Below are 230,686 nucleotides of genomic sequence, written 5' to 3' on the forward strand. Positions count from 1 at the left end.
ATAACACTAATACCCCCTTGCACTTTAAAACTATCGCACCTAGAACCTTAACACCATAATGAGATATCTGCTTTTACCATTTTTTATCTGTGTTGTTTCTAATCTTTTTGCTCAAAATCAACGTCCTAATGTTATTTTAATTTATACTGATGATCAGGGTAGCATAGACATGAACTGCTACGGAGCCACAGATCTGACCACTCCCAATATGGATGCTTTGGCAAAACGAGGGGTGAGGTTCACCCAGTTTTATTCAGCAGCACCGGTCTGCTCTCCATCCCGTGCGGGCTTACTGACAGGAAAGGTACCACAAAGAGCAGGCTTGCCCGGAAATGCATCTTCCAGCGAGGGGCATGCAGGAATGCCTACCGAGCAGGTGACTATTGCCGAAATGCTCAGAGAAGCAGGCTACACCACCGGCCATGTAGGCAAATGGCACCTGGGCTATACGCCCGAAACCATGCCCAACGGACAAGGTTTTGACTACTCATTCGGCCATATGGGCGGTTGCATTGACAACTATTCTCACTTCTTTTACTGGAATGGGCCAAATCGCCACGACCTCTGGCAAAACGGAGAAGAGATTTTCAGAGATGGACAGTTTTTTCCTGATCTTATGGTGAAGGAAGCCAGCAGTTTTATGGAGGAGCATCAGGAAGAACCATTCTTTCTGTACTGGGCGATCAATACGCCTCATTACCCTTTGCAGGCAGAAGAAAAGTGGAGGGAGCATTATAAGGATTTACCATTCCCCCGCCGCGAGTATGCAGCTTTTGTGTCTACCACTGACGAGAAAATAGGTGAACTCGTCAGTAAGGTGGAGGAACTTGGTTTACGAGAAAATACCATCATCATCCTGATGTCAGATCATGGGCACTCAGTTGAAGAACGTACTTTTGGCGGGGGAGGCAATGCGGGACCTTACAGGGGAGCCAAATTCAGCCTGTTTGAAGGAGGCATCAGGGTACCCGCGATCGTTAGCTGGCCTGGACAACTTCCTGAAAACGAAGTACGGGAGCAGATAGGAGTAGGCGTAGACTGGTATCCTACCATTGCTGAGCTTTGTAATGTTCCGCTCAATCAAACAGACCTGGATGGAAATAGCATTCTCCCAGTCATTCGTTCAAATGAAGCTTCATCTCCTCATGACACTTTTCATTGGGCAACTGGCAGAGAGCAGTGGGCAGTACGGCAGGGAGACTGGAAGCTGATTGGCAACCCTTACGATCCCACCGACAAAGCACCTATACCCGAAGGACAAAAATACTTTCTGGTAAATCTGGCTAAAGATATTTCTGAAATGAATAACCTGGCAGAACAGCAGCCTGAGAAAGTGAAAGAGATGGAATTGCTTCATAAAGAATGGGCTGAGCAGTTCTCTCAGCACTAGCTAGCATACGGATACCAAATTCTTCTAAAGGTAGGGACAATCCTGCCTTTTTCGTTTTTTTACCAGAGCTGAATCTTTACTTTTGGAAGATTGTTAAAAATGTGAATCTATCATTTTACATGAAAAAACAACCTTTTCCTCTATCAACTCTTCTGCTAAGAGTAGTTAACCCGCCTCTGGAACTGCTGAAATTTTTGTTGTTGCCTAAGCCAGAATTAGCGTATTCATATAGGATAAGTGTGGCCTCAAAATATGATAAAGAAGGCAATTAGCATGAATTTAGAACGTTTACTATCCCGGCGAAGGGTGCTGAAAGAGGTTGTTTCTGCCCTTGATAGACCCATACTGTATATCGTAACAGAGATGAACGACCAAGCTGAAGGTATTTTCAAAAAAGACTGGCATATAAAGTTTCTAAGCCTATTTTTGTCACTTAAAATAATGATAAAACCTCATTAAGTGTTGGGCATGTTAACGTACACGCTCAACGGATTTTGTATTCTAACCTTATTTTGAATTGCAAATGCAAACAACACAATTTAATTATTTGAAACGATGGCTGCTGCGTATAGCTTCAGGAGTTTTTACCCTTGCATTGATTTCGCAGACTGCTTTCGGGCAGGCAGGAAAGATTGACCTCAATGATTTATCTGCCTTTGAAGATCCGGGAAAAACCTGGTCAATTGTAGGGAGTGTCTCGGCAGATTTAGAAGAAAACAATACGCTAGAGACTACGAAAGGGAAAGGCGTACTTGTCAACCAGCCTACGGAACGCAGGCAAGGCAAAGACTTGTATACCAAGTTGGAACATGGAGATATAGACCTTGAGTTGGATTATATGATGGCCAAAGGCTCTAACTCAGGTATCTATCTGCAGGGAATGTACGAAATACAACTTCTGGATAGCTGGGGTAAAAAATACCCTTCATCCGGTGATAATGGCGGAATCTATGAACGATGGGACGAAAGTCAGCCTGAGGGTGAAAAAGGATATCAGGGCTTTCCTCCTCGTCAGAACGTAAGCAAAGCACCCGGCCTGTGGCAGCATCTAAAAATCTCATTTCAGGCTCCACGCTTTGATGCTCAGGGTAACAAAACTGAAAATGCCAGGATACTGTTGGTAGAACTCAATGGTGTAACTATACACGAAGATGTAGAATTACAGGGGCCTACCCGTGGTGCCATGGCTCAGGAAGAAGTGGCCAAAGGCCCACTACGTATCCAGGGTGACCATGGTGCGGTGGCTTTCAAAAATATCAGCTATACCACCTTTGATAGCGAATATCCAACCCTATCAGATCTGAAATTCAGCCTGTACGACGGAGAGTTTGAAGAAAAACCTGACTTTGATGAACTGGAGGCTACCTTGGAAGGAGAATCCGCTGCACTTACCTCAAATCTTCCTTTTGACGCAGACAATATCCTGATCCGTTATCAGGGAAATATGAACGCGGATCAGGCCGGAGAATATACTTTCAATCTGGTAGTTCCTGGTGGTGCAGGCTACCTAAGCGTAGGGGGAAAAGAAGTAATCAGTGAAGCCAGAAACAATGGCAGCGCAATGGTTAATTTAGAGGCCGGAAGTACTCCTTTTGAACTGGTGTATTATAAATATGTAAGCTGGATGGAGCCTGCATTAGGTTTAACCGTTTCAGGACCTGCCCTACGTGAGACCATCATCAGTGATGAAGATGATTTTCAGAGAGGCAACTCAGCCAACCCAATTCTGAAAGAAGCTACGGTCAACACTACTTTGAGAAGCTTTATGAGGCTGCCTGACAATGAAATTGTAGTACATGCCATTTCTGTGGGCAGCCCCGAGCAGATTCATTATACCTATGACCTTGACCATGGTACTATTGTACAGGTATGGAGAGGTAGATTTTTGGATGCTACGCCCATGTGGAACAGCCGTGGTAACGGTACCAGCCGTCCATTGGGTTCTGTACAATATCTGAGTAATCCGGAGATGACCGTATCTTCCTTAAGTTCAGCCAATGCCAGTTGGAATGATGATACTACCCAGTACCGTCCTAAGGGCTACATCATGGATCAGGATAACCGGCCTACCTTCCGCTATCTGATGAACGGAGTGATGGTAAATGATGAGATAAGAGCCACTGAAGGAGGAAAAGGGCTTCGCAGAGAGCTAAGCGTGGAGAAACCTGCCGATAACCTGTATGTACGCTTGGCAGAAGGCAGCACCATCAAAGATATGGAAAACGGTATGTATGCCGTAGATGACAAAGCATACTATCTAAAATTGGAAGGTACAGGTAATGCAAAACCTACAGTTAGAGAAGTAGACGGTAAGCAGCAGCTGATCATGCCCCTGCGTGATAAACTGTCCTACTCCATTCTTTTCTAATCCCAAACGAGATCAAAAAAATGAAATCAATGCATAAAAAATTATCAAAGCTTAGCATTTTCCTTATGGGAATGCTGACTATGAGTTTGAACATATTTGCCCAGGAATCTCCCCAGGAAGAAGATTACTTCAACATCATGCGAGTGCCTGTTCCTGAAGGTGTACTCTTAGAAGTAGGAGGAATGGTAGTGTTGCCCAACGGAGATTTGGGCGTTTCTACCCGTAGAGGAGATATTTATGTCATAGAAAACCCCAGCAGTAATCAACCTTTCTTTCGCTTGTTTGCTTCCGGTTTGCACGAGATTCTGGGATTAAACTACAAAGATGGTTCATTCTACTGCGCGCAGCGCGGTGAACTGACCCGCCTGGAAGATACCGACATGGACGGCAAGGCCGATGTGTACGAAACTGTATATGCCTGGCCCCTTTCCGGTCACTACCATGAGTACAGCTATGGCCCTAAAATCGCGCCTGACGGCTCTTTTTTCGTTTCGGGCAACGTAGCCTTCGGCGATGAGCAGTGGTGGGCTGGTGAGAGTAGAGTGCCCTGGAGAGGATGGATCATGAAAGTAACTCAAGAAGGCGAATTAGTACCCTGGGCAGCTGGCGTGCGTTCTCCTGCTGGCTTGGGAATGATTGATGGCGAACTCTTTTATACTGACAATCAGGGTGACTGGGTAGGCTCAGGTGGAGTGTGGCACGTAGAGAAAGGAGATTGGTTGGGGCATCCTGCCGGCCTACGTTGGACTTCCAAGCCTAATTCTCCAGTAAAACTTAGTGCTGAAGAGGTATATGCTAAGGTAGATCCCCGGGTGGAGAAAGATGAAAACGGAAGATACATTAAGCCGGAAAATGTGCAGAATGAAGACTATGTAACTGCATATGAGCTTCAGGATGAATTTTCAGAGTTAAAGCTTCCTGCTGTTTGGCTACCTCACGGAATTTTGGGAATCTCTAACTCTGAAATTGTACAGATTCCTGATAATCATTTCGGCCCTTTTGAAGGTCAGTTGCTGGTAGGTGATCAGGGACAAAGCAAGATCTCAAGAGTGGTATTGGAAAAAGTTAATGGTGAGTATCAGGGCGTAGCTTTTGACTTCAGAGGCGGATTCCAGTCTGGTGTATTGCGTATGGCCTGGGGACAGGATAAATCCCTTTTTGTAGGAGAAACCAACCGTGGCTGGGGTTCTGCCGGTACTGCCGACGAAGGCTTGCAAAGATTGGTTTGGAACAAGAGAGTGCCTTTTGAAATGAAGACCGTGAAGGCCATGCCCGATGGTTTTGAGATAGAATTCACTCAGCCCGTAGACCGCAAGTCTGCTGAAGATATTGCTTCTTATGATGTGTATAGCTATATCTATAAATATCATCCGGTATACGGTAGCCCTCCTGTAAGAAATGAAAATGCAGTGGTAAAGGGAGTAAAAGTATCTGAAGATGGCATGAAGGCCAGAATTATTGTAGAGGGCCTGCAACGCTATCATGTACATACTATTCGCCTATCGGGAGTCCGTGAGAAAGAACATTTTTATTCTCTGGTACACCCTACTGCTTATTATACTTTAAATAATATCCCTGAAGGACCGAAGCTTCAGCTCAGTGAAGTAAGTACTTTCAATTCTGCCAGCCAGCAGACCAGCGCCACACTTCCCAACAGAAAAGAGGCGCCTAAAAACCTGACTTCACCAGATGGTCCCGGCAACGGAGTTGCAAATGCTACAGCATCTACAGAAAAAGCCGCTGCGCCTACCTTTGCAGAAATTGAACCTTTGCTGACCAGCAATACCTGTACTGCCTGTCATAATACGGACAGTCGCCAGGTAGGGCCTGCATTTAAGGAGATTGCCAAACGCAAGTATTCTAACGAGGAAATCGTAGAGCTGATTTATGTGCCTCAGCCTAAAAACTGGCCTGATTATGCTACTGAGATGCCTCCAATGCCCCAAGTACCCAAGGGTGAAGCATTGAAAATCGCCGATTGGATCAACTCACTGGATGGGAAATAACATCTGATAAAGTTAAATATTCTACGAAGCCTCTCTGCCTGATTAGGGTGGGGAGGCTTTTTCTTTTTGCATACTAATGACTTTCAGTGTTGCACTAAAGTAACTTGTCGTAAGCCACTCTATTATCTTACCCCACTTCATTAGAGTAAGTTGGTATGAGTGATTCTAGTACCTTTAGCATACTCACTAGAGTAAGCTAATGCAAATGATTCTCATCTCTTTTTAGTTTCTGCCAGAATGTGTAAGTCTACGTATTACATATTTTTGACAAAATACATGAAGCACACCGTGAGCTTAAAATAAGTTTCTTGTGCCTGCTTAAATGCTGTGAGAATTGGCTTCAACATAAAATTAGGCCACGAAGACTCTTCAGCTGAGTAGTGGTTTTCCTACACATATTTTGTATAAACCTTTTTTATGCCTTCCTTTGTAAAATAATATTTCGCATTTTGAAATATATTTACACTAAAGGAACTACCTTTAGTGATTAATTGTGTATATATCATTAGCAGGAGCAGCCTGCTCACTAACATTTGCTGTTTTAGATGAATTAAGTTCCCGTCTGTACGACCCTCTTGCATTTAGGCCAGCCTTATTTTTAATAATTACGAATGACATTTAACGAATTGCATCTGATAGAGCCTATCTTAAAGGCGCTCCATCAGGAAGGTTATAGTAAACCTACGCCTATTCAGGCACAGTCTATACCCCCCATATTACAAGGAAAAGATCTTTTGGGTTGCGCACAAACCGGTACCGGAAAAACTGCCGCATTTGCCATCCCCATGCTGCAATTGCTGGAGAAGCAAGCACCGAGAGGTAAATTTCGCAACCCTATACGTGCACTTATCTTAACGCCTACCCGCGAACTGGCTATACAGATAGATGAGAGTTTTGGAGCATATGGTCGCCATTTACCCATCAGGCACACAGTTATCTTTGGCGGAGTGTCGCAGAAGTCGCAAACTGATGCTCTGAGAAAAGGTCCCGACATACTAGTGGCTACGCCCGGACGTTTGCTGGATCTCATGCAACAAGGCTTAATAGATTTAAGAAAGCTGGAGCTTTTCGTCCTGGACGAAGCAGATCGTATGCTGGATATGGGCTTTGTACACGATGTAAAAAAGATCATTGCCAAGATTCCTAAAGAAAGGCAAACCCTTTTCTTCTCAGCTACTATGCCTCCTGACATTGTAAAGCTCGCTGATAGAATTTTGGATAATCCTGTTAAGGTGGAAGTTGCACCAGTATCCTCTACCGCAGAAACTATTCAGCAGTCAGTTTACTATGTTGATAAGGGTAATAAAAAAGCATTGCTTAACCACATATTACAAGATGTTGCTATAGAAAGTGCGCTAGTATTTACCCGTACTAAACATGGAGCAAACAAAGTAACCAAAGATCTGGCAAAAGCAGGGATCACCGCTGAAGCTATTCATGGAAATAAGTCGCAAACTGCCCGTCAGAATGCCTTGAAAAACTTTAAAAACCGTCGCACAAGAGTGTTGGTGGCTACCGATATTGCCGCCAGGGGTATTGATGTAGATGATCTCTCTCATGTGATAAACTTTGAGCTGCCCAATGTACCTGAAACCTATGTACACCGTATTGGGCGTACTGGTAGGGCAGGAGCAAGTGGTATCGCCTTTTCTTTCTGTGATCAGGAGGAGAAAGCTTATTTGCGAGATATTCACAAACTTATTGACAAGCGCATTCCGATTGTGGATAACCACCCTTTCCCAATAGGCTCATCAGTGCCAAGGTCTGCTGAGGAACGTAACCAACAAAGAAGAGATCAGCCCAAGCAGAAGCAGTTTGCTAAACCTAAGCATAAGCGCTTTGAAAGCTCTTCTAACAAAAAATCCCGTAATTGGTAGTAAATATATTGCAAGTTAAAACGCATTATTTTTAATGAACCGGGAAGAGAAACTAGGCCATTCAGAACAGTACTTCGGTAGATATCGTGACCATTGGTGGAATGATAGCTTTCTTGAAGCCCTGGCTTCCCGTCTTTCATTGAAGCTGTGTCAGCGGATGCTGGACGTGGGGAGTGGTGTCGGGCATTGGAGTAAAATCCTCTATCCGTTTTTGGCTGATGGGGCAGTAGTCCATGCCGTGGATAATGATCCAATCTGGTCTGATCTTCAAAATAGCAATACAGCGTATTTTGCGCAAAAGGGTGGGACTTTCTATTTTGAGTGTGCCTCTGCTGACAGATTACCGTATGAAGATAATAGTTTTGACCTGGTAACCTGCCAAACCTTACTGATTCATGTGCGCGATCCGGAAATGGTGATTGCGGAGATGAAAAGAGTGTTGAAGCCAGGAGGTATTATTCTTTGTGCTGAGCCCAATAACCAAGTACAGCACCTGATCAGAAATTCGCTTTCTGCTACTGCTACAGTAGAAGAAACTATGGATCATGTGAAGTATGCCTTGCTTTATGAGAAAGGTAAAAAACAATATGGTCATGGAGATAACTCTTTAGGCGATCTGCTCCCTGGCCTCTTGGTTCAGGCTGAGTTTAAGAAAATTGAGGTTAGAATTTCGGATAAGGCCATTGCCATGTACCCCCCTTATGATAATCAGGAACAGCGGGCAACTTTACATCAGTGGGCGGAAGGTGATCATTCATCGCCCTCCGGCACAGATAATAGAGATTATTTTGCTATTTTGGGTGATGAGTATTTGGAGTTTTATGATTCTTACCATAAAAAATATGTAAATAAGCTAGATCAACTACTTATTGCTTTGGAGCATGAAGAGTTTCATGCGGCTGGTGGAGCGTTAATGTATGTTGTTTCTGGCCGAAAAAATAATAAAATCGCAAACTAATGAGTGACTCAGGTGTTCAAACACTTTAGCACGCTTTTACAAATTAAATTAGAACAATTATCACAAATCAATTTATATCATGAATCACGGAACAGTTAAATTTTTTAATGAATCAAAAGGATACGGATTTATTAAAGATGATGAAACAGGAAAAGAGTACTTTGTACATGTATCTGGTTTGATAGACGAAATCAGAGAAAATGACGAAGTTACTTATGAACTGGAAGAAGGAAGAAAAGGACTAAATGCAGTAAATGTGCAGCTTGCTTAGTTTGCATATATCTAATTTATAATTTTTTTCGGGGGCTACTTTAGTGGGTTACTACCGGCATCAGTTCTGGTAATCTGACCTTTTGAAGTAGCCACTTTCTATTTATATACGACTCTAAAGGATTAGGCTGTAAAAATTTTACTGATGCGTAGCTCTCTAAATGATTTACCCACAGCTCGTTATTATCCTTTTTCTTCAGGTGTTTACAGCACTGCAGCAGGCTTACATAAACTAACAACTGATTTTGGAAATGGAGAGGCTGATCACAGGATTTTTCAGATAGATGCTGCATGGGCGCACTACCGGCAAAACAAAGAACAATGCCGAGCCGAAAATCTTCAGAAATATGTCAGAACAGATTCCCTCCCCGAGGACACTTGTCAAGAGGTATGTGCGTACATGATCCAACAACTGCTTAGCACCTATCCTGCATTGTTTCTTTTGAAGAATCAACAAAGTGAGTCATACCTTAGCTGTAAGCTAAGTAAAGAAACGCTTATTTATGACCATAACTTTCAACTTCTAGGAGATACTGGCTATCAGTCACTGCTGGATGCACTTGCTTTTCAGGTACAGGAAGATATTGCTATCTGGCAGTGGGATGGTAAGCAAGACCAAATGTCTTTGATCCACCTCTGTGCCCCTAACCACTGGGCTCCTGCTGATAAGATTGGTAAACCCTTTTCAGATGTCCACTTACCGGTTGCTGGTATGGAAAAAAGGCGTAAGCGTTACCAACCCATGCTCCAAAGTCTGATCAAAGGTGGAAAGTTTGTACGCTTTGCGTGGGGCTTAAGTACTGATAAACGTCTCAACCATCACCCCGAAGCACCTCCCGGCTGGGAAGAAGAAACCTGGAAAGGCAGACATTTTGATCCAGAAAACCCCTTACTTTTTGTACGTATAGAACGACAGACGCTCAGCGGTTTTCCTAAAGCAAATGCTGTACTTTTTACCATCCGTACTTATTTTGAGGAGGTCAATGCATTGAAAGAAAATCACCGTAAAGCATTATTAAAAGCGCTTTGCAGTATGTCTTCCTCATCTTTGAAATATAAGGGGCTGAATGATGATGTTGAAAATATAAAGGCTTATCTCAGCTGATAAAAGTAAAAATTAGTAAGGAATTGGAAGTACTTTAAATTGACAATAACAGGCAAAAGAAACAACTAATGAGTACAAAAAAGTATTATGGTTAATTATCGTTTCTTATTTCTTTCTGAAAAGAAGATTTTTAACATTTGCAAACTAAAAAATAAAAGTTAAGAGTTCAATCCGACATTATGGTATCAAAGCTTAAAAGAAAATTTCTTAATCATGCTGCCTATCTTATTTCATATCTAAAGCTGTATTCACTGATACAAAAAGACTTAAGTAATACGCTCATTATTGATTGTGGGGCTAATCAGGGTAACATTTCTGCTCTTTTTGCCCGCACAGGAGCAAAGATTTACGCATTTGAACCTGATCCAATTGCATATAATATTTTAAAGAACAAGTTTCTCTTTAATCTAAATGTAGAATGTATACCCAAAGCCGTCTGGATTGATAGTGGGCAAATAGATTTGTACCTGCACAGCGATCAGGAAGGTGATAATATAGACTTTACAGTAAGTTCTTCTATCGTCAAGGGAAAAAAGAATGTTTCAGATAGCAATAAAATACAGGTAGAAGCCATTAATCTTATTGAGCTGATAAGAGATGAGTCAAGTATCATTTCGGTCCTGAAGATGGATGTGGAAGGGGCAGAAGTGGAGCTTTTACAAAAAATTATTGAAGAGGATTTGTACAAAAAGATCGCGCTTATTTTAGTTGAGACGCATGAAAATAAAATCGAAGCTCATGTGGAGCCTATTCAAGAGCTGCAAAAGCTCATAAAGCGTAAAGGAATAACTAATATTAAACTAAACTGGATTTAGTAATCAGATACATAATCATGGTTAATTTGTCTGCACACTCTCTGCAACCTTGTGTAAGCTTTCCAGTTTCACCAAAGCTCCACTCAAAGAAGTAATTGTGGTAATCAGAAAAAAGACCAGACCTAATGTAAGTGCTGTATCTTGTGCCAGTTCAGCGCCAAACAGTTGAGGAACATATACAAGCACAGCTTCTCTCGCACCCACGCCACCAATTGTGAAGGGAAGCATTGCCGCCAGTGAGGCAAGCATAAAAAATACATAGTAATCAGCGAATCCGCTGCTTACATTCAAAGCAAAAAGAATGGAGAGTACACTGCCTAAAGTCAGTACCTGAACGGCTACAGAGTGCAGACAACTCATCCAGTAAATAGATATGAATTTTGGAAACAGGATTTTTAATCCCAGATAGTAAAGAGGAAAAGCCGACACTATACCCAGCCAGATAAGCCAGTGCCACTCTTCAATTGAAACATAAATCTGACTGAAAAGCAGGGCGATGAGCGTAAGAAAACCTAATGCTACCACACCACTTACCCTGTCAAGTAAAGAGGCTGTAATCAGTCCTCGTGTGCTGACACCTTCTACTTTTCTCAGTATCACTATTTTATAACCATCTCCTCCCATGCCCCCTGGCAAGAACAGGTTATAAAACATACCCACCATATACAGTTTAATGTTGAAGAAGGTGTTGAGATAAAGACCGATACAGGAGAAAAAAGCCTGAAGACGAATCGCATTAAATAGCTTTGATAAAATGAAAAGTAAAAGCGCGGGAATCAACCAGAGTATATCGGCAACTTTAAGAATTTGCCAGACTTCTTGAATATTTACTTTTCTAAAGACAAGATAAAGCGCTAATGCTGTTAACCCAAGTTTGAGCAGCAGTTTTAAATATCGCTTATAGGCTCTTTGTGGTACTGGTGGCTTTTCCAATAAATACTTCTTTGACGCGATAAGGCGTTTTATTTTGAGATTCAAAGTAGGTACGCATGATAAGCTCGGCCATAAAACCGAAAGTTATCAACTGTATGCCTCCGATAACAAGCACTACCCCAAGCAAAAGTAAAGGTCTGCCCCAGATATCATTTCCCAGTAACTTTTCAATCAGCATGTAAAAATTGATAAGCGCTCCGATAAAAAAGGAAATGATCCCCATAGTGCCGAAGAGGTGCATTGGCTTCTGTATATACTTCTGGAAGAAGAGCATGAGCATCAGATCGCTAACCACCCTAAATGTGCGTCCCAAGCCATATTTGGATTGACCATAAATACGTGGATGATGCCTCACACTCATTTCCGTTACACTGGCTCCTTGCAGCTTAGCCAATACTGGAATAAAGCGGTGAAGTTCTCCGTATAAGCCCAGATTATGGGCGATATCACTACGAAATATTTTTAAGGAACACCCATAGTCACTGATGTATACTCCTGTAAGCTTGCGGATGATGGCATTGGCTATTTTGCTAGGCAACTTCCTCAGGATAAAGCCATCTTTTCTCTTTTCTCTTTTACCGGCTACTAATCCCCAACCTTCATTTTCTATCTTATCCAGCATGGCCGGAATGTCCAGTGGATCATTCTGCAGATCACCATCCATAGTCACAATGTACTCGCCTTTGGCATAATGTATTCCGGCTGACATTGCCGTAGTCTGGCCGTGATTGCGGTTGAATACAATGAGGCGCACATTTTCACTGGCATATTTTTTTACCATAAAAACTGTACGGTCGGAAGAACCATCATCTACTAACAACACCTCATAATCATGCCCCTGAAGTGCATCCTCAATGCGTTCCAGTAATGGTTGTACGTTATCTTCTTCGTTATATAGTGTGATGACCAGTGATAACTTCATATTATTTAAATTTCACGAGCTGTAGGGTGTCTTCCTCATATTGAAAGCTGTACAAAGTCTCATAATTATATCCTTTTTCAGCTAGGGAATCTTGATAAGCCATGTAATAATGATCAGGAATAATTTCCTCTTCAAAATTTAAAACCTCTCTGCGCTGTCGTTCAATATAAAATACCGTAGTGCGCGAGATCATAGAACCTTCCAAGACGTGAAGGGGTTCATTCTTGCTAATACTTACGATGCTATCTGCATCGCGTTTATCCTGCGCTTCGGAGCCTTCCACTGCCCTGACAGGAATTACGGTAAGGTTAAATATTATTCTGAACCAGACTAACAGTAGTATCAGGCTTAATACCCTTCCCTCAGGGAGTTTTAAGTATAGCCAAAGAATAGCCAGAGCGCCCACGCTCGTAAGTAAACCCACCCACCAAAGTCCGGGTACTCTCGCCTGTAAACTGGGAATAAATGGCAAAATTAGTCCTGAGACTGCTACTATGATAATAAGTACCTGAATGATTCGGTGCAGAAATTTGACTTTAACGGCTTTAGCTTCATCTCCAGAGAGAAGAAAGTAGTATACCAGCACCATTACAGGAAAGGGATACAACATATAAACGTAACGAGCCTTTGCTCCGGGTGATAGCCAGTACAGAATGAAGTTAGCAATGAAAATGAGTGTGATAAAAGTGATTACCGGCTGCATTTTAAGCTGATTGACAAAGTTCTTCCGAAACATAAATATCAATAATAAGCTGGCAGGCATAATGTTGACAAGAGTAGTCAGTGGAAATTCAAAAATATGCGCCATCAACTTAAGAAAGCCATTTCCTTCATCTACTGCGGTACGGCTACTGGACTCTGAATACAGACGTTCAAGGAAACCTGTAGGATCATTGTATAAGCTATATGCCCAGAAGTATCCGCCGACGATCAAGAGGAAAAGAAAGATTCCGGCAAAATGTGCCGGCAAAAAAAGCCTACGAAAATCTTTCTGGTATATGAACCAGGTCAGTAAAGTGATACCAGTAAAGGCGATAGAAGGTAAGCCCTTAGTTAAAGTACCCACTGCCGTCAGCAGATATACCCAAAAAAATAGAGGCCAAAAACGTTTCTGATGGTAGAAATGATAAACAGCTAGAAAGCTGGCTAATGTGATGAGAGAATAAAAGAGGTCTATTTCTCCTGTAAGTGAGAAATAGTACAGAATATCTACCGAGACCAGAAAGAAAAGTGCAGCATATACTCCAAAAGATAGGCTGAGGTATTTTTTGCTAAAAAGAAAGATAAGTAAACCCATTCCCAGAAAAGAGAGCACTGAAAAGAAACGGACTGCAAATTCTGAATAACTTCCGAATAGCTTAAATGAGAGAATGAGTAGCCAATTATATACAGGGGGCTTATTGTAATAAAGATCACCCACTTCGGTTGGTACTATCCAGTTTCCTCTAAAAAGCATCTCCAGTGCTACCAGGGCACGGCGTGGTTCTTCATGCTTAAGCGGATGTACGCCCAATTGAAAAAAAAGCGCAAAAAGAAGCAGAATAAATATACCGGCCGCCAAGTAAGATTCTTCTTTGCTTAAGGTAGGCAAGGCTTGCTTATCATGCGTACTAACAGACTTGCGTGACATTCTATTTTGAAGAGCTTAAATATATCATTCCATTTTCTGTGCAAAACTATGAAAATAATGATTGAGAGCTTAATACAAGGCTGCTTATTTAATTCTCTTCTATGGAAGAGTCACAGCTTCTTTGTCTGTAGACTAAAAAGGTAGTAGCTAATATATTACAAATAGTGAACGTAGTTAAACTAATAAAAGAGTAAAGACATATCCGGAAAAGTGAAACTTAGAAGTAAAAATTAAAATCAGAAAAATTAATCCATTTTGGGGTGTAATTTTTTTCAAAAAAATAAGCTTTTAAAATGATAAAATTTCTATTAAAGAATAGGTGGGCAGTATGTTATTCAGTTTGTGTATTTGGCTAGCACTATTTTGGGCTTAAATCATATGCAGATTTTTGATCTACAGAGTACTTAATTGTAGATATATAAATAATCAGCTGACATCATCAAAACACAAGACGCTTACTTTAACATAGATATAATAAGCTATTAGATATAGCATTTCATAAAAATTTAATAATATTTATTTGAATATTGATTAAATTAGCCATAATTTTATATGTAATATTTACCATAGTAATCAATTGATTTTGCTTGTGGCTCATGAAAAAAGTACTATCACAATTCTTTGACAAACAACTTAGATATAGCCCTTTCTTTTATAAGAGACTTAAAGAAGTGCAAAAGCTTGAAAGCCTAAGTGAAGCAGAACTAAATAGTTTGCAAGAAAAAAAGCTGATGCATTTACTACATAAAGCAAGTCACGACTCTATGTTTTATGCTTTATTATACAAGAAACATAAGGTTAATATTGACAAGATTAAATCTGTGAGTGACTTGAAATATCTCCCTGTCATTACCAAACATGATGTGGTACCCAATAGGGAGGAAATTTTTGTAGGAAATAGATTTAATAAAATAAAAGCCAATACAAGTGGAACCTCAGGTTATACAGTAAGGGTATATAGAGATTATCAATCTGTAGTTGAAGAAGGAGCGTATCAATGGGCCCACCGTATCAAGTTCGGGCACTATCCTGGCATGAAGACAGTAGTAATAAGGGCTAATCTGAATATTCATGAAAAAGATGTCTACGACCCTTTTACCAAGACACTTTATTTGTCCAGTTACCATCTTAAACAGGAAAATGTTGAGTGGTATTATCAGGGAATCAAGAGTTTTGGCCCAAATGCAATATTCGCTTACCCCAGTTCTCTGGAATCTCTGGCTAACTTTTTTATTCAGGCAGGAAAGAAGCTAACCATTCCAGTGATTTTTACTTCTTCTGAGACATTATATAGTTACCAAAGAGAAAAGATTGAGAAAGTTTTTTCTTCCCGAATCATAGACTGGTATGGGAATGCAGAACGTACTATTGCGCTTAAAGAACAGGAAGATGGCATATATGATCAGGTCCCACTATACTCTGTGAATGAGTTTGCGCCAGACCATATCATCACCACCGGTTTGATCAATTCCAGTTTTCCTCTGATCAGGTATAAAGTAGATGACATAGTGCATCTGGATGAAGGGACAAAGACAAACTCAGGTGAGCGGGTTAAGGAGATACAGGGCAGAAGTGATGATGTATTATTACTACCGGACGGTACACGTATAGGATTACTATGCGGTGCTTTTGATGGGGTAGACCACGTATTGCTTAGCCAGATTGTACAAGAAGATGATTATACTTATTATGTCAATGTGGTTGTCACGGATGATTATGGCAGCGAAGATGAAGCTTTACTAAAGAAACAATTGGAAGAGTACATCGGATCAAACTTACACTACACAATCCGCTACGTTAATGAAGATCAGATTATTAAATCTAAGTCTGGCAAATTCAAACTGATTGTAAACAAGACACAATCTGAGAAAATAAATGTACAGGCTTCAGTTATTAATTGAGAAACAAAGACCTTCACTGAAATAGCAATAATAAAATTTTTGCTACACACCTTTTACTAATTCTTAAGAAGAAAACTATTTTTTAACGCTTACCAAGTACAAAATCAATTCATTTGGTCTGAATAAATCCAATTCGGATATCCAGTAGCAATCAAGATTTAGTTTACGATCTACTGTAAATTGGATACGACCAATTTACCAAGACACTTTATTTGTCCAGTTACCATCTTAAACAGGAAAATGTTGAGTGGTACTATCAGGGAATCAAGAGTTTGCTCCTAATGCAATATTCGCTTACCCCCAGTTCTCAGGAATCTCTGGCTGACTATTTTATTCAGGCAGGAAAGAAGCTAACCATTCCAGTGATTTTTACTTCTTCTGAGACATTATATAGTTACCAAAGAGAAAAGATTGAGAAAGTTTTTTCTTCCCGAATCATAGACTGGTATGGGAATGCAAAACGTACTATTGCGATTAAAAAACAGGAAGATAGCTTATATGATCAGGTCCCACTATACTCTGTGAATGAGTTTGCGCCAGACCATATTATTAACACCAGTTTGATCAATTCCAGTTTTGTTCGCTGTATCCAAAATAGTCTAGGATAATTCACTTCAAATTTTTACTTTATATAGGTGTCTGTTGCTATTAAGATTCAGCATAATGTCAGTAATGTTTATCAATATCTTGCGTAGCCTCTTACTTACCGCTTCTATTATTGCGATGCTGTCTATTGTAAGCTTTGCTCAGCAATTGAGCATCAGCGATGATAAATATAAAGTCTGGAGCGCAAATGATTCTCTGCAATGGGCAGATTTCAAAAAACCTCCTGAGGAGAAAGATCTTAAGTATGGTTTGAAGATTAAAACGCTTACCTCACTGGTATATTTTTATACTCCTTCCTTATGGCATATTGATTCCTGTATGAATGTATATGTAGCTGTAAGAAAGCAGCATTCTTTTACCTGGGACAGCACAAACTTACAGTTGCTTAAACATGAAAGTATTCACTTTGATATAGCTGAGTTGTTTGCACGTTACTTAAGAAAAGAATTGATAACATTATCTCAGTCTGACGATAATACGCTTGACCAATATTTGTACACGAGAGACAGTCTGATTCAGGCTGCCCATGTTTTTCAAGATAAGTATGATGAGGAAACTATGTACGGTCTTAATTCCAAAGCCCAAAAGAGATGGGCAGAATACGTCAGAGATCAGCTTAGTGCATGGAAAGATTATACTTTTGATAAAATGCCTCAGCTTTGTCAAGAATACCTCAGCAAAAATGAAACGAACTGAGCTTTAATGGAATTTTTTACTACTATTTAGTTTAGTGAAGTTAGAGTCTTTTCTTAACATCAAAAAAGCTGTAAGTACATATGCGGACTTTCGCAATTAGTGATATACACGGTTGTTACCATACTTTTGAGGCTTTGCTACAGAAAATCGGTTTAGATAAAGCAGATGATTTGTACCTATTAGGTGACTACATTGACCGTGGACCTGCTAGTAAAGAAGTAATTGATTTAATCCTTAAGCTTAAAGAAGAAAAATATAACGTGCATTGTCTGCTTGGTAACCATGAGGTGATGCTGCTGCACGCGCTACGTTACCCGCTCTCTCCGGAAGCGCAAAGCTGGAAGCACTGGAATGGTGGGGAAAACACATTAAGGAGTTTTGGGGCCAAGTCAGCAAGCGATATTGAGGATAAGTATATTGAATTTATATTATCGCTGGAATATTTTCTGGAAAAAGAGAATTTTCTTTTCGTCCATGCAGGAGTAAATTTTGAATTGGATAAGCCGTTGGAAGACAAAGAGAGTCTGTTATGGTCGTTTGATGATCATCCCAAAGTGAATAGAAAATGGTTAGGAGATAGAATTATCGTGCATGGGCACCGTATCCATACCCGGGATAGAATCAGACAAAATATCAACGAATTAGAAGAATTTCCTGTACTGGGAATTGATAACGGTTGCGTATACCCCAAGAGAGAGTATAATAAGTTGTGTGCGGTTGAATTGAACAATATGGAATTAAGCTTTCAAAAGAATATTGAAAAGTAACAACTTGTAGATTACGTATTATTCTTGCTGATTTTCTTTCTTATGAATCTGTGGACTTACCAAATCTTCTACATTCTCATCCTCCATTTCCAGTAGGAGATTTGCAATGAGAGCTGTCCAGCCAGTCTGATGAGAAGCACCTAAGCCTTGTCCGCTATCACCATCAAAAAACTCGTAGAAAAGGTGATGATTTTTGAAGTGCTCCTCATCAGCATACTGTTTGTAAGAATGTTTAGTGTGGTACCTGAACTTACCATCATCATCTCTTTCAAATATCCTGAAGAGTCTTTTGCTCAACTCATTTGCAATTTGCTTTAGATTGAGTTTTACACCTGAGCCAGTAGGAAACTCATACAAATAGTTAGGACCGTAAAATTTATAATATTTACGCAGGGATTGGATGATCAGATAGTTGAGCGGTAGCCAGATAGGACCTCTCCAGTTAGAGTTACCCCCGAACATATTACTGCTACTTTCTCCCGATTCATACTGAATCATATGTTTTCCATGATGCTCAAATATGTAGGGATTTTCTTTATGATATTTTGACAAAGAGCGTATTCCATAATCCGACAAAAACTCATCTTCATCCAAGAGGCGCTTGAGGAGTTGTTCCAATCGGTAGGCACGCAGTATAGAAAAAAGATATTCGTTTTCTTCATTCTTCTCTTCTATCCTGGATATCAGAGATGCCAGGTCTGGGCGGGTACGTACGATATTGATCGCGCGGGTCTTGAATTCATATAGGTGATCAAATACACTTTTATTGAAAATCTCAACTGCAAAAAGGGGAATGATGCCTACGAGTGAACGCACCTTAAGCCGTTTGGTCCCTCCATTTTCCATTTGTATGACATCATAATAAAAAGCGTCTTCTTCATCCCACAGAGAGATATCCTTCTCGCCAATATGATGCATAGCCCAGGCAATATTGAGAAAGTGACGGAAAAATTTTGCAGCTGATTCTTCGTAGGCATTATTGTGCCTGGCCAGTTCAAGTGACATTCTTAGCATATTGAGGGCAAACATGGCCATCCAACTGGTAGCATCTGCCTGCTGCATTTTACTGATACCCGGTGGCATGTGGTTCCGGTCAAAAACGCCAATATTGTCAAGTCCCAAAAAGCCACCCTCAAACAGGTCAATTCCGTTGACATCTTTCTGGTTGACCCACCAGGTAAAATTCATGAGCAGCTTTTGGAAGGCTCTCTCCAAGAAGTCCCAGTCAGGGATACCGTTTTTTTGCTTGTCTTTTTCGTACACTTCCCATACTGCCCACGCATGTACCGGAGGGTTGACATCACTGAAATTCCATTCGTAGGCAGGAATCTGTCCATTGGGGTGCATATAGTATTCCCTCAGCATCAGCTGAAGCTGTTCCTTAGCAAAGTCAGGGTCAATCTGCACAAAGGTGGTAGCATGAAAGGCCAGATCCCAGGCAGCATACCAGGGATACTCCCACTTGTCGGGCATAGAGATGATGTGGCGATTGGTCAGGTGCTGCCAGTTAAAGTTTCTCTTATCCAGGCGGAAAGGAGGATCGTCTCCCGGCTCACCAAAAAGCCATTTGAATACATCCAGGTAGTAGAATTGTTTGGTCCAGAGCAGACCACCCATCGCATTCCTTAACAGTTGCTGGTGTTCTTCTTTCAAATGAGTTGGGGTAAGCTCTTCATAAAATTCGTCTGCTTCAGACTTTCTTTGCTGAAATACTTCGTCAAAATACGCCCAGGGAGCTTTCATGCGTTGTTTGCTGAGGCGTACTCTAAAAACGTGTGAGCCTCCTGCGGGTATGGTTGCTTTAAACCAGATTGCAGCTTTGGTACCTTTCTTTTCCGGATTTATTGACTTACTACCTTTCGTCACATAATCATTTATACCATCCTTTACACAAGCATACTTATTCTCAGTGTTGTAGATGCGAGAGTCATTGCTTTCATTTTCACAAAACAGTTGTTTTCCTCCGTGGTGGTGCAGATAATAGCTGCCATTTCTGCTGGAAGTTGCCTGTATACAAGAAGGCGAAACTGCTTTTAGTTGGGGGCGAGCGTAGCGCTTATTATGCTTCCAGTAGTTCCTGAACCAGAGGTGAGGCAGCATATGTATGGGAGCTGCAACCGGGCCACGGTTGTAAACCGTGATTTTCATGAGTATGTCATCTACTCCGGCTTTTGCGTATTCTATGTAGCAGTCAAAGTAACGATTGTCTTTAAAAGCATCCGTATCCAGCAGTTCATATTCAGCTTGTGTACGGTCCCGTTGGTTGGCCCGCAACAGTTCCTCATAGGGAAATGCTGACTGCGGGTATTTGTAAAGGTATCTGCAATAAGAATGGGTAGGGGAGGAATCCTGGTGAAAGTAAAGCTCTTTTACATCTTCACCATGGTTACCCTGCTGATTAGTAAGGCCAAAAAGTCTTTCTTTAATAATGGAATCTTTACCATTCCAGAAAGCGGGAGCTAGACAAAGAATTTGTTGTAAGTCACAGAAGCCGGCAATTGCTTCTTCTCCCCAGCGATAAGCTATGCTGCGTGCTTGGTCGTGGGCAATACAGTTCCAGGCATTGCCATCTATGCTGTAATCTTCACGTACAGTACCCCACTGTCTTTCAGTCACATAAGGTCCCCACTTCTTCCACTGTCTGTTTTCAGCCGAGTCCAGCAGTCGCTCTTTTTCTATACTATTTCTCTTAAGTTTATCCCGGCTTTCCATAATTTTGTAAATTGTTACAAGTAAAGAATAAAATAATTAACAAAGCCGATTAATTACAAATAATATACTGCTTATTATGGATTATTGGAATCTATATTCTGTATTGATATAAAATATCTTAAATAACATAAAGCACAGAATATTTCCATGCTGATAAGGACAGCCTGCTTATCAACTTTTCTATCTTTAGTGAATCGCTTTTCCTTATAGAATTTTATTGAAAGTTTTTAATGACTGATGAAATAAAAGCTGTTTTGTTATTTTTGCCCCCTCAGAATATTTTCTGATTCACTATTCATGCCTTCAACACGCTTAACCTATATGCTTAAAAGTCTGACAATTGTTTTTGTGCTTTTCATATTTACCAGTACTATGCTGCGGGCACAGTCACACATCCCTACTTTTGATCCCAAACAATACGTTTGCTACCAAAGCCTTGAGGCTTTGACTATTGATGGCAAGCTGGATGAAGAAAGCTGGCAAAAAGCAGCCTGGACAGATGAGTTCATTGACATTCAGGGAGAGCATATGCCTGAGCCAAGATTCAGGACGCGGGCCAAAATGCTGTGGGATGATCAGTATCTGTACATCGCTGCCTATCTGGATGAGCCGCATGTGTGGGGAACCCTGACCGAAAGAGATGCAGTCATCTTTTATGACAATGACTTTGAGGTGTTTATTGATCCTGATGGAGATACCCATTATTACTATGAGTTTGAGATGAACGCTCTCAACACCATCTGGGACCTTATGCTGACCGCACCCTACCGTGATGACAAAAATGTAGTGCTCAACGCCTGGGACATTCGTAGTATCAGGACGGGAGTACATGTAGAAGGTAGCTTGAATGATGCTACTGATACCGATCAGGGCTGGTCGGTGGAGATTGCTATGCCCTGGAAAGTACTGGCTGAGAAAGCAGCAAACGGCAAGATGCCCAACGATGGTGAGTACTGGCGGATCAACTTCTCCCGGGTGGAGTGGCAGATAGACATTAAAGATGATGGATACCAAAAGAAAATCAATCCTGAGACTGGTAAGCCTTTTCCGGAAGATAATTGGGTGTGGACCTCCCAGGAATACATCAATATGCACCGCCCCGAGACCTGGGGTTTTCTTGCTTTTTCAGACACTAAAGTGGGGGAGGGGACAGCAAGCTTCACCATTCCTGAGGAAGAGTACCTGAAATGGGAGTTGAGAAAAGTCTATTACCGCCAAAATGATTATTTTCAGGCCCATAAAAAATATGCGGATCAGCTAAAAGACCTGAATCTGGAGATCCCTGTGGAATATTCGGTTGAAATCAACGCTCAGCCTACTTATTATGTAGCCAGTCTTAAAGCTGCTGATGCGCAAGAAACATGGCTGATCAATGAGAAGGGCAAAGTCTGGAGCATTGAGTAGGGTAGTAAATATTAAGTTGTACATTTATCTCTGACAAATTCATAAAGAATCAACATAACGTAATGGACCAAAAAGCACTAAACCTAATCCTTAGTTTATCAGTCAGTATTTTTTTGATCAGCGCATGCTCTCAGCCTGGTCAGCAAAGCGAAAATGCGGAAACTGACTCCGTAGCCATGTCGGGCAATCCCGTTTTTGAAGGCTGGTACGCTGATCCTGAAGGAATAATTTTTGACGATCAATACTGGATATTTCCCACTTACTCCGCTCCCTATGAAGAGCAGGTATTTATGGATGCTTTTTCTTCACCCGATCTGGTCAACTGGACTAAGCATGAGCGGATCATAGATACTACCCGTGTGAAGTGGGCTGAAAAAGCCATGTGGGCTCCGGCCATCGTGGAGAATAATGGCAGGTATTTTTTGTTTTTTGGTGCTAACGACATTCAAAGCAATGAAGAGACAGGAGGCATAGGCGTAGCCGTGGCCGATCAGCCGGAAGGCCCCTATACCGATCATCTGGGAGAACCCCTTATTCCGGAATTTCACAATGGAGCGCAGCCTATTGACCAGTTTGTGTTCAAAGACCAGGATGGAAAGCATTACCTCATCTACGGAGGCTGGGGGCATTGCAATATCGCGCAGCTTAATGAAGATTATACCGGCTTCGTCCCTTTTGAAGATGGCACTACTTTCAAAGAGATTACGCCTGACAATTATGTGGAAGGACCTTTTATGTTCATTCGCGATGGCAGATACTACTTTATGTGGTCTGAAGGCGGCTGGACCGGCCCCGATTACAGTGTGGCCTATGCCGTAGCCCACTCTCCTTTTGGTCCTTTTGAGCGGGTGGGCAAGGTTTTACAGCAGGATGCTGAGATCGCTACCGGAGCAGGACATCATTCGGTGATACATCCTGAGGGAACTGACGACTGGTACATCGTATACCATCGCCGACCTCTGGACAGAACGGATGCCAATCATAGGGTTACCTGTATTGACCGCATGTATTTTGACGAAAACGGCATGATACAGCCAATTAAGATCACGAATGAAGGGGTAGCCGCTAATCCTTTATGATAAAATTGAGCCAATAAGTTTAGCATAAATGAGTTATATTCATTTATTAGTCTGAGCCACTTGCATCAGTTGGTTAGAATGTTTTCTGTGAAGCAAACTGAAGTCATGTTGTGAAGCATACTGCGTTTTTTTGACGATCATCATCCCTAGAAGAACGAGAAGGAGTTATTAAGTCGCTTCAAAAGTATGGACAGAGAGGCTGTTTCCTACTTGTACGATGCTTACGGCCCCCTCTGTATGCTATGATTGTTAGGATGCTGGGTGATGAAGCAAAGGCAGAGGAATTACTGATGCTCACTTTTGCGAGAAGCATGGAAAAGATTGACAGCTTTGATGTCGGGAAAAGAAGTCTTTACACCTACTATAAGGGGAACATTGCCCTAGATGGGCTAAAGAGCAGCCTGCTAGCATAGAATGCCTTTATCATAAAGACCATCATCTGAATCAAAGTAGTTGTACTGCTGTTAAAAATAAGGAGGACAGCAAGTATTTTACCGAATTACAGGAGCGTTTGACAGCAGGGCGCACAAGCTGTTTCAGCTATTGTGAATAGAAGGTAATGCACAAGAAGCAATAGCCAGAAAAAGAAACGCATCACTCGCTAAAGTCAGAAGCCTGGGGCGTGCTACTATGCTAAAGATTAGAGTATTATTAAGCAAAGAAGCTTGAATATAGAAGATTACATATCGTCTGGTATTTTGGAGCAATATGTTTTGGGAGAACTCTCTTCCGAGGAGGAGGAGGAAGTGCTCCGCTATGCAAAACGTTATCCTGAAGTACAGCGAGAAATCTTCCAGATAGAAGAATCGGTAGAGCATCTGGCCAGGAGTGTGGCCATCAAGCCGCCCCGGCATGTGCTGGATCAAATACAGGAAAAGGTTTCTGCTCAGGAAACAGAAGCTCCGCCGGCCAAAAAGAGTAAAAAAATCAATACTTTACGCTACGGAGTGGCTGCGACATTTACACTTAAGCTGGTAGCCATGGCCATTGCTGCCCATTTCTGGATCAACTGGCAAAACAGTGAAAACCGGTTGGAGCAATTACAAAGTCGCTACGATCAACTGGAGCAGAAAACGCAGCAACTTAGCCAGGCTTTTGCTATCGTCAGTAATCCTGACTTTCAGTCGTTTGTACTAAAAAGCGATGAAGCTGCTCTAGAAGCCCAACCCATTGTGTATTGGAATGAAAATACCGGTGAACTATACCTGAATACGGCCCAACTGCCTGCCAGTGATGCAGCGCATCAGTATCAACTCTGGGCAATAGCGGAAGGCAATGCGCAAAGCCTGGGTGTTTTTGATGTCAGCCCAGGTTCATTTCCTCAGATGATTGCTATGCCGGCGGTAGAAAACGTGAATTCATTTTTACTTACTCTTGAAAAAGAAGGAGGAAGTAGTCAACCTTCCTCAGAAGGCCCCCATTATACCGTAAGCATATGTTAAAGGCTGTAAAATACCATTGTAAATAATGCCATTTTAGAGTAAAAGGGCTTTTTTAAATTCACTGAGGGAAAGTTTGCTGTTTGAGCGCAGCGAGTTTCAAACTTTCCTAGATTTTTTGCATACTTTTTTATCGATGAAAAAAGTATGAGCCTGCCCGGCTTGAGGGCAAATGTTTGTCTATTATGAAGGTGTGGTTTTAGATAATAAAAAATAAAATTGAACTCACCTTGAATAAGTATAGAAACAGCCCAAACATGATAAAAACAGAATTACTCACCTCCAGATTAAGCCTGAAAAAACCGCTTTGGGAAGACATCCTGTCTATTCATCAGCTACACTCACTGGCTGAAACCAATCAGTACAACACTTTGGGTATTCCTAAGAATATAGGAGAAACGGAAAAGATTGTAAAAGAATGGATACAGGCCTACGAGCAGGAGATCGTTAGCTATTATACTTTTGCAATCAGAGAACGGAATGTGCATACTTCTGAATTTGTGGGGCTGATCGCGCTCAAACTGGGTAGTCCTAAATACAAAATTGCGGAAGCATGGTACAAATTACTTCCCCGGCATTGGGGAAAAGGCTATGCTACCGAAGCATTGTTGGCACTCATTGACTTTGGCTTCAAAGAACTTAAGCTGCACCGCATAGAAGCAGGCTGCGCGGTAGACAATCTGGCTTCCCTAAGGGTGCTGGAGAAAGCAGGTATGCAGCGGGAAGGCAGGAAAAGAAAAATACTACCCCTCAAAAGCGGCTGGTCAGACAATTATGAATATGCCATACTGGAAGAAGACTACACTAGATAGATAAGCTGTCTTTGTTAAGCCTTAAAACTTTGAAAGATTGTCATGTTTAAAAATCTGGAAGACCTTACTTCAACTTCTTTTTATTTCTTCTTATGGCTTCAAAGTATTACATAAGCCCTCATATCTCTGCTTAAGCCCTTTTTTCTGAATTTAAGGCCGTTTGCATACTTGATGTTGGACATTTTAACAGTAAAATGAAGCATTCGGACACCCCTGAAGTGACGATTTACTTGTAAAATGACCTATTTGAGGTGTTCAGAAGCGCTGTTTTACCACTAAAATGGAGAATTTTAGGTGCTGAAGTTGTCCATTTTAGACGTAAAACGCTCCTGTTGAGGCAGTGATATACTACATTTTATAGCTAAGAGGCTGCTTTTTAGTGCTGATTTCTTACAAATGAATAGTAAAAAACAATAAGTCAGATAGTAAGTTTGTCATAATTGATGTAAACCCATAACTAAACAAGAAAAAATGGCTGAAATTACGCTAAAAGGAAACCCCATTCATACCCTTGGCAACCTACCTGCTGTAGGAGAACTGGCCCCGGATGCTGTGCTGGTTAAAAATGACCTAAGCAGAGTGCCTCTCAAAGATTTTCATGGTACTAAACTGGTACTGAATATCTTTCCCAGTATCAATACCTCAGTTTGTGCTACTTCAGTAAGGGAGTTTAATAAAAGAGCCGGAGGACTGGAAAATACCAAAGTACTCTGTATCTCTCGTGATTTACCCTTTGCCCAGGCACAATTCTGTGGCGCGGAGGGTATAGAGAATGTAATTACCCTTTCAGACTTTGCCCAGGGAGATTTTGGTAAAAAATATCACCTTGAAATCATTGATGGACCTTTCGCAGCCTTGCATTCCCGCGTCGTAATAGTCGTGGATGAAGAAGGCCGGATCATTTACAAAGAACAGGTGGGAGAGATTGGCGATGAGCCTGATTATGATGCGGCTTTGGAAGCCCTGAAATAAAAGTTAAACAGACAATAAGAAGTCTGCTTACTATATCGGTAGGCAGGCTTTTTCATTTAAGTATGAAGACTTATTTACATTACACTAAAAACGGTTTCAGTCTTCAAGACTGAAATCATGAATGAGGGCAAAGTCTGAGACTTTGCTTTATTTGTCCACTTCAGTTTCTAACTGAAGTAAGTATTTTACTACAAAGCAATGATTTAAACTAATAGTGTTACCTTACTTATTATAGCCGAACATAAAGTATTCGGTATATTTTTACAGACATTCTAGCCCTTTGCCTTACCTCAATCATCAAAACACGCAACAAACACAATAATTAACCAAACCCATGAAACTAGCTGCCATAGACATTGGAACCAACTCTATTCACATGGTGATCGCCCAGGCATCCCATAAAAACAGTTTTCAGATCATCGACCGTGAAAAAGAGATGGTAAAGCTGGGAACAGGCGTTTTTTCCACCAACCGTTTGAGCGAAAGAGCTTTTAAAGAAGGGCTGGAGACCATCAAACGCTATGTGCAGCTTGCCGATCAGCGGGGAGCGGATGAGATCATTACCGCGGCTACCAGTGCTATCCGTGAGGCGCACAATGGAAGTGAGTTCTTAAATGAACTGGTCAGGCAGACGGGTATCTCTCCCGAAGTGATTTCAGGTGGCAAAGAAGCACGGCTTATCTTCCAGGCAGTAAAAAATGAAATTGCGCTGCATGATGATAACGCTATGGTCATTGATATAGGGGGAGGTAGCACCGAAATCGCAGTAGGCAACAAGCAGGAAGTGCTAATGGGAAAGAGTATGAAGCTGGGTGTGCTGCGTTTGCTGGATATGTTTGATGGTGAAAGTAAGGTAGGAGAGGAAGCGCTGGGGGTATTGCAGGCCCACATCCGTTTTGTAGCACAGAATGTCATGGCAGAGGCCAAAAAGATTGGGTTCACCAGAGTCATTGGTACATCCGGTACCATCCGTACCCTGGGAGAAGCTGCCCACATCGCCGCCGGGGGTAAATCCATGAAGTCAGTCAATGCAGAAGTAGTCAAACTGACTGATCTGGACGATCTGACCAAAGAACTGCTGAAGATGAAGCCTAATAAGCGGGCTGCCATGAACGGTATAGGCGACAAAAGAGCAGATGCCATTCATCTGGGAGGTGCCTTGCTGGTACAATTGCTTCAAATGGCAGGCGTAGAGGAGATTACGCTGTGTGATGCCTCTTTGCGGGAAGGATTAATCCTGGACTATCTGGAAAGTCATGCGCAGAACATCGCCAATTTTCCTGAGTCAAAGGACCTGAGGCAGCGTTCGGCTTTCCAACTGGCCCATCAGTTTAAGGTAGACTGGCAGCAAAAGATGCACGTCGCCTCTCTTTCCGTCCAGCTATTTGACCAGACACAAAAAATACATGAACTGGAGCATTTTGAAAGAGATATATTAGAGTACGCTTCCTTACTGCATAGTGTAGGACAGTACATTCGTTTCAAACGATATCATAAACATTCCCGCTACATCATTGGCCATGCCGGACTGAGGGGGTTTAATGACGAGGAAATACTGCTCATCAGCCATGTAGCCCGCTACCATCGTAAGGCGGAACCTAAGAAGAAACACAAGAAGTATAAAAAGCTTAGCAAAGGACAGAGAAAGGTGGTGAAGGTACTATCGGCAATATTAAGAGTAGCCGTCAGCCTTGATCGCACCAAAAATCAGCTGATAAAGGAAGTGGCCTGTAAGCATTCCAAAAAGAAATTAGCGTTACAAATAGCCGGACAACCGGAAAATATGAAGCTGGAGCTGTGGGCTACCCGCAAGCATGTAGATCCACTGGCGAAAGCCCTGGAAAAAGAAGTATCCGTAGAAGCTATTCACGGAGAAAAATAGGAACAGCAAAGTAAAAATTTTCATCGTAAGCATACCCGCTATAGCTGTTCTACACCTTGGAGGTAAGCTTTGATGTTTTCTCTATTTTGTCATGCGTAAGGGGCTGAGGTTTCCGGTAAGGCTGAAAAGGAACCATAAGTAAATTAGGCAGACTATCGTTCTCTTCGGCTTTCATATGGGTATCTATGCCATAGATCAGCGTTTTGGTATGTTCTACTTTACGATAAGTACCAAAAATCCTGTCCCAGAAGGCAAAAATATTTCCGTAGTTAGAGTCAGTAAGCGGCTGCTGATAATGATGGTGCACCTTGTGCATATTGGGGGTGATAAAGATATAAGACAGAAGCCGGTCGGCCCTCTCCGGCATATGTATATTGGCGTGGGTAAGATGCGCAAACAGTACCGATAGACTTTGGTATAGCATGACGATGCCTATAGGTGCGCCAATGAGCATAACCGCCAGTATGGTGAAGCCAATGCGAAAGACCGTTTCTCCGGGATGATGGCGCAGTCCGGTAGTCACATCAACAGTAGTATCACTATGATGCACCAGATGAAACTTCCACATCCACCTGACCTGATGTTCCAGCCAGTGGATAAAATAGGCTCCGATCAGGTCCAGCAGTAGCACACCCACTACAATTTGAGCCCAAAGCGGCAGATCCACCAGATATAACAAACCGATCTGGCGGGAAGAAGTAAAGTCAGAAGCCCAGAGCAATACGCCAGCCAGCCCAAAACCAATGACCATGGTAGTCAGGGTAAAGAAAAGGTTAAGCCCCGCATGCCGTAGCTTGCGATACTGAAAGCTAAACAGGGGCAGCACACCTTCCAGTATCCAGAAAAAAACAATACCGCCGATCAACAGTGAGGCGCGGAAGCTGGTTGGTATATCAGTAAAAAAATCTATTAATGACTCCATAAGCTTGATATTATCTTTTGTCTAAAATTTTAAGATGTTTCAAAATAAGCAAGCCTGTTAGGTCAGGTTTTAAGCCAGGACTTGGTAAAAGGATTATGAATTAATTTTACCTACTGAGGCTTGAATCTAAGTTTCTCCAGCATTTCAGGAGAAATACTCTCCGCATAAGCTCCATAAGCGTCTACCAGTATGCCTTTATCACCTACACTGGTTTCAATAGCATACAGCACATCATTATCATCAGGATTACTCATTCCTTCAAAGCGATAAGTTTCCTGCACCTCAAACTCTTTGGGCTTATAGTACATGTTAAGGTTTTTACAGTAGATTTTATCTTTTTCCACATTAAAATCATGCTGATATCCCTGAGCACGCAAGTCCTTGATAGCCTCTTGCAAAGTGTCATAACTTTTCATAGTGATATTATTTGTTTAAGCTATCCTAATATACTTTTTGTTAACAATAAATGTGGCTTAATGATGTTGAAAAATGAAGAATTTATGCCAAATTCATGAAGGCTTATCTCAATCTTTCACTAAATTATAAGCAGTAGAAAACTAACCATCATGCGATTCATCAAAAGAGCTGCTTTGTTTCTGGGTTTTATATTGCTCTTTAGCTGCTTTTATTATACGGTTATCATACTTAAAGCTCGTAATGAAACCCCGCGCATTGTTCAGAACATTATAGATTCGGACAAGCTCAAACTGAAACTGGCTGACTTTACTGAACGGCAGATTGATATACTTTTATCCGTACAGGACCCAAGATTTTATGAACACAAAGGCATAGATTTGCTGACACCAGGAGCAGGCAAAACTACCCTGGCTCAGGGCTTGTGCAAGTTGTACTATTTTGATGATTTTAAAAGAGGCTGGGATAAGATCAAGCTTATGCTCATCACCCGCTATGCTTTTGATCCGCTGGTTACTAAAGATATCCAAATGTTATTGATCATCAATGACATATACCTCGGCTCCCTGCATGGACAGCAAATCAGAGGGTTTGAAGATGCTGCTCAGGCATACTTCAAAAAACCGTTCAAAGCCCTAAACGAAGATGAATACATCTCTCTGGTAGCTATGATACGCAGACCGGATGGAGACAACATCAGGAAAAAACCCAAAGAACATGAGCTAAGAGTCATGCGGGTCAATAAGTTTCTGAAAGGTGAGTATACCCCCAAAGACAACAGCGATCAGTTTTACGACAGAGATTAACCTACCCCTTTCCCCGATTTTCAGAATGCATTTTAAGTGCCTACCTTTGCGCATATTTTGATGTCATAAGCTTTGAGTAAAAAAATTATTGTATGCGGGGGTGGGGCTTCCGGCTTTTTTGCAGCGATTAACATTGCCCGCAAGCATCCGGATTATCAGGTGACTTTGCTGGAGAAAAGCAATAAAGTCTTGAGCAAGGTGAAAGTGTCGGGAGGTGGCCGTTGTAATGTGACCAATGCCAGAACTAATCCTTCAGAACTGGTAAAGTTTTACCCCCGGGGGCAAAAAAAGCTCTATTCCCTTTTCAAGACATTCTCCACACAGGATATGGTAGACTGGCTGGAAGCATCGGGAGTCAACACCCATGCCGAAGCAGATTTGAGAATGTTTCCCACCAGCAATTCCTCTCAAACAATAATTGACTGCTTTCTGGAAGCTGCTCAGTCCGCAGGAGTGGAGATCAGGAAGAATTGCGGACTGACAGACTTTTCGCAAACTGATAGAGGATGGATAGTAGTGACACAGCAAGATGAACAACTGGAAGCAGATGCGCTGGTGATCGCAACCGGATCTGCCCCTTCGGTCTGGAAGAAACTAGCCGAGATGGGACTCACGATAGAGAAAGCAGTACCCTCACTTTTTACTTTCAACATCAAAGACCCACGACTGCAAGGCTTATCCGGGATGAGCTTTGGCGAAGTGAATGTTCGTATAACAGGTACCAAGCTGGAAGAGCAGGGACCACTGCTGATCACCCATTGGGGGCTGAGTGGACCGGCAGTGCTTAAGCTTTCTGCCTGGGGAGCCAGGTGGCTGGAAGAGCAGAAGTATCACTTTGACATCATGCTAAACTTTTTGCCTGAGACCAATTTTGAGGAGTTTCGCCAGGAGTTGCTCAACTTCAAAGCTGCGCACCCTACCCGGAAAGTCAAAAATTTCCATAAGGAAGAAATTCCTAACCGCTACTGGGAAAATCTATTAACATCTCTGGAAATCAATCCTGATATGCCTTTTGGTGAGTTACCCAATAAGCTCATTAATAAACTTACCGTGGAACTTACGCAGGCCAGCTTTGACGTCAGAGGCAAAAGTACATTCAAAGAAGAGTTTGTCACCTGTGGGGGAGTAGCACTTGCAGAAGTAGACCTGAAGACCATGGAAGCCATGCGATTCCCTGGTCTATACTTTAGCGGAGAAGTGCTGGATATAGATGCCCTGACCGGAGGTTTTAATTTCCAATCCTGCTGGTCCACTGCCTGGCTGCTCTCGGAGGTGGTTTAATATGTATTTTTTGTAAATAAACATATAAAAAATAGTATTTTTACAATTATTTATTTGTGAAATTACTATTTATGACTTTCAGAATATTGACTATTTCTTTCCTTTTTAAATTCATTTCACCTGCTTTTGCTCAGACAGAAGATATAAAAGAAGGTGTATACTCCAGTTTTTACAGTTTTATAGAAAATAGGCCTATCCCAGGAATACTAGTAAGTATAGTAGAAGCTGATAATTCTAAAGAGCGTCTTTTCATTCCTTTTACACTGCTTAGATTTGAAGCTCCTTTCAAGATAAAAAGAAAAGAATATGCAAAGAGTAGACTATGGGGCTTTTATGATGGTAATAGTGTTTATATCAGCTCAAAAAACTATACTTTATCAGCAGTAGTAAGATTTAGTAAAATCCTTCACTTTGGTAGATATGCTTATTTCAGAGGGGCAGAAGAAATATCCAATAAAAACGTACTGGGCAATTGGAGGGCTAATAGGCACTATTCCTATAGGAAGTTATTTCGTGCTTGATATGAGTAATGGAGATATATTTCCTGTAACAAAAGAGACATTGAAAATCATCTTAAGAGATAATTCTGATTTATATCAAAAGTTTATTAGAGACCCAGATGGAGAAAGCAATTTGTTAAAATATATTGAAGAATTGAACAGTTCGTTTCGTATTGGGAAAGAAAGCTATACCGAACAATAATTTCTTGAAGGCTTATTGATGTTTCTCCCCCAAAGTGGGGGAATTTTGATAAAAAGTAGCTCTATACCTTATAAAAGACTGTTATTCTTACGATATCAATATAGCTTAATGGAGGATTCTATATCTTAGTAACTTATTCAGTATCAGTATGCTGCTTATGAGATATGTCTTGCCTTTGGTCTTTTGTCTCTGTGGAAACTTTGCTTTTGCCCAAAGTTATAGTTTTTCCCAATACGAGGTAGAAGATGGACTGATCCAGTCGTCGGTCAACTGCTTTTTACAGGATCAGTACGGAAACCTATGGGTGGGAACCTCCGGCGGCTTGAGTAGTTTTGACGGCAAAGAGTTTGTCAATTACGGATTGAAGGATGGCTTGGCAGGCACCGAAGTCTACGAGCTTTTTCAGTATGGTGACTCTCTGCTCATTGGCAATAATCAGGGGCTTACAATATTTGATGGGGCTGCATTTCATAATTTTGAAATAAGTGATAGTTCGGGGCAGGTACTTCGGCTAAGCCACATTTTCAAAGATCAGGAGGGGAAAGTAAACCTTATTCTGGGCGAGCAACAACTGGCAGTGTTTGATGGCGATAGCATACATCGCAAAGCTAAACTTACCGATGAATACATTTCGGCGGTGGCCATTGATGCCCACGGTCTCCCCTGGCTGTCTACCTTTGAGGGAAATTTGTATACGCTTGAAAATGGCCATCTCCAACATAGAGCATCCAGCCCTCGTAAAGATTTTCATTTTGCGGACCTCATCTTTGATGATCAGCAGCAGCTGTGGGTAGCAGGTATGTACTACGGCTTTCTGAAGTATGATTCTGCCAGTGGACAATTCAAAGAGTTTCCCATAGACTTGCCGGACATTGGGCGCACCTTTAAAATCACACAGGACAGCGAAGGTATGATCTGGGTGGGTACCTCCAGCGGTACGTATTGCTTTGATCCCGAAACTGCTGAAATTGATTACAAAAGTTTTGCTTTTGATGGCTCAATCATCAGAAATATTTATCATGATCATGAGGGTAATCTGTGGTTTGGTTCTTTTGGCGATGGTTTTTATAAATTTAAAGGCAGGCTTTTTACCAAGCTCAGACACGAAGAAGGACTGAAGGGCAAGACATTTATGGCCGTCATGAAGGACAGCAGGGATAGGTACTGGTTTGGCTCATACGGGGGTGGCGTTGATTATTTAGACGGTCGTCAGGTCAGTAATTTTAATGTGGAGAATGGGCTGAGCAGCAATTTTATTTATAGCCTGGGAGAAGATAGCGTAGGAGGCATCTGGATAGGTTCTTTTAACGGGTTAAATTATTACGACGGCAAAAGCACTAAGGTATTCAGAGAGACAGAAGGACTGCCTTCAGAGGCAGTATATTCCATTTTCAGAGATAGAGAACAAGAGATGTGGTTTGGTACCAAAGGAGGAGCCGTCTATTTGAAAGATGGAGAATTTCATCCTTTAAAAGATGAGCAAGGTAACCCATTTGAAATTCCAATTCTGATCATGCAGCCCTGGCAGAATGATGCCTACCTCTTTGCTTCTAACAGAAATATTTATGAGGTCAGAGATCATCAGGCTTCACTTTTGTTGTCTTCCGATACATTTGAACAGGGCCACATCATCTCCCTTGCTCAGGATCAAAAAGGATTGCTTTGGATAGCCACAGTAAATGGTCAGTTGTTTCGCTATCACCCCGAAACCCAGGAGGTGCAGCATCTGAACAAACTTTATGACATACCTGGGAGCCTGATTTATTCAATGATCTTTGCTGAAGATAGAAGCTTGCTGCTGGGAACCCAGAGAGGTATCAACCGCCTGTTTTTTTATGAGGATGGTAGCCTGGCAAAAGTGCAGCACTACGGTAAAAATGATGGCTTCCTGGGCGTAGAGGCCAACGCAAGTGCTATTCTTAAAGATGATGATGGCAGTGTATGGTTTGGTACCGTAAATGGAATGTACCGTTACAACTTGCAGGAAGAGCGTGAGAGCTTTGAGCAAATTAAACCTCATCTGACAGGAATACGACTTTTCTATGAGCATACCAACTGGAAACGTTTTACCGATTCAGTCAGTAACTGGTACAGTATTCCTAATCAGCTCAATTTATCGTACCAGCACAACCACCTGATGTTTACCTTTAAAGCGGTGAGTCTGAGCCAACCTGAGGAGGTGATGTACAGCTTTATGCTGGAAGGATACGAAGAAGACTGGTCTCCGGCAACAGAACGTTCGGAAGCAGTGTACCCCAACCTGCCACCCGGTGAATACACTTTTAAAGTAAAAGCCAGGAGTCCCAGCGGAGTTTGGTCAGAAGAGCCGGTGAACTATGCTTTTCTGATTAACCCTCCTTATTGGCAAACCTGGTGGTTTTATCTGATGTGTCTGCTACTCTCCATCTTCCTGATTCGCCTGTATATTTTCTTAAATTTAAGGCGCGAGCGCGAACAGCGACTCCAACTGGAACTGGAAGTGCAAGGCCGTACCCGTGAAATACAGGCGCTTAACAGTTCATTGGAGAAGCGGGTAAAGGAAAGAACAGCGGAGTTGGAACTGACCAATAAAAAGTTTGAAGTAGAGTTTGAGTTGCGCAAGCTTGACCAGGAGAAACTGGCCCAGCGAGAAAGAGAGTACCGCCAACTGGTCAATAACCTTAGGGAGATCATTTTCAAGACAGACACTTGGGGAAGACTTACTTTTTTGAATGACCGCTGGCAGGAGTATATGGGCTATAGTGCAGCAGAGTCTATCGGAAGGCATTTCACAAAATATCTCTTTGAACCCGTATCGGAGAAGGAGCGATACATTCAGGTGTTTGAGTCTATCATCGCCAAAGAGCTGCCTTACTTTGAGGCTGAGCTACGCATGACGCGCAAAGATGGAGACAAATTCTGGGCAAAAGTATCCGTCAGGATTGAGTACAACGAAGATGGCGAAATCATCGGAACAAATGGTAGCCTGGTGGATATAGACCAGCGCAAAAAAGCTGAGTTTGCCCTCAAAGCCAGCGAGGACCGCTATAAATTCCTCATTGAGAATACCCAGGATATCATTACGCTACAATCCCTGAACCTGATCTACTTTTATGCATCGCCTCGTATTTTTGAAGTGGCTGGTCACGAACCGGAAGATATTATTGGCAAATCCAGTATGGATTATCTGCATCCGGATGATGTGGAAGGCTACCTAAAGCTCAAAGAGGAAGTAATACGCTTGAAAAACAGTAAAGGCATGGTGGTAAGGTTTATGGACGGTAGTGGTGAATACCGCTGGTACGAAACTTTCCTGAAGCCGATTTTTGATGAAAATGGAGAGCTGCGCAACTTTATTTCCTCCAGCCGGGATGTAACCGAAAAGGTGGAACTCTCCAAAGAGATTGAGAAAGTACGGAAAAAAGTAGCCCAGGATTTCCACGATGAGATGGGAAATAACCTGGCAAGTATCTCGGTACTCTCGCAGATTATTCAGAACAAGCTCGGTCAGCAGAGTAATGGCGTAGAGGCGCTACTCAACAAAATTGATGTGGCTGCCAAAAATCTTTTCAGCGGTACCCGCGATTTTATCTGGGCAATTGATCCTAAAAATGATAACTTAAAAGAAGTTTACTTTAATCTTAAAGACTTCGCTGAAGAACTATTTGATAATACCGGTATTGACTTTTATGCGAGCTTTGATCAGGAAGATGAAGATATCCGCCTTAAGTTGCCTTCGGGATGGAGCAGACAATTGGTGCTGATCTTTAAAGAGGCCTTCACCAATGCGCTTAAATATTCCAATGCCAGCTGTGTGAGCATGTGTTTTTATGTGGATAATGAGTCGTTTTGTATACAGGTCAAAGACAATGGAAAAGGTTTCTCATTAAAGAAAAACAATAACTTCAGAGGCATTAACAATATGCGTGATCGGGCTGCCAAGATCAAAGCCCGTTTTGATATTCAATCTCTGGCAAATGAAGGAACATCAGTAATAGTAAAGAGAAAAATCACCCAATTTGGGTTAGCGAATCTAGAGGCTAAATAGGAAGAATTTACGTTATACCAGTAAGAGCGCATACAGATTATGACTGATCAAACGAATAGAATAACCATTGTTGAAGACAATGAGGTGGTGAGAGATGGCTTTGCCTTACTCATTGACAGTGTGAGTGAGCACCAGGTTGTCAGCACATATGACAATTGCGAAGACGCACTAAAAAACCTCAAAAAAGACCGTCCCAATATCATTCTGATGGACCTGGAACTGCCCGGAATGCATGGAGTGGAAGGTACACGACGCATCAAGAAATTGCTGCCCGAAGTCAATATTATTGTGATTACGGTGCACGCCAACAGCGAACTGGTATTTCAGGCTTTATGTGCGGGGGCTTCCGGCTACATCACCAAAAACGCGGGGCACAATAAACTGCTGGATGCCATTGCCGAAGTACAAAAGGGTGGAGCCCCCATGAGCAGCCAGATTGCCCGTATGGTGGTACAGTCTTTCCAAAAAAATACCGATTCACCGCTTACCGCCCGTGAGACTGAAGTGCTGGAGTTGCTGGCCAAAGGCAAAAGCTATACGGTAATCGCTGATGAACTTTTTGTACACAAAGAAACCATCAAGTCGCACATCAAAAATATCTATACCAAGCTACAGGTAAATAGTAAGGCGGATGCCATAGAAAAAGCCCTCAGAGATCGCCTGATTTAATCTGTACCATTGTACCAAAGAGATGAATCACAAGTAGGCTGAGTTTTGGTTATAGTCGGCTTTGAATAAAGCTGGATACATCAATTCAAGCTTTTTGCTGACAAGGTTTTGCTTTCAGATTTGAAATCTTACAACCCCTCCTGCATCTCATCCTCTTTGACCAGCATAGGGTTCCAGCGCAAATGCTCTCTGATGTAAAACTTATTGTTAGCATAATCCAGTACTATACAAAACTGCTTCAAGAGTGCGTTGCCGACAATGCCATCCCGGTATGAAGTAGTAGAATTATCGGCCTTATAAGCCTGATAAGTAGGGAAGAATGTATCTACTTCAAAAAGCGTCCTTTCACCCAACTGTAGTAAGGGTACTTTTCCTGTACTTCCGGTAATACTGCCGCTATAGCCAATCCCCAGTTTCTGAAATTTAGGAGAATTTGCTGCAATGGCAGTATTATCATAAATGAGTAGGTGATGGTTAAAACCAGTATCAATCATCAAATTAAGCGTATGTAACTCATCATTCCATCGGGCTTCAGATCGCACAATAGGGCGACTCAATTCTACCTGCAGAGGGTGAACAGCGTAGGTGTGCCCTTCCAGAAAACCTGAGCCCTCGTGTAAGCGCAGAGTGTGGGTATGGTAATCTATTTCTACCGCAAAACTCCGGAATAGCGATGCGCCGATGATACCATGAATGGTTATTCCCTTGAGTTTTAAACGTGCCAGAGGGTTGTTTTTCAGTACTACTGCTCCCAGGTGGGGGGCATAAGCGTCACCTAACTGTAGGCTAAGATTGCTGATCACTGTGCCTTCCACTTCTTTTCCTTTTCCTGCTCCCTGAAAGTTTATCGTTCTTCCCCAATTTAGTTCCAGGTCTTTTACATAGCGTTCATGCAGTATTACCGGTGAGTTAGTGCCGGTGTCTACAATAAAATTAAGCTCAGTTTCACCATTGATTCTGACAGGTACTACAATCAGATTCTCTACAAAATGAAATGGAATCTCAGTATACGGCAGCCCACTAAGCAATCTGAATATTTTGCTGTTCGGCTCAGTGATCGCTTGTGCCTGGAGTATAATAATAAAGCTCAGGATAAACAGGATACTGTTTTTTTTTGGGGTTAATGCTATGCTCATGGGGCTGGAATTTGATGAGATCAAAATACAAGCACTCTACCGCATAAGCTATCGCTTCAAATTGGGGAATCATGAGTTTTTATCCTCACCCTGATTGAGGGGCGGATATTGAGAAAATCTGCTCAAAGTCTTAGAAAAGGGTGTTTTTATCCCCCTGATAGGAGTACAAAGCGCTTTCAATTTTTACCCCAAGCATAGGTATGGAGAGAAATAATAGCTTACAAATAAATAAGTTTGGATAGTAAATGACCAGAAATGCGTGAGCGCCTTCTACCTAGTTATGGGGGATAAATACTTTGCCTTAATGATCAGTTTTGAGTCTATCGCCTTTTCTCACAGTTACTTAAAGTTCAATTTTACTGAGAAAAAGAGAATTATCACTTCAAATAAGATTTCCCCTATAATATAGCTTCAACTGAAGTGAATGACTAATGGATACCCACCAACTGCATTCAGAAAAGTAGAATTCTTAATGCATTTTTTAACCTTCGTTTTCACTTCTAAAAAACCCTAAAAATGGGGTATGGGCAAGCCTGAGATAATTCGTAAGATTTGTAAAATCTTGAATTCCAATTGTTAAAAATCATCACTCTACCGTGAAAATGGATACTGTTTCAAAAACAGCTCATTTCATTAGCGATGGTTTTTCTCATCACTAAACTTTTTTATATGAAAGTAAATCTCTACAAGCTAATGATACTGCTGGCGTTAGGGGTTTTCAGCGCTTCCTCGCTGATGGCCCAGGCTACAGTGTCGGGTAAGGTGACCTCTTCTGAAGATGAAAGCCCCCTGCCAGGGGTAAATATCATTGTAAAGGGTACCACCATTGGAACAGTAACTGACATTGATGGCAACTATCGTATCAATGTTCCAGATGGAGAAAATACACTGGCTTTTTCATTTATTGGTTATATCTCGCAGGATGTGCCAGTAAATGGGCGGAGTGTAATTAACGTGCTTTTGAACTCTGACGCACAACAACTTTCTGAAGTCGTAGTCACTGCGGTAAATATTGAGCGTGAAAAGAGAGCATTAGGCTACGCGGTGACTGACCTGGATGGAGAAAAAATAGCCCAAAAGGCTGAGCCCGACCCGGTGAGGGCATTGCAGGGAAAAGTACCCGGGGTAAATATCGTTGGTGCTGGTGGCGCTGTTGCTGCCGGTACCAATATTACCATACGAGGGAACTCATCACTTTTGGGCAATAACCAGCCGCTCTTTGTAGTAGATGGCGTACCCTTTGACAATTCTACTTTTCAAACCGGTAGTTTTTCTCAGGGAGGTACTACCTCTTCCAACCGTTCTTTTGATCTTGACCCCAACAATATTGAATCCATGACAGTACTCAAAGGGGCTGCTGCTTCGGCGCTGTATGGGTCAAGGGCCGCGAATGGAGTGATAGTCATCACAACGAAAGCGGGGCGTAAAGGTACAAGTAAAGGCCTGGAAGTAACTTACAATGGCTCTTACTCGGTGGAGCAGGTGTCCAATTTGCCCGACTACCAATTCAGGTACATGCAGGGCAATAACTTTAAATATGTAGATGGGAATTTTGGTACCTGGGGAGCTCCCTTTGATACCAGCCATCCTGCCTGGCAGAATCCTCTGAACGCGAATCTTATTTTGGGTACCGATGATCAGGGTAGGACATTAGTATCTCACCCATACGATCGATATCCTGAACGCTTTCCTGACCTGGTAGATGCCACCGTACCTATTGAAGGATATAATACACCTGAAACCTTTTTCAGAAACGGATATGTTTTTGAAAATGCCGTAACGGTTTCTGCTGGTAACGAAAAAGCCAACTTTACAGCCGGTGCTTCGCGCACAAGCAATGAAGGGATAGTGCCGAATAATTCTGTGACACGTACCAGCGTCAATGTGGGAGGGAATGCTACTCTGGAGAATGGTATTTTTATTAATGGAAGTATTAACTATGTAAATACCGACCTTACCTCTCCTCCTATTACTGGTTTAGGAACAGGTGGTACCAGTGTAACTGAGCGTTTGCTCTATACACCACCCAACGTAAACGTAGCAGGCTATCCGATACAGGATGCTGAAGGAAATAGTGCCTTCTACCGTCCCGACAATGACAATCCTTACTGGTTGGCAAAATATGCTCCCCATACTTCCAACGTGGACCGCTACTACGGTAAAGTGGCTATAGGCTATGATCTTACGGATTGGTTGACAGTACAGTATCAGGCAGGCTTCAATGCTTACACTGACCGTCGTCTGAACGTAATTCCGGCAGGTAGTAGCCAGTGGCCGGTAGGTCTAATGACCTCCGATAATATAGCACGTTCCGAAATTGATGGAAACCTGCTTTTGACCGCAAATACCAATCTTACTGAAGATATCGGCCTGAAAGTAATTGCTGGCCATAATGCCAATCAGCGCACGATTGAGAGACAGTCTTTTCAGGGAACCGGTATTATTGTCAGGGGAATCCATGATATGGATAATTTGCAGACAGTGATCCCTAATCGCGGAGATTTTGAAAGAGTACGCTATCAGGCAGTTTTCGCTGATGTAGGATTATCCTATAAAAACTGGGGCTTTCTGAACCTGGTAGGTCGTAATGACTGGCACTCAGGACTACCCGAAGATGAGCGAAGCTTTTTTTACTCAGGAGTGAGTGGCTCCCTTGTGCTTACAGATGCACTGGAAATGGAGTCAAGCTTTTTGGATTTTGCTAAAATCAGAGCAGGCCTAGCTACTTCAGGCAATGACCTTGACCCTTATCTTACCCGGACTGTATTTGTAACTAATTCTGCACAAGGAAATAACATTGCAAGATTAGAGTACCCCTTTAATAATATAAATGTACAGTCACTGAGTAATCAGATTGGCAATGGGGACTTAAAGCCAGAATTTACTACAGAGTTTGAAGTGGGAGCAGAGCTCAGGCTGTTGGATAACCGAATAGGTATTGATTTCACTTACTACGACCGCTGGACCAGAGATCAGATTGTACCCATAGATGTGGCACCCTCTACCGGATACTGGACTTCTATTGCAAATATCGGCCAGGTAGGCAATACAGGTATTGAAGTAGGATTAGATCTTACCCCTATTCGTACAAGCAGCGGATTTAGCTGGAATATTTTCTCGGCCTTTACCAAAAACCGAAATACCGTAGATGAAATAGGTAATGGATTGACAGAAATTTTTGTAGGTGGATATGGAGATGCCGTCAGGATTGTACACCGTGAAGGAGAGCCCTATGGTCAGATTTTAGGTTCAGTAGCAGCACGGCATACTGATGGTCAGCTACTGGTAGACCCCAGTACTGGTAAGCTGATTGAAAAAACTGAGTTTGAAATAATCGGTGACCCTAATCCCGACTTTATTCTTGGGGTGACCAATACTTTTAGCTGGAAAGGACTTTCCCTCAATGTATTGGTAGACTGGCGCAAGGGAGGAGATATGTATTCAGACTCTTACGCGCAGATATTTGGGCGTGGACTGACTACCGAAACCATACCGGATGGCCCACGGGGCAGGGAAGTAACCTTAGTGATTCCGGGAGTATTGGGCGATCCCAGCACACAGCAAGCAGTGCTTGATGAAGATGGACAGGCCATTCAGAATGGTACACAGCTAACGGTAAACGACTGGTTTTTTATCAACTCATTTGGTAGTGCCGGTCCTGAAGAGTTTGCGGTATTTGATGCCTCTACAATACGCCTCAGAGAGGTTACTCTTGCTTATGAACTTCCTAACGGACTACTGGAAAGAACGCCCTTCGGCTCGGCCAGTATTTCTTTGACTGGCCGCAACCTGTGGTATGAAGCTTATAATTTTCCTAAGAGCCTGAACTTAGACCCTGAAACAAGCTCATTGGGTGCGGGTAATGTGCAAAATCTGGGAGCAAGTTCGGATGGCTCAGGTAATGCCCAGGGTATTGATTTTGGTGTAATACCAACTACACGCCGCTTCGGGGTAAACCTTCGCTTAACTTTCTAAAGGTAAAGACATGAGAATATTAAATAAATATATACTATTAGTACTGCTCACCTTTGTATTCAGCGCATGTGGTGAAGATTGGCTGGATATTAATCAGGACCCTAATAACCCACAGGAAGGAACATTGAGCCTGATTTTGCCAGCCGCTCAGACTGCTAAAGCATTTCGTATGAGCCGGGATATTAACAAAAATACCATGGTATTTACCCGGCAGATCTATGACCTGAGCGAAAGTCAGTACACTCAGGATCCTACTACTTATTCTAATGACTATGACGGACTTTTTGCCAATTCACTGAAAGAAATACAGGAAGTTATTGAGCAGGGGAGTGAGCAGGAAGCCTGGAATTATGTAGGGGTGGCAAAAATTATGAAAGCCCATACGTATTCAATCATGGTTGACCTCTGGGGAGATTTGCCATTTACAGAATCCCTTAATGGGGAAGAAGTACTCTCACCGGAGTTTACCCCTGCTAATACGATATACGATGCACTCTTTACCCTTATTGATGAGGGCTTGGCTGATCTGGAAAAAGAGTCTGCCCTTACTTTAGAGGGGGATTTAATTTATGGTGGTGATCTGGAGCAATGGATGATGGCGGCCAATACCCTAAAACTAAGACTCTACCTGAATCTCAGACTGGTAGACCCCCAGAGAGCAGGTAGCGGTATCAATACATTGATCAGTGAGGGGGACTTGATCATGGAAAATGCTGATGACTATGAATTTCAGTTTGCCAGTTCATTAACGCCCAACAACCGTCATCCGCTGTACCAGATTGAGTATGTGGATGGCAATAAGGATTACTACATGAGCAACTACTTCATGTACAATCTGATCAAAAAAGAAGACCCACGTCTGCCATTTTATATTTACCGACAGGGTTCAGACGCAGACCTTGATTTTGAGACCACCCCTTGTAGTAACCGTACCGATTGCGTCTACGGCCTGCTGAGTGCCACCGACCTGGGTGAAGCGGGGGAGGGATATATCGGCAGAGATCATGGAGACCCTTCAGGTATTCCCGGCGACAATGAGATCAGGGCAACTTTTGGTGTTTACCCGATTGGTGGAGAGTATGATGATAATGAACGTGACGAAGCCGGACAGGGAGATGGGGGAGAAGGTGCAGGCGTAATTCCCTATCTCAGCAATGCTATGCGGGCCTTTATGCTAGCAGAAGCTAAGATGACGCTACCTGGCGTAACCGAAGGTGAAACAGTAGAAACTTATCTGGAGGAAGGCATCCGTGCCTCCATGGAAAAGGTAGAAGCCATAGGGCTATCGCTGGATGAAGATGCTGAACCTATGGATGAAGCTGCGGTAGATGCCTATGTAGCTGCTCGTTTGGAGGAATTCAATGATGCTGAGGGAAATGATCTTAAATTGAATGTGGTGATTAAAGAAAAGTACTATTCCCTGTTTGGCAATGGTATGGAATCTTTTACTGATTTGCGCAGAACTGGTTTTCCGGCAGATTTGCCAGCCAGCCTGGCACCAGCAGCACCTTTTCCCTTGCGTTTGCCCTACTCCGTTACGGAGTTGAATACCAATAGCAACGCACCCTCACCCCCTCCGGCATTGGATACGCCAATATTCTGGGATGTGAACTAAGGTTAATTTTCCACTAAGAAAAAATTAAGATGAAAAAATATAGCATATTAATATTTTGCATGGCGGTACTGGTATTGCTCAATGCCTGTGAAGAAGAGCGATGGGGCAATATTCCCAACCTGAATGAGAACATAGGGGCTATTACGCTGATAGATGTCAATGAGGATAAGTCCTTTTTTAATGCTTTGAATGCACTGGATGGCCAGGAGGTAGAGTTTGAAATAGATGTAGATGGTTTTGAAGTTACGGAAGTAAATTCGGTAGATGTTGAATTAACTTTTACCGAAAATGATGCCACGACCGATGCAGAAGGGAACCCTGCCGACCTTACTTATGATCCGGTAATGCTCAAAACCGTAAGCACCTTTCCCTCTACGGTTACGGTTACTGTGGAAGAAGTGATTGAGGCCATTCAGGCCTTTAAGCCGGGCTTCACTGTAGATGACCTTGAGGTAGGTGATAATTTTAACCTCACTTTTCCTATCAATACTGCTGATGGACGCAGGCTGACCACTGCGCTTAACTCAGATTTGTGCCAGGAGCCGGTGCAACCTTCTTTTGGTGGCTGCAATGTTTCCTGGAGTGTATCCTGTCCTTCTGAAATTCCTGAAGGTACTTATAGGGCTGTTACGGATGCCAGCTCAACTGACCCTTGCTGTACCGTGCCATTGGAAGATTTTACGTATGAAGTTACCCTGGCAGAAGAAACTCCCGGCGAGTACTCACTCAGCGATATCTATGGAGGTATCTACATAGAGTGGTATGAAGAGTACGGAGCAGATAGCGAAGAAAAACGAACGCTGACCGACGTTTGCAATAATCTTTCCGTTTCCTTTACTGACATTTTTGATGGAGGCGTAAGTATTACCGGCACTTATGACCCTGCCACTGGAATTATTCAACTGGAAGGAAGTAATACTTTTGGAGATGTCTGGTCCACTACTTTAACGCCCAAGGAATAATAACCTTCGGTTGTAATATGGTTTTATGTAGGAAACTTTGTCAGAGCTATTACAGCCATGGGGCATTTAGCTCCGATGAGCTCTGACAAAGCTCATATCAAATCTTGAAAAAGGGAGCCTCGGTGTTTCCTTTTTTTCTTTTCATTAAATACTGAGAATTATGAAAAGCTTTTTGTCCTCATTGGTTTTGACTTTAATACAATTTTCAGCTCATGCACAGGCAGACCCGGGAGTGGAATCCAGCCTCTTTAGGATAGAAAAAGGTACGTTTGACAGCCATCAACTGATGATTGGCAGGAAGCTCCCTCCTCCCGATGTACAAGGAACATATTACCTCAACGAAGCATGGCAGCAGGGAAAATTTGTACTCAAAGATGGTAGAAAATCAGCTACCTATCCCTTAAGATATGACGTGGAAAACGCTTTGCTGGAGATTGACTGGAAAGGACAAACCAAAGTAGTGGGAGAGGAGCTACTTTCTTCATTTGTATGGGAAAGTATAAAGGGAGAAAAGCGGGAATATATAGCCGCTCAGCAGTTTTCTTATGATCAGGCCGCTTTATCCGGCTTTGTAGAACTTATCTATAGTGGTCAAGACAGCCTACTCCTTAAAACGGAAACTTACCTCAAAGCACCCACTTATGTGGAAGGATTAGATATGGGAAAAAGAAGTGCAGAAATACTTAAGCGTGAAAGGTATTTTGTGTGTCAGGATGGAAAGCTTACAGAAATCAAAAGGCGTAGGGATATCATAAACAGTGTTGAACCTGCTGCTCGTAAAGCAATCAGAGATTTTATGAAGGCCTCGCACGTACAGATAGATAGCAGAGAAGGCCTACGAAGCACCTGGCAATTTTATGAGTCAGAGGTTAAGAATTAGAGGAAGGTGAGCAACCTATTTTTTTCATTATTGAAACTTCCTCACAATCAGATTCTTAAAAGTGAGATATAAATTTTTGTACCGGGCAAGCCAACCGTTTTGGGCAAAACGTAGTCAATTATTGTAAAATCGTTAGAGAATCACCCCGTTTTTTAGCAATGGTTTTGAAAATTACCACAAAGTAGGGGATAGTGTTTTGCTACAGAAAAAGCAATATTTGTAAAGTAACCTATATTAAGACGAATACTTTTTTTGACTTTTTTATTAACCCAAAAATTCACAGCCCATGATTAGAATTAAGTTTAAAGAGGATGAGGTAGAAGCCCTCAAATTTGAACGCTTCCACAATGCAAGTGCACGTATTCAGCAGAAAATGGAAGCTTTATTTCTCAAAAGTAAAGGCCTGCCCCACAACGAGATTTGTCGTATTTGTGAGATATCTAAGACTACCTTGATCACTTATTTGAGGGAATACCAAAAAGGAGGAATTGATAAGCTGAAATCCGAAACCAAGTATAAAGGTAGAATGAAAGAAGTAAAACCCACCCGCATGGGGTACAAATACATTTCGGAACAGGCTTATGCCTGATAAGCCATAATGCTTAAACCGAAGCAGACATCTCAGGTGTCTGCTTTTTTTGTTTCCAGCGGTTGTGCGACCATAGCCACTCCGCCGGCCGTTCCCGGATTGCCTCTTCTATCAGCCTGACGTATTGTTCGGTAATGTAATGCTCATCCTTCCGGAAAGGGGCGGCATCAATTACTTTAAAGTCTATGCTATAGTACCCACGCTTTATACGCTTCATATTGACAACAAATGCAGGTCTCTTGAGCTTAAGTGCTATCCTCGCTGGTCCTTCATAAAATCCGGTATCCTGATTCAAAAACTGAGTGTAGAATTGATATTGACTACTTTTTACTCTTTGGTCAGCCACCATTGCGGTAATACTGACCTTCTTTTGCAGCATTATACTTCGGAAGGAGGTACGTTTTTCTATCGGTGTAGCGCCAAACCTCCCTCTGATTTTTCGCATGAGCTGATCAAAAAAGTTGTTTTTAAGACGCATATAAACAGCATCTATATGAAATGGCAACTGTGCACTGCAGGATACCAGCATCCACTCCCAATTACCCTGATGAGAAGAAAGCCCGATGACTGACTGTCCTCTTTCAAAGAAAGGAGTAATGGCTTCCGGGTTAAGCAGTTTTACCCTTCGGTTGAGCGCTTCTTTTGAAATTGTTAAAGTTTTTACACTCTCTACCACTACATCCCCCAAATGACGGTAGAACTGATTTTTGATCTGATGAAGCTCCTTTTCACTCTTTTCAGGAAATGAATTTCTGAGGTTTTTTAGAATAACCTTCTTTCTGTAACCTACTACATAGCGCAGCAAAAAATATAGAAAGTCTGAAAACAGGTAAAGTACCGGAAAAGGTAGTCGTGATATGAGTTTGAGTATGATCATAAAAAGCAGGCAAAATTATAGGTAATCAACGGAAAATGCTGAACTTTGCGGCATAAATTTTTACTAGGCAAGAATTAGAAAGAGGACAAAGCATTGAAAATTTCTGCATCATTATACTCAAATAAAGTTAAGTCGCTAGAAGAACTGGTGATAGAACTGGACGCACTTAACATTGATTCCTTTCATATAGATTGTAACGACAATCCTGCAGTTTTTGAAGATATTGCACAAATCAGGAAGATTAGTAATACACCTATTGATTTGCATATCATTTCTTCAGAGCCAGAGAAATACCTGGATCAGATTGTACGCCATGAAGTAGAATACGTACAATTTCAGTATGAGGATATGAAAGGTAAAAATTTCACCCTTCCAGATAATGGAACCACACAGTATGGGTTGGCAGTAGTATCAGATACACCATTGGAGGTATTTGCGCAGTTTCAGGAACAGTATTCTTTTATTTTGCTGATGACCACTACGCCTGGCCAAAGTGGTGGGGTATTCAGAAAAGATAATTTCAACCGCATACGTAGGTTCGGAAAAATGTTTCCCGGCAAGAAAATTCATGTAGATGGTGGGGTCAATGATGAAGTTTCTTTTATCCTGAGAAGTATGGGAGTTGATTCAGCAGTTTCGGGCTCATTTTTGGTCAACCATACTTCTATGGGAGCAGCCCTGATGGGACTCAAAATGCAGGATGTGCGTTCGCATTACCAGGTAAAGGATATTGTCATTGACAAAGCAGACCTACCGGTACTGGAGATAGACTGCTGTAGCTTTAAAGATGTGTTACAATCCATAGAAGAATATGATCTGGGCTTTGCCCTTTTTGTAGATAAGAACCAAACCCTCAAGGGAATTGCCAGTAATGCTGATGTGAGAAGAGGACTGATTAAAAATATGGATGACCTGAACCAAACCAGCGTGACGGATGTGGTCAACCCTAAGCCAATAAGCATACAGGAGCAAGCTACCATTTCTGATATGCTGGCCTTGGTCACCAGTAAATCATTTCCTATTTTGTTTTTGCCGGTTGTCAATAGCAGTAATCAACTGACCGGTGCAGTAACATTTAATAACCTAATCAGAGGAGAAGTATGATTATTCATCTGAAAAAAAATATAGAAGAAATTGAAGCAGTAAAGCTGGCTGAGCAAACAAAAGCGGCTTATTATAAAAAGAATGGTCAATATATACTGATCACCTCATCATCTGACAAACAGCTTCCGCAGGCGCTGGAAGCTGTGGCAGATGAATATTTTGTAATGAGCAGTGATATCCAACTGGCCAGTAAGCAGTACAAAAAGCAGGTGCGCGAAATTCAGGTAGGTAAAAATGTACAATTGGGAGGTAATCATAATAATACCCTGCTAATCACCGGCCCTTGTTCCATTGAATCTAAAGAACAGATCACCCAAAGTGCCCATTTACTAAAAGAACTGAACATCACTACGCTACGTGCCGGATGCTTCAAGCCCAGAACTTCACCCTACTCTTTTCAGGGCCTTGGCATGGAAGGTCTTCGGATGCTGGCTGAAGTACGTGAAGAGTACGGATTGAATATCATTACCGAAGTGAGAGATGCAACGCATGTGGATGCTGTCATTGAATATGCTGATATCGTGCAAGTGGGTTCTAAGGCTATGTATGACCAGGGGATTCTGAGAACTTGTGGAAAAGCTAATAAGCCAATACTGCTGAAAAGGCATTTTGGAGCCACACTCCAGGAGTTTGTCCAGGCTGCCGAGTTTATACTTTCCGGTGGCAATGAGCAGGTGATGCTGTGCGAAAGAGGTATTCGTACTTTTGAAACCAAAACCCGTTTCTCCCTGGACCTTTGTGGTGTAGCTTATCTGAAGGAGTACACTAACCTTCCCGTAGTACTTGACCCCAGCCATGCAATGGGTATCGCTTATGGAATTCCGGATTTGACGCGTGCCTGCGTGGCTATGGGTGTGGACGGACTGCTGATAGAAACACATCCTACCCCTAAAACAGCCAAGTCTGATGCGGCACAACAGCTCAATCACGATGAGTTCCGTGCCATGTATCGTACCCTGGAGCCTATTGCCGCCGCGATAGGAAGAAAGATTGTATAGTTTTGAACCGTTATGGTGTTATGTTTTGAGCTTTGTGAAGCTATAATTTTGAGTGAAAGAATAAGTAATATTAAAGATTGTAACTTTTCTAGTAAGTGTCAGTTCACACCATAACACCATAACACCATAACACCATAACACCATAACACCATAACACCATAACACCATAACACCATAACACCATAACACTCTATGAGCCTCAACCTCAGCCACATCAAACTTATCGTATTAGATATTGACGGAACCCTCACTGACGGAGGCGTATACATCACCGATACCGGAGCGGAGTTTAAAAAATACAATACCAAAGATGGAATGGCGATTAAGCGGCTTATTAAAAAAGGCATGAATGTCGCCTTCCTGAGTGCCAGCAGTAGTTTGAGAACGGTAACAAAGCGGGCGGAGATGTTAGGTGTGAAATATTGCTATGTAGGTAACGATCCTAAAACCGAAGTGTTGGATTCATGGTTAAAAGAATTAAACATTGGGCTTGAGCAAGTCCTTTTTATGGGAGATGATATCAATGACCTGGAAATCATGAAGAAGGTGGGTATGTCTGCCTGCCCGGCAGATGCAGTGCCACATATCAGAGAAGAGGCGAAGATCGTGCTTTCCCGCAAAGGAGGGGATGCCTGCTTTCGTGAATTAGTGGACCTTTATTTTCCTCTGTTGGATTAGCAATTTATTTGTATCTTTCTGATGACGATTTTTTTGTATCGGAAAACAATAAGCATGAAATCCGTGCTTTTTTACAATAGTAAATCGTCTCTACTATTTCCGGAGGCGTGGCTTTACCGCTAACTTATCGCTAATGAGTTTTGTATATCCGCAGTTTTTGTGGGGGTTATTGGCTTTGAGCATCCCCATTATTATACATTTATTTAATTTTAGAAGAACCAAAAAAGTATATTTCAGCAATACCTTTTTTCTTAGAAATGTTAAAGAAGCTACTACCTCTAAGCTAAAGGTTAAGCATTTGCTCATTCTTCTCGCCCGCTTACTCTTTATCACTTTCCTGGTACTCACTTTTGCACAACCTTTTCTTCCCGGAAAAGAGAGTGCTGATAGTGGTAACAATGCCGAAAAGCAGGTTTATATCTATCTGGACAACTCTCTGAGCATGTCCTCAGAACTGAGCTCCAATGCCCGGGCCATAGATCAGGGAGTAAACTATATTGAAGAAATTCTCGCCCTTTACCCTCGCAACACCCAGTATAAATTTCTGACTAATGAATTTGGTAGTTTTTCACGGGTGCCCAAAAGTAGTGATGAACTGAGTGAATTGATTGCTGAAGTGGAATTGAGTGGGGTCATCAGAAGTGCGGATGAAGTGCTGAGCAAAATACAGAGCGATATCAGTAGCAGTGCTTTTGAAGAAACTCCGGCAACACAAGCGGATATCTATGTGATTTCTGATTTCCAGCGTTCTACTTTCGGTGATCCTGAGGTTTTTGCTGAGGATACTACTAATAATATCAAGTTGGTGCCGATCAGCAGCAGTTTTGAGTCTAATGTGTATGTGGATTCTATTTATCTGGCTAATCCATTTGTATTGGCCGACGAAGCTAATGAACTGGCAGTAAGCCTGAGAAACGATGGTGATGAAGATATTTCTGATCAGATCGTGCGGCTGCTCATTAATGAAGAGCAGGTAGCCAGTGCCAGCCTCAATATTCCCGCCGATGCCAGTGGTACAGTCAGGTTCACTTTGAATTTTCCTCTTCAGCAAAATAATCGTTGCCAGATTGTTTTTGATGACTATCCGGTAACTTTTGACAATGAATTTTATTTTACACTGAACTTAGGAGATAAAATCTCAGTACTGGAAATCAAATCTGAACAGTTGAGTCTTTTGGATAGCACTTCGGTCGCAAAGGTTTATGCCAATGAGAGTATTTTTGACCTTCAATCCTATGGAGTAGGTAACCTGGACTATAGCCTGATTGAAAGTTCAGACCTCGTGGTATTGAATGAAATTGGCAGTACCGGTGAAGAATCCAATCGTGCAGTTATTCCTTACTTGCGGGAGTATATCAGTCAGGGAGGGCATGTGATGTTCATCCCTCCCGCAAGTGGTGATATTTCTTTATTAGCTGAGATTACTGGCAACTCCGGAATATCAGCCGAACGTATCGTAGTTCCTGATTCGGTGGAAGTGGATAGGCCTCCTTTGGCTAATCTGGATATGGCTAATCCTTTCTACGAGGGCATGTTTGAAGGTGAAACTGAAAACTTTGTGATGCCCACTGCTGAAAAGATACTGCAACACAATCTGCAGGGAGAAGCACTGCTAAATTACCGTACAGGTGAACCTTATCTGCTGATGCTAAGCAATCGTTATATCATGTCTGAAAACGGATCTTCTGACCAGATATCTTTTTTCACTACCCCCCTGCGTGATCCGCTTACCAGTATACACCGCCATGCCATATTTGTACCAGTCATGTATCGTTTGGCTTCCAGGAGCAAATCCATGAATAATCAGCTGTATTATTATGTAGATAATCCGGTAATCGCCCTGGAGACTGCCAGCTTTACTGAAGATACTGCCAGCGAGCAAGCAAGTGGCCCTGAACGCAGGTTTCTTTACAAACTCATTAGGGATAGTGAAGAAGTAATCCCTACCCAGCGGATGATCAGCGGACGCTTGCTTATGGAAATACCTCAGGGTGTGATTCAGGCTGGTTTTTATGAGCTAGTACGGGTAGAAGAAAGTTCCGGAGGAGAAGGTAGCCCTGAACCTCTGACAACACTCTCCTTCAATATTGACAAAAGTGAGTCGCTGATAGCGCAGTACAATGTGAGCGATCTGGAAGATATGTTTGAAAACGCTTCTAATGTCAATATTTACGAAGCAGAAAATGTAGAGGCTTTTGCAGGTATGATAAGAAGTGAGCAAACCAATATAGCACTTTGGAAATATACTTTGATCATCGCTTTATTATGTCTGCTGACCGAGATATTGTTGATCAGATTTTTGTAGGTCATACCAATGTCTTTTTTCTCAAAAAGCTATCAAGTCCAATCCTACTTGTTTGGATACAAGCAGCACTTATTCTTAAGTTTGCTCTGCAATAAGATTATCCGTAAAATTGCCGAAATCCGGAAACCAAAAGCACTGATCTTTATACCATGAATGTACTGCTTCGGTCTGTAAAGCTTATCCACCCAAGTTCTTCCTTGCATCAAAAAGAAGTAAACATCCTTATTCAGGGTGGCATCATACAAAAGCTAGTTCCCGCTGGAGAAGTCAGTGTTCCTGATGATGTAAGTGTGATTAATGCCAGTGGAAAAATGGTCTCCGCCGGTTGGTTTGATATGCAGGCTAGCTTTGGTGATCCCGGAGAAGAACATAAAGAAGACTTACAAAGTGGTGCCGCTGCTGCTGCTGCCGGTGGGTTTACCGAGCTGGCATTACTCCCCAATACTTCACCCGTAATACAGAGCAAAAGCGATGTGCGCTATCTGCTTGGCCATCTGGAGCATCCGGTCAAAATTCATCCTATCGCTGCTGTAACTCGCGACGCAAAAGGGGAGGAGCTGACAGAAATGATTGATTTGCACCATGCCGGAGCCATTGCGTTTTCGGATGGGTTGAATGCTCTATGGCACACTCAGGTTATGCTCAAAGCACTTCAGTATATGCAAAAAATGGATAGCCTGTTAATCAACCGTCCTGAGGATTTGCATCTGACGAAGTATGCAGACATGCATGAAGGGCTTCAAAGTACCATTCTGGGCATGAAAGGCATGCCTGTACTGGCGGAAACTCTGGCTATTGAAAGAGATCTGAGACTCCTGGAATATGTATCAGAAATGTCAGTAGGTGCCTCACCTCGTTTACACTTCAGCAATATTTCTTCTGCAGCAGGGGTAAAGCTGATCAAAGAAGCAAAAGCGAAAGGGCTGGCAGTAAGCTGTGATGTGGCAGCACATCAGCTGTACTTTACCGACGAAGCTCTTGCAGAATTTGATACCAACCTAAGGGTGAATCCTCCTCTGAGGACAGAAGAAGATCGGCAGGCACTTATCGCTGGTGTAATTGATGGAACAATTGATACCATTGTCTCTTCTCATCAGCCCCACGATGAAGAAAGTAAAAAATGTGAATTTGAACTGGCTGCCTTCGGAATAAGTGGGCTGCAAACAGTTCTTCCAATACTTACGCATGTTTTTACCGCTGAGCAACTGCTTGATGGTTTGATAGATAAGATTATCACTGCTCCGCGTAATTTGCTGAGAAGTAAGCCTGCTTCTATTGAAGAAGGAGCAGAGGCAAATCTTACACTTTTTGAACTGGAAAGCATCTGGGCCTTAAACGATAAAAGCAATCGTTCAAAATCCAAAAATTCGCCATTCTGGAGTAAGGAGTTGAAAGGTAAAGTATGGGGTACCTTCTATCAAAACCGCTACTGGACAGATATATCATGAGGAATGGCTAAGCAATCAGTAATTCGGTCCCCTTATCTGGTCGTTCCACTCAAGTATGGATCGGTAGGAGGAGCTTTATCCATTTTACTTATTTTTATATTACCCTGGTTTGGAGAAAACCCTTTAATTCGGGGAAATCTTTTCAGCTTCTTTTTTGTCCCAATTTTTGTTTTCTTCAGCATCAAAGAATTTAAAAAATACTATAATGGAGGTTATTTGCACTTCTGGCAGGGGATGAGTATTGGATTCCTTACCTATATTGTGCTGGCGCTTTTATCGGCAATCTTTATTTGGATTTATCTGGAAACGCTGAACCCTGAAGTATTACAGGAATATATTAGCGATCGTATCCAGTTGATGACTGATTCAAAAGCAAATCTGGTAGAGAGGTTGGGCGAGGCTACCTTTGAGCAGTCTCTAAAAAGTGTACAGCTTACCACTGCTTTTGATATGGCAGTGGACGATTTTATCAGAAAAGTTGCAATAGGTTTCTTTATTACCTCCATCATCTCAGTAGTAATGCGTCAACAACCTCTAACCAAAAAAACAAATTAGTTATGAATCACGATCTAAAATACGGTTTGATCCTGGGTATCATCAGCATAGTGATTTCTGCTTCTATTGTGATTATTGACTATTCTTTACTAGCCAGTGCATGGTGGATTGGCATTGTCAACATCGTTATTACGATAGGAATACTTATTTATGCAGGTTATCAGCTCAGAGCAGAAAATGAAGGTATACTTTTATTCAAAAATGCGTTTTTATCTACCTGGCTCATTATCGTCATTGCTGGTGCATTGTCAACCATTTATAGTATTATCCAATATCATGTGTTGACCCCGGAATTGCCAGCTCAAATTCAGGAAGCGATTATCAATCAGACAGCTTCTATGATGGAACAGTTTGGTACTGATGATCAGACCATTGATGAAATGGTGGCCAAACTAGAGTCAGATAATTCTTTTAGCATAAACAATCTGCTAGAAAGCTTTTTATATACGAGTATACTGGGTGGTGCTGTGTTGGCTATGATTGTTGGCCTTATTGTGAAGAAAAAACCGACAGCAGAATTTAGATAATGGAAATCAATCAGAGGAAAGATATATCGGTAGTAGTTCCGCTTCTCAACGAAGAAGAGTCACTTCCGGAATTGTGTGCATGGATTGATAGAGTGATGCAGACTCATGAACTGCGCTACGAGATATTGTTGATTGATGATGGTAGTAAAGATCGTTCCTGGGAGGTCATAGTAGATATCGCCAAGGCCAACCCCAATGTAGAAGGCATCCGTTTTAACCGTAACTATGGTAAGTCTGCAGCCCTGAATACCGGGTTTGAACATGCTAAAGGAGAGGTAGTGATTACCATGGATGCAGACCTTCAGGATAGCCCCGACGAAATTCCGGAACTATACCGCATGATCAAAAAAGAAGGTTACGATATGGTTTCTGGCTGGAAAAAGACAAGGCATGACCCTCTGAGCAAGACCATTCCTTCTTTATTTTTTAACTATGTAACGCGTAAAATTTCGGGAATCAAGCTGCATGATTTCAACTGTGGGCTGAAGTCCTATGATGTACAGGTAGTGAAAAATATTGAGTTATATGGTGAGATGCATCGCTATATCCCTATGATTACCATGCGACATGGTTTTGACAAAATCGGAGAAAAAGTAGTAGAGCATAGAGCCAGAAAATACGGTAACTCTAAGTTCGGTCTTGAGCGCTTTATTTACGGTTTTCTGGACTTGGTCTCCATTTCATTTGTCTCCAAATTTAAGAAGAGGCCCATGCACTTCTTTGGTACCATGGGTACCCTGAGTTTTTTCTTTGGTATCGTAGTGACCATAGGCTTGATTGCTGACAAACTTTATAAGTTAAATATGCATCTTCCCGTAAGAGAGGTCACCGATCAGCCGCTGTTTTACCTCGCATTAGTAGCGGTAATTGTAGGCGTTCAGCTGTTTATGGCAGGTTTTGTTGCCGAAATGCTCACCATGAATTCAGATAAAAAGAACGACTATATTATTTCTGAAAAAGTAAGTTATCCTCGTAATAAAGTATTCTGACATGTTTTTCTCCCTCATCATTCCTGTTTTCAACCGTCCAGAAGATATGCAGGAAGTACTGGAAGGGCTAAGCCAGCAAACCTATACAAATTTTGAAGTCATCGTAGTAGAAAGCGGCTCTGAGATCAAATCAGACCAGGTGGTGGCTTCTTTCAAAGACCGGCTGGATATACATTATTATCTTAAGGGAAATGATGGGCAGGGCTTTTCCAGAAATTATGGGCTGGCGAAGGCAAAAGGAGATTATCTGATTATTCTGGATTCTGATATTATCATTCCATCCCATTACATGCAGGGTGTATATGATTTTCTGAAACACGATTATCTGGATGCTTTTGGGGGGCCGGATAGAGGGCATGCGTCTTTTACAGCGGTACAGAAAGCAGTAGATTTTGCCCTCACTTCTTATCTCACTACCGGAGGCACCCGTGGCAGAAAAAAAGGTGCTGGTACTTATTACCCGCGAAGCTTCAATATGGGCATGTCTCGCGAGGTGTATGAAAAAACCAAAGGCTATGCATTGCCCAATTGCGGAGAGGATATAGAACTCAGCATTCGCATTCAAAAGTGGGGTTTTAAGACAGGCTTAATTCCTGACGCCTACGTATATCATAAGCGAAAAAAAACACTAGGTGGGTTTTTCAAGCAGATGGAGTGGTTTGGCAAGTCACGAATTAATCTTTATCGTATCTATCCGGAAAGCCTCCAATTAATGCATTTACTCCCCCTGGGCTTCTATTTTTATGTGCTGCTGATGATTGCTATGTTTATATTCTTGCCAGTGATAGGGTGGTTGATGCTTACTACATTGATTTCCTATTTCATCGCGGTATTCGTAGAGGCTTTAATACGATACCAATCTTTCAAAGTGGCTTTGTACAGTATATGTACCTCAGCGTCCGTATTTATAGGGTACGGATATGGCTTGGTTAAGTATTTTTTTCTTCAAAAGACCCCCTATACCAATGTTCCGGATATTTCTCACCTACCCAATGCGAACATTTAGCCTAAGATGATGTTTAGCATATAGGAAATAAAATTTTTTTTAACTATGAAAAAGACAAATTTAGTTTATATTTTTAGCTTCTTTTTATTAATTTTCCTCATAAGCGCTTGTGGTAGTAGTTCCACAAACGAAACGAGTGATCAAACCGCAGATAGTAACGCTGATACGGTTCTCGTTGAAAGAGCTGATGAAGAAATGGCTGCCAGTGAGGCTGATTTGGTATTGCTAGCATTTATGAATAATCGTCTGCAATACTATATGAGTGATCTTGCAGCTAGTAAGGCAAACTCTGAAGAGGTGCGCGAACTGGCCCAGTCAATTATTAATGCTGAACAGGATGCCAGAGCAAAGCTTGAGGAACTGGCTCAGGTAACTGAGACAGATTTGCCGGAGGCGATTGGTGCTGATCAGAAAATGAAGATTGATAGCATTGACAGTTTGCCTCAGGAACAATTTGATGAAGCCTACCTCACAGAGGTAGTGGAGGAATATAGAGAGAATGTAGACCGCCTGAATGAGCTCATTGAAGAAGGTGACAATCCTATTATAGCTGGTTTGGTGGCTGAAATAAAGAATTTTCATGAGGAACAAATGCAAAGAGCAGAATCCTTATTGGAAGAATTAAGTTAATTTTGGTTTTACTCTTTTTGTGGTTTAAAGCCGGCCTTCAAGTGGAGGCTGGCTTTTTTATTTAGGGCTTAAAATCCGGGTGGCTTTGGTCCTTTTCAGATACTATAGGCTGATCTGTTGGCCACTCTACATTAAAATACGGATCATTCCAGCGAATACCTTTTTCTTTACCCGGTGCATAAAAATTTGATACCAGATAATAGGCTTCAGTGTTATCTTCCAATGTTATAAAGGAATGAGCGAAATACTCAGGCACGTACAATGCCCTGTGATTTTCTTCAGATAACTCTACTGCCACATACTGGCAATATGTAGGAGAGTCTTTGCGCAAATCAATAATCACATCCAGTAGCTTACCTTTGATACATCTTATAGTTTTGGCTTCTTCGGCTCCTTCTACCTGATAGTGAAAACCTCTAAGTGTATGTTTCTTTTCTGAACGGGAAAGGTTAGCCTGGGCTACTGTAGGATTAAGGCCATGTTCTTTATACTCATTCGCACAAAATGCCCGGGAAAAAAAACCACGCTCGTCCTCTATTTTCTTCAGGTCAATTATAAAAGCTCCCGCTAATTTAGTTTCTGTAAAAATCATGAGTTTGCTTTAAGATGATTGAATAAGGTCCAGGCGCTTGGCCAGTGTTCTCAGCCTGACAAACTGGTCGCCGTCAAAGTCTTCTGCACTGAATTGATGTTCAATGAGCTTATCGTACAACTCCTGCATTCCCTTTTGTAGATTATACTCCAACTGAAAATCAGGAAGGAGCGAGTACAGCAGATCAAAGTTTACTTTATAATTTCTGGGGTCTTCACCTACTTCTCCGGTATACACGATTTCAGCTTCAGGAAGAAGTTTTTGCACCTGGTCAGCAACATCACGTACCTGGTAGTTTTCGGTATTAGCTCCGATGTTGATGATGCGGTTATGCATTTTATCTTTAGGCGCTTCTGCCAGAGCTATAAACGCATGGGCGATGTCTTTACAGTGGATCAATGGACGCCAGGGTGAACCATCACTTTTGATTGCTATATTGCCTTTGGACACCGCGCATGCCAAAAGATTATTTACGACCAAATCAATGCGTAGCATGGGAGAGTAGCCATAAGCAGTAGCGTTGCGTAGAAACACAGGTGAAAAGTTCTCATCCGCCATGGCTCCAATACGCTTTTCTGACTCAATTTTAGATTTGGCATAAGCAGTAAGCGGATTTACCGTATCATTTTCATCCATATCCAGTTTGGCCCCTTTTCCATAGATAGAGCAACTGCTGGCAAAGAGGAAGCGCTGCACACCTGCTTTTTTGGCTAGTTCTGCTAATCGTACACTGCCTTCCAGATTGATTTGGTAGGTGAGTTCGGGGTCAATATCGCCCATAGGGTCATTGGAAAGGGCAGCCAGATGCATCACTACATCATGATCACGAAGATCGTTCTCAGTCACTTCTCTTACATCCTTGAGCAGTTCGTGATCAGGTTTCGCATATTTCTCCCAGGCGCAGCCTTCGTAGAGATTCACATCGCAGCCAGTTACTTCATGTCCTTTGGCCTTTAACAGACCCACAAGATGAGCACCTATATATCCATTATGTCCACTGACAAATATTTTCATGAGTTTGGGCTTAGCATTTTAAAAATGTTTTTAGCTTCTTCTTTGAAGCGTACCTGCAATTCGTATTCGTAACAGGCTTGTAATTTTTGTGCACTTACTTTCAGATCGTCAGGGTACGCCGTTTTATCTTCCTCATTGATTTTAATGGGAAGTGCTTTTCCAAACATTTCCTGATAGGCTTCCCGTACCTGTTCGGCTACATGTAGCATGGTGTAGGTTTTTTCGCCGGCAATGTTAAAAGTATCCTGCGGAGCAGGTCGCTCCAGTGTTTCATGTACAATTTTGCACACATCACCCATCCAGATAAAGTCACGGGTAGCCTGTCCGTTAGATTTTAGCACTATTTGTCCCTCGGTAGCTGCCATTCTTGAAAGATCATTCAGTACCAGGTACCACTTGGAAGAATCATAGTCTTTAGGGCAACCATAACTATTGGTAAGCCTGAAAATGGTGTAGGGAATATGATGGGTGCTGTAAAACTGCTTTACATAGTACTCCGCAAAGAGGTGAGTGCTTCCGTAGTCATTTTTAGGTTCGGTAGGAGTTTCTTCCGTAATCAGCCCGTTTCTTTGACCATAGACCTGAAAGGTAGAAAAGTAAATAAAGTTGGTAAGTGCCTTGTCTTTAAAATAATCCAGCAGATTTCTTGTTCCCAGCGCATTCACCATCAAAGCATCTTTGGCAAAATTATCTTTAAAATAATCATTGACACTGGCGGTATGGACCACATAATCAAAAGAGTAAGGGCTTAGCTGCTGCTGGCAGGACCTAGCATCGGAAATATCGCAGGTGATAAATGTGAAGTTCAGATCCTGAAGGATTGGGCGCTTACGACTGGCCAGTACGTATACATTCATATCGGTATACCGACAGAAGTAATCAGTAAGCCAGCTACCTAGATTTCCAAGGCCTCCGGTGATCAATAGGTTTTTACTCATCTTATTTAGTTTACCAGATTTTCCAACGTGGTTTTTCAGTTTCCCACATATTTTCCAGCATACGTTTGTCACGCAGGGTATCCATGCACTGCCAGAATCCTTTGTGTTTGTAGGCTACTAATTGTCTGTCACGTACCAACATGTTCAAGGGTTCCCTTTCAAACATGGTTTCATCTCCTTTGATATAATCCAGTACTTTGGGTTCACAAACAAAAAAGCCCCCGTTGATCCAGCCTCCTTCTCCTTCGGGTTTTTCCTCAAAGCTACTAACCGTCATATCCTCTCCAATTCTCATGGCTCCGAACCTGCCTTCCGGCTGTACAGAAGTCATAGTGATCAGCTTGTCATGTTTTTTATGAAAATCCACTAATGCCTTAATGTCAATATTGGAAACACCGTCGCCGTAGGTAAACATAAAAGGCTCGTCCTGATTGAGATAAGGCTGAGCACGTTTCAATCTTCCGCCCGTCATGGTATCCAGTCCTGTATTGACCAGCGTTACTTTCCAGGGCTCCTCATTACTTTTGCTATGCGTTTCAATTTTATTATTCGCAATGTCAATGGTGACATCATTCTGATGCAGGAAGTAATTGGCAAAGTATTCTTTGATGACATAGCCCTTATAACCAAGTAGGATGATAAAGTCATTAAAGCCATAGGAAGAGTAGATCTTCATGATATGCCAAAGAATTGGGCGGCCACCTATTTCTACCATGGGTTTGGGTATGAGGTGTGTTTCTTCACTCAGGCGTGTTCCAAATCCTCCCGCCAGTATTAATACTTTCATCTTTAGTGTGTTGTCTTATACAAAATTCTAAAACCTGATTGCTTATCCTTAGTTTTCAAATGGCTTTTTTCTCACAGAAAAATATCGTTTCGCTGTCCATAAGCGCATGCCATTTGACTAGCTCAGGAGCTAATGTACGCACATAATTATCCTCAGTAACGGTGAAACCGGCTTTACGCAGACGATCAGCATAGTCCAGGCCATACATGCGGACATGGTCTCGCTGTCCAAAAGCTTTTTCCCGCTCTACCGGATCAGTAATGCTTGGGTCTTCTTTGGTGACTGGGAAATTATAAACGGGGGATTGTATAATAGCCCAGCCTCCTGGTTTAAGTACCCGATACAATTCACTCATGCAGCGAATATCGTCATTTACATGCTCCATCACATGATTACAGAAAACTATATCAAACGAATTGTCTTCAAAAGGTACATCATGCAGATCCATCTTCACTTTTGCCCAGGGCGACTCCAGGTCAGCAGTAATGTAATCCAGATTGGGCATTTGCTCAAAGCGATGGATAAAACAAATTTCCGGGGCTACGTGCAGCACTTTATGTTTTCCAGAAAAAAAATCAGTTTTATTTTTTAAATAGAGCCACATCAAACGATGTCGTTCCAATGTTAATGAGCTGGGACATAGCGCATTAGGCCGTGTTTCAATTCTGCCATAGGGCAAAAACTTGCGGTATTTCCTCCCATCTACCGGACATTGGACATTGTTTCCTCTATAAAAAAACGCTATAATGTTAAGAAATTTCTGCCCGAAAAGCTGCAAATACTTGCGAGGTATGTAACGTATGGCCCAGCGGATCAATTTTTTCATGGCACAAATATAAGCCTGTTTGCCTACTTATGAAGGGCTTGAATTGATTTGTAAGGATAAGTTTTAGCTAAGGAACTATTATTGTTTAGAATGTATTCTCTATACTTGTAATTCTTTATATAAGAAGAATATGCTTATGAAAACCTATAAGTTTAAAACTAACATCAATTGTGGCGGCTGTGTAGAAACTGTTTCTTCGTACCTGAACAACTCCCAGGAAGTATTACAGTGGGAGGTGGATACTGCAAGCGAAGACAAAGTTTTGACCGTCATGGGACAAGAGTCCCTGGAACCAAGAGATGTCGTCGATATTATTAATCTGGCCGGCTTCTCTGCTAAACCACTAAAGAAAGGAATATTAACTAAGATCTTCGGAAGTTGATTTTAGTAATTATGTACAGAACAAATGACGAGGACGGCTTATTAGCCGTCCTTTTTTGTTTAATGGTAAATCTCAGGCCTTGATTTAAATAAATCACTGCTTTTCTCTTCATCATCGCTTTTGCAAAGCTCTTTGAGCAGGCTTGTATCGGTATTCCACTTACTGCCATCAAAAAACTCAGCCCCTTTGTGGTCTCTCACTTTATACAATGATTTTTCGCGGTAACAAGTACCAATATATACTTGCGCTAATCCTTGCTGATGCGCCCAGTCAATGGTTTTCCACATCATCCACTTTCCTAATGAATGCGAGCGCATGTATTCGGTGTCGTAAAAAGAAAACCAGTAGTGCAGCATGTCGCCTTCCATGACGGTAAATACATAGCCATATATCTTTTCACCGGAATGGAATGAGATAATGTGGGTAAGCATTTCTCTATCCAGTACATATTGTAAGCGTTCAGCATTCATAGAGCCTCCCGAGAAGCGTTCTTCGGCATATTCGGAACAAAACTGACGAAAAGTCTCGTCCTGAAAATTGAAGTCTTCCTTCTTATGGACTTCCATGTTTATTTCAAGAGGTTCTATTTTTCGGTTTACCCGTCGGTTTTCAGAGCTGCTCTTAAAATTTTGTAAATTGATTCTTAAGCTCCTCGCCATATAAAAAGTGTCTTCCTTCAGGCTGGTATTTCCCGTATAGGGCAAAAAACCCTTATCATAAATTTGGGGAAGCTCTGTTTGTACTTCTTTTGTACAATATATTGCGTAAGAAAAAGTATAGCTGGAATAATCCGTTTTGTATTCTGAGAATAGGATTTTCATTTTAGATTTGGTCTCTTTTATAAAAAATATAATCTGACACCGGAGGCTCCATACCGCTTTCACGAATCAAAGAAGCCAATTGCCCCCGGTGATAAGTAGAGTGGTTCACAATGTGCAGCAAGATTTCTCTCACAGAATTTCTATGGGCTTTTCCTTTAGAATTACTATAGCTGATAATTGTGTCCAGATCAGATTCTTTTTCTAACAGTTGTAAGGATTGAGAATAGTTTTGCTCATCAACCTTAGTGAAGCTATTGCTTATATGTATTTCCCAAACTCCAAACACTGGCTTTTCTTCCCTGATTCTGGCTAGCCAGATATGGTGGGCATTAATGATATGACTAAAAAGTTTGATCCCTTTTTCTACATCAAACCCATCTTCAAAACTGCGAATGAACAGTTGATTAGCATAATGATTATAGGCAAATAGCTCTTTAATATACCCGTCCATAAGGTTGATGTTTATACAAACAAAGATAATAGCTAATGTCGCTGGACAAAATTTTCTGAACTCACGAATTTATTTTTCGTAACTATGAGTTATATATTTGTTATCTCACTTTTAAGTTTTCCCATCATTAACTGAGGAGTTTATTGTGAAATTTGAGCAGATTCAACAACAATTGGGCAAATACAAGCAGGAGGGGAAAAAAATATTCACTTCATCATCTTTTCAGACGCATAGCCTGGTGCTTTTGCACATTCTTAGCAGGATAGATTCCAGCATACCTATTTATTTTCTAAACACAGGGTATCATTTTCCAGAGTCTGTCGCTTTTGCAGAAGAAGTTGCAGACAGATTTGGGCTAAGCCTGATTAGACTCAATCCCGTTGTTCCCAAACACCAGCAGAGAGATGCTGAAGGCAATCTATTATTTACCTCAGATCCAGACTACTGCTGCTATCTCAACAAAACCCAGCCTATGGATGCGGTTTTGCGCGAGTATGACATTTGGATTAATGGCATACGTGCTGAGCAAAGCCGAGTTCGTAAGGCCATGAAAATAGAGCAGGCAGCCCCTCATGATGTAATCCGCTTTCACCCGATGCTGGACTGGACCATTCAGGAAATATTTGCCTACATTCGTGAGTATGACCTCCCTCGTCATCCTCTGGATGCCAAAGGCTATGCGAGTATAGGATGTGAGCCTTGTACCAAGAAGCCCGATCCTGATATGCAGGAAAGAGAAGCCCGTTGGTACGGTATGAATAAAACGGAATGTGGACTTAATACAGACCTGGTAAAATCTTAATATATATATGAATGTTTTAGTAACTGGCGGTGCCGGCTATGTGGGCACGCAATTGGTTGCGCAATTAGTAAATGATCCTGCTGTTTCTCGCATCATTGTTTACGATAACCTATCCCGAGATAATTATCACTTATTTTTAGGGCACGCACTGACCGATAAAAGTAGTAAAGAGCTTAAAATTGATTTTGTACATGGTGAATTGCTGGATACTCGTAAACTGCGGTCTGTAGTAAAAGATGCTGACATCGTGTATCATCTGGCGGCAAAGGTAGTTACCCCTTTTGCTACTACCGATGGACATGCTTATGAGCAGACAAACCACTGGGGTACGGCTGAGCTGGTTTACGCTATAGAAGAATCTCCTAAGGTGCAGAAGCTGATCTTCCTAAGTAGTACCTCAGTATATGGTTCTTCTGAGTCGCCAGTGGATGAAAATACCCGCCCTAATCCTCAGACTATCTACGGAATTTCTAAGCTTAGAGCGGAAGACCATGTGAAGCGTATGTTTACCAAAATTCCGACTTACATCATGCGCTGTGGCAATGTATATGGGTATAACAATAGCCTTCGCTTTGACGCAGTGATTAATCGCTTTATGTTTGAGGCCAATTTTAAGAGGCGTATTTCTATTCACGGTGATGGAAAGCAAAGAAGAGCATTTGTAAATGTACAAAGGGTAGGAGAAATTTTAGGTACATTACTTCATACTGATATGCCTTCTGATATCTATAATTTAGTTGATAAAAACTTCCAGATTCTGGATATCGTAGATGTGGTCAAAGCCATCTATTTTGACCTGGAGTTTATTTTTGTGAATCGCCATATGGGGCTTAGAGAACTTTCTGTAGATACAGAGCTCAAGCTTTTTAAGTACCTGCCAGAATGGGAAGAAGCTTCATTATTGGATGAAATGGAAGAGTTCAGAACGCGCTTCTCATTTTAGTTTCTCGTTTCATTCATCAAACAAAAGGATATAAAAAAGGAGAGTCAATGCTCTCCTTTCTCTTTGTATAAGAATTACTTTTTTAGCAAAACTCATTAAATACATCAATGAGATGCTCGGCAATCATTTCTGCCGGACGCCCTTCAATATGATGTCTTTCTACGAAATGAACCAGTTCTCCATTTTTGAATAGCGCGATAGAAGGAGAAGAAGGGGGGTAAGGTAATGTGAATTCGCGAGCTTTGGCTACTGCTTCTTTATCTACTCCGGCAAACACGGTAGTAAGATGATCAGGCTGTTTTTCGCTATGCTGCAAAGCATACTTTACTCCTGGGCGAGCAGCACCGGCGGCGCATCCGCACACAGAATTGATTACCATAAGAGTGGTGCCTTTATGTTCACTCAAATGCTCCTCAACCTCTTCAGGTGTTTTAAACTCCTGAAAACCTGCTACAGTCAGGTCTTCGCGCATTGGTGATACTAATTGTTCTGGATACATATCTCTATTATTTAATTTTATATATAAATTTTACATAAATCCTAACTCTAACTTAGCCGCTTCAGACATCATATCCTGAGTGAAGGGTGGATCAAAGGTGAGTTCTACTTTTACATCTCCAATTTCTTCTATAGCTTTTACTTTTTGTTCAACCTCCGCAGGTATGGTTTCAGCAGCGGGGCAAGCCGGAGAAGTAAGTGTCATCAATATGTATACGTTATTAACCGGATAGGTGCTGATCTCGTAAATCAGTCCAAGTTCGTAAATATCAACCGGTATTTCCGGATCGTATACAGTTTTGATAGCATTAATGACTTTATCTCTCAGACTTTCAGTCGTTGACTTTTCTGTATCTGTACTCATAATAATTATTACTTGGTTGCTTCAATACGGTCTTTTTGTACTAAAGCAAATAGTTTTATCTGCTTGATCATTGCTGCAAATCCATTGGAACGCTGTGTGCCAATAAAGCGGTTCATACCTATTTTATCGATAAAATAGAGGTCTGCGTTAAGAATATCTTCCGCTTTCTGATGGTCAAAAATACGTACCAGCAAACTTACCAGCCCTTTAGTGATGGCAGAGTTGCTGTCGGCTTTGAAGTGTAACCTGTCTTCTTCAGCAACAGGAACTACCCAAACTTTTGACTGGCAGCCTTTAATAATATTATCTTCTGTTTTATGCTTCTCCTCCAGTTCAGGAAGTTTCTGACCAAGCTCCATGATATAAAAATTGGTCATCTCCTGATCTCCATCCAGGAGTGAGAATTCTTCAATGATCTCGTCTTGTATTTTGTTTATCGTTTCCGCCATATTAAGCCCTTGTGCTTTTTATCTAAACCTTGTATACTACTACTTCAGGTATTTTACAAAGAAAGAAAGCTCATAAACTGTAGAGTTTTCTTATTTGCGCAACATTCGCACAATTTTAGTAATACCTTCCAGCATATTGTCAATTTCCTCTTTGGTATTATAAACAGAAAAAGAAGCCCTGGCCGTTCCCTCTATACCATACCTATCCATAAGAGGTTGAGTACAGTGATGTCCGGTTCTGATGGCTACCCCTCGGGCATCCAGCATCTGTCCCAGATCAAAATGAAAAATATCTTCTATAACAAAAGAAACCACACTCACTTTTTCAGAAGCTGTTCCAATAATTTTCAGGCCCTCAATTTTTTCTAGCTCCTGATGAGCATAAGCCAAAAGCTCTTGTTCGTAAGCATGTATTTGCGGCTTACCAATTTTTTGAACAAAGTCAATAGCTTGTTTGAAGGCTACCACATCCGCAATGTTGGGAGTACCTGCTTCAAACTTATAAGGAATATCATTGTAGGTAGTTTTTTCAAAGCTGACATTGCTGATCATTTCTCCACCACCCTGATAGGGAGGCATCTTTTCCAATAACTTTCTTTTGCCATAAAGTACACCAGTACCGGTAGGACCGTACATTTTATGGGCAGAAAGTGCATAGAAATCACAATCCAACCGCTGAACGTTAATTTCCAGATGAGCAGAAGCCTGTGCACCATCCAGAAGCACCACGGCTTCGTGAGCGTGAGCTAAATCAATGATTTCTTTAACGGGATTAATAGTTCCCAGGCTATTAGAAGCGTAGACTACACTTACGATTTTTGTTTTCTCGCTAAGCAGCTTACGATATTCTTCTATAATAATCTCACCCTGTTCATTAACTGGAATGACCTTTAGCTTAGCCCCTTTCTCTTCACACAACATTTGCCAGGGAACAATATTGGAATGGTGTTCCATGGCAGAAAGGATGATCTCATCACCTTCTTTAACAAAAGCTCTTCCGTATGAAGAAGCCACCAGATTGATGCTATCGGTAGTTCCTTTGGTGAAAATAATTTCTTCAACTTCGCGAGCACCCAAAAAATCCTGTACTGTCTGACGAGTCTCTTCAAAAGCTGCCGTTGCCCTTTCTGCTAGAGTATGAATACCTCGATGGATATTAGCATTATCGTACTTATAGTAATGGTTTAATGCATCAATTACCTGTTGAGGTTTTTGGGTGGTAGCAGCATTATCAAAGTAAACAAGTGGTTTCCCATTAACTTCCTGCTGTAGGATAGGAAACTGCTTGCGTACTTCCAGTACATCAAGTGTGTCTCTTAGTGTACTGCTATGTTGAGGCGAAATGTCGCTCATGTTATAGTTCTTTTTCCAAACGCTTGCTGATTACTTGCTCAATAGCTTCGCGGAGGATATCAATTTTAATATGCTGGATCACATCTCCGGCAAAAGCTTTTAAGAGTACCGCTCTGGCTTGTATTTTACTTAGCCCGCGCGTTTGTAGATAAAACATCTGCTCGGCATCCAACTGACCGGTTGTGGCTCCGTGAGAACACTTTACATCATCAGCCCAGATTTCCAACTGAGGTTTAGTGTCAATAGAAGCTTCGTCGGTAAGTAATATATTGGAATTGGACTGAAAAGCATTGGTTTTCTGTGCATTAGGTCGCACAAAAATTTTCCCGTTAAACACACCTTTTGACTGATCGTCCATAATACCTTTATAAAGCTCATTACTAAAGGCATTAGGCTTCTTATGATCTACAGAAGTATGATTATCCACATGGCTTTGGCCATCCAGCATGTATAGCCCGTACATATGCGACTCACAATGTTCTGCATCCAATACGGCATTTACATTATTTCTGATCATACCGCCTTTCAGAGAAACGTTAATGCCATGAAAGTGACTGTTCTGTGCCTGCAGAATCTGCGTAGTGCCGGTATGGTAGGCTGCCTCACTTTCATTTTCGTATTTGCAGTAATGCAAATTTGCAGCATCTTTCATTATAATTTCAGTGACAGGATTGTTATAGCTGGCAGAATCCCCGAATGTATGGAAAATTTCAACCAACTGTGCCTGTGCATTTTCCTCTAATACAAGAAGATTACGTGGATGAGCAACTACATTAGCAGTTGTGGCATCACTGAAAAAGTATGTGATAATGGGCTTTTCAAGGGCTTTACTTTTAGGAACATGCAAAAACAAGCCATCATCTACCATGGCAGTATTAAGCGCAATAAAAGGATCACTGTTTATGTCAGCTTCCTTCCCAAAATATTCCTTGACCAGCGCTGTTTCTTCTTCAAAAGCCTGCTGTAGAGGTAAAAGTATCAGCTCTTTTCTGTCAGAGGCAATAGTAGACAGAGCCTCTATAAAATGTCCATTTACAAATACCAGATGATTAGCCTCAACCTCTAATAGCTGTTCTTTAATCAGTTTTGCAAGCTCAGCCGAAATTTCAGGAGCAGGGGAGGGTGTGATATCTACGCTACTGAATTGCTTCTCCAGTTGGCGTGTAATAGGAGTATATTTATACTCTTCATTTTTCTTGGCGGGTAAGCCATTAGAAGCAAAGCTATCTATAGCTGCCTGACGTAAAGATGCTAGTGACTTGTCTGAAATTTGTTTTTCTGAGAGACTATACTGCTCGATGAAGGCAGCAGTCAAATCGGTCTTATTACTTTTCGTTACCTGACTCATTGCTATGCTTTAAACGTTCAAAAAAATTAAGCAACAGCCTTATCGGCGATCTCTTTGATCCAGTCGTATCCTTTGTCTTCAAGTTCCAGGGCTAGCTCTTTGGTTCCCGACTTCACAATTCTACCATTATAAAGCACATGTACGTAATCAGGAATGATGTACTCAAGAAGACGCTGGTAGTGAGTAACTACTATTGTAGCGTTATCTTTATTTTTAAGCTTATTTACTCCATTAGCCACGATACGAAGTGCATCTATATCCAATCCTGAATCAGTTTCATCTAAAATGGATAGCTTAGGCTCAAGCATCGCCATTTGGAAAATCTCATTTCTTTTCTTTTCACCCCCAGAAAAACCTTCATTCAAAGAACGACTAAGTAAGGACTGGTCTATCTCTACCAGCTTCATCTTTTCTTTCATGGCCTTAAGAAATGAAACTGCATCCAGAGGGTCTAGGCCTTTGTGTTGCCTGATCTGGTTAATCGCAGTTTTTAAGAAATTTGTCGTACTCACACCGGGAATCTCAACCGGGTATTGAAACGCGAGAAATATACCTTCACGTGCACGTTCTTCGGGGTCCATTTCCAGTAGGTCATTACCAAGGTATTCTATGCTACCTTCGGTAACTTCAAAATCTTCTCTTCCAGCCAAAACTGAGGCCAGAGTACTTTTTCCTGAACCATTAGGTCCCATGATCGCATGGACCTCACCTGCTTTTACTTCCAGATTGATACCTTTAAGGATATCTTTATCTTCTATTTTTGCTTTAAGGTTATTTATCTTCAGCATCTTCCAACTAATGTGTGTGTGTTATAAACAAAATCAGAAGGTAATATCCTTCTGATTTCATATAATAATAAGATTAAATACGTTTGATTAGCCTACGCTACCTTCCAGAGTAAGTGCCAATAATTTTTGCGCTTCTACCGCAAACTCCATAGGTAACTGATTTAGTACTTCTTTACAGTAACCGTTAACAATCAGGGCCACGGCATCTTCTTCATCAATGCCTCGCTGGTTACAGTAGAAAATCTGATCCTCACCAATTTTAGAAGTAGTAGCCTCGTGTTCTATATGTGCAGTATTATTGTCAGACTCAATATATGGGAAAGTGTGTGCACCACATTTATTACCCATTAAAAGAGAGTCACACTGAGAAAAATTACGAGCATTATCAGCTCTCTTCATTACCCTTACCAGTCCGCGATAACTATTTTGACTATGACCGGCAGATACTCCTTTTGAAACAATACGGCTCTTGGTATTTTTACCAATGTGTATCATTTTAGTACCAGTATCAGCCTGCTGATAATTATTGGTAACTGCTACAGAATAAAATTCTCCGATTGAATTATCCCCCTTAAGGATACAGCTGGGATACTTCCAGGTAACAGAAGAACCAGTTTCTACCTGTGTCCAGGAGATTTTAGAATTGTCACCTGAACAGATTCCCCGCTTGGTTACAAAATTGTAAATTCCACCCTTTCCATTCTTGTCACCAGGGTACCAGTTCTGTACGGTAGAATATTTCACTTCAGCATCTTTAGCAGCATAGATTTCTACTACTGCGGCATGCAGTTGGTTTTCGTCGCGCTGAGGAGCGGTACAACCTTCTAAGTAGCTTACATAAGAACCTTCTTCCGCTACAATAAGTGTACGTTCAAATTGCCCTGTATTGGCAGCATTGATACGGAAGTAAGTAGACAGTTCCATCGGACATCTTACTCCTTTAGGTATATAACAGAAAGAACCATCACTAAACACTGCTGAGTTGAGTGCCGCAAAGTAGTTATCATTTTGAGGAACTACAGATCCAATATATTTTTTTACCAGTTCAGGATGATTATGTACAGCTTCACTGAAAGAGCAGAAGATAATCCCCAGATCACCAAGCTTTTCTTTGAATGTGGTAGCTACCGATACGCTATCCATAACAGCATCAACAGCTACACCGGTAAGTCTTTTCTGTTCTTGTAAGGAAATGCCCAGGCGCTTAAAAGTATCAAGCAATTCCGGGTCTACTTCATCCAGACTTTTAGGCTTTACTTTCTGTTTAGGGGCTGCATAATAAATGATATCCTGATAGTCTATCTCAGGGTATTTAACATTATGCCATGTAGGCTCTTTCATGGTAAGCCAATGACGATAGGCCTTAAGTCGCCATTCTAAAAGCCACTCAGGCTCTTCTTTTTTAGCAGAAATGAATCTGATGATATCTTCATTAAGGCCTTTGGGGGCTGAATCAGATTCAATTTTGGATTCAAAGCCGTATTTATAATCTGAATTGGTAAATTCCTCAAGAATCTGGTTGTCCTTGCTCATAGTTATTTATTGGTAAACAAATATTTCTGAAGACTTGTACATATGGGTAACATGCATAAGCGCTAAACGTTCCCATACTTATTTCATAATTTGAAAGTAAAACACAAATTAGGAGCTAGTCCGCTTGTCACTTATTTGGAACGAATTTAAACAAGCAGTGTTACAGTTCAAAATTTATTATTTATTCACCAAGCTGAATGTGACGGTTAAGACTTTCTTCCAATGAGATGAGGGTCTCAGTGCGTACAATTCCGTCAATTTTTTGAATTTTGTCGTGAAGTACTTCTCTGAGATGTTTAGTGTCACGACAATGGATTTTTATGAAGATGCTATAGTTGCCGGTAGTATAATGAATTTTGACTACTTCGGGTACTTTTTTAAGCTCATCCACTACCTGATTATACAAAGAACTCTTCTCCAGGTAAATTCCCAAAAAAGCAGTAATATCGTAGCCTAACTTAGAGTAGTCCATGTTTAGCGTCGTACCTCTGACGATTCCCATTTCTTCCATTTTGCGCATTCGAACATGGACGGTTCCTCCCGATACATAGACTTTTTTAGCTATTTCGGTGTAGGGAATTTTTGCATCTTCAGATAGGAGCGCAAGAATCTTAAGGTCGATGTTATCAATTTCTAAATTTTTGCTCATTTTGATGGGGCAAATTAGGTTTGGTTTAATTTAAACAGCTTAAAATTACGACATATATAAATTTTATTCAAATTTATTAAATTTTTTTTAAGTTGAAAGATTAAATATTAATTTAGCACATGAACTGGGGGATAAACGTATCCTTCAATCTACAACTGACACTGTAGGGTGATGAAACTGGCAGACATGCCCTCCCGTCTCGAGGGTGGAGACAACGGAATAAACCCTTTTTGGGCTAACCGCTCCGTGGAGGTTCGAGTCCTTCCCCTACAGCACTTCATTTTTTGGGTTAATGTTGTTTTCAAAAAAGGCCATGAGTTTTCATGGCCTTTTTTGGTTCATAACCTTCTTTTGAAAACTCTCAAAAAGCCTGAGGTTTGCAATCCTTCCGAATTATAATAATTCCATTAGAAAATTTTAAATAATATTCATATTATTAGCACAACGATTTAATTATTTAAAATAATTAAGCTACTGACATGAATGTTAAAGAAGAGTTACCTTGGCTAAAAAACTATCCTGAAGGTGTACCTAAGGATATTAATCCTCATGAATATGAGTCATTGATAGAGCTTTTTGAAGAGTGCTTTAGCAAATACCATGATCTGATTGCCTATGAGTGTATGGGCAAGGGTATTAGTTTTAAAGAACTAGAGGAACAGTCAGCACAATTTGGGGCCTTTTTGCAGCAGGAGCTTGGTTTGCAGAAAGGAGATCGTATTGCTATTCAATTACCAAATCTTCTGCAGTATCCCATCGTGGCTTTTGGAGCACTGAGAGCAGGGCTCATAATAGTAAATACTAACCCCTTGTACACTTCCAGAGAAATGGAGCATCAGTTCAAAGATTCTGGTGCCAAGGCCATTGTGATATTGGCTAATTTCGCTTGTAATCTGGAAAAAATCATTGCAAAAACTGCTATTGAGCATGTAATTATCACAGAAATTGGAGATCGGTTGGGCGGACTGAAGAAGCCGCTGGTCAATCTTGTGGTAAAGCACGTCAAGAAAATGGTACCTTCATACCATCTCCCAAAAGCTATCAAATTGAATGACGCTCTGAAAAGGGGAGGGAATTATACTTTAACAAAACCCGAAGTTAAAGGAAGTGATACGGCGTGTCTACAGTATACTGGTGGAACTACAGGTATATCAAAAGGAGCAGTACTTTCGCATACCAATCTGGTTGCAAATATAGAGCAGATGGTGATATGGATGAAGGTCAGGCTTGAAGAAAGACAGGAAGTAATTATTACTGCTCTGCCCCTGTATCATATTTATGCTTTTACTGTAAACTGCCTGGCCATGCTAAAACTAGGCGCTAAAAATATCCTGATTACAAATCCCAGGGATATGAAAGCATTTCTCAAAGACCTCAAAAAATATCCTTTTAGTGTCATGACGGGTGTAAATACCCTGTATAATGCTTTACTCAATCAACCCGAATTTGTAAAGCTTGATTTTAGCTCCTTAAAAGTAGCGAGTGCCGGGGGTATGGCTGTACAAAAGGTTGTGGCGGAAAAATTCAAGCAGGTAACTGGAGTAGCAATTTCTGAAGGATATGGCCTCACGGAAACTTCTCCTGTATTAACTACTAATAGAATAGATGGAAAAGAAAGAATCGGAACCATTGGATTGCCAGTACCAAGCACAGGGCTTATCATTGCTGATGATAATGAACAGGAAGTACCCATCGGAGAAGCTGGTGAAATTTATGCCAAAGGGCCGCAGGTAATGGCAGGCTACTGGGAAAAGGAGGAAGAGAGCAAAAACGCTTTTAGTAAAGATGGCTGGTTTAAAACCGGAGATATAGGTATCATGGATGAGGACGGTTTTGTAAAGATCATAGACAGGAAAAAAGAAATGATTAATGTTTCTGGCTTCAATGTATACCCCAACGACATTGAAAATACTGTAGCTGCTCACCCCAAGGTGCTGGAAGTAGGCGCTATTGGAGTACCTGATGATAAGTCTACCGAAGTAGTTAAGATATGTGTGGTAAAAAAAGATCCCAGCTTGACTGCTCAGGAACTAAAAGACTATTGTAAAGAGAACATGACGCCTTACAAAGTGCCCAAGTTCATTGAATTCCGGGATGAGTTACCGAAATCAAATGTGGGTAAAATCCTGAGAAGACTATTGAAAGAAGGGGAAACGAAGGTCTAAATTATTTTCAAAAATAAAGTCTGGAGTGGAAGAAGCATGAGGTAAAACTTCATGCTTTTTTTATTCCTGCGCATTAACTTTAGCAACACTCTTTTACATGAATAAACCAACCAAAGTATGAGCGTTAACAGAATTAAACTTTGCTCTGATGGGCCTGAATTTTCTCGCTTAGTCATGGGAACCTGGAGACTTTTAGATGATCCTCCCTTGTCACCACAGGAGACACTTAGCCTGATAGAAGAGTGTGTGGATTTGGGAATTACCACTTTTGATGAAGCTGATATATATGGGAACTATGGAAGTGAAACACTATTTGGTAAGGCACTGGAACTAAACCCTTCACTCAAATATAATATTGAGATAGTGACAAAATGTGGGATCAAACTAGTCTCAGATAAGCGTCCTTCTCACCATTTTAAACATTACGATACTACCAAGCAGCATATTATTGATTCAGTAGAAAATTCTTTAAAAGTAATGGGACTAGAGCATATAGATTTACTCTTGCTCCATCGTCCTAACCCATTGATGCATCCTGATGAAATTGCTGAGGCCTTTATGTTGCTCAATGAACATGGTAAAGTTTTTCATTTCGGGGTTTCTAATTTTACTGTGCACCAGTTTGAACTCCTGCAATCCCGCTTAAGAATGCCATTGGTCACCAATCAACTTGAGGTCTCTCTATTGAAAAGAGATGCAATGCTGGATGGTAATATAGATTATCTGATGCAATATAAAAGGTCTCCTATGGCCTGGTCACCTTTTGGGGGAGGTTCTCTTTTTAGCAAGAGTAAAGAAAATGAAGCGTTACACAAAGTTATGGATGAACTAAGCCAGAAGTATGACAACGCAGGCTATGACCAACTTGCCCTTGCCTGGCTATATCATCACCCTGCTAAGCTTCTCCCTATTTTAGGCACGAGAAAAATAGAAAGAATGCGTGCAGCAGCGGTATCAGAAAATATACAGCTAACCAGAGAGGAATGGTTTAAGTTATGGTCTGCAGCAGGAGGGCAAATACCTTAGTTCTGGTCAGGTTAGAATTGAGAACGGTGCCTAAAAAAATGGTACTGCTTTTTTTTATTTAGTTGAGAATGGTAAAATAATCATAACATTTTGTTTAATAAGTACGTGTTGAATATTAAACATTTTTTATACTCTTTAGTCAACTTTATTTGATCAAATGCAGTTATTAAAGCATGGAAAATTCAACAGCAAAAAAAAGCAATAAAGCTAATACTGATAAATCCTCCAAAATAAAGGATGCATATGTAGACTACCTTCTTGAACATGGCAAACAGCCTGCTTCAGTTTATCAATTTATGAAGGGGCTTAAAATGAAAGAAGGCGTTTTTTACGATTATTATAATTCCTTTTCTGCAATAGATAAAGATGTATGGAAAGGCTATCTGGATGAGACGCTCTCAAGAATTAGGAGTGAGAGCGTCTATAATGAGTATACAGTGAGAGAAAAGCTGCTAGCATTCTACTATACCTGGATAGAGGTGCTCAAAGATAACCGTAGCTATGTCACTTATTCTGTAGGTCAGGTCAAAAGAAAAGGTTTGATGAGAACCAATACTGATTTTCTCAGTGCTTTTAAGTCGTCTTTTCTTGATTATGCCAATGAATTGTTATCTGAAGGAAAAGAGACAGAAGAGATTGTTGACCGGCCCATCGTGGGTAACCGCTACGACGAAGGCTTATGGCAGCAACTTTTGTTTGTACTAAAGTTTTGGGTCAATGATGACAGCCAGGGGTTTGAGCGTACCGATGCAGCAATTGAAAAGGCAGTTAACTTGTCATTTGATTTGATGAGCCGAAGTGCATTGGATGCAGCCTTTGACTTTGCTCGTTTTCTTTATCAGGGTCGTAAGTAAAAAAATACCAGGTCCATCTCAAATTATTCACCATAAGCATTAGAAAATAATGAAGGAGCAATCAAGAATACCTACCTCTAAAGTGCAGAGGGCAAGCAGATTTGTGCGTACCGGAGCCAAAGTAGGAGGCAATTATGTAAAATATTATGCAAAAAGAGCATTTAACCCACAGCATTCCCGAGAAGGTCTGCACTTGGACAATGCTGAGGATATATATGAAGGGCTAAGTGAACTCAAAGGTAGCGCACTGAAAGTGCTGCAAATGATGAGCATGGACAAAAATCTACTGCCTACTGCTTATGGAGACCGCTTTGCCATGGCTCAGTACAGTGCGCCACCTCTATCATTTCCATTGGTTGTCAAAACGTTTAATAAGTACTTTGGTAAATCACCAGAGCAACTTTATGACACATTCAGCAAAAACGCTAAAAATGCGGCTTCAATAGGGCAGGTACACGAAGCGACCTTGGATGGTAAGACACTAGCTGTAAAAATCCAGTATCCAGGAGTTGCCGATAGTGTAAGCTCAGATCTAAAAATTGTTAAGCCTTTTGCCATCCGCCTGTTCAATATCAACGAACGAGATTTGGATCACTATATGGAAGAAGTAGAGTCCAAACTTTTGGAGGAAACTGATTATGACCTGGAACTTAGGCGTTCTGTTGAAATATCTGAGCAGTGTGGCCATATAGAAAACCTGTACTTCCCTAACTACTATCCGGAATTATCTTGTGAAAAGATCATTACCATGGATTGGTTGGAAGGAAAGCATATGAAAGAGTTTTTGCAGGATAATCCTTCTCAGGAAGTCCGTAACAGTATCGGGCAGGCACTTTGGGACTTTTATGATTTTCAGATTCATCAGCTGCAGCAAGTACATGCTGATCCCCATCCAGGTAACTTTTTGATGAGAGAAGATGGCACGCTCGGTATTATTGATTTTGGTTGTGTCAAAGTAATTCCTGATGATTTTTATCAAAAGTACTTTAAACTGATTCGTAAAGATATGCTTATCAATGAGCAGGAACTGGATGATATCTTTTATGATTTGCAGTTTATCAATGACAGAGATAGTGAGCAGGACAAGAAGCTTTTTAAGGGAATTTTCAAAGAAATGATAGGTTTGCTGGGTAAGCCTTTTCATCACGAAGAATTTGATTTTGCCGACGATTCATATTTTCAGCAGATTTTTGCTTTGAGTGAAAAAGTGTCCAATATGAAAGAAGTAAGGGAGTCGCGAACTGCTCGTGGTCCGCGGGATGCCCTGTACATTAATCGTACTTATTTTGGTTTGTACAATTTACTCAACGCGCTGCAAGCAAAAGTGGTCACCCGAAAGCCCGAATGGTTACAGGTTCAGGAGGCTTAAATAATTGTCTGTTTATGCGTTTAAGTTCTTTGCTTTTTGTACTTGCTGGGGTATGTGTAGTAAGCACAGGCACTGGTTTGGCTCAGGAGATTGAGTATCTTGAAGTGACAGGGGATGAAAAAAAACATCTGAACATCAGTATCTCCTCTTTGCCAAATGGGCAGGAACTCGTATTTACTGATGCGGATACATACTCGCGTCATATTTTTACTCCATCCGGTCATACACAGAAATGGCAACACAATGATGAAAAAGATAAACATGATTTTGAGGCGGTAAGAGAAGGCGACCAAATCCACATACAAGGAATATTTAAAGGGGAAAAAGTCGACAAAACTGTTGAAATTGATGAAAAACGCTGGATCAACAAACTGGATCATGGTCTAAGTCAGTGGGTTACCGGAAGCGAAGAAGAACTGGTGTTTTGGACACTCAAGTTGTCTTCTGACCTTGATCCGATTGAATTCAGAGCAGAAAAAGTTGGGAAAGAAATTTTAGCGCTTTCCGGTGAGCAGTATCAGGCAATCAAAGTCAAACTCACTCTGGACGGAATGTTATTATCCAAACTATGGTCAGCACATTGCTGGTATGAGATGGAAAGTGGACTTTTCTTAAAGTTTGAGGGAACAAATGGTGGTCCGGGGACGCCTTTAACCATTATTAAACTTGATAATGTATTATCACCCCAGGCTACTCCCGCGGATAGAAAAAAAGGTGAGGGATGATGCCAAAACGTTTTTCGCTAAGAGTATAGAATCCATCCCCTTCCGAAGTGAAAGTGATGGCTTCTCCCTGCGGCTCCGGCACATAAGCTATGGTATCAGGTTTAGTTTGCAGCAAAGATGAAATTGAAGTTTGTTCACCTTCCCGTTTCCAATAGTAAATGGCTCCGTAAGTTTTTACCAGTACTTCAAGACCATCTTTACTGATGTCTGCTGCAGTAACCAAATTGGGCGGCCCTTTAGACTCAATGTTTAGCAAGCCGGTTTTTTCCAGGGTCGCGATGGCTGTTGTATCTTGCTGGACAAAGGGTAAACGGTAAATGGCAGGGTTTTCCAAATTTTTAGCAATGATATAAATGTCCTTGCTGATAGGGTCAATTAGCAATGCTTCAGCATTTTGAGTGGATTCAGGGTATTGAAAAGTAATGATATCTACGCTTTTGATTGTATCAACAGTTCCGGCATTACTATCAACTTCTGGTTCAGCCAGCCTGTAAATGTATTTTTCTTTGTATTGAGTATTGTTATCCCCGATTTCACCCAGATAGAGATAAGTCTGCCCCTTTATTGGCCCTGGCCCTAGTGCAATATCCTCCCAGTCTCTGTTTTCAATATCCTTGATATAAAAAGTCTTTAATATTTTTGCCTGAGTACTGATTAGAAATAATTCAGGATCATTGCCGCTGTCATTGTGCACCCACAATGCATCTTCAACTTTGCTGCTGGCAGCAATTCCTGAAGCTTCCTCAATCCTATCATCAGATAATTCGCCTAAATCCTCCGCCTGTCCAAAAATTTGTGAAGTAACTTCTTCGTTGTCGGTAGTATTTTCTTCATTATCCTGACAACTTGCTAAGCCAGAAAGTAAAGTAAAGAGCATGAGAAATAAAGGGAATAGCTTCATATGATCTGGTTTGATATTTTTGAGGTCTATAGAATCTTCAGAGTCCGTACACTTTCCGATCAGCGCATTGAATAGAATTTAAGTCAAATTAACGCTGACAATTTTAAAGTAAAAAGAAAATAAGGGGATAAAATTGAACTCATCTCAGACAGGCTAATTCATGTGCTAAGGGCAGTGTTTAAAACTTTGTCAAATGAAATCTATTCGAACAGAAACTTTTAGATGGAGGTGTATATTTACAATTTGTCATATAATCAAAAGTAATCTTGATGAAATGAGTAATTTGCTATCACAATTTGTTAAGCTTTTAGCTTTAAGTTTTACAAAAAATAAGAATATGAGAATGATGAGAAAAGCTTTGACGCTCATGGCGTTGTTTCTTTCTATAAGTTTAAATCTTTGTGCTCAACAGTCAATAGATTCTGTAGCACTTGAATTTGGTAATACAATTACTGCCGAAGAACTGGAAGAACATCTATACACTTTTGCCTCCGATTCATTTGGAGGAAGAGATACTGGTTCTGATGAATTAAAAATGGCAGCCGAATATTTAATTAACCACTATCAGGAAAATCAACTTGAGGGAATAGTTGATGGTGGAAAATACCAGCAAATGTTTCCCGTACTTGAGTCCAGGTGGAATACACCAACCATAGAAGTGAATGGGCAGGAGTTTAGTTTTGTCAACGATTTTTATGGTTTTCCTCGTATGAACCAGTCAATGGGTGAAGAAATAGACCGGATCACTTTTGCCGGTTATGGCATTGAGAGTGAAAAGTACAACGATTATGAAAAACTGGAAATCGAAGGCAATGCTGTTATGATTCTTTCAGGAGAGCCTATGTCTGCCGATAGTACCTACTTTGTCACCGGTACTACGGATAAATCCAGGTTTACTTCTAATTTTTCTGCGAGTATGCGTACCAAGCAGGAAATTGCAGCTGAGAAAGGAGCGAGTATTGTGATGATGATAGATGAAAACTTTGCTTCAAATGCGCGCAGATATGGCGCTTATATGCAGATGCCCTCCATGATGTTACCTGACAATGCACCTGAGATCAATACCAATTTTATTTTTGTTTCTCCTAAAATGGCTCAGGTAATACTCGGAAACAAAGATCTGGAGAAGATAAAAAACAAGATCAGTAAGAAAGGAAGGTCAAAATCATTTGATATCAAGACTGATATTCAGCTCAAACTGAAGAAAGATGATCAAAAAATCAATACCTCAAACGTACTAGCCTTTATTGAAGGAAGCGACCTGAAAGATGAGGTTATTGTCATCACTTCACATTACGATCATGTAGGGACTACTGATGGCCAGATATATAATGGTGCAGATGATGATGGTAGTGGAACCGTAGCCGTTTTGGAGATTGCAGAAGCTTTTGCTCAGGCTAAAGCAAATGGAAATGGCCCGCGTCGTAGCCTTTTATTTATGAATGTATCCGGGGAAGAAAAAGGACTATTAGGCTCGGAGTATTATACCAGCAATCCGGTAATACCACTTGAGCAAACAATAGCTAATCTAAATATTGATATGATTGGAAGGGTAGATGTGGAACATGAAAATAACCCAAACTATGTATATGTAATTGGTTCTGATCGTCTGAGTACCGAACTGCATAGGATCAACGAAGAGGCGAACGCCACCTACACCAATCTCATTTTAGATTATAAGTACAATGCTTTTGATGATCCTAACCGCTTTTATTATCGCTCTGATCATTACAATTTTGCCAAGAATAAAGTACCGATCATTTTTTACTTCAATGGAGTGCATGAAGATTACCATCAGCCTAGTGATACTCCCGACAAGATCAGGTATGATTTACTGGAACAGAGAGCAAGATTAGTATTTTATACAGCTTGGAAACTTGCCAATCAGGATAAAAGAATTGAAGTTGATGTTGCAGGAGAATAAAGTGAAAGCAATAAATCTAATCAGCATCATTTGTAGCATTTGTTTATTATTTGCTTGCGAGAATAACCCTAAACGCGAGAGGGACTCGTTTTTTGTAAAAGCTAATATTAAGCTCAATGAAGGAGAATATGGTGAAGCTATACGATACTATAACGAAGCCATAGCCATTGACTCAACTTTTGCGGATGCTTATAACAATCGGGGCATAGCGCTTTATGAAGAAGGTAAACATGGAAAAGCTGTATTGGATTACACTCAAGCGATTAATTTAAAGGGAAGTTTTGCCGATGCTTTTTATAATAGAGCTAATGCTTATTATCAGCTAGGAAAACTTAAAGAAAGTATACAGGATCTGGATAGTGTCCAAAAATACTATCCAGATTCTGCTTATGTTTTTTTTACCAAAGGCCTGACTCTGAGCGAGGCAGGTGAGTATGAAAGCGCGATTCAAGCCATGAATCAGGCAATTTTGCTAGACTCCACCAATGCAGAAGCATTTGTCAATAGAGGAACTGTATATTACTATCAGCAGCATTTAGATTTGGCTAAAAAAGATATTGAAAAAGCGCTTTTGCTAGATATCAAAGAGGCTAATGCTTACAATGTGAAGGGATTAATTTTTACTGAAGAAGAAAATTATCAAGAGGCATTAATTGCATTTAACAAGGCTCTGGAGTTAGCTCCCTATCAACCCTATTTCTTAAACAATCGTGGGTATCTATTTTTGATGATGGATAGCCTTGAGGAGGCCAGGTCTGATATTAATCAGAGCATAAAGCTGGATGCTCAAAATAGTTATGCCTATCGGAACAAAGGGTATTATTATCTGAAAGCCGGTCAGGCAGAAGAAGCTGTACGTTCCCTCAAGCAATCTTTGTCTATGAATGAACGCACTGACAAAGCTCACTATTATCTGGGCCTTGCATTGATCAAAACAGGGGAAGATGAACAAGCGTGTAATGCGCTGAATACTGCCAAGTTAGAAAATATTCCGGAAGTTGATAGCATATACCAGCAGCACTGCCTATAGCTGAATGACTCTTACCTCTACTCTTCTGTTTTTCTGCCTGGCCTTAGCTGTGATATCGTTAGAAATTGGCCTGGTACCCCCAAAAGCCTTAGTCTTAATTCTCTTTTTGTCTACCCCGCTTACTTCTACCAGGTAGCGTTTAACTTCTTCTACACGGTTTTCTGATAAGTTGAATAATGATTTTAGAGTGCCCCTATCCGTATGTCCTTCCAGACGAATCTTCATTTCCGGATGGTCCTGCATAATATCAGCCAGAGCCTGTAGAGTTGGTATGGAAGCCTCATTAATGATAAACTTACCTCGTTCAAAGTAGATTTTGTCTGAAAGATCAAATACTTCTCCTTTTTTGGGAATTTTGTACAGGTGAAAGTCATTTTGAATCACTTTATCATTCTCAGTACTCAGCTCAATTTCAAGTGGCTGATAATCATCAGAACTTACTTCAATTCTATACTTATGATATTTTTGGAGCTGAACTAAATATTCTCCGCTTTCATTTGAAAACATTCTGATTCCGGTAACACTGCCTGATGGAATCATTTTGTAGATAAGCTTTGCAGAAACCGGCTCCAAAGTAGCTGCATCTAAAATTTTGCCCTCAAGCCTTACCAATACTTCCTCATCGTTGTTTGCCATTGTAAACTGGAAGCTGCCTTGTATCAGCATGAAAACAACCACAATAGTATAATACTTTATCCGATACATATTGAGTCTTATTGAATTGACATTCAGTTTTCATTTTGATAGTAAATTTATTAAAATAGTAAAATATATTATTTATATAATTATATAATTTAGTACACACATAAAAAAAGCCCTCTTTCTTAAAGAAGGCTTATAATAATTTTTTTATAGAAATTAATTATCTCTTACCGTGAATTCAACTCTTCTGTTGATTTTACGATTAGCAGGATTTGAGTTTTGAACTAAAGGTTCACTTTCCCCATAACCTCTAGTATTGAGTCTAAGGGGAGAAATTCCTTGTCTTTCCAGGAAGCTTGCAACTGCTTCGGCTCTTTTTCTAGACAAATTCAAATTGAATTGACTTCTTCCAAGATCGCAGGTATGCCCAGTAATTAGTAGATTGGCATTGGGGTTTTCATTCATAAATTCGGCTACCCTTTGCAATTGCCGATAAGCTCTTTTGCTTAATGTAGCCTGATTGATATCAAACAATACTTCTTCAGCAGCTATCGCAGCACGATTTGTAAGCAACTCATCTTTAATATCAACATCCCGGAAATCACGAATCAGATAGAGATCTCTGAATACTATTCTGTCGCCATCATTATCAAGCGTATTTAGGTCCATTCTTTGAGGATCCACACTGGTATAACCATCTTTTCTAGCGGATATTTCATATTCACCAGGGGGCAGGGTAAGTGAGTAGTTTCCATCTTCCTGACTTTGTTCGGCAATATTATCTCCACTTCCAGAGACAGGAGTAATAATAATTTCAGCATCCACCGGCATATTGTTCTTTACATTGTATACCAAACCCTGCACCAGGTATTGGTTAGCTGGTACTGCCGGTTTTGTAAAGATCGGCATAGTAACCCGGTAAAGGTTTGCCTGATCTATTTTGCCGCGTGTGAGGTAAGCATATTCTTCATTAAGCCCGATGTTGAAGAAGGTATCGTCACGTGAAGAATTAATATCGGAGCCAAGGTTTTGGGGCTCAGACCAGTTTTGCCAGCTGTCATCAAGTCTATAGGAAACATATACATCTTCTCCTCCAAATCCGCTATATCCCCTGGAAGAAAAGAACAATGTAGAATCATCTGCAGCAATAAAGGGTGAAGATTCTATGTCAGGGGTGTTGATCTGATTTCCCAGGTTAATAGGCTCAGTCCAGCTATTGCTCCCCTGCTTGAAGCTGATGTATAGATCAAGTCCTCCGTAGGTATCGTCTCTTTCTACTGCCATCAGCAGATAACGCTGGTCATTAGAAAGAAAATAATTGGCTGACATCGCGTAGTTATAGAAATTACTAATATTTAAAGGAACAGGTTTAGCCCACCCATCGCTTTGCTGAGTGCTGGTAGAAACACCAGAAATCATTTTGTTATCTTCTAAATATGCATTGCCTAGTAAGAGCACATAATTATTGTTGTCATCTACCATTACGGCGCTGACAAAATTACTTCCTTTGTTATTTAGGGGACGACCAATATTTTTAGGTTCACTCCAACTATCTGTGCTTAGATTTCTTTCAGAGTACCAAATGTCCTCCGGATCAGTTTCTCCCCCTACATTCTCGGGAGATCTTCTGCTGAAAAATAACATGTTTCCATCAGGAGCTATAATCGGTTTTAGGCTTATAAAGTTTTCTTCACTATTAAAGTCAAGTTCTTCTGTTACCAGATCGGGATTAACATTCTCAGCCATGTTAATTTCTGCATTTACCGGAATCGGAGAGGAAGAAATAGCCACTGCATCTATAGCATTGATGCCTGGTACTTTACTGCCATCCATTACTATCTTGATAGAATATACCTCGTAGCCTGTAGGGTCAATGAAAACGTTATAAAGTCTTGCGCTGCTGTTGACAGGACCCGCTTCCAGTTCAGCTACTAATTCCTCATTGCCTTGTAAATCATAGGTATAGATTTCAGTGATTGCACCAGGGTTTCTGGATTCTGCAATGGCGATTTGCTGTATTGTTATGGGGTATTCAAAGCCAACTTTAATAAATTCTTTGCGGTCAGGCTTTTGTGGTACCCAGGCATTTGGGCTGTCTCCAAAATTACCAGGCAAAACATCAGGTGCACCAAGTATTCTTTCTGCAGGATATTTATTATAACGCAGGCCTTCTTTGAAGAGTAAACCTTGTGTATAAGAAGATGATACGTCAATAACTTTGTTTGCCCACAATGTCTCTACTTCTTGCGCTAGCAGACAAGATGCAAATACACTATGGATACTGATCAATATAACGATTGAGTAAAATTTCTTCATGGTAAAGAGTATCTATTGAAATGAAAAACAAACATATTCATATACCTGCTTACTGAATATTCTCATTTTTCATATTGATACAAAATTTTATGACTAAGGTTATTAGAATAATGATGTATTGGCAAAACTTAATTTTTTACTTAAAAAATTATATTTTTATATTTTTCTCAAAATTTTCTCTTAATTTAAATAATTAATTTAATATCGGATATAATTTGATTTATAATTTTCAATATTTCTATCTCAGCGAGATGAAAAAAGATTTTTAGTGAATGAGTTTGAACAAAAAATCAAAAAATAGTTGTTTGCTTTGTGTTTATATAATACTTCGCTTTCATAATGAAAAAGTTCTTTTTGTTCATAATGTTTATTCTTCCCTTGCTGGGATATTCGCAGCAAGCAAAGGATAAGTATGAGCAAGTTAAAAATCTTTATCAGGATCAAAAGTACGAGGAAGCATTATCCCAGGGTATTCAGATTTTAGCAAGTGCTAAGCAGGAAGAAGGTATTAAGAGTACCGCGCATGTCCAAATCCTTCGCTTGATGGTACTTATTTGTTATTCTGCAGGCCGGTATGAACAAGGAAAAGAATATGCACAACATGAAGTGTCTTTAAGGAAATCATTGCAAGAGCAGCCATTACAGCCTTATGCTGAGGCGCTTTATAACCTGGCTATATTAAAACTCAAGAGTAACGAACCGAAAATCGCAATTCAACTTTTTGAGCAAGCAGAAAAATTGTATCAAGAGTTTCCCATTGCACAACAAGCACAGAGCCAATTACATTTATATCTAGCTGACGCATATATAAAAGCTAATCAATACTCCCAGGCGGATAGTTTACTGAAAAGTCTTAAGAACAATATTCATAAGGATACTGAGGAAGGATTACAATTTTACCTTTCTTTTAAAAAGAGTAAACAAGCAGAGGAGGTTGCCTCTCTGGAAGATTTGCATAAAGCCATAGATTGCTTTAATAAGGAAACAAGTGAAAGTGCACTGAAATTTAAAGGGGAAGCCTTATATGCATTAGCCTCTGAGCACCTGCTGAGTGAAGATTTTGATAAAGCATTTAAATGCTACTCCAAGTTAAATGAGCTATATGAAAGTGATCAACTGGAAGACAGCTTGCGCTGGGCCTCAGTACTTAATAACCTAGGAAGACTGTCTATAAAAGTTCGTCCAGAAGAAGCCAGAGAATGGCTAAAAAAAGCCTATACGATCAATACCCAACTATCAAACCCGGAGGATGTCAGGCTTTGGGCCAGTGTTGATAATTATGCGATGGCTCTGTATGATCAGGGTAAAACGGAAGAGGCAATTGGACTTTATGACAAACATCAGGCGCTAATCATTGATACCTCTGCGGTAGTCAATCTTGCTTATGTTTCTTCTCTAAATAATAAAGCACTAATCTTCAAAGAAAAGGGGCAGTCTGCTGAGGCTTTAAATTGTCTTTATCGGGCAGAAAAAGTACTCAAAAATTTAGCATTAAAAAGTAAAAGCGAACAGCTTAGGGTAGTTACGCTTTATTATAACCTTGCCCGTACATACCAGGAGCTTACCCAATATGATAGTGCGATCTATTACTATAAGCGATCAACTGAGATTAGTAAACTTGCCAACGCCAGCCTGAGCTCAGAGTACCTGGCTGCAATTACAGGTATGGCAGCATTATATCAAGACATAGGTCTATTCACCGAGTCTGAAATTTTTTATCAGGAAGCCTTACGCATCCAAAATTCAATTGGTGGAAAAGAAAATAATGTATATGCGAGTATTCTGAGCAATTATGCTCTTTTGCACCAGGAAAAAGGGGACTTTGAAAAGGCAAGAAAGACATTTGATGAGGCCTTAAGTCTCAAGAGGCAATTATTAGGTTTGGATCACCCAGAATACATAGCTGTTTTATCTAATCTTGGCTTGCTTTCCTTAGAGCAGGCTGGTTATGAGCAGGCAAGGAGAATGCTGGAGACTGTCCTTATTAAAAATGAGAATTTATACGGTAAGATGCATCCCCAGGTAGCCCAAAGCTTAACCAATCTGGCCAGATTGGAAATAACCCTGGGCAGTTATCCTGAAGCTGAGCCTTTGTTAAAACAGGCATTAGAGATTCAAGAAAATATCTATTCTGAAAATCATCCTGCTTATGCAATTACGGCGATTGAGATGGCTAATTTTTATATGCAACTGGGTAATTATGATGCCGCAGAGCCTTTACTCATACACAGTAGAAACATTTTGCAAAAAAGCTATGGTAAGTATCATCCTGATTACGCTACTGCTACACAAAACCTAGCTACGCTCTATGAAATAAAAGGAAACAATGAGCTGGCAGAAAGTTACCTTCTGGAAACATTGGAGATAGATGAGCAAACCTTGGGTAAACAACATCCTTCTTATGCGATAGCATTAAATAGTCTGGCATCGTTTTATCAGAATAACGGTAATCCAGCTAAGGCAGAACCACTACTGGCTGAAGCACAACTTATCTGTCAGAATAGCTTAGGCAGAGAGCATCCTTTATATTCTACAATTTTACTCAATCTTGCCCTTCTGTATCAGGAATTAGAGGAGTATGAGAGGGCAGCTCCCTTGCTGGATGAGGTGGTTGTATTGAGAGAAAAACTTTTAGGGAAAAAGCATCCTGACTATGCCTATGCACTATATGGCAAAGCAGTAAATAGCTATCGGCTTAAGCAATATGCTGAAGTAGAGATTCTTTTTGAGGAAGTAATAGATTTATATTCCTTACAGCTTAAGGAATATTTTCCTGCCCTAAGTGAAAAGGAGAAAAGTGCTTTTTATCAGCGTATTGAGCCTGTCCTGAATTCGTACCGGGATTTTGCCATGAATATGAATCTCAAAGAAGGACTTGTATCACAAGCCAGCCAGCAAAACCTTTTATCCAAACTTTACAATTTACAACTGATCACCAAAGCCATGCTGTTGGACGCTTCCAGCCGTATCCGTAGAAGTATCTTTCAAAGTGGTGACGAGAAGCTAATTGAGCTCTATGAAGAGTGGCTCCTTAAAAAAGAACAACTGGCTAAATACTATACTTTATCCTCTCAGGAACTGATCAACAAAAAGTTGAATATCAATGCAGTTGAGGAAGACGCCAATGATTTGGAAAAAAAGCTTTCTGCAAGTTCACAAATATTTGCCCGAAGCCTGGAAAGTCGTACGCTAAGTTGGAAAGACGTACAAAATCAGCTTAAGCAAAATGAGGCAGCAATTGAAATACTTCGTATCAGTAAAAATCAGGAGCAACCCATCGTATATATTGCTTTGATCATAGAGCCTGGAGAAAAATCTCCTAAGCTGGCAGTTTTACCCGATGGCCTGGCAATGGAGTCAAAAAATTTCAATTACTATAAGAATGCAATTGAATACAATATTGAAGATGAGCTGTCTTATGAGCTTTACTGGCAGCCTATAAGTGAGGCCTTATCTTCAACTATTGAAACCGTTTATTTTGCACCAGACGGAGTCTACAATAAAATCAGCCTGAACAGTCTTTATAATGAACAAAAGAAGACCTTTTTGTTAGATGAAGTTAATCTTCGCATGCTTAGTAGCACGCGTGAGCTTACAGAAGATTCATCGGAAGGTACTGAAGATGCTTTTACAGAAGCAGTAATATTAGGCTATCCTGATTATCAGTTAGATGAGATGAGTCAGACCCAGGCATCTGTTCAGCATAAAAATGAAATCATGCTGGAAGATAGTAGTACAGAACTGCAATGGAATAACGATAATCAACAAAATGTATATAATCTCCGCCCCTTACCGGGTACCCGGCTGGAAGTGAATACCATAGAGAAAATGATGCTGGCAAAAAACTGGAGGGTAAAAAAGCTTACCGAAAGCCAGGCCAGAGAAGAAACTGTCAAACAGGTGTTGATGCCTGATGTTTTGCACATTGCTACGCATGGCTATTTCTTCAGTGACTTACCGCTGGAAGTTGATCAACGGGCATTTGGTATTCATTTACAAAATGTATCAGCCAATCCTTTGTTGCGTTCCGGATTACTTTTGGCAGGAGCTGCAAGCGCGCTGCGCAATGCGGATAGCCTGAATCTGGAAATGGAAGATGGCGTACTTACGGCTTACGAAGCCATGAACCTTAACCTAAGTGGTACCGACTTAGTAGTGCTAAGTGCGTGTGAAACTGCTTTGGGTGAGGTCAAAAATGGAGAAGGGGTATACGGATTACAGCGCGCTTTTCTGGTAGCAGGAGCCAAAAGTGTACTTATGAGTCTATGGAAGGTAAATGACGAATCAACTACAGAACTCATCTCGCTTTTCTATGAAAACTGGTTGTCAGGACAAAGTAAATCACGGGCACTGCTGAATGCCCAGCGGACGATGAGAGAAAAGTATGAAGAACCTTACCACTGGGCTGCTTTTGTGCTCATTGGCCGCTAAGAATGAGTAAATTCCCTGACTGCATCTCTGATTCGCGTAAAAGTTTCCACCAGGATTTCCTCATTATTCTCCAGCAAGGTTACCCTAAAGCCCAGTAATTCGGAGCAGAAGGATGATATAGGTACTACACAAACGCCTTTAGCAGCCAGAAGAGAATATACAAAGCGCTTATCCAATGGCATATCAGGTTCTGCATCCAGCCAACTCTCAAGCAGCGAAGCTACTGTAGGATCATCAATTTTCAGGCTTTGATGAGGCGAGAGTACCCCTTCTTTAAAGATCATTGTATTGTAAAACGCTCCATACGTTGGATTAAAGGTAAGCTCAGGGATATCCTGAAGCATTTCGGTGATGATGGCACTTCTTCTGCCGATTGCATCATTGAATTCTCTGCGGTAATCCTGATACTGTGGGTGTCCCATGATGCGGGGAATGGCCATCTGCGGCAGTTTGGTAGAGCAGACTTCTATCATTTTGGCATTCTCCAGTGTAGAACAATATTTACTGAATTCCTTAGAGTTATCACGGTTATAAAATTCCATCCAGCCACATCGTGAACCGGGCCAGGGCAATTCTTTGGAGATTCCTTTCATAGAAATACCCGGCAGGTCCTCAATCACATCGGCCAGGGCAATGGATTTAGCCCCATTGTAAGTAATGTTCAGGTAAATCTCATCGGCTACCAGAAAGAGATCAAACTCACGGGCAATCTCTACCATTTGCTGTAATATTTCCAACGGATATACCACACCCGTAGGGTTATCGGGGTTAATGACCAGTATGCCCACAATATTAGGATTGTACTTCACCTTCATGTACAGATCATCCATGTCAGGATACCAGTTATTGTTGGGATCCAATTGATAGGTAATGGGGTGGTGGTTTGCATGAGAGGCTTCGGCAGATGAATGCGTAGAGTAGGAGGGGGAAGGACCAATTACTCTGGAAGTTGGCACCAGATACTGATAAAGTTTGGAGATACCATCACCCAAGCCGTTGAAGAAAAGTATGTCATCAGCGGTGATCTGCGCGCCATTTCTCTGGTTGTTCAGTCGGGCCAGGAACTCACGCGTCTCCAGTACGCCTTTCGAATCGCAGTAACCATAGGTAGTATTTTCCTTTAACAGGCCAGCGATTATTTCCTTGATCCACTCCGGTATCTGATAGTTTTTTTGGATGGGGTCACCGATGTTTTCCCAGAATATGGGCCTGCCTAACTTTTGTAACTGCTGTGCTTTTCTAACAATCCCGCGTATTTCGTAGCTCAGTTCCTTAGCGCCTTCGCTCAATAACCTTTGTCTCATGATCTGCTTCTAATCCCTTACTTTTTGTGATTTGATGAATTGCCTATAAAATTGAGAAAATTTTCTGTACTTTCTCAAATAGTGTGCTGAGATGTAGAAAAGGAATTTAATATTTCTTCTGCCTGATTCCATTTGCGTCAACAACAGTCAAAGCATGCTCGAGACTTATTTTTCTGTTCCCTACTAAGTCCTCTACTATTTTTGCAGTCTCAAGAGGTGTAGAAGGTTGCATTCGGATGTAAATTACTCCGGCTTTTGGTCTAAACCCATGCTTAAAAATCAGCTCTCCATAATCACTATCATGTGTGATGATCGTTCTGTTTTCTTTAATGGCAATATTCATAACTTCTGCATCAAAAATACTAGGATTGTCCAGTCCAATGGATTGAACATCAAACCCTAATTCTCTGAGGAAAAAGATACTTGCTAGTGGTATATTTTCGTTTGCCAGAAACTTCAAAGGAGATGATTATAAGGCTTTAGTATACAACAGACCATCTTTTAGACAATCCTGAACATAAGCAAATACTGCTTGTAATGATTCTTTTGTCAATCTGGGGTAATTTTCCAGAATTTGGCTTTCATCCCAACCTTGTGCAAGCAAACCGATGATATGTTCTACTGAAATACGTGTGCCCTTAATGGTTGGTTTACCTAACAAAACCTGCTGATCAGATACGATATGATTTTTCCATTCCATAACCATAATATACGAATAAACCCTTTATTTGATTCTCAATTTTAGGTCTGCTTTTATAGCTTAATTATCTTTTTAAGATCAGCAATTTAACAAACTTGAGACTCTCATCACAATCCTCCTCACCCTCAGTGTCACTCGCCAGACACTGATGTTTATGAAAACTCAGCGTTCCTTGCAGGTAAGGCTGAGGGAGGTGAGGGCAGACGTTATATGTTTTCATCTACCCAAGATAAAGAATCAGGAGATTCACAAAGAGATTTGTATGAAAAGAGCATATTTCGTAGTGATTTCTTAAGTCAGCGTATGGAGGTGAAGTGTAAATATTTACATTGAGCTGGCTTAAGTGTATGGAAGCTTTAGAATTTACCCTCAGTGTCACTCGTCAGAGGACACTGATGATTATGAACTCAAAGTTCCTTGCAGGTAACTCTGAGGGAGGTAAATATCATTGATCAGCCTATTCGTGTTTGTCATTACCTCCCTAACGCACCGTTTTTGTGTTTAGTCGGCTGTTTTAAGAGGCTAGCGCAGTGATTCAGTGAGTGGGTAAAGCTGCCGAACGTATAATACAGTGCTTTAGCGATTGGGTAAGTTTATCAAACCATCAAAGCATTGCTTTAGGGCTTCGGAAAGTTTGCCGAAACGCTGATGCAGTGCTTTAGCGATTGGAAACATTTGCCGAAGTACAAAAGCACTGCTTTTGTGATTCGCTTTATATTTCATTACCTGCCAATACATGTATTGAGGATAAGTACTTCCCTGCCTTGAATGCCTTCTGCATCCTCATACATATTGTTTTTGGGATTAAACCCAAAATTTTATGCTCCATAAATCGCTTCCTTTATTACAATTCACAGTAATTTTATAATTATAATAATATAAAATATGATTATTCATGTAAATTGTGACTTGTTAATATCATAAACAAAAAATAGGAGCAGTATGAAAAAGTTAAACCTGTTCATGAAAGATGCTTATGTGGTGCTGCACAATGTGCTTAGTACTCCTTCATTGTTAAGCAGTATGGCTAAATTTGGCTATAATGAAAAGCGGGTGAAGGAGAGTATGGAACGTTTACAACTCATCAAACAGATCGCGTTGTTGCGTAATGAGGCTATCAGCCTGTCTAAAAGTACCACGCGTAATTTGCAGATTGCCAAAGAGACTCTGATCAGCCTTTTTCAAATCCATATAGAGACAGCACGTTTGGGTTTTAAGCGGGAAGCAGAATATGAGGATCATCTGAACATCTGTAACCGGCGAAAGAGTGGCACCATAGACTGGCTGGAGCAGGCCGAGACATTTTATGCTTCCGTACCCACCCCCATGATGGAGAAATACAATGTAACTGCTGAGGAACTGGCGCAAGCCCGTCAACTGGTGAGCCAGGTGATGGATTTGCTGGCAGCACAGTCAAAAGCCAAAAGCAGGGTACAGGAACTTACCAAGCAGCGCAATCAGCAAACAGAAATACTGGACAAATGGATGCGCGACTTTATGAAAGTAGCCAGCGTAGCCCTGGGCGAATCTCCTCAGCAACTGGAAGCTTTAAATAAGGTAGTGCCTTGATGAGTTGGAGATTGTAAATTGCAAATTCAAAATTTCTAATTGAAGATATCCTCACTAACTTCTCTCCTGGATGATAAACCCGTTTCTCTACTATCATCCAGGAGGGAACCTGTTAAGTCTTAAGTAGATGTTTAATCAATGGATCAAAGCTTGGGTGTAAATTTACTACCCTGACACTAAATATTTCATCGCACTATAGTTTTCCGCTCTTGACAACAAAGTTCCCTTCGCGGTATGCGGGGCATCCCATGCGGGGCATCCCATGCGGGGCATCCCATGCGGGGCATCCCATGCAATGTTGGATGACCATAAGGTTTGTCTTAAACCTTGTGAGAGAAAGTCTTTCCGGCGTATTCCATTGCTAAACCCTTGCTGACCTTCTTTCTTTTTTGCTTTCATACTGCTAGATTACCGGAAATTGTAAACAGAGTTTTTTTATACCTATGAGTATTAATGTATCCTTATTAAAAGACATATGTGAGATAGCCGGAGCACCCGGATTTGAGTCGCGCATACGCAATCTGGTCATCAAAGAGGTAGAGCCGCTGGTAGATAGCCTGGAAGTGGACAATATGGGCAGTGTAGTGGCGGTCAAGAAAGCCAAAAACAATCCCGACGGCAAAAAGGTGATGATCGCCGCTCATATGGATGAGATCGGCTTCATCGTTACCCATATTGATGATAAAGGCTTCCTGCGCTTTCATACTTTGGGCGGATTTGACCCCAAAACGCTTACCGCGCAGCGGGTAGTGGTGCATGGCAAGAAAGACCTTATCGGCGTCATGGGCAGCAAGCCTATACATGTGATGAGTGCCGAAGAGCGAAACAAAAACCCCAAGCTTAGCGACTATTTTATTGACCTGGGCATGAATGCCGATGAGGTAAAAGAGATTGTAAAGGTGGGTGACCCCATTACCCGTGAAAGAGAACTAGTAGAGATGGGAGAGTGCGTCAACTGCAAGTCTATTGACAATCGGGTCTCGGTTTTTATCCTCATAGAAACGCTGCGCCATCTACAGGAGGTGCCCTATGATGTGTACGGGGTGTTTACCGTGCAGGAAGAAGTAGGTTTGAGAGGAGCGAATGTGGCCGCGCATAATATTAATCCTGATTTCGGCATCGGGCTGGATACTACCATTGCCTTTGATTTGCCCGGAGCGCAGCCGCACGAAAAAATCACGCATCTTGGAGAGGGAGCGGCCATCAAAGTGATGGATGCCTCAGCTATTGCCGATTACCGTATGGTGGAATTCCTGAAAGAGACTGCCGATAAGCATAATATCAAGTGGCAGCCCGAAATTCTGACTGCCGGTGGTACGGACACTGCCGGAATACAGCGGATGGGCAAGCGAGGAGCCATCGCGGGCGCGATTTCTATCCCCACGCGTCATCTGCATCAGGTGATTGAGATGGCTAACAAAAAGGATATAGATGCCTGCATCCAACTGCTGAAAGCCTCCCTGGAAAGCATAGATAAATTTGACTGGAAGCATAGGTAATGGATAGTGTTATGGTGCTGGGTGTTATGGTTATCAGAATTAGGGATAATCCCAATACCAACAACTATAACACTATAGCACCCTAACACTCTCTCCCTAAAAAACAAACACCAGCTTAAACATCTGACTGGCCTGTGGGTCAAGGTGGATGCCATTGGTATTGGATTCTTGATTATTTTGTTTGGCGGTTTCGTGCAGGCGGGGAATAAAATAGCCGAGTGCAGCGCCTATCACATATCCGGTGAGCACATCGGTAATATAATGCTTGCCCGCAGCATATCTGAAGTAACCGGTAGCTGCCGGCCAGGCAATAGCACCCGCCCAGATCAGCTTACGTGTAGTTGGGTTGTCAATATACTGTGAAAGTACCTGCGCGGAGAAAAAAGAAATCGCAGCCGTGTATGACGTATGCCCTGAGAAAAAGGAGAGGTTATTATCTTCCTCAATCCTCTCATCAAAAGGAACATTATCATTATGTGTATATGGCCTCGGACGGCTAACCAACACTTTGCTAAGTCCAGTAAATGTTTCGTTGAGCAATATCGTTTCCAGCAACATCACACTGATGGTTCCAAACTCCTGCCGGGCTTCCGGGATCAGTAGAGAAGTGAGGGGAAAGAGGTAGGAAATATTCAAAAAGACGTTGCTGGCAACCCGAGCCTGGTGACTATAATTGTCGGTAGCCTCCAGGTCAATGCCCAGCAATCGGTCATGGTTTAGCGCTATGATTTGCGTTGAATCAAGAGGCATCTGCTTAGCTCTGAGCACCAGACTTGTTACAGTGCCGATCGTGCCAGCTGTCAGCAGAGGCACGTCTTTATTTGCAGATAATTGATAAGCTTTTTCCTGTCCCGGAAGAGGGTGTTGAGGTAAGATAAATCCAATAAAAAGGGCGAGGCTTAATAATAATGTATTCTGCTTAAAAAATTTCATAAAATGCGAATGATAACTTGTAGATTTGATAAAAAATGATATAATAATAAGCCTTACATTTACCTAACTGTTTTACCTAAACTATTAAATAATTCATGCTTAAGAGATTTATGGTGCTGATTGTATTGTGTATTGTATTGTTCGTATTGTCAAACACTGTTGCCCACGCAAGTTCCCCTGATACTTTTGTTTCTCCCCCTGTTCTTCATGCTGCTCATGTACCTATACTCTCGGATGCTCTTTTACACTGAATGAGATTGACTTTAATTAGCGATTAAGTGTTTACCCCCAGCCCGAAAACATATTTTTTCCCAGGCTTCATATATTATTTTCAATAATTGGCAGAAAATCACGTTAGTAATAATAGATAAGTCCATTATTTTTCATATGTTAGATAACTAAAAGATTAGTTATGCTGATTTTCAGTCAGCTTTACTAATTATTGTTTGCGTTTTTTTACTCAAACCAGAACTACCATAGCCTCAGCTCCATGAAACCAATTATTGAAACCCACTCTATTGCTAAATTGTATCGCATGGGCGATGAAGAGATTCACGCCCTGGAATCCATTTCCATCAAAGTAAACCGGGGAGAATATGTAGCCTTTATGGGGCCATCCGGTTCCGGTAAATCCACCCTCATGAACATTATCGGTTGTCTGGACACACCAACTTCGGGTGATTATTATCTTAATGAGCAAAATGTCAGCCACATGAGTGAGAATGAACTGGCGACAGTTCGCAACAAAGAAATTGGCTTCGTGTTTCAGACCTTCAACCTTTTACCTCGCTCTTCTTCACTGGATAATGTAGCCCTTCCCCTTATCTATGCCGGTATCAATAAGTCAGAAAGGCAAGATAGAGCCATGCAGGCGCTGGAAAGTGTAGGATTGGGAAGCAGAGCATACCATAAACCCAACGAGCTTTCCGGAGGGCAAAGACAGCGTGTAGCTATTGCCCGTGCCTTGGTGAACAATCCCAGTATCATTCTGGCAGATGAACCTACCGGTAACCTGGATACCAAAACTTCATACGATGTGATGGACCTGTTTCAGGACCTTCATGATCAGGGAAATACCATTATTATGGTTACCCACGAAGATGATATCGCACATTACTCACACAGAATCGTCAGGCTTAAAGATGGATTGATAGAAAAGGACGATGTCAATACCGAAATCAGAAGGAGTAGTAGCATGGAACAACCTATGTAATAACATATATTATAATTTCGTCAGTACCCTCAATACAAAACCTACCATGAATAAAAAACTCATCATTCCTATTGTTGTCTTGGTGCTTGCCATAGGAGCTTACTTCTATTTTAGCGACCAGGGAGATGAAACTGAACAAGACATACTCACTTCTGTACAACGCACAGATTTGCAACTTGATGTGACAGTTACCGGAGAGCTACAGGCCAAAAACTCTGTCAATATCATGGGACCCACCGGACTCAGAAACGCCAGAATCTATCAGGTAAAGATTGATAATATCGTACCCGAAGGTACCGTGGTGGAGAAAGGCGGTTATGTAGCCCGACTGGATAATTCTGAGCTGAGTAATAAAATCAGAGAGGAAGAACTGGAATATCAGGAAAGCCTCAATGTATATGAACAAACCCAGATTGATACGGCCATCAACCTGCGTGAGCAGCGCGATAAACTGATCAATTTGCAATACGATAAAGAGCAGAAAAAGCTAACGCTTGAGCAGTCACAATACGAGCCACCAGCTACCATCAAGCAGGCAGAGCTTGAACTGGAGAAGGCAGACCGGGCGCTGGAGCAGGCAAGAGAAGAATATGATTTACTCCTGAGAAAAAGCCGTTCGGAGATGTCGCAGGCAAGTGCTAAGCTTCAGGACGATAAAATGGACCTTGATCAGCTTCAGGATTTGTTGAAAGATTTTGTCATCAAAGCCCCTGAGAATGGTATGGTAATTTATGAAAGAGAGTGGGACGGACGAAAAAAGGGAGAAGGTTCACAGATTAGCGCCTGGGAGCCAGTGGTCGCTACTTTGCCAGATCTTTCTTCTATGGTTTCCAAAACATATGTCAATGAAGTAGATATCAGCCGTATTCAGGCCGGACAGCAGGTAGAAATCGGCTTGGATGCTTTTCCCGATAAAAGACTAAGCGGGGTAGTGACAGAAGTTGCTAATGTGGGTGAGCAACGCCCCAATTCGGATGCTAAGGTTTTTGAAATCTCTGTATTGATTAACGAAAGCGATACTACCCTTCGTCCTGCCATGACCACCGGGAATACCATCATCACCGACTATATAGAAAATGTGCTGGTAGTACCGCTGGAAGCTATTTACAGTCAGGGTGACAGCCTTACCTATGTTTTTAAGAAAAAAGGACTCTCTACTGTAAAACAACAGATAGCGCTTGGTGCAAAAGGTAATGATATGGTAGTGATTGAAGATGGCCTGGTAGAGGATGATGTTATCTATTTGTCTACCCCTAGTAATCCTGATGAAAAACAGATTGCTTATCTGGAAGAAGAGCCTCAACCCTTAACAGAAAAAGGGAATGACTGAGAAGATCGTAGGTAACTTCAGTATCGCATTGGAAGCAATACTGGCAAATAAACTTCGCTCATTGCTCACTGCCCTGGGGATTATTTTTGGTGTAGCAGCAGTAATAGCGATGCTTGGTATAGGCGCAGGAGCACAGGAAGAGATCCTGGAACAGATCAAACTGGTAGGGGTAAACAATATCATTGTAAAGCCCATGGTAGAACAAACCGAAGAAGACCTGACTGCGCAGGAATCTCCAACTCAGCAAAAACCCAAGTTTTCACCAGGGCTCAATATGAAAGATGTGGAAAGCATTGAGAGTATTATCCCTGGTATCAACACGGTAAGTCCGGAGATCATCATGGACAAATACCTGATCAAGAACGGTATACGAAGGTCGGCTAAGCTGGTAGGAGTAGAGAGTAGTTATTTCAATCTTGCCAATTTTACAATGGGGTATGGTGAAATGTTTAGCAAAGAACAAATGGAAGAAGGTGACCCGGTTTGTATTATTGGTAAAGCGATAGAAGATAAGTTCTTTAGTGAAGAAGATCCTCTTGGTAAGATGATCAAAGTTGGTAATCAATGGCTTAAGATAGTGGGTGTATTGGAAAGAAGGTTCATCACTGCTGAGAATATCAACCGTCTTGGAATCAGGGATTACAATATGGATGTATATGTACCCATCAATACCATGTTGATCCGTTATCGTGACCGCTCGCTCATTACCAAAAGCATGATTGAAGCGGCTAACAGTCGTATGGTGGTGAGGAGTAATGATGAACAAACTACGGATGAAGAATATCAGGAAAGAAAAAATTATCATCAGCTAGACCGTTTGGTGATCAGTGTAAGCGAAGATCAGCCCTTGAATAAAGTGGCAGATGTAATGTCCCGTATGCTGGAGCGTCGTCACTATGGCGTAGTGGATTATGAAATTGAAATTCCTGAGCTTTTGATCAAGCAGCAGCAGCGTACCAATCAGATATTCAATATTGTACTGGGGGCGTTGGCAGGCATTTCTTTACTGGTTGGAGGTATAGGCATCATGAATATCATGCTGGCCTCAGTGATGGAGCGGATCAAAGAGATCGGATTACGGCTGGCAGTTGGAGCTCAAAAATCAGACATCATCTGGCAGTTTTTGTTTGAAGCCATGCTGATCAGTATTGCCGGAGGACTAATAGGGATTATCTTAGGTGTATTGATTGCCACTGGTATATCTAACATTGCTGAAATCCCCACTGTAATCACTCTTACTTCAATTGTGCTTTCTTTTGGTGTAGCAGCAACTGTCGGACTTATTTTTGGTATTGCACCCGCACGAAAAGCAGCTAACCAAGATCCCATAACCTCACTCAGATATGAATAAACCACTTTTGTATAAACTAATATTCGCCAGCCTAAGCCTCATTTTTTTTTATAGTAACAGTGCTGCGCAAGAAGAACCAACACTTGTACAGGAATATACACTGAAAGAGATTGTTGCGCTGGCTAAGGGACAGTCTCCCGCCTCTTTATTTGCTGAAACCAGAAAGCAAAATCAATATTGGCAGTACCGTTCCTTTATGTCGGAATATAGGCCTCAGCTTTACCTGAGAGGTGATTTTCCCGGCTATCAACGTAGCAATAATCCGATCACGCAGCCGGATGGTAGTATTGAATTCCGTAGGATCAACCAAAACCTGACCAGACTTAATCTGGGAGTTAGGCAGGTAATCGGACTCACTGGCGGTAGTATTTTTGTAGAGTCAGAAATGCAGCGCTTTGACAATTTTGAGACTGATCAAACAACATATAGTGGTAATCCGGCAGTTATAGGTTTTAGTCAGCAACTTTTTGGTTTTAACCCTTATAAATGGGACAAGGAAATCGCTCCACTTGAGTACGAAGAATCTCTGAAAGAATATGCAGAAGAAATGGAGGAGCTTTCTATTCAGGCTACCAACCTTTTCTTTGAAGTATTACTTGCCCAGATCAACCTGGAACTCGCTGAAAAAAACCTCTCCAGTAATGATACGGTATACCAGATTTCTGAAGGCCGTTACAATCTGGGAAAAATAGGAGAAAATGAGCTGTTGAGAGTAGAGTTCAACGTAATGAAATCCCGGCAGGAGGTAGCTCAGGCGCGCCTGGATCTGGAAACCAGTACGCTCAGGCTGAGATCTTTCATTGGTTTAAATAATAGTGAACGATTCATTTTGGCTCTGCCGGATGATATTCCCGGATTTGATGTGAACGAGCAAACGGCGATCAGCGAGGCACTCAAAAACAATCCTAATACCGTACAGTTTGCCCGACAGATAAAAGAAGCAGAACGTGATATGGCAGAAGCCAAAGGAAATACCGGGCTTAATGCTTCTTTGGAAGCTACTTACGGACTTACCAATCGGGCGGATGACTTTCCGGACATTTACAACAATCCAGAGAATCAGCAACGGCTGGGAGTAAGTTTTTTCATCCCGATCGTAAACTGGGGAAGACAAAAGTCAATTATCAAAACACAGGAAGCTTTTTTGAACCTTACTCAGTATCAGGTAGATCAAGAAAGGATCAACTTTGAGCAGGAAGTGTATACACAAGTGAAGACCTATGAGATGTTGCGTAATAAGGTTGAGATTACTGAAGTATCAAATGACATTGCTGCCCGCAAATATGAAATCACGAAACAACGCTACCTCATCGGTAAGATAAATATTACTGACCTTATTATCTCTTTACAGGAAAAAGACCAGGCTAGACGTGACTACATACAGGCACTTAATGACTTCTGGACTGACTATTATAACCTAAGGGCGCTTACGCTTTATGATTTTGAGGCCAATCAATCCTTATTGACTCCTGAAATCATGCAAGGTTACGAATAAACTGAAATATTATTCTGCAAAAAAAGGACTGGAGACTATTCCAGTCCTTTTTTATGAAGGATAGGTTAATTTATTATTTTATTGAAGATAATTCGCCGTTCCATATTTTCGCCAGTTACTGTTTGAGTAAGAGGATCAAACGATAAATCCACTCACCATTCTATTCAAAGAAATTTGAGTACTCATGCAATTTCTTTCAAAAGTACCAATACTCAAAAATCAGCAAGTTTCAGTTCGGAAATTTATTGTACTTTGTCAGGAAAAAAATGAATGTATGGTAGTTTATGATGTGGAAGCTTTCTTGCAGAAAGTGAGTTTAATGATAGAAAGTGCTTTAAACAAGCCTGAAATTCAGAAAAAACTGGAATCTTGTAACTATGATTTTGATCAGTTAGTAACAGGCCGAAATTTATTAGAAGAGTTAAGTAAACTGCATAAGCATTATCAAAGAGAGTACGGAAGGAAAAGTGAGTTTCTTGAAATGATCAAAAAAGATCAAAAATTTGCTTTTGATACTTATGTTCATCACCAAAGGCTCATTCATCAAGCTTTAAAGGATACTCCTGGTCTGGAAGAAGCACTTAATCTGAATGAAGTAGTTGCACTTGACAATGAAGGTTGGCTGGATCAGGCCAGTATTTTTTACAAAAAAGTAAATTTTATTGCAAAAGATTTAAGCAGCTATGGTCTGGATAATTCAGAACTTGCCCAAAGCCGAGCAATGATAGACGCACTCAAAGACGCTAAAATCATGCAGCGCAAGATACAGAAGAAAGCAAAGGAAGCAATAGTGCAGAGAGATCAGGTACTGAACATATTGCAACAGTGGGTGTATAAATTTAATACCATTGCGCAAATTGCCTTGCATGATGATGTTTTAAGCCTGGAGTCACTAGGAATAGAGCTTGAATCTTGATCATACAGGTAGGATCAACAAACGAGTTGATCCTATTATAGATTTCTTCGGCTGAGGCCAAATTTTTCATCTACTTCATAATTTCCCTTAGGCTCAATATGTATCATAATATCGTACACATTGTCCAGTCGCTCTTTAATCTCCCTTTCTACTGCAATGCTAATTTTGTGTGATTCGGCTACACTCAATCGGGCGTCTACTTCAATATCCAGATCAATAAGATACAGATTTGACATTTTACGTATGCGTGCCCTATGCGGGTTATGGGCGCCCTGTACGGCATCTGCTGCCTCAAATACTTTTTCGTAGGCCGAAGTATCATCAACACCATCCATCAACTCAGTATTGGATTCCATAAATACTTTGAAACCAATACGCAGAATCCACAGACTGACACCAATGGCTAAAATTGTATCAATGACAGGCATTTCCAGCAGGAGAGTAGCTGCGATCCCGATCAATACAGAAAGCGAAAGCACAATATCGGCCCGCATATTTTTGGCATTGGCGATCAGCATGCTGCTATTCGTCTTTTTTCCTACCTTAAACTGCCAACTGGCTAACATAAACTTCACCAGCATAGACAGGGCTGTTGCATAAATAGCCAGCATGTCAGGTAAGTCTCTCTGAACTCCTCCGATTAAGTCTTTTACATTTACATATAAAAGCTGAGCACCAGCAAAGAAGATAAAAAATGAAAGAAATTTGCTGGCAATTGTTTCTGCCCGCTGATACCCATACGGATATTTAACCGAAGGAGGTTTTTGGCTAATACGTGCTGTGAAGAGGATAATTACATAAGTGGCTACATCTGAAAGTGTGTCTATACCATCTCCTATAACCGACTGACTATTAGCAGTAAAGCCGACTACCATCTTGATAATAGCGAGCAGGGCATTACCCACAATTCCTACCCACGCTGCTCTGATAATTACATGTATTCTCTCGGGCACCTCAATTCAAATTTAAATACAAACCCACTTTTCGTAAAGGCTTACAAAAGTAAGCACTAAGTTTTACAAAGAAACAATGATTTTGAATAGACGTTTATATAACTTGTAAAGACGAAAATCATTTTAACAATGATTTTTTTAATATTTTTTTAAACCTTAAATAAACAAACCGATGGCATTCAAATTACCTGACTTACCTTATTCTTTTGACGCGCTTGAACCTCATATTGATGCCAAAACTATGGAAATCCACCATGATAAGCATCATGGCGGCTATGTAACTAAACTTAATGGTGCTATTGAAGGAACTCCTCAGGCCGATATGTCTTTAGAAGATTTGATGAAGAGTGTAGGAAGTTTGTCCACTGCTGTACGTAATAATGGTGGAGGACATTACAATCACTCACTCTTTTGGACTATCTTATCTCCCGATGGTGGGGGTAAACCAAGTGGTGAATTGGCTGAGGCTATTGACAAAGCCTACGGCTCATTTGACAGCTTTAAAGAAGAATTTAACAATGCTGCTGCTACACGTTTCGGTTCAGGATGGGCATGGTTGGTTGTTGATTCCAGCGGTGCACTTAAGATTACTTCTACTCCCAACCAGGATAATCCCGCTATGGAGATAGCTGAAGTAAAAGGTACTCCTATTTTGGGTTTAGATGTTTGGGAACACGCTTATTATCTGAATTATCAGAACAAGCGTCCTGAGTATATTGCTGCTTTCTGGAATGTAGTAAACTGGGATGAGGTAAGCAAAAGATTCTCAGCAGCCAAGTAAGGCTGTATTGATTTAAGCTTATAACTTACTTACTATGACCCTTTCCCGATACGGAAAGGGTTTTTTAGCTTATCGCGACATTTAGGTAGCGTACGAAAGGTTCAATAGTTTTAAACATCTGGATAGCTTTGTCCTTAAAATGGTCATCTGTGATAGCTTCATCACTAAGCTTATGGATGACAACATAATCTTTGAGTTTGAGCATTTCAATATTTGGATGGTCAGTATCGTAGCCTTTAGGGGCTTTTTTGAGTTTGTCACCTTGTATAGTACCATAATACTCCTGAAAGTCTGCCTTTGATACAATCTTTTTCAGCTCAGAAGCATTGTAATCTATCTCCTGCCTTACTTTGGATAATATATCTGAGCTGGGATGGTACATTCCTCCACCAATAAAAGATTCACCATGAGGTTGAATATGTAGGTAGTATCCAGCATTGTCTGATTTTTTTCCTCCCTCTGACATATATGCCCCAAAATTACTTTTGTAAGGAGATTTATTTTTAGAAAACCGGATATCCCTATTTATTCTGAAGATACAGTCCTTAGGAGTAAGTCCCATCAAGCCTTCATCTACAATGGAGAGTTCGCCCAAGAGGTGAGTTACAAACATTTTAAACTCTTCCTTCGCCTCCTCATACCATGAGCGGTGGGCATCCATCCATTCTTTATTGTTGTTCTGTGCCAGTTCATCCAAAAAATTAAGTACGAGTTGCAAATTCATAGGTAGTCAAGTATAGTTTCTAAAGCGATACCCCGGGAGGCTTTCAGCAGTATGGTTGAATCATCGTAACGTTGAGACTGTAAATAAGTGATGAGCTCTTCTTTCTTATGAAAATGTTTTGCTGCCGGATAAGTTTTTTTTGCATCCTCCATCATACTACCACAGAGCAATACTTCATGAATGTTACTTGCAGAGAGTAAGGAGCCTATTGCAGCATGTTCAGCCGGGCTGTCTTTTCCTAGTTCATACATATCTCCTAGTATGGCTACTTTATGGGTTACTTTCATCTTATCCAGGTTTTTGATGGCGGCCTGCATAGAGTCAGGGTTGGCATTGTAAGCATCCATAATAATGGTATTACTGCCTTTTTCAATCAGTTGAGAGCGTTTGTTAGAAGGTTGGTACTGGCTTACCGCCCGATTAGCCTCTTTTGCGTTGATGTCAAAATATTTGCCTATGCATAGTGCAGCAGCGATGTTCTCAAAATTGTAAGCGCCAATTAATTTGGTCACAACCTCCTCACCATTCTCATGCTGGTAAATGATAAAAGGATCAGCACTTATCAATTTACAATGGAAGTAGTCGTCCTCAACAGGGTAGAAGAGAGGTGCTTCAAAACGCTTCGCCATATTGCTTAGGATAGGATTTTGAGAATTGATAAACACCGTACCCTTGTGTTGAATGAGGTAATGGTACTGTTCGCTTTCGCCCCGGATAGCGCCTTCAAATCCCCCAAAACCTTCCATATGCGCTTTACCTATATTGGTGGTCAAACCGTGGGTAGGTTCAGCAATTTCACACAGCATAGCGATCTCTCCTACACTATTGGCCCCCAGTTCAATGATTGCCAGTTCATGCTGCTTTTGCAACTGCAATAAGGTGAGCGGTACTCCAATGTGGTTATTGAGATTCCCTTGCGTAGCCAGCGTTCTGTATTTAATACTTAATACTCGGTTGACCAGTTCTTTGGTAGTCGTTTTACCATTGGTGCCATTAATCCCGAGTACGGGTATATTAAATTGCCGACGATGATGACGGGCTAATTCCTGGAGGGTTTTCAGAGTATTTGGAACCAGAATACAACGTTCATCCTGCTGATACTTTGCTTCATCAATTAAGGCATAACGGGCTCCTTTCTCCAGGGCGTCGGCAGCAAACTGATTGGCGTTAAACTTTTCTCCCTTTAGTGCTATAAACAGGCAGCCTTCAGCGATATTTCGTGTATCGGTAGAAACTTGACCGCATTCCAAAAATTTCTCGTAAATATCCTCTATCATTGTAGTTTAATAGTTCTTGGTGTTATGGCGCGATAGTTATATCATGTTATGGTTCTATAGTTTTGGGGATGATGATATAAGAGTTTTTAAAGCATATAGATACTGTTTATGTAAACCCTGACTTAAGGAAAATTGATTGAGTTCATGTAAATAATAAAGTCTTTAAGTCAATCATAACACCAAGAACTATAACACCATCTGTATCTCACGCAAGTAAGCAAAAAAATTGACTATGAGCTATATCCTGAGCTTGGAAACCGCTACCAAAACATGCTCAGTTGCACTGCATCGTGACAGACAACTTTTAGCTTTACAGGATTTTCATCTTGAAAAATCTCATTCCTCCATTTTGCATCCTCTCATTGCCGATCTTATGGAATATTGTGAAGTGGAAAGAAAGCAATTAAGTGCCATTGCACTTTCCATGGGCCCAGGTTCTTACACCGGATTGCGGATAGGTACATCTACCGCTAAAGGTTTGTGTTTTGCACTTGATGTACCTCTGATCGCCGTCAACACATTGGAAACAATGGCACTGGGTGTTCAAAAATATAACAAAAATAATGCTTTCTTATGCCCTATGTTGGATGCACGCCGGATGGAAGTCTATTATCAGATCAGAGATGAAAATGGTATAGAAGTGCAGCCTACAGCTCCTCTGGTAGTTGAGGAAAATAGCTTTGATCAGTATTTGGATGAAAGGGAAATCTGGTTTTTTGGAGACGGCAGTGATAAGTGTCGCCCATTATTAGAAAGCCGCTTTGAGCATGCTGTTTTCATTGACCATATACTGCCTTCGGCAAGAGAGGTAGGAGAATTAGCATGGAAAAAGTTTGAGGATAAAAGCTTTGAAGATGTAGCTTACTTTGAGCCTTTTTATCTTAAAGAGTTTCGTACTACCAAACCTAAAAAGAAATAGTTGCGTTGCCTAAGTAATCAAGTATTGATGAATATTATGAGACAGCAAGAAGGAGAAATTATCAATAAAGTAGCCCAAAGTCCCCTGGTGAGTTTTAACCTGGAAGATTACTATCCAAAGGGCGAAAGAGTTATATACGATATCAAAGACAACCTCTTCCAGGAAGCTATTTTGAGAGAAAAAGACTTTCGGGCTTTTGTAAAAGAGCACGATTGGTCACAGTATGAAGGAAAGTATGTGGCCCTTCACTGTTCTGTAGATGCTATTGTACCTACCTGGGCGTATATGTTGTTGACCATTAAACTTGAACCTTACGCTGCCAAAGTGGTGTATGGAAGCTTAGAGACTTTGGAAGCTGTACTGTTTAGTGAGGCGCTAAGTAAAGTAGAGCTGGAGAAATTCAAAGACGCCAAAGTTGTGGTGAAAGGCTGTGGAAACCTGCCCGTCCCAACTTATGCCTACGCAGAAATTACGCGTTTACTACGACCCTATGTGAGTAGTATCATGTATGGAGAGCCTTGTAGTACGGTACCATTGTATAAAAAACCTAAGAGATAAATTATTTCTTAATATATTCATACCGTTAAGAGCAGTCGTTGATCAGTTGTCTGCTCTTTTTTTATAGATAAAAATTTTTTTCTTGGGACCACTTAATAGAATTGATGAAGCAAGAATAGTCAAGTGGCTGATTTTCTAGCTTTTGTGCTAAAATATATAATTCCTACCAGCCTTATAGAGAATAGCTCAGATGAAAAACGACTTTTTTATCCGACATATATCTATAAATTCGTAAGCTCTTTATTTCTCTTATTACTAAAATACAACCTGCCCTCATGATACGAACCGAAAGGTTGCTTGATACACTCATTGGTGCTGCAAATCTTGGTATGTGCGTAGTAGATGAACGCAATAAGATCATAGATGTCAATGAGTTTTTTTGTTCTATTTATGAATATGAAAGAGAGGAACTGATCAACAGATCTTATTCCATCTTGCAACCTGAGAATTATCGTGAGCGTGCCAACTTATACTACCAGAATTACATTGAAGGAAATCAAAAGTCAGGCGTACGGCAGATCATAAGTAAAAGTGGCAGGAGAAAAAACGTCTATTCTTTTACTGCCAATACTGAGGATGAAGAGGGTAATAAGTTGAAAGTTTTCAATATCGTAGAAGCTGCTGATCTTCCTCAAACTTTCAGTGAAACGTCTCCAGAACCATTGCACACTACGCAAGAGGTTGTCATCGGTAATAATGTCAAAACAGGAATTCTCAGATGTAGCCAGGAGGGAGAATTACTATATGCCAACCCTCACGCTCGTACCTTATTATACTTACCCGCCGGATCTAAAAATCTGCATAATGAAGTTACTGTCTACAAAGAATATCATTCAAGAAGACTTCCAATTGTGCAATTGTTGAATGAAGAACGTTTTATTGATAATCAATCCCTCTTAATAGAACGGCCCGATCATGCTCCTTTTTGGGCGTTAGTGAGTGCGTCTACTGTAATTACTGACGACGGAGAGGTTTGCTTTGACATTACTCTGGTAAGTCAGGAAGATCAGAAGCTACTGGAACGTCAGCTCAATAAGCGTATTGAAGAACTAAAAAATTCAAATAAGAGTCTGGATCATTTTGTATACGGCGCTACTCATGATCTCAAAGCACCTTTGGCATCCATTTCCGGCCTGATCAATATATTGAAAAGGGAGCAGGATGCCGGACAAAGGGAGCTTTATATTCAGATGATGGAAAAAAGCGTTCACCGGCTTAATGAATTTATAAAGGAAATCGTAGATTATTCTCGCAATGCCAATCAAGAGGTGAAGCGGGATAATATTGAGTTTCAACCTCTGGTGGAAGAGATTTTTGAGAGTATGGCACATTTGGAAAATGCTGCTAAGATCAAGCCGGTGATTCACATAGAGCAGGATTTTCCTTTTCTTACAGATGCACACAGGCTCAAAGTAGTTCTCAACAATCTGGTAAGTAATGCTTACAAATACAGTAGCTCTCATCGGAGAGATAGCTTTATTGAAGTATGGGTAAAGGTTAGTCCGGTAAAGGCTACCATTCAGGTAAAGGATAATGGGCAGGGTATTGGAAAGAATCATATAGAAAAAATCTTTGATATGTTCTTTCGCGCATCAGAGGGACAGGGAGGTACGGGTTTAGGGCTCTACATCGTCAAAGAAACCCTGGATAAGATGCAGGGTACAATACATGTAGTATCAGAACTTGGTCAGGGTACCAACTTCATCGTCAACATACCTTCAGCAAGTATATTGGGCAGTAGTGAAAAGCAGATGAAGCTGGATATTTAACTTTTCCAATTACCAATCAAATAATAGGTAGGATAAGAGTTAGTCGTAGAGCTATAAGAACTAAGCTGTTTGTGACTGCATTTTCTCCTTTATAGCATCAAGGTTTTCTGTCAGCAGAGGCTTTACTATATAATCTGTAACTAAACGATAATTCTTAGCTTTATTTATATCTGATTGCTCTGAAGAAGAGGTCAGCATGTAGATGGCAGTATCGTCAAAATAATGGTTTTGGTTTAGCTGACTCAGCCTTTCCAGAAATTCCCATCCATTGACAATGGGCATTCTGATATCCAGGAAAATGATGTTGGGAGGGGAAGTTTGCTCTTCTTCCAGTTTTTGGAGATAATCAAGGCTATCCACTGCACTCAGGAATGTTATGATCTCCTCTGCAAAATCTACAAACTCTGATAGTTTCTGAAAAATAATATTGTTAATAGGGTCATCATCAATGACCATTACCTGCTTAATTTTCTCCATCATACGCTTTCTACAATCTAAAGATCAACATTGTTCATTTCATTGGGTAAAATCACCTCAAAGCAACTGCCTTCTTTGAGTTTGGATTGTACACTAATTCTGCCTTCTAATTTGTTGATCGTTTCTTTTACTATAAATAAACCTAAGCCCGAGCCTGAAGATTCACGAGCAGCCTGGAAGAACATACCAAATATCTTATCCAGGTGCTTTTCTTCTATTCCTATACCATTATCCTCCACCAAAATATGTGCCTCATCCTTTTTGATCATAACTTTTATGTTGATATAGGGGTTAGATTCCTCGTATTTATGATATTTTATAGCATTAGAAATCAGATTTATCAGTATGACATACAAACGGATCTTATCAGTATAGAACTTACTTTCTCCTTCTATAAAGGTGTGAATGTTCACATCATCAATATGTTGCAGGTATTTTAAGCGTTGTAATACGTCGGTAATGAGGCTTTCAAAATGGATTTCTTCACACTCAATTTCCAGACGGGCATTTCTTGAGTAGTCAGTAATGTCCTGAATGATTTTATCCATTTTGTTCAGGCTTTGCTCCATCATATCCAGGTAGGACATGCGTTCGCTTTCGTCCTGGGTAAACCTAGAAATATTGATAAGTCCTAGGCTGGAGGCAAGGGGCGCTCTCAAGTCATGAGAAGCACTATAGACAAAGCGGTCCAACTCTTCATTGGTTTTCTGTAGTGCCTTATTTTTTTCCTGTAGTATTTTTTCTGATTCTTTTCGCTCAGTAATATCCCGTATAGCACCATCATAGTACTTGACACCCTGATCTTCATTAATAATAAAACTTGTAAGCCCCCAAAAGGTACTTCCGTCTTTACGTTTGAACTGAAAAGAGCAGTTGTTGATCATCCCTTTGATTAATGCCTGATCAAATTTTTTAGCAGTTTCTTTATTAGCAAAGAGTTCTTCCAAATGAATATTTTCATTGGTATACCCAAATAGGTCGCGAAATGATTGATTGGTATACTGAAGGTTTCTTGAAGCGTCGGTACGTAAAATTGCTTCTTTAATATTCTTGTTTATGGACTCAAGGAATTGCTCCTGATGTCTTACTTTTTCTTCAGCTTTTTTTCTTGCACTTATGTCTCTGTGTATGGAAATCCAATGAGTTACTTCTCCATCCTCATTTTTAAGGGGTACGATAGAAAAGTCGACCCAATAATGGCTTGAATCTTTTTTGTAATTGACAATTTCTGTACGTGCTGATTCGCCTTTCAGTACCGCCTGGTTGATCGTATCTAATGCTTCGGTAGAAGTGAGCGCGCCATAAAGAAGGTTATGGCTATTGCCGATCACTTCTTCTTCTTCATAACCAGTAAGGGAAGTAAAAGACCGGTTTACGTAAATTATATGCCCATGTATAAAATCCAATGATTTAACCTCAGTGATCAGAATTGCGTCATTGGTGTGGACGATTGCTGAATTTAGCAGGCGAAAAAGAGCTTCCTCCTGCTGCTTTTTGGTAAGATCCTGAATAAAGCAGGAAACCCCTTTAACTTTGCGCTCTCTGAAAATTGGGAAAAGCTTGACATTAAGGATTGCACTTTTGCCGTTGGTACTCAGGATTTCCGAAAATTGCGTTTGTTCACCTTGAATAGCCTCGTTAAAGTACTGTTGCCAGTTTTGCTGGAAAGTAGATCTGCCGCCCAGGGTCATCAGTTTTTGCCCTGATTCAAGTTGTTGATCAAAGAAGTTTTCAAAAAATGAAGTGAAACGCTGGTTGCAGTCTACCAATCTTCCTTCTTCATCCAGTAAGCCCACACACATATCCGTACTTTCAATTACAGCATAAAGGTTAGCAGTTTTGCGGTTCAGAGCTTCCTCTTTTTCCTGTAACTGATTGAGTACGTCCTGCTCAAAGTTATTCAGAAGAGCTTTGATATCGTTTAAAGAGGAAGCATTACTATCTTCTTTAACTTTTACATTAATTTTTTCACGAATCTGACTGATGGCATCATGAGTGTGTTCAGAAGAAGACATCATGAAGGAAATAATTGTATCCTGCTGTAAATTCTGCGCTTGTATGATATTGATCAGGTCACGTTTATCAAGATGGTCCAGATTCTGCTGCTCGCTGAGGTGGCCCTTGTACTTGTATTTCATACATAGTTTGTAAGCTTCTTCAGAGGTAGAGACAATAGTAATGCTTTTGTTGAGTGCAAGTGCATCCTGTATTTCATTTACCTGATTTTTATGAACTACGTAGAAAACATAGCCGTGATCGGTAAACAACTCTTCCGTACGTTTACTGATAAGTTGAGCAGTTGACAGCGATATATTATTGACCAAACTTAAGTCACAGACATAATAAGTATAAGGCTTGTCCTTAATTACATCCCTCAGTGCATGTTTGGAAAAGAAGAAAGTCTGTTCATCCAGTTTCCCCTTATCCTGCGAGTAAATCATGTCGGGAAGAAATTGCTGAACATACAGACTGTACTCGGCTACGGCATGAAAAAAAGAATAATTATTTGAGGAATTGTTGAGTGTATGAAAAGACAACTGTTGCTCAATACGGTTTTGTGGTTCGTTTGATTTTCGGTACAAGTGATTCATACAAAGGTAAAAAGCTTATTCTTGTTGGATTTTTCTTACTGTGAGTGAAAATATGTAAAATCATATTGACCAGGAAATTAGACAAGAATATGCTTGTTGTTGACAAGTAACAAATTGGAAACAATTTGAGAAATAATAAACTATACGTAGTGTCTTTATTTTCAGAGAATAATAAACAAAGACAAAAAAAATAAGGCAGGTAAAATGTCTGTTTTGTTACTGACGAAGTGATTCTGAAGAGGGTTTCATATCGTCACCAGAGTTGATTGAAAGTAGATATAATTGTATGATTATTTCAATAAAATTTATGACTTTTAATTTTATATTACTTAATATAATTTCATAATAAAATGAATTTATCATATAAAATTTAATTTCTTTGCAGTCCACAACTTAAATCAACTTTACCTTGAATATTGCCCTTCACCTGGGTACATAATATTTAGATTTTTCGGGGATATAAGTAGTTCGGAGGAATATACATTGGCTATGATTTTTGCCTGAAGAGCAAGATGTAAGGTATTGGTGCAAAAAAAATGTAGGTAGGCGTACAATAATATTGTTTAACGTAAGGTCAGCAACGCTACATTTTCTACATGATGGGTATGAGGAAACATATCAACCGGCTGAAGTTTTTTCACAATATACTTCTCGCTAAGTAAGGCTACATCTCTGGCCTGGGTTGCAGGGTTACAGCTTACGTAGACGATGCGTGAGGCATCCAGTGTAAGTAGTTTTTGTATCACATCCGGGTGCATTCCGCTACGAGGAGGGTCAGTGATGATCACGTCGGGCTTTTCGTGTTCATTCAAAAATGAATCATTCAGCATGTCTTTAATATCACCCGCAAAAAACAGGGTGTTGGATAGCCCATTCAATTCAGCGTTAATTTTGGCATCTTCTATGGCCTCTTCAATGTACTCTATACCTATTACCTGCTTGGCAGATCTGGCTACAAAATTAGCGATGGTGCCAGTACCAGTATACAAGTCATAAACAGTCTCATGTTCTTTGATCTCCGCAAAGTTACGAGCAAGCTGATATAGATGATAAGCCTGCCTGGCATTGGTCTGATAAAATGCTTTGGGGCTAACCCTGAAAGTCAGGTCTTCCATTTTTTCAGTGATATAGGGCTTTCCATCGTATAAGCTCACTGGAAGGTCAAAGTAGGTGTCATTTTTCTTAGGGTTGATGATATATTGCAATGAAGTAATTTCCGGAAAACTCTTTTTCAAAAAGCCCATCACCTGTTCTACCAAATCTGGGTGCTGAGATGCATCGCCACCAAACTGCACAATGACCATCACCTCCCGGGTGTTGCTGGTTCTTATGATCAGGTTGCGCAGTACTCCTTCGTGTTTGACATGATCGTAAAATGCTATATCGTGCCTTTTGGCAAAATCATCTAGAGCCAGCCTGATTTGGTTTGAGGGTTCTGGTTGAAGATAACAGTGTTCTATCGGCAGAATTTTTTCAAAACTCTGAGGAATATGAAACCCAAGTGCACGGCGGTCAAAATCCTCACTGGTGCTGATTTCCTCTTTAGTTAACCAGCGATTGACTGAGAAAGTATATTCTAGCTTATTGCGATAGTAAGTAGCATCCTCAGATGGCAGGATGGGAAGTATTTCTCCAACCTGCGCTTTTCCTATACGCTCAAAGTGATCTACAACTTGCTGTTGTTTGTATTCCAACTGAAGTTCATAAGGAATATGCTGCCATTTGCAACCTCCACAAATACCGAAATGGCTACAAAAGGGCTCAGTACGCAGCGAAGATAATTGATGAAAATGTATGGGACGAGCTTCCATAAATGACTTTTTCTTCTTGGTAACTTTGAGGTCCACCACATCTCCGGGAGCTACATCTTTCACAAAAATCACCATATCCTCGTGATGAGCCACACATTTACCCTCAGCAGCCATACGCTCAATGGTGATATTTTTCAGCTTTAAATTTTTCCTTTTTCCCATAGCGCGCAAAGGTATCATATTTGAATTTCAGATATATGGATTTAGGATAATATTGTTAAATTTAGAGATTAGCCTACAACCAAAACTATGTGAAAGGCTGTCTTTAAGAAGATAGCAAGAGCATACATCAATATGAAAAAGCTTCTGACATTGCTACTCTTAACTCTTCCCGGCTTTGGCCTGGCTACTCATATTGTGGGAGGTGAATTCAGGCTAATTCATATTGAAGGTACGCGCTACGAACTTAGGCTGGTCCAGTATTTTGATGAGGTGAATGGTGACCCGGAAGCAGAAGATGATTTTGCCCAGGTGCATATCTTCAGAAAGAGTGATAATGTAAACATGAGGATTCTGAACGTGAATCAGGTTTCTTCCGCTTTTGTCCCTTATACCAATCCTTCGTGCACTGATGAAAGTATTCTTTTTCGTCAGATTATTTACAGTGCTGAGCTAACGCTGCCACCGGGTCAGTTCAACGATCCTGAGGGATATTACGCAGTATTTGAGCGTTGCTGCCGCAATAATATTGTCAGCAACCTGGTATCTCCCCAGTCCACCGGACAAACCTTTTATATGGAGTTTCCTCCGGTTTCTGTAAACAATCAATCCTTCATCAACTCCTCTCCTGAATTATCAGCACCGATCAGTGATTATGCCTGCATCAATGAAAGCTTTGTATACGACTTCAGCGCAACTGACCCTGATGGAGATTCATTGGTTTACAGCCTGGAAGCCCCTCTCAATAGCTCACGCTTTGAAGCTGTACCTACCCCAACCCCCGCTCCACATGATCCGGTAAATTTTACAGATGGAATTGATGTAAATAATATGATTCCTGGTGCTCCACCTTTGCGTATTGACAGTGAAGGTAAGTTAAGAGTGATTCCTAATGAACTGGGAGTTTTTGTGTTTGGTATCAAAGTAGAAGAGTTTCGGAACGGTAATAAAATTGGTGAAGTAAGACGGGATTATCAGTTATTAGTCGTTGACTGTAACCCTGGGGAGGCTCCTGAAATATTTGTGCGGCATGAGGGCAGCTTTTATAATAATGATGATCTGTTAAGCCTGTCTAAAAATGGAAACCGCTGTCTTGAAATTCTTGTAACAGATCAAGATCCATCAGAAGTGATACGGGTAAGTGCAGAGGGAATTAATTTTGATGACGATATAGCTTCATTCATTAATCCATCTTTACAACTAATGGAGGGGCCAAACGATACGCTAAGGTTTGAACTTTGCCTTCCTCAGTGCCCCTATACGGAAGGTCCCATGCAGATCAATCTTATTGCTTATGATGATGCCTGTAGCCAACCCCTTTCGGATACTTTGCGCCTGAATATAGTGATTGATGGGGCTGCGGATAACGACCCATTTATAGTTAGTAATCCTAATGTAGTAGAGGTAAGTCTGGATGAAGGAGAAACTTTTAGCTATCCTATCAGAGGGCTGGACGAAGACGGTGATTTGCTTCAACTAGAAGCTGTGGGTGATGGTTTTGATATTGCTGATCTGGGAATGAACCTGGAAGAACGGCTGCTGATTCCAGGTGAGGTACAGAAAGTATTTGAGTGGACACCAAGTTGTGATCAAATAGATTTTAGCCAGGGAAATGAGTTTGATGTAGACGTAATCCTCAGTGATAATAGTGATTGTCCGTTTGGTGAGCCTGATATTTTGCGCTTTCGTTTTACCGTTAATCAGCCCGATAATGAACGGCCTATACTTACTACCTCAGGGCTGGAAGAAACAGAGATCAGTATTCGCATTGACGAAACCTTGTCTTTTGAAGTACTGGCAGAGGATATTGACAATGATTTTATCGTATTGAGCGCAGAAGGTGATGGATTTGAGCTAAATGACTATAACATCTATTTTCCAGGAAATCAGGGAATCAAAAATGTAGTAAGTCCTTTTAGCTGGCGACTTTCCTGTAATGTGATTGACCTTGAGGAAAGAAGTAGATTTGAGATTACATTTCTGGCTACTGACAATAGCTCATGTGGAGCTCCTTCAGTAGACAGTCTGAAATTAATTGTCAATGTTCTACCCCCTCTGAATGAAGCGCCTGAGCTGTTTGTGAGAAACTTCTCAAATGGAGATACCATCGTAGCGGAGGTAAATCGCCTAGTCAGTTTTGATGTCATCAGTACTGATGCGGATAATGATATTATTACGCTTAGGCTGGCGGGAGCAGTATTTAACGGAGATGAGTTGGATACAGAAATTATTAATTTCAATTTCTTTCCGGTACGGGGTAGGGGTACCGTAGGCTCTATTTTTAGCTGGGCTCCCCGTTGTGAAACTGTACCAGTTGCCAATCGTGACTCTTTTTTAGAGCTCTTTTTTGTGGCAGTAGATAGCAAATGCTTTAACAACAGAGATGATACCGTAAGCATCATATTGCGCATTGTAGATGAACCGCTTAACCTGGAAGCCTATGAACCCAGAAATGCTATTACTCCCAACGGTGACCAGCAGGGTGACTTTTTCTTCTTACGATTATGCAATAATCCGCAGGGTGAATGTGATCTGCCTTTAGGCAATTGCTCCAATATTTTTCAGAGAATTGACATCTATAATCGTTGGGGGAAAAAAGTATTCTCCTCAGATGATGCAGACTTTGAATGGCATGCCGAAGGAATTCCCGCAGGGGTATATTATTACACTATTTACTATAATACCGAAAGCTATAAAGGACAGGTATATGTACACCTCAGAAAACCTGATTAAGCTCGGCTTTTCCTGCATAGTTAATCAGTACAGCATTCATTATTCATACCGCAAAGATTCAATCGGGTCAAGACGAGAAGCTTTGAAGGCTGGATAATAACCAGAAAATAAACCAACGCCAATACAAATTACAAGAGAGGAAAAAATCCACATCCAGGGAACCAGGAAGTGATCTACATCCATAAATGTAGCTACTACATTGCCCATCCCCATGCCCATGACTACTCCTGCCAAGCCACCAATCTGACAAATGACGATTGCTTCAATAAGAAACTGCTGCCTAATCCTTTTAGGAGAAGCACCCAAAGCCTTGCGGATTCCTATTTCACGGGTACGTTCGGTTACTGAGACCATCATAATATTCATCAGGGCTACTGAGGCCCCCAGAAGGGTGATCAGTCCGATCGCAAAGCCCCCTATGCGCAGATAGCCGGTAATCTCTCCCAACTGCTCGCTCAGCGATTTTTTTTCCTGTATTTCAAATGATAATTCTGCTCCAATCGGGTCCCGACGTATGGCCCGCATAATACTGGTAGCTTCGCCCATGGCGGCTTCCAGGTTTCCGGAATTGCTTACCAGTACATCTATCCGGTAGTCAAGTTCCTGGCTGGCACCTAACTGCCTTCCTTTGGAAAGGGGAATCAAAATCTTACGATCTGCATTACCTCCGCCACCAACTGAGCCCATTTTCTCCATAAGGCCGATTACTTTGAAAACATTGCCATATAGGGAAATCTCCTGATCTATCGGATTTTGATTATCATCAAATAACGATTCATAAGTTTCATAGCCTATAATGGCTACATTTAAGCCTTTTTCCAGATCAAAGCTGCTGAAGTTCCTGCCCAGCTCCAGATTGTACCCTTCGGTTACGATGTAGCTTTCATCCGTTCCATACAGTCTGATATTGGGATTGGTCTTTTCAGAAGCACGTTTTACTTCAGCATTTCCGGTCACTTGTGTATTCACCGAAATTTTTGCAGGGTAATCATATCGTTTTTTAAATTCTCTTACATCGCTATATCGTATAGGAGGATAACTTTTCTCTGACCTTCCCTGCTGTCGTCTACCGCTCCCTCTTCTCTCATCAATAGAAAAAGTATTCACTCCAAGTCCCGCAAAACTATCGTCTACCGACGCCTGAATCCCGTCAATAGCGGTTAATATCCCTACCAGGGCAGTAATACCAATGGCAATGATCAAAGCAGTAAGTGTAGTGCGCAGTAGATTATCTCGGATAGATTTGAGACTTTCTTCTATATTATTGAGTATATTCATGGAATTACCTACATGTGTAGAACAAAAAACGGAAGGTAAGTGTAGTTAATTTAAAATGCTCAAAATTTTTAGTAGTTTCAATTGTAGCCAGTCTTAGTGGATAACTAATTTCTTTTGCAATAATTTACTTATACGGGCATTCTAATATAAACAGCTATTCGTATTATGAAGCTTAGATTATTTATTTTCTTTTGTGTTTTTGGTTTGATTTCGTTGGATTTACGTGCTTCACATCTGCTGATGCCCATGGACCAGGCACAGGCCAATCACCTGAAAGCCTATGGTATTTCCTATTGGGTATTACAAAACGAAGGTACTGTGGATTGGCTCTTAAATTATAGAGGAGGCAGTTTTGCTGTTGAATACTCTCAAAAACTTGAAAATGAGTGTGTGATCCGTGGAGTAAGCTATGAAGTAATCTCCGATGCTCAGTATAGTCAAATTATAAGTACCATAGCGAGCCCATCTTCTAACAAGGACCTCATGAAGTTGGAGAAGCACCCCAAGATCGCCGTTTACTCTCCCAAAAGTAAGCAGCCCTGGGATGATGCAGTAACTTTGGCACTCACCTACGCTGAAATTCCGTATGATGTGGTTTTTGATGACGAGGTGATGTATGATAAGCTTCCTGAATATGACTGGTTACACCTGCACCATGAAGATTTCACCGGTCAGTACGGCAAGTTTTACCGTATCTATAGAAATACACCCTGGTATATTGAAAGACAAAGGAAATATGAAGAAACAGCCCGTGAACATGGTTTGGGAAAAGTTTCTCAACTTAAACTAGCCGTGGTCAAAAAGATCAGAGAGTTTGTCTCTGGTGGAGGGTTTATGTTTGCCATGTGCTCAGCCACAGATACTTATGATATCGCACTGGCAGCAGATGGGGTAGACATTGTAGAGTCTATGTACGATGGCGACCGTGCTGATCCCAATGCGCAGGAGAAGCTGGACTTTTCCGGCACCTTTGCTTTTCAGGACTTTAAACTGGTGCGTAATCCTTATGAATATGAGTATTCAAACATTGATGTAGATCCGCGTTCCCGTGGTTTAAGTCAGGATAATGATTACTTCAATCTTTTTGAATTTTCTGCCAAGTGGGACCCTATTCCGACCATGCTTACTCAGAATCATGAGCGTATCGTGAAGGGTTTTATGGGACAAACTACTGCTTTCAACAAGGCTTTGATTCGTCCGGATGTAGTAGTTTTGGGAGAAAATAAAGCTGCTGGCGAAGCCAAGTACATTCATGGAGTTTATGGCAAAGGCTTCTGGACATTCTACGGTGGGCACGATCCTGAGGATTATCAGCACAGAGTAGGGGAAGCACCTACTGATCTAAACCTTTATCCCAACTCACCGGGCTACAGACTGATTCTTAATAATATTCTTTTTCCGGCAGCCAAAAAGAAAAAGCAAAAGACCTGATATCTGATAATGATAAACCGCTGAGAACTTCAGCGGTTTTTTATGAAATATTGCTTCTTATCACAAAGGAGCGTACAGTACAAATTTTTCTTTGAAGTACTCTTCCTGAAAGTAATCACTGATAGGATAGAGGGCATAGTTAAGTTGTACCTCCTTAACTTCCTGCTCCAAATTGCCACCTTTCAGACAGATCAATCCATTGTACAAATCATGCTGAGATTTGGTCTTAATCTTTTGTCTGGACCATTGGTATAAGGTTTTTAGAGGGGCTACTGCTCTGGTTACCACAAAGTCGTATTTACCTTTGACTTTTTCTGCCCTGAGATGGTCAGAACGTACATTTTTAAGTTCAAGGGCCTCAGCTACTGCCTGGACCACTTTTATTTTTTTGCCAATAGAATCTACCAGGTAAAACTGAGTTTTAGGAAACATTATCGCCAAAGGAATGCCGGGAAAGCCACCACCAGTTCCAATGTCTAGGATTTCAGTACCCGGCTTAAAAGGACTTACTTTGGCAATCGCCAGAGAATGCAGCACATGATGCAGGTAAATATGCGCGATGTCTTTGCGGGAGATTACATTGATTTTGGCATTCCAATCCTGATAAAGGTCATACAATCGGGCAAACTGATCAATTTGCTTCTCGCTCAGCTCAGGGAAGTAGGTAGAAATTTTTGTAAATTCTTCTTCTATAGCTTTATCAGTAAACATGAGTTACTTTATCTTGAGACAATTTATTTAAGAGAGTTTTTAATTCACTATAAATCAGGGGAGCTGTTTCAGGACCAACCGAATTTACTTCTCCATAAGGTGATTTTTCTGCACCATAAAGATAAGGTGCTTCCTCATCCCACTCACTTTTAGGTATAATATAACCAACCTGGTCATTGGCTAATCCGAATACAAACTTATATTCCCCTGGCATGATTGAACGCAAGGGTGGAGTTTCAAGAGGAGCTATCTCAAAATCCTGGCCTTCAGGACTTTCAATGCCTCCATTGATAATTTCAGGATAGATTTCTCCTGGTACACAGATAAAGCTAAGTGGGCCAATCTGCAAGGCCGCTACTTCAGTGCGAATCTGCATCCATCCGCTGTAGCCTCGGTCCAGCAGTCCAATGATGGAGGCCAGCCGGAAGTTGGAATTATCCAGAGGAATGTCAAACGAACTGGCTTCAATCAGAATATCAGCCTGTTCTGTTCCAATTATTTCTGCTGAATCTTGGAGAGCGTTTAATACAATCTGCGCCAGTTGTTTTCCCTGGGATTCAGCTTTATCAAAAGTAGGCGCTAAGTAAGTAGTATCCTGCCAGGGATCATGTATAGGCCAGTCAGGATCGGTGGTCATCAGTCCGCCTATGGCTCCATTGACAAATACACAAGTGCCTCCCAGGCCGGGAGCTATCAGACTGTCTCCTGCATATATTCCTTTTTCAACAGCTTCTCTCAAGTAATGCGGGTAGTCAGAGGTAATTTGCAAATTTTTGCTCCATAGTGTTTCCGGATGATCTGCCCAGCTTACCAATGTTCCCAAAGTCTGAGCCGAATCTAAAGTAAGTGCCTGTAGTACCCGAATACCGGGATCCAATACTTCCGGCATGCGAGAATCAGTGACCAGTGGAATAGCTGAAGTTCTGTCTCTCCCTACTCTCAGTATGGCTTCCTGACGCTGCTGATAAGCCTGAATGACTGATTTTGCGGCTTGCTGTTTAACGTATTCCAGATAAGCGGTGTCCACGCCACTTGAAAATATATTAGGCCCCCAAATCCCCTGTAAGTCAGGAGCTTCATGGGTATGGGTACTACTAATAATCGGAAAAGTGATTTCAGCTTCTTTGGCAATTTTTGATCTGACATCCAGCACATCGTCATGTCCAAATCCTATGGCATCCAGGGCGGTGATTGATATCACCGTAGTGCCATCATCAATCACCATGGTGCGTGCCCAAAGCTCGTCATGAATACCTTGTGCCGGACGATTTTGGTGGAAACCAGCCATCCAGATAGGATCAAACTGTTCATTTTCATTTAGATCGTCATAGCGATCACCATCTGCAGGGTTGTAGCGGGCGTCTCCGTTGGCATCTGTCCAGTTATCAGTGAGTGCTGGCGTGATAGGTAGCGCAGCAAAGCCTATTTTGAGATGAGTAGAGACACTATTGGTAGCTGATACATTTAGGTTAAGCTTGTATTCAGGATGCCTATCCCTAATGTTGGAATAAGCCCAGAAAAAAGTGCTTAACAAAAAAAGCATAACAATAGCCCCGATACCCAGGAGCCATCTTTTCATATACAATGGATTTAAAGATTGCCCTGAAGGTAAGAAAAGAGTAAGATACTCGCTATGCTAAGTGAGATAAGTTTAGATATGCTCCTTCTTATTTTTCACTAAGTCATACATCAGCTCCCTGGCACGATGAAGCTGTGCCTTAACGGTACCTAGTGGGGCATCCAGTTCCTTAGCGATCTCATCATAAGAATATTCCTGAAAGTAACGAAGCTTGACCAGACGCTGGTATTTAGGCGGTAATTTGGTTACAAATACGCGTACCAGCTCTTTCTTCTGGCTTTTTATCGCTTCCTCCTGGGGGTCCAGGTTATTGTCTTCTACGTCTATATTGACTGCATCCCCGTTGTCATCTTTAAATGATGTATTGAGACTAAGCGTCTCAAGTTTCTTTTTACGGATAAAGTCAATGGTATTATTGGTAGCAATACGGAAAAGCCAGGTGCTAAAAGTATAATCTTTTTTGAAACGGTGCAGACTACGAAAGGCTTTGGCGAATGCTTCTATGGTAAGATCCTCAGCATCGTCAACATTACGTACCATTTTCAGGATCATATGGTATACTGGCTTCTTATAACGGCGCATCAGTTCAGCATATGCCTGCTGGTCTTTATTCTCTGTCGCTTCGTCTATAAGTCGAAAATCTTCTAAGGCCTTTTTAGAAAACTGTTTTTTTAATTCCATCTGGTATTATTTGAGGAGAGTGCCCGAATCCCAAGAACTACATAGTAAATAACGTACAAAAAATCTAATATTGGCAACAGTACTAGATCAATAGGATCATTTAACTTACTACTGGCAGTTTTTAGGAAAGTAAACTGCATAAAACCCTTTATTAACAAACCTGATATCATAATGTAAGGTTCAGTTCCGGCTAAAATAAGCACTATAACTCCTATCCAAAAAATAATTTGTGAAATAGAGAAAGCACCCAGCCATTTTTTGTCAAATGACTTGTAATATTTTCCTACACTTAGATGACGTGTTTTCTGTCTGTAATATTCTATCCAAGTAGTTTTTGGTATTGAATATACTCTCGTTCTTGGATCTATACTGACTGCAACATTTTCAGCCGTTGCATGCGCATTGACAAAGAGGTCATCATCTCCTCCGGCCAGCCTGATATGTCTGTAAAAGCCCTTTTTGGACAGAAAAAATGACTTACGGTAAGCCAGGTTTCGTCCTACTCCCATATAAGGCTTACCCGCCAGGGCTGCTGAAAAGTAGAACGCGGCAGTAAGCAAAGTTTCGTACCGAATAAATGTGTTCAGCAAACCTTTTCTCTTTTCGTAAGGAGAGTATCCCAAAACGAAAAATGTATTGCCCTCCAGCGCGGCACTCATCCCTCTGATCCAGTCCGGGCTGTCGGGCAGGCAATCGGCATCCGTGAGCAGCAGTTTGTCATGGCTGGCTGCTCGTATACCAAGGGTAAGGGCATATTTTTTCCCCTTGATATATTCAGGACGGAAGCGTACCCATACCACTTTTAGGTTAGGATGATCTTTTTTCTCCTGATGTAAATACTCCAGCGTGCCGTCGGTGGAGCGGTCGTCTACTACTACAATCTCAAATCTTTTGAAATTCTGGGCGTATAACTTAGGGAGCAGGCGTTGCAGGTTTTCCTTTTCATTGTGAGCGCAGACAATGACCGATACCGCTTCGGGCAGACTCTTGTTTTTGAGAAGAAAAGGGGAGCCATCCTCTGTATAATTACTCAACAGTCTATGTCCATACCAATAAATTGCAGACTGATAAAGGATACAAAGCATCCAAAATACCCAGAATACCCAAACCCACATAGAGGAATTGCTTGAATAATATTGACTAAAAAGTCAAAATTAATAATAATATCAGCCTGAGTATTATGCTGAATGAAAAATTCGCTTAAATATTCATATCTTTATTTGTAATGAATATTATCATTTATACGAATTTTTTTCTTTAGATTTTACGTTCTTCAGTTAAAAATGACCCAAATATTGTGGCAGACCTAGATTTCTTCATTCTTGCGATACTCGTACTTTTTTTCCAGTACCTGGCGGTGTATCTCTTTATCCGCTTAGGAGGGAGATGGCAGCCCAAGCATCCCCTTAGCTTTTATGTACTGGCAGCACTGGTAGGTACTATTGGTTTCAGCCTGATTTTTGGTCTTTTCAAGTGGTATTTTGGTTATACCTTTGTGAGTATCAACTTTGAGTTTGCCCGAAATTGTATGGGTTTTGCCATGTTCTTAATGATCGGCAAAATCTACGGATTGATGCCTATGGAATTTATGGTGCGTCACCTGGAAAGGTAATTCTTTAGCAAAAAGTTTGTATTGCTCACTGGCTTGGTATATTTACGACATTTTAAAACTAAGCCATTTTTGCTATGGAGCAAACGACAAGCCCTTCCAACTGGGAACAGCTTAAAGAAATTATAGCACTTGAGGATAAGCAAAGACTTGAAGAGCATATAGAAAATATCAGTGCGGCTGAGATGGTGCATGCCATGGCGCATTTGGATAAGGAAGACCAGCTTCGCCTGCTTAATCTACTCTCCCCCGATTACTCTGCCTATCTTTTTGAAGAAATACCCGACGCTCAGGCTTCTGAGTTGATTGAAAAACTATCAGCCGAAAAGGCGGCTACCATCATCCAGGAAATGTGGAGCAATGATCAGGCAGATCTGATCAGCAGTTTGGAGAAGGAAGACGCTGAAGCTATTTTGGCTAAGATGAGCCCTGAAGAGGCAGATGAGGTACGTAGACTGGCCCGCTACGCTGACGACACTGCCGGGGGGCTCATGATCACCGAATTCCTGGTTTTTCCTGAGTCGGACAAAGTTGCTGATGTCATTGAAAATATGAACGAGCATGCGGAAGAATACTCCGACTACAATGTGCAGTATTGCTATGTCAAATCCGTAAAAAATAAGCTAATTGGGGTCCTTCGGCTTCGTGACCTGCTTTTGTCCCCGCCCAGAACGCCTATCCGGAAGATCATGCTCCAGAATATACTTTCTGTCACAGTGGATCAGAAACTGGATCAGTTGCTGGACTTTTTTGAAGAGCATGACTTTGTGGGAGTACCTGTAGTAGACTATCAGCAACAACTGGTGGGCGTAGTCTTGAGAAAAGATGTGCTGGAAGCTGCTGCCGACCGCAGTGATGCCGAACTGATGCGTACCCGTGGTATCGTGGGAGGGGAAGAACTGAGAAGTATGCCCCTTTTCCTGCGTTCCAGGCGAAGATTATCCTGGCTAAGTGTCAACATAGTACTTAATGTAATTGCCGCCAGTGTGATTGCGATCTATCAGGATACGCTTAGCTCGGTGATTGCCCTGGCAGTATTTTTACCCATCATTTCAGATATGAGTGGCTGTTCAGGTAACCAGGCAGTTGCAGTAAGTATGCGGGAACTTTCGCTCAATATCCTTAAACCCAATGAAATCCTCAGAGTGGTATGGCAGGAGCTTTCGGTGGGGATCATCAATGGGGTTGTATTAGGGATATTAATTGGCCTTGCTGCCTGGATATGGAAAGGTAATCCGTATCTGGGGATGGTAGTGGGTGGAGCATTGGCTTTAAATACATTGGTGGCAGTAAGTTTGGGAGGTGCTATCCCGCTTTTTCTCAAAAAAATAGGTATGGACCCTGCTTTGGCTTCAAGCCCTATCCTTACTACTGTTACCGATATGTTTGGCTTCTTTTTAGTACTCAGCCTGGCCTCAGTAATGTTGCCTTTGTTAACCTAGTTGATCTTCGTTGAAACCATTTTCTCAGATAATGATTATATGTATGTAGGATCTGGCACTAAGGTCCTGTCTATTTTTTAAAATTATATACATGAGCCGTGTAAAAGATGATCCATCTACGGCTACTGAAAAGGATAAAAAAAGAGATACACTTAGCTATCTCCCGGAAAGCGTACAGGATAATTTTTTGACAGCTGCAGGACTTTTTCAGTTTGCCGTAAATTTTTTCAAAGAGCTATTCAGAAGACCGTATGAATTTAAGGAAATTCTCAATCAGGCCTATCGCCTGGGTTTTGGCTCTCTGCTTCTGGTAGGTATTTCCAGCTTTATCATGGGGATGGTGTTTACTTTGCAGACACGCCCTACGCTGGTAGAGTTTGGGGCAGAGTCGTACATTCCTTCCATGGTATCGGTAGCAATTATCCGGGAGATCGGGCCGGTGATTACCGCTATGATATGCGCGGGAAAGGTAGGTTCGGGTATTGGTGCCGAACTGGGGTCTATGAAAGTTACTGAACAAATAGACGCTATGGCTGTTTCGGGTACTAATCCCTTCAAGTATGTGGTAGTTACCCGTATTCTGGCAATGACCATCGCTTTGCCGATTCTGGTTTTTTACGCTGATTTTGTGGGATTAATTGGCTCTTTTCTGGGAGCCAACATTGAAGGTAACATCTCATTGCCTTTATTTTTTATAAAAAGCATAGAAGCGATCAATTTCATAGACATTTTTCCTGCTACGGTCAAGTCATTCTTTTTTGGTTTTGCCATCGCCCTGGTAGGTTGTTACAAAGGTTATACTACCGGCAAAGGAACAGTAGGAGTGGGTATTTCAGCCAACTCAGCAGTGGTAGTTGCATCACTACTTGTCTTTATCATTGACCTGATCACCGTGCAGATCACGCAATTTTTTAACTGATTTATGGATAGTCCGGAAGTACGTACACAAAGAAATAAGCAGCAGAGCGATCAGGACTCCATTCTGGTCAAAGCCAGAGGCTTCAGGAAAAGCTTCGGTGATGTAGATGTGCTGCGTGACGTCAATTTTGACCTGCGTGAAGGTGAAAATATGGTGGTGCTGGGTAAGTCAGGTACCGGTAAATCCGTATTGATCAAAAGTATGGTGGGTTTGCACATGCCGGATGCCGGTGAACTCAAGGTACTGGATTACAACCTCACCAATATCAATGATGAGGACCTGCTGAAACTGAGAAGGAAGGTAGGCTACCTGTTTCAGGGTGGAGCCTTATACGACTCCATGACGGTCAGAGACAATATGCGTTTCCCATTAGAAAGGCAGGTAGAAAAAAAGTCGGAAGAAGAGATAGAGGAACTGGTGGAAGAAGGACTTAAGAGCGTAGGCTTAATTGATGCCATTGACAAGCTGCCTGCCGAACTCTCAGGAGGGATGCAAAAGAGGATTGCCCTGGCCAGGACGCTTATTTTACGTCCTCAGATTATGCTCTATGATGAGCCTACCACCGGACTTGATCCCGTTACCTCCAAAGAAATCAGCCATCTGCTGATGGATATGAGAGACCGCTACAATATTACCTCCATCATCGTTACGCACGATATCGCCAGTGCAGAGATGACGGCTGACAGAATACATATTCTTCGTGATGGTAATCTGGATACACAAGGAACTTACGACGAACTAGCGAATTCCGACGATGAGTGGGTTCGCGCATTTTTTCAATGATTTTAATTTAATTAGCTATGGATGATAGCAAGAAAAAAAATATAAAACTGGGACTGTTTGTGTTCCTGGGACTCTTGATCTTTGTGGCAGCCATCTTTTTTATCGGTGCCCGACAGAACCTCTTTGGTTCTAATATTGAAGTAACCGCTACTTTCAAAAATGTAGAAGGTTTGCAGGTGGGAAGCCAGGTACGTTTTTCAGGAATTAATATTGGTACTGTAGAGAGTGTTACGCTAAAAAGTGATTCCACAGTGCAAACGAAACTTTTGCTAGAAGAGAGAGCCAGTCAGTTTATCAAAGAAGATGCTATAGCGGGGATCAGCACTGCCGGTTTGATGGGCAACAAGATTGTAACCATCTCCCCTGGTTCACAGAACGCAGCCAGTATAAATGATGGAGATCAGTTGGAAACAGCTTCACCGGCAAGTATGGAAGATCTTATTGCTAATTTACAAGAAACCAGTAGGAGCGCTATGGAGATTGCCAGCAACATAGAGCGGATTAGTACTAGAATTGAAGAAGGAAAAGGCGTTATAGGAAATCTGGTAGCAGATACTACGAATTCTGAGCAGGTAGAAAGCATGATCAACTCTTTTGAGATGGCTACTGGAAATGTGCAGAGTATTTTACAGGACATAGATGCCTTGGCCGCCCGTACACGAAACGGAGAAGGGGTACTAGGAAAGTTGATGGCTGATCAGGAAATGGCCGAGAAAGTAGAGATGATCATAGATTCTCTGGCCAAAACAGGCTCCATTTCAACTGATGTAGCGCAGAATATCCTGGAATTCAGTCAGAAGCTTAGCAGTGACAAAGGGGCATTGGACAAAGTATTGACCGATACTGCTTTTGCCACTGATATTAACGAAACTGTAAATTCTGTGAAGCAGACTTCAGAAAGTATTGACCGGACTACTGATAGAATCAACGACAGCTGGATTCTGAACATATTTGGTGGAGGAAAGGACCGGGATAAAAGCGAAGAAAAAAATGAAAGTGATACAACGAAGGTAGAAGAATGATAATTCTGGTATGAGGAATATGGAAAACCCCATTTACGTCCAGGCCTAAACTGGCGGTAGTGGGGTGAGGTGAGGCGCACCAGTGGACTATCAGCTCACTGGTCCTCTACACGATACAGTTGGCTACCATGTCTTATTTTAATCTATTTTTCAGTCGTTCAGGGTTTTTACTCGTGTGCCATATCGCCAAGACCGTAACTTCTTGTTTTTGTTCTTCAATACTATAGTAAATAGCATACGGATACTTCTTCATGAGTACCTACCGATACATTTTGTAAACCTCCTGATACAGGTAAGGATTATCCTTTAGGTAAGCGATCCGATTGAAGAAGTGGCTCAAAAAAGTAATGCCTAACCCTGACTTTTTTTCCTCATACCAGCCCACTATTTCGTCCAATTCATCCTCTGCTGGTCGGGCAACATTAATTTGATAAGCCATATTTCTTCTCTAAACGCTCTTTTACGTCTTCTAATTTACTGCTTGAAGAAGTATCCTGCTGATAAGCTTCCCAGCGTTTATCTAATTCAGTCTTTTCTTCATCAGTCAGTACTGCTTTGCTATCACCGTATTGATACAGCAGAAAGTCAACATAATCAGATACTTGTTTTTTCAGATCATCGGGTAAGCTGTCTATTTTTTCTTTGAGTGCAACGTCTTTCATCTTTTTGTGTTTTTACGCTAATGTACGCATATTTCATCATGCTGATATATGTTCTATAACGGCAGCTTGTTGCTTTTATATGCAACATACCATTTACAATATAAGATGTTTGCTTCGTTTTTAAAGGATAACGCTGAAGTATGGGCTGAATTTTGAATCTATTCAGATGAAAGGATAGAGACAGTAGTGAAGAAAAAAATGAAAGTGATACAACCAGCGTAGAAGAATGATAATTCTGGTATGAGGAATATGGAACACCCCATTTACGACCAGACCTAAACTGGCGGTAGTGGGGTTTTAGCACTTGCTTGTATAATTATATTGCCTAGTGCTTCAATAATCAAGTATTGCTCTTATCCTTTTCCGCTTGTCTTTTTCTAGATTTTGATTTCTTTGATTTTTCCTTTTTTTTTTTCAGATATTCGCTGATGGCTTGTTCTTCTTCTTTAGTCAAAGGTCCTTGTCCGCCGATGAAATCTATATCTAAGTCTTTAGTCTTCATATTTCTTCGTCTTTAAAATACTTGTTTATCAATCGTAAGGCTGCTTTGGTTTCTATGATCATTACTCTTCCACCAAAGTGAAATGCGCCCAATGTCTTTTCGTAATGTTCTATGAGCTGCGTTTTTGAGATAAACGACAAATTTCCTTTATGTCCACGCTGGAAAGATAATTTACAAGCAAAAGCAACCAGGTTTCCAGCTACTCCTGAATACATTTTATCTTTACCTTTGTTAAAAGGAGCATTTTCTACTAATGAAAACATGATCAGGTTTTACTTCTAAACTCACAACTCCTTGAATTACTGTAGGGTTGTGAATGATTGTCAATTTATATACATCTTTGATTGGCGATTTAAACTCTTCTTGCCAATTGAAAAGCCAGCCTTTTCTTTTAGTAACATTTTTTAAATCACTTTTAGTCAATATTGCAATCTCTGTCTGAAAATTGTCCCCTGTTACTACATTTTCAATACTATTGGTCAGCTTATCAACTTCAAAATCAAGTCCTTCTTTATCTTTATTTTTCACTTGATAAATTTATAAAACTGTTAATCATTTTACCATTATGATTTACAAATGCTTCTTTTTGCATTGGGCTAAAAATTCTAAAAAGCAACATACACCTTACAATATAAGATGTTTACTTAGTTTTTAAATGATATAGTAGTAACTCAGGGCTAATTTTGAATCTATTTGGAGGAAAGGATAGAGACAGTAGTGAAGAAAAAAATGAAAGCGATACCACGAGGGTAGAAGAATGATCCTGATGAGTTGGAATACGGAGAACCCCATTTACGGCTAAGCTTAAACTTGCAGTAGTGTGAGCTTTCAAGTCACTCTTAGGTTACACGATTAGGTATGGTTATTTTTTTATTTCCTTCATTTCTTCTTTGAGGACTGGAATATCCTTGAGCAATATACGCCAGAGCGTGGTGGGATCAATTGAGTCATAAGCATGGACGATCATGTTTCTTAATCCAATGATTTGTTTGTAACCGGATATCTTTAAGTGTGGATCAATTTCCTTGAGTTTTCGGACTGCCTCACCGATAATTTCTAAATCTCGTTCTACAGTTCTTACTGCCATGAAATTTGAGCTAAACTTTGTGTAGTCTCTGGCATGTAAGCTTATTACACTTTCATGTTCCTTGATTAAAGACTCAATATCAAGAATATATTTAAGCACTTCTTTAGGCGGCATAAAGAACTGCTTTAGTTTTGTCAAGTTCCTCTTTAAATATAGGGTTTTTAACGACTCTATAAGACAATAAATCAATTTCACGACCAAATAAATTCTCCAGGTCTTCTTTCAAGGAAAAAAAGGCATCTCCATGTTCTAAGGGCGACAAAGACTCAAAAAATAGTACAGCAAAATCTAAATCGCTCTTGTCAGTATATTTTCCGGAGGTAGCTGATCCAAACAAATAAAGCTCAGCAACCTTGTTTGATTTACATATAGAATTAAGCGCTTCAATATTTTCCTCTATTATCCTGATCATATTCCAAAGATATAGAATTAGTAAGATAGATAGCTTTGATTTGTACACCAGGGCTTTAAAAATCCCAGCGGCTTAAGTAAATCACCAACACACTATCTGCATACATCAAGGTAATAAAGGGTAGTAAAACTTGCTACTCCAATAAACCAACCGCTATTATTTTCTTGCTTGTAGTGAGTTGAAAAGTGGAATATCACATTTACGGCCAGGCCTAAACTTGAGGGGGGGGGGAGGTGCACTGGCAGTCAATTGGCTGTCTGCCGCCTATCGGGTTATGCGCCGGGCCTCACTTTATTTTTTGATCGCTTATTTTTAAAATATTCTACGATTTCTGATGGAGTCATGCCAGACAATTTTTCGCTTAATGACTTTCTTTGCTCACGCATAAATTCAACTGCATCAAATTCTTTTTTAGTCTTCGTTTCCATAATCCATTAGGTCTCTTGGTGAACGTATTTCCAACTGTTTATATCCATTTTTGATATTCACGAAATTATAACCTCGTATCCGTTCAATGTTCACTATATGCTTAAAGTTCCAGCTTATTAGCAAGTCTGATCGGCTTGTAGTTGCCAATGCGATATGTAAACAGTCGGTGAAACTTGTTTGTCCTACAACTTTCTCAGATATGTATGCAGAAGCTAATTCCACAGCTTCGTCTGTCTCTTCAATGAACTCTGTATATTCAATTTTAAGGCTTTTTACAAGGTCTTGAACACGTTCTGGTGCATTTTCTAATTCTTCTTGGGTTACAGTAGAGTAAAGGATAATGAATTCACCTTTATCTATCCGTTCAAATAATGGTTTAGTAAATGTGTCAAATTCCGAATCAAAATATCCACCAAAGACTGAAGTATCAATATAAATTCGCTGCTTTTTCATCTTCTAAATTTACACCGCAAAAAGAGGTATGTTTGTTTTTATCTTCTAGACAATTGCTAGCTAAAATGAATATACGTTACAACTATTAGAATCAATAAAAAATGCTATTAGATTACGTCTTTCAATTCACTCAGTTTACTTATTTATTTAGCATTCGTTAATCGCCGTTTTTCCAATTGAGATAAAATTTAAAGATTAAATCCATCAAATAGACCTTTTTATCATCAACATAAAGAATTGGCCTAACAGAGTTTTTTTCAATGTTAGAGTTTATACGCTCTACCGCTTGAAGTATTTGATTTGTTAAGGCTCCTTTGAATGAAGCTTCACTTTGATAGGTGCCATTGTCGATAAATTTTTGAATAACACCAGGTGTAAATTGGCTCCATGACCAATGAGATATGTCAGTGTAAGAAATTCCTTTCTCGAGTTCTTCGATCTCGAAGTTTTGGATAGCTTTTACAATTTCTTCGTACTGGTTAAACGCTTTGTTTTTCTGTTGTTTCCTCGCTCCTGATGTTATTGTATTGTATATCTCTAAATAATCTGAATCAAGAGAGCTAGCAATTTTTTCGCATGCTTCTTTTACATCCATTTTCTCAGTTATAGTAACAGTTTTTGGAGTAGTTTCTTTGATGCCCTTTCCAAGAACTAACTCTTTACATATGTTTTGGACAAGAAATGCATTTTTTAAGGAAACATTGATAATTTCATCAATTACATCCTCACCAAACTTTACATTAAGCTTTAAACCACCTTTGCTTATTATTTCTTTAATTTCTTCTTTTAGTAGATAGTCAAAATTTATGTAGTTTATTCTTCCAGATAAATCTGGGTTATTTTTTAATGCTCGATTTGGTGCACTTGGAATACCTATTAGCAAAAATAGTATTTCTTCATCCTGAAAATGCTTTAAATCCTCTGATAGGGTTCTGTTAAATTCTGAATCAACAAGGTGATAATCTTCTAGAATTATTATTAAGTCTCTTTTTTTATCAATTCTGGTACATAAAAAATTAACATCTACCCTTACTTTGGTATGTTCTTTAGTTTCAATGTAACTATATGATACTTCACTTGAGATTGATGATGATACAGATGCCACATCTTTCTTTCCAACTGTACCTGTAGAAGATACAGCCCATTTTCCTCCATCATTTTGAGCAGAAGTAATTATTTGCCCAAGTTGAAGTTCTGAAGCTATAAAATCATATAGCTCAGAAATTTGAGATGAATTGTTACAACGAAATACAACTTTATTTGGTTTTTTGTCTTCAATTAGCTTTTTCCTATACACAGTCTTGCCACTCTTTGAGTATCCCAAAAAGAAAAGAGCTTTGTCATGTGCATCGAGAGAGTCTTCGATTTGCAATTCAAGTTGAGTCCGCTCAACAAAAGTATGAATAGGAACTCCAGAAGTCCTAAAAACCTCACTTGTTCTGAAAGATTCAATTTTTTTCTTTATTCCTAAAAATTCAAGTATTCCCATTAGTCCTTAGGTTTATGACACTCAACAACTCTATATCAGCAACATATGGCCTTTCCAATCATTATATCACTTCCAATATAGTATTTCCACTTAATTTTTAAAGGATAAAATATAAGAATTAAGAGTTCTCAATGGAAGTTTTGGTTTAGACTCATGCTATTCATTGCCCCTTCCTACAGTTATAAGAGATGCTTGTTTAATATTTGTATCTCTGTGCGTTGGCCTGAATATCCGGCGGGCGTGCGATGGGAAGTGCGCGGAAGCGTTCGGAGATTCTAGACTTTTTTGGTTACTTTTTGTGGCAATGACAAAAAGTAACAATGCTATTCGGTTAAATGTAAAATTAAAGTCTGTAGTTAGCTTTAAGTGCAATAGAAAATTTTAAACATACTCTAAAGCTTTCCACTTCCTCCATGCTCCTCACCAACTAATTTCTTGAATAGCCCAGTAAAAAAGACGAGCCGGAAAATCAGAAATGCATATTGAGGAGCAGGAAAGGTCTGCCCCAAAACCGTTTTTCATGACCATTTCCTAGCGAAACAGTGACGAAATGTCATAAAACGTGAGTGTTTACCTACTGACCAGTGACGAAAAACGGTTTTTTGCCACCCTCTAGTAAGGTAACAGTGCAGACGGTGTAAGTTTTGTGACTGTGGCGTTAGGGATCAGTAATGTCGGTGTAATTTTTCAGAGGGATACAAACCTCCCCATAGCGGTGTAAATGACAGTGTGGCGGGAAAATAGCCTGAAAAGGGGCTTTATTGTATTTTTTGCCTAAACATTACGGGGTAATAGCATTGTCCATTTGCCAAAGTATATGATATACAATCATGCTTACTTGCGAGGCTGTAATTTTATAGCTACAGCGCAACAGGTTTAGCAACATTATCCCCCATTTAAATTACGCGTCATGCCAAGTCTTTCTATATCCAAGCAACTTACTTCTGCCCAATCGGCGATCTATAACGCGATGGAACTACCCGGTGTACAGGAGAAACTGAATAAGTACAGTTTCAACGCCAGGCGTATGCAGGAAGGCAATGCGCTACTGGCTCAAGCCACCCTGCTCCATAACGCCATGCAGGATAGTTATGGCGAAAAGCAGGAGGTAAGCAGCCAGCTGAATGCCCAGGAAAAAGAGACGCGGCAGTTGTTTAGAAAACATGTAGATACGGTCAGACTCGCCTTCCGTGAGGATGAGGCGACACTGGCAAAGTTTCGTATTGATCGTATCGCCAGCCGAAAAGACGCATGGCAGCTACAGGCCAGCTATTTCTACACCAAGGCTATCCTCCATGCGGATGTACTGGCAGGTTATCAACTGTCGCAGGAGGAACTGGCACAAAACCAGGCCAGCGTGGAGGCCCTTATTGCCATACGCAATCGTCGTTTGCAGAAAAAAGGGGAAGCCGAAGAGGCCACACAACAGCGAAATAAGGTGATGAAGGAGTTGAATGCGTGGATGAAAGAATTCCGTACCATCGCCCGCCTTGCCCTGAAAGACAGCCCCCAACTGCTGGAGGCCCTAGGCATGAAAGTACCGAGTAAAGTTTAAGGAAAAAGCGGGAAGTTTGAAGCTGGAAGTAGGAAGTTGCTTCTTCAAGCTTCCCACTTCCAACTCCTGACTTCCCACCTCCAACCCAGGCATTTAAAATTGAGACAGATTGGGTATACTATAAAAATGAAAGAACGAATGATAAGTTTTAAATTTGAGAAATTGCTCATTTGGCAACAAGCAATGGCATTCGGAGAAGATATTCATAAACTTTCATGTCGTTTTCCTAAGGAGGAAATGTTCAATCTCTCTTCACAAATTTTGAGGGCAGCTGACTCAATTGCATTGAATATCTCAGAAGGGGCGATCGGGCAATCGGGGCCAGAATTCAGGAGGTTCATGGGATATTCTATTCGTTCAATGGCTGAGGTTGTTACTTGTTTATATAAAGCCCAAAAGCGTCAATACATCAGTGAAGACGAGTTTACGTCCCTATATAAGTTTGCATTCAATCTAATGAACATGATGGTGGCATTTAAGAGCAAGATAAAGTAGGAAGCGGGAAGTCAGAAGTGGGAAGTTTAACTTCGGTCTTCCTACTTCCAACCTTATACGCCTGCAAAGTCTCACTTACAGTCAGCTATACATTCCAGCATTACATCTACCACCGTATTCAACTCATCCATGCTGATGACTAAAGGTGGTACCAGGCGGACAATGTTATCTCCGATGGCGTTAGCAATCACGCCCTTCTCCATCATTTTCATCACAATGGGGCGTGAAGGAATATCCAGTTCAATACCAATCATCAGTCCCTTACCGCGCACTTCTTTGATGGCTGTTTCCTGTTGAGCTTCCTTACGGACACGCTCCATGATTTTGGTGCCATTTTCCAGGGCTTTCTCCATCAGGCCTTCTTCTTCTATGGCTTCAATGGTTGCCAGGGCGGCAGCGCAGCCCAGCGGATTACCGCCAAAAGTAGTTCCGTGGTCTCCAAATGTTAATGCATTCGCTACATGCTCACGGGCAAGGGAAGCACCAATAGGAAAACCTCCTCCTAATGATTTGGCCAGCGACATAATATCAGGCATCACACCATAGCCCTGAAAAGCGAAGAAGTCGCCGGTACGGGCCATACCGCACTGTATCTCATCAAAGATCAATGCCATCTTATGCTCATCGCAAAGCGCACGCAGACCCTTTAAGAAATCCGCATCTGCCGGATGTATACCGCCTTCGCCCTGTATAGGCTCCACCATAATCGCTGCTGTCATATCAGAAATGGCTGCTTTTACGGCATCCAGGTCGTTAAACTTGATCAGCTGGAAGCCGGAAGGGATAGGCTCAAAGCCCTTCTGGTATTTGGGTCTGCCCGCAGCAATGGTAGCCAGTGTACGGCCATGAAAACAGCCGTCCATGGTGATGATCTCTCCACCACGCCCATTCATATGCCCATATTTGCGGGCCATTTTGATGGCAAGCTCATTGGACTCTGCTCCTGAGTTGGTCAGAAATACTCTGTCCAGGCCGGAGAGCTCTACTAACTTTTTAGCGAGGTGCATTTGTGGCTCACTGATAAAGAGGTTGGAGATGTGCATCAGTTTGGCGGCCTGCTCCTGTATGGCTTTCACCACTTTGGGGTGGCAGTGGCCTACGCCGTTTACTGCGATACCTGCTAGGGCATCAATGTATTCGTTGCCGTCAATATCCCATACCTTGGCGCCTTTGCCATGAGACAAGGTAAGCGGATATCTTTTGAAGACCTTGAGGTGATAGGCATCGTCAATTTCTTTGAGACTGGTATCAGTATGAATATCTTCCTGAGAGGATTGCATAGTTGTAAAAATTTGATTGGATAAAATAAATGCGAATTTACCAATAATATCGTCAAGGTGCCAGTCTTTCTATCTTCCAGCCCTTTTCTGTAGATTGGGTATAGAGAATTCTGTCGTGCAGGCGGCTGGGCCTGCCTTGCCAGAATTCAATGCTATTAGGATAAACTGCAAAACCACCCCAATGTTCGGGATAAGGCACTTCCTTACCTTCAAACTTTTTTTCCAGTTCCTGCAAGCGGTTTTCCAGAAATGTACGGTCGGGGATGACCTGACTCTGAGGAGATACCCAGGCACCAATCTGGCTGCCCCGTGGGCGGCTGTGAAAATACTCGGCAGATCGTTCGGCAGATACCTTTCGTACTTCTCCTTCTATGCGCACCTGCCTTTCCAGCTCTGCCCAGAAAAAGGTGAGTGAGGCCCAACCCTTGTCTGTCAGCTCCTGTCCTTTCCTGCTTTGGTAGTTGGTAAAGAAAACAAAGGCGTCGTTCTCCACACCTTTCAGTAGTACTACTCTTCCCGCAGGTTTACCTTCAGAAGAAACGGTAGCAAGATGCATGGCATTAGTTTCCGGAAGCTGGGCTTGAGTGGCTTCGTCAAACCACTTCTCAAACTGGAGTACAGGACTGCGCAGGACATCATTTACATCCAAAGACTGTCGGGAATACTCCTTACGCATATCTGCGATAGACATACTCATAAGCTATAGAATAAATTGATCAGCGAAGCTGAAAGTAGAAAAATTAGTATTGCTTAAAAGGGTGCTCCTTCATCAGGATCATCGTGCCGGTTGGAATCCCCTGATTGCTGATTAAAGCGGTTATTTGCTTTGCTGGCAAAAGTCATGATGTTGGGATCGTTGAAAGATTCAGATGATCCGGCACTCATGAGGTTATTTCCGTAGGGGTTACCATCAAAGGAAGAGTCATCCAGATCGGTAAACTTAGTAAATTTACCGATAAACTTGAGGCGCACAGTATCCAGCGCACCATTCCTGTGCTTGGCGATGATCACCTCACCGGTACCCTGTACAGGATGGTTGTCTTCGTCTTCAGTAATGCCGTAATACTCCGGACGGTAGAGGAACATTACCATATCGGCATCCTGCTCAATAGAGCCGGATTCCCTAAGGTCGGAAAGCTGAGGTCGTTTATCACCTCCTCTGGTTTCCACTGCACGACTCAGCTGAGAAAGGGCCAGTACCGGTACATCCAGTTCCTTGGCAATGTTTTTCATAGCTCGGGAAATAGAAGCAATTTCCTGCTCACGGTTACCCTGATTGCCTTTGGTACTATCACCTGACATGAGCTGTAGGTAATCCACAATGATCAATTCTATGTTGTGCTGTGCTTTGAGGCGTCGGCACTTGGAGCGCAGCTCTCGTATGGAGAGGGCGGGGGTATCGTCAATGTAAATAGGAGCTTCAGTAAGGTCAGCGGTTTTATGGTAAAGCTGTTCCCACTCAAAATCTGCCAGGTTTCCTTTTTTTATTTTCTCACTCTCTAATTGTGCTTCAGCAGAGATCAAACGATTGACGAGCTGTACGGAAGACATCTCCAATGAGAAAATGGCTACTGCATGGCCGAAGTCAACCGCAGCATTTCGCAGCGCGGAGAGCACGAAGGCGGTTTTACCCATCCCCGGCCTGGCCGCAATAATGACTAGATCCGATTTCTGCCAGCCGGAAGTTACTCTGTCCAGCGCAGTGAAGCCGGTGGGTACACCGGTGAGGCCATCTTTGCGGTGTTTTTTAGCCTCCAGCTCAGTGATCGCATCCCGCATGATGGAGCGCATATCCGCATAGTTTTTCCGGATGTTGGACTCGGATACACTAAAGATTCTTTGCTCTACCTTATCCAGCAGATTGAAGGTATCCGTGGTGTCTTCGTAAGCTTCATGCTCAATCTCGGAGGCAATGGTGATCAGTTCTCTTTTGATCGCCATCTCCGAAACAATACGCGCATGAAACTCCACGTTGGCCGCAGAGTTTACTTTCTGAGTAAGTCCGCTGACATAAAAAGCACCACCGGCAAACTCCAGCGTCCCCAATTTACGGAGTTGATTGGTTACCGTAAGGATATCAATGGGCTCAGAGTTATCAAAGAGCTGAAGGATAGCCTTGTAAATTTCTTTATGGCTGTCTTTATAAAAACTATCGGTCTGAAGGATGTCAATTACAGTAGTAAGTGCTTCTTTTTCAAGCATCAATGCTCCCAGTACTGCTTCCTCTAGATCGGTTGCCTGAGGAGGAAGTTTACCCATAGCATTATTAACCCCAGCCTTATTGAGAATACCATCAATCCTGTTTCTTCGGTTTCTTTGGTTGGTCGCTCTACTTCCTGGATTTTCGCTGCTCATAGCTATGGTTAAAGTTGGATTGGTATACTTTAAATTTGAAGTGATTTTTAATTTACAAAATTTTATGCCTTAGTCACAACGCTTTACAAATGCATTCTTAGTTTTTTCACCTAACTCACTGACAATCATAATGTAATAATTTTAGCAGGTATATCTGCATCACTTACCCTCAAAAAAGGGAGGCAATTATAAAGAATTTTCTTCATAGAAGTAAGGAGAAAGTAGGAAGATTTTAGCCTCATTTTCCAAGTATTTTTAGCAGCTATTTTAAGCTAGATCGCCCGTATTTACCTTCTGTAAATCGTGGGTCGTCAGGTGTTTCCTTGGCTTTCAGATAGTCTTCCATATTGGTTTGGTTCCAGAAGGGTACTCTGATCAGGCTGGCGGCTTTGGCGATTACATGTGCTGAAATTGGAGAGCTAAGCACTATGAAAATGGAAATAGAGATGGTTTTGATGATGGTTTCTATCGTATTGAAGTAAATACCCACTCCGGTCAGAAGCAGGCCTAAGCCAACGGTAGAGGCTTTGGTCACAACTGACATTCGGATGTAGAAGTCAGGAAACCGAAGGATGCCTATGGAAGCAATCATCATAAACAATACACCAGATAAAATACATATGGCAGCAAGAATCTCTATCATGACTTACTTTGGTTGATCAGATAATAGGCAAAAGCAAGTGTCCCCAGAAAAGCAATCATAGATAAAATAACAGCTGCGTCAATAAGAAGGGTATCCTTACTAATGGCTGCATATAAGGCGATGATACCAATCAGGTTAAATGACATCAGATCCAATGCCGTAAGGCGGTCTACGATACTGGGTCCTTTTATGAAACGTATGGCTACCAAAACTACTCCGATAGTCATCAAAACGATGCTGATAATAAATACTGTTTCCATATTGAATTATTTTAATCTGGTAGCCATAATCTTTTTTTCAAAGCCTTGTTTAATATTTCTGCGGAAAATCTCAAGATCCCCTCCTGAATAGAGCGTATGGACATATAAGTATTTGTGATCTTCCGCTACATCAATACTTAATGTGCCCGGAGTAAGCGTAATCATATTGGCCAGCATCATAATTTCCAAATCAGTGTCTATGATCAGTGGTACTGATATTACTGCTGGCTTGAGTCGGTACCTGGGCGTAAGCACTTCATAGCTTACCCTTAAATTTGCAATGACCAATTCTTTCAGGAAAAAAAGCATCAAATGCAAAATGCTGGAAAGTTGCCTGAAGTGTTTCCTGCTGTATACTGCAGTAAGCAGCCATAAAACCAGGATGAGCAGCAGAAAAGCGACTAACGTTAGTAAACCTGAGGCATGAAACATTTCTACTTCATTGTGGAGTACAGTAGCAGCGATGATAGCGATCAAGAAATTTATAATGTAAAACCACATACCTTTAAAAATATATTTTTCAGCATTTGTTTAGCATTTATTGTCCCAGCACATTCTCTATGTACTCCTGCCGATTCAAAAGCTGCCCGGCAGCAGACTCTGACCAATGAATAAAAGGCTCAACATAGAAGCTCATAATTAGTACCACAAGCATTAAGAGGATGATAGTAGTGTACATGCCTTTATGTTTTGCTACAAAATAAACTTCCTTCTTTTCATCGTTATGCCCTGTCTGCCCTCGGGGCTTTGCTTTTAAAAATACCTGAAGCCATACCCTGCTTATGATGTATAAGGTTAGCAAACCCGTAAGTAATGATATAGCTACTATCAAATAGTCTCCACTGATGAGTCCGGCTTGTGCCAGCGCGTATTTTCCCCAGAAGCCGCTTAATGGAGGGATTCCTGAAAGAGACATAGCAGAGAGAAAAAAGCAGGTGGATAAAAGCGGTAACCTTTTGTACAATCCCCCCGAACGGTCTAATGCAAACGTGTCGCTGCATTGCCCTATCAGCCCACCGATGAAGAAAAGGTTAGATTTGACAAATATGCTGTGTAATATATAAAAGATTGCCCCGGTAACTGCCGCTACTGTCCCTATGCCCAGGCCCATTACCATATACCCCATATGGCTGATGATGAGGTAAGAGAGTATTTTGCGATAATCTTTTTGGGCAATCGCTCCCATGATACCAGCCAGCATGGTAAGCCCTGCCACGATCAATATCAGTTGGCGTAGTGAAGGGCTATCCGATGGAAAGATGAAAATAGCCGTACGGAATAGCGCATAAATACCCACTTTGGTGAGTAAGCCTGCAATGATCGCAGAAATTGCAATAGGAGGGGTATGATAGGAGGCAGGTAGCCAAAAAAACAGGGGGAAAAGCGCGGCTTTGATGCCAAAGCTGGTAAGGAAAAAAAGAAAGCCCACATACACCAAAGGGGTAATTTCAGCAGCATGCAATTGTACCGAAAGCTGAGCCATATTTGTGCTTCCTGTGATGCCATATAGAATTCCGATGCCCGCCAGAAAAAGGGCAGAAGCGATAAAATTGATGGTTACGTATTTTACAGCACCTTCCAACTGCCCTTTTTCACCTCCCAAAGTAAGCAGCACAAAGGAGGCGATAAGCATTACCTCAAACCAAACATATAAGTTAAAGATATCGCCGGTAATCAAGGCCCCGTGTATGCCAAATAGCATGAGTAAGAGCGCCGGATAAAAGCCAAATTGTTTACGCTCATGCGTGACACTGGTATGTGAAAGAGAGAAAAAATGGATGACTAACCCCAGTATTGCACTGGCACAGAGCATCAGCGCACTGAGCATGTCTACAATCAGGGTAATGCCAAAGGGAGCTTTCCAGTTACCTGCCTGTATGCTGAGCATTCCCTGCTCCTGAACCTGCTGAAAGAGCATGAAGCTTCCCAAAAGGGTAATGAGCGTGAAAAACAGGTAGATGGCCTTCTGTGCTTTGAGTCTTTTCCAGAAGAAGATACACAGTATGCCCCCGAGGAAGGGCGAAAGCAATGGAGTAATTATCATCAATGTTTCAGACATCCTCCTCCTCTCTGTCAGTAGTTTTTAGTTGATCCAGATCACTGGTTCCCGTCACATTATATACCCGTTTGAGTAGTACAATGGCAAAAGCCTGTATACCTAACCCGATAACAATGGCAGTCAGAATAAGTGCCTGGGGCAGGGGGTCAGCCAACTTATCAACTGCCGGGTTTCCATCATGTACAAATGCCGGCATGGCTCTCGTAATACCTCCGGCAGAGAAAAGGAAAAAATTACTGGCATGCGCAAATAAGATTATGCCCACAACCAGCTTGATAAAGCTTCTTTGCATCAGTAGGTAAAGTCCTGCTGCATACATAATACCCGTAATGCTTGCCATGATGACTTCCATCATTTACTATTTTCAAAGAGGTTAAAAGCTATTTTTAAAGTAATACCAATGACCAGCAGATAAACACCCAGGTCAAAGAGGGTAGGGGTTCCTACTTTTCCAATAAGCGGAATGTTAAAGGTTACCCACATACCTTCCAGAAAATGCTGACCAAGAAATAATGGAAGTAGCGCAGCTGAAAGTGCCGATAAAAGTCCGCTTCCGATAAGCATAAAAGCATTGATTCTATATTTTTTTTGCGTCTTATCTATTCCGAAGGCCATCATATGGAGGATAAAGCCAATAGATGCGATCAGCGCAGCAATGAAACCGCCTCCCGGCTGGTTGTGCCCCCTGAAGAACACATAAACAGAGATCATGATAAATACAGGCAGTAAGATACTGATGGCTTTGGAAAGTATAACAGTTCTCATTTTTCGTGTTCTTTTAGGTTAAGACTGCTCAGCGCCAGTATGCCAATGGCAGTAATTGCCAGTACAGTAATCTCTCCCATAGTATCTAGCGCTCTGAAGTCAATCAGAATCACATTCACTACATTTTCGCCTTTCGCTTTGGGAACACTCTGACTGAGGTAATACTCTTTGAGGGCTGATTTGACAGGCACTTCATGTATGCTCAGCAGAATAAAGGTCATCATTGCTCCAAAAAGCAGGGATAAAGCTAGCTGGCTAAACTTCCTTTTTCCGCTGATGGTAATCAGCTTTCTGGGTAAGCGGTTCAGTATCAGCATAAAAAATACTAAAGTGATGGTTTCCACCAGAAACTGGGTCATAGAGACGTCAGGAGCACTGAAAAAAACAAAGACTGATGCTACGCCAAAGCCCAGCATGCTGGCAGCAATCAGCAGGTTAAGCCGGGAGCGTGTCCTGAAAATGATATACATACCCAGAAAGATGAGCCCATAAGGCACAAATTCGTAAAGCCTTTCTGCTAAGACAGGTATCTCTAATGTAAGCTCTTGGGGAAAGAGACCCTGTAGTATGTAGGTACTCCCTGTCACCAATACCAAAAAGCTGAAAATAGTAAAAATGTAATTGCGTAAGTAACCATTCTGCAAGCTGTTGCTTACTTTTACTGACAGACGATGGAGCATAGCCAGGCAGTGATAATACAGACTTTCAGGCGCTAATTGATAAGAATGGCCCATAAAATCAAATGCTGCACGAAGCCTGTCTTTGATGCTGAAAAGAGTAAAACCTATCAGGTAAGTAAACAGGCTTAGTCCCAGTACCCATGTAAAGCCATGCCAGAGAGATAGGTCTATTTCACTTTCTTTTCCGATGATGTTTCCCACTGTAGGAGTAAGCAGGCTGATATTTAGGTCATAATTAATAAACCCAAAGCTCAACCCAGCCCCCGCCAACAATACGGGGGGGAGCCACATGGACCAGGGTGCAGCATGAGGTGTTTGGGGAGGACTTTCAGCTTTATGTCCAAAGAATATGCCCCAGGCAATCATTAGGGCAATGGTTACATAAAGTGCACTACTGATAAATGCAGCCGTGGTAAGAAGTACTGCCAACTCCGGGGCATGCAAAGCAGACTCATAAAGCTTCTCTTTTGCAATGAAGCCTAATGCCGGAGGTAAGCCCGCCATTGAAAAGCTAGCCATGACAGCTGCCGAAGCAGTCCAGGGCATCTTTGAGGCTAGCTTGCCTAGTTTTCTGATATCTTTAGTGCCTGCTTCATGGTCAAGGTTTCCAGCTACCAGGAATAGTGCTCCCTTGTAAAACGCATGAACCAACAGATAAAGCAAGGCAGCTTTCAAAGCAAGCTCAGTACCTATTCCAATGGCAGCTACCATTAGTCCTAGTGCGCTTACCGTAATGTAAGCCAGTATGCGCTTGATATCAAACTGTATGAATGACATGAGCGCAGCGAACACCATCGTGACACTGCCCACAATCATCAGCGTAACAGACCAGCCCTCAATCCCTGATAAAATAGGCTGAAACCGGAAAAGTAAAAAGATTCCTGCTTTTACCATGGTAGCGGAGTGCAAATAGGCGCTAACAGGTGTGGGAGCTGCCATGGCATTTGGTAGCCAGAAATGAAAAGGAAACTGGGCTGATTTTGTGAAGCTCCCCAAAAGTACCAGGATCAATATTGCATTGAGATAAGGACTGTCCTGAATCCCAGCACGCAGTATTTCCTCTATAGCAAAACTATCCGCAGCCATTCCAATCAATATTAAGCCTGCCAATAATGCCAAGCCTCCTCCTGCTGTGACTAGTAATGCCTGCATGGCAGACTTACGGGCTTCTCCTTCTTCATGATTATATGCGATCAATAAAAAAGAGCTTACGCTGGTAAGCTCCCAGAATATATATAGCTGGATCAGGTTACCAGAAAGTACCAAGCCTAGCATGGAAGCCATAAAAGTGAGCATATACGCAAAAAAGCGATTGGCATGCTTATCGCCTTCCATATAAGCAGTACTGTAGAGCAGAATCAGCGCACCAAAAATGGTGATAAGAAGCGCAAAAAAAAGGCTGAGGCCATCAAGGTAGAAAATCAGCTCTACGCCCAGGGAAGGTACCCATTCGTAAGTGAATGACAATTGCTGGCTGGCATCTACTGCACTCCAAAATGAAAAGAAATATCCGGCAAGGCATGTAAGCACTGCCGCCGAGACATAACCCAGTACCCTGGGAGTCTGACGATATAGTATTGCGCATATTAAGGCTAGAATGTAGCCAGTGAGAACTGCTGTAAGCATGAGGTTAAAAAATAAGGCTCAGCACAAAATGTACTAGGTCAACTAAAGCAGGTAAAAGTTGTTTGTTCCAAACCTAAATCTTCAGTAATGCTTCCAGAAAGTTCATATTATGATTTTTCTCTTTGACGATAAAAACAGGGATATTATTATCATAATGCAAAATGTGTTCGGCGACACTCCCCAGAAGAATAGAAGCAGCAGCAGTTCTTCCCTGTGAACCTATCATAATCAGGTCAACATCTCTTTCTACAGCAAAATCATTAAGCTCATCATGAACCTTATCATCATCGCTTAGGGTATAATGCATTTCGCACATGTTATCATCTATATGGTGCTTCTTGAAAAATTTCTGAGCATCCTTTTCTGCATGCCCTTTCATGATTTCGGCAAATTCTTCGTAGCTCTTGCCCGTTTTATGATAGCCATGAGGAACCGTGTAAACATTATGCCCCAGTATTTTTACATTATTATTTTTTTCTCTAATGTGTATCGCCTGTTCCAATGCTCTTTTAGAATTTTCAGAGAAATCGGCAGCCACCATGATGCTACGAATCTGAATGTCCGCGCTTTTGGGGACAAAGATTACTGAGCAATGGCTTAACTCAGCAATTTTTCCCTGGTTGATTTTAGGCTTACCATTCTGGGTATGTTTACCCAAAATAATAAGGTCTACATTTTTACGCTTAGCATATTTGAGCACTGTATCAGTAGGTTTCCCTTCCAGTATGTCAATATGCTCTGTGGTATTATCGTCTTTACTGTAATATTTGTAAACAGTGTCTTTTACCTGATGCTTGATCGTTTCATCTACGGGTGCCAACACATCATGAAACTTTTTGGCTACATCCTGAGGTAGGTTTAAATCTTTGGCGGCATGCAAAAAATACACACTGTCAGCCTCAGCGATTTTTGCTATTTCAGAGGAATACCTGATCACGTCTTCGTCCATAGCACTAAGATCCACACACACCAAAATTCTTTTAAGCTGGTACATAGGTTTGTATTTACTTTTAAAAGTTAGGTTAAATCATTGTCCGTTCAGCCGCTACCTCCAGCTAACAAATAAAAATAACTTATTTCATAGCCAGAAAATAATTTTCCTATTTTAATAAAAAATTATCATTCCTGGGCCAAAGCTTTGTTTTTATACACCAATTCATGCCATAGATAGTAAGTCACATCACTTGCTTATCAGGGGCAGTGATTTGTCGCTAAGGGTTTTTGTCTTAATTTTGAAACGATAAATTGGAATTGAGGAGATTTAATCAATCAGAATTTTTATGCAAAACAACATTTCCCGGGTACACTTTATTGCTATTGGTGGTAGTGTCATGCACGACCTGGCCCTGCACCTCGCAAAAAAAGGTATGAAGGTAAGCGGATCCGATGATGAAATTTATGATCCTGCCAAGTCAGCTCTAGAGGCTCAGGGGCTTCTACCAGAGCAATTCGGGTGGTATCCCGAGAAGATAACTGAAGATATTGACGCTATTCTCCTGGGAATGCATGCCCGCCCCGATAATCCTGAACTCAAAAGAGCGCAGGAACTGGGATTAAAGGTTTATTCATATCCCGAATATATATATGAGCAAAGTAAAGACAAGCAGCGCATTGTGATCGCAGGTAGTCACGGCAAAACTACTATTACTTCCATGATACTGCACGTGCTCCAGTTTCTTGACAGGGAGTTTGATTACGTGATCGGGGCCAAAACAGCTACTGTAGAAGGCTTAGTGAAGCTTAGCGACGCTCCCATTATTGTGATAGAGGGTGATGAGTACCTGACATCTCCGCTTGACCCCTCACCCAAATGTCTTAAATATCAGCACCATATCGGCTTGATCAGTGGTATTGCCTGGGATCATTTCAATGTTTTTCCCACGCTGGACGATTATGTGAAACAGTTTGAGTTATTTGCCGATGCTTCTCCCAAAGGAGGCTCATTGATTTACTGCGAGGAGGACGACCTGGCTACCATGATCGGGGGTAAAGAAAGAGCGGACGTCAATCGTATTGAGTACAGAGCACATCCGCATGTGGTGAAAGATGGTGTAACCTATCTGAAGACCGATGAAGGGGAGGTGAAAATACAATTGTTTGGCTATCATAATATGCAAAATATCAGTGGGGCTCTGGAAGTCTGTACGAGAATAGGAGTGCTGAAAAAAGATTTTTACAGCGCCCTTCCTACCTTCGGAGGAGCCAGCAAAAGATTAGAATTGGTAGCTTCCAATACACATACCTCTGTTTTTAAAGATTTTGCGCATGCGCCCTCTAAGCTTTTAGCTTCTTCAAAAGCCGTGAAACAGCAGTATCCCGATCGTGCTTTGGTCGCCTGTATGGAGTTGCATACGTTTAGCAGTCTTAATAAAGACTTCATTACGCAGTACCAGGATACGCTGAACGATGCGGACATTGGCGTGGTGTATCATAATCCTGAAGTATCGCGCCATAAAAAGCTGGAACCTCTTACTGACGCGCTCATCAAAGAAGCATTTAACAGGCATGACCTCAAAATATTTACGGATAGCCAACGTCTGAAAGAATTTTTAGAAGGGCAGGACTGGGCTAATAAAAATTTGCTGCTTATGAGTTCGGGTAATTACGGAGGCATAGACCTGGATACCTTTGGTAAGTCTATCGTTGCAAATAATCAATAGTTGTTTACAGAAAAATAATCATGAAGCTAAAGCTAAAGAATCCTCTCGCATTTTTTGACCTTGAAACTACTGGTACAAACGTATCCAACGATAGGATCATTGAAGTTCATATCATCAAGATGAAGCCCAATGGGGAGACAGAAGAAAAGAATTTACGTGTAAATCCTCAGATTCCTATTCCTGAAGAGTCAAGCCTGATTCACGGTATTTATGATAAGGATGTCAAAGACCTGCCACCATTTAAAGCGATAGCTAAAGAACTACATAAATTTCTGGAAGGCTGCGATCTTTCTGGTTTCAATATCATCCGCTTTGACGTACCTATGCTGGTTGAAGAGTTTCTTAGAGAAAACATAGATTTTGATGTGAGTAACCGAAAGTTAGTAGACTCTCAGAAAATTTTTCACCTGATGGAAAAGAGGACCTTATCTGCCGCTTATGAGTTCTACTGTAAAAAGTCGCTGGAAGATGCCCACAGCGCTGAAGCTGATACCCGGGCTTCTATGGAGGTTCTTTTTGCCCAGATAGAAAGATATCAGGACAAACCTGTGGTAGATGCTAAAGGAAATCCACTAGGTACTATCAAAGATGATGTAAACTCCTTGCACAATATCTCCAGCACCAAAATGGTTGACCTGGCCGGACGCTTTGTTTTTAACGATCAGGGAGTGGAAGTTTTTAATTTCGGAAAATTTAAAAATCGCCCTATCCTGGATGTATTACAGTCAGAGCCAGCTTATTACGATTGGATGATGCGTGGGGATTTTCCACTGGATACCAAAAGAAAGTTAACAGAAATCAGGTTGAGGAGTTTTAAATACAAGCGCTAGGTACTTTTTTTTAATTTAGTATTCGTTGCCTTTTTGCTTTTAGTTGATTCCAATCATTACTACTTTGATAGTAAAATTTACAAATACACCACACCAAACAACCTGTAACACATGGCTAAAACCATTATTGTATCCAATCGCCTGCCGATAAAAATACAGCGAAATGAAAAAAGACAGCTAGAATATCATACAAGTGCCGGGGGGCTGGCTACTGGCCTGGGCTCCATTTATAAAGAAGGTAATAACCTTTGGATAGGGTGGCCAGGTCTGGTTTCTTCCCGCAAAGATGAAAAAGCCGAAATCACGGAGGCGATAGCCAAAGAAAGTATGATTCCGGTTTTTCTTACCGAAGATGATATCAAGGATTTTTATGAAGGTTTTAGTAATGAAACCCTTTGGCCAAATTTTCACTACTTTATTCAGTACGCCATTTATGACCCCAAGCTTTGGGAAGCTTATAAGCGCGTTAACCGTAAATTTGCCGATGAGATTGCTAAAAAATGTGATCCGGACGATACCCTGTGGATACATGATTATCAGCTGATGCTGGTTCCCGGTATGTTAAGGGAGCGTTTTCCTGACGCAAGCATTGGCTTCTTCCTGCATATTCCTTTCCCTTCCTACGAAATCTTTCGTCTGCTACCCTGGCGGAAAGAACTGCTCAACGGTGTGCTAGGCTCCGACCTGATCGGCTTTCATACTTACGATGATATGCGCCACTTCCTGAGTTCGGTGAGCCGTCTGGCAGGGCTGAGCAATACCCAGGGACAGGTTGTGGTCGGCAACCGCACGGTGATGGTGGATTCCTTTCCGATGGGGATTGACTACGATAAGTATGCTGAAGCAGCTGCTTCACCCGAAGCATTGGAGCGCGAGGTACATTATCGCATTTCCTTAGGAGACCAGAAACTGATACTTTCTATTGACCGACTGGATTATTCTAAAGGAATACCACAACGTCTGAAAGCTTTTGAGCTGTTTTTTGAACGTTACCCCCAATACCGAGACAAAATCTCCCTGATCATGGTAGTAGTGCCTTCCCGTGACCAGGTAGGAAAGTACAAGGAGCTGAAAGAGGAAGTAGACAGACTGGTAGGGCGTATCAATGGTCGGTATGGTAAAATTAACTGGACTCCGGTACACTTCTTTTACCGCTCTTTTCCGCTGGAAGAACTTTCGGCTTTCTACCGTATGGCAGACGTGGCACTGGTAACTCCCATGCGTGATGGTATGAACCTGGTGTGCAAAGAATTTATTGCCAGCAAAATCAATAAAAAAGGGGTATTGATCCTGAGCGAAATGTGCGGAGCCTCCAAAGAGCTCTCTGATGCTATTTTGATTAATCCCAATGATATGGATCAGATCGTGGAGGCCATACATCGTGCACTTACCATGCCTGAGTCGGAGCAAATTCTGCACAATACCAATATGCAGAACTCTCTGAAGCGTTATAACATCTCCCATTGGGTAGATCTATTTATGACCAGCCTGAATAACATCAAAAAAGCCCAGGGAGGCATGCAAACCAGGAAACTTGATGAGTTGTCAATGGAAAAAATGCTGAACACCTTCTCCAAAGCTGATCACCGCCTCATCTTCCTGGATTACGATGGTACACTTACCGGTTTTCATCCTGACCCCAAGGATGCCAAGCCTGATGATGAACTGAGGGGAATTATTAAAAAGCTTACTAAAGAAGAGAAAAATAAAGTAGTGATCATCAGTGGAAGAGACAAAGGTACGCTGCAGGAGTGGCTGGGTGATCAGCAGGTAGATATCATTGCTGAGCACGGCGTATGGATGCGTGAACATGGTAAGGATTGGCGTACAATTACCGCCATGAAAAATAGTTGGAAAAAAGAAATTTTCCCGGTACTGGAGCTTTATGTAAACCGTACTCCCGGCTCATTTATTGAAGAAAAGGATTATTCTCTTGTCTGGCACTACCGCAAAGTGGAGACAGGATTGGGAGAACTGCGTACCCGGGAGCTGACCAGTCACCTGAAATACTTATCTTCCAACAGTAATTTGCAGGTACTTGAAGGAGATATGGTAGTTGAAATCAAAGACAGAGAAGTGAATAAAGGACGTACGGCATTGCAGTTCCTCAACCAGTATGAGCATGATTTTGTGATTGCTATTGGAGACGATTTCACCGATGAAGATACCTTCAAAGCCATGCCTAAGGATGCTTATACCATCAAGGTGGGAAGCAAGACTTCTGCTGCCCGCTTTAGCGTCAACACTTTTACTGATGTGCGGGATTTGTTGAAAGCATTACAGGCGTATTAAAAGAAGTAGTAAAAGAAAAAGCAAAGCCGGAAGATAGTTTTCCGGCTTTTTTATTTTCAGCTAAACTTAAAGCTTATTTTCCTTACTCCAGAAAATCAGGAGTATCTAGTTTTGTTGCAATTCTGAAGGCCGCATTCACCAAGCCTACATGACTGTAAGCCTGAGGGAAATTACCCCACTGGCTGCCGGTAGCAGCGTCTACATCTTCACTAAACAGACCCAGATGATTGCTGTAACCCATGATATTTTCAAAAGTACGTGCCGCCTCATCCACACGGCCTACACAGGCTAAAGCTTCTACATACCAGAAAGCACAAATCAGAAAGGTAGTCTCAGGCATACCGAAGTCATCCATGTGAAGATAACGATAGAAAAGACCATCTTCCGATTTCAATTCTTTTTCCAGACTCTTTAAGTGATTCTTGGCTCTGTCCGAATTGCCATCCAGATAATTCATCATGATCAGCTGCAAGGTGCTGGCATCCAGGTTTTTGGTCCCTACTGCCTGGGTATATACGCCTCTGCTAGGGTCATAGCACTCTTCAATTTTGTCAACAGCCGCTTGCTTGAGCTTGGTCGCTTTTTGCTCCAGTTTATAATCTTTAAGTCTTTTTGCAATTTTTATTGCCGCTGAGCTTCCCGCCCAGTGGAAGAGATACGTGTAGCAATGGTACTGACTCAGGTCGCGAAACTCCCAAAGTCCGGCATCAGGCTCATACATCACTTCTTCAATCTTTCGTAGTACATCATACACCAGGTTCTGAGAGCCGGTACGCTCATCATTAATAAAACGGTGGTCAACGTACAATGGAAGTAGAGATAACAATACCTGTCCATATACATCATTTTGTATATGTTCATAAGCCTGGTTTCCTACCCTTACCGGCTGATTCCCAAGGTAACCTTTCAGGTCCATAATTTTCTCTACCAGCAGATCACTACCACTAATGGAGTAGAGAGGCTGATAACGACTCTTCTGGCTGGCAGAGATGTTGGCGATATAGTAAAAATATCGTTCCAGCTCTTCAAAGTGTCCGATATGGTTGAAGGCAGTGAGCGTGTAATATGTATCGCGGAGCCAACAATAGCGGTAATCCCAGTTTCTGCCGCTGCCCGGCGCTTCGGGTAAGCTTGTAGTGGTTGAGGCAATGATCCCTCCGGTATCTTCAAACTGGTGTATTTTCAAAACTAAAGCAGAGCGAATCACCTGCTGCTGGTAAAAATCGCTGATACTGGTACTCTTCACCCAGTGTTGCCAGTAGTTGACAGTTTTTTGCTGGAAAATCTCAGAAGTACTTTCTACCGGAGCTTCCAGTGGTGCGCCATAGGTCAGTACCAGATAACGTGTGTCATTGAGTACAAAATGCTGCTCTTCCATAATGTAAGTCAATGAGATATTGGTAGTTAGCCTGATCTCACTCTCCAGGCCAAGGAATTTGATATGATTGCTGGCCTGGTTCATAGAGGGTTTCAAACCTCCATACTCGCCCACTGGTTCGCATTTTACTTTCACCCGAGGTGTCCCGGAAAGCGGCTCTATTTTGCGGACCAGCATCAGGGGCTTAAAGTAGCGATCGTACTGGAAGAAGCGGGGAGCAAAGTCAGTAACCCTGTATTTACCATCTGCATTTTCTATCTCTGTACAAAGTACATTAGTATTTTCAATATAATATTGGTGAGATTTATAAGTATCAGAAGAAGGTAAAATGCTGAACTCTCCGCCTTTTTCATCATCAAGAAGGCCTCCGAAAACAAAGCTACTGTCAAAGCGAGGCCAGCATAGCCAGTTAACATTGGTATTCTTATGAACTAGCCCCAGAAAAGCGCAGTTTCCAATTACGCCAAAGTCGTATGTGTGTTTGCTCATGCTTAAATCTTGATTTTTCGCATATTAGACATCTCCCAAGAGAAATCAAATAATTCTAGTTTGATATATAAGTATCCTATTACATACAAAAGAAAGAACGCGTCTTTTTGTTAACATACATTAGGACGTAGAAAAATTTATATTAATTTGATTTTTGTCAATATTAAAATTGTATCACACATGTACTTACTTGCAAATAATCCATACGCTTCATTAATTTAAGCTTTAGCGATCTTAATTGTTGATTACCTATGAAAATATTAGCCATCGGTCGGAATTACGCCGAACATATAAAAGAATTGAACAATGAAAGCTCTGGTGAGCCGGTAGTCTTTATGAAGCCGGATACCGCCTTGCTCAAAAATAATGAACCCTTTTACTACCCTGATTTTTCCAATGACATACATTTTGAAGTAGAAATTCTGCTAAAAATTGCAAAAGAAGGTAAGTACATACAGGAGAAATTTGCACACAAATATTACGAAGAAATTGGCATAGGCATTGATTTTACGGCTCGGGATTTGCAACAGAAAGCCAAAGAGAAAGGCCTTCCCTGGTTGCTGGCCAAAGGATTTAACGGTTCTGCGCCTATCTCAGAATTTGTGCCTAAAGATCAGTTTGACCTGGGAAATCTCAATTTTAGTCTGAAAGTAGATGATGAGCTCCGACAGCAGGGAAATACGAACATGATGCTATTCAAATTTGACTTTTTGGTTAGTTATCTGTCTAAGTATTTTACCTTAAAAAAGGGAGATATCATCTTTACTGGAACTCCCAAAGGGGTTGGGCCCATTGAGAAAGGGAAGATCTTAACGGCTTATATAGAGGACAAAAAAATGTTGGAGTGTGAAATCAAATAAACTTACTTTACTTCTTTCTTTAATTTTAGTTTTTAACAGCTTTAGCTCTCTCAAAATGGCGGATTCTACCTCAGCCGAGCTTGCCATAGATGAGGATTATTATATCTTCCCTATCAATCCGGGACAAAGAAATTATCTCTCCGGTAATTTTTGTGAACTCAGAAGTTCTCACATGCATGCCGGTCTGGATATCAAAGTGGGCGGAGTAGTAGGTGCACCGGTACATGCCGCAGCGGAAGGATATATCAACAGAATCAAAATCTCATGGGGTGGTTATGGTAATGCGCTTTACCTTCAGCACCCTAATGGTACTACTACCGTTTATGCTCACCTGGACCAGTTCAACGATAGAATTGCTGAATATGTGCGTGAGGCACAGTATAGAAACCAAACTTTTGATATTGAGCTTTTTCCAGACAAAGAGGACCTCAAGGTGAAAAGGGGAGAAGTAATAGGAAATGCAGGTAATTCGGGTTCTTCCGGAGGCCCCCACCTTCATTTTGAGATACGAGATGCTAATCAGGTGCCTTTGGACCCGCTGCAGTATAACTTTAGCGAGATTGTTGATAATGTAGCGCCTTATGTGCGTAAAGTAGCTCTGGTGACTTTGGATAAAGATTCACGGATCAATGGTCAGTTTGGTAGGTTTGAGTTTCCGGTGCGCAGCAATGGTAATCGCTATGAAGTAAGTGAGAACATCAATGTACATGGTAAGGTAGGGGTAGAAATCGCTGCTTTTGATCGTGCCGATGGAGTGCGCAATGTATACGGTGTCACGGCTACAGAAATGTCCTTTGATGGAGAGCCTCAATTTAGTTACCTCACTGATAAACTGGCTTTTTCCCAGACCAAAAATATTCATGTATTTACCAATTATGAAGAGCGATATCGCCAGGATCGTACTTTTTTTAAGCTGTATGTAGATGATGGTAATACTTTACCAATCTATAAAACTTCAAGAAACCAGGGTAAACTTATTATCAAAGACAATGAGCAGCATCAGGTAGATGTAAAGCTTACCGACCACTACGGTAACAGCAGCAGCTTAAGATTATCCCTGAAGGGTAAAAAACCTGAACCGGAAGATAATTTCAAGGTCAGCTATTTCAGTAAGCCTTACAATAATAAAAATTATCACGTTCGTGGTAATACCCTGCAACTGTATGTGCCGGTAGAAAAAGATCCTGAAGGAATGTATGAGCGTAAACTAGCCAAGTTTTTCGCCAACCGTATGGATTATGAAGAGCCCCCTGCCTATGTGGTAAATGATATGGCCATTTATCTCTGGGACTTAAGACGTGGCACACCAGACTCCGTAGATTTTTGCGGAAGTAAAGAAAAGCTGCCTATTAAAATGAAAGTGCCTGCTTATAATGCTTTCAGTTTTTACCAACCGGAGATGGACATCTACTTTTCAAAATCTGCTTTGTTTGATACGCTTTACCTCACTACCAACTATACAGTAGATGCCGATCGTGAGATTTTTACTGTGCATGAAGATAACACCCCGCTGAAAGGTAGTATCAATATTAAGCTAAAGCCCAAAATGCTTCCTTCCGGACCTAAGGAGAAAATGAATGTATATCGCTTGTCCAATTCTGGAGATTTGAGCTATGAAGGAGGTGAATGGAGTGGCAATACCATCTCATTCAACACTCGCTCCTTTGGAGATTATGTGCTGGCGACCGACACGATCTCTCCAGTGATTACTCCTATCAATGTGAGTTCCAAGCAGCTCAAATTCAAGATTGAAGACCAGATGTCCGGTATCAAAAGTTACAATATGTATGTGAATGGAAAATGGATTTTGATGCGCTATGACTACAAATGGGATGTGATCTGGACTGAAGCTGACGATGACAGGCTTAACCTAACAGGTGATTACAAACTAGTAGTAGAAGATAATGTTGGGAATGAAATGGAGTTTACAGGTAAAATATGAATTGAATAGGGTTAAGGCGCGATGGCGTCGTAGTTTTTGTATTGGACTGTAAAACTTTCTTTTATGGGAGACATAGTTTCTACAACTAAATTTTGAAACCACAAGTACATTCCATAACACCATAATGAAATTCAGACCCCATAAAGACATCATTGCCATCGTTGTTTTTGTTGTGGTTTTTCTTATTCTTTGGCTTTTCTTTCGCTGACGGTCTAGCCATAGCTATATGTTTTTCATTCTTTCTAAAACTTTATATTTCCTGATTATGCCAGTCACATTAATTGTGCTGGCATTTTTATTAAGCTGGTTTTACAAAAAACACCGCCGTTTCTTTCTATTAGCCGGGCTGATATTACTACTGGTGTTTACCAATTACTTCTTGAGTAATGCCTTGTTGCGTTGGTGGGAAGTTCCGCCCACTCCACTAAGCGAACTTCCAAACTATGAAGTAGGAATAGTTTTGGGAGGAATTACTTCAGACAAAGAACCAAGAGACAGAGTGCATGTAAGCGGAGCTGCCGACAGGATATTGCATGCCATGCATCTGTACCGGATAGGAAAAATTGATAAGATATTAATCAGTGGAGGATCGGGTAAAATCCTGAAAGATAGTATTCCTGAAGCTGAGCTACTTAAGGAAATTTTGCTGCTCAGCAAAGTGCCGGAAAGTGATATTATAATTGAAGCTTCTTCCCGAAACACTCATGAGAATGCATCTTTTAGTGCTGAAATTTTAAATGAGAAGTATGTTAATGAAAAGTACCTGCTCATTACTTCAGCTTTTCATATGCGCAGAGCCGAAGCCTGTTTTAAAAAAGCGGGCCTTGAAGTAGATCCCTTCAGCGTAGACATGAAAGGAAACGAATTTGAGTTTACGCCCGACGAACTTATTATTCCTACCTCTGCGGCAATCGGTAACTGGGAGGTAGTCATTCGGGAGATAGTGGGTATGCTGGCCTACAAAGTCTCCGGCTACATCTGATCATTTGTGAATATAAGCGGAAAGTAATAAATTCTATTTTTTTGAATCTTAACCCATTTTTCCATGATCAATACATTAGATCTTAATTTTTTAGAGATCAAAAGAGCGATTGCTTCTTTTCTTTTAGAAACCTCTGAGGGGCCAGTACTTTTTGAAACCGGTCCTTATAGCACTTTTCCACATCTAGTGGAGCAAATCAAAAGTGCAGGTTATGCTCCAACCGATATCAAACATGTATTTCTTACCCACATCCACTTTGACCATGCAGGAGCAGCCTGGGCATTTGCGAAACAGGGGGCTAAAGTTTATGTGCATCCTTTCGGACTAAAACATTTGGCTAATCCTGAAAAGCTATGGAATTCAGCTAAGCAAATTTATAAGCACGATATGGAAAGACTCTGGGGAGATATGCAGTCTATTCCTGAAGAGCAACTCAAAGCGGTGGAGCATGAAGAGACAATTAGCATTGGAGATACACAGATAAAAGCCTGGCATACCCCCGGCCACGCAGTACACCATATTGCCTGGCAGGTAGGTGATATTGTATTTACTGGCGATGTGGCAGGCGTCCGGGTAAATCCTGAAAATCAGGTGGTAGAGCCTCCCTGCCCTCCGCCGGATATTAATGTGGAAGACTGGCTGGATTCTATCAAAACCATCCGTGAGCTAAAGCCACAAGCCTTGTACCTGACTCATTTTGGAAAAATAGAAGATATCAACTGGCATTTGGATGAACTGGAAAAAAGATTGATCGACTGGAGTAACTGGATAAAAACCAAGATGGAGTTAGGGAAAAACGTTGAAGAAACCGTACCTCAGTTTAAGGAGTTTGTGGCTAATCAATTGAAAGATATGGGTGTTAGCGATAATGCCATCCGGCAATACGAGGCAGCCAACCCTTCTTACATGAGCGTAGCAGGACTTATGCGCTACTGGAAGAAGAAAAAAGAAAGAGAGCAGGCTTAATAGCTGCTCTCGTTTATTTTGGTCTTGCCTCTGTAAGTCCAGTAGATCAGCGAAGTGTAACCCAGTACGAAGGGCAAACCCCAGATTGCCACAAAAAACATGGTCCGTAAAGTATAATCAGTAGAAGAACCATTATAAATATCCAGATTATAGTCTGGTGATAAGCTGGAAATCATCATATTAGGAAAAATACCCAGGGCGAAAAGCCCGATGATAGCGCCCATCGTACAGGCTGATGAGATGAAAGTCTGCATGGGTTTATCTTTTGCCAGTGTACGAGGAATATTAGCTATAGACAATAAGTTGAGCAAAACAATCAACCAGGCCAGGATAGAAATTAATGTATGATGCTCAGCTACCAGTTCATGATATGCTCCCGGAAGTTCTATCAAACCAAAGGAAAAGTTAGCGACCATTTCTGGTCTTAAATAAAGCGTAGTAGCAGTAGTAATGGCAAACATAATTACAAATAGAATGTAGCTACTCCTTATCCACCCTTTCACCTGATTTTGAAGGGCTCCTTCAGTTTTTAAATTCAGATAAATGGCACCATGCATAGTAAACATTGACAGGTTAAATAGCCCGGTTAGGATAGTATAGGGAGTGATTAAGTCAAAAAAAGTACCCTGGTATACTTTATCCGAGCCTATGGCAAAACCCATCACAACATTTCCGATAGCAATTCCAAACAGTATGGCTGCGAGTATAGAGCCTATGCTAAAGCTGACGTCCCAGGTACTGCGCCACCTTTTGCTGGGTTCTTTGCTACGAAACTCTATGGATACTGCTCTAAAAATAAGCGCAATGAGCAGTAGCATGAAGGGGAGGTAAAAACCTGAAAATGCAGTGGCATAGACTTCCGGAAATGCCGCAAATAGTGCTCCCCCTGCCGTAATCAGCCAGACTTCATTCCCATCCCATACAGGTCCGATTGAGTTGAGCATGATGCGCCGGTCATGGTCTCCTTTACTGAAGAGGTGTAGTATACCCACTCCCAGATCAAAGCCATCCAGGATAGCATAACCTACCAATAGCAAACCAATTAATATGTACCAGATTACATTAAAGTCCATAGTATGATGATTTTACTTGATCAGTTTTGTCAAAGGATCAATGCGCTCTTCACGATGCTGATAGGTCTCAGGGCCATGCGTATAATCCTCAGGTCCATGCTTTATCTCCCTGTCCAGCACATATAACCAGACAAAGAAAAGCAGCGTGTAGACGATGAAAAACAGAATTAATGAGATCAACACTTCAGGGGCGGTGACAGATTTGGATAAACCATCAGATGTTCTCAGTAAATCCTGCACAATCCAGGGTTGTCTGCCTCTTTCCGCCGATACCCAGCCCGCCTGATTAGCAATGACCGGAAGGGCCACGAGTGGAACATATAGCTTCATCAGCCAGCTTTTATCAAATAGTTTTTTCCTGAAAAGGAGAAAAAGGCTAAGCAGCGTCAACAGAATGAAAAACATTCCTAGGGCTACCATAAGGTGATATGTCTGAAAAACCTGGGCTACCGGAGGCCAGTCCTCCTCAGGAAATTCTTCCAGCCCTGTTACTTCCGCATCAAAATCACCGTACAGGAGAAAGCTCAAAAAACCAGGAAGTTCAATGCCATAAGTTTGTTTTGCTTCAGGGTCAGTCCAGCCGATGATAGAAAGTGGTGCAGCTTTTTGAGTCTCATACAAACCTTCAAAAGCAGCTAGCTTGGCCGGCTGATATTCTCCTACCACCTGCGCATGATAGTGGCCAATTGCCGGTTGGATAAGTGAAGCAATGGCGGCAACAATCAGGGCCAGAGAAAAAGAACGATAGGCAAACTCAAGGTTACGTTTTTTGATGATAAAGTAAGCCGCCACACTCATGATCAGAAATGCTCCCTGTATCCATGAGCCTACTACTACATGAAAAAAGCGCACCATAGAGGAAGGGTTGAAAACTACCCCCCAGAAGTCGGTAATCACAGCACGGGTATAGCCGTCAGCTGTGACAGCAAGCTCGTAAGCTACCGGAGTTTGCTGCCAGGAGTTGGCCACCACTATCCAGAAGGCTGACATCGTAGAGCCCAGGGCTACCATGCAGGTGGCAAAAAGGTGCATACCTGGTTTTACTCTGTTCCAGCCAAAAAGTAGTATCGCCAAGAATCCGGACTCCAGAAAAAAGGCAAAAATACCTTCGGCAGCGAGGGGAGAACCAAAAATATCGCCTACAAATCGTGAATAGGTAGCCCAGTTGGTACCAAACTCAAACTCCATGACAATACCTGTTGCTACGCCTATGGAAAAATTGGCTGCAAATATCTTGATCCAGAATCGGGTAATAGACTCGTATATCTTTTGGCGAGTGATATAATATAATGTCTCATAGATAACCAGCAGTAAGCCCATCCCAATGCTGAAAGGAGGGAAGATGTAATGAAACATGATCGTAAAGGCAAACTGCAATCGTGATAAAAACTCAACGTCCAGATCCATGATTGGCTTTTTTGTGTAGTATATAAATAAACAATACGCCCAGGCTGAAAGCCAGGCCACAGATAATTTTCACAAGCTTGGTAAAGGAAAAGTCAAAAACTGTTTCCGGGAAAGGGAGCCTGGTCATAAACTGATAAAAAATCATGGTGGTAAAGACCAGGATAAACACTTGCTGAATAGGGGGCATCTGTCTCAAGTGCTTCATAAAAATGACTAGCGTTTGGGGGTGAAGCTACAGCCCAATCTTTGTATTTACAAAAAGTATTCATAGAATTCTTATACTAAAAAGCTGTTCCTTTATAGCTATAATTTTAATTGCGAATTACCGAAAAAATGAAAATACTGTTACTTTCTGATACTCACAGTTATATAGATGATTCTATCATTTTCCATGTGCAGCAAGCAGATGAGATTTGGCATGCCGGGGATATAGGTGATTTTTCTTTGGTCCGGAAATTAGAAGAAATAAAACCACTCAGGGCAGTGTACGGAAATATTGACAGTGAAATGGTGAGAAGAGAATTTCCCGAAGATTTATGGTTTGAGAGAGAGAGGCTAAACATCTGGATGACACACATTGGAGGCTATCCTCCCAAATACAATAAGCGGGTAAGAAAAATACTGGCCGAAAGGCAGCCTGATTTATTTGTTTGTGGGCATTCTCATATTCTAAAAGTGGTCAGGGATCAGGAAAGAGAAGGGATGTTATGCCTGAACCCCGGAGCAGTGGGAAGGCAAGGCTTTCAAAAAGTACGCACCATGCTTCGCTTTGAACTACTACAGGGGCAGATCAAGCAGATGGAAGTGATAGAATTGGGTAAAAAATAGAAAAGACATTCCTTTTCGGGAATGTCTCTTATAAGATTGATGAGATATTGATTTTACTCCTCTTTCTTGTCTTCTTTATCTTTTGCTGCTTCTTCCTTTTTAGCCTCAGCTTTCTCTGCCTTTGGAGAGTCTGCTTTCTTGCTTCCTCCCTTTTTCTCAAATTCAGCTTTGATAGCATCAACATCTACCGTTTTAATAGGAGGCTGCTTGGTAAGCTGCTTTATTTTATCCTGCCTCTTTTTGGCATTTGCTTTATTTCTTAGTCCTTTTCTTTTAAGTCTGGTAACACCCATGGCTTTATATCCTTATAGTTTCTATGATTCCGAAATGAGGTGCGAATTTAATAAATCACATTTATTTATAAAAGTATTTAGCAATCCATCCGGCGAAATAGTTTCAAAAACCCAATTTTATACTCAGCTTATACTTTTCTCCTTCATAAATTTGCATCTATTTGACAGGGCAGATGTTGGGAATTCACTACAAAATAGCGGCTGATAAGTAAACTTTTCTCAAACTACCGGTAGAAAGTTAAGCAGAAGCTTGGCGAGTAATTAGCCTAATGATATGGTTTCTTATGCTTAAGTAGTGATTCTATCAGGTTTATGTTAATTTCAACTGTAAATCAAGATAAAATATAGGTTGGCGCGTTTCGTTCATGGAACGTAATAAGATGAAAATAAGCATAGTAATAAGGGCGAAGCTGGTTTTTTTATCATATTTGTGTACAATATTTGTATAGCTTTAACTTCTTACTTTTTGATTTCAGGGAACAAATCCACAGAGTAATATATTTTTAGGGTATGAATAAATATTATATAGTTTTATCATTTCTCTTTCTTTTTTCGGTTTTCAACCTTCATGCCCAGGATGAAGGAAAGATTACAATTGAATTTCCCGATGGAGAAAAGTGGAATGAAGTCAATGAAGGTACTACGCTTGAATTTAAACTTAATGCCAGTGGAGGATTGAGTGGCAATTATAAGTTTTCTGCGAGTAGTGAGCATGCGCTTAATTTTCAACTCAATGAAGATGGCTTCTTTCGTTGGCAACCCGCATACGACCTGGTTACTCCTGATGAAAGAAGAAAAAACTACTCTATTTTATTTGAAGTATCTAATGAAGGTGGTCAGGTAAGTACGCGTCAGGTAGAATTTATCATAAAAAACCAGCCTAGAGTATCTGCATTTTTCAACATTAAGCCATTCTATATCAAATCCGGTCAGTCCAATACCTACCCACTTTCTATACAAGGCAGTGACTATTCGTTTACACTTATTGAAGGTACCAGCCCTGAAGGTATGAAGATAAGCAATGCTGGTGTGATCAGCTGGACTCCTACGGCTGAGCAGTTTGCCTCTCTACAGAAAAATCCACTTACTGTAGAGTTTATGGTAGAAGATAAGGTGTATGGAGATCAGATACCAGGCACGCTGGAAGTAGCCGCATCTCCCGAAACGGCAGAACCTGTAGTAAAAACTCCAGAACTCAAGCTGGTTCTACCGGAGGGTAAGAGCTGGAATGTTGTGAGTGAAGGTAATACCCTTACTTTTCAGCTAAGTGCGAGTGGAGGAAAAGACAAGCAGTACACATTTAATATGGTACAGGGCGCCTCAGAGGATGTGGGTATTATATTTGACGAACAAGGAAACTTCTACTGGACACCATCTTATGATTTGGTAGACAGACTGGAAGAAACCAAAACTTTTCAGGTCATCTTTGAAGTGAACAACAGTAGTGGAGAAAGTGACCGCCGACAGGTAAACCTGGTGGTATACCATACTAATCGTCCCCCTGAAATTGCTGACCTCAAAACATTCTACGTTCAATACAATGTGCTCAATGAATATCAGTTGAGTAGTGCCAATGCTATCACCGATCCTGATAATGATCCATTGGTGTTTAAGCCAATACTGGCTCAGATGCCGCAGGGTATGACACTTTCCGGCCAGGGAGAGCTTAGCTGGAAACCTTCTTACGGTCAGTATACGCGGCTTCAAAAGGAGCCTATGAAACTGGAGTTTATCGTTGAAGACCAACCCTATAAAGCCCAGACCAAGGGTACTTTACGTATTGCAGTGACTCAGCAGGATCATCCTCCTGAAATCTCTGTAGTGCCCAATGAAAACGAATTTAGCATTCGGGAAGATGAGGCACTGAACCTGAAATTTTATCTTTCTGACCCTAATGGAGATCAGGATATTACCAGTTTTGATTTTGTTTCAGAGACCAATAGAATTCCTAAAAGTTCACTGATCAAAAATGATATGACTCAGTGGGAATTTATCTGGAGCCCTGGTTATGACTTCTTCCTGGAGCCGGGTATGAAAGATACCTATGAAATTACTTTTTTTGTGGTGGACAATTCCAATCAACGAGCACAACGTACGATAAGCGTAACCGTAGAGGATGCTGAAAACCTGGAAGAAAAAGACCGCCTGCTTTATAATCAGTACCGTACTGGTCTGGTAAGAATGTGGAGCCTGATGGAACAGTTAAAAGACAAGCAAAAAGAACTACAGAAAGAGTATAAAAAGGCCAAAAAAACCAAGAAGCACCGGGCAGTAACTACTGCTTCACTGGGGGCTATCACGGGTCTTTCTCCGGTGGTGTTGTCCGACAACCAGCAAACTCAAAAATATGTGAGTGGGGTGGGAGGTACCACTTCTATGACCATCGGTAGTTTGGAGGCCAGTAATGTAATTGGTAGAGATCCTAGTGGGGTATTTGAAAAACTAAGTTATATCACCCAAAAGCTTAACGAACTGGAGACCCAGGGTAATGTATTTGCCGGAAAATATGCGCTTTCAGCCACCCGCCGACAGGGTTCTTTTAATGAAGACCTTAAAAAAGTAATTGAGCTTATCAGTCTCAAAGATGTAACTACCCTGGAGCTTGACCCTACCTGGGAAAACCCTAAAAAACCAACTGACAAAAATATTCAGGATACTTTTAAAGACTTCAATCCTGACCCTGAGAAATCATCATTAATTAATGAGTAAGCAAAAACCGACTATACCTAAAGGTACCCGAGATTTTGGGCCGGCCGAAATGGCCAAACGCAATTATATCCTAGATCATATTCGTGAAGTATACCGCCGATACGGCTATCAGCAATTGGAAACCCCCAGTATGGAAAATTTATCGGTGCTTACCGGTAAGTATGGAGATGAGGGAGATCAATTACTTTTTAAAATATTGAATTCAGGAGATTTTCTCTCCAAAACTGAGCCTTCAGATTACAATAATGGCTCAGCAGCTTTGCTACCAAAGATTGCAGAAAAAGGCCTCCGTTATGATCTCACGGTGCCTTTTGCCCGCTACGTGGTAATGAACCAGAGTGAGATTACTTTTCCTTTCCGCCGCTTTCAGATACAGCCGGTCTGGCGGGCAGATCGTCCTCAGAAAGGACGTTATCGTGAATTTTACCAATGTGATGCTGATGTGGTAGGTACAGACTCTCTTACCTGCGAAGCAGAGATTGTACTGATGATAGAAGAAGTTTTTGAGCGCTTAGGTGTTAAAGACATCAGTATCAAAATCAATAATCGTAAGATACTGGCAGGTTTGGTAGAAGCCGTGGGTGCGCAGGGCAAAGAAAGTGACCTGCTGATCGCGATTGATAAACTGGATAAAATAGGGCAGGATAAAGTCATTGCTGAGCTGGAAGAGAAAAATTTTAGTCAGGCTGCGATTGATAAGCTGATGCCTATTTTTAATGTGGAAGGAAATAACCAAAGTCGTCTGGAAAGTATACGTATACTTCTTTCCGGGTCTGAGACTGGCTTAAAGGGAGTAAATGAAATTGAGGAAGTCATAGAAAGAGTGAAAATGATGGGTTCAGAAGCCGCTTCACTGGAGTTTGACATAACACTGGCCAGAGGCTTGTCTTATTATACCGGGGCAATATTTGAGGTGAAAGCCAATAACGCAGTAATCAGCAGCAGCATCAGTGGAGGAGGGCGTTATGATGACCTTACTGGTGTGTTCGGTATGCCCGGTGTTTCAGGAGTAGGTATCTCTTTCGGTGTTGACCGTATTTATGATGTGATGGAAGGCTTAGGCCTGTTTCCGGGAGAAAATCTTGCCGGTACACAGGTTTTATTCATCAGCTTTGACGAAGAAACTGAAAAGCACGCACTCGGCTTATTAAGTAAAGTGCGCAAAGCAGGCATAAGCGCTGAAATCTATCCTGACCAGGTAAAGCTTAAGAAGCAGTTTGCTTACGCAGACAAAAAAAATATCCCTTATACGATAGTGGTAGGGGCAGATGAAATGCAGAAACAGGCTTACGGCCTAAAAAATCTGAAAAGTGGGGAGCAGGAAAATCTGAAGATAGAGGAGATCATTGGCAGGCTCAGACAATGAATGCTGATCATCTGCGTTTTATGTAACAAAACGAAGCCCAACCATCACTGCATTGCGAATTCGTATACTCTTAAGCTTACTCTTATGCTGCTGTAGCCTGGCATTTACCGCTCATGGGCAGGTGCAAAGCCCTAAGGAGCGCTTTGAAGTAAATATCACCAAAGGTTGTGCTCCGCTAACAGTTACTGCGATCAACCTTTTCGCGGATATACCGGATGTACCCATCGTTTGGAATTTTGATTGGGATGGAGACGAAGGTAACATCACAGTTGATCCGGATGCTTCTCCGCAAAGTGCAAGTTTTGAATATACTGAGCCCGGTACTTACAGGCTATTGCAGGTGATAGGAAATATTAATGATCCTATTGATACAATTATCATTGAAGTGATGGAGCCCAGAGAGCCGCAGTATACAGTTTATAATTGCATCAATAACACAGTTTACATAGACTTTAGCGAAGAGGATTATTACGATCAGCTATTTTTTGATTTTGGGGATGGTGGAATTCAAACGGTTGCGACTGATCAGGAATTTTTAACCTATCAATATTTTGATGAGGGAGAGTATACAATTGCTGCGGAAGGACTTTTTGAGGATGGAGCACCTAATTGTGGCCTGGCTGATACCACAATAAGCACCGTTGAAAACCTGGAAATTGCTACTTTGTCGCAAGTCAGCGTAGAAAGTGAGCAGGAAATTCAGATGACCTTTGAACTGGCCGACCCAAATGTTTCTTATCGGCTGGAAGTAGATGAAAATGGTAGTAGCGATTTTAATTTTGCTTCCATAGACTTATCAGGAAACAGCAGTGACTACACCTGGAGTGACTCTAATATCAATACCCGTGATAATTATTATTGCTTTCGCATAGTGGCGGTGAACCGCTGTGACGAAAGCCTTAATCAATTTTCAGACACTGTCTGCAGCATTGCACTACAGGCTACGGCAGAGGATCTTCAGAATCAGCTGGAGTGGCAAAGTGAAGGATTTACTTCCTTTCAGCTAAACCGGGATGGTGATCAGCTTGCTGAGCTTAGTGCTACATCCTATACCGATTCTGATGTCTCCTGCCAGGTAGATTATGTGTATAGCATTGTGGCAGAGCGCGACGGAGCGCGTAGTATTTCTCTGGAAGAAAGTGTTACCGCTATTTCTACTACAATACCTTTAGCGCCTGGCAACCTGGAAGCAGAGTTGCAGGGAACAGGTGCACTATTACAATGGCCCGCAGTAAATGAAGCGGAGCAGTATTACATCTACCGTTCAGAGGATGGGAGCAACAGGCAGTTATATGATTCACTACAGCAGGGTACTACCAGTCTTTCGTACATTGAGACACAGGAGCTTACTGTGGATGTAGAATATTGTTATCAGATATCATACATCAATGCGTGTGGTAATGAGTCTGAGTTAAGTGAAGAAGCATGTATTATCCTACCCCAACAGGCCAGAGTATTCCTTCCTAATGCTTTTACTCCCAATGGAGATGGTCTCAACGATACTTTTGTGTACAAAGCAGAGCTTCTGGAGTCTGTACAGTTTCAGATATTCAATCGCTGGGGCGAACTGTTATTTTCAACTACTGAGTTAGGTACAGGATGGGATGGAATCTATCAGGGAGGTTTGGCTCCTCAGGGTACATATCTCTACGTTTTACAAGTAGTAGATCAGTTAGGAAATTCCTTCAGTAGATCAGGAAAGTTTACACTGCTTAATGCAGCACCTTGAGATAAACAAGCATGCTGTAAATTACGTTGAATAAATTCTATATTTACGAAGTCTTATTTTACATATAATTGAGAAAGCTATGTTTGACATGAATAAAATGATGGAGAAGGTGAAAGAAGTGCAGGAGAAGATGAAAGAAGCACAGGAAAAACTGGAGGACATTACTGCTACAGCAGAAGCAGGAGCGGGTATGGTAAAAGCTACCGTAAACGGTAAAAAGGAAGTAATAGATATTGAAATTGATAACGATATCATAAAGCCCGAAGACAAAGAAATTATTCAGGACCTGGTGGTTGCAGCTATCAACAAAGCGCTGACAGAGGTAGATGCAAAAGCCAAAGAAGAAATGAAAAAATCAACCCAGGGTTTTATGCCTAATATACCAGGATTTGATTTTGGGAATATGGCCTAATGGAGCAGGCAGCAGTAATCATTTTAAATTATAATGGACTTCATTTTCTGAAGCAGTTTTTACCCTCAGTCGTCAAATATAGTAAGGGGCACCGGGTGATCGTAGCAGATAATGGTTCTACTGATGATTCGCTTGTCTACCTAAAAGAGCATTTTCCTGAAGAAGTAGAGATTATCGCTTTCAAGGAAAACTACGGTTTTGCCAAAGGCTATGACTTAGCACTTCAGCAAATTGATAATAAATACAGTATACTCCTGAATTCAGATGTAGAGGTAACTGAAAACTGGATCAATCCTCTCATTGAGTTTATGGAAACAGATGATAACATAGCAGCCTGTCAACCCAAGATCAAGGCCTATCATCAAAAAGATACCTTTGAACATGCCGGAGCTGCCGGCGGATTTATTGATCTCATTGCTTATCCGTTTTGCCGGGGACGCATACTGGATACTCTGGAAAAAGATCAGGGACAGTATGATGACATCAAGCAGGTTTTTTGGGCAAGCGGAGCCTGCTTTTTTGCCAGAACAGAGGTTTATAATCAATTAGGTGGGTTTGATGATATTTTTCATGCTCATATGGAGGAGATTGATTTGTGTTGGAGAATCAACGCTTCCGGTTATAAGATTTTTTATCACCCTGGTAGTACAATATATCACGTGGGAGGAGGGACCATGCCAGCAACTAATCCCAAAAAAACATACCTCAATTTCAGAAACAGTACAGGAATGCTGTACAAAAATTCTTCATCAGCAAGTCTTTGGTGGAAAATTCCTGGCAAAATGATGATAGATACATTAGCTGCTTTGAAATTTCTTTCAGAAGGAAAAATAAAAGATGCTCAGGCAGTTATGCTGGCAAATGTACATTTTCTTGTTAACTTGGAGCGCTGGAATAAAAGGCGCATAGAAGTTAGGAAATTACATTCTGTGAAAATAAGAGAAATCATTTACCCTAAAGTGCTGGTTTTTGAGCGGTATCTGAAGCAGAAAAAAGTCTTTAGCCAATTCAATTTTTAGTTCCAGATCTGATTGTATTGTCTTCTTAGGTGCCTTCTTAAGTTCATAATAAAGGCTAAACCCATATAAATAAGTAGAGGGGAGCCGAAGGTGAGAAATGAGGCGTAAATAAAAAATAATCTGATACTGGAAGTTGAAATACTCAGTATTTCACCCAGGCGGGTACATACGCCAAATGCTTGTTCTTCAAAGAAATGCTGTAACTTTCTCATATTCATAGAGTAAAAACAAAACAAAAATGTAATCATTTTGTTCAAATCTTATCAAAAATAACTATTTTTTCGCCAAAATTGTAATATTGGTAATAACCTAATAATTTCGCATCACCAACTAACCAAACTTTTAAATTATGAATCAAGTGAAAAATTTACTGTTTACTTTTATACTTCTTGGCTTGGTCGCTTTTTCGGGGTGTAACTCCCTTAAGAAGATGGTTAAGATGGCTGAAGATCAGGAACTGACTGTGGAACCTTCTCCTTTGGAAGTTCACGGAGATCAGGTTGATTTTGAGATGTCAGCTGTACTACCAGTCAAAATGCTGAAAAAAGAGAAAGTATATACTGTTAATACTTTCTACAAGTATGGCACTGACAGCGTAGAAGTTGGAAGTATTGAATTCCGTGCTGAGGATTTTCCTAATGGAGCGGAGCAACAGCCTAGAAAATCAGAGTCTTTTTCTTTTGCTTACGATGATGAAGCAATGGATGATGGATACCTAATGGTACAAGGTGTAGCTTCTGACCCTAATTCAGGCAAGACTGCTTCAACTCCTATGTTACAGGTAGCTGAAGGTTTAATTACTACTTCACAGCTTGTACAGGTACCTTCAGGATTAGACGGCGTATTGTATGCAGATCATGGATACAACACTGCAGAAGAATTAGAGCCTACTTACGTTAACTTCTATTTTGCTCAAGGTAGCTCTTACCTGAGACCTTCTGAAGTGCGCAGTGACCGCGGCGAAAGATTCAGAAACTTTATTGCTGAAAAGAACGTGACCCGTTCAGTGACTATCACAGGTACTCACTCACCTGAAGGACCTGAAAGAGTAAACGAAAACTTATCTCAAGATCGTGCTGCTCGTATTGAAGAATATTACAGAACTCAGATGGATCGTTATGATTATTCTGATGCTGCTGATGAAATTAACTTCATCCTTAAGCCAGTAGTAGAAGACTGGAGTGGATTGAGAGAAGCTCTACAAGAATATGATGGTTTGGACCAGTCAGAAAAGCAGGCTTATTACGACATCATTGATGGCTCTGGTACTTTTGAGGAAAAAGAAGATCAAATGCACCAATTGCCTACTTACAACGAAGTCTTCAGAGAGCTTTATCCTGATTTGAGAGCTGCTAAGACAGAGGTTTTAACTGTAAAAGAAAAGAAAACTGAATCTCAGATTTCTGTACTTTCTAAGCAGGTTTCAGAAGATGCAGTGCAATCTGATACTCTTTCTGAGCAAGAATTGCTTTATGGTGCTACTTTAACACCTTCATTGGACGAGAAAGCAGCTATTTACGAGAAAGCCATTGAACTACATAATAGCTGGGTAGCTCATAATAATCTTGGTGCAGTATACTTGCAGCAGGCTATGGAAGCTAGTGAATCTGAAATGGAAGATTATCTTGGTCAGGCTCAGACTCAACTTGAGACCGCTGCTCGTATGAATGATAATGCTGAGTCTCATGCTAACCTGGCTATCATCTACGCTCTGCAGGGCAACAAAGAGAAAGCCATGGATGAAATCTCTAGTGCCAGCGGAATGCAGCCTACTATGCAGGGAGCAAGTGCTTCTATCAATGGTATCAAAGGTGCTGTAGAGATTATGCTTGCAGAGTATGATCAGGCTGTCTCTTCTCTTTCAAATGCATCTGAAAGTGCTGTAAACCTCTTCAATCTTGGTTTAGCTCAGATACTTTCTGAAAACTACGAAAATGCAATTACCAGCTTTGAAGAAGCACTTAGTGAAGACAGTGATTTCGGATTAGCCAGCTATGGTATTGCCGTGGCCAATGCTAGACTTCAGAATGAAAGCGCTGTGTATGAAGCATTAGGTAATGCTGTGAGCGCTACTTCTGAACTGAGAGAAAGAGCTGTTACAGATCTTGAGTTTGCAAATTACAACGAATCTGATCAATTCAGAAACGCACTTCAATAGTTCAAGTTTAAGATTTGGTGATGAATTTATTAAGCCTTCCTATCGTAGGAAGGCTTTTTTCTTAATATTGATGTCATCAAGCTTCATGTTATTTTGTTAATTAGGGGCTGAAATACTAATTTTAAACTCTTTATACAACTAAGGATAAAGCATGAGAGAAATACAATTCAGAGAGGCCATACAGGAGGCCATGTCAGAAGAAATGCGCAGGGATAAAAATGTATTCCTGATGGGAGAAGAAGTAGCCGAATATAATGGTGCTTATAAAGCTAGCCAGGGAATGCTGGATGAGTTTGGGCCAGAACGCGTGATTGATACTCCTATCGCTGAGTTAGGCTTTACTGGCATTGGTATAGGGGCTGCAATGAATGGCCTAAGACCTATTATTGAATTTATGACATTCAATTTTTCACTGGTGGCAATTGATCAGATTATCAATGGCGCTGCAAAAATGATGTCTATGTCCGGTGGGCAGTTACCGGTACCTATTGTATTCCGTGGACCAACCGGTAATGCAGGACAGCTAAGTTCTCAACACTCTCAAAATTTTGATAATTGGTATGCCAATACTCCTGGGTTAAAAGTAGTTGTTCCAAGCAACCCTAAACAGGCCAAGGGGCTACTTAAAACCTCTATACGCGACAATGATCCTGTGATCTTTATGGAATCAGAGTTGATGTATGGTGATAAGGGAGAAGTACCAGAAGATAATGAGTTTTTACTTCCTCTAGGTAAGGCTGAAGTAGTCCGTGAAGGAAGTGATGTAACCATCGTATCTTTCGGAAAAATGATGAAAGTAGCTTTTGAGTCAGCAGATGAACTGGCTAAAGATAATGTCAATGCTGAAGTTATAGATCTGATGACGATACGTCCGATAGATTATCAAACCGTGGTTGATTCAGTAAAGAAAACTAATCGTCTGGTAATAGTGGAAGAAGCCTGGCCCTTGGGTGCAATTTCGTCGGAAATTACTTATCATATACAACGCCATGCTTTTGATTATCTGGATGCCCCAATCCGAAGAATTAATAACTGGGACGTGCCTCTTCCTTATGCACCAACCCTGATAGAAGAAATCTTGCCTAATGCCAAAAAGACTATACAGGCATGTAAAGATGTAATGTATATTTCATAGAAATTAAACTTATTATAAAAAAAGAGCAGCTTAAAACTGCTCTTTTTTATGCCTATGAAAAAGGATTGATATTGGCTAAACCTTTGTTATTGCCCATCTTGTTCATTTTCTTCATCATTTTTCGCATTTCTTCAAACTGCTTCAGTAAATTATTTACCTCTTGTACGGAGGTTCCGCTTCCACTGGCTATTCTTTTTTTACGGCTACCATTGATTACATTGGGTGCACCTCTTTCTTCAGGTGTCATAGATCGGATTATTGCCTCAATGGGCTTAAACGAATCATCATCAATATCAATGTTTTTAAGTGCTTTATTCATTCCCGGTAACAAGCCTAACAAATCCTTGATGTTACCCATCTTTTTAATTTGCTGAAGCTGAGATAAAAAATCGTCGAAATCAAATTGGTTTTTGCGAATTTTCTTATTCAGGCGTTCTGCTTCTTCTTCATCAAAGGCCTGTTGAGCTTTCTCCACCAAAGTGGTAACGTCACCCATGTCCAAAATTCGGCGAGCCATACGGTCGGGATAAAAAATGTCAATAGCATCCATTTTTTCACCGTTGCTCACAAACTTAATAGGCTTCTCTACTACCTTTCTGATAGACAGAGCTGCACCACCCCTGGTATCACCATCAAGTTTGGTTAAGACTACGCCATCAAAATCAATACGTTCATCAAAAGCCTTGGCTGTATTTACTGCATCCTGACCAGTCATGGAATCAACCACAAAAAGTGTCTCAGAGGGCTTAAGCGTTTGTTTGAGCGAAGAAATTTCATCCATCATCGCTTCATCTATTGCCAAACGCCCAGCGGTATCCACAATCACTATTTTTTTGCGATTTTGTTTGGCATAAGCGATAGCATCCTGGGCAATTTTTAATGGATCTTTAGTTTCCTTATCTGCATAAACATCCACTCCCACCTGTTCACCTAAAACCTTTAACTGATCAATAGCAGCAGGTCGGTATACGTCACAAGCGGTTAGTAAAACTTCGCGGTTTTGCTTTTTTAAATGATTTGCGAGCTTACCGGAGAAAGTAGTTTTACCAGAACCTTGTAAGCCTGAAATTAGTATGATGGCAGGATCACCACTCACTTCAATATTGCTCTGTGTGCCACCCATCAGATCAGTTAGCTCCTCTTCTACGATTTTGGTAAGCAGCTGTCCTGGAGAAACTGAGATTAATACTTTCCGGCCAATGGCCTTTTCTTTAATGGAGTCTGTGACTTCTTTAGCTACTTTAAAATTAACGTCAGCATCAATGAGTGCTCTGCGTATTTCTTTAACCGTCGTTGCTACGTTTACTTCAGTGATGGCACCCTGTCCTTTGAGGGTTTTGAATGCTCTATCTAAACGCGTACTTAAACTATCAAACATATACTTTCTCTTTTATAGTTTGTGCAATCTTGAGTATGATTTTTAAGGATAATAATTACAAATCCCTAACCTAAAAACCTGAAAGTGTTGAATTTAACGAGATACATATATCTCACACAAAATAGTGCTCATTATACAAGCTCCTTAATTAATTCAACGTTCAAAGTTCGTGAAAAAAAAGGCGCGATAAAAGGCCAAAACTCATGAATGCTAAGAATAATACCTTTCAGCTTAACTCTTGTATTGATGATGTGGTAGCTATAATAGAGTTACTTAAAAATTCAAAATACCTCATCACTTTTTAAGTTAAATGAAGAAAGGATACAAATCCAGAAGTTAAAGGATCTCTGGCTAGTGTACTGTTGTTTTATACCATGTTTGGTATTTCAAAGTAGCTTTGTGAGCAAAACAAAGAAGGTTTGTCTTCTGAAATTGCCCATTTCATATGGCACGCCTGGGTTTTGGCTAGACAATAATTCTAATTTGGTATTATCCATCCTGAGTAAGAAAGTTATTCTTTTCTAAAAGATAAGTTTAATAAAATCCTCTTCTTTTGTTGTGCTAGCAGTTTTACAATTCTCAGCAACTTAAATACGGGTTTTTAAGACTGTAATGCCAATGAGAAAACTGTAGTACTTTATTCAAATTTGTTTTTTCTTGGAAATAAAAAAACTCCCAAATAAATAAATTAATGGATATTCATTATTAATAAAATTATATTTTATTATATTTGTTATAATAATAATCATATTTAAACTAAATATTATCTAATGAGTATCCTAGAACTTCTGACTGGCAAAAAGAAAAAAAGAGCTAAAGGTCACCTTAGTAATCTCTTTGCAGTTGCGGCCTCCGATGGGTCTTTTGACGGATTGGAAATAGATTATCTACTTTCTATGGCTCAGCGGTATAATATTTCGGAAGAAGAAATAAAGATGATCAAAGACAATCCTCAGGCATTTGAATATGAACCTCCTGTCAATGACCGGGAACGTTTTGATCATTTGCATCACTTGGTTTGTATGATGCTGATAGATGGAGAAGTACATGATAAAGAACTAGAAATTTGTAAGAGACTAGCATCTACTTTGGGATTGAAAAAAGAATTTGTAGATGATTTTATTCAGGTAATTAAGGAAGATCCCGAAAGAGAAACGCCTACAGAAGTAGTAATAGGTAAACTACTCAAATTAGCTCAGGAAAGAGAAACCAATTAGATTAAAAAAGAGGAATAAAAAAGATATTTTTAGGATACGGCTGTTTCGCTTTATATAAAGCGAAACAGCCGTATTTTTTTTTATATATTTGTTGAATAACAAAAATTAAAGTCGTAGACCAAATCTAATTAATCCGAAAATTTGACTTTCAAAAAATTTAAATTTCAAGCTGAACTTCAGGAAGGAATAAGTGCGATGGGGTTTGAAGAACCAACTCCTGTTCAGCAACAAGCCATTCCTCCCATATTATCAGGAAAAGACGTAATTGCCTGTGCACAAACAGGAACCGGAAAAACGGCGGCATATCTTTTACCCATCCTCAATGATCTGGTTAAGCAGCCCTCTGAAAATATTAGTTCTTTAATCATTGTTCCTACCCGGGAATTGGCTATGCAGATTGATCAACAGTTGGAAGGCTTTTCATATTTCACTGCTGTAAGTTCAATTACAATATATGGTGGAAGTGATGGTGCGACTTTTGACAGGCAGAAGTCTGCTCTAAAAAAAGGTACTGACATAATTATTGCCACGCCCGGTAAGCTAATGTCTCACTTGAACTTGGGTTACGTAAACCTTAAGCACCTCCGACATTTTATCTTGGATGAGGCTGATCGTATGCTGGATATGGGCTTCTATGAAGATATCATGCGGATTGCCAGTTATCTGCCTGAAAAAAAACAAACATTAATGTTTTCAGCAACTATGCCTCCCAAGATCAGGCAGTTGGCTAAAAATGTGCAGGTAGATCCTGAAGAGATCAATATAGCTATCTCTAAAACTGCCTCAGGAATACTCCAAGCTGCTTTTATACTATATGACAATCAAAAACTTCCATTACTTGAGCACCTTTTAAAAGCCAAAAAAGTAGGTTCTCTGATCGTATTTTGTGCCCGTAAGGTAACAGTAAAAGAGATCAGTAAAGCATTGGATAACCTTGACTATCAGATTTCTGCCATACACTCTGATCTTGAACAAAGTGAAAGAGAGGAGATTATGCGCAAGTTCCGTAACAAACAGATTCAGGTGTTAGTCGCTACAGATATTTTATCCAGAGGGATTGATGTGGAAGGAATAGAATTAGTCATCAATTATGACGTACCGAACGATGCTGAAGATTATGTGCATCGGGTAGGAAGAACAGCTCGCGCAGATAAAAAGGGAGCAGCCTTTACTTTTGTTGGCCCCAAAGAACAGCGGTCTTTCAGCCAGATTGAAAAGCTCATAGAGAAAGATATCACCAAAGCAAAATTACCGGATTATATTGGCGAAGGGCCTGCTTATAATCCTGGCTCTTCCGTTAAAGGAAAAGGTAAAAGCTTTCGGAAAGGAAATAAGAGGCGAAAAAAGAATGAATAATAAAAATTAATCTTCCCTAAGCTTGGTAATTACTTCAATTGGAGTATGTAGGGTTTTATGCACTGGGCATTTGTTAGCGATTTCTATCAGTCTTTCCTTTTGTTTTTGGCTGAGTTTTCCTTCTAATTCTATTACTCTTTCAATCTGATCTATTTTTTGTGCTTCATCTTCACAAGCCTCACAATCTGCAGAGTGAATTTTCTGGTGTTGAAGGTGTACTCTAACTTCCTTGAGAGGCCATTTTTTATGGTTTGCATACATCCTAAGGGTCATGCCGGTACACGCTCCCAAACTTGCTGATAATAACTCATAAGGTGATGGCCCTAAATCACTTCCTCCGGCATCTATCGGTTCATCTGCGATGAGGGAGTGTTCGTCAGTCATAATCTCAGTAATGAAGCTTTCCTGGGTCCGCGTCACTACCTGCTTATCGGTACGAAGAGGAGTTGTGTCCTGCGTTTTGATGTAGCGACTTACCCAGCTTGCAATTATGTTTCCGGCGTATAAAGAATCATCTTTATTGGTAAGTAAATGGTCAGCCTGGTCCAGGGAGATAAAGGATTTGGGATGGAAGGTTTGCTGATAAATATCAGCTGCATTGTCAACAGATACAATTTTGTCTACTGGCGAATGCATAATGAGCAGAGGTGTTCTGATGTCTGCTAACGCATGTTTTTCTTGGAATTGAGTTAAATCATCCAGAAACTGTTTTTTAATTGTAAATGACCGACCCCCGATATCTACTTCAGCTTTACCCTCTCTTTCTATCACAGCCGTATCTTCATGAAAAAGCCGGGTCACATGACCAGGAGAGGAAGGCGAACCAATGGTAACAAGTGCTTCTACGGATTTGATCTTGAGGCTGGCAATCAGTACAGCAATCCCCCCCAGCGAATGGCCGATAAGTAATTTGGGGGCTTCAAAGCTATCTTTCAGAAATTCTGCCGCGGCTATCAGGTCCTGGATATTAGATGAAAAGTTGGTATTTGCAAAATCTCCTTCACTTTCGCCTAAACCAGTAAAATCAAACCTTAATACTGCAAACCCTTTCTGGGTAAGCGCACGGCTAATATTAGCAATGGCATTGAGGTTTTTTCCACAAGTAAAACAGTGAGCAAAAAGCGCAAACGCTTTGGGATGCCCATTGGCTGGTTTTTCAAGACGTGCCGCCAGTTCATGACCCTGAGCATTTTCAAACTTAACTTTAATAGCTGACATATGAACTTCTTTTGAGCGAAAGGTAAGCAGATTAGCGTCAAGTTAGAAACCCTGGTGCTGACAAAAATGGAGTAAGTTAAGTAGAAGAGACGTGTTTAACTTGAAATAAATGGGGGATAATAGAAAAAGACAGCCCATGTTTGGACTGTCTTTAGTAAAGAGTAGCGAAGACGGGAATCGAACCCGTGACCTCAGGGTTATGAATCCTGCGCTCTAACCATCTGAGCTACCTCGCCATAAAAAGTCACCGTGAAACGTTCACCATGAGTAATTTCAAACCCAAAAGACATTTAACACTTAACAAAATTGTTAATTGTATCCCGCCTTTTGCGAAATGAGTTGCAAAATTACGAACTTACATTTTAAGTACAAGTTTCTAAGGGATAAAAATTTTTTCAATGAACAAATTTTGGTTGTTGGTCTAATAAAATAATTATACATTGCACAAAGGCAGGTTTGCATAAGGTAAGCCTATAACCGTATTCTATATGGAAGATCACCATTTTACGGCCGAGTTTGAGTTTAAAGCATCTCAAAAAATGCTTTATCCCTATCTGAATACCCCAGGAGGTTTGGCGCAGTGGTTTGCTGATGATGTCATTGTCAATGATGACAAAGTGCTTATTTTTTTCTGGGATGAAGAACAGCATAAAGCCCGTATTGCCTCTCAACGTCTGAACAGATCAATTAAGTTTGAATTTCTGGATGGAGAAGAAGAAACTGATAGCAGTATTAATAGCAATAATGGACATTCTGATTCTCCCTACATTGAGATAGACCTGGACTCCAATGAACTTACAGGCACAGTATTTATGCGGGTGACTGATACAGCCACCTCTGATGATTCCGATGAACTACATGAAATTTGGCAACAACTCACCGATAGTCTTAAGGAAATAGTAGGTGGTTAATAAAATTCTCCTGATTTTTATCTTTTCTTTGTCAAATCTCTTTCAAAATGAATATTTGAGCCACTTCTTGCGTTAAGAGAGAAGAATGAAAAAACTGGATAAATTTATTATATCGTCCTTTGTAGGACCGTTCCTGCTTACTTTTGTAGTGGTGGTCTTTATTCTCTTGACGCAGTACATGCTCAAATACTTTGATGACTTTGTGGGCAAAGACTTGGGAATGGATGTTTTCGCCGAGCTCATCATGTACTTTAGCATCAACATGACTCCTGTTGCTTTGCCCTTAGCAGTATTGTTGTCATCCCTGATGACATTCGGGAATATGGGAGAACACTTTGAACTGACTGCTATCAAAGGAGCAGGAATCTCTTTGACCCGTGCAGTAAAGCCTCTGTTCTTCTTCGTGCTCTTGATCTCCTTTCTAGGTTTTTTGTCCAATAACTATGTAGTACCTAAGGCAAACCTTAAAGCCTATAGTTTATTGTATGACATTAAGCAGAAAAAACCTGCTTTAGATATCCGTGAAGGTGTTTTTTATGGAGGTATTCCTCAATACGAGATTAAGGTGAATAAAAAATATCCTGATGGAGAAACATTAAAAGAGATTATCATCTATGATCACCGAAATGGTCTGGGTAATAAGAACGTGATCCTGGCTGACTCTGGTCGTATGTATACCGTGAATAATGAGCGTTTTCTAAAACTTGAACTGTACAATGGAAACCGTTATTCAGAAGAAAATATGCCGGGTACAAGGGGGAGTGTTAGCAATGATACGCGCTTTACCCGTAATAGTTTTGATGCCACCACGATGGTATTCAGCCTTGCTTCTTTTGATATGCAAAGAACGAAAGAAGAATATTTTGCTCAGCACAGGAGAATGAAAACTATGGGTGAACTGGCAACAGCCATTGATTCACTCTCAGGTGAGAAGCTGGCTATTGAATATCAAGCCTTTACCAGTTCTCCTACTTTCTATACATATCATTTGCGCTATGACTCCCTGATGCCGGAAGATATTCGTCAAAAAGCGCTGGCAATGGCTGAGAGCGATACCAGTCTGCTTACATACGAGACCGATACCATAGCGGATGATAGCCTGAGGGTGAGTATTGAGCGTCATCAACAGGAAATGAACGAAGTCTCTAATTCTGCCCGTTTACGTATGCTTAGGCAGGTAAAAGAACAGGCAAAGCAGCAACAGCTTGGAAGTAGTAGCCGTCCACTTAAAAAAGAAAAATATATCCCCACTAAGGTAGATTCAAGTCTGATTCAGCGTACCGATACTTCCATCTCGGAGACTGAATATAGCTCTGTGATCGCTAAAGCGCTCAACCAAAGCAAAACTATAAACAATACATTACAGATCAATACCTCCAAAATTCAAAAGCTTGAGAGAGAGGTGAATAAAGATTTGTATGAAAGCCGCAAGAAGGTTGCTCAGGCTATATCCTGTATCATCATGTTTTTGATTGGAGCACCACTAGGAGCGATTATCAAAAAAGGAGGATTGGGTTTTCCTGTACTGATTTCTATTTGCTTCTTTATTGCTTTCTATGTTTTGACAGAAACGAGCAGAAAATGGGCTGATGAATTGCTGATGGATGCAGAAATTGCCGTCTGGTTTCCAAATACCGTCTTGTTACCTTTTGGCGTTCTATTTATGCTTCAGGCACGATTGGATACCCGGATATTAGAACCTGACTTCTATAAAGTGTGGCTGGACAAGCTGAATCGCAGGATTAGAGTGTTTCGCAGAAAGTTGGCACTACAATAAAATTAAGCCAGATCGTGACAAGTATTGTTTCTATGAACTTGTAGAAAGAATAAGTAGTTTGTTATGCAGAAAAAAAAATACTATTAAATTGCAGGCTATTTTGAAAAAATCCTTTATAGTATCTACCTTTGTGCAAATTTTTGAAGAACCATACTTTATATAAGCATGTATTTAACCAATGAAAAAAAGCAGGAAATATTTGAAAAACATGGCAGTGGTAAGTCTAAGTCTGACACTGGCTCTCCTGAATCACAAATAGCACTTTTTACGCACAGAATCAATCACTTGACTGAGCATCTTAAAAATAATAAGAAAGATCACTCATCTCGTTTAGGTTTATTGAAGCTGGTAGGTAAGAGAAGAAGACTGCTGGAATATCTTCAGACCAACGATATTGAGCGTTACAGAGCTACATTAGCTGATTTGAATCTGAGAAAATAATAATATCCGGGGAATCTTATAACGATTCCCCTTCTGCATTCCATTCGTTCCCTTTTTTTTTTCTTATCTTTTGTTGATAACTCTATTATATAGCTTACCAATCGGTTTTTAACCATTTCAGCTGGCCTTAGTTATCATCTTCACTAGATGGAATACTTTTAGAAATTTTAGATTTTAGATATGCACCTTAACGCAATTACAAAAGAAATTACACTTGCTGATGGCAGAACGATTACCATAGAAACAGGTAAATTGGCAAGACAGGCTGACGGAGCCGTAGTAGTACGCATGGGCGATACAATGTTGCTCGCTACTGTGGTGGCTAACCGTGAAGCTCGGGAAGGCGTAGATTTTCTCCCTTTATCTGTAGACTATCAGGAAAAGTTTGCTGCAGCTGGTAGAATTCCTGGAGGATTTATCAAGCGGGAAGGAAGGCTCTCTGAACATGAAATCCTGGTGAGCCGTCTGGTAGACAGAGCACTACGACCTATTTTTCCTGAAGATTTTCATGCCGAAGTTCAGGTGAATATTAACCTGATTTCAGCTGACAAAGAAGTGATGCCTGATGCGTTGGCAGCGTTAGCAGCTTCTTCAGCTATTGCTGTTTCTGATATTCCTTTCGGTGAGCCTATTTCAGAAGTTAGGGTAGTGAAATCTAATGGTGCTTATATCATTAACCCCAATGCCAAGCAAACCGAAGAGGCTGAGCTTGATATGATAGTAGCTGGGTCCAGCAAAAATATTATCATGGTAGAGGGTGAGATGAGTGAAGTAAGCGAAGCTGAAATGCTTGAAGCTATCAAAGCTGCACATGAGGCTATCAAAATTCAATGTCAGGCTCAAAAAGAGCTTTCCGATCAGCTCAATCCTAACAAACGTGAGTATGAGCATGAGGTGCATGACGAAGAATTAAAGAAGGAACTCTTTGATAAATATTATGACCAGGTATACGCTATCTATGCTGAGGGTATTTCCAGTAAAGAAGTACGTAAGGAGCGTTTTAAAGAAATCAAAGACAGCTATACTGAAAGCTTGCCTGAAGAGCATGAGATTGATTTAGGTCTGGTAAGTAAGTATTTTGGAGAGATTCAGAAAAAAGCTGCTCGCAATCTGGTGCTAGACGAAAAGAAAAGACTTGATGGCCGTAAATTGGATGAAGTTCGTCCTATTTTCTCAGAGGTTGGCTATCTACCTACCGCCCATGGCTCTGCTATATTTACCAGAGGAGAGACTCAGTCATTAACCACAGTGACTCTGGGTACTAAGCTGGATGAGCAGATGATTGATGGTGCTATGGTTTCCGGAAGCAATAAGTTCATTCTACATTATAATTTCCCTGCCTTTTCTACAGGTGAAGTAAGGCCCAATCGTGGTCCTGGCCGACGTGAAATTGGTCATGGAAACCTTGCTTTCAGAGCACTCAAAAAAGTTTTGCCTAAAGATGAGGATAATCCTTACACCATTAGAGTTGTATCGGATATTTTAGAATCTAACGGTTCTTCATCAATGGCTACGGTATGTGCAGGGTCTCTGGCGCTTATGGATACAGGTATTCCTATATCCGCTTCAGTATCAGGTATCGCCATGGGGCTAATTACCGATAGTGAGTCAGGGAAATATGCTGTGTTATCCGATATTTTAGGTGATGAAGACCACTTGGGCGATATGGACTTCAAAGTAGCCGGAACCAGTAAAGGTATAACAGCATGCCAGATGGACATCAAAATTGATGGACTTTCATTTCAGGTATTGGAAGAAGCACTGCAGCAGGCTAATCAGGGACGACTACACATCTTAAATGAGATGAATAAAACTATTTCTGCGCCCAATGAAAGCCTTAAACCAAATGCTCCCCGCTCAGTATCGCTTAAAATTGAGCGAGATATGATTGGTGCCTTAATAGGTCCTGGTGGTAAGGTAGTACAGGAAATCCAGAAAGAAACCAACACCACTATCGTGATTGAGGAAATAGGTGATAAAGGGCATGTAAACATATTTGCTTCTGATGAGCAGGATATGAACAAAGCACTTTCCCGAGTAAAAGCGATTGTTGCAGTGCCTACAGTAGGTGAAACTTATGATGGTACAGTGAAATCCATCATGCCATTTGGTGCATTTGTTGAGTTTATGCCAGGCAAAGATGGTCTGCTACATATATCAGAAATTAAGTGGGAACGCGTGGAAAGTATGGATGGGGTAATGGAAGTGGGTGAGGAAGTAAGAGTTAAGCTGGTAGATGTAGATAAAAAGACCGGAAAGTATCGTTTATCAAGAAAGGTACTTCTGCCAAAACCTGAAAAAAAGCAATAGCATAGAAATTGTAGCATTTCAAATAGTTTTTAGAAAAAGTAGCGTATTAGTTTGATATCCTACGTCCTAAAGGAACTAACAAATCACCTATGCTTGTTGCATGCTTGTACATCACAAAAATCAAACAAACCCTAAGTGAATGAGACAACTAAAGATTAGTAAACAGATTACTAATAGGGAAAGTCAGTCGCTGGACAAATACCTGCAAGAGATTGGAAAAGTTGATTTGCTTACGCCAGATGAAGAAGTAGATTTGGCAAAGAGAATACGGTCAGGCGACCAACTTGCTCTTGAAAAGCTTACTAAAGCTAACCTAAGGTTTGTTGTTTCAGTAGCTAAACAGTATCAAAATCAAGGTTTGACCTTAGGTGACCTTATCAACGAAGGTAATCTGGGCCTAATCAAAGCCGCACAAAGATTTGATGAAACGCGTGGTTTTAAGTTCATCTCTTATGCGGTATGGTGGATTCGCCAATCTATTCTACAAGCTTTGGCTGAACAATCCAGAATTGTGAGATTGCCCCTTAACCGAGTAGGATCACTTAATAAGATTTCTAAAACCTTCTCAGAACTAGAGCAAAAGTATGAAAGAGAGCCTTCTCCTGACGAACTTGCTGATGTTTTGGAAGTGACTACCAATGAGGTAGTAGATACCATGAAAATTTCAGGTAGACATGTTTCTATGGATGCCCCTTTCGTACAGGGTGAAGAAAACAGTCTGCTTGATGTATTGGAGAATGACACCGAAGAGACTCCTGACTCATCTTTGATGAATGATTCGCTTCGCAGAGAGGTACAGAGAGCGCTATCTACCCTTACCCAGCGTGAGGCTGATGTGATTACCCTCTACTTCGGTCTTAACGGCGAGCATGCGATGACATTGGAAGAAATTGGAGAAAGATTTAACCTTACCCGTGAGCGCGTAAGACAAATCAAAGAAAAAGCAATTCGCCGTCTGCGTCATACTTCACGTAGTAAAGCATTAAAGCCTTATTTGGGCTAAGAATATTTTATCTTTATAGATTACAGAAGGTCTCCCATAAGAGACCTTTTTTGTTTTAAGGTAAAGCAATAACTTTGTTTATTAGCCAATCGTATTAATAAACGAATATCCATATTTTCATATATAAAAATATAATTCAGAAGAAATGACGAAAGAAAAAGTCAACTTATTAATATTAGGATCGGGTCCTGCCGGTTATACTGCAGCTATTTATGCATCTCGTGCCAATCTTAATCCTGTACTTTATCATGGAGATCAACCAGGGGGGCAGTTGACGATCACTACTGATGTTGAAAACTACCCGGGATATCCTGAAGGGATTATGGGGCCTCAGATGATGATAGATTTTCAGAAGCAGGCTGAGCGTTTTGGAACAGATATCCGTAACGGGCTGGCTACTTCAGTAGACTTTTCTTCATATCCTCATAAAGTAATCATAGATGAGCAGCATGAAATTGAAGCCAAGGCAGTAATTATTGCTACCGGTGCTTCTGCTAAATGGTTGGGCTTACACTCTGAAGAAAGATTAAATGGCAGGGGAGTTTCTGCCTGTGCAGTTTGCGATGGTTTCTTTTTCCGCGGACAGGAAGTAGCTGTAGTGGGTGGCGGTGATACTGCTGCAGAAGAAGCCAGCTATTTGTCTAAGCTCTGCAAAAAAGTATATATGCTGGTAAGGAGAGATGAGATGAGGGCCTCAGCCATTATGCAACAACGCGTTGAAAGTGCAGATAATATTGAAATATTGTGGAATACCGAAACCGAAGAGATACTTGGGGAAGAAGAAGTTGAAGCAATGAGGGTTGTAAATAACCAGACTGGCGAGAAAAGAGAAATTCCTGTTCAGGGTTTCTTTGTAGCGATAGGGCATCAGCCCAATACTGCTATCTTCAAGGACTATATTGATATGGAGGAAAGTGGTTATATCAAGACGATTCCCGGTACTGCCAGAACAAATGTAGAAGGAGTATTTGCTTCAGGAGATGCCCAGGATCATGTATATAGGCAGGCTGTAACTGCTGCGGGGACAGGATGTATGGCTGCGCTGGATGCCGAACGTTTTCTGGCAGCCAAAGAGTTGGGAATAGTAGAAGGTATCCCAACAATTTCTATGAAAGAATAAAAGAATAGTAAATTTAATAAAAATTAAGGGCTTCAATTGAAGCCCTTTTTTTACCTTTCCATCGTAAAGTGTTTGATACCACACTCTTCAAATTCATCTCCAACAATTTCAAAGTCAAATCTTTTATAAAAATTAATGGCAGAAGTTTGTGCATGCATATAAATTTTCTGCTGGCTGACATTTGGGTCATTTTGTATATCATCCAGTACTGCGCGCATAATACTTTGCCCAACTCCTGTCTTGCGGCAGTGTTTTAGTACAGCAAACCTTTCCAGCTTAATTCCACAATCAGTGGCTCTCCATCGGGCTGTTCCACATGGATTACCATCTTTATCAAAAGCGAGGAAATGTGTTGAAGTGTTTTCAAACTCATCAAACTCCTCTTCAGGAGCTACTTCTTGTTCTTTGATGAATACTTCCTCTCTTATTTTAAAAACCTGCTCAAGTTCTGGCTCATTAACTACTTTTCTTACGCTAACCAATGTATTAATGATTAATTTATGTTGAAAAAATAAAAATAGTATACTAAAAATCAGTCATTTATCTTAAGATTATCCGCTCGGTCGTAAGCTTCAATAATATCTTTTACAAGCTTATGGCGCACGACATCCTCTCCACCCAGCTCCACAAAACCTATACCTTTCACTCCTTTTAATACTTCCAAGGTCTCTATGAGACCAGATTTGTGATTCTTGGGTAAGTCAATCTGAGAACGGTCACCGGTTACAATCACTTTAGAATTAGGCCCCATACGTGTCAAAAACATTTTAATCTGCATAGGAGTGGTATTTTGCGCTTCGTCCAGCAGAATAAAAGCGTTCTGAAGGGTACGACCACGCATGTAAGCCAGCGGGGCAATCTCAATAACCTTATTTTCCTCATAAAACTTGAGCTTCTCGCTGGGCACCATATCAAAAAGCGCGTCGTATATAGGTCGCAGATAAGGATCTATCTTTTCCTTAAGGTCACCTGGAAGAAAGCCGAGATTTTCGCCAGCTTCTACTGCCGGACGGGTAATGATAATTTTCTTAACCCGCTTGTTTTTCAGTGCCTTAACCGCTAAAGCTACAGAAATATAAGTTTTTCCGGTACCGGCTGGACCAATTGCAAAAACCAGGTCATTCTTAGAAGCAGACTCCACCAATGTTTTTTGATTAGGAGTTTTAGGCTTAATTACTGAGCCACGGGTTCCGTAGATAAGAATATCTTCATCGGTGGCAATAAAGTCCGGCTTATTTTCACTATTGATAAGTGATTGAACACTCTCTTCTGTCAGCTTGCCATATTTGTGGTAATGAGCCAACAGAGAGTTTAGGATATCATTAATTTTGATGATTTCAGGTGTGCTTCCCTGTATGAAAATCTCATTACCTCGCGACACAATCTTACTCTCAGGAAAAGCGTTGGATATCTTTTTAATGTTTCTATTTTCCACTCCCAGAAAATCCAAAAGTGAAATGTTTTCTAGTGTAATAACTTTTTCTACCAAATGCTCAAAGGTCTTATTGAATAATTTATCTATCTAACGATTAATGTCTTGAATAATGTTTACTTTTGCTACCTAAAATTAGAGAAATTTTTAGACCGTTTCCATGCCGCTGATCACATTTATGTCAGATTTCGGTCTGACCGATTATTATATCGCTGCGGTCAAGGCTAGGCTTTACACCAGTGACTCTTCTCTACGGATCGTTGACATTAGCCACCAGATCGACAGTTTTAATCTTGCTCATGCTTCATTCATTCTGCGTTCAGTATACAGAGATTTTCCTCAAAATACTGTGCATTTGATTGCAGTGGGAGCTTCTTCCTATGCAGATGAATATATAGCTGTGCAATTGGATAACCATTTTTTTGTTGGAGCTGATAACGGAATTATTAGTCTCTTAAGCGAACAAGAACCCCAGCAAATCATACGTTTGTCCCGAGATATTTCTTCAACTTTTGCAGCTAAAGATATATTAGCACCCGCCGCAGCAGCCCTGGCCTCCGGAAAAAAGCTTGATGAAATAGGGGAATTGGTAAATAGTATGAATCGTAAGATTCCGCGACAACTGAAAGCCAACAAAAAAATGATCTCAGGGAATATTATTCATGTAGATAATTACGGTAACCTGATCACTAATATAGATCGCTATACTTTTGAAGTACTTAGCAAGGATATTAAATATGAGATCATGCTGGGCAGAGAACACTTTAATCGCATACATCAAAATTATTTTGATGTGGACTATGGTGAGTGTGCTTTATTCTTTAATCATCAGGGACTTTTGGAGATTAGTATCAACCACGGCAATGCCTCTGATCTGCTAGGGCTAAACTTTGATAGTCCTGTTCAAATTCGTTTTGACCGATAGTAGATAAAAAAAATCCGGCAATCTTTGTTATTTATACTTACATACATAATTTTGCAGACCTTTAGGCCTGGATGGCGGAATTGGTAGACGCGTTGGTCTCAAACACCAATGGGGTAACACCCGTGCCGGTTCGACTCCGGCTCCAGGTACACAAGCCTGTAAGTCCTAGATTTACAGGCTTTATTTTTATCTTGACCTTCCGATCTTCCCTGATTTTTTTTGATAAAGCATACTACCCAATTCATAAGAAGACGTTATCAAAATACACCTAAAGACAATTTTATCTGTTTGACCTAGATCTATGATAAATTTTTTAACTTCTTTTTCAGGTACATGGAAGGCCGCTTGGCTGAGCGGATTAGCTTGTTTTTGCTGTATTCCACATATAAATGCTCAGCATTTAAGAGAACTTGCTGATCAGCATCAAATCCTGGTCGGCTGTCAGACTGGCTGGGGCGACTTTGCTACCAATAATGCTTTGAACAATGAGCGTAAAGCGATAGTAGAAAGGGAATATAATGTTCATACGGGAGGCGCTGCTTTTTCACCTAAAAACCTACAACCCGTAAGAGGTATTTATAGGTTAGAACGTACAGATCAGATCATTGAGGCAGTACATGCCCTTGAAAATGAACATAAAATACATGCAGCCCATCTTCTGGGTCGTAATACTTATATGCCTGAATGGTGGGTAAAAGATACCAGCGCTGATTCACAGCAAAGGTTACTGGAAGAGCATATAGATAGGGTGGTTAAGCATTATAAAGGCAAAGTAGATATTTGGGATGTGGTGAATGAGTCTCTGAATATTAACGGACATTTCGGTAGGTGGCACTGGGGAGCAAATATGTGTTTGAAGCAGATTGGCATGGAACCCATGTCTAATACTGATGACCTTATTCCCAAATTTATTCGTATGGCCTTTGAACGGGCTGAAGCTAATGACCCCGACGCAATCAAAATCATAAACGAAAATCAGAATGCTGCACTAGGAGAAAAGCATACTGAAATCTGCTATGAAATGGTAGAAGATTTAAAAAATCGTTCAGTGCCTCTAGATGGCGTAGGGTTTCAGTTGCATTTGAAAGTGAGTGAAAAGGGTGAATTGCTCAACGCCAAGGGAGACGCTTTTTCTATTAGCAATTTCAAAGAAAATATGAAACGCTATGAAAAACTGGGCGTGGACATCTATATTACCGAGTTGGATATTCAAATTCCTGACAGTTCAGTTGCTTCTTACGAACTTCAGCGTCAGGCGTATTTTGATGTGGTAACCGCCTGTCTGTCGCAGCCCCGCTGTCGGGCCATCATGATGTGGGGTTCCGAAGACAGCAATTCTTGGCATGCGGAAAATTTTCCTACCCTCTTTGATACCGATCGTAAGCCCAAACCTGCTTACTATGGCTTTCAGGAAGCGCTAAAATCTTTTGGTAGTAGAGAGAAAGCCAAGAATTAAAAAAATACACTTTGATAGAACCTTTTTATCCTTCTCTTTTCAACTGAGGAAAAACATTCTCCATAACACTTTGTGAAATTTTAGGCTGCTTTCTTTAAACAAAGAAGCCCCCATATACTTTGTATTAGTATACATAATAAACGAAAAACTTTTTAAACTATGGATACCATTTATTCAAGCAAAGTCACTTCTAAAGGAGGGCTTTACGGACACGTTTCTTCAGAAGATAATGCTCTGGACATTGATGTTTACATGCCTACCGGCACTAAGTCTGACGACCAAAAGGGCAGTACACCCGAGCAGCTTTTTGCAGCGAGCTATGCCGCATGCCTGGAAGGTACACTTTACCATATTGCTAAATTGCATAAGGTAGAAATTAGCGATACCGAAGTGAAAGCTAATGTAAAAGCGGTACAGGTAGAAAAAGGCGATCTTCGCTTTGCCCTGGATATGCACGTTACTATCCCTGAAGTGGGGCAGGAAAAAGCACAAAAGCTACTGGATGACGCCTATAAAAACTGCCCGCTTACCAAAGCTACCCAAGGTAATATGGACGTAAAAGTTTCTTTACAGTAGATTTGCCAGACTTCCAAAATCTGGCAGATATTGCTTAATATCAGTTATAGTAATCAAGAGGTTAAATTCAGTTAAGAGCACTAAGTTTTCTTAACCGGACTTAACCTCTATACTTTTCTTGACAGCCTGAATCGCCTTTCCTATTTTTAGGCGATGAAATTGCTACACACCGCCGACTGGCATTTGGGAAAGCGTCTGGGCGATTACACTCGCTTGGCAGAGCAGAAAGAAGTGCTTGAAGAAATTTGTGAGATCGCTGAAAGAGAGCAGGTGGATGCTGTGCTCATCGCAGGCGACCTTTTTGATACCTTTAACCCTGGAAATGAGGCGGTTGAGCTATTCTACAAAACTGTTCATCGCCTGGCAGATGATGGGTGCCGGGCAGTGATCGCCATAGCAGGTAACCACGACTCACCGGATAGGGTAGAAGCTCCTGACCCGTTGGCGCGCGAACTAGGCATCATCTTTCATGGTAAACCTTCTACCCAAATTCTCCCTTTTGAAACCCGAAAAGGATTAAAATTATTACAGGCTGATGAAGGCTATGTAGCGCTTCAATTGCCTGATTACCCATATCCTTTACGTTTACTCCTGGTGCCTTATGCCAATGAAGTATTACTTCGTCAGTATTTAGGCACAGAAGACAAAGAAGAAGCTCTAAGAAGCGTGCTTAAGAAAAGTTGGCAGCAATTAGCCAATCAGTACTGCGATGAAAAAGGAGTAAATCTCATGATGGCCCATCTGTATTTTATGCAGAAAGGAGGAGAAGCACCAGAAGAGCCGGATGATGAAAAACCTATCCTCCATATGGGAGGGGCACAGGCAATTTTTACCGAAGACCTACCTCAACAGTTGCAATATGTAACCTTAGGGCATCTGCACCGCTATCAGCATGTGGAAGGCGGTCCATGTCCGGCCATATACAGCAGCAGCCCATTAGAATATAGTTTTAGCGAAGCGCATCAGCAAAAGTTTGTGGTGCTGATAGAGGCCGAACCCGCTAAGCCGGTAAATACCACCAAACTGCCTTTACAAAAAGGACGAAAGCTTGTCAGAAAGACTTTTTCCGGCAAAGAGGAAGCAGTAAGCTGGCTCAGAGAAAATCCTGATACCTTCGTGGAATTGACTTTCGTCAGCGATACCTATATTGAAAGCGAAACCAAGCGGGCCTTTTACGATGCGCATGATGGAATTGTCAGCATCATTCCAGAATTAAATATACAGCCGCAACAGGAAAAGAAAACAAAAGTAAATTTACAGCAGGATATCCGTTTCCTGTTTAAAGACTATTTTGCACACAAAAAAGGACAGCAGCCTTCCGATGAATTGATGGATCTGTTCAATGAAATACTGGAAATTGATGAAGACGAAGAAGAAAAGAAGTAGCCTATGATTCCGGTAAGCCTAACTTTAAAAGGCCTCTACTCTTACCGTGAGCCACAAACAATTGACTTCAGCCAGTTAACTGGCTCTCAGTTGTTTGGCATTTTTGGTGCAGTAGGTTGCGGGAAATCTTCCATTCTGGAAGCCATCATGTTCGTGCTTTTTGACCGCAGCGACCGCCTCAATCTAAAGGATAATCGCTATTACAATATGCTCAACCTCCAGAGTGATGAAATGGAGATTGACTTTACCTTCCGGGCAGAAGCCAACAGCAAGTCTGTATACCGCTTTTACTTTCGTGCAGGCCGTAATCGTAATAATTACGATCAGGTAATGGTACGAGATCGTAATTACTATAAAGATGAAGAGGGAAACTGGCTGCCGATTGCGGTAAAAGATGCCTCCGAACTGCTGGGCATGAATTACGATAACTTCATGCAGACTGTGATCATTCCGCAGGGTAAGTTTAGGGAATTTGTAGACCAGGGAGCTACGCAGCGTACCCAGATGCTGAAAGAACTGTTTCACCTGGAACAGTATGAGTTGAGTAATAAGGTCAAGATTCTGAATAACCGAAATAAAACAGAGCTTACCGAAGTACAGGCAAGATTATCGGAAATAGGAGGAATCAGTGTTGAAGAGATTGAGGAAGCTAAGCAAAAGCTAAATGCACTTGCGGCTGAACTAAAAACCGCTTCACAAAAAGCAGAAGAGCTAGAGGAGAAATGCCAATCACAGGAGGCACTTCGTAAGCTGTTTTGCGATATCAGCGCTGCTGAGGAAGAAAAGCAGAGGCTTCAGGAGCAGAAAACATTTTTTGCGAATAAGGAAAAACAGCTCGGAGACTACAATCGTGCCTATACTTACTTTAAAGAAAGGTTTCAGGTTCAGAAAGAGACGCAGGAGGAAATACACTTACTCAAGGAAAAGCGCAAATATCTTCTTGAGCAGATAGAGCAGCAAAAAATCAATTTGGGAGCTGCACGGGAGGAATTACAAAAGCGGCAGAAAGATTACGAACAGCGAGAAACCGATATCCTTAAGTGTCAGGATCTGGAATATGTCATTAAAATCAGGGAGTTTAAAGACGCGCTACAAGCGGAAAGTAAGAAGCTTGTTGAGCTTCAGAACAATGTAAAAACTAACCAACAGACGCTGGAAAAAAGTAAACATCAGCTAAGCCAGGAAGAAGAGCAATTGGAAGAAATGGATGCTAAGCTGCGCTTCAGAACTACCCTACAGGATATTTACCACTGGCATCAGCAACAAAGTAGACTTTTAAAAGAAAAACAGTCCTGTGAAGCAGATAAGAAAGATTATGCCAAGCAAATAGAAGAATTGAGAGCCAGAAAAGCACAGCGTATTGCGAGTTTTGCCTGGGCTAAGGATGCAGCGGACATTGGAGCTTTGAAAACACTCATGAGGGAACAGCTTGAGAACAATAAAGAAAAGCAAGCCCAAGCTGCCAAACAGATGCAGGAGCTACAAATCAAAGAGAAGCTGGCCATGTATGCGGATAATCTGGAAGATGGCAAAGCCTGTCCGCTCTGCGGCTCAGAGCATCATCCTAATATTGTACATAATGACTCTGTTCATGAGGAAATACAGTCCCATGAAAAGCAGCAGCAAAAGTTAGCAAAGGAGGAGCAGCAACTGAGACATCTGCAGGAAGATCTGGGGCAGATGGAAGGCGACTTCAAAAGTACAGTAGCGCTGATGCAAAAAACAGAGCTTGAGCTGAGTCAGCTACAGGAAAAAATAGAACAGCATCAGCAGCAGTTTCAGTGGGAGAAGTTTGAGCAGTATAATGAAGAAGATATTCAGGGCTTTATTCAGAAACTGGATGTACTGGGAAAGAAAGCAGATGAACTTCGTCAGCAGGTACAGCAGCAGAAGAAGCAACTGCCTGAGCTTGAACAGAAATGTCAGCTGGTACAGGAGCAATTGCGGGAGCATCAGCAAAAAGAACATGCTCTCAAAACCAGTATTGACAATCACCTCTCTTTGCTCAGGGTATATGAATATGAGAAGTGGAAAAATTTTAGTCTGGAGGAATTATCTAAGAATTTAGAGAAGGGAAAGAAACAAGTTGAAGAAGCTGCCGAGCAGTATAATCGTGCCGTAAAAAATTTTAACGAAAGTGAAAAAGAGCTGCATGGCACCCAGAGCAGGGCAGAAACCGAGAAAGAGCGGCTGGAAAAAATGGAGGACAGAAGTCAGAAATTGCACGAAGAAATAGAAAAGCTTTGTGGTGAGAAAAACTTTGAAAGCCTTGAACAGATTCGGCAACTGCTGGCCCTGAAGCTGAACGTGGAGGAAGAACAAAAGCAGATTCAGCTGTACAATACGCGTGTAAACAGCGTGGAAGATCAGTTGCAAAAGTTGCGTAAAGAAGCAGATGGCAAAACCTATCTGAAAGAAGAGCATGAAGCGCTCTTGCAGCAGATGCAGGAAGTCAGGCAACAAGTGCAACAGTATCAGGAGCAGTCAGCTGTAGCCAAATCCCAGCTTAAGCAGATGGAAGAAAAGCTGGAAAACAGCCGACAACTGCAAAAAAGGCAGGAAAAGTTGCTCATCCGTGAAGATAACCTCAAAGAACTGGCTTCACTCTTTAAAGGCAGCGGCTTTGTTAGATACGTATCTTCCGTATATTTGGATAATCTTTGCCGTACTGCCAATGAGCGTTTTATGAAGCTCACCCGCAACAACCTGAGCCTGGAACTGAATGAAGAAGGTGAATTTATCGTCAGGGACTTTCTGAATAATGGCAAAACCCGTTTGCTCAAAACCTTATCCGGCGGGCAGACTTTTCAGGCCGCTTTATGCCTGGCGTTGGCGCTTGCAGAAAATGTAAAAACGCTTAATCAGGCCGAACAGAGCTTTTTCTTCCTGGACGAAGGTTTTGGCTCGCTAGACAAAGAGTCGCTGCGGCTGGTTTTTGATACCCTTAAGTCATTGCGGCAGGAAAATAGAATTGTCGGCATCATTTCACACGTGGAAGAACTACAGCAGGAAATAGATGTCTATTTGAAGATAGAAAATGATAAAGAGCGCGGCAGTCTGATTAGCTGTAGTTGGGAATAAGATAGTGTTATAGTTTACTAATATCCATTACTCTGTAACCCATTTATACAATGCCTCTTCAAACCATAACACCATAACACCAAAGAATTATAACACTACAAAACGCTCACACTAAGAACCATAACACCATTTCATGCAAGAGTTAAACGATTTCTTAAGCACCATAGATGGCTATATCGGGGGAGGCCAGTGGTTTGTCTTTGTACTTTTAGGCACCGGTCTATTCTTCACCCTCTACCTCAAATTTCCCCAGATCCGATACTTTCGTCATGCCCTCCGCTCCGTAAGTGGTAAATATGACAGGGAAGGGGATGAGGGAGATACCTCTCACTTTCAGGCACTTACTACTGCGCTCTCTGGTACGGTAGGTACCGGTAACATCGCCGGAGTAGCTTATGCGATCCATCTGGGAGGTCCTCCTGCGATCTTCTGGATGGTCGTAACTGCTTTTCTGGGAATGACTACCAAATTTGTGGAAGTCACGCTTTCTCATAAATACCGTGAGGTGGATGAAGAAGGCAAGATTGCGGGTGGTCCCATGTATTACATGAAGAACAAGCTGAACTACCGCTGGCTGGCAGTCATATTCGCTGTAGCTACCATTCTTTCTTCCTTCGGTACGGGTAATATGCCCCAGATCAACAGCATATCAACTTCCATGTATGCCACTTTTGGGATCAACCAGATGCTTACCGGTGCGGTGCTGGCCATACTGCTGGGTTTCGTGATCATCGGAGGGATCACCAGAATCGCTAAGGTAACTGAACGACTGGTACCTTTTATGGCTACTGTTTATGTATTGGGAGCTTTGGCTGTCATTTTTTATAATATTGAAGAAATCCCTTCTGCCTTTGCAGCCATCTTCTCCGACCTCTTTACAGGAACTGCTGCAACGGGTGGCTTTTTGGGAGCCAGCATCGCTTACGCTTTCAACCGGGGCGTTAATCGTGGGCTGTTTTCCAATGAAGCCGGTCAGGGATCAGCACCTATCGCGCATGCCGCCGCCCGTGCCCATGAGCCGGTTTCAGAAGGATTGGTGGCAATTCTGGAACCCTTTATTGACACCATCATCATCTGTAGCATCACCGGACTGGTGATTCTTACTTCAGGGGTATGGGATGATAAGATGTTTAACCGCTTTGAAAGTGCTGACCTGCTGATTGTCAACGGCAATATGCAGGAGAGCAATGCAGAAGACCTGGACAAACTCTATGGCCTGCTGGTAAGAGGAGATGAGATAGATGCTTTTGATGGACAATTGCAGATACAAAATGGTGAAATTCAGAGCGATGTTACCATTATTCATGCCCGTTCGGTAGCGGAAAATGTAGAGGTATATCAGAATGGACGGCCATTCAATGGTGAAATCAACATTACAGATGGTAAAGTAGATTTGGAGAATGAAGAGAATCTGGGGGTAGAGATGCGGGGTGAGTCTCTGGTTCACAGTGCGCCGCTGACCGCTGAAGCTTTTACCCGATCTTATCTGGGCAGTTATGGACAATACATCATTTCCATCGGGCTCTTGTTATTTGCTTTTTCTACCGCCATTTCATGGTCATACTATGGCGACCGGGCTACGACCTATTTGTTTGGCGTAAAGTATGTCAACATCTTTCGTATTCTCTATGTCGTAGGCTTTTTCCTGGCTTCTTTTGCCGATACTACCATCATTTGGACACTCTCAGGTATTACCATTGCCCTGATGACCTTGCCTAACCTTCTGGGTATATTGTTGCTGAGCAAGGATATGAAAAATACCGTAAAAGAGTACTGGACAGGTTTCCAGGAGGAATATCCCGATGAAAAGATACCGGAGAGGCTGAAGTAGAGATAGAGAGATAGAAAGAGAGCAAATAATATTATTTCACTCTTCTAAACTGAGTAAATTTGGATTATTTTGAGTAGGCATGATTAATATATATGTTATAGCAGTAGTAGCTATACAGTAGTTGTGTACCACCTAAAGAGATGAATATTCCTGAAATAGCGATAAAGTAGATTGACAAATCTGGATCAAAACACAGATACACCTTACTTATTGATGGAAATAATTTGGAGGAGATTATTGATAATGAATACATGAGGAGAAAAGGAGAATGCCCTGTCAATGGCTACTTTATCGCAGGATTTAATAGAAGTCTTTTAACATATAGTATTTTGAATGACCAGACCTCTAAACAGGAAGCTTGTGAAGAAATAAGAAAAGACATTGATTCTTTAATTTTCACTTTTGGAAGAACAAGATTAATTGTATGTGCAGAATGTAAAGATATTGGTTGTGGATTGATTTCAGCAGAGATTTCCAAAAGTGAGGATGTAATAGTTTGGAATAAATTTGCCTATCAAACTTCAGATGAATTAGAAGATATTGATGTGCTGAAAAACTTATCTTTTAGATTTAAGATTGACTCCTACAATAGATTATTTAAAGAATTAAGAGATAGGATAAATGAAGAATTTTGATAAAGGCTGTACACAAAATCATGCATCGGTTAGCCCTATTTGAAACGCAATCGGAAGTTAATCGCTATAAGTACGATTATTGATAAATGAAAGAAAAAAGCAAACAACGCCGGGCCGTCCGCTGCATTTGTCCCTTACCCGCACAAATAAAAAGTATCGCCCTTTGTTCCCAAATATAGAACTTTTGTTATCTTTGTTCGTAGACCTTATTGGAATGAAACGAATATTCGCAAAGAGTACGCTCAGAGAGTATTGGGAAAAACACGCTGATTCGGAGCAGTATCTAAAAACATGGTATGACACAGCCATGAATGCTGACTGGAAAAGTCCTAATGATGTAAAAAGTACTTATGCAAATGCAAGTATCTTAAAAGACAGCACAATCGTCTTCAACATCAAAGGAAACTCTTACAGATTAATAGTAAAATTTAACTTTGAGAAACAATGGATATTTATTCGTTTCATCGGAACCCACGCTGAGTATGACGAGATTAATGCTAACACAATTTAAAAACACATAATATGGACATCAAGCTTATAAAAACTAAAAAAGATTATCAGCAAGCCTTGCAAAGGCTTGAAGAGCTTTTTGATGCGCCTATTGGAACAATTGAAAGTGATGAAGCAGATATTCTAGGACTTTTAATAGATGAATATGAAAAGAAGCATTATCCTATTGAAGCGCCTGATCCTATTGAGGCTATTAAAATAAGAATGGAGGAGATGCAATTGAAACAAAAAGATTTAGTCAGTGAGATTGGAGGAAAGAGTAGGGTTTCAGAGATTTTGAACAGAAAAAGGAAACTGACTCTTGAAATGATTCGGAATTTAGCCACACGGCTAAATCTATCAGCAGCAATATTGATCAAAGATTATCAAATATTGAAGTAAAATACAGCCTATTATAAAGGTACACGAAAAGTTTATTTACCAGACACTAAAGTTGCCCGTGTGAAATGAACATTGATCACGCCGTAATACCTACTTTCATAGGTCGTACCTATTCAGTGATATCTTATAATAGAGGTCTCATTGGAACTGAGCATTTTAATACTATTCGCATAAATAAACCTACACATTCTCAAAATAGCGTTGAGGGTTAATCGTTAAAGAAGTGTGAGAGAAAGGTAGAGCTGAATAACCATCAACCCTCAACCTATGAACTACCGATTTTTTCTGCTACCGCTTGTCATTTTTACACTTGCTTTTCGCGCTCAGGCTACCCATATCCGGGCCGGAGAGATTACCGCTGAATTAGTTTCCTGCCAGGCTTATACTTACCGAATCACCATCACCGGCTACGAAGATACAGAGTCAGGGGTAGAGTTTGGTGAAGGTATATTGAGCATGGGAGATGGTACGGAATATATTCTGAATCCGAATGAAGACTTTGTGGTACGCCAGATGATTGATGGAGATAAGCAGATCAGGGTTACCTATTTTGAAATAGTACATACTTTTCCCGGCTCTGGTAACTATACCATTACTTATCTTGAGGAGAACCGCAATGAGAATATCCTCAATATGTATGAATCAATTGAGACCCCTTTCTTTATTCAGACACAAATTATTACTGACCCCTTTTTTTGCAATAACACACCCATACTCACCAATGCTCCGGTAGATGGCGCGGTAGTTGGGCAGGCTTTCATCCATAATCCCGGAGCTTATGACGAAGATGGCGACAGCCTATCTTTCAAAATGGTGATCCCTCTGCAGGACAAAGACATGGAAGTGTTTGACTATACATTTCCTGATGATTATGACCGAGAAAGGGGAGATAATCCAAATCCCATAAGGGAGGATGGTAGTCAGCCGGTATATCTGGAAATTGATCCGGAGACGGGTACTTTGACCTGGGATGCTCCCGCTAATCCCGGAGAATATAATATAGCTTTCATCATAGAAGAGTGGCGAAATATCAATGGAGAATGGTTGTTTCTGGGCTACGTAACCCGTGATATGCAGATCATTGTAGAAGACGCGCAGAACGAAGCGCCTGAATTGGTAGACATCCCTGATACCTGCATAGTAGCCGGTAGCATGCTTGCAATAGACGTACAGGCGGATGATCCCAATGGAGATCAGCTGTATTTTACGGCATTTGGCGAGGCTTTTGATCAGCTAATTTCACCTGCCAGCTTTTCACCTGGTCCTCAAACTTTGCTTGCCGCTCCTGCCGAAGGACAGCTACAGTGGCAAACCCGCTGTGAACATGTCAGAATGGAGCCTTACCAGATGAATATTAAGGTGAATGATGTTCCCGCTACCGGACCCACCTTGGCCGATTATGTAGATTTTAATGTAAGAGTAGTAGGTCCGGCTCCGGTGTTCACTGCCGCCCAGGCTCAGGGAGAAGGAATCAACCTGCAATGGGAATCCTATGCCTGTACCGATCAGGCGGTGAGCATAAGTGTGTATCGTAAAAAAGGGGAAAGTAATTTTGAACCAAATGCCTGTCAGACCGGCCTGCCAGAGGGCTTGGGTTTTGAAGATATTGGCAGCCTGGGTGCCGGTCTGAGCGCCTATCGTGATCTTAATGATGGAGAACCCTTTGAAGCGGGAGTTAGTTACTGCTATCGCCTGGTTGCTACCTTTCCTGACGGTAGTGAAAGCATTGCTTCTGACGAATACTGCGTTATCATTCCTACTGATGCACCTTACATTACCAAAGTAAGTGTTACCAATACCAGCAGTGAAGAGGGTAGTATAGAGATCAACTGGTCAAAATCGCTGAACCCGGAAAACCTACCAGAAAATTATACCTATACTTTGCTCAGAGGAACAGGCTTTTCCGGCGAGCAAATGGAAACGATAGCTGAAGGTCTGGAAGATACACTCTTTGTAGATCAGCAGCTTAATACCGAAGATGAGGTATACCATTATCGTGTGGTAGTGATGGGTGATGATGAACAACCACTGGACTCATCATCTCAGGCTTCCAGTGTGAGGCTTTCCGCACAATCGGATAGGGGTAGTATTATCCTGAACTGGCAGGCAGAAGTACCCTGGAGCAACCAGACCCCAGAATATCCTTATCATTACATCTACCGAGCGATTAAGGAAGACACAGAGGCTGCTGAGCCTCCGCTGGGTGAAATGGTGCTGCTGGACAGTACGCTGGTCAATGGAACATCTCTTGAATATATAGATAATGACCTGCCGGAAGGCTTAGGACAGGATGCCCAGATTTGTTATATAGTAATGACAAGAGGACGCTACAGTCTGGACCTTCCATTGCCTCGTCCGCTGGAAAACTTCTCCCAACGCATCTGTGTGGCTCCATCCGATAGCATACCTCCCTGTCCGCCTAGCGCGCTCCTCATTGAAAATGCTGGATTTGATGAGTGTGAAGCATTTTTAGCAAGCCAGGATTGTGATTTTAGCGGTTTTGAAAACTATCTGCAATGGACTGCTCCGCAAAATGAATGTGCAAATGATATCGCAGGGTATAATGTGTATTTTGCTGAAAATAGCGAAGCCCCCTACGAAAGGATTGCCAGCCTGGTGACAGATGAATTCTTTCTGGATGGACCTTTGGCCTCTTATGCCGGCTGTTACCGTGTGTCAGCAGTAGATTTGTCAGGTAATGAGAGTGAACTCAGTGAGCCTTTCTGTCGGGATAATTGTCCCGGTTTCGGCCTACCCAACGTTTTTACCCCCAATGATGATCAGAAAAATGACACATTCATAGCGCTTACTGAGCCTTACTGTCCACGATTCCTGCAAAGGGTAGTGCTGAAAGTCTATAACCGCTGGGGTAAGGAAGTTTATCGTTACGATAGCGATCTTAACGTGCAAAGAGAAGACAGGCTGACCAGTTACTGGGATGGCTTTCTGGATACCGGTAAGAAAGCCTCAGCAGGAATTTATTATTATCATGCAGAAGTAACATTCAATGTGCTTGATCCTTCTCGTTTGGCCAGAACCTACAAAGGTTGGGTGCATGTGCTTTATGAGGATGTGGTAGGTAAGTGAAAATGAAAAGTTCTGTAAGATTTCTAAAATCTTCCAGAACTGAAACCACTTGACCTCGGGGACGTTTGTTGATCAGTTTGTCTCTATTTTTGTATATGTACAAATGTTATAGTCAACTCAAATATCTCTAAAATTAAAAAATAGGTTAACTTGAATGACAGATGTGTAAATTATTTGAGATATGGAGATCAAATTAGATATAGGATATGAGCGGTTGATTACTATCATCAATCAATTGCCCATTTGATGAGGTGAATAAGCTGAAAGCAGAAATTGAGAGAATTTCAAGTGAAAAGAATATTGAAAATGTTGATGATCTAGAAAGTTTGATTGCCAATGGTCCTGTGATGAGTGATGAAAAATATAATGAGTTTGAGGAGAACCGAAAAAACTTTAATCAATGGCGGGCGAGCTAATATTACTGGATACATCTATTTTGATTGATTACTTCAGAAAAACGAACAAAAAGAATTCAGATTTTTATCAGTTAGTGGCAACAAAGCGATACAAATTTGCTGTTTCAGTCATCACTGAATTTGAAGTATAGGTAGGTGCTACTGAAGAACAGACGGAGTTTTGGGACTCATTCTTTGCTAAGGTAAGATTGCTTGAATTTGACAGCCAGTGTGCCAAAGAGGCAGTTAAAATTTAGCAGGAACTAAAGAAAAATAATAAAATGATTGCCATTCCAGATTTGTTGATTGGGGCAACAGCTAAGAGCAAAGGATTGAAAATGGCTACAAAAAACATGGATCATTTTCAAAGAATATCTGACATACAAATTATTAAAGAATAAAGAGCTGCTCATAATACAATTCCAGCAGCCCGCAGCGGATACTGATGGTTATTTGAATGCCTAACAGTTGCATCAAAGCAAATAAGTAGCTGAAGTGTTAACTTGAACAATGGGTGTTCTCCTACCGTCATTCTGTGTGCTCAAATCTTTATATGCCTCTACCCAGACCTCAGGAGCGACAAACCCAAATTTTTTTATAGTTTTGCGACAGTACTTTTTTGTTTATTCTAAACTGATTTTCGCCCAGGCGAAATAATTAAGCATAGTGAAGATATTTTTAACCGGAACCAGCGGCCTGCTGGGAAGCAACACAGCCAAAGAATTATTGAAAAGAGGTCATCATGTACGTGGCTTATTTCACAACTCCGTAGAAGCGGAGCTGCTGGAAAAACATCCCAACTTTGAGGAGTTTCATGGTGATATTACCGACCTGGACAAAATGATAGAAGGAGTAGCCGGTTGCGATGCCGTAGTACATGCCGCTGCTGATACCCGACAGTGGCCCGATCGTTCTCCTGACTATATCAATACCAATGTGAAGGGCACGCTGAATGTAGTGGAGGCAGCGAAAAAAGCACAGGTAAAACGTGGCATCTTCGTCAGTACGGCCAATTCACTTGGTTTTGGCACCAAAGCGCGGCCCGGTGATGAAACTTCTCCTCCCAAATTTCAGCAGTACGGTATTGGTTATATGGAAACCAAATACCAGGCGCAGCAGATTGTGCTGAATGAAGCCAAAGAAGGAGGATACCCTTTCATCGTAGTGAATCCTACTTTTATGATAGGCCCGAGTGACTTCAAGCCCAGTTCAGGAAAAATGGTGATTGCCGTGGCGAAGGGAAAAGTACCAGGATATCCAGTAGGAGGGAAAAACTATGTGTATGTAGGCGATGCCGCTACTGCCATAGCCAATGCTTTAACCATGGGACGCCCGGGAGAATGTTATATTTTAGGAAATGAAAACCTTAGCTACCGGGAGATGTTTACCAAGATAGCGAATGTGGTAGGGGCAAAGCCGCCCCGCCTGGCAATTCCCCCTTTTGCTACCAAAGCTTTTGGAATGTTTGGGACAATTGCTGGTAATCTTTTTGGAATTACGCCCAATGTAAGCTATAAAATGGCTGTCGTTTCCTGCGACGGGCATTATTTTTCAGCAAAGAAGGCAGTTGAAGAGCTCAACATGCCACAAACACCGATAGAAATCGCAATAAAAGAATGTTATGAATGGTTCAAAGAACACGGCTACCTCAACAAATGACAAGCAAACCATTACTCAAAAGTATACGCTAGAAGAAGTCAAGAGTAGTGAGCAAAAAGAGGAATTTCGCAAGCTTCCTTTTAAAATCTATGAAGGTGATCCCAATTGGATACCTCATATCCGACAGGAGGTAGAGCAGGTTTTTGACAAAAATCGTAATACTTACTTTGGTCATGGTGAAGCTACGCGCTGGATTATGCGTAATACGGTAGGAGATGTGGTAGGACGTGTAGCAGCATTTGTGAACTGGCGGAGAGCCAAGACCTACAAACAGCCCACAGGAGGCATGGGTTTCTTTGAATGCATTGATGATCAGGAAGCAGCTAATGTGCTTTTTGACCAATGCAAAGCCTGGCTGGAAGAAAGAGACATTGAAGCCATGGATGGTCCCATCAACTTTGGCGAAAATAATAAGTACTGGGGACTGATTGTTGACAATTTCAATAAGCCTCCTTACTACGGGCAGAATTATAATCCAGAATACTACGTAAGGCTGTTTGAGAACTACGGCTTTCAGGTTTACTATCGCCAGATTGTTTTTGATAAGACTTTTTATGATCCTTTGCCAGAAATCTACCAGCGTAGGGCTGACAGGCTTAAAAAAGAAGGACACTATAAGATAACGAACTTTAAAAAGTCTCAGGCGGAATTATACGCGCGGCATTTTATTGAAATTTACAATGATGCTTGGCAGACGCATGATGGTTTTAAGCCCATGAAAGAAGAGCAGGCCCTGGCTATGTTGAGACAGATCAAGCCAGTGGCAGACGAAGACCTGATTTACTTTGTCTACTATGATGATGAGCCTATTGCCTTCATGGTCGCATTGCCCAATATCAATGAAGTATACCAAAAGGTAGGCGATAACATGAATCTTTGGGGCAAGCTGAAATTTCTGTACCACAAAATGACCATGAAGTTTCATTCCTGCTATGGCGTAGCTTTTGGTGTAAAGCGTAAATACCAGGCCAGAGGGGTAGAAGGACTTATCTTTGATGACCTGCAAACCAAAGCCCTCAAGGAGAAAAATTATAAGTACGACAACTACATCGTAACCTGGGTGGGTGATTTTAATCCTAAAATGATCAGGGTAATGGAAGCGCTGGGTTGTGTGAAAAGCAGAACGATGGCTACTTACCGTAAGCTGTTTGACGAAAATGCAGTTTTTGAGCGTTCGCCTGTCATCGGAGCTAAGAAAGAGGATCAGACAAAAAGCTAAGCTGAACGCTAAGATATTTTAATCCGGAATAGAAATGATCTTTTCTTCAGGTATGCTGAGCTGTACCTGATCGCCCACTTTGATGTGATTTGTTCGGTGATGCAGCACCCAGTTTTGCTGAGCATACGCTACTTCCACTTCATAAAAAGCGCCCATAAATCGGATATTTCTGACTGTAGCTTTGTGCCTGCCATCAGCATCCGTTTGTATTTGAACGTCTTCTGAACGTATACAGTGTGCCTCTTCCAGTTGTAAATTCAGAGATGCTTTAGCTTCTTTACTGCTAATCATATTACAGTTTCCAAACAGTTCAGCTACATAAGCATTGGCAGGTTGTCTGTAAATTTTTTCCGGGTTATCCATTTGAAGCAGTTTACCCTGGTGCATTACGGCTACCTGATCGGCCATAGAAAGTGCGTCCTGAGGATCATGAGATACAATAATAGTAGTAATTTCAAGGGCTTCCAGAATATCAACGATCTCCCGCTTCAAGTGTGATTTCAGGCCCAGATCAATATTGCTGAAAGGCTCGTCCATCAATAATAGCAGCGGTTCTTCTGCCAGTGCTCTTGCCAGAGCCACCCTCTGCTTTTCTCCTCCGGAAAGTTCTCTGGGATAAGAGTTTTGAAGGTGTGTAAGCTTACAGATGTCCATAAGTTCTTCAGTTCTTTCCTCCTGATATTCTTTAACATAAGCTCTCAGAATCCGCATGATATTTTGCCTGACATTCAGTTTAGGAGAAAGCTCGTAATGCTGATAAACCATCTTGATGTCGGGATGGCCGGGTACCAACATACGAGCAGGGCCTTTCACCCATTCTCCGTTGAGGTAAATTTTTCCCTCATCAGCTTCCAGTAGTCCCGCAATGATTTTGAGCAAACTGGTTTTTCCTGAGCCACTCTCACCGGTGAGGGTTAGTATTTCCCCTTTGGGTAGGCTGAAACTTATATTTTTGACAGCGGATTGATTTTTTCCTTCGTAGGCTTTACTAATGTTCTTTACTTCAAGAATTGGAGACATATTTGGCTGCTTAACTATCTTAAGTTAAATGCAGTAGCCTGATAAAAGTTGCAATAAGCATAAAAAAAGCTCCGGTTTAGTTAAAACTGGAGCTCAGGTTAATGATGAAACAACGTTTCAATATACAACCATAGTCTATTTTAGAGAAATCTTGCTAGCGGTTTGCTGTCTTAAATCTGAAGTGTGGTTATAGTATTCTACCAGTTCAATCTGATCTCCAATATCATAAGGTCTCAATTGATGCTCCTTCATATAAGTTTGCAGGCTTCTTTCCTTATTCTGCATGATGGGAAGCACTTCGCGTTTGAACCTCCTGGCTTTGATAAGTTCGTCTTCATACTGTACAAAATACTCATAGCATACCTTATGTTGATTAAGATGTGGGTTTCGGCTAGCCAGATAACCTTCTTTCGCATTGTAAGCAGGGTACTTATTACGTTTTCTGACGTAATTGATGTCTCCTTCCAACACTACTTCATAAAAAGCTTTTTGCTGGTACTTAGGATTGATCTCGTTGATCAACGTCACATAATGATGAAAGAGGTTTTCTTCTTTCTCAAAATATTTAAAAGCAGTTACCTGATGGGGGGTAAATGTTTTGATGACATCGTCGTTTTTGCACATAACAATATCGTGGGAGTAATCATAACTGATGTCGCCTTTCACGACTTCATTATTATCCAGAATGATAACTCCCGGGTACCAATCAGTAGATCTGTTAGATACCTGTGCATGAGCAGACACAAAAAGGGTAAGAGTGAAAGCAGAAAAAAGTAATAGGGTCTTCATATCAATCAGTGGTTTTGAGCTTATACGCCAAATTTAATTTGGCTATTTGCAAGCAATTTATCTATTCTAGCACGCCTATGCGCTACTGAAAAAATGACAACAATGTACATGTAAGAACTAACCCAAAACTTAATAAAATGTTAAATTAACGAGTTAATAAATATTTATTATTGCCATTTTTTGAATATACGAAATGATTTTGCATAAGATTTGATTTTCAAAGGACTTTTTTTTGAGGATATTGGGGAAATACTATGGTGTGATTATTCTTGTATACAGAATATTATTCTGTAAAAAATGAGCAAAGCAAAGGAAAAGTTACACACAGAATGTAGTGCAAATTTTCTTTAAGTCGAAGAGGAAGAAATAATTTAAAAAAAACATAAAAAAAGCCGAATCTCCCGATTCGGCTATCAAAATATGTAAGATTAGTATTAGTATTCTCTAATATTGATCTTCTTAACTTTCATCATATCTTGTTCATCAGTATAAGGCATATGAACTTTAAGCAATCCCTTTTCAAATATAGCATCAATCTGCTCTTTATCTACAAAGGGTGGAATCTCAAAGATCTGGTTAAATACAGGTACAGTATGACGAGCTTCTTTACGCGCATCGTTTTCCAACAGCTCTGGTCCTTTTAGCACCGCATAAACCACCAACTGATTACCACTCAAAAATATATTAAATGAATCGCTACTCACACTTGGAGCGCTGATTACTATAGTCAAATGATCTTTTTGTTTATCTACGTTTACAGATGCAGCAGCTGTACCGCCACCAATGGTATTCATCGCTTCAAACTGATGAACAAAGTCTTTAAGTACGTTTTTCATCATTTCCTCCTTTTGTTTGACTTATAATGATCAAATCCTATACCATAGCTGTATATACATATTTCAGACTATTTTATGTGTCAATGTGTCTTTATTGAATTTAAAATAAGACTTTTTGTCATCTATTTTCTAAGCATATAAGAAATCGCACTGAAAAGCCCTAACGACATCAGTAGGAATAAATCCATTCTGAGGGGGCCTACTTCAGAAGGTATCACTCCTAATAGAGATAAAATGAAAATTGCCAGTGTAGCTGCAGTTGCAATAATAATCTCATTTCCCATCGTTTTTTTGCTGAGTACACCTGTCAGAATCATGGGAGCCAGCATGGAAGTACCGGCAAAGCTCACCCTCGCCAGCATTACCAATTGGTCACCGGCGAGAACAGAAAATATCAGTGCCACAACGGCGAAGCCAAAAATAGAATAGCGAGTAATAGAAAGCACTTTCTTTTCGTTGCCTTTCAAAAGTGAACGAACTTCTGTACCCAATGCAAAGATCTGCGAATCTGTAGTGGAAAGACCAGCCGCAAGCAATCCAACTACTGCTACTGCCGCTATAAAATCAGGTTGTTCATAAAGCAGTACTCTTGAAAGAAAGTCAGCGGTAGCAAGATCAGGGTATCTGATTGCACCGTACATACCTATAAAAGCAGTGGGTAGAATAATCAGAATAGCAAAAATACCTACCGCAACTGCCATCATGTGCGTCGTTTTTAGATTACGCATGATGACCAGCCTGATTGTAAGCTGAGGCTGTGTAACAGGAATAAAAAGAATCACCATAAAGGAGGCGATCAGAAACTGCACACTAAATAAATTTGTAGGCCCCGGAGTGGAAAGCAGGGCAGCATTAGCCGCTTCCACCTGATCAAACATATTACCCAGGTCTCCAAAGTATTCTACACAGCGTACTCCGATAATCCAGGTAACGATCAAGAGCGTCAAGCCTTGTATGGCATCAGCATTCATGATGGCTTTAAGCCCTCCGATTTCACTGTACGTGAGCATTACCGCTACAATAGCGATCGCCCAGCCCCAAAAAGGCATGGCATCCGGAAATACTGCAGTAAGAAAGATGGCGATTCCACGAATCTGTATGGCTACATAGGGAACGAGGAAAAGGAATACGCCTGCAAAGCTGACATAACCGGCCCATTTGTTCTGATAGCATTTCACCAAAAGTCCAGCTACACCATTAAAGCCTTTTTCCGCCACTTTTTTGCGTAAATGATAACCCCACCACAGGATGAGAAACACCATACCTCCGTCGGATACTGCCAGAAATATCCATGCCCCAACACCATTGAGACGGAAAAAATCCGGCATGCCCAGCAGTGTAAATGTGCTGAATAGCGTAGCGGCAAAAGTGAGGAAGCCTAGGATGATACCTATGTTAGAGCCTGCCAAGAGATAATCCTCAGCACTTTTGTTTTTTTTGAATGAACTTAAAGCTACGTATCCAAGCATGCCCAGGTAGAGAGCGCCTAATATAATAATCCAAGTAGTCATAGTTATTTGTCAGTATCTTTTCCGGGATGAACTCTGGTTCCAATAAAGGTAAGCACTACATACAGGATGGTGACTAAGATTGAAGTCCAGAGTGTGTAGGGCATACCGAATAATTCAGGTCTGAATACACCCTGAGGGATTACCAGCGGTGTAAAAGTAATTATCGTGAGAATAAAAGCACAAACGATGAGAATTCGCCATGCTCTCATTTTTTTGGAAGAGTCCATATTTTGGTTGTGATTAGTTTATTGTTAAAAATATTTTCTGTCTAAGCAATCGATTGTTCTTCAAGAGAAGAAAAAAATTACTCTTGCTAAAGCCTGGGTATTGTCAGGCCACCATCAACCATGATGGTTTGGCCGCTGGAGTAGGGGAAGTAACCCTGAGCAAGCGCAGAAACTGCCTTACCTACATCTTCCGGTAAGCCCCAGCGAGGTTGCGCACATAATCCTCCCGCAATCAATTTATCATACTTTTCTGTCACACCGGAAGTCATATCAGTTTTAATAATTCCGGGGCGCACATCAAATACGGGAATATCAAATTCTCCTAGGCGTGATGCAAAAAGAAGCGTCATCATGCTCATGCCTGCTTTGGAGATACAATATTCTCCACGGTTAACTGAAGCGATGGTCGCAGAAATTGAGGATATATTGATAATGGAAGCTTTAAAATCAGTTTTGGCCTTTTTCTGCTCAATCATCCAGTTAGCGGCTTGCTGGGTCAGAAAATAAGGGCCTTGCAGATTGGTTTTGACTACGTATTCAAAGCTTTCTTCACTGGCATCCAAAAGGTCTTTTCTCTCTTTGGGAGCTACACCGGCATTATTGACCAATACATTGAGTTGACCATAATGATCTTTGATGGCAGTCAGCATGCTTTGTCGGGCCTCGGTTGAGCCAATATCTCCCTGGCAGTACAAAGCATCTACGCCATATGATTTGATCTTTTCCAATACATCACTTACTGCTTCGGCCGGGCGCATCCCGTTGATGGCAATGTCAAAGCCTACTTTGGCTAGTTCTTCTGCTATTCCTAATCCGATACCCCGGCTACCACCGGTTACAAATGCTACTTTTTTCATGAATGTAGTTAAAAGTTGAATGTCAAAAGTTAAAGGAAAAACGAATAGCTTAAGGTTAAAAGTTAGCTAACCTTTAACCTTAAACTTATAACATTTAACTCAGAGACGGAATATCTACCCAGCAGCGTTTTTCCCAGCTTTCCAGTCCTTTTTCTGCCAGTTGTACCCCTTTGGCACCTTCCAGCAGAGAGTAAGGAAATGGCTCATCTTTCACCACATGGCGCAGGAACATCTCCCACTGTACTTTGAAAGCATTGTCATGGAATTCCTGCTCGGGCACTTTAGCCCAGCCTTCATAGAAGTTGATAGGCTGCGGAATGTCAGGATTCCAGACCGGCTTAGGGGTATTGCCATAGTGCTGTATCCAGCAATCGCGCAATCCGGCAACTGCTGAGCCTTTGGTCCCATCTATCTGTAGGGTAAGCAGATCATCACGGCGTACCCGTACAGTCCAGGAAGAGTTGAAATGGGCGATGATACCACCTTCCAGCTCAAAAGTAGCGTAGGCAGAATCATCAGCGGTGGCTTTGTACGTATTGCCTTGTTCATCTACCCGCTCAGGAATATGCGTAGCACCCAGGCAGGAGACCGCTTTTACATTACCAAAAATACCATCCAGCACATAGCGCCAGTGGCAGAGCATATCTACGATGATACCACCATCTTCTTCTTTTTTGTAGTTCCATGAAGGGCGCTGAGCAGGAATGGTGTCTCCTTCAAATACCCAGTAGCCAAACTCTCCCCGGATAGAAAGAATTTCTCCAAAGAAGCCATTCTCAATAAGTCGCTGTACCTTGCGGAGACCGGGCAGGAAAAGTTTATCCTGAACCACACCATTCTTTACCCCTTTTTCCTGACAGAATTTGTAGATGTCTAATGCAGTGGCTGTGTCAACGGCAGTGGGCTTTTCGCAATATACGTGCTTGCCTGCCTCAGCAGCCTGCTTTACGGCAGCAGCACGTCGTCCGGTAGTCTGAGAGTCAAAATAGATGGAATAGTGATCATCGTGCATCACCTCATCCAGATTGGTGGTATATTTTTCTATTCCAGACATTTTGCACAGCTTCTCCAGCTTGGCAGCATTACGACCTACAAGGATAGGGTCGGGCATAATGGTCTCAGTAGGACTGATTCTGACACCACCTTGCCTGATAATTTCTACGATAGAACGCATCAGGTGCTGATTGGTCCCCATGCGTCCGGTCACTCCGTTCATGATAATACCTACCTTATGGGTAGTCGTATTCTTTTCGCTCATTTCAATTCAATAGGTTAGAATATATGTAATAATTATAGTTTAACTTTTTTCCAGATAGGCCTTGACAATCCTGTCCAGGAATTCATCCTGATCCATTCTCCAGTAGTGTTCAGAGAATATTTCTACTTCGTTCATGCCTTCAAATCCTGCTTCTTCTACCCAGCCCCGGATTTCAGGTACATTGATGCAGCCTTCACCCATCAGACCACGGTCAAGCAGCATATGCTCAGTAGGTGATTTCCAGTCGCAGATGTGGAAAGCGAACAAATTTCCGTTACGTCCGCAGCGCATGATTTCAGACTGCAAGAGATCATCCCACCACAGGTGATATACATCTACCGCGATACCTACCCAGGGAGAGTTGATTGACTCCGCCATATCATTGGCCTGGGCCAGCGTATTGATGGCTGAGCGTGTGTCGGCATACATGGGGTGAAGTGGCTCTATGGATAATTTGACATTATTAGCTTCCGCATGAGGGATTAAGCTTTCTATAGCTTCCTGAATCTGCCTGCGAGAAGTTGACAAAGGCTGAGCAGGATCGGCGCCACAAACCAGTACCACTGCAGGTGCGCCTAAGGCGGCAGCTTCATCTATGGCTTTTTTATTATCGTCAATGGCTAAATTCCTTTTTTCTGATGAAGTGGCAGGAAAAAATCCTCCACGACAAAGCGATACGATCTCCAGATTATGCTGCCTGAGCATTTCGCCCGTTTTTTGAACATCACGCCCGTCCAAAGCATCTCTCCAGACGGTAATACCACTAACACCCGACTGGGCAAATTTTTCAGCAGCTATTTCTATCGGCCAGGGTTTGGTAGTGATGGTATGTATACAAAGTCGGTTTAAGTTCTCCAAGAGTAAAAAATTGAGGTTGCTGTTACTTATTGAAGCCTCAAATTAATAAAAAAATTTAAACCCGTATGGATAATGGTGGATGTTTAGTGAATGATGATAGATAACGAATGAATAATGCCTAATGAAGGAGAATAAATAAGTCTTAATACTAATCATTTGTCAATCATCATTATTCATTAAAGGGGTTAGGTTTAGTCAATATAGTCTTTCTTCACCACCAAAGTAAAATAGTCATCATCGGATACGATATAGCCCTGATCATAGCAAAAATGATAAATCGTACCACTTTTGGTCTGGTATACATTCGTAATATAATTGAAATTAAAACCTTTTCGGTTGAGCTGATCCCGATGCACTCTGGCCTTACCTTGTGGATTGAGATCGGCCAGGATATGCCTGTTTTTACGTAAAGTATAATTGACATTACGCATAAGGTTATTGGCATCACTGGTATGCTTGTTATGATAAGCATTGCGGCAGGCATCAGAACAATACTTTTTATCTGCTCTGCCCCTGATAGGCGTGCCGCATTCCAGGCAAGCCTTTTCGCTTTCTTCTACAGATTCGTTCATATTAGTTCGTTAATTTTTTTTTCAAAAAACATGGCATTGTCAAAGGGGTTATAGTAGTAAGCAGGAATTTCATAAAAGCCCGCTTCCCGATATAGATGGATAGCAGGCAGCATATTGGAAAGTGTATCCAGACGTATGAAGTCATAACCTAACTCTTTGCTCAGGTCTAGGGCTCTTTGCAGCAGTTTTCTGCCCGTACCACTTCCTCTGGCCTGCTCAGTGACATACATTCTTTTGAGCTCGGCTACATTTGGTTCCAGCGGACGGACAGCCACACAACCGAGCGTCTGCCCATCATCTTGTTTTGCTAATAGCAGTACGCCCTTAGGACGAGCGTACATGCTTTGCAAATGAGCCAGCTCATCTTCAAATTTTTGAAAACTAAGCGGTATGCCTATACCTTCAGCATATTGCATAAACAGCAACCTACCCAGGGTATAATCTTCTTCCGATGAAGCTTCTATGATATGTATATTTTCTGTTTGCATCTTTGTAAATATTGAAAGAAACCGATGCTTAAGACATTGTCGGCTTTGACAAGAGAGTGTGTTTTATTCTACAATTCATATAAAATCACTTCCAACTCACTCACTGTGCGGAACTGTTTGTGAGCAGTAAGTAATGGTAATTTGAGGTACAATGCCGTAGTAGCAACAATTGCATCAGGAACTTAAGTTTTGATTTTCTTCTGAACTCAATCGTCAAATCTTTAATTTCAGGGCTAATGTCTACAATTGTACAATTTTTAAGAAGTCCTTTGATTGTCTCTTCTGAGACAGCAGATATTTTGGGAAAAGCAAGGAGTTCAGGTTCACTGATGAAAGAAATAATAATATTCTTGTCAGCAATCATTTCAATCACATCTGAGTCTCCGTCCAGAAAATAAAGTAGGATATTGGTGTCTACAAAAAGGCTATTCCCACTCATCTCTTAATATCTTTTGATAAGCCAGCGGATCAATACGTTTCTTTCCAGTATTTAATTTTAGCTTTCCAGCGTATTTCATCAGGTTTCCGGTGGGTGTTCTTGAGACAACTTCGTCTATCTGTCTTTTTATCTCCTCTTTAGGTGTTTCTTTTTTTATTACTGTTAACATAAATATTGATAGGGTTAAGGTTAGAGCTTTAAAAAGGCTTTTTCATTCTATTAATTTTTTTACTCAAGCTTTCAAGTCGCTCTTCATCTTTCACAAATAATCTATTCAATGCTTTATCAAGTAGTTCATAAGCATCTAAGACATTGGTGTTCGTCAATGTATCTAAATGAGAGCCTGAGTTACCTATCCACTTGATAGACATCAAGTAGCTTGAAGTTTTTTTATCTTTTTTTTCAAGAATTTCTATTCTTTTATGTAAGCTTAACTTCTCATATTTTTTCTTTTTGTTAAGCACTCTCTTCTGAATTTTTATTTCATCTAAAATAAACTCAATAGCAGTGCGGATTTTGTTTGCGCATGCTGAATTATCTATCCAGTAAAGCAAAAAAGAATCGGTTAAAATGTTTTTTATCCTTTCTGGGTAATTTTCATGAATGTTGATGATGTGGATGGGAGGGTCAATATATTTGGGACAGTAACAATTAACCAGTTCGTGAGAATATTCTTCATTGTAGTAATAAAACTCAGAGTTCATTACTCCCGAAACTTGCACATGTTCTTTACAAGTAATGTTAGGACATCTTAAAAAAAAGGAAAATCTACCATTCAGTCCAGGAAAGTCTTCTATATCAGGGTAAGGTTCATTATTGCCTGTATACTCATTGTAATACTCTTTTGGAAAGTTCTGAGCTTCAGAAGATGGTTTTTCAATTATCTGATTCTCTAATATTAAAGTTGCAGAATTACAAGTTGGACATTTCCAATGAGGGATTCTGCTTCTGACGAATCTTTTATGTGTCCAATCTTCTGTTTTCATTATGTTTATATAGTAGTGCTACCTTAAGCTAACAAAAGTTTCATCCGTTTGCAAACGTTTACAAACGACTATACACGACTGTAAACGCTTAATAACCGACTAAAGTTTACCCGCTGTAGTTACTTTGCTGATGTCAAACGACAAATAGTTTAACTCAAAATTTTACAGACATGAATGCAATGAAAAATCGCGTACAATTGATCGGAAGATTAGGTCAAGACCCTGAAGTAAGAACTTTGAACAGTGGCAAGATGGTCGCGCAGTTTTCTTTGGCTACTTCTGAAGTTTACAAGAATAGTGCTGGCGAACGAGTACAGGATACGCAGTGGCATCAGGTAGTCGCCTGGGGTAAGCTTGCGGAGGTGAGTGAAAACCTGCTGATCAAAGGTCAGGAAGTAGTGGTAGAAGGTAAAATCAGCTACCGCAATTATGAAGATAAAAATGGTATCAAAAGGTATGTGACTGAAATCATCGCTTCGGATATCATGCTGGTGGGTAAGAGGCTGAAGGAAAAAGGCTCAGAAGTTGCCGAGCAGGAAGCTGCTTACGAAGAGCTGCCTTTTTAATAAAGCATGAGCAATTGAGCTGCTTACTGTAAGTCTTAAGTTTTCAGATAGGCTCAGTAGCCAAAGCAAAAGTGTTTAATATATGGTTTAGTTATAAAGGCGAAAAGCCGGATCTTCTGGGGCCGGCTTTTGTCAATTTTGTGGTCAGAGTGATTTATTCTCCGCAGCGGTAAAAAGTATAGTAAGCTTCTTTCTTCGCCAAACGCTGCACATAAAGGGCAACTTCCCGGGCATGGTAATCTCCCCACATACTGGACTCTCCATTGGCAATTTTGCTGCCTTCCGGTACATAGTCCCAGCCATTGGGCTCATGGTAAATAGAATGCAGCAGTAATCCCTGATGGTTTTCGTCAACGCTGATGTAAGGCTCTTCAAAAAGCGAATCCAGCACAGTCAATCCTGCCTGATAATATTTCTTACCGGCCTCATCTTTACCTTTTGACATCAGGTATTTTCCCAGTCGTAATAATCCTTGTGCTCCAATGGCAGCAGCAGAACTGTCTATGGGTTCGTAATCATTGTAAGGATCAGAAGGACGGCTGAGGTAGTCGCCTAGCTTATGAAGCTTAGGAGCGCCAGTGTCCCAGTAAGGAATACCATCGGTTGGGGTATTTTCAATGAAAAAGTCGCAGGTAGCCTGGGCGGCTTTCAGCATAAAGCTTACAATTTCGTCTCTTTCCCCATAAGCTGACAAGTCCTCGTCGCTGAGCGTGTCAACAAATTCAAGCTCTTCAGGAAATCCGCACATCGCCCACGCGAGTCCTCTGGTCCAGGTACTAAATCCGGTATAGCCCTGCTGAGAGTTGGGGCAGCGGTAGTTGCCATCTTTGGTATTGAAAATCTGCTCGTGTGCCGTACGTCCGCGTACATCGTAGCTATCCCTTCCTTCTCCATAGTATACTGAATAGTCAGCGGTTGCTTTGATGTGCATCAGCGCTCTTTTGAGCAAATTGATTTTGACATCATTTTCAGTTTGCAATACATGCCCAAACTGATGGCTCACCATAAGCGAACGGCAGGAGCGAATGGTGTCCACAAAAAGGGAGTGAGGGCCGTTGAAAGAGTGGATAAATCCTCCGTTTTTGATTGGTGTCCAGCGGGTGGCTTGCACGGCTCCCGAGATTTTTAACGCCAGCTCATAAAAATTCTGTTCCCATTCGTTATGCTCAATTTTGCCTTCTTTCATCAGGCGGAGCAGGTTGCCATAGGTACTAACATTATTGAAGCCGTGGTCATGAACTCCGATATGGCTGACATGAGGAGCCATAAGTTTTACTGTGTTTTCCTTTCCACTTTTCAGGAACTTCTGGTCTCCGGTAGCGTCAAACTGTAAGATGGCAGAGCCATACTGAAAACCCTGCGTCCATTCTGTCCAGCCGCGGGTAGTGTATCTGCCTTTTACTGTAAACACCGGTGAACCTTTAGATTTATCGTACTTGTCTTCAATGTTCTGAATTTTAGCAGCAGAAAGCTCCCATAGACGTTCTATTTTTGGCAGCAGATCCTCTGCTTTAAGCTGTTGGTTGATTTTTAGCATGCTTATTATGGTTAGAAAAAATTAATACTTTAATGTTCAGTTAACTATCAGCAAGCATAGTCAATGCGTAATCGATTGCCTGCGAATTTACAAATTTGAATGAGAATAATAGAAAACATCTTTCTAAGATTAAATAGCGTCTGTCATTTTAGTATGCATGAAGATACCCAAATACCATGTTACCACGCTGTATTTAGCCATTGCTCAAAACTCTGTTTCTCAGCATTTGTGGCATCTCCTCTTTGGGCGATGGTATATTGCTTGAAGTACGTTTTGCTATCCTGTACCAAAGTCACAGCCATCAGTTTTTGCCTTCTTACCACAGTTATCTCTACCTGATGGCTATCGTCAAGCAGTTCGTCGGGAGATTCATTATATTTTTGTCCGTTGATGGCAATGATTTCATCCTCTTTAGAAAGGGCCTTATCTGCCGGAGAGTTGGGCTCAATAGTGCCGACCAATAGTTTTCCTTCTTTCTGTATGGCTCTGAAGCCGTACCATCTTTCGCTCAGACTTCCGGAATCATTTACTTTCAATTGGCAACCTACTGTACGGAGCAGGGCGTTTAGGTCTTCTTCTACGGGTACTACACCATCCACATATTTATTGAAAAAAGTATTCAAATCTCTACCGGCCAGTCGTGAGGCTATTTCAACAATATCCTGAGGTGAGTAGCCTCTTTTTTCTTTTCCAAAGTTCAGCCACAGTTCTTTCATCAAAGTATCCAGTGAGTGCTGATTTTGGGTATGCTTGCGTAGCGTAAGGTCAAGCATAAGGCTGATGATAGCTCCTTTTACATAAATAGATACTTTGCGATTAGGTATACCTGGTACATAACCATCCAGCCAGAGGTCAAAAGAGGAGGCGGCCAGTGAGTAGTAAAATCTTCCAAAGTTTTCAAAGTGTCGCTTGAAAACCTTATTTAGCTCATCAAAATATTCCTGCTTACTGATCACTCCTCCGCGGGCGAGAAATAAGTCACCATAGTAGGTAGTAGCTCCTTCAGCTACATAGCCGGTGGTGAAGTAATTTTCCTTGCTGTAATCATAAGGCATCATCTCTTTGGGACGAATGCGGATGATATTCCAGGTATGAAAAAGTTCGTGTGAGCTTACTCCAATAAAATCATGATAAAGCTTACTTCGCTGCTTAATCTCTTCTGCTGGTCCCAGAATAACGAGCGTGGAGTTAAAATGCTCAACCCCATGATAAGCCCGGTAGGGGAGGAACTGGTAGATAAAATGGTAATCCTCGCAGGGAAAGTCGCCCATAGCCTCTATCTGTACTTTGGTGAAGCGTTCAAAATCCCGCAGCGTAGCTTCTTTATCCAGGTGTACGTTGCCCTGAAACCAAAGGTGAAAGCGTGAACCTGCCACTTCATACTGCCAGTGCGTGGGTTTGCTACAGGCGATTAGAGGTGATTCAGCGAGATGGTAAAAACTGGGGGCTTCCAGCACAAATTTATTAATTTCTTTGAGTCCGCAAACAATTTGATAGTGATCAGGTAAGTTGAATTTGATTTGGTAAGTTTCTTCCTGTCTGTTGTGCGGAAAAAGGATACAGTTTACAAAGTTGATGTATATTTGCTCCTCATCCAGCCAGCAGGAACCGGCAGTCATCTCAGCGGCATAATAACTGTATTTTACGTTCAGCGTCTGGATATTTTGTGTGTTCACCTGCCACTGGTCTTTGCTGACTTTCTGGAAGGCTACAGCTTTTCCTTTTTCATCCTGCATGCTCAGGCGTTGGATGTTTTTGGCAAAATTGCCTAGCTCATAGCGCCCCGGTCTCCAGGAGGGCAGTTGTAGTAAGGTGGTTTCCTCCTGAGGGGTAAACTCAAGTTCAAAATCTATAAGCTGACGATTGGGGTATGTATAAGATATATTATAGTGGATCATAGCAAATATTTTCAGACAGGAAAATTAATAATTGTACAGACAAGCTTACAGCAGATGTTTGAAAATACTAAATTTTGATCCGGAATTTTACTGCAAAAAATCGCAAGCAGGTTAATAAGAGAAGATATGATCGTAACCAGGCCAAAATTCAATACTTTTTTTGCCATTGGCGTATTTTTGATTCTAAGTTATGGCTCGGCAATTTATCTACTTATCAGTATTATAAACAGTTCCGATACCTCAGGGTGGATGTATGTGTTGCTTTTGATAGTGCTAATTGTCTCATTCTTTGTAACCATTAAAATGCTCAGCAGTTACAAAAAGGTGATCATTGACAAAAACAGAGTAGATGTATTCAGTTTGTTTGGTTTGGTAAAGAGACGCCTTTATCTAAAAGAGCTTGATCACTGGAAAGAAGAACGTGTGAAGACGGCAAATGGTACTTTCAAACAGTTGGAGGTTTACTTTGCTCACAAGAAATTTTTTCGCATTGCCAATCAGGAACATGATAATTATGAAAAAACAGTGAATTTTTTTCGTAAGCATTACCGAAAAAATGAGATGAAGTCCGATTAAGCATAGTACCTTGCCATGATGTTAACTTAGAAATAATATATGTTATCAAATCTATTACTTGTAGGAATTGGAGGGTTTTTGGGTAGTGCTTTACGTTTTCTGATTTCAGTAATGATTAACCGTCAGGTGAGTACACACTTTCCTTTTGGTACTTTTACAGTAAATATTGTGGGTAGCCTGCTGATTGGCGTTTTATATGGACTTTGGGCAAGGGAATTTGTAGATGACAGCACCAGTCGGATTTGGATTTCAGGTTTTTGTGGAGGGTTCACTACTTTCTCCACTTTTTCTTATGACAGTCTCACGCTGATCAATCATGGTCAGTACCTTACCTTTATTATTTATGCTGCTGCCAGTGTAATCTTGGGCTTGGCCGCAGTATTTGCCGGCATGTCACTCGTACGCTTTTCATAAAAGTTATTCCAGATTATCGTCACTCAGGTTTAGTTCCTGCAAATCGTTGATGAAACGTGACCATTGAGCGGGATTAAGAAAATTATTAGCAGGGATAGGACCCCATTCATTATTGTACATCCTGCCGTAACCAAAATTAATGTCTACCGGCTGGTACTTACTCAGGAAAAGTTCTTCGTCTTCCATCGTATCAATACGCTCTATATTATCACGCATGGCTTCATATTTATCCGTATAAATAAGGCTCAAGTCTTGGAAAGATTCTACAAACTCATCGGCTGTAGGTAATGGATAGATTGTGACTTCATCCAGCATCATGGTATCAGGTACAAGTGTTTCTACCAATGAATAATTGAGGCCTTGCAGGCCTTCGGGCACTACAAACTTACCCTCCCTGTATCCTATTGATGTAAAGGTGATGGTATCATAAGGTTGTGCGAAGATGGAAAAATAACCACTGGTATCAGTGGCAAATCCTAGCGGCTGATTGTTTATCAAAATATTAGCATTGGGTATTTGCTGTAAACTATCTGCGTTAATGACCACTCCGCTGATCTGTATGCTGTCTGAAGCATTGAGGTTGTCAACTTCTTGTGCTGAAGCCAAAGTAGTGGTCAAAAAAAGTATTACAATTAAGTATCTGAACATATTAAAAAGTTTTATTGAGGAACTACACCATCCGTCATCCAGCAATCAACAAAAGGTTCTTCCTGCTGTAGTGATAGCTTAAAATAATATACGGCAGGCTGATCTTCTGCATCAATCAGTGTTACTTTCTGTATTGCCTTATTGCCCTTGATATCTACATCGTCCAGGCCGTATTGCTTAAAGTTTAGTAAAGACTGATAAACATCATTTTGTACTAGTCTTACAAATTTGCTCAGCGGGCCGGTAATTTCTTTATTGGAGGGAGAAGCAAAACGAAAAGCCACTTCAATACCATGATTTTCATAAGGCTGATCATTAGTTTTCATGGCCTTCAGTTGTATGTCTACCACCTCCTGCGGTCCCAGCTTAGGTATAGGTACTAAAGCTTCCCCTTCATTGTTAACTTTTATGGAATTAGCGCGAGTAGAGGTAGGCTCAGTAGTATTCCAAAGTGCGAATACTATGAGAATCATTGCCAGTACTGAAAAGCAGATAAGTAAAGTTCTTTGCATATCCTTACATATTTTTATTTCAAACTTAGAGAGCGGTAATGATGTTTAATGATTATGTAATCTTTTGACTATGAATTAATTATACTTAACAGAAAAGCTAATAAATTAATGAGTTAACACTTATTTAGTACAGCTTGCTACTCGCTCATACTTTCTGTGTCACGATTACGTATCTATTATGTCTGAGCTACTGCTGTAATACACTTTATGTGGAATTTTTCCACACTTATTTATTCATTAAAGCTATCTCAAGTCCGTATATTCATTGGTATAATATTTTCCCTGCTTAAGTATTCTATCTTATGCGCATGAACCGTTCTTTTTACCTTAAATCAAAAGTTCTTCTCGGCTTTGGCTTTATTCTGATAGCCATCGCAGTAGCTTCGGGTGTAGCTTATAATAGCTATGATCAGCTCTCGCAGGCAGTTCAGACGCTCTCTAGTCCGGATCCTAAGCTTCAGCAGATTGATAGCATCATGTTTATGGTCAATAAATCTGAGAACAGCCTACAGGAATATACCATTACCAAAAGTGCCAGAAAGCTTAAGGAGTATGATTCACAGGTATTTGATATCCGTGCCCGAGTACAGGCGCTTAAAGAAGTCAGCGCATTTGATGAAAGTGAACTGGACTCTATCCTTGCTCTGATCAATGCCAAGCTGGTAAGTATGGATGATTTTATGAAAATCAAAGAACGGAGAGATGCTTTCCAGTTTTATGACAGAGCCTTGGAGCAATTAAATGCGGAATCACCTTCAGTCAAAGATTCCTCACAGATCACTGCAGTTAGTGATACTGTAAATACAGACGGTAATGTTCCTGAGAAAGTAGAGCCCAATAAAGTAGATAATGAAGCTGAGAAAGCTTCTTTTAGAAAATTCCTGGGTAGATTTTTTGGTAATAATAAAAATGAATCCGATACGACACAGGTAGCTACAGAAGTTGACTCACTCACAGTAGATACCACTGCCTTAGCAAATTTAAGTATAGACTCTGTACGGCAAATGCTTACGAAACTTAAAAGTGAGCAGGCAGCTACCGAAAAGTATCTTGATCGTCAGGAATTAAAATACTTGTCTAATAATGCTGAGGTGATGAACCGGATCAATGCTTTGATTAGTCAGGTTAAACAGGCTCGACAAGAAAGTTATCAGGAGCAATCTGCTGAAGCTAAAAATATACTGCAAAGTTCGCTTTCTCGTCTGGGAATCATCTTGTTGGTAGCACTGGGCAGTACTTTTATCTTTATTTACCTTATCTTTTCTGACATTGCCAAAAGCGATTCTTTGAAGTCGCAACTTGAAAAAGCCAAAGCCAGGGCAGAACAACTGGCAAAGGTAAAAGAGGACTTTCTGGCCAATATGAGTCATGAAATTCGTACTCCCCTTACGGCTATACTTGGTTTTACGAATCAACTCAAAAAAACCAGGCTTCAAAATACCCAGCAGGAGTACTTGTCAGCAGTAGACAGTTCTTCCTCCCATTTGTTAGCACTGGTCAATGATATTCTGGATTTTTCAAAAATTGAAGCCGGACAACTCAAATTTGAGCATCAGCATTTTGATATAAAAGCCCTCATTGAGCAGATACAGCGGGATATGAGCTTTCAGGCTGAGAAAAAAGATTTGCAAATTCATTTTGAAATAGAGGGAGAAAACTATCGCTATCTGAATGGTGACGCTTTTCGTTTGAGACAGGTTTTGTATAACCTTGTTTCTAATGCCATCAAGTTTACCGAAGAAGGTGGGGTGATCATTCGCTGTAAGCTTAAGCCCATGGGCAATGGTAAAATTAAAGCCCAACTTGAAGTAGTAGACACTGGAATTGGTATAGCTCCTGAAAAGCAAAAGCACATCTTTGAGGCCTTTGTGCAATCCGATGTTTCTGATACCCGAAAATACGGAGGAACAGGGCTGGGCTTATCCATTAGCAAAAAAATTGTAGAGTCTCAGGGTGGAGAGATGGCATTGGAAAGCGAAGTAGGAGAGGGATCAACATTTTATGTTGCTTTACCTTTTGGTGTATCTACCAAAGAAGAATTTGAGAGTATAGTGGCTGTATCTGATACTTCTAATAACCACATGTTTACAGGAAGCAAGGTACTGATTATAGATGATGACCAGCTCAATACCAAGCTATTATCATTGATTATTGAAAAGTGGGGAGTTAAATGTTATGTAGCCTATAATGGGGAAGAGGGCCTGAATTTACTTGTTAATAACGCTGTGGATCTGGTGCTTTCTGATTTGCAGATGCCCGGAATGCATGGCGAGGAAGTAGTGGCTCATATACGTGCTTCTGATCAAGCAGATATTCCTGTCGTAGCATTTACGGCACGAGTGACCGAGAATATTCATTATTTTGAAGAGAGAGGATTCACTGATGTTCTGCACAAACCTTTCAATGAAAAAGAAGTGTATCTGGTACTTGACAAATACCTTGTTTCCTCAACAGAAAGTCTGAATGAGATTGCTGTTGGGAACAACCATAAAGTTGATTCCTATACTGAGGAGCCAGATGATTTTTATTCGCTGGAAAACATCATCCGCTTTATAGGAGATGATCAGGATGCTCTTTTAGGTTTTATTGAAAGTTTTTCCGGAGTATTAGTTGACTCTAGTACACAAATGAAAGAGGCAGTAGAAGTTGATGATTATCAAACTGTTGCCTATCACGCCCATAAGATGTTTCCTAATGTACAGCAGCTTGAAGTGCATGAACTAGCTTTGCTGTTGAGGAAGTTAGAACACGAAGCGCAAATGGTTAAAAATGGAAAAGTGAATACTAAATTTCCCTGGAAAGAAAGTGTAGGTGAAGTATTACTTCTTACAGAAAAATTATTAGCAGCTCTAAATAAGAAGAAAGAGCTGCTAAAAACTCAGGTAAGTTAGTCCAAATTATACCGTTTGAGTTTATTGTACAGTGTCTTACGGTCTATATTAAGCATTTTGGCAGCCAGTGTTTTGTTATACTTCACCTTAATAAGCGTTTCCTCAATGAGTGCCTTCTCCGTTTTTTCCTGTATAGCTTTCAGGTCCGGGTTATGAGGATTAAGGGATGAGGCATGGTTTTGCTGTTCCATTTCATTACTCACCGGGCTGATAATTTCCGGCGGCAAAGTGTCCATTGAAATTCTTTCGCCAGTAGTGAGTAGTACTGCCCGGCGAATTACATTTTTAAGTTCTCTGATATTTCCTGGCCAGTGGTAGTCCTGTAGTTTCTCCAGTACTTCCGGCTCCAGACCTTTCACTTCTTTTCCCAGTTCATGGTTGGACTGATTTAGAAAATGATCTACAAATTCCGGAATATCGGATTTTCTATCCCTTAGGGCAGGAACTTTAATTTGAAATTCATTCAGTCTGTGGAACAGATCTTCGCGAAACTCGCCTTCTTTGACAGCCTGATCCAGATTTTCATTGGTAGCTACAATAAGCCTTACATCTACGTCTATATTTTTATTACTCCCAATCTGACGTATGGTGCGTTCTTGAATAGCTCTCAGCAATTTGACCTGTATATCATAAGACAGGTTACCTATTTCATCCAGAAACAGTGTTCCTTCATTTGCTGCCTGAAACTGTCCTATTTTGTCTTGCAGGGCTCCTGTGAATGAACCTTTTAGATGACCAAAAAGCTCACTTCCCGCCAGATCTTCAGATAATGCTCCACAATCCAAAGCCACAAAAGGTTTCTTTCTGCGCCCGCTCTTTTCATGAATTTTTCTTGAAACATACTCTTTACCAGTTCCGCTTTCCCCCTGTACAATTACAGAAAGATTGGTAGGGCCTACCAGATCTATGTGTTTCTTTACCTGCTGAGACTGAGGGCTATTCCCTTCCACAAACATGAAGGAAGGGGAGGGTGCTTTAGGCTTATCCGTGCCCCCAGTATTTTGATCGGCAGAGTTTTCCTTTACTGATTTAAGAGCATTACCAATTGTGAGCAATATCTCATCAGGGTTTATAGGCTTAGTGACATATTCAAATGCTCCCAGTTTCATCGCATCTACTGCCGTTCTGATGTTGGCGTAGTTTGTCATGATAATAACTGGCAGATGAAAGTATTTCTTTTTGATGTTTTTCAACAATTCCAGTCCATCCAGGTCAGGAAGGCGATAGTCTATCAGCACCAGGTCAAAGCTATGATCATATACGGACCTCAAACCTTCCCTTGCGGTATGTGCTTCTTCTACCTGATAATTATTTTTTGATAAAAAAGACTTTAACAAGGAGCAGAAAGAAGGATCGTCATCTATAATTAATACTAGAGGTTTATCACTCATACTTATATTCTATGGGTAAACAGTGTTGTGTTTGGCTATAAAAATAACAAGCTTATAAAAGAAGTATTGTACAATGCTAATATTTAAGCATTACCGATATTAATTGACATTTATATTCTAAACAAGCGCAAAAGGCTTGGCTGTGTTTGCGCAAGATAACTAAATTATGAAGAGCTAGTTCTTTCTGGCCAAATCAATAGCTTTCATCATCATTTGGAAACTGCATATCTTTCACATCCTTGATATAGTTTTTTACTGCAGCGTTCATGACTGTGTTGAGATCTGCGTATCGTCTGAGAAAACGTGGCTGAAAATCCTGCGTGATTCCCAGCATATCATGTACTACCAAAACCTGCCCATCAGTTCCACTACCGGCTCCTATGCCAATGGTAGGGATGCTTATGTTGGAAGAAACCTCTTTTGCTAAGTCGGCTGGTACTTTTTCAAGTACCACTCCAAAGCATCCGCTTTCTTCCAAAATTTTGGCATCCTTCATCAATTTTTCAGCTTCAGTTTTTTCTTTGGCCCTCACAGTGTATGTCCCGAATTGATAAATAGACTGAGGGGTTAGCCCTAAATGACCCATTACGGGTACCCCTGCTTTTACAATTCTTTCAACTGACTGCTGTATTTCTTCCCCTCCTTCAACCTTGACGCCATGTGCTCCAGATTCTTTCATGATCCGGATCGCAGAGCGTAAAGCTTCCGATGAGTTACCCTGATAACTTCCAAAAGGTATATCTACTAGTACAAAAGCGCGTTGGATACCTCTTACTACAGATGAGGCATGGTAGATCATCTGATCTAGTGTAATGGGCAGCGTGGTCTCATGCCCTGCCATAACATTTGATGCCGAATCTCCAACAAGTATCACATCAATACCTGCCTGATCCAGTACACGAGCCATGGAATAATCATATGCTGTAAGCATAGCGATTTTCTCTCCACGATTTTTCATCATTTGAAGTTGATGTGTAGTGACTTTCTTTAATTTGCCACTATTACCTTCTGATGGATGTACAGACATATTGATCGCGTATTTTATGATAATTCAAAAAAAATATGAAAACATTCGGCCCAGCTCAAGTGTGAAAAAATATTAAAATTATGCAAATAATTAAGAACTTGGGATAATTTATGTTTCCTATATAAACTTCCTCATATTTGATTTCAGGAGTAAGACTCTCTGAATAGTTTGACAATATAGAGGAAAGATACTAAATTATAATGTCTGGTGTAGGCATATTCGTGATCCAGATGCTGATTTGGGCTATCATCTTATTATAAAGCACTTTCTTTACTAAGTAATTTTTTTCTTATCTATAGAGTTTTAAACTTTTTTTGAGTTTAACTTCTGAAAATCATAGCATGTTGCATTTATTGACTTAGTATTTTTTTAATATTATTTATCTAATATATAATTGTATTATATAAATAAATAAGTAATCAAATCAAGATAATGCATAAGTATCCTGAATTGTTGAGAATGCCAGAATCCGGTACAAAGTTCTACAAAGAATTTTATCAGATTTTACCCCAGGAAAAATTTTTCACCGAATTTGGATTTGTACAAAACTGTGATGATTTCCAATGGGCATTTAATAAGTTCCTTACGCATGAGAAAGGTAGCTTATACAAAACTAACTCGCTGATCAGGTCATATTTTTATGACAATAAAGATCATGTGAAAAGGCTGATGTTATTCTCTGTGTTTGTAAAAGAATACTTGGTAAATATGGAGTCAGTGCTGTTGTACTATGAGTATTATGAACTTATGAGAAAATTTCTGGAGGCTCGGGAAAAAATCAACAATTTAATCAACATGCTCTTCAGCTTCTCACTTGAGGAGTCCGTGCTTATTGATTAACCGGATTACTTTATCTTCCGGCAATGCTTCCACTTCTCCACGATAGCCGCTGATCGTTTCGGCGGCAAAAAGTGCATTATAAATAGCTTCTTCAGTAGCTTCTATGGTGGCCAGGAAAAGTGAACTGATATGATCATTACTCAGTACTTCCATGCTAAGTAAGTTGCTATCTGTTTCATAAGGGACTCTTAAATTTGCGGCAGTGGAAAAAGCAATGACATAATCTCCACTGCCATTGGAAGCTATCCCACCAGTTCGTGCAAGACCAAGCATTGCCCTTTTTGCTAATCTTTTTAAGTTTCTGCTATCCAGCGGAGCATCAGTAGCCACGATCATCATGCATGAACCATCAGTGTCTTTCTGTGGGGGTTCTTGATTATTTTCGTTCATCAACTGTTCAATGGGCAAGCCTTTGATATGCAGTACACCTCCAAAGTTAGCCTGAACGAGTACACCTACAGTATATCCTCCATTATTTTGAGTGATTTTTCTGGAAGATGTCCCAATTCCCCCTTTGTAGCTAAAACAACGGGTACCTGTACCTGCTCCAACATTGCCTTGTGCAACGGGTCCAGCGCTGGCTTGAGTTATGGCAGCCAACACATGTTTTTCTTTGACATGTTGCCCTCTGATATCATTGAGGTATCCATCATTGGTCTCACCTACTACTGCGTTGACTGAGCGAACATCTTCGTTTCCTGCCTGATCTAGAGTATATTGTACCAGCGCATTGATACCACTGGCAACACTGAGGGTATTGGTTAGCACAATTGGGGTCTCCAGGTTTCCCAGTTCTTCCACCTGTGAGTAGCCCGCAAGCTTGCCAAATCCATTTCCAATATAAATGGCAGCCGGCACTTTTTGTTGAAAAATGTTACCAGAATGAGGAAGGATGGCGGTTGCACCAGTTCGGATGCTATCTCCCTGAATTAGTGTCTCATGCCCTACCAGCACACCTTCTACATCAGTAATAGCATTATGAGGACCGGTGGGAAGAATACCGATATTTACTCCGTAAGAGCGTAATGTACGGGTTTGTGCTTTGATAGAATCTGAGTTTAAAAAAAAGAAGCAGGTAAGTAGTGTAACAATGATTTTCCACATCAGCCTATTTTTTTATCCGCATTGAGTTTTTTCATGAGCATGGAGTAGTCAATAAAATAAAGTACTCTTACTGATATACTGTTGCTTTGGGGTAGATTACTCAGTGTCTCTACATTTTTCAAGTAACCTGGCCTGACAAATTCTTCATCGCTGGCGATATTGTTTTTCCAGACAATACTGATTTCACTGGCGGGAGCAAAAGTATAGCTGTAGACCATGTCAATGTTAAAAGCATTATAATTTCTGTCTTCATTCCCAGAGTAATCACTATCTAATAGCTGTCCTTTTTCACCAAGTGTATAAAACTCTTCATATTCAGCAGCAGACCAATAGTGCCTCATTCTAAAGGTCAGGCCCATTTTGTTATTAAAGGTGTACTTGGTATTAAAAATGTTATTGATGGTACTGATGTCTCGTTTACCAAAAGTGATCAGTTCGTCTTCATGTTCAGCATATCCTATATTGCTATGACTGTTACTGAGGCTTAGGTAGGTGGAGAATGCAAGTTTATTGTTAATCCTGATACTGGGACTCAGACTTACATACAGGCTTTCCTGACCTTCAAAATCATAATCGGTGTAACTTACTGAGCTTCCTATCACAAAGCGGTTTCTGTTGTCAGTTCTCAGATAAAACCTGAGCTGATTGTAAGACGGTTCTACAAAATACCAGCCATCCACACGAGGCTCAAAATAGTCAAAACGCTTCGTTGGAGCAGCGGCGTAGTTGAAGCTAAAATCCATAAAGTTACTCAATGTTCCCTGCACCCGCGCTTCCATATTAAAACTTGTAAATACGGATGGCTCATGTAGCCTGCTATAAGTAAAGTCCAGGTCAGTATATAAGTTAAGAAACTGCCAGAAGGGCTCATAAATATTGTACCCGATATTGGCAGAAGTACGTACTTCATTGTTCGCCCTTAGGAAGCCAAGGTCATTGGGATCAAAGGTATCACTCTCTACGTAGTTGGTTAAGCTAGCCCTGAGATTTCCCCCCGTTTTAGCTACCGACAATGAATAAGAGTGTCCGAACTCATTACGCCCTTCGTCTAAGCCATATTTCTGACTGACAGCGCCTCTTCCGTAAATCGCATAGCGATTACCCCTATTAGCCAATCGGAAAGCCGTCCCGGTGAGGTTTGCATCATAATATCCACCCTGACGAATTACGTTGGTATTCACAAAGCTTACATAAGAATTGTTTTTGAGACTTTGGTCTAATGCAATAACATTATAGTTGGTCAGGGGATCGGTAAGTACTTCTCTTGTATCACCAGTCTCATTATCCTTGATAACGGCATGCATTTCGCGAGTTAGCCCATTAAATACACCCAGCCCCAAACCTTTGGTGGTACGACCAGAAATTTTAGTAGCATTGATCAAAGAGCTTTCCTGGGGGTTACTAATAATTTCTTCATTTTCGCCCAGCTCATCTTCTACTTCATCATATAATAAAGGCTTGCCACCTACCCTTCGGGAATAAAAATATCCGCCCTTTTCAAATAGCTCGGTACCTTCTTTAAAAAATTGTCGGTTTTCATTGAACTGGACTTCAAAAGGAGAGAGGTTAAGCACTTTGTTGTCTGAAACTACCTGACCGAAATCAGGAACCAGTATCATATCAAGCGTAAAAGCATCATTGATGCCATAGCGGAGGTCCATTCCGCCATTGATACGCTTGCTCATGCTGGAAGGGTTTTCCGTGTCTCCTGAATATTGATCTACATACGCAGAAAGATAAGGCGACACAGACAGACGAATTGGAGACTTAATATTAGTGATACCGCTCAGGCGACCAAACTGGTTAACAAATCCATTGACTTGTGGGTCTACCTTATTCCAGTAATTGTGTTCGTTTTTCCGACGAATAGTACGACGAAAATTTACTCCCCAATGTTGAATAGACGTTTTTGGAAAACGCAATGCAGACAAAGGAATTTCCATTTCCACATACCAATTGGTTTCATCTATGCTTACGGCACTTAGCCATCCTGCATTCCAGCTTCTGTCAGAACCCATTGCAGTCCAGCGACGATCAAACTGAACACCTGCGGCAGAAACGATAAATTCAAAAGCATTGATATCATCATCGTAGGTGTCAAAGTACACACCAAAAATATCCGAAAATCCTGTATTGTCCCGGCTGGTAAACTCCCGCATGATACTGTCGGCGGAAACATCATAAAGCGTTGCACCGATGTAAATTGAAGAATTATCGTAAAGAATGCTTACCTCGGTAGGAGCGGAAGGTGCTTTACCGGGTTTAGGGCTACGCTGGGTAAATCCACTTGCCGGACACAAAATGTGCTGCCAGACTTCCTCATCCAGTACGCCATCAATTTTGGGAGGGGTGTGGATGCGTGTAGCAAAAAAATCTTTAGGAAAGTCATCGTTAGCGTACACGTTGACTCTAAAAAGCATAAAAAACGAAAAAGCCAATAAGGCAGCAAATGTCTTTGACATGTGGTTTTATTACAACAAGGTTTACAACAAAGATGGTAAAGATTAAAAATAAGCTAAATTTTGAAGGTAAGTAGCTTATTTAGGACGCTACAACTCAGTTGGAGAGTTATAACATAGTAACAATGACCCTTCGCATCGCAAGAAAGTAAAATATCATATTTACTTCCATTCACTATAAAACATAATATTACACCCGTTATATTGAAAATAATATTGACAAGTTGATGTAATATTGATTTCTGATTAAGAAATTTGGTTGAATATAGCTTTTTTTGCAATTCTATGAAAGAAAGATTTTTAATTTTATTGGCCTTTTCAAGCTTATCACTTCTCACTCAGGCACAAACACTTAAAGTTGTAGATATAACTACTTCTCAGGGGATTCCCGAGGTTGTAGTATATTCATCAGACAAAGCGTCTTTTCTACAGACCAATAATGCTGGAGAAGTATCATTAGGTACTTTTATCAAATCTGATTCATTGTTATTTCAGCATCCCGCCTATCAGAATCTTGCACTTTCAATGGAAAGTATTCAGAAAATGGATTTTCTGGTGAGCATGAGAGAGAAAGTAATTCAGATGGAAGAAGCAGTAATCAGTGTAAACCGCTGGGAGCAGAAGAAAGAGGAAATCCCACATCAAATCGTGTCGGTTAAGCCTTCTGACATTGCTTTCAATAATCCACAAACTGCTGCTGATGTGCTGGACAAGACTGGACAGGTATTTGTCCAAAAAAGCCAATTGGGAGGAGGGAGCCCAATGATCCGTGGGTTTGCTGCCAATGCAGTGCTGATTGTAGTAGATGGTGTGAGAATGAACAATGCTATTTTCAGAAGTGGTAATCTGCAGAATGTGATTAATATAGATCCCAGTTTTATTGGAGAAGCCGAAGTAGTATTCGGCCCCGGCTCTGTTATCTATGGAAGCGATGCTTTGGGTGGCGTCATGGATTTTCATACCAAAATGCCTGCCTATTCTACCAGCGGTACGTTGGAAGTGGATGGTTCAGCAATGGCTCGCTACTCATCTGCCAATCAGGAGAAAACAGGACATTTTGACATCAGCCTCAAAGGTAAGCATTTGAGTTCACTTACCTCTTTTTCTTACAGTAATTTTGATGATTTAAGAGCAGGAAGCTGGAGAACCGATGAGTTTCCCGATTTTGGAAAACGCTACAACTATGTAGTACGAGCCAGAGGTGAAGATTCACTCGTCAACAATCCGGACGTAAATGTGCAGGTGCCTTCCGGTTATAGTCAGCTTGACCTGATGCAAAAACTGAGTTATCGCCTCACCGACAAAACCGATCTGGTGTACAATTTTTTATACAGCAATACTTCAGATATTCCCCGGTATGATCGGCTGATTGTGTATAATGATGATGGTTTGCCTGAGGATGCCGAATGGTACTACGGACCTCAGAAGTGGATGATGCATTCATTAAAGTCTCGCTTTTATCAGAAGAACCTTTTTTTTGACGAAGCCAAGCTTACCCTGGCTTATCAGGAGTTTGAAGAAAGCCGTAATGACAGAGGTTTTCAGAATAGCAGGCTAAGAAGCAGAACCGAAAATGTAAATGCTTATACCTTTAATTTTGATGCTGATAAAGTATTTAACCAGCTTCACCATCTTTTTTATGGAGCGGAAATAGTGCATAATACGGTAGCTTCCGAAGGATTTCGTAAAAATCTGAATACCGGAGAAACAGAACCTACTTCTACCCGCTATCCTGATGGAGGTAGCGATTACTCAACAGCGGCTGTTTATGTAAACCATAAATGGAATTTTGACCCACGCTTTACACTAAATACCGGCCTGAGATATAGCAGGGTTTGGTTAACATCTCGTTTTACAGAAAACTCTTTTTATGACTTCCCTTACGATGAAATTAATCTGAATACCGGTGCGCTGAGCGGTAGTACCGGACTGGTCTTTCGTCCTACTGAAAGTTGGCAGCTCAATTTTTTACTTTCCTCTGGTTTCCGGGCACCCAATGTGGATGATGTAGGAAAAGTTTTTGATTCTGAACCAGGTAATGTGGTAGTTCCTAATCCGAACCTTGGTCCGGAGTACAGCTATAATGCTGAATTCGGTGCTAGTAAAAGGGTGGGAGATAAGTTCAGGATAGAAGGTGTCGTGTATTATTCCTGGTTACATGACGCGATGGTACGCAGAAATTTTAGTTTTAATGGCATGGACAGTATTCATTATGATGGAGAATTGAGTCGTGTGCAGGCAATTGTTAATGCAGGAGAAGCCTATGTGTTTGGGCTCAGCATGAATGCTGCATACACCATTGTACCAGCATTGGCTTTACA

The 230,686-nt window shown here is 41.1% G+C and carries 206 protein-coding genes and 2 tRNA genes (1 of these 208 running past the window's edge); 114 read left to right on the forward strand and 94 right to left on the reverse strand.

Annotated elements, in window-relative coordinates; all coding sequences use genetic code 11:
- Positions 1–58: 58 nt before the first annotated feature.
- The 8 genes from WJR50_RS03865 (at position 59) to WJR50_RS03900 (ending at position 10,789) form a co-directional block, all read left to right on the forward strand.
- A complete protein-coding gene (locus WJR50_RS03865) occupies positions 59–1,390 on the forward strand; it encodes a sulfatase-like hydrolase/transferase (protein WP_341291913.1) in 1,332 nt (443 codons plus the stop codon).
- 547 nt (positions 1,391–1,937) lie between these two features.
- Positions 1,938–3,758, forward strand: coding sequence for a 3-keto-disaccharide hydrolase (locus WJR50_RS03870; RefSeq protein WP_341291914.1), 1,821 nt, complete (start codon positions 1,938–1,940; stop codon positions 3,756–3,758).
- Positions 3,759–3,787: 29 nt separating this feature from the next.
- A complete protein-coding gene (locus WJR50_RS03875; RefSeq protein ID WP_341291915.1) occupies positions 3,788–5,764 on the forward strand; it encodes a hypothetical protein in 1,977 nt (658 codons plus the stop codon).
- 611 nt (positions 5,765–6,375) lie between these two features.
- Positions 6,376–7,641 (forward strand): DEAD/DEAH box helicase, encoded by a 1,266-nt coding sequence (locus WJR50_RS03880; protein ID WP_341291916.1) that lies wholly within the window; start codon positions 6,376–6,378, stop codon positions 7,639–7,641.
- A 34-nt stretch (positions 7,642–7,675) separates the two neighbouring features.
- Entirely contained in the window at positions 7,676–8,599 is a 924-nt protein-coding gene (locus tag WJR50_RS03885) for a class I SAM-dependent methyltransferase (protein WP_341291917.1), read from the forward strand.
- A 79-nt stretch (positions 8,600–8,678) separates the two neighbouring features.
- Positions 8,679–8,870 (forward strand): cold-shock protein, encoded by a 192-nt coding sequence (locus WJR50_RS03890; protein WP_341291918.1) that lies wholly within the window; start codon positions 8,679–8,681, stop codon positions 8,868–8,870.
- Between the two features lie 144 nt (positions 8,871–9,014).
- Complete coding sequence (locus tag WJR50_RS03895; protein WP_341291919.1) at positions 9,015–9,974, forward strand: heme-dependent oxidative N-demethylase family protein; 960 nt, start codon at positions 9,015–9,017, stop codon at positions 9,972–9,974.
- Between the two features lie 179 nt (positions 9,975–10,153).
- On the forward strand, positions 10,154–10,789 hold the full coding sequence (locus WJR50_RS03900) for an FkbM family methyltransferase (protein WP_341291920.1): 636 nt from the start codon (positions 10,154–10,156) through the stop codon (positions 10,787–10,789).
- A gap of 21 nt (positions 10,790–10,810) precedes the next feature.
- Here the strand turns inward: WJR50_RS03900 and WJR50_RS03905 are convergent, their stop codons facing one another.
- From WJR50_RS03905 to WJR50_RS03915, 3 genes are read right to left on the reverse strand one after another with little or no spacing between them, the layout of a single operon-like run.
- Positions 10,811–11,722, reverse strand: a complete 912-nt coding sequence (locus WJR50_RS03905) for a lysylphosphatidylglycerol synthase transmembrane domain-containing protein (RefSeq protein ID WP_341291921.1) — start codon at positions 11,720–11,722, stop codon at positions 10,811–10,813.
- Positions 11,688–12,644: a glycosyltransferase family 2 protein gene (locus WJR50_RS03910; protein WP_341291922.1), complete on the reverse strand. Its 957-nt coding sequence runs from the start codon at positions 12,642–12,644 to the stop codon at positions 11,688–11,690. The genes WJR50_RS03905 and WJR50_RS03910 overlap by 35 nt, the downstream gene beginning before the upstream one ends.
- 1 nt (position 12,645) lies before the next feature.
- The gene (locus WJR50_RS03915) at positions 12,646–14,274 is read right to left on the reverse strand and encodes an ArnT family glycosyltransferase (RefSeq protein ID WP_341291923.1); all 1,629 of its coding nucleotides are present in this window, start codon (positions 14,272–14,274) and stop codon (positions 12,646–12,648) included.
- Positions 14,275–14,870: 596 nt separating this feature from the next.
- Between WJR50_RS03915 and WJR50_RS03920 the strand changes: the two genes are divergently transcribed.
- From WJR50_RS03920 to WJR50_RS03935, 4 genes are all read left to right on the forward strand, one after another.
- Positions 14,871–16,175 carry a phenylacetate--CoA ligase family protein gene (locus WJR50_RS03920; RefSeq protein ID WP_341291924.1) on the forward strand — a complete coding sequence of 435 codons (1,305 nt, stop codon included), beginning with the start codon at positions 14,871–14,873 and terminating at the stop codon, positions 16,173–16,175.
- A gap of 212 nt (positions 16,176–16,387) precedes the next feature.
- Positions 16,388–16,783 (forward strand): hypothetical protein, encoded by a 396-nt coding sequence (locus WJR50_RS03925; RefSeq protein WP_341291925.1) that lies wholly within the window; start codon positions 16,388–16,390, stop codon positions 16,781–16,783.
- A 55-nt stretch (positions 16,784–16,838) separates the two neighbouring features.
- A complete protein-coding gene (locus WJR50_RS03930; protein ID WP_341291926.1) occupies positions 16,839–17,477 on the forward strand; it encodes a hypothetical protein in 639 nt (212 codons plus the stop codon).
- 80 nt (positions 17,478–17,557) lie between these two features.
- Positions 17,558–18,244 (forward strand): metallophosphoesterase family protein, encoded by a 687-nt coding sequence (locus tag WJR50_RS03935; protein ID WP_341291927.1) that lies wholly within the window; start codon positions 17,558–17,560, stop codon positions 18,242–18,244.
- A gap of 18 nt (positions 18,245–18,262) precedes the next feature.
- Here the strand turns inward: WJR50_RS03935 and WJR50_RS03940 are convergent, their stop codons facing one another.
- Complete coding sequence (locus tag WJR50_RS03940; RefSeq protein ID WP_341291928.1) at positions 18,263–20,956, reverse strand: MGH1-like glycoside hydrolase domain-containing protein; 2,694 nt, start codon at positions 20,954–20,956, stop codon at positions 18,263–18,265.
- Positions 20,957–21,277: 321 nt separating this feature from the next.
- On the opposite strand from WJR50_RS03940, the gene WJR50_RS03945 reads away from it, so the two are divergent.
- The 7 genes from WJR50_RS03945 to WJR50_RS03975 all read left to right on the forward strand — a co-directional run bounded on the left by WJR50_RS03945 (position 21,278) and on the right by WJR50_RS03975 (position 28,544).
- Positions 21,278–22,360 carry a carbohydrate-binding family 9-like protein gene (locus WJR50_RS03945; protein WP_341291929.1) on the forward strand — a complete coding sequence of 361 codons (1,083 nt, stop codon included), beginning with the start codon at positions 21,278–21,280 and terminating at the stop codon, positions 22,358–22,360.
- Between the two features lie 62 nt (positions 22,361–22,422).
- A complete protein-coding gene (locus tag WJR50_RS03950) occupies positions 22,423–23,439 on the forward strand; it encodes a glycoside hydrolase family 43 protein (RefSeq protein ID WP_341291930.1) in 1,017 nt (338 codons plus the stop codon).
- A gap of 167 nt (positions 23,440–23,606) precedes the next feature.
- Positions 23,607–23,852: an RNA polymerase sigma factor gene (locus WJR50_RS03955; protein ID WP_341292331.1), complete on the forward strand. Its 246-nt coding sequence runs from the start codon at positions 23,607–23,609 to the stop codon at positions 23,850–23,852.
- Positions 23,853–24,104: 252 nt separating this feature from the next.
- Positions 24,105–24,881 (forward strand): anti-sigma factor, encoded by a 777-nt coding sequence (locus tag WJR50_RS03960; protein ID WP_341291931.1) that lies wholly within the window; start codon positions 24,105–24,107, stop codon positions 24,879–24,881.
- Positions 24,882–25,135: 254 nt separating this feature from the next.
- Positions 25,136–25,690, forward strand: coding sequence for a GNAT family N-acetyltransferase (locus tag WJR50_RS03965; protein WP_341291932.1), 555 nt, complete (start codon positions 25,136–25,138; stop codon positions 25,688–25,690).
- 471 nt (positions 25,691–26,161) lie between these two features.
- Entirely contained in the window at positions 26,162–26,662 is a 501-nt protein-coding gene (tpx, locus tag WJR50_RS03970) for a thiol peroxidase (RefSeq protein ID WP_341291933.1), read from the forward strand.
- 334 nt (positions 26,663–26,996) lie between these two features.
- Positions 26,997–28,544, forward strand: a complete 1,548-nt coding sequence (locus WJR50_RS03975; protein ID WP_341291934.1) for a Ppx/GppA phosphatase family protein — start codon at positions 26,997–26,999, stop codon at positions 28,542–28,544.
- 49 nt (positions 28,545–28,593) lie between these two features.
- On the opposite strand, the gene WJR50_RS03980 is transcribed toward WJR50_RS03975, so the two are convergent.
- Both WJR50_RS03980 and WJR50_RS03985 read right to left on the reverse strand, forming a co-directional pair.
- On the reverse strand, positions 28,594–29,466 hold the full coding sequence (locus WJR50_RS03980; protein ID WP_341291935.1) for a sterol desaturase family protein: 873 nt from the start codon (positions 29,464–29,466) through the stop codon (positions 28,594–28,596).
- Positions 29,467–29,576: 110 nt separating this feature from the next.
- The gene (locus WJR50_RS03985; RefSeq protein WP_341291936.1) at positions 29,577–29,882 is read right to left on the reverse strand and encodes a phosphoribosylpyrophosphate synthetase; all 306 of its coding nucleotides are present in this window, start codon (positions 29,880–29,882) and stop codon (positions 29,577–29,579) included.
- A 150-nt stretch (positions 29,883–30,032) separates the two neighbouring features.
- On the opposite strand from WJR50_RS03985, the gene WJR50_RS03990 reads away from it, so the two are divergent.
- The 6 genes from WJR50_RS03990 to WJR50_RS04010 all read left to right on the forward strand — a co-directional run bounded on the left by WJR50_RS03990 (position 30,033) and on the right by WJR50_RS04010 (position 37,365).
- Positions 30,033–30,686, forward strand: a complete 654-nt coding sequence (locus tag WJR50_RS03990) for a transglycosylase domain-containing protein (RefSeq protein ID WP_341291937.1) — start codon at positions 30,033–30,035, stop codon at positions 30,684–30,686.
- A 72-nt stretch (positions 30,687–30,758) separates the two neighbouring features.
- On the forward strand, positions 30,759–31,967 hold the full coding sequence (locus WJR50_RS03995) for a BaiN/RdsA family NAD(P)/FAD-dependent oxidoreductase (protein ID WP_341291938.1): 1,209 nt from the start codon (positions 30,759–30,761) through the stop codon (positions 31,965–31,967).
- Between the two features lie 71 nt (positions 31,968–32,038).
- Entirely contained in the window at positions 32,039–32,488 is a 450-nt protein-coding gene (locus tag WJR50_RS34370; RefSeq protein WP_510167117.1) for a DUF6563 family protein, read from the forward strand.
- Entirely contained in the window at positions 32,388–32,669 is a 282-nt protein-coding gene (locus WJR50_RS04000; RefSeq protein WP_341291939.1) for a DUF6563 family protein, read from the forward strand. Before WJR50_RS34370 ends, WJR50_RS04000 begins: the two co-directional genes overlap by 101 nt.
- Positions 32,670–32,826: 157 nt before the next feature.
- Positions 32,827–36,696 carry a PAS domain S-box protein gene (locus WJR50_RS04005; RefSeq protein ID WP_341291940.1) on the forward strand — a complete coding sequence of 1,290 codons (3,870 nt, stop codon included), beginning with the start codon at positions 32,827–32,829 and terminating at the stop codon, positions 36,694–36,696.
- Positions 36,697–36,735: 39 nt separating this feature from the next.
- A complete protein-coding gene (locus tag WJR50_RS04010) occupies positions 36,736–37,365 on the forward strand; it encodes a response regulator transcription factor (RefSeq protein ID WP_341291941.1) in 630 nt (209 codons plus the stop codon).
- A 128-nt stretch (positions 37,366–37,493) separates the two neighbouring features.
- On the opposite strand, the gene WJR50_RS04015 is transcribed toward WJR50_RS04010, so the two are convergent.
- Complete coding sequence (locus tag WJR50_RS04015) at positions 37,494–38,501, reverse strand: aspartyl protease family protein (protein WP_341291942.1); 1,008 nt, start codon at positions 38,499–38,501, stop codon at positions 37,494–37,496.
- 669 nt (positions 38,502–39,170) lie between these two features.
- Here WJR50_RS04015 and WJR50_RS04020 point away from each other — a divergent pair.
- The 5 genes from WJR50_RS04020 (at position 39,171) to WJR50_RS04040 (ending at position 46,522) form a co-directional block, all read left to right on the forward strand.
- Positions 39,171–42,476: a SusC/RagA family TonB-linked outer membrane protein gene (locus WJR50_RS04020; protein WP_341291943.1), complete on the forward strand. Its 3,306-nt coding sequence runs from the start codon at positions 39,171–39,173 to the stop codon at positions 42,474–42,476.
- Positions 42,477–42,486: 10 nt separating this feature from the next.
- Positions 42,487–44,091, forward strand: a complete 1,605-nt coding sequence (locus WJR50_RS04025) for a SusD/RagB family nutrient-binding outer membrane lipoprotein (protein WP_341291944.1) — start codon at positions 42,487–42,489, stop codon at positions 44,089–44,091.
- A 29-nt stretch (positions 44,092–44,120) separates the two neighbouring features.
- Complete coding sequence (locus WJR50_RS04030; RefSeq protein WP_341291945.1) at positions 44,121–45,053, forward strand: BT_2262 family domain-containing protein; 933 nt, start codon at positions 44,121–44,123, stop codon at positions 45,051–45,053.
- 160 nt (positions 45,054–45,213) lie between these two features.
- Positions 45,214–45,933 (forward strand): hypothetical protein, encoded by a 720-nt coding sequence (locus WJR50_RS04035; RefSeq protein WP_341291946.1) that lies wholly within the window; start codon positions 45,214–45,216, stop codon positions 45,931–45,933.
- A 286-nt stretch (positions 45,934–46,219) separates the two neighbouring features.
- Positions 46,220–46,522, forward strand: coding sequence for a helix-turn-helix domain-containing protein (locus tag WJR50_RS04040; RefSeq protein WP_341291947.1), 303 nt, complete (start codon positions 46,220–46,222; stop codon positions 46,520–46,522).
- 13 nt (positions 46,523–46,535) lie between these two features.
- Here the strand turns inward: WJR50_RS04040 and WJR50_RS04045 are convergent, their stop codons facing one another.
- A complete protein-coding gene (locus WJR50_RS04045; protein ID WP_341291948.1) occupies positions 46,536–47,399 on the reverse strand; it encodes a lysophospholipid acyltransferase family protein in 864 nt (287 codons plus the stop codon).
- A 93-nt stretch (positions 47,400–47,492) separates the two neighbouring features.
- On the opposite strand from WJR50_RS04045, the gene WJR50_RS04050 reads away from it, so the two are divergent.
- The 10 genes from WJR50_RS04050 (at position 47,493) to WJR50_RS04095 (ending at position 57,639) form a co-directional block, all read left to right on the forward strand.
- Positions 47,493–48,503: a CBS domain-containing protein gene (locus WJR50_RS04050; protein ID WP_341291949.1), complete on the forward strand. Its 1,011-nt coding sequence runs from the start codon at positions 47,493–47,495 to the stop codon at positions 48,501–48,503.
- Positions 48,500–49,501: a 3-deoxy-7-phosphoheptulonate synthase gene (gene aroF, locus WJR50_RS04055; RefSeq protein WP_341291950.1), complete on the forward strand. Its 1,002-nt coding sequence runs from the start codon at positions 48,500–48,502 to the stop codon at positions 49,499–49,501. Before WJR50_RS04050 ends, aroF begins: the two co-directional genes overlap by 4 nt.
- 192 nt (positions 49,502–49,693) lie before the next feature.
- The gene (locus tag WJR50_RS04060; RefSeq protein ID WP_341291951.1) at positions 49,694–50,179 is read left to right on the forward strand and encodes a KdsC family phosphatase; all 486 of its coding nucleotides are present in this window, start codon (positions 49,694–49,696) and stop codon (positions 50,177–50,179) included.
- 133 nt (positions 50,180–50,312) lie between these two features.
- Positions 50,313–52,484, forward strand: a complete 2,172-nt coding sequence (locus WJR50_RS04065; protein ID WP_341291952.1) for a BatA domain-containing protein — start codon at positions 50,313–50,315, stop codon at positions 52,482–52,484.
- A 149-nt stretch (positions 52,485–52,633) separates the two neighbouring features.
- The gene (locus tag WJR50_RS04070; protein WP_341291953.1) at positions 52,634–53,932 is read left to right on the forward strand and encodes a dihydroorotase; all 1,299 of its coding nucleotides are present in this window, start codon (positions 52,634–52,636) and stop codon (positions 53,930–53,932) included.
- A 3-nt stretch (positions 53,933–53,935) separates the two neighbouring features.
- Positions 53,936–54,487, forward strand: a complete 552-nt coding sequence (locus tag WJR50_RS04075; RefSeq protein ID WP_341291954.1) for a DUF4199 domain-containing protein — start codon at positions 53,936–53,938, stop codon at positions 54,485–54,487.
- A 2-nt stretch (positions 54,488–54,489) separates the two neighbouring features.
- A complete protein-coding gene (locus tag WJR50_RS04080; protein ID WP_341291955.1) occupies positions 54,490–55,014 on the forward strand; it encodes a DUF4199 domain-containing protein in 525 nt (174 codons plus the stop codon).
- Entirely contained in the window at positions 55,014–56,003 is a 990-nt protein-coding gene (locus WJR50_RS04085; RefSeq protein ID WP_341291956.1) for a glycosyltransferase family 2 protein, read from the forward strand. The genes WJR50_RS04080 and WJR50_RS04085 overlap by 1 nt, the downstream gene beginning before the upstream one ends.
- 1 nt (position 56,004) lies before the next feature.
- Positions 56,005–57,009: a glycosyltransferase gene (locus WJR50_RS04090; protein WP_341291957.1), complete on the forward strand. Its 1,005-nt coding sequence runs from the start codon at positions 56,005–56,007 to the stop codon at positions 57,007–57,009.
- A 45-nt stretch (positions 57,010–57,054) separates the two neighbouring features.
- Positions 57,055–57,639 carry a DUF4142 domain-containing protein gene (locus tag WJR50_RS04095; protein ID WP_341291958.1) on the forward strand — a complete coding sequence of 195 codons (585 nt, stop codon included), beginning with the start codon at positions 57,055–57,057 and terminating at the stop codon, positions 57,637–57,639.
- Positions 57,640–57,700: 61 nt separating this feature from the next.
- On the opposite strand, the gene rfbC is transcribed toward WJR50_RS04095, so the two are convergent.
- From rfbC to WJR50_RS04120, 5 genes are read right to left on the reverse strand one after another with little or no spacing between them, the layout of a single operon-like run.
- Entirely contained in the window at positions 57,701–58,231 is a 531-nt protein-coding gene (rfbC, locus tag WJR50_RS04100; RefSeq protein WP_341291959.1) for a dTDP-4-dehydrorhamnose 3,5-epimerase, read from the reverse strand.
- A gap of 9 nt (positions 58,232–58,240) precedes the next feature.
- The gene (locus WJR50_RS04105) at positions 58,241–59,245 is read right to left on the reverse strand and encodes an NAD-dependent epimerase/dehydratase family protein (RefSeq protein WP_341291960.1); all 1,005 of its coding nucleotides are present in this window, start codon (positions 59,243–59,245) and stop codon (positions 58,241–58,243) included.
- On the reverse strand, positions 59,242–60,183 hold the full coding sequence (locus WJR50_RS04110; RefSeq protein WP_341291961.1) for an NAD-dependent epimerase/dehydratase family protein: 942 nt from the start codon (positions 60,181–60,183) through the stop codon (positions 59,242–59,244). Before WJR50_RS04110 ends, WJR50_RS04105 begins: the two co-directional genes overlap by 4 nt.
- Positions 60,184–60,193: 10 nt before the next feature.
- Positions 60,194–60,970, reverse strand: coding sequence for a glucose-1-phosphate cytidylyltransferase (rfbF, locus tag WJR50_RS04115; protein ID WP_341291962.1), 777 nt, complete (start codon positions 60,968–60,970; stop codon positions 60,194–60,196).
- A gap of 55 nt (positions 60,971–61,025) precedes the next feature.
- On the reverse strand, positions 61,026–61,796 hold the full coding sequence (locus WJR50_RS04120) for a class I SAM-dependent methyltransferase (protein ID WP_341291963.1): 771 nt from the start codon (positions 61,794–61,796) through the stop codon (positions 61,026–61,028).
- A gap of 136 nt (positions 61,797–61,932) precedes the next feature.
- On the opposite strand from WJR50_RS04120, the gene WJR50_RS04125 reads away from it, so the two are divergent.
- Positions 61,933–62,178, forward strand: coding sequence for a heavy-metal-associated domain-containing protein (locus WJR50_RS04125; protein WP_341291964.1), 246 nt, complete (start codon positions 61,933–61,935; stop codon positions 62,176–62,178).
- A 59-nt stretch (positions 62,179–62,237) separates the two neighbouring features.
- Here the strand turns inward: WJR50_RS04125 and WJR50_RS04130 are convergent, their stop codons facing one another.
- Positions 62,238–62,999 carry a GNAT family N-acetyltransferase gene (locus WJR50_RS04130; RefSeq protein ID WP_341291965.1) on the reverse strand — a complete coding sequence of 254 codons (762 nt, stop codon included), beginning with the start codon at positions 62,997–62,999 and terminating at the stop codon, positions 62,238–62,240.
- A 1-nt stretch (position 63,000) separates the two neighbouring features.
- Positions 63,001–63,450 (reverse strand): DinB family protein, encoded by a 450-nt coding sequence (locus WJR50_RS04135; protein ID WP_341291966.1) that lies wholly within the window; start codon positions 63,448–63,450, stop codon positions 63,001–63,003.
- 145 nt (positions 63,451–63,595) lie between these two features.
- On the opposite strand from WJR50_RS04135, the gene WJR50_RS04140 reads away from it, so the two are divergent.
- Together WJR50_RS04140 and WJR50_RS04145 are read left to right on the forward strand one after the other, a co-directional pair.
- Positions 63,596–64,252, forward strand: a complete 657-nt coding sequence (locus WJR50_RS04140; RefSeq protein WP_341291967.1) for a phosphoadenylyl-sulfate reductase — start codon at positions 63,596–63,598, stop codon at positions 64,250–64,252.
- Between the two features lie 7 nt (positions 64,253–64,259).
- Positions 64,260–65,195 (forward strand): NAD-dependent epimerase/dehydratase family protein, encoded by a 936-nt coding sequence (locus WJR50_RS04145; protein WP_341291968.1) that lies wholly within the window; start codon positions 64,260–64,262, stop codon positions 65,193–65,195.
- Between the two features lie 82 nt (positions 65,196–65,277).
- Here WJR50_RS04145 and WJR50_RS04150 read toward each other — a convergent pair whose 3' ends face one another.
- The 8 genes from WJR50_RS04150 to WJR50_RS04185 form a co-directional block, all read right to left on the reverse strand.
- On the reverse strand, positions 65,278–65,694 hold the full coding sequence (locus WJR50_RS04150) for a BrxA/BrxB family bacilliredoxin (RefSeq protein ID WP_341291969.1): 417 nt from the start codon (positions 65,692–65,694) through the stop codon (positions 65,278–65,280).
- A gap of 30 nt (positions 65,695–65,724) precedes the next feature.
- Positions 65,725–66,057 carry a DUF59 domain-containing protein gene (locus WJR50_RS04155; RefSeq protein ID WP_341291970.1) on the reverse strand — a complete coding sequence of 111 codons (333 nt, stop codon included), beginning with the start codon at positions 66,055–66,057 and terminating at the stop codon, positions 65,725–65,727.
- A gap of 8 nt (positions 66,058–66,065) precedes the next feature.
- Positions 66,066–66,506 (reverse strand): SufE family protein, encoded by a 441-nt coding sequence (locus tag WJR50_RS04160; RefSeq protein WP_341291971.1) that lies wholly within the window; start codon positions 66,504–66,506, stop codon positions 66,066–66,068.
- A 90-nt stretch (positions 66,507–66,596) separates the two neighbouring features.
- Complete coding sequence (locus tag WJR50_RS04165) at positions 66,597–67,859, reverse strand: SufS family cysteine desulfurase (protein WP_341291972.1); 1,263 nt, start codon at positions 67,857–67,859, stop codon at positions 66,597–66,599.
- A 1-nt stretch (position 67,860) separates the two neighbouring features.
- Positions 67,861–69,207: a Fe-S cluster assembly protein SufD gene (sufD, locus tag WJR50_RS04170; protein WP_341291973.1), complete on the reverse strand. Its 1,347-nt coding sequence runs from the start codon at positions 69,205–69,207 to the stop codon at positions 67,861–67,863.
- Positions 69,208–69,233: 26 nt separating this feature from the next.
- On the reverse strand, positions 69,234–69,995 hold the full coding sequence (gene sufC / locus WJR50_RS04175) for a Fe-S cluster assembly ATPase SufC (RefSeq protein ID WP_341291974.1): 762 nt from the start codon (positions 69,993–69,995) through the stop codon (positions 69,234–69,236).
- 87 nt (positions 69,996–70,082) lie between these two features.
- A complete protein-coding gene (gene sufB / locus WJR50_RS04180) occupies positions 70,083–71,528 on the reverse strand; it encodes a Fe-S cluster assembly protein SufB (protein WP_341291975.1) in 1,446 nt (481 codons plus the stop codon).
- A 181-nt stretch (positions 71,529–71,709) separates the two neighbouring features.
- Positions 71,710–72,177 carry an Lrp/AsnC ligand binding domain-containing protein gene (locus WJR50_RS04185; protein ID WP_277477865.1) on the reverse strand — a complete coding sequence of 156 codons (468 nt, stop codon included), beginning with the start codon at positions 72,175–72,177 and terminating at the stop codon, positions 71,710–71,712.
- 479 nt (positions 72,178–72,656) lie between these two features.
- On the opposite strand from WJR50_RS04185, the gene WJR50_RS04190 reads away from it, so the two are divergent.
- The 5 genes from WJR50_RS04190 to WJR50_RS04210 all read left to right on the forward strand — a co-directional run bounded on the left by WJR50_RS04190 (position 72,657) and on the right by WJR50_RS04210 (position 78,316).
- Complete coding sequence (locus tag WJR50_RS04190; RefSeq protein WP_341291976.1) at positions 72,657–74,342, forward strand: AMP-binding protein; 1,686 nt, start codon at positions 72,657–72,659, stop codon at positions 74,340–74,342.
- A 117-nt stretch (positions 74,343–74,459) separates the two neighbouring features.
- Positions 74,460–75,368 carry an aldo/keto reductase gene (locus WJR50_RS04195; protein ID WP_341291977.1) on the forward strand — a complete coding sequence of 303 codons (909 nt, stop codon included), beginning with the start codon at positions 74,460–74,462 and terminating at the stop codon, positions 75,366–75,368.
- A gap of 173 nt (positions 75,369–75,541) precedes the next feature.
- Positions 75,542–76,222 (forward strand): TetR/AcrR family transcriptional regulator, encoded by a 681-nt coding sequence (locus tag WJR50_RS04200; RefSeq protein ID WP_341291978.1) that lies wholly within the window; start codon positions 75,542–75,544, stop codon positions 76,220–76,222.
- A gap of 49 nt (positions 76,223–76,271) precedes the next feature.
- Entirely contained in the window at positions 76,272–77,591 is a 1,320-nt protein-coding gene (locus WJR50_RS04205; protein WP_341291979.1) for an ABC1 kinase family protein, read from the forward strand.
- A gap of 14 nt (positions 77,592–77,605) precedes the next feature.
- Complete coding sequence (locus tag WJR50_RS04210) at positions 77,606–78,316, forward strand: hypothetical protein (RefSeq protein ID WP_341291980.1); 711 nt, start codon at positions 77,606–77,608, stop codon at positions 78,314–78,316.
- On the opposite strand, the gene WJR50_RS04215 is transcribed toward WJR50_RS04210, so the two are convergent.
- Positions 78,282–79,217, reverse strand: coding sequence for a hypothetical protein (locus tag WJR50_RS04215; RefSeq protein ID WP_341291981.1), 936 nt, complete (start codon positions 79,215–79,217; stop codon positions 78,282–78,284). The genes WJR50_RS04210 and WJR50_RS04215 overlap by 35 nt on opposite strands.
- 367 nt (positions 79,218–79,584) lie before the next feature.
- Here WJR50_RS04215 and WJR50_RS04220 point away from each other — a divergent pair, with 367 nt between their 5' ends.
- Positions 79,585–81,141 (forward strand): M28 family peptidase, encoded by a 1,557-nt coding sequence (locus WJR50_RS04220; RefSeq protein ID WP_341291982.1) that lies wholly within the window; start codon positions 79,585–79,587, stop codon positions 81,139–81,141.
- Positions 81,125–82,171, forward strand: coding sequence for a tetratricopeptide repeat protein (locus WJR50_RS04225; RefSeq protein WP_341291983.1), 1,047 nt, complete (start codon positions 81,125–81,127; stop codon positions 82,169–82,171). Before WJR50_RS04220 ends, WJR50_RS04225 begins: the two co-directional genes overlap by 17 nt.
- Here the strand turns inward: WJR50_RS04225 and WJR50_RS04230 are convergent.
- Complete coding sequence (locus tag WJR50_RS04230) at positions 82,166–82,876, reverse strand: OmpA family protein (RefSeq protein ID WP_341291984.1); 711 nt, start codon at positions 82,874–82,876, stop codon at positions 82,166–82,168. The genes WJR50_RS04225 and WJR50_RS04230 overlap by 6 nt on opposite strands.
- A 153-nt stretch (positions 82,877–83,029) precedes the next feature.
- On the reverse strand, positions 83,030–85,129 hold the full coding sequence (locus WJR50_RS04235) for an OmpA family protein (protein ID WP_341291985.1): 2,100 nt from the start codon (positions 85,127–85,129) through the stop codon (positions 83,030–83,032).
- A 339-nt stretch (positions 85,130–85,468) separates the two neighbouring features.
- On the opposite strand from WJR50_RS04235, the gene WJR50_RS04240 reads away from it, so the two are divergent.
- Positions 85,469–89,560 (forward strand): CHAT domain-containing tetratricopeptide repeat protein, encoded by a 4,092-nt coding sequence (locus WJR50_RS04240; protein ID WP_341291986.1) that lies wholly within the window; start codon positions 85,469–85,471, stop codon positions 89,558–89,560.
- On the opposite strand, the gene WJR50_RS04245 is transcribed toward WJR50_RS04240, so the two are convergent.
- From WJR50_RS04245 to WJR50_RS04255, 3 genes are all read right to left on the reverse strand, one after another.
- The gene (locus tag WJR50_RS04245; protein WP_341291987.1) at positions 89,557–90,864 is read right to left on the reverse strand and encodes a pyridoxal phosphate-dependent aminotransferase; all 1,308 of its coding nucleotides are present in this window, start codon (positions 90,862–90,864) and stop codon (positions 89,557–89,559) included. The two genes, WJR50_RS04240 and WJR50_RS04245, sit on opposite strands and share 4 nt — an antisense overlap.
- A 106-nt stretch (positions 90,865–90,970) precedes the next feature.
- Complete coding sequence (locus WJR50_RS04250; protein ID WP_341291988.1) at positions 90,971–91,324, reverse strand: DUF5615 family PIN-like protein; 354 nt, start codon at positions 91,322–91,324, stop codon at positions 90,971–90,973.
- 9 nt (positions 91,325–91,333) lie between these two features.
- A complete protein-coding gene (locus WJR50_RS04255) occupies positions 91,334–91,564 on the reverse strand; it encodes a DUF433 domain-containing protein (protein ID WP_341291989.1) in 231 nt (76 codons plus the stop codon).
- Positions 91,565–92,506: 942 nt separating this feature from the next.
- Here WJR50_RS04255 and WJR50_RS04260 point away from each other — a divergent pair.
- Entirely contained in the window at positions 92,507–93,133 is a 627-nt protein-coding gene (locus WJR50_RS04260) for a PQLLE family protein (RefSeq protein WP_341291990.1), read from the forward strand.
- Positions 93,134–93,576: 443 nt separating this feature from the next.
- Positions 93,577–94,632 carry a M42 family metallopeptidase gene (locus tag WJR50_RS04265; RefSeq protein WP_341291991.1) on the forward strand — a complete coding sequence of 352 codons (1,056 nt, stop codon included), beginning with the start codon at positions 93,577–93,579 and terminating at the stop codon, positions 94,630–94,632.
- Between the two features lie 96 nt (positions 94,633–94,728).
- Here WJR50_RS04265 and WJR50_RS04270 read toward each other — a convergent pair whose 3' ends face one another.
- On the reverse strand, positions 94,729–95,565 hold the full coding sequence (locus tag WJR50_RS04270) for a phosphatase PAP2 family protein (RefSeq protein ID WP_341291992.1): 837 nt from the start codon (positions 95,563–95,565) through the stop codon (positions 94,729–94,731).
- Positions 95,566–96,055: 490 nt separating this feature from the next.
- On the opposite strand from WJR50_RS04270, the gene WJR50_RS04275 reads away from it, so the two are divergent.
- The 5 genes from WJR50_RS04275 to WJR50_RS04295 all read left to right on the forward strand — a co-directional run bounded on the left by WJR50_RS04275 (position 96,056) and on the right by WJR50_RS04295 (position 101,870).
- Positions 96,056–96,778, forward strand: a complete 723-nt coding sequence (locus WJR50_RS04275) for an ABC transporter ATP-binding protein (RefSeq protein WP_341291993.1) — start codon at positions 96,056–96,058, stop codon at positions 96,776–96,778.
- A 46-nt stretch (positions 96,779–96,824) separates the two neighbouring features.
- Complete coding sequence (locus tag WJR50_RS04280; RefSeq protein WP_341291994.1) at positions 96,825–98,108, forward strand: efflux RND transporter periplasmic adaptor subunit; 1,284 nt, start codon at positions 96,825–96,827, stop codon at positions 98,106–98,108.
- A complete protein-coding gene (locus WJR50_RS04285; protein ID WP_341291995.1) occupies positions 98,101–99,459 on the forward strand; it encodes an ABC transporter permease in 1,359 nt (452 codons plus the stop codon). The genes WJR50_RS04280 and WJR50_RS04285 overlap by 8 nt, the downstream gene beginning before the upstream one ends.
- The gene (locus tag WJR50_RS04290; RefSeq protein WP_341291996.1) at positions 99,452–100,954 is read left to right on the forward strand and encodes a TolC family protein; all 1,503 of its coding nucleotides are present in this window, start codon (positions 99,452–99,454) and stop codon (positions 100,952–100,954) included. The genes WJR50_RS04285 and WJR50_RS04290 overlap by 8 nt, the downstream gene beginning before the upstream one ends.
- A 274-nt stretch (positions 100,955–101,228) precedes the next feature.
- Positions 101,229–101,870 (forward strand): PQLLE family protein, encoded by a 642-nt coding sequence (locus WJR50_RS04295; protein ID WP_341291997.1) that lies wholly within the window; start codon positions 101,229–101,231, stop codon positions 101,868–101,870.
- A gap of 35 nt (positions 101,871–101,905) precedes the next feature.
- Here WJR50_RS04295 and WJR50_RS04300 read toward each other — a convergent pair whose 3' ends face one another.
- A complete protein-coding gene (locus WJR50_RS04300) occupies positions 101,906–102,823 on the reverse strand; it encodes a cation diffusion facilitator family transporter (protein ID WP_341291998.1) in 918 nt (305 codons plus the stop codon).
- A 172-nt stretch (positions 102,824–102,995) separates the two neighbouring features.
- On the opposite strand from WJR50_RS04300, the gene WJR50_RS04305 reads away from it, so the two are divergent.
- Complete coding sequence (locus WJR50_RS04305) at positions 102,996–103,604, forward strand: superoxide dismutase (protein ID WP_341291999.1); 609 nt, start codon at positions 102,996–102,998, stop codon at positions 103,602–103,604.
- A gap of 64 nt (positions 103,605–103,668) precedes the next feature.
- Here WJR50_RS04305 and WJR50_RS04310 read toward each other — a convergent pair whose 3' ends face one another.
- Both WJR50_RS04310 and WJR50_RS04315 read right to left on the reverse strand, forming a co-directional pair.
- Positions 103,669–104,328: a DUF2461 domain-containing protein gene (locus WJR50_RS04310; RefSeq protein ID WP_341292000.1), complete on the reverse strand. Its 660-nt coding sequence runs from the start codon at positions 104,326–104,328 to the stop codon at positions 103,669–103,671.
- Positions 104,325–105,605, reverse strand: coding sequence for a UDP-N-acetylmuramoyl-tripeptide--D-alanyl-D-alanine ligase (locus WJR50_RS04315; RefSeq protein ID WP_341292001.1), 1,281 nt, complete (start codon positions 105,603–105,605; stop codon positions 104,325–104,327). The genes WJR50_RS04310 and WJR50_RS04315 overlap by 4 nt, the downstream gene beginning before the upstream one ends.
- A gap of 232 nt (positions 105,606–105,837) precedes the next feature.
- Between WJR50_RS04315 and tsaB the strand changes: the two genes are divergently transcribed.
- The 3 genes from tsaB (at position 105,838) to WJR50_RS04330 (ending at position 108,851) form a co-directional block, all read left to right on the forward strand.
- The gene (gene tsaB / locus WJR50_RS04320) at positions 105,838–106,524 is read left to right on the forward strand and encodes a tRNA (adenosine(37)-N6)-threonylcarbamoyltransferase complex dimerization subunit type 1 TsaB (RefSeq protein WP_341292002.1); all 687 of its coding nucleotides are present in this window, start codon (positions 105,838–105,840) and stop codon (positions 106,522–106,524) included.
- A 36-nt stretch (positions 106,525–106,560) separates the two neighbouring features.
- Positions 106,561–107,082 carry a DUF2480 family protein gene (locus tag WJR50_RS04325; protein ID WP_341292003.1) on the forward strand — a complete coding sequence of 174 codons (522 nt, stop codon included), beginning with the start codon at positions 106,561–106,563 and terminating at the stop codon, positions 107,080–107,082.
- A gap of 275 nt (positions 107,083–107,357) precedes the next feature.
- Entirely contained in the window at positions 107,358–108,851 is a 1,494-nt protein-coding gene (locus WJR50_RS04330; protein WP_341292004.1) for a PAS domain-containing sensor histidine kinase, read from the forward strand.
- Positions 108,852–108,911: 60 nt separating this feature from the next.
- Here WJR50_RS04330 and WJR50_RS04335 read toward each other — a convergent pair whose 3' ends face one another.
- From WJR50_RS04335 to rlmD, 3 genes are all read right to left on the reverse strand, one after another.
- On the reverse strand, positions 108,912–109,331 hold the full coding sequence (locus WJR50_RS04335) for a response regulator (protein ID WP_341292005.1): 420 nt from the start codon (positions 109,329–109,331) through the stop codon (positions 108,912–108,914).
- Between the two features lie 14 nt (positions 109,332–109,345).
- Positions 109,346–111,919, reverse strand: a complete 2,574-nt coding sequence (locus WJR50_RS04340) for a PAS domain-containing sensor histidine kinase (protein WP_341292006.1) — start codon at positions 111,917–111,919, stop codon at positions 109,346–109,348.
- A 563-nt stretch (positions 111,920–112,482) separates the two neighbouring features.
- Complete coding sequence (rlmD, locus tag WJR50_RS04345; RefSeq protein WP_341292007.1) at positions 112,483–113,892, reverse strand: 23S rRNA (uracil(1939)-C(5))-methyltransferase RlmD; 1,410 nt, start codon at positions 113,890–113,892, stop codon at positions 112,483–112,485.
- Positions 113,893–114,024: 132 nt separating this feature from the next.
- Between rlmD and WJR50_RS04350 the strand changes: the two genes are divergently transcribed.
- Positions 114,025–116,622, forward strand: a complete 2,598-nt coding sequence (locus tag WJR50_RS04350; protein ID WP_341292008.1) for a T9SS type B sorting domain-containing protein — start codon at positions 114,025–114,027, stop codon at positions 116,620–116,622.
- 39 nt (positions 116,623–116,661) lie between these two features.
- Here the strand turns inward: WJR50_RS04350 and WJR50_RS04355 are convergent, their stop codons facing one another.
- Positions 116,662–117,900: an ABC transporter permease gene (locus WJR50_RS04355; RefSeq protein ID WP_341292009.1), complete on the reverse strand. Its 1,239-nt coding sequence runs from the start codon at positions 117,898–117,900 to the stop codon at positions 116,662–116,664.
- Between the two features lie 165 nt (positions 117,901–118,065).
- Between WJR50_RS04355 and WJR50_RS04360 the strand changes: the two genes are divergently transcribed.
- On the forward strand, positions 118,066–119,331 hold the full coding sequence (locus WJR50_RS04360) for an asparagine synthetase B (protein ID WP_341292010.1): 1,266 nt from the start codon (positions 118,066–118,068) through the stop codon (positions 119,329–119,331).
- Between the two features lie 60 nt (positions 119,332–119,391).
- Here the strand turns inward: WJR50_RS04360 and rsmG are convergent, their stop codons facing one another.
- The 4 genes from rsmG to WJR50_RS04380 all read right to left on the reverse strand — a co-directional run bounded on the left by rsmG (position 119,392) and on the right by WJR50_RS04380 (position 123,417).
- On the reverse strand, positions 119,392–120,042 hold the full coding sequence (rsmG, locus tag WJR50_RS04365; protein ID WP_341292011.1) for a 16S rRNA (guanine(527)-N(7))-methyltransferase RsmG: 651 nt from the start codon (positions 120,040–120,042) through the stop codon (positions 119,392–119,394).
- Complete coding sequence (locus WJR50_RS04370) at positions 120,032–121,621, reverse strand: hypothetical protein (protein ID WP_341292012.1); 1,590 nt, start codon at positions 121,619–121,621, stop codon at positions 120,032–120,034. Before WJR50_RS04370 ends, rsmG begins: the two co-directional genes overlap by 11 nt.
- A 72-nt stretch (positions 121,622–121,693) precedes the next feature.
- Complete coding sequence (locus WJR50_RS04375) at positions 121,694–122,302, reverse strand: RNA polymerase sigma factor (RefSeq protein ID WP_277477945.1); 609 nt, start codon at positions 122,300–122,302, stop codon at positions 121,694–121,696.
- Positions 122,293–123,417, reverse strand: coding sequence for a glycosyltransferase (locus WJR50_RS04380; RefSeq protein WP_341292013.1), 1,125 nt, complete (start codon positions 123,415–123,417; stop codon positions 122,293–122,295). Before WJR50_RS04380 ends, WJR50_RS04375 begins: the two co-directional genes overlap by 10 nt.
- Before the next feature lie 182 nt (positions 123,418–123,599).
- Here WJR50_RS04380 and WJR50_RS04385 point away from each other — a divergent pair, with 182 nt between their 5' ends.
- The 5 genes from WJR50_RS04385 (at position 123,600) to WJR50_RS04405 (ending at position 128,077) form a co-directional block, all read left to right on the forward strand.
- Entirely contained in the window at positions 123,600–123,914 is a 315-nt protein-coding gene (locus WJR50_RS04385) for a hypothetical protein (RefSeq protein WP_341292014.1), read from the forward strand.
- A 74-nt stretch (positions 123,915–123,988) separates the two neighbouring features.
- Positions 123,989–125,353 (forward strand): magnesium transporter, encoded by a 1,365-nt coding sequence (gene mgtE, locus WJR50_RS04390; RefSeq protein ID WP_341292015.1) that lies wholly within the window; start codon positions 123,989–123,991, stop codon positions 125,351–125,353.
- Between the two features lie 91 nt (positions 125,354–125,444).
- Complete coding sequence (locus tag WJR50_RS04395; RefSeq protein ID WP_341292016.1) at positions 125,445–126,272, forward strand: MlaE family ABC transporter permease; 828 nt, start codon at positions 125,445–125,447, stop codon at positions 126,270–126,272.
- Positions 126,273–126,275: 3 nt separating this feature from the next.
- Positions 126,276–127,055: an ABC transporter ATP-binding protein gene (locus WJR50_RS04400; protein WP_341292017.1), complete on the forward strand. Its 780-nt coding sequence runs from the start codon at positions 126,276–126,278 to the stop codon at positions 127,053–127,055.
- 17 nt (positions 127,056–127,072) lie between these two features.
- Complete coding sequence (locus tag WJR50_RS04405; protein ID WP_341292018.1) at positions 127,073–128,077, forward strand: MlaD family protein; 1,005 nt, start codon at positions 127,073–127,075, stop codon at positions 128,075–128,077.
- 259 nt (positions 128,078–128,336) lie between these two features.
- Here the strand turns inward: WJR50_RS04405 and WJR50_RS04410 are convergent, their stop codons facing one another.
- The 10 genes from WJR50_RS04410 to WJR50_RS04455 form a co-directional block, all read right to left on the reverse strand.
- Positions 128,337–128,516, reverse strand: a complete 180-nt coding sequence (locus tag WJR50_RS04410; RefSeq protein WP_341292019.1) for a hypothetical protein — start codon at positions 128,514–128,516, stop codon at positions 128,337–128,339.
- A complete protein-coding gene (locus WJR50_RS04415; RefSeq protein WP_341292020.1) occupies positions 128,500–128,739 on the reverse strand; it encodes a DUF2281 domain-containing protein in 240 nt (79 codons plus the stop codon). The genes WJR50_RS04410 and WJR50_RS04415 overlap by 17 nt, the downstream gene beginning before the upstream one ends.
- A 340-nt stretch (positions 128,740–129,079) precedes the next feature.
- Positions 129,080–129,241 carry a hypothetical protein gene (locus tag WJR50_RS04420; protein ID WP_341292021.1) on the reverse strand — a complete coding sequence of 54 codons (162 nt, stop codon included), beginning with the start codon at positions 129,239–129,241 and terminating at the stop codon, positions 129,080–129,082.
- On the reverse strand, positions 129,238–129,504 hold the full coding sequence (locus WJR50_RS04425) for a hypothetical protein (RefSeq protein ID WP_341292022.1): 267 nt from the start codon (positions 129,502–129,504) through the stop codon (positions 129,238–129,240). The genes WJR50_RS04420 and WJR50_RS04425 overlap by 4 nt, the downstream gene beginning before the upstream one ends.
- Complete coding sequence (locus WJR50_RS04430) at positions 129,473–129,769, reverse strand: hypothetical protein (RefSeq protein WP_341292023.1); 297 nt, start codon at positions 129,767–129,769, stop codon at positions 129,473–129,475. The genes WJR50_RS04425 and WJR50_RS04430 overlap by 32 nt, the downstream gene beginning before the upstream one ends.
- 334 nt (positions 129,770–130,103) lie before the next feature.
- Positions 130,104–130,442, reverse strand: a complete 339-nt coding sequence (locus tag WJR50_RS04435) for a HepT-like ribonuclease domain-containing protein (protein ID WP_341292024.1) — start codon at positions 130,440–130,442, stop codon at positions 130,104–130,106.
- Positions 130,432–130,740, reverse strand: coding sequence for a nucleotidyltransferase family protein (locus WJR50_RS04440; protein WP_341292025.1), 309 nt, complete (start codon positions 130,738–130,740; stop codon positions 130,432–130,434). Before WJR50_RS04440 ends, WJR50_RS04435 begins: the two co-directional genes overlap by 11 nt.
- A 272-nt stretch (positions 130,741–131,012) precedes the next feature.
- Positions 131,013–131,168, reverse strand: coding sequence for a hypothetical protein (locus tag WJR50_RS04445; RefSeq protein ID WP_341292026.1), 156 nt, complete (start codon positions 131,166–131,168; stop codon positions 131,013–131,015).
- On the reverse strand, positions 131,152–131,622 hold the full coding sequence (locus tag WJR50_RS04450; protein ID WP_341292027.1) for a PIN domain-containing protein: 471 nt from the start codon (positions 131,620–131,622) through the stop codon (positions 131,152–131,154). The genes WJR50_RS04445 and WJR50_RS04450 overlap by 17 nt, the downstream gene beginning before the upstream one ends.
- A 157-nt stretch (positions 131,623–131,779) precedes the next feature.
- Positions 131,780–133,111 (reverse strand): hypothetical protein, encoded by a 1,332-nt coding sequence (locus WJR50_RS04455; protein WP_341292028.1) that lies wholly within the window; start codon positions 133,109–133,111, stop codon positions 131,780–131,782.
- A 910-nt stretch (positions 133,112–134,021) separates the two neighbouring features.
- On the opposite strand from WJR50_RS04455, the gene WJR50_RS04460 reads away from it, so the two are divergent.
- Together WJR50_RS04460 and WJR50_RS04465 are read left to right on the forward strand one after the other, a co-directional pair.
- On the forward strand, positions 134,022–134,666 hold the full coding sequence (locus tag WJR50_RS04460) for a PQLLE family protein (RefSeq protein ID WP_341292029.1): 645 nt from the start codon (positions 134,022–134,024) through the stop codon (positions 134,664–134,666).
- Between the two features lie 126 nt (positions 134,667–134,792).
- A complete protein-coding gene (locus WJR50_RS04465) occupies positions 134,793–135,161 on the forward strand; it encodes a four helix bundle protein (protein ID WP_341292030.1) in 369 nt (122 codons plus the stop codon).
- Positions 135,162–135,232: 71 nt separating this feature from the next.
- On the opposite strand, the gene WJR50_RS04470 is transcribed toward WJR50_RS04465, so the two are convergent.
- From WJR50_RS04470 to WJR50_RS04520, 11 genes are all read right to left on the reverse strand, one after another.
- Positions 135,233–136,441: an aspartate aminotransferase family protein gene (locus WJR50_RS04470; RefSeq protein WP_341292031.1), complete on the reverse strand. Its 1,209-nt coding sequence runs from the start codon at positions 136,439–136,441 to the stop codon at positions 135,233–135,235.
- Positions 136,442–136,493: 52 nt separating this feature from the next.
- Positions 136,494–137,138, reverse strand: a complete 645-nt coding sequence (gene pdxH, locus WJR50_RS04475) for a pyridoxamine 5'-phosphate oxidase (RefSeq protein WP_341292032.1) — start codon at positions 137,136–137,138, stop codon at positions 136,494–136,496.
- 53 nt (positions 137,139–137,191) lie between these two features.
- Positions 137,192–138,796: a replicative DNA helicase gene (gene dnaB / locus WJR50_RS04480; RefSeq protein WP_341292033.1), complete on the reverse strand. Its 1,605-nt coding sequence runs from the start codon at positions 138,794–138,796 to the stop codon at positions 137,192–137,194.
- A 262-nt stretch (positions 138,797–139,058) separates the two neighbouring features.
- The gene (gene mnhG / locus WJR50_RS04485) at positions 139,059–139,439 is read right to left on the reverse strand and encodes a monovalent cation/H(+) antiporter subunit G (protein WP_341292034.1); all 381 of its coding nucleotides are present in this window, start codon (positions 139,437–139,439) and stop codon (positions 139,059–139,061) included.
- Complete coding sequence (locus WJR50_RS04490) at positions 139,436–139,699, reverse strand: MrpF/PhaF family protein (RefSeq protein ID WP_341292035.1); 264 nt, start codon at positions 139,697–139,699, stop codon at positions 139,436–139,438. Before WJR50_RS04490 ends, mnhG begins: the two co-directional genes overlap by 4 nt.
- A gap of 6 nt (positions 139,700–139,705) precedes the next feature.
- Positions 139,706–140,200: a Na+/H+ antiporter subunit E gene (locus WJR50_RS04495; RefSeq protein ID WP_341292036.1), complete on the reverse strand. Its 495-nt coding sequence runs from the start codon at positions 140,198–140,200 to the stop codon at positions 139,706–139,708.
- Positions 140,201–140,237: 37 nt separating this feature from the next.
- Positions 140,238–141,758: a proton-conducting transporter transmembrane domain-containing protein gene (locus WJR50_RS04500; RefSeq protein ID WP_341292037.1), complete on the reverse strand. Its 1,521-nt coding sequence runs from the start codon at positions 141,756–141,758 to the stop codon at positions 140,238–140,240.
- The gene (locus WJR50_RS04505; RefSeq protein ID WP_341292038.1) at positions 141,751–142,098 is read right to left on the reverse strand and encodes an NADH-quinone oxidoreductase subunit K; all 348 of its coding nucleotides are present in this window, start codon (positions 142,096–142,098) and stop codon (positions 141,751–141,753) included. The genes WJR50_RS04500 and WJR50_RS04505 overlap by 8 nt, the downstream gene beginning before the upstream one ends.
- Before the next feature lie 11 nt (positions 142,099–142,109).
- On the reverse strand, positions 142,110–142,523 hold the full coding sequence (locus WJR50_RS04510; RefSeq protein WP_341292039.1) for a Na+/H+ antiporter subunit B: 414 nt from the start codon (positions 142,521–142,523) through the stop codon (positions 142,110–142,112).
- Complete coding sequence (mbhE, locus tag WJR50_RS04515; protein ID WP_341292040.1) at positions 142,520–144,829, reverse strand: hydrogen gas-evolving membrane-bound hydrogenase subunit E; 2,310 nt, start codon at positions 144,827–144,829, stop codon at positions 142,520–142,522. The genes WJR50_RS04510 and mbhE overlap by 4 nt, the downstream gene beginning before the upstream one ends.
- A 73-nt stretch (positions 144,830–144,902) precedes the next feature.
- Positions 144,903–145,823 carry a universal stress protein gene (locus WJR50_RS04520; RefSeq protein ID WP_341292041.1) on the reverse strand — a complete coding sequence of 307 codons (921 nt, stop codon included), beginning with the start codon at positions 145,821–145,823 and terminating at the stop codon, positions 144,903–144,905.
- A 286-nt stretch (positions 145,824–146,109) separates the two neighbouring features.
- Between WJR50_RS04520 and WJR50_RS04525 the strand changes: the two genes are divergently transcribed.
- From WJR50_RS04525 to WJR50_RS04535, 3 genes are all read left to right on the forward strand, one after another.
- The gene (locus WJR50_RS04525; RefSeq protein WP_341292042.1) at positions 146,110–147,489 is read left to right on the forward strand and encodes a UDP-N-acetylmuramate--L-alanine ligase; all 1,380 of its coding nucleotides are present in this window, start codon (positions 146,110–146,112) and stop codon (positions 147,487–147,489) included.
- A gap of 20 nt (positions 147,490–147,509) precedes the next feature.
- Positions 147,510–148,319, forward strand: a complete 810-nt coding sequence (locus WJR50_RS04530) for an exonuclease domain-containing protein (RefSeq protein ID WP_341292043.1) — start codon at positions 147,510–147,512, stop codon at positions 148,317–148,319.
- 111 nt (positions 148,320–148,430) lie between these two features.
- Complete coding sequence (locus tag WJR50_RS04535; RefSeq protein ID WP_341292044.1) at positions 148,431–150,611, forward strand: bifunctional alpha,alpha-trehalose-phosphate synthase (UDP-forming)/trehalose-phosphatase; 2,181 nt, start codon at positions 148,431–148,433, stop codon at positions 150,609–150,611.
- Between the two features lie 82 nt (positions 150,612–150,693).
- On the opposite strand, the gene WJR50_RS04540 is transcribed toward WJR50_RS04535, so the two are convergent.
- Positions 150,694–152,478 carry a glycoside hydrolase family 15 protein gene (locus WJR50_RS04540; protein WP_341292045.1) on the reverse strand — a complete coding sequence of 595 codons (1,785 nt, stop codon included), beginning with the start codon at positions 152,476–152,478 and terminating at the stop codon, positions 150,694–150,696.
- A 251-nt stretch (positions 152,479–152,729) separates the two neighbouring features.
- Between WJR50_RS04540 and WJR50_RS04545 the strand changes: the two genes are divergently transcribed.
- The 4 genes from WJR50_RS04545 to WJR50_RS04560 all read left to right on the forward strand — a co-directional run bounded on the left by WJR50_RS04545 (position 152,730) and on the right by WJR50_RS04560 (position 157,228).
- Entirely contained in the window at positions 152,730–153,338 is a 609-nt protein-coding gene (locus WJR50_RS04545) for a fumarylacetoacetate hydrolase family protein (protein WP_341292046.1), read from the forward strand.
- Between the two features lie 55 nt (positions 153,339–153,393).
- Positions 153,394–155,280 carry a M23 family metallopeptidase gene (locus WJR50_RS04550; protein ID WP_341292047.1) on the forward strand — a complete coding sequence of 629 codons (1,887 nt, stop codon included), beginning with the start codon at positions 153,394–153,396 and terminating at the stop codon, positions 155,278–155,280.
- A 265-nt stretch (positions 155,281–155,545) separates the two neighbouring features.
- On the forward strand, positions 155,546–156,262 hold the full coding sequence (locus WJR50_RS04555) for a YdcF family protein (RefSeq protein WP_341292048.1): 717 nt from the start codon (positions 155,546–155,548) through the stop codon (positions 156,260–156,262).
- A 63-nt stretch (positions 156,263–156,325) separates the two neighbouring features.
- Positions 156,326–157,228: an MBL fold metallo-hydrolase gene (locus WJR50_RS04560; protein WP_341292049.1), complete on the forward strand. Its 903-nt coding sequence runs from the start codon at positions 156,326–156,328 to the stop codon at positions 157,226–157,228.
- Here WJR50_RS04560 and cydB read toward each other — a convergent pair.
- The 3 genes from cydB to WJR50_RS04575 are packed head-to-tail and all read right to left on the reverse strand — an operon-like array spanning position 157,225 to position 159,913.
- Entirely contained in the window at positions 157,225–158,301 is a 1,077-nt protein-coding gene (gene cydB, locus WJR50_RS04565; protein WP_341292050.1) for a cytochrome d ubiquinol oxidase subunit II, read from the reverse strand. The genes WJR50_RS04560 and cydB overlap by 4 nt on opposite strands.
- A 12-nt stretch (positions 158,302–158,313) precedes the next feature.
- Positions 158,314–159,708, reverse strand: a complete 1,395-nt coding sequence (locus tag WJR50_RS04570) for a cytochrome ubiquinol oxidase subunit I (protein WP_341292051.1) — start codon at positions 159,706–159,708, stop codon at positions 158,314–158,316.
- A complete protein-coding gene (locus tag WJR50_RS04575) occupies positions 159,692–159,913 on the reverse strand; it encodes a hypothetical protein (protein ID WP_341292052.1) in 222 nt (73 codons plus the stop codon). The genes WJR50_RS04570 and WJR50_RS04575 overlap by 17 nt, the downstream gene beginning before the upstream one ends.
- A 128-nt stretch (positions 159,914–160,041) precedes the next feature.
- On the opposite strand from WJR50_RS04575, the gene WJR50_RS04580 reads away from it, so the two are divergent.
- Complete coding sequence (locus WJR50_RS04580; protein WP_341292053.1) at positions 160,042–160,536, forward strand: metallophosphoesterase family protein; 495 nt, start codon at positions 160,042–160,044, stop codon at positions 160,534–160,536.
- A gap of 53 nt (positions 160,537–160,589) precedes the next feature.
- Here the strand turns inward: WJR50_RS04580 and WJR50_RS04585 are convergent, their stop codons facing one another.
- The gene (locus tag WJR50_RS04585) at positions 160,590–160,829 is read right to left on the reverse strand and encodes a hypothetical protein (protein ID WP_341292054.1); all 240 of its coding nucleotides are present in this window, start codon (positions 160,827–160,829) and stop codon (positions 160,590–160,592) included.
- A 510-nt stretch (positions 160,830–161,339) separates the two neighbouring features.
- Here WJR50_RS04585 and WJR50_RS04590 point away from each other — a divergent pair.
- The 5 genes from WJR50_RS04590 (at position 161,340) to WJR50_RS04610 (ending at position 168,064) form a co-directional block, all read left to right on the forward strand.
- Positions 161,340–163,538, forward strand: a complete 2,199-nt coding sequence (locus tag WJR50_RS04590; protein ID WP_341292055.1) for a hypothetical protein — start codon at positions 161,340–161,342, stop codon at positions 163,536–163,538.
- Positions 163,531–164,904: a histidine--tRNA ligase gene (gene hisS / locus WJR50_RS04595; protein ID WP_341292056.1), complete on the forward strand. Its 1,374-nt coding sequence runs from the start codon at positions 163,531–163,533 to the stop codon at positions 164,902–164,904. The genes WJR50_RS04590 and hisS overlap by 8 nt, the downstream gene beginning before the upstream one ends.
- A 52-nt stretch (positions 164,905–164,956) precedes the next feature.
- Entirely contained in the window at positions 164,957–166,633 is a 1,677-nt protein-coding gene (locus tag WJR50_RS04600; protein WP_341292057.1) for a T9SS type B sorting domain-containing protein, read from the forward strand.
- Positions 166,634–166,712: 79 nt separating this feature from the next.
- Complete coding sequence (locus WJR50_RS04605; RefSeq protein WP_341292058.1) at positions 166,713–167,045, forward strand: YbaB/EbfC family nucleoid-associated protein; 333 nt, start codon at positions 166,713–166,715, stop codon at positions 167,043–167,045.
- Positions 167,045–168,064 (forward strand): glycosyltransferase family 2 protein, encoded by a 1,020-nt coding sequence (locus WJR50_RS04610; RefSeq protein WP_341292059.1) that lies wholly within the window; start codon positions 167,045–167,047, stop codon positions 168,062–168,064. The genes WJR50_RS04605 and WJR50_RS04610 overlap by 1 nt, the downstream gene beginning before the upstream one ends.
- Here WJR50_RS04610 and WJR50_RS04615 read toward each other — a convergent pair.
- Positions 168,061–168,276: a PspC domain-containing protein gene (locus WJR50_RS04615; RefSeq protein WP_341292060.1), complete on the reverse strand. Its 216-nt coding sequence runs from the start codon at positions 168,274–168,276 to the stop codon at positions 168,061–168,063. The two genes, WJR50_RS04610 and WJR50_RS04615, sit on opposite strands and share 4 nt — an antisense overlap.
- A 137-nt stretch (positions 168,277–168,413) precedes the next feature.
- Here WJR50_RS04615 and WJR50_RS04620 point away from each other — a divergent pair, with 137 nt between their 5' ends.
- Entirely contained in the window at positions 168,414–170,222 is a 1,809-nt protein-coding gene (locus tag WJR50_RS04620) for a tetratricopeptide repeat protein (protein ID WP_341292061.1), read from the forward strand.
- 151 nt (positions 170,223–170,373) lie between these two features.
- The gene (locus WJR50_RS04625; RefSeq protein WP_341292062.1) at positions 170,374–171,357 is read left to right on the forward strand and encodes a pyruvate dehydrogenase complex E1 component subunit beta; all 984 of its coding nucleotides are present in this window, start codon (positions 170,374–170,376) and stop codon (positions 171,355–171,357) included.
- Positions 171,358–171,409: 52 nt separating this feature from the next.
- Here the strand turns inward: WJR50_RS04625 and ffh are convergent, their stop codons facing one another.
- On the reverse strand, positions 171,410–172,735 hold the full coding sequence (gene ffh, locus WJR50_RS04630; RefSeq protein WP_341292063.1) for a signal recognition particle protein: 1,326 nt from the start codon (positions 172,733–172,735) through the stop codon (positions 171,410–171,412).
- 770 nt (positions 172,736–173,505) lie between these two features.
- Between ffh and WJR50_RS04635 the strand changes: the two genes are divergently transcribed.
- Together WJR50_RS04635 and WJR50_RS04640 are read left to right on the forward strand one after the other, a co-directional pair.
- Positions 173,506–173,952, forward strand: coding sequence for a tellurite resistance TerB family protein (locus tag WJR50_RS04635; RefSeq protein WP_341292064.1), 447 nt, complete (start codon positions 173,506–173,508; stop codon positions 173,950–173,952).
- Between the two features lie 141 nt (positions 173,953–174,093).
- On the forward strand, positions 174,094–175,308 hold the full coding sequence (locus tag WJR50_RS04640) for a DEAD/DEAH box helicase (protein WP_341292065.1): 1,215 nt from the start codon (positions 174,094–174,096) through the stop codon (positions 175,306–175,308).
- Positions 175,309–175,314: 6 nt separating this feature from the next.
- On the opposite strand, the gene WJR50_RS04645 is transcribed toward WJR50_RS04640, so the two are convergent.
- Positions 175,315–176,526: a bifunctional alpha/beta hydrolase/OsmC family protein gene (locus WJR50_RS04645; protein WP_341292066.1), complete on the reverse strand. Its 1,212-nt coding sequence runs from the start codon at positions 176,524–176,526 to the stop codon at positions 175,315–175,317.
- A 162-nt stretch (positions 176,527–176,688) separates the two neighbouring features.
- Positions 176,689–176,762: transfer RNA gene (locus WJR50_RS04650), tRNA-Met, on the reverse strand.
- A 252-nt stretch (positions 176,763–177,014) separates the two neighbouring features.
- On the opposite strand from WJR50_RS04650, the gene WJR50_RS04655 reads away from it, so the two are divergent.
- The 6 genes from WJR50_RS04655 to trxB all read left to right on the forward strand — a co-directional run bounded on the left by WJR50_RS04655 (position 177,015) and on the right by trxB (position 184,088).
- A complete protein-coding gene (locus tag WJR50_RS04655; RefSeq protein ID WP_341292067.1) occupies positions 177,015–177,437 on the forward strand; it encodes an START-like domain-containing protein in 423 nt (140 codons plus the stop codon).
- An 85-nt stretch (positions 177,438–177,522) separates the two neighbouring features.
- Complete coding sequence (locus tag WJR50_RS04660; protein WP_341292068.1) at positions 177,523–179,214, forward strand: LptF/LptG family permease; 1,692 nt, start codon at positions 177,523–177,525, stop codon at positions 179,212–179,214.
- A gap of 165 nt (positions 179,215–179,379) precedes the next feature.
- Positions 179,380–179,655, forward strand: coding sequence for a 30S ribosomal protein S15 (gene rpsO, locus WJR50_RS04665; protein WP_341292069.1), 276 nt, complete (start codon positions 179,380–179,382; stop codon positions 179,653–179,655).
- A 180-nt stretch (positions 179,656–179,835) separates the two neighbouring features.
- The gene (pnp, locus tag WJR50_RS04670) at positions 179,836–181,965 is read left to right on the forward strand and encodes a polyribonucleotide nucleotidyltransferase (RefSeq protein WP_341292070.1); all 2,130 of its coding nucleotides are present in this window, start codon (positions 179,836–179,838) and stop codon (positions 181,963–181,965) included.
- Positions 181,966–182,104: 139 nt separating this feature from the next.
- Complete coding sequence (locus WJR50_RS04675; RefSeq protein ID WP_277478054.1) at positions 182,105–182,968, forward strand: sigma-70 family RNA polymerase sigma factor; 864 nt, start codon at positions 182,105–182,107, stop codon at positions 182,966–182,968.
- Between the two features lie 145 nt (positions 182,969–183,113).
- Positions 183,114–184,088 carry a thioredoxin-disulfide reductase gene (gene trxB, locus WJR50_RS04680; RefSeq protein WP_341292071.1) on the forward strand — a complete coding sequence of 325 codons (975 nt, stop codon included), beginning with the start codon at positions 183,114–183,116 and terminating at the stop codon, positions 184,086–184,088.
- 50 nt (positions 184,089–184,138) lie between these two features.
- Here trxB and WJR50_RS04685 read toward each other — a convergent pair whose 3' ends face one another.
- Together WJR50_RS04685 and WJR50_RS04690 are read right to left on the reverse strand one after the other, a co-directional pair.
- Positions 184,139–184,570: a GNAT family N-acetyltransferase gene (locus WJR50_RS04685; protein WP_341292072.1), complete on the reverse strand. Its 432-nt coding sequence runs from the start codon at positions 184,568–184,570 to the stop codon at positions 184,139–184,141.
- Positions 184,571–184,620: 50 nt separating this feature from the next.
- Complete coding sequence (locus WJR50_RS04690; protein WP_341292073.1) at positions 184,621–185,577, reverse strand: PhoH family protein; 957 nt, start codon at positions 185,575–185,577, stop codon at positions 184,621–184,623.
- A gap of 103 nt (positions 185,578–185,680) precedes the next feature.
- Here WJR50_RS04690 and WJR50_RS04695 point away from each other — a divergent pair, with 103 nt between their 5' ends.
- The 14 genes from WJR50_RS04695 to WJR50_RS04760 all read left to right on the forward strand — a co-directional run bounded on the left by WJR50_RS04695 (position 185,681) and on the right by WJR50_RS04760 (position 202,661).
- A complete protein-coding gene (locus WJR50_RS04695; protein ID WP_341292074.1) occupies positions 185,681–186,445 on the forward strand; it encodes an SAM hydrolase/SAM-dependent halogenase family protein in 765 nt (254 codons plus the stop codon).
- A gap of 65 nt (positions 186,446–186,510) precedes the next feature.
- Positions 186,511–186,594 (forward strand) — tRNA-Leu (locus WJR50_RS04700).
- A 152-nt stretch (positions 186,595–186,746) separates the two neighbouring features.
- Positions 186,747–187,901 (forward strand): endo-1,4-beta-xylanase, encoded by a 1,155-nt coding sequence (locus tag WJR50_RS04705; RefSeq protein WP_341292075.1) that lies wholly within the window; start codon positions 186,747–186,749, stop codon positions 187,899–187,901.
- 159 nt (positions 187,902–188,060) lie between these two features.
- Positions 188,061–188,477 carry an Ohr family peroxiredoxin gene (locus tag WJR50_RS04710; RefSeq protein WP_341292076.1) on the forward strand — a complete coding sequence of 139 codons (417 nt, stop codon included), beginning with the start codon at positions 188,061–188,063 and terminating at the stop codon, positions 188,475–188,477.
- Positions 188,478–188,630: 153 nt separating this feature from the next.
- Positions 188,631–189,863: a metallophosphoesterase family protein gene (locus WJR50_RS04715; protein WP_341292077.1), complete on the forward strand. Its 1,233-nt coding sequence runs from the start codon at positions 188,631–188,633 to the stop codon at positions 189,861–189,863.
- A 3-nt stretch (positions 189,864–189,866) separates the two neighbouring features.
- Entirely contained in the window at positions 189,867–192,944 is a 3,078-nt protein-coding gene (locus WJR50_RS04720) for an AAA family ATPase (protein ID WP_341292078.1), read from the forward strand.
- Positions 192,945–193,077: 133 nt separating this feature from the next.
- Positions 193,078–194,775 carry an alanine/glycine:cation symporter family protein gene (locus WJR50_RS04725; RefSeq protein WP_341292079.1) on the forward strand — a complete coding sequence of 566 codons (1,698 nt, stop codon included), beginning with the start codon at positions 193,078–193,080 and terminating at the stop codon, positions 194,773–194,775.
- 224 nt (positions 194,776–194,999) lie between these two features.
- Positions 195,000–195,410, forward strand: a complete 411-nt coding sequence (locus WJR50_RS04730; RefSeq protein ID WP_341292080.1) for a hypothetical protein — start codon at positions 195,000–195,002, stop codon at positions 195,408–195,410.
- Positions 195,411–195,624: 214 nt separating this feature from the next.
- Positions 195,625–195,921: a type II toxin-antitoxin system HigB family toxin gene (locus tag WJR50_RS04735; RefSeq protein ID WP_341292081.1), complete on the forward strand. Its 297-nt coding sequence runs from the start codon at positions 195,625–195,627 to the stop codon at positions 195,919–195,921.
- A gap of 11 nt (positions 195,922–195,932) precedes the next feature.
- A complete protein-coding gene (locus tag WJR50_RS04740; protein WP_341292082.1) occupies positions 195,933–196,301 on the forward strand; it encodes a helix-turn-helix domain-containing protein in 369 nt (122 codons plus the stop codon).
- A gap of 267 nt (positions 196,302–196,568) precedes the next feature.
- Positions 196,569–199,388: a T9SS type B sorting domain-containing protein gene (locus WJR50_RS04745; RefSeq protein ID WP_341292083.1), complete on the forward strand. Its 2,820-nt coding sequence runs from the start codon at positions 196,569–196,571 to the stop codon at positions 199,386–199,388.
- A gap of 251 nt (positions 199,389–199,639) precedes the next feature.
- Complete coding sequence (locus tag WJR50_RS04750) at positions 199,640–199,804, forward strand: hypothetical protein (RefSeq protein WP_341292084.1); 165 nt, start codon at positions 199,640–199,642, stop codon at positions 199,802–199,804.
- A 645-nt stretch (positions 199,805–200,449) separates the two neighbouring features.
- Positions 200,450–201,442, forward strand: a complete 993-nt coding sequence (locus tag WJR50_RS04755; RefSeq protein ID WP_341292085.1) for an NAD-dependent epimerase/dehydratase family protein — start codon at positions 200,450–200,452, stop codon at positions 201,440–201,442.
- Positions 201,405–202,661 (forward strand): hypothetical protein, encoded by a 1,257-nt coding sequence (locus WJR50_RS04760; protein ID WP_341292086.1) that lies wholly within the window; start codon positions 201,405–201,407, stop codon positions 202,659–202,661. The genes WJR50_RS04755 and WJR50_RS04760 overlap by 38 nt, the downstream gene beginning before the upstream one ends.
- An 18-nt stretch (positions 202,662–202,679) precedes the next feature.
- Here WJR50_RS04760 and WJR50_RS04765 read toward each other — a convergent pair whose 3' ends face one another.
- The 13 genes from WJR50_RS04765 to WJR50_RS04825 all read right to left on the reverse strand — a co-directional run bounded on the left by WJR50_RS04765 (position 202,680) and on the right by WJR50_RS04825 (position 212,502).
- Positions 202,680–203,681: an ABC transporter ATP-binding protein gene (locus WJR50_RS04765; RefSeq protein WP_341292087.1), complete on the reverse strand. Its 1,002-nt coding sequence runs from the start codon at positions 203,679–203,681 to the stop codon at positions 202,680–202,682.
- 135 nt (positions 203,682–203,816) lie between these two features.
- Positions 203,817–204,470, reverse strand: coding sequence for a hypothetical protein (locus tag WJR50_RS04770; protein ID WP_341292088.1), 654 nt, complete (start codon positions 204,468–204,470; stop codon positions 203,817–203,819).
- Between the two features lie 434 nt (positions 204,471–204,904).
- Positions 204,905–205,309 (reverse strand): Hsp20/alpha crystallin family protein, encoded by a 405-nt coding sequence (locus tag WJR50_RS04775; RefSeq protein WP_341292089.1) that lies wholly within the window; start codon positions 205,307–205,309, stop codon positions 204,905–204,907.
- A gap of 119 nt (positions 205,310–205,428) precedes the next feature.
- A complete protein-coding gene (locus tag WJR50_RS04780) occupies positions 205,429–206,817 on the reverse strand; it encodes a sodium:solute symporter family protein (RefSeq protein ID WP_341292090.1) in 1,389 nt (462 codons plus the stop codon).
- A 2-nt stretch (positions 206,818–206,819) separates the two neighbouring features.
- Positions 206,820–207,044: a hypothetical protein gene (locus tag WJR50_RS04785; protein WP_341292091.1), complete on the reverse strand. Its 225-nt coding sequence runs from the start codon at positions 207,042–207,044 to the stop codon at positions 206,820–206,822.
- Positions 207,045–207,130: 86 nt separating this feature from the next.
- Positions 207,131–207,901, reverse strand: a complete 771-nt coding sequence (locus WJR50_RS04790) for a 3-ketoacyl-ACP reductase (RefSeq protein ID WP_341292092.1) — start codon at positions 207,899–207,901, stop codon at positions 207,131–207,133.
- Positions 207,902–207,995: 94 nt separating this feature from the next.
- On the reverse strand, positions 207,996–209,159 hold the full coding sequence (locus WJR50_RS04795) for a Gfo/Idh/MocA family protein (RefSeq protein WP_341292093.1): 1,164 nt from the start codon (positions 209,157–209,159) through the stop codon (positions 207,996–207,998).
- Between the two features lie 39 nt (positions 209,160–209,198).
- Positions 209,199–210,017 carry a sugar phosphate isomerase/epimerase family protein gene (locus WJR50_RS04800; RefSeq protein WP_341292094.1) on the reverse strand — a complete coding sequence of 273 codons (819 nt, stop codon included), beginning with the start codon at positions 210,015–210,017 and terminating at the stop codon, positions 209,199–209,201.
- A gap of 191 nt (positions 210,018–210,208) precedes the next feature.
- On the reverse strand, positions 210,209–210,589 hold the full coding sequence (locus tag WJR50_RS04805; RefSeq protein WP_341292095.1) for a hypothetical protein: 381 nt from the start codon (positions 210,587–210,589) through the stop codon (positions 210,209–210,211).
- The gene (locus WJR50_RS04810; RefSeq protein WP_341292096.1) at positions 210,586–211,077 is read right to left on the reverse strand and encodes a GNAT family N-acetyltransferase; all 492 of its coding nucleotides are present in this window, start codon (positions 211,075–211,077) and stop codon (positions 210,586–210,588) included. The genes WJR50_RS04805 and WJR50_RS04810 overlap by 4 nt, the downstream gene beginning before the upstream one ends.
- A 100-nt stretch (positions 211,078–211,177) precedes the next feature.
- Positions 211,178–211,516 carry a PIN domain-containing protein gene (locus WJR50_RS04815; RefSeq protein WP_341292097.1) on the reverse strand — a complete coding sequence of 113 codons (339 nt, stop codon included), beginning with the start codon at positions 211,514–211,516 and terminating at the stop codon, positions 211,178–211,180.
- Complete coding sequence (locus WJR50_RS04820; protein ID WP_341292098.1) at positions 211,503–211,685, reverse strand: hypothetical protein; 183 nt, start codon at positions 211,683–211,685, stop codon at positions 211,503–211,505. The genes WJR50_RS04815 and WJR50_RS04820 overlap by 14 nt, the downstream gene beginning before the upstream one ends.
- 28 nt (positions 211,686–211,713) lie before the next feature.
- The gene (locus tag WJR50_RS04825; RefSeq protein WP_341292099.1) at positions 211,714–212,502 is read right to left on the reverse strand and encodes a DUF4145 domain-containing protein; all 789 of its coding nucleotides are present in this window, start codon (positions 212,500–212,502) and stop codon (positions 211,714–211,716) included.
- Positions 212,503–212,681: 179 nt separating this feature from the next.
- On the opposite strand from WJR50_RS04825, the gene WJR50_RS04830 reads away from it, so the two are divergent.
- Entirely contained in the window at positions 212,682–213,068 is a 387-nt protein-coding gene (locus WJR50_RS04830) for a single-stranded DNA-binding protein (RefSeq protein ID WP_341292100.1), read from the forward strand.
- Positions 213,069–213,222: 154 nt separating this feature from the next.
- Here WJR50_RS04830 and WJR50_RS04835 read toward each other — a convergent pair whose 3' ends face one another.
- Together WJR50_RS04835 and WJR50_RS04840 are read right to left on the reverse strand one after the other, a co-directional pair.
- Positions 213,223–214,605, reverse strand: a complete 1,383-nt coding sequence (locus WJR50_RS04835) for a glycoside hydrolase family 88 protein (RefSeq protein ID WP_341292101.1) — start codon at positions 214,603–214,605, stop codon at positions 213,223–213,225.
- A gap of 179 nt (positions 214,606–214,784) precedes the next feature.
- Complete coding sequence (locus WJR50_RS04840; RefSeq protein WP_341292102.1) at positions 214,785–216,503, reverse strand: M61 family metallopeptidase; 1,719 nt, start codon at positions 216,501–216,503, stop codon at positions 214,785–214,787.
- 126 nt (positions 216,504–216,629) lie between these two features.
- On the opposite strand from WJR50_RS04840, the gene WJR50_RS04845 reads away from it, so the two are divergent.
- Entirely contained in the window at positions 216,630–217,079 is a 450-nt protein-coding gene (locus WJR50_RS04845) for a hypothetical protein (protein ID WP_341292103.1), read from the forward strand.
- A gap of 39 nt (positions 217,080–217,118) precedes the next feature.
- Positions 217,119–217,493: a fluoride efflux transporter CrcB gene (gene crcB, locus WJR50_RS04850; protein ID WP_341292104.1), complete on the forward strand. Its 375-nt coding sequence runs from the start codon at positions 217,119–217,121 to the stop codon at positions 217,491–217,493.
- A 3-nt stretch (positions 217,494–217,496) separates the two neighbouring features.
- On the opposite strand, the gene WJR50_RS04855 is transcribed toward crcB, so the two are convergent.
- Together WJR50_RS04855 and WJR50_RS04860 are read right to left on the reverse strand one after the other, a co-directional pair.
- Positions 217,497–218,141, reverse strand: a complete 645-nt coding sequence (locus WJR50_RS04855) for a carboxypeptidase-like regulatory domain-containing protein (RefSeq protein ID WP_341292105.1) — start codon at positions 218,139–218,141, stop codon at positions 217,497–217,499.
- 11 nt (positions 218,142–218,152) lie between these two features.
- On the reverse strand, positions 218,153–218,653 hold the full coding sequence (locus WJR50_RS04860; protein ID WP_341292106.1) for a DUF4864 domain-containing protein: 501 nt from the start codon (positions 218,651–218,653) through the stop codon (positions 218,153–218,155).
- A 308-nt stretch (positions 218,654–218,961) separates the two neighbouring features.
- Between WJR50_RS04860 and WJR50_RS04865 the strand changes: the two genes are divergently transcribed.
- The gene (locus tag WJR50_RS04865) at positions 218,962–221,544 is read left to right on the forward strand and encodes an ATP-binding protein (protein ID WP_341292107.1); all 2,583 of its coding nucleotides are present in this window, start codon (positions 218,962–218,964) and stop codon (positions 221,542–221,544) included.
- Here the strand turns inward: WJR50_RS04865 and WJR50_RS04870 are convergent.
- Together WJR50_RS04870 and panB are read right to left on the reverse strand one after the other, a co-directional pair.
- Positions 221,541–222,935: a sigma-54-dependent transcriptional regulator gene (locus tag WJR50_RS04870; RefSeq protein WP_341292108.1), complete on the reverse strand. Its 1,395-nt coding sequence runs from the start codon at positions 222,933–222,935 to the stop codon at positions 221,541–221,543. The genes WJR50_RS04865 and WJR50_RS04870 overlap by 4 nt on opposite strands.
- A 193-nt stretch (positions 222,936–223,128) precedes the next feature.
- Positions 223,129–223,962, reverse strand: coding sequence for a 3-methyl-2-oxobutanoate hydroxymethyltransferase (panB, locus tag WJR50_RS04875; RefSeq protein WP_341292109.1), 834 nt, complete (start codon positions 223,960–223,962; stop codon positions 223,129–223,131).
- A 432-nt stretch (positions 223,963–224,394) separates the two neighbouring features.
- Here panB and WJR50_RS04880 point away from each other — a divergent pair, with 432 nt between their 5' ends.
- Positions 224,395–224,802 (forward strand): hypothetical protein, encoded by a 408-nt coding sequence (locus WJR50_RS04880; protein ID WP_341292110.1) that lies wholly within the window; start codon positions 224,395–224,397, stop codon positions 224,800–224,802.
- Here the strand turns inward: WJR50_RS04880 and WJR50_RS04885 are convergent.
- Both WJR50_RS04885 and WJR50_RS04890 read right to left on the reverse strand, forming a co-directional pair.
- Positions 224,773–225,906, reverse strand: a complete 1,134-nt coding sequence (locus WJR50_RS04885; protein ID WP_341292111.1) for a P1 family peptidase — start codon at positions 225,904–225,906, stop codon at positions 224,773–224,775. The two genes, WJR50_RS04880 and WJR50_RS04885, sit on opposite strands and share 30 nt — an antisense overlap.
- Positions 225,906–228,368, reverse strand: a complete 2,463-nt coding sequence (locus tag WJR50_RS04890; RefSeq protein ID WP_341292112.1) for a DUF5916 domain-containing protein — start codon at positions 228,366–228,368, stop codon at positions 225,906–225,908. The genes WJR50_RS04885 and WJR50_RS04890 overlap by 1 nt, the downstream gene beginning before the upstream one ends.
- Before the next feature lie 282 nt (positions 228,369–228,650).
- Here WJR50_RS04890 and WJR50_RS04895 point away from each other — a divergent pair, with 282 nt between their 5' ends.
- Positions 228,651–230,686, forward strand: partial view of a TonB-dependent receptor plug domain-containing protein gene (locus tag WJR50_RS04895; protein WP_341292113.1) — the 5' portion only. It continues 373 nt past the right edge of the window; 2,036 of the gene's 2,409 nt are visible here — the first part of the coding sequence; it begins with the start codon at positions 228,651–228,653; its stop codon lies off the right edge, out of view.

Origin of the sequence: Catalinimonas locisalis, assembly GCF_038039535.1 — a bacterium.
In the GTDB taxonomy this organism is placed as follows: domain Bacteria; phylum Bacteroidota; class Bacteroidia; order Cytophagales; family Cyclobacteriaceae; genus Catalinimonas.

What these genes read in the sequence shown, in the direction of transcription:
- WJR50_RS04060 (WP_341291951.1), top strand. Translation starts at nt 49,694, where the DNA reads ATGAGCCTCAACCTCAGCCACATCAAACTTATCGTATTAGATATTGAC.
- WJR50_RS04775 (WP_341292089.1), bottom strand. Translation starts at nt 205,309, where the DNA reads ATGATGAAAAACGTACTTAAAGACTTTGTTCATCAGTTTGAAGCGATG.
- crcB (WP_341292104.1), top strand. Translation starts at nt 217,119, where the DNA reads ATGTTATCAAATCTATTACTTGTAGGAATTGGAGGGTTTTTGGGTAGT.
- WJR50_RS04215 (WP_341291981.1), bottom strand. Translation starts at nt 79,217, where the DNA reads ATGAAGCTATTCCCTTTATTTCTCATGCTCTTTACTTTACTTTCTGGC.
- WJR50_RS04725 (WP_341292079.1), top strand. Translation starts at nt 193,078, where the DNA reads ATGCAAGAGTTAAACGATTTCTTAAGCACCATAGATGGCTATATCGGG.
- WJR50_RS04570 (WP_341292051.1), bottom strand. Translation starts at nt 159,708, where the DNA reads ATGGATCTGGACGTTGAGTTTTTATCACGATTGCAGTTTGCCTTTACG.
- cydB (WP_341292050.1), bottom strand. Translation starts at nt 158,301, where the DNA reads ATGGACTTTAATGTAATCTGGTACATATTAATTGGTTTGCTATTGGTA.
- WJR50_RS04745 (WP_341292083.1), top strand. Translation starts at nt 196,569, where the DNA reads ATGAACTACCGATTTTTTCTGCTACCGCTTGTCATTTTTACACTTGCT.
- WJR50_RS04765 (WP_341292087.1), bottom strand. Translation starts at nt 203,681, where the DNA reads ATGTCTCCAATTCTTGAAGTAAAGAACATTAGTAAAGCCTACGAAGGA.
- WJR50_RS04590 (WP_341292055.1), top strand. Translation starts at nt 161,340, where the DNA reads ATGAATAAATATTATATAGTTTTATCATTTCTCTTTCTTTTTTCGGTT.
- WJR50_RS04890 (WP_341292112.1), bottom strand. Translation starts at nt 228,368, where the DNA reads ATGTCAAAGACATTTGCTGCCTTATTGGCTTTTTCGTTTTTTATGCTT.
- WJR50_RS04150 (WP_341291969.1), bottom strand. Translation starts at nt 65,694, where the DNA reads ATGTATCCAGAACAATTAGTATCACCAATGCGCGAAGACCTGACTGTA.
- WJR50_RS04290 (WP_341291996.1), top strand. Translation starts at nt 99,452, where the DNA reads ATGAATAAACCACTTTTGTATAAACTAATATTCGCCAGCCTAAGCCTC.
- panB (WP_341292109.1), bottom strand. Translation starts at nt 223,962, where the DNA reads ATGTCTGTACATCCATCAGAAGGTAATAGTGGCAAATTAAAGAAAGTC.
- sufC (WP_341291974.1), bottom strand. Translation starts at nt 69,995, where the DNA reads ATGCTGAAGATAAATAACCTTAAAGCAAAAATAGAAGATAAAGATATC.
- hisS (WP_341292056.1), top strand. Translation starts at nt 163,531, where the DNA reads ATGAGTAAGCAAAAACCGACTATACCTAAAGGTACCCGAGATTTTGGG.
- WJR50_RS04325 (WP_341292003.1), top strand. Translation starts at nt 106,561, where the DNA reads ATGAGACAGCAAGAAGGAGAAATTATCAATAAAGTAGCCCAAAGTCCC.
- WJR50_RS04585 (WP_341292054.1), bottom strand. Translation starts at nt 160,829, where the DNA reads ATGGGTGTTACCAGACTTAAAAGAAAAGGACTAAGAAATAAAGCAAAT.
- WJR50_RS04715 (WP_341292077.1), top strand. Translation starts at nt 188,631, where the DNA reads ATGAAATTGCTACACACCGCCGACTGGCATTTGGGAAAGCGTCTGGGC.
- WJR50_RS03910 (WP_341291922.1), bottom strand. Translation starts at nt 12,644, where the DNA reads ATGAAGTTATCACTGGTCATCACACTATATAACGAAGAAGATAACGTA.
- WJR50_RS04005 (WP_341291940.1), top strand. Translation starts at nt 32,827, where the DNA reads ATGAGATATGTCTTGCCTTTGGTCTTTTGTCTCTGTGGAAACTTTGCT.
- WJR50_RS04310 (WP_341292000.1), bottom strand. Translation starts at nt 104,328, where the DNA reads ATGAATTTGCAACTCGTACTTAATTTTTTGGATGAACTGGCACAGAAC.
- WJR50_RS04235 (WP_341291985.1), bottom strand. Translation starts at nt 85,129, where the DNA reads ATGAAGAAATTTTACTCAATCGTTATATTGATCAGTATCCATAGTGTA.
- WJR50_RS03885 (WP_341291917.1), top strand. Translation starts at nt 7,676, where the DNA reads ATGAACCGGGAAGAGAAACTAGGCCATTCAGAACAGTACTTCGGTAGA.
- WJR50_RS04675 (WP_277478054.1), top strand. Translation starts at nt 182,105, where the DNA reads ATGAGACAACTAAAGATTAGTAAACAGATTACTAATAGGGAAAGTCAG.
- WJR50_RS03980 (WP_341291935.1), bottom strand. Translation starts at nt 29,466, where the DNA reads ATGGAGTCATTAATAGATTTTTTTACTGATATACCAACCAGCTTCCGC.
- WJR50_RS04160 (WP_341291971.1), bottom strand. Translation starts at nt 66,506, where the DNA reads ATGGCGGAAACGATAAACAAAATACAAGACGAGATCATTGAAGAATTC.
- WJR50_RS04065 (WP_341291952.1), top strand. Translation starts at nt 50,313, where the DNA reads ATGAGTTTTGTATATCCGCAGTTTTTGTGGGGGTTATTGGCTTTGAGC.
- WJR50_RS04815 (WP_341292097.1), bottom strand. Translation starts at nt 211,516, where the DNA reads ATGAGTGGGAATAGCCTTTTTGTAGACACCAATATCCTACTTTATTTT.
- WJR50_RS04425 (WP_341292022.1), bottom strand. Translation starts at nt 129,504, where the DNA reads ATGTTTTCATTAGTAGAAAATGCTCCTTTTAACAAAGGTAAAGATAAA.
- WJR50_RS04820 (WP_341292098.1), bottom strand. Translation starts at nt 211,685, where the DNA reads ATGTTAACAGTAATAAAAAAAGAAACACCTAAAGAGGAGATAAAAAGA.
- WJR50_RS04305 (WP_341291999.1), top strand. Translation starts at nt 102,996, where the DNA reads ATGGCATTCAAATTACCTGACTTACCTTATTCTTTTGACGCGCTTGAA.
- WJR50_RS04605 (WP_341292058.1), top strand. Translation starts at nt 166,713, where the DNA reads ATGTTTGACATGAATAAAATGATGGAGAAGGTGAAAGAAGTGCAGGAG.
- WJR50_RS03895 (WP_341291919.1), top strand. Translation starts at nt 9,015, where the DNA reads ATGCGTAGCTCTCTAAATGATTTACCCACAGCTCGTTATTATCCTTTT.
- WJR50_RS04760 (WP_341292086.1), top strand. Translation starts at nt 201,405, where the DNA reads ATGAATGGTTCAAAGAACACGGCTACCTCAACAAATGACAAGCAAACC.
- WJR50_RS04825 (WP_341292099.1), bottom strand. Translation starts at nt 212,502, where the DNA reads ATGAAAACAGAAGATTGGACACATAAAAGATTCGTCAGAAGCAGAATC.
- WJR50_RS04270 (WP_341291992.1), bottom strand. Translation starts at nt 95,565, where the DNA reads ATGAAATTTTTTAAGCAGAATACATTATTATTAAGCCTCGCCCTTTTT.
- WJR50_RS04205 (WP_341291979.1), top strand. Translation starts at nt 76,272, where the DNA reads ATGAAGGAGCAATCAAGAATACCTACCTCTAAAGTGCAGAGGGCAAGC.
- mgtE (WP_341292015.1), top strand. Translation starts at nt 123,989, where the DNA reads ATGGAGCAAACGACAAGCCCTTCCAACTGGGAACAGCTTAAAGAAATT.
- WJR50_RS04025 (WP_341291944.1), top strand. Translation starts at nt 42,487, where the DNA reads ATGAGAATATTAAATAAATATATACTATTAGTACTGCTCACCTTTGTA.
- WJR50_RS04080 (WP_341291955.1), top strand. Translation starts at nt 54,490, where the DNA reads ATGAATCACGATCTAAAATACGGTTTGATCCTGGGTATCATCAGCATA.
- WJR50_RS04155 (WP_341291970.1), bottom strand. Translation starts at nt 66,057, where the DNA reads ATGAGTACAGATACAGAAAAGTCAACGACTGAAAGTCTGAGAGATAAA.
- WJR50_RS04125 (WP_341291964.1), top strand. Translation starts at nt 61,933, where the DNA reads ATGAAAACCTATAAGTTTAAAACTAACATCAATTGTGGCGGCTGTGTA.
- WJR50_RS34370 (WP_510167117.1), top strand. Translation starts at nt 32,039, where the DNA reads ATGACTTTCAGAATATTGACTATTTCTTTCCTTTTTAAATTCATTTCA.
- pnp (WP_341292070.1), top strand. Translation starts at nt 179,836, where the DNA reads ATGCACCTTAACGCAATTACAAAAGAAATTACACTTGCTGATGGCAGA.
- WJR50_RS04285 (WP_341291995.1), top strand. Translation starts at nt 98,101, where the DNA reads ATGACTGAGAAGATCGTAGGTAACTTCAGTATCGCATTGGAAGCAATA.
- WJR50_RS04020 (WP_341291943.1), top strand. Translation starts at nt 39,171, where the DNA reads ATGAAAGTAAATCTCTACAAGCTAATGATACTGCTGGCGTTAGGGGTT.
- aroF (WP_341291950.1), top strand. Translation starts at nt 48,500, where the DNA reads ATGATTATTCATCTGAAAAAAAATATAGAAGAAATTGAAGCAGTAAAG.
- WJR50_RS03900 (WP_341291920.1), top strand. Translation starts at nt 10,154, where the DNA reads ATGGTATCAAAGCTTAAAAGAAAATTTCTTAATCATGCTGCCTATCTT.
- WJR50_RS04710 (WP_341292076.1), top strand. Translation starts at nt 188,061, where the DNA reads ATGGATACCATTTATTCAAGCAAAGTCACTTCTAAAGGAGGGCTTTAC.
- WJR50_RS03880 (WP_341291916.1), top strand. Translation starts at nt 6,376, where the DNA reads ATGACATTTAACGAATTGCATCTGATAGAGCCTATCTTAAAGGCGCTC.
- WJR50_RS04435 (WP_341292024.1), bottom strand. Translation starts at nt 130,442, where the DNA reads ATGCCGCCTAAAGAAGTGCTTAAATATATTCTTGATATTGAGTCTTTA.
- WJR50_RS04410 (WP_341292019.1), bottom strand. Translation starts at nt 128,516, where the DNA reads ATGGCTTATCAAATTAATGTTGCCCGACCAGCAGAGGATGAATTGGAC.
- WJR50_RS04330 (WP_341292004.1), top strand. Translation starts at nt 107,358, where the DNA reads ATGATACGAACCGAAAGGTTGCTTGATACACTCATTGGTGCTGCAAAT.
- WJR50_RS04720 (WP_341292078.1), top strand. Translation starts at nt 189,867, where the DNA reads ATGATTCCGGTAAGCCTAACTTTAAAAGGCCTCTACTCTTACCGTGAG.
- WJR50_RS04695 (WP_341292074.1), top strand. Translation starts at nt 185,681, where the DNA reads ATGCCGCTGATCACATTTATGTCAGATTTCGGTCTGACCGATTATTAT.
- WJR50_RS04500 (WP_341292037.1), bottom strand. Translation starts at nt 141,758, where the DNA reads ATGTCTGAAACATTGATGATAATTACTCCATTGCTTTCGCCCTTCCTC.
- WJR50_RS04255 (WP_341291989.1), bottom strand. Translation starts at nt 91,564, where the DNA reads ATGGAATGGAAAAATCATATCGTATCTGATCAGCAGGTTTTGTTAGGT.
- WJR50_RS04105 (WP_341291960.1), bottom strand. Translation starts at nt 59,245, where the DNA reads ATGAAAATATTTGTCAGTGGACATAATGGATATATAGGTGCTCATCTT.
- WJR50_RS04280 (WP_341291994.1), top strand. Translation starts at nt 96,825, where the DNA reads ATGAATAAAAAACTCATCATTCCTATTGTTGTCTTGGTGCTTGCCATA.
- WJR50_RS04785 (WP_341292091.1), bottom strand. Translation starts at nt 207,044, where the DNA reads ATGGACTCTTCCAAAAAAATGAGAGCATGGCGAATTCTCATCGTTTGT.
- WJR50_RS03990 (WP_341291937.1), top strand. Translation starts at nt 30,033, where the DNA reads ATGCGATTCATCAAAAGAGCTGCTTTGTTTCTGGGTTTTATATTGCTC.
- WJR50_RS04030 (WP_341291945.1), top strand. Translation starts at nt 44,121, where the DNA reads ATGAAAAAATATAGCATATTAATATTTTGCATGGCGGTACTGGTATTG.
- WJR50_RS04490 (WP_341292035.1), bottom strand. Translation starts at nt 139,699, where the DNA reads ATGGAAACAGTATTTATTATCAGCATCGTTTTGATGACTATCGGAGTA.
- rfbC (WP_341291959.1), bottom strand. Translation starts at nt 58,231, where the DNA reads ATGATTTTTACAGAAACTAAATTAGCGGGAGCTTTTATAATTGACCTG.
- WJR50_RS04550 (WP_341292047.1), top strand. Translation starts at nt 153,394, where the DNA reads ATGGCGGATTCTACCTCAGCCGAGCTTGCCATAGATGAGGATTATTAT.
- WJR50_RS04560 (WP_341292049.1), top strand. Translation starts at nt 156,326, where the DNA reads ATGATCAATACATTAGATCTTAATTTTTTAGAGATCAAAAGAGCGATT.
- WJR50_RS04460 (WP_341292029.1), top strand. Translation starts at nt 134,022, where the DNA reads ATGCCAAGTCTTTCTATATCCAAGCAACTTACTTCTGCCCAATCGGCG.
- WJR50_RS04780 (WP_341292090.1), bottom strand. Translation starts at nt 206,817, where the DNA reads ATGACTACTTGGATTATTATATTAGGCGCTCTCTACCTGGGCATGCTT.
- dnaB (WP_341292033.1), bottom strand. Translation starts at nt 138,796, where the DNA reads ATGAGCAGCGAAAATCCAGGAAGTAGAGCGACCAACCAAAGAAACCGA.
- WJR50_RS04275 (WP_341291993.1), top strand. Translation starts at nt 96,056, where the DNA reads ATGAAACCAATTATTGAAACCCACTCTATTGCTAAATTGTATCGCATG.
- WJR50_RS04375 (WP_277477945.1), bottom strand. Translation starts at nt 122,302, where the DNA reads ATGGAATTAAAAAAACAGTTTTCTAAAAAGGCCTTAGAAGATTTTCGA.
- sufD (WP_341291973.1), bottom strand. Translation starts at nt 69,207, where the DNA reads ATGAGTCAGGTAACGAAAAGTAATAAGACCGATTTGACTGCTGCCTTC.
- WJR50_RS03865 (WP_341291913.1), top strand. Translation starts at nt 59, where the DNA reads ATGAGATATCTGCTTTTACCATTTTTTATCTGTGTTGTTTCTAATCTT.
- WJR50_RS03890 (WP_341291918.1), top strand. Translation starts at nt 8,679, where the DNA reads ATGAATCACGGAACAGTTAAATTTTTTAATGAATCAAAAGGATACGGA.
- WJR50_RS04130 (WP_341291965.1), bottom strand. Translation starts at nt 62,999, where the DNA reads ATGAAAATCCTATTCTCAGAATACAAAACGGATTATTCCAGCTATACT.
- WJR50_RS03875 (WP_341291915.1), top strand. Translation starts at nt 3,788, where the DNA reads ATGCATAAAAAATTATCAAAGCTTAGCATTTTCCTTATGGGAATGCTG.
- WJR50_RS04095 (WP_341291958.1), top strand. Translation starts at nt 57,055, where the DNA reads ATGAAAAAGACAAATTTAGTTTATATTTTTAGCTTCTTTTTATTAATT.
- WJR50_RS04225 (WP_341291983.1), top strand. Translation starts at nt 81,125, where the DNA reads ATGTTGCAGGAGAATAAAGTGAAAGCAATAAATCTAATCAGCATCATT.
- WJR50_RS04185 (WP_277477865.1), bottom strand. Translation starts at nt 72,177, where the DNA reads ATGAGCAAAAATTTAGAAATTGATAACATCGACCTTAAGATTCTTGCG.
- WJR50_RS04015 (WP_341291942.1), bottom strand. Translation starts at nt 38,501, where the DNA reads ATGAGCATAGCATTAACCCCAAAAAAAAACAGTATCCTGTTTATCCTG.
- WJR50_RS04440 (WP_341292025.1), bottom strand. Translation starts at nt 130,740, where the DNA reads ATGATCAGGATAATAGAGGAAAATATTGAAGCGCTTAATTCTATATGT.
- WJR50_RS04110 (WP_341291961.1), bottom strand. Translation starts at nt 60,183, where the DNA reads ATGAGTAAAAACCTATTGATCACCGGAGGCCTTGGAAATCTAGGTAGC.
- WJR50_RS03965 (WP_341291932.1), top strand. Translation starts at nt 25,136, where the DNA reads ATGATAAAAACAGAATTACTCACCTCCAGATTAAGCCTGAAAAAACCG.
- trxB (WP_341292071.1), top strand. Translation starts at nt 183,114, where the DNA reads ATGACGAAAGAAAAAGTCAACTTATTAATATTAGGATCGGGTCCTGCC.
- WJR50_RS04860 (WP_341292106.1), bottom strand. Translation starts at nt 218,653, where the DNA reads ATGCAAAGAACTTTACTTATCTGCTTTTCAGTACTGGCAATGATTCTC.
- WJR50_RS04735 (WP_341292081.1), top strand. Translation starts at nt 195,625, where the DNA reads ATGAAACGAATATTCGCAAAGAGTACGCTCAGAGAGTATTGGGAAAAA.
- WJR50_RS04265 (WP_341291991.1), top strand. Translation starts at nt 93,577, where the DNA reads ATGAGTATTAATGTATCCTTATTAAAAGACATATGTGAGATAGCCGGA.
- WJR50_RS03950 (WP_341291930.1), top strand. Translation starts at nt 22,423, where the DNA reads ATGGACCAAAAAGCACTAAACCTAATCCTTAGTTTATCAGTCAGTATT.
- WJR50_RS04260 (WP_341291990.1), top strand. Translation starts at nt 92,507, where the DNA reads ATGAAAAAGTTAAACCTGTTCATGAAAGATGCTTATGTGGTGCTGCAC.
- WJR50_RS04540 (WP_341292045.1), bottom strand. Translation starts at nt 152,478, where the DNA reads ATGAGCAAACACACATACGACTTTGGCGTAATTGGAAACTGCGCTTTT.
- WJR50_RS03920 (WP_341291924.1), top strand. Translation starts at nt 14,871, where the DNA reads ATGAAAAAAGTACTATCACAATTCTTTGACAAACAACTTAGATATAGC.
- WJR50_RS04615 (WP_341292060.1), bottom strand. Translation starts at nt 168,276, where the DNA reads ATGAGAAAGTTACAGCATTTCTTTGAAGAACAAGCATTTGGCGTATGT.
- WJR50_RS04535 (WP_341292044.1), top strand. Translation starts at nt 148,431, where the DNA reads ATGGCTAAAACCATTATTGTATCCAATCGCCTGCCGATAAAAATACAG.
- WJR50_RS04370 (WP_341292012.1), bottom strand. Translation starts at nt 121,621, where the DNA reads ATGAAAAGATGGCTCCTGGGTATCGGGGCTATTGTTATGCTTTTTTTG.
- WJR50_RS04470 (WP_341292031.1), bottom strand. Translation starts at nt 136,441, where the DNA reads ATGCAATCCTCTCAGGAAGATATTCATACTGATACCAGTCTCAAAGAA.
- rlmD (WP_341292007.1), bottom strand. Translation starts at nt 113,892, where the DNA reads ATGGGAAAAAGGAAAAATTTAAAGCTGAAAAATATCACCATTGAGCGT.
- WJR50_RS04505 (WP_341292038.1), bottom strand. Translation starts at nt 142,098, where the DNA reads ATGGCAAGCATTACGGGTATTATGTATGCAGCAGGACTTTACCTACTG.
- WJR50_RS04880 (WP_341292110.1), top strand. Translation starts at nt 224,395, where the DNA reads ATGCATAAGTATCCTGAATTGTTGAGAATGCCAGAATCCGGTACAAAG.
- WJR50_RS04830 (WP_341292100.1), top strand. Translation starts at nt 212,682, where the DNA reads ATGAAAAATCGCGTACAATTGATCGGAAGATTAGGTCAAGACCCTGAA.
- rfbF (WP_341291962.1), bottom strand. Translation starts at nt 60,970, where the DNA reads ATGAAAGTATTAATACTGGCGGGAGGATTTGGAACACGCCTGAGTGAA.
- sufB (WP_341291975.1), bottom strand. Translation starts at nt 71,528, where the DNA reads ATGAGCAAGGACAACCAGATTCTTGAGGAATTTACCAATTCAGATTAT.
- WJR50_RS03975 (WP_341291934.1), top strand. Translation starts at nt 26,997, where the DNA reads ATGAAACTAGCTGCCATAGACATTGGAACCAACTCTATTCACATGGTG.
- WJR50_RS04445 (WP_341292026.1), bottom strand. Translation starts at nt 131,168, where the DNA reads ATGGAAACGAAGACTAAAAAAGAATTTGATGCAGTTGAATTTATGCGT.
- WJR50_RS04805 (WP_341292095.1), bottom strand. Translation starts at nt 210,589, where the DNA reads ATGAACGAATCTGTAGAAGAAAGCGAAAAGGCTTGCCTGGAATGCGGC.
- WJR50_RS04660 (WP_341292068.1), top strand. Translation starts at nt 177,523, where the DNA reads ATGAAAAAACTGGATAAATTTATTATATCGTCCTTTGTAGGACCGTTC.
- WJR50_RS04645 (WP_341292066.1), bottom strand. Translation starts at nt 176,526, where the DNA reads ATGTCAGCTATTAAAGTTAAGTTTGAAAATGCTCAGGGTCATGAACTG.
- WJR50_RS04195 (WP_341291977.1), top strand. Translation starts at nt 74,460, where the DNA reads ATGAGCGTTAACAGAATTAAACTTTGCTCTGATGGGCCTGAATTTTCT.
- WJR50_RS04855 (WP_341292105.1), bottom strand. Translation starts at nt 218,141, where the DNA reads ATGTTCAGATACTTAATTGTAATACTTTTTTTGACCACTACTTTGGCT.
- WJR50_RS04355 (WP_341292009.1), bottom strand. Translation starts at nt 117,900, where the DNA reads ATGAATATACTCAATAATATAGAAGAAAGTCTCAAATCTATCCGAGAT.
- WJR50_RS04405 (WP_341292018.1), top strand. Translation starts at nt 127,073, where the DNA reads ATGGATGATAGCAAGAAAAAAAATATAAAACTGGGACTGTTTGTGTTC.
- WJR50_RS04835 (WP_341292101.1), bottom strand. Translation starts at nt 214,605, where the DNA reads ATGCTAAAAATCAACCAACAGCTTAAAGCAGAGGATCTGCTGCCAAAA.
- WJR50_RS04545 (WP_341292046.1), top strand. Translation starts at nt 152,730, where the DNA reads ATGAAAATATTAGCCATCGGTCGGAATTACGCCGAACATATAAAAGAA.
- rpsO (WP_341292069.1), top strand. Translation starts at nt 179,380, where the DNA reads ATGTATTTAACCAATGAAAAAAAGCAGGAAATATTTGAAAAACATGGC.
- WJR50_RS04740 (WP_341292082.1), top strand. Translation starts at nt 195,933, where the DNA reads ATGGACATCAAGCTTATAAAAACTAAAAAAGATTATCAGCAAGCCTTG.
- WJR50_RS04220 (WP_341291982.1), top strand. Translation starts at nt 79,585, where the DNA reads ATGGCGTTGTTTCTTTCTATAAGTTTAAATCTTTGTGCTCAACAGTCA.
- WJR50_RS04655 (WP_341292067.1), top strand. Translation starts at nt 177,015, where the DNA reads ATGGAAGATCACCATTTTACGGCCGAGTTTGAGTTTAAAGCATCTCAA.
- WJR50_RS04010 (WP_341291941.1), top strand. Translation starts at nt 36,736, where the DNA reads ATGACTGATCAAACGAATAGAATAACCATTGTTGAAGACAATGAGGTG.
- WJR50_RS04495 (WP_341292036.1), bottom strand. Translation starts at nt 140,200, where the DNA reads ATGTGGTTTTACATTATAAATTTCTTGATCGCTATCATCGCTGCTACT.
- WJR50_RS04335 (WP_341292005.1), bottom strand. Translation starts at nt 109,331, where the DNA reads ATGATGGAGAAAATTAAGCAGGTAATGGTCATTGATGATGACCCTATT.
- WJR50_RS04575 (WP_341292052.1), bottom strand. Translation starts at nt 159,913, where the DNA reads ATGAAGCACTTGAGACAGATGCCCCCTATTCAGCAAGTGTTTATCCTG.
- WJR50_RS04190 (WP_341291976.1), top strand. Translation starts at nt 72,657, where the DNA reads ATGAATGTTAAAGAAGAGTTACCTTGGCTAAAAAACTATCCTGAAGGT.
- mbhE (WP_341292040.1), bottom strand. Translation starts at nt 144,829, where the DNA reads ATGCTTACAGCAGTTCTCACTGGCTACATTCTAGCCTTAATATGCGCA.
- WJR50_RS04295 (WP_341291997.1), top strand. Translation starts at nt 101,229, where the DNA reads ATGGTAGTTTATGATGTGGAAGCTTTCTTGCAGAAAGTGAGTTTAATG.
- tpx (WP_341291933.1), top strand. Translation starts at nt 26,162, where the DNA reads ATGGCTGAAATTACGCTAAAAGGAAACCCCATTCATACCCTTGGCAAC.
- WJR50_RS04625 (WP_341292062.1), top strand. Translation starts at nt 170,374, where the DNA reads ATGAGAGAAATACAATTCAGAGAGGCCATACAGGAGGCCATGTCAGAA.
- WJR50_RS04045 (WP_341291948.1), bottom strand. Translation starts at nt 47,399, where the DNA reads ATGATCATACTCAAACTCATATCACGACTACCTTTTCCGGTACTTTAC.
- WJR50_RS04870 (WP_341292108.1), bottom strand. Translation starts at nt 222,935, where the DNA reads ATGAGTGATAAACCTCTAGTATTAATTATAGATGACGATCCTTCTTTC.
- WJR50_RS04075 (WP_341291954.1), top strand. Translation starts at nt 53,936, where the DNA reads ATGGCTAAGCAATCAGTAATTCGGTCCCCTTATCTGGTCGTTCCACTC.
- WJR50_RS04555 (WP_341292048.1), top strand. Translation starts at nt 155,546, where the DNA reads ATGCCAGTCACATTAATTGTGCTGGCATTTTTATTAAGCTGGTTTTAC.
- WJR50_RS04455 (WP_341292028.1), bottom strand. Translation starts at nt 133,111, where the DNA reads ATGGGAATACTTGAATTTTTAGGAATAAAGAAAAAAATTGAATCTTTC.
- WJR50_RS04035 (WP_341291946.1), top strand. Translation starts at nt 45,214, where the DNA reads ATGAAAAGCTTTTTGTCCTCATTGGTTTTGACTTTAATACAATTTTCA.
- WJR50_RS04400 (WP_341292017.1), top strand. Translation starts at nt 126,276, where the DNA reads ATGGATAGTCCGGAAGTACGTACACAAAGAAATAAGCAGCAGAGCGAT.
- WJR50_RS04415 (WP_341292020.1), bottom strand. Translation starts at nt 128,739, where the DNA reads ATGAAAGACGTTGCACTCAAAGAAAAAATAGACAGCTTACCCGATGAT.
- rsmG (WP_341292011.1), bottom strand. Translation starts at nt 120,042, where the DNA reads ATGTTTACTGATAAAGCTATAGAAGAAGAATTTACAAAAATTTCTACC.
- WJR50_RS04810 (WP_341292096.1), bottom strand. Translation starts at nt 211,077, where the DNA reads ATGCAAACAGAAAATATACATATCATAGAAGCTTCATCGGAAGAAGAT.
- WJR50_RS04620 (WP_341292061.1), top strand. Translation starts at nt 168,414, where the DNA reads ATGAATCAAGTGAAAAATTTACTGTTTACTTTTATACTTCTTGGCTTG.
- WJR50_RS04380 (WP_341292013.1), bottom strand. Translation starts at nt 123,417, where the DNA reads ATGTGGGTTTGGGTATTCTGGGTATTTTGGATGCTTTGTATCCTTTAT.
- WJR50_RS04135 (WP_341291966.1), bottom strand. Translation starts at nt 63,450, where the DNA reads ATGGACGGGTATATTAAAGAGCTATTTGCCTATAATCATTATGCTAAT.
- WJR50_RS04360 (WP_341292010.1), top strand. Translation starts at nt 118,066, where the DNA reads ATGAAGCTTAGATTATTTATTTTCTTTTGTGTTTTTGGTTTGATTTCG.
- WJR50_RS04465 (WP_341292030.1), top strand. Translation starts at nt 134,793, where the DNA reads ATGAAAGAACGAATGATAAGTTTTAAATTTGAGAAATTGCTCATTTGG.
- WJR50_RS03930 (WP_341291926.1), top strand. Translation starts at nt 16,839, where the DNA reads ATGTCAGTAATGTTTATCAATATCTTGCGTAGCCTCTTACTTACCGCT.
- WJR50_RS04240 (WP_341291986.1), top strand. Translation starts at nt 85,469, where the DNA reads ATGAAAAAGTTCTTTTTGTTCATAATGTTTATTCTTCCCTTGCTGGGA.
- tsaB (WP_341292002.1), top strand. Translation starts at nt 105,838, where the DNA reads ATGAGCTATATCCTGAGCTTGGAAACCGCTACCAAAACATGCTCAGTT.
- WJR50_RS04580 (WP_341292053.1), top strand. Translation starts at nt 160,042, where the DNA reads ATGAAAATACTGTTACTTTCTGATACTCACAGTTATATAGATGATTCT.
- WJR50_RS03985 (WP_341291936.1), bottom strand. Translation starts at nt 29,882, where the DNA reads ATGAAAAGTTATGACACTTTGCAAGAGGCTATCAAGGACTTGCGTGCT.
- WJR50_RS04210 (WP_341291980.1), top strand. Translation starts at nt 77,606, where the DNA reads ATGCGTTTAAGTTCTTTGCTTTTTGTACTTGCTGGGGTATGTGTAGTA.
- WJR50_RS04865 (WP_341292107.1), top strand. Translation starts at nt 218,962, where the DNA reads ATGAACCGTTCTTTTTACCTTAAATCAAAAGTTCTTCTCGGCTTTGGC.
- WJR50_RS04770 (WP_341292088.1), bottom strand. Translation starts at nt 204,470, where the DNA reads ATGAAGACCCTATTACTTTTTTCTGCTTTCACTCTTACCCTTTTTGTG.
- WJR50_RS03940 (WP_341291928.1), bottom strand. Translation starts at nt 20,956, where the DNA reads ATGGAAAGCCGGGATAAACTTAAGAGAAATAGTATAGAAAAAGAGCGA.
- WJR50_RS04395 (WP_341292016.1), top strand. Translation starts at nt 125,445, where the DNA reads ATGAGCCGTGTAAAAGATGATCCATCTACGGCTACTGAAAAGGATAAA.
- WJR50_RS04165 (WP_341291972.1), bottom strand. Translation starts at nt 67,859, where the DNA reads ATGAGCGACATTTCGCCTCAACATAGCAGTACACTAAGAGACACACTT.
- WJR50_RS04635 (WP_341292064.1), top strand. Translation starts at nt 173,506, where the DNA reads ATGAGTATCCTAGAACTTCTGACTGGCAAAAAGAAAAAAAGAGCTAAA.
- WJR50_RS04520 (WP_341292041.1), bottom strand. Translation starts at nt 145,823, where the DNA reads ATGTACCAGCTTAAAAGAATTTTGGTGTGTGTGGATCTTAGTGCTATG.
- WJR50_RS03935 (WP_341291927.1), top strand. Translation starts at nt 17,558, where the DNA reads ATGCGGACTTTCGCAATTAGTGATATACACGGTTGTTACCATACTTTT.
- WJR50_RS04230 (WP_341291984.1), bottom strand. Translation starts at nt 82,876, where the DNA reads ATGTATCGGATAAAGTATTATACTATTGTGGTTGTTTTCATGCTGATA.
- WJR50_RS04510 (WP_341292039.1), bottom strand. Translation starts at nt 142,523, where the DNA reads ATGAGAACTGTTATACTTTCCAAAGCCATCAGTATCTTACTGCCTGTA.
- WJR50_RS04885 (WP_341292111.1), bottom strand. Translation starts at nt 225,906, where the DNA reads ATGTGGAAAATCATTGTTACACTACTTACCTGCTTCTTTTTTTTAAAC.
- WJR50_RS04145 (WP_341291968.1), top strand. Translation starts at nt 64,260, where the DNA reads ATGAATGTTTTAGTAACTGGCGGTGCCGGCTATGTGGGCACGCAATTG.
- WJR50_RS04200 (WP_341291978.1), top strand. Translation starts at nt 75,542, where the DNA reads ATGGAAAATTCAACAGCAAAAAAAAGCAATAAAGCTAATACTGATAAA.
- WJR50_RS04795 (WP_341292093.1), bottom strand. Translation starts at nt 209,159, where the DNA reads ATGAGCGAAAAGAATACGACTACCCATAAGGTAGGTATTATCATGAAC.
- WJR50_RS04120 (WP_341291963.1), bottom strand. Translation starts at nt 61,796, where the DNA reads ATGAAAAAATTGATCCGCTGGGCCATACGTTACATACCTCGCAAGTAT.
- ffh (WP_341292063.1), bottom strand. Translation starts at nt 172,735, where the DNA reads ATGTTTGATAGTTTAAGTACGCGTTTAGATAGAGCATTCAAAACCCTC.
- WJR50_RS04070 (WP_341291953.1), top strand. Translation starts at nt 52,634, where the DNA reads ATGAATGTACTGCTTCGGTCTGTAAAGCTTATCCACCCAAGTTCTTCC.
- WJR50_RS04340 (WP_341292006.1), bottom strand. Translation starts at nt 111,919, where the DNA reads ATGAATCACTTGTACCGAAAATCAAACGAACCACAAAACCGTATTGAG.
- WJR50_RS03945 (WP_341291929.1), top strand. Translation starts at nt 21,278, where the DNA reads ATGCTTAAAAGTCTGACAATTGTTTTTGTGCTTTTCATATTTACCAGT.
- WJR50_RS04245 (WP_341291987.1), bottom strand. Translation starts at nt 90,864, where the DNA reads ATGAGACAAAGGTTATTGAGCGAAGGCGCTAAGGAACTGAGCTACGAA.
- WJR50_RS04040 (WP_341291947.1), top strand. Translation starts at nt 46,220, where the DNA reads ATGATTAGAATTAAGTTTAAAGAGGATGAGGTAGAAGCCCTCAAATTT.
- WJR50_RS04090 (WP_341291957.1), top strand. Translation starts at nt 56,005, where the DNA reads ATGTTTTTCTCCCTCATCATTCCTGTTTTCAACCGTCCAGAAGATATG.
- WJR50_RS04420 (WP_341292021.1), bottom strand. Translation starts at nt 129,241, where the DNA reads ATGAAGACTAAAGACTTAGATATAGATTTCATCGGCGGACAAGGACCT.
- WJR50_RS03915 (WP_341291923.1), bottom strand. Translation starts at nt 14,274, where the DNA reads ATGTCACGCAAGTCTGTTAGTACGCATGATAAGCAAGCCTTGCCTACC.
- WJR50_RS04840 (WP_341292102.1), bottom strand. Translation starts at nt 216,503, where the DNA reads ATGATCCACTATAATATATCTTATACATACCCCAATCGTCAGCTTATA.
- WJR50_RS04350 (WP_341292008.1), top strand. Translation starts at nt 114,025, where the DNA reads ATGAAAAAGCTTCTGACATTGCTACTCTTAACTCTTCCCGGCTTTGGC.
- WJR50_RS04450 (WP_341292027.1), bottom strand. Translation starts at nt 131,622, where the DNA reads ATGAAAAAGCAGCGAATTTATATTGATACTTCAGTCTTTGGTGGATAT.
- mnhG (WP_341292034.1), bottom strand. Translation starts at nt 139,439, where the DNA reads ATGATAGAGATTCTTGCTGCCATATGTATTTTATCTGGTGTATTGTTT.
- WJR50_RS04610 (WP_341292059.1), top strand. Translation starts at nt 167,045, where the DNA reads ATGGAGCAGGCAGCAGTAATCATTTTAAATTATAATGGACTTCATTTT.
- WJR50_RS04790 (WP_341292092.1), bottom strand. Translation starts at nt 207,901, where the DNA reads ATGAAAAAAGTAGCATTTGTAACCGGTGGTAGCCGGGGTATCGGATTA.
- WJR50_RS04525 (WP_341292042.1), top strand. Translation starts at nt 146,110, where the DNA reads ATGCAAAACAACATTTCCCGGGTACACTTTATTGCTATTGGTGGTAGT.
- pdxH (WP_341292032.1), bottom strand. Translation starts at nt 137,138, where the DNA reads ATGAGTATGTCTATCGCAGATATGCGTAAGGAGTATTCCCGACAGTCT.
- WJR50_RS04705 (WP_341292075.1), top strand. Translation starts at nt 186,747, where the DNA reads ATGATAAATTTTTTAACTTCTTTTTCAGGTACATGGAAGGCCGCTTGG.
- WJR50_RS04315 (WP_341292001.1), bottom strand. Translation starts at nt 105,605, where the DNA reads ATGATAGAGGATATTTACGAGAAATTTTTGGAATGCGGTCAAGTTTCT.
- WJR50_RS04000 (WP_341291939.1), top strand. Translation starts at nt 32,388, where the DNA reads ATGCTTATTTCAGAGGGGCAGAAGAAATATCCAATAAAAACGTACTGG.
- WJR50_RS04530 (WP_341292043.1), top strand. Translation starts at nt 147,510, where the DNA reads ATGAAGCTAAAGCTAAAGAATCCTCTCGCATTTTTTGACCTTGAAACT.
- WJR50_RS04085 (WP_341291956.1), top strand. Translation starts at nt 55,014, where the DNA reads ATGGAAATCAATCAGAGGAAAGATATATCGGTAGTAGTTCCGCTTCTC.
- WJR50_RS04845 (WP_341292103.1), top strand. Translation starts at nt 216,630, where the DNA reads ATGATCGTAACCAGGCCAAAATTCAATACTTTTTTTGCCATTGGCGTA.